The 229,317-nt window shown below is 64.3% G+C and carries 210 protein-coding genes, 2 tRNA genes and 2 pseudogenes (2 of these 214 cut by a window edge); 121 read left to right on the top strand and 93 right to left on the bottom strand.

Annotated features, from left to right (window positions below):
* On the top strand, positions 1-405 hold the final stretch of the coding sequence (locus SLT36_RS03800) for an acetyl-CoA carboxylase biotin carboxylase subunit (protein WP_432285908.1). Its footprint begins 1,599 nt before the window's first position; the window shows 405 of its 2,004 coding nt (coding positions 1,600-2,004); its start codon lies beyond the left edge, outside the window; the stop codon is at positions 403-405.
* A 165-nt stretch (positions 406-570) separates the two neighbouring features.
* The gene (gene scpA / locus SLT36_RS03795; protein WP_432285907.1) at positions 571-2,712 is read left to right on the top strand and encodes a methylmalonyl-CoA mutase; all 2,142 of its coding nucleotides are present in this window, start codon (positions 571-573) and stop codon (positions 2,710-2,712) included.
* Between the two features lie 55 nt (positions 2,713-2,767).
* Here the strand turns inward: scpA and SLT36_RS03790 are convergent, their stop codons facing one another.
* Positions 2,768-4,099, bottom strand: a complete 1,332-nt coding sequence (locus tag SLT36_RS03790) for a UDP-glucose dehydrogenase family protein (protein ID WP_432285906.1) — start codon at positions 4,097-4,099, stop codon at positions 2,768-2,770.
* Positions 4,100-4,169: 70 nt separating this feature from the next.
* The gene (hemN, locus tag SLT36_RS03785; protein WP_432285905.1) at positions 4,170-5,519 is read right to left on the bottom strand and encodes an oxygen-independent coproporphyrinogen III oxidase; all 1,350 of its coding nucleotides are present in this window, start codon (positions 5,517-5,519) and stop codon (positions 4,170-4,172) included.
* Between the two features lie 187 nt (positions 5,520-5,706).
* Between hemN and SLT36_RS03780 the strand changes: the two genes are divergently transcribed.
* Complete coding sequence (locus tag SLT36_RS03780) at positions 5,707-6,432, top strand: Crp/Fnr family transcriptional regulator (protein WP_115733569.1); 726 nt, start codon at positions 5,707-5,709, stop codon at positions 6,430-6,432.
* 8 nt (positions 6,433-6,440) lie between these two features.
* Here the strand turns inward: SLT36_RS03780 and SLT36_RS03775 are convergent, their stop codons facing one another.
* The gene (locus tag SLT36_RS03775) at positions 6,441-7,010 is read right to left on the bottom strand and encodes a hemerythrin domain-containing protein (protein WP_432285903.1); all 570 of its coding nucleotides are present in this window, start codon (positions 7,008-7,010) and stop codon (positions 6,441-6,443) included.
* A gap of 62 nt (positions 7,011-7,072) precedes the next feature.
* On the opposite strand from SLT36_RS03775, the gene ccoN reads away from it, so the two are divergent.
* The 9 genes from ccoN (at position 7,073) to holA (ending at position 16,189) form a co-directional block, all read left to right on the top strand.
* The gene (gene ccoN, locus SLT36_RS03770; protein ID WP_432285902.1) at positions 7,073-8,689 is read left to right on the top strand and encodes a cytochrome-c oxidase, cbb3-type subunit I; all 1,617 of its coding nucleotides are present in this window, start codon (positions 7,073-7,075) and stop codon (positions 8,687-8,689) included.
* A gap of 10 nt (positions 8,690-8,699) precedes the next feature.
* Positions 8,700-9,431, top strand: coding sequence for a cytochrome-c oxidase, cbb3-type subunit II (gene ccoO / locus SLT36_RS03765; protein ID WP_067955826.1), 732 nt, complete (start codon positions 8,700-8,702; stop codon positions 9,429-9,431).
* 10 nt (positions 9,432-9,441) lie between these two features.
* Entirely contained in the window at positions 9,442-9,591 is a 150-nt protein-coding gene (locus SLT36_RS03760) for a cbb3-type cytochrome oxidase subunit 3 (RefSeq protein ID WP_432285901.1), read from the top strand.
* A 3-nt stretch (positions 9,592-9,594) separates the two neighbouring features.
* A complete protein-coding gene (gene ccoP / locus SLT36_RS03755) occupies positions 9,595-10,458 on the top strand; it encodes a cytochrome-c oxidase, cbb3-type subunit III (protein WP_432285899.1) in 864 nt (287 codons plus the stop codon).
* 171 nt (positions 10,459-10,629) lie between these two features.
* Complete coding sequence (gene ccoG / locus SLT36_RS03750) at positions 10,630-12,186, top strand: cytochrome c oxidase accessory protein CcoG (RefSeq protein ID WP_432285898.1); 1,557 nt, start codon at positions 10,630-10,632, stop codon at positions 12,184-12,186.
* Positions 12,183-12,680 carry a FixH family protein gene (locus SLT36_RS03745; protein WP_432285897.1) on the top strand — a complete coding sequence of 166 codons (498 nt, stop codon included), beginning with the start codon at positions 12,183-12,185 and terminating at the stop codon, positions 12,678-12,680. The genes ccoG and SLT36_RS03745 overlap by 4 nt, the downstream gene beginning before the upstream one ends.
* Complete coding sequence (locus SLT36_RS03740; RefSeq protein WP_432285896.1) at positions 12,677-14,950, top strand: cation-translocating P-type ATPase; 2,274 nt, start codon at positions 12,677-12,679, stop codon at positions 14,948-14,950. Before SLT36_RS03745 ends, SLT36_RS03740 begins: the two co-directional genes overlap by 4 nt.
* Positions 14,947-15,087 (top strand): cbb3-type cytochrome oxidase assembly protein CcoS, encoded by a 141-nt coding sequence (gene ccoS, locus SLT36_RS03735; protein ID WP_115730033.1) that lies wholly within the window; start codon positions 14,947-14,949, stop codon positions 15,085-15,087. The genes SLT36_RS03740 and ccoS overlap by 4 nt, the downstream gene beginning before the upstream one ends.
* A gap of 52 nt (positions 15,088-15,139) precedes the next feature.
* A complete protein-coding gene (holA, locus tag SLT36_RS03730; protein WP_432285895.1) occupies positions 15,140-16,189 on the top strand; it encodes a DNA polymerase III subunit delta in 1,050 nt (349 codons plus the stop codon).
* A gap of 131 nt (positions 16,190-16,320) precedes the next feature.
* On the opposite strand, the gene SLT36_RS03725 is transcribed toward holA, so the two are convergent.
* From SLT36_RS03725 to mnmE, 5 genes are all read right to left on the bottom strand, one after another.
* Positions 16,321-17,202 (bottom strand): ParB/RepB/Spo0J family partition protein, encoded by an 882-nt coding sequence (locus SLT36_RS03725; protein ID WP_432285894.1) that lies wholly within the window; start codon positions 17,200-17,202, stop codon positions 16,321-16,323.
* Positions 17,203-17,235: 33 nt separating this feature from the next.
* Positions 17,236-18,033: a ParA family protein gene (locus tag SLT36_RS03720; protein ID WP_432285893.1), complete on the bottom strand. Its 798-nt coding sequence runs from the start codon at positions 18,031-18,033 to the stop codon at positions 17,236-17,238.
* 39 nt (positions 18,034-18,072) lie between these two features.
* On the bottom strand, positions 18,073-18,705 hold the full coding sequence (gene rsmG, locus SLT36_RS03715; RefSeq protein ID WP_432285892.1) for a 16S rRNA (guanine(527)-N(7))-methyltransferase RsmG: 633 nt from the start codon (positions 18,703-18,705) through the stop codon (positions 18,073-18,075).
* Entirely contained in the window at positions 18,702-20,576 is a 1,875-nt protein-coding gene (mnmG, locus tag SLT36_RS03710; RefSeq protein WP_432285891.1) for a tRNA uridine-5-carboxymethylaminomethyl(34) synthesis enzyme MnmG, read from the bottom strand. The genes rsmG and mnmG overlap by 4 nt, the downstream gene beginning before the upstream one ends.
* Positions 20,577-20,745: 169 nt before the next feature.
* Positions 20,746-22,065, bottom strand: a complete 1,320-nt coding sequence (mnmE, locus tag SLT36_RS03705) for a tRNA uridine-5-carboxymethylaminomethyl(34) synthesis GTPase MnmE (RefSeq protein WP_432285890.1) — start codon at positions 22,063-22,065, stop codon at positions 20,746-20,748.
* A gap of 61 nt (positions 22,066-22,126) precedes the next feature.
* Between mnmE and SLT36_RS03700 the strand changes: the two genes are divergently transcribed.
* Entirely contained in the window at positions 22,127-24,145 is a 2,019-nt protein-coding gene (locus SLT36_RS03700) for a thioredoxin domain-containing protein (RefSeq protein WP_432285889.1), read from the top strand.
* 96 nt (positions 24,146-24,241) lie between these two features.
* On the opposite strand, the gene rho is transcribed toward SLT36_RS03700, so the two are convergent.
* The 3 genes from rho to hemE all read right to left on the bottom strand — a co-directional run bounded on the left by rho (position 24,242) and on the right by hemE (position 27,238).
* On the bottom strand, positions 24,242-25,507 hold the full coding sequence (gene rho / locus SLT36_RS03695; RefSeq protein WP_018430513.1) for a transcription termination factor Rho: 1,266 nt from the start codon (positions 25,505-25,507) through the stop codon (positions 24,242-24,244).
* Between the two features lie 160 nt (positions 25,508-25,667).
* Positions 25,668-26,207: a protoporphyrinogen oxidase HemJ gene (gene hemJ / locus SLT36_RS03690; RefSeq protein WP_182576039.1), complete on the bottom strand. Its 540-nt coding sequence runs from the start codon at positions 26,205-26,207 to the stop codon at positions 25,668-25,670.
* The gene (gene hemE, locus SLT36_RS03685; protein ID WP_432285888.1) at positions 26,204-27,238 is read right to left on the bottom strand and encodes a uroporphyrinogen decarboxylase; all 1,035 of its coding nucleotides are present in this window, start codon (positions 27,236-27,238) and stop codon (positions 26,204-26,206) included. Before hemE ends, hemJ begins: the two co-directional genes overlap by 4 nt.
* Before the next feature lie 400 nt (positions 27,239-27,638).
* Between hemE and SLT36_RS03680 the strand changes: the two genes are divergently transcribed.
* The 5 genes from SLT36_RS03680 (at position 27,639) to dnaQ (ending at position 31,315) form a co-directional block, all read left to right on the top strand.
* Complete coding sequence (locus tag SLT36_RS03680) at positions 27,639-28,460, top strand: pyruvate, water dikinase regulatory protein (RefSeq protein ID WP_067955797.1); 822 nt, start codon at positions 27,639-27,641, stop codon at positions 28,458-28,460.
* Between the two features lie 52 nt (positions 28,461-28,512).
* Positions 28,513-29,112, top strand: a complete 600-nt coding sequence (locus SLT36_RS03675) for a Maf-like protein (RefSeq protein WP_067955796.1) — start codon at positions 28,513-28,515, stop codon at positions 29,110-29,112.
* On the top strand, positions 29,105-29,944 hold the full coding sequence (locus SLT36_RS03670) for a shikimate dehydrogenase (RefSeq protein WP_432285887.1): 840 nt from the start codon (positions 29,105-29,107) through the stop codon (positions 29,942-29,944). The genes SLT36_RS03675 and SLT36_RS03670 overlap by 8 nt, the downstream gene beginning before the upstream one ends.
* Positions 29,941-30,531 carry a dephospho-CoA kinase gene (gene coaE / locus SLT36_RS03665; RefSeq protein ID WP_432285886.1) on the top strand — a complete coding sequence of 197 codons (591 nt, stop codon included), beginning with the start codon at positions 29,941-29,943 and terminating at the stop codon, positions 30,529-30,531. The genes SLT36_RS03670 and coaE overlap by 4 nt, the downstream gene beginning before the upstream one ends.
* 70 nt (positions 30,532-30,601) lie before the next feature.
* Positions 30,602-31,315 carry a DNA polymerase III subunit epsilon gene (gene dnaQ / locus SLT36_RS03660; protein ID WP_432285885.1) on the top strand — a complete coding sequence of 238 codons (714 nt, stop codon included), beginning with the start codon at positions 30,602-30,604 and terminating at the stop codon, positions 31,313-31,315.
* A gap of 69 nt (positions 31,316-31,384) precedes the next feature.
* On the opposite strand, the gene secB is transcribed toward dnaQ, so the two are convergent.
* Positions 31,385-31,879 carry a protein-export chaperone SecB gene (gene secB / locus SLT36_RS03655; protein ID WP_067955790.1) on the bottom strand — a complete coding sequence of 165 codons (495 nt, stop codon included), beginning with the start codon at positions 31,877-31,879 and terminating at the stop codon, positions 31,385-31,387.
* A gap of 111 nt (positions 31,880-31,990) precedes the next feature.
* Entirely contained in the window at positions 31,991-32,464 is a 474-nt protein-coding gene (locus SLT36_RS03650; protein ID WP_432285884.1) for an FxsA family protein, read from the bottom strand.
* A gap of 216 nt (positions 32,465-32,680) precedes the next feature.
* Here SLT36_RS03650 and SLT36_RS03645 point away from each other — a divergent pair, with 216 nt between their 5' ends.
* The 4 genes from SLT36_RS03645 to SLT36_RS03630 are packed head-to-tail and all read left to right on the top strand — an operon-like array spanning position 32,681 to position 35,436.
* Positions 32,681-33,391: a Tim44/TimA family putative adaptor protein gene (locus SLT36_RS03645; RefSeq protein ID WP_432285883.1), complete on the top strand. Its 711-nt coding sequence runs from the start codon at positions 32,681-32,683 to the stop codon at positions 33,389-33,391.
* A 22-nt stretch (positions 33,392-33,413) separates the two neighbouring features.
* Positions 33,414-34,520: a murein transglycosylase A gene (mltA, locus tag SLT36_RS03640; protein WP_432285882.1), complete on the top strand. Its 1,107-nt coding sequence runs from the start codon at positions 33,414-33,416 to the stop codon at positions 34,518-34,520.
* Positions 34,517-35,065: a Smr/MutS family protein gene (locus SLT36_RS03635; protein WP_432285880.1), complete on the top strand. Its 549-nt coding sequence runs from the start codon at positions 34,517-34,519 to the stop codon at positions 35,063-35,065. The genes mltA and SLT36_RS03635 overlap by 4 nt, the downstream gene beginning before the upstream one ends.
* A complete protein-coding gene (locus tag SLT36_RS03630) occupies positions 35,062-35,436 on the top strand; it encodes a helix-turn-helix domain-containing protein (RefSeq protein ID WP_432285879.1) in 375 nt (124 codons plus the stop codon). Before SLT36_RS03635 ends, SLT36_RS03630 begins: the two co-directional genes overlap by 4 nt.
* A gap of 6 nt (positions 35,437-35,442) precedes the next feature.
* On the opposite strand, the gene SLT36_RS03625 is transcribed toward SLT36_RS03630, so the two are convergent.
* The 6 genes from SLT36_RS03625 to hslV form a co-directional block, all read right to left on the bottom strand.
* Positions 35,443-36,402 carry a DUF1402 family protein gene (locus SLT36_RS03625; RefSeq protein ID WP_432285878.1) on the bottom strand — a complete coding sequence of 320 codons (960 nt, stop codon included), beginning with the start codon at positions 36,400-36,402 and terminating at the stop codon, positions 35,443-35,445.
* Positions 36,403-36,575: 173 nt separating this feature from the next.
* Entirely contained in the window at positions 36,576-37,883 is a 1,308-nt protein-coding gene (gene hslU, locus SLT36_RS03620) for an ATP-dependent protease ATPase subunit HslU (protein WP_432285877.1), read from the bottom strand.
* Positions 37,884-37,912: 29 nt separating this feature from the next.
* Entirely contained in the window at positions 37,913-38,974 is a 1,062-nt protein-coding gene (locus SLT36_RS03615) for a hypothetical protein (RefSeq protein WP_432285876.1), read from the bottom strand.
* Positions 38,971-39,477: a GNAT family N-acetyltransferase gene (locus SLT36_RS03610; protein ID WP_432285874.1), complete on the bottom strand. Its 507-nt coding sequence runs from the start codon at positions 39,475-39,477 to the stop codon at positions 38,971-38,973. Before SLT36_RS03610 ends, SLT36_RS03615 begins: the two co-directional genes overlap by 4 nt.
* Positions 39,478-39,485: 8 nt before the next feature.
* On the bottom strand, positions 39,486-40,595 hold the full coding sequence (locus SLT36_RS03605; RefSeq protein ID WP_432285872.1) for a glycosyltransferase: 1,110 nt from the start codon (positions 40,593-40,595) through the stop codon (positions 39,486-39,488).
* On the bottom strand, positions 40,592-41,140 hold the full coding sequence (gene hslV / locus SLT36_RS03600; RefSeq protein WP_432285871.1) for an ATP-dependent protease subunit HslV: 549 nt from the start codon (positions 41,138-41,140) through the stop codon (positions 40,592-40,594). The genes SLT36_RS03605 and hslV overlap by 4 nt, the downstream gene beginning before the upstream one ends.
* Positions 41,141-41,332: 192 nt before the next feature.
* Here hslV and hisB point away from each other — a divergent pair, with 192 nt between their 5' ends.
* The 8 genes from hisB to coaA all read left to right on the top strand — a co-directional run bounded on the left by hisB (position 41,333) and on the right by coaA (position 46,348).
* Positions 41,333-41,932, top strand: coding sequence for an imidazoleglycerol-phosphate dehydratase HisB (hisB, locus tag SLT36_RS03595; protein ID WP_432285870.1), 600 nt, complete (start codon positions 41,333-41,335; stop codon positions 41,930-41,932).
* A 2-nt stretch (positions 41,933-41,934) separates the two neighbouring features.
* Positions 41,935-42,417 (top strand): DUF2628 domain-containing protein, encoded by a 483-nt coding sequence (locus SLT36_RS03590; protein WP_432285868.1) that lies wholly within the window; start codon positions 41,935-41,937, stop codon positions 42,415-42,417.
* A 1-nt stretch (position 42,418) separates the two neighbouring features.
* Positions 42,419-43,069: an imidazole glycerol phosphate synthase subunit HisH gene (gene hisH, locus SLT36_RS03585; RefSeq protein WP_432285867.1), complete on the top strand. Its 651-nt coding sequence runs from the start codon at positions 42,419-42,421 to the stop codon at positions 43,067-43,069.
* The gene (locus SLT36_RS03580; RefSeq protein WP_182576156.1) at positions 43,066-43,359 is read left to right on the top strand and encodes a DUF1330 domain-containing protein; all 294 of its coding nucleotides are present in this window, start codon (positions 43,066-43,068) and stop codon (positions 43,357-43,359) included. The genes hisH and SLT36_RS03580 overlap by 4 nt, the downstream gene beginning before the upstream one ends.
* A 2-nt stretch (positions 43,360-43,361) precedes the next feature.
* Positions 43,362-44,126, top strand: a complete 765-nt coding sequence (gene hisA, locus SLT36_RS03575) for a 1-(5-phosphoribosyl)-5-[(5-phosphoribosylamino)methylideneamino]imidazole-4-carboxamide isomerase (protein WP_432285865.1) — start codon at positions 43,362-43,364, stop codon at positions 44,124-44,126.
* Positions 44,123-44,908, top strand: a complete 786-nt coding sequence (hisF, locus tag SLT36_RS03570; protein WP_432285863.1) for an imidazole glycerol phosphate synthase subunit HisF — start codon at positions 44,123-44,125, stop codon at positions 44,906-44,908. The genes hisA and hisF overlap by 4 nt, the downstream gene beginning before the upstream one ends.
* 121 nt (positions 44,909-45,029) lie before the next feature.
* Positions 45,030-45,356, top strand: a complete 327-nt coding sequence (locus SLT36_RS03565) for a phosphoribosyl-ATP diphosphatase (RefSeq protein ID WP_067965889.1) — start codon at positions 45,030-45,032, stop codon at positions 45,354-45,356.
* A gap of 29 nt (positions 45,357-45,385) precedes the next feature.
* Positions 45,386-46,348 carry a type I pantothenate kinase gene (gene coaA, locus SLT36_RS03560; protein WP_067965886.1) on the top strand — a complete coding sequence of 321 codons (963 nt, stop codon included), beginning with the start codon at positions 45,386-45,388 and terminating at the stop codon, positions 46,346-46,348.
* A gap of 12 nt (positions 46,349-46,360) precedes the next feature.
* Here coaA and SLT36_RS03555 read toward each other — a convergent pair whose 3' ends face one another.
* The 5 genes from SLT36_RS03555 to SLT36_RS03535 all read right to left on the bottom strand — a co-directional run bounded on the left by SLT36_RS03555 (position 46,361) and on the right by SLT36_RS03535 (position 51,432).
* Positions 46,361-46,984: an alpha-ketoglutarate-dependent dioxygenase AlkB family protein gene (locus tag SLT36_RS03555; RefSeq protein ID WP_432285861.1), complete on the bottom strand. Its 624-nt coding sequence runs from the start codon at positions 46,982-46,984 to the stop codon at positions 46,361-46,363.
* A 99-nt stretch (positions 46,985-47,083) separates the two neighbouring features.
* Positions 47,084-47,599, bottom strand: a complete 516-nt coding sequence (lysM, locus tag SLT36_RS03550) for a peptidoglycan-binding protein LysM (RefSeq protein ID WP_432285860.1) — start codon at positions 47,597-47,599, stop codon at positions 47,084-47,086.
* A gap of 140 nt (positions 47,600-47,739) precedes the next feature.
* The gene (gene arfB / locus SLT36_RS03545; RefSeq protein ID WP_192312825.1) at positions 47,740-48,177 is read right to left on the bottom strand and encodes an alternative ribosome rescue aminoacyl-tRNA hydrolase ArfB; all 438 of its coding nucleotides are present in this window, start codon (positions 48,175-48,177) and stop codon (positions 47,740-47,742) included.
* A 171-nt stretch (positions 48,178-48,348) separates the two neighbouring features.
* Positions 48,349-49,719, bottom strand: a complete 1,371-nt coding sequence (locus SLT36_RS03540) for an IS1182 family transposase (protein ID WP_432283660.1) — start codon at positions 49,717-49,719, stop codon at positions 48,349-48,351.
* A 102-nt stretch (positions 49,720-49,821) separates the two neighbouring features.
* Entirely contained in the window at positions 49,822-51,432 is a 1,611-nt protein-coding gene (locus SLT36_RS03535; RefSeq protein ID WP_432285858.1) for a phosphoenolpyruvate carboxykinase, read from the bottom strand.
* A gap of 357 nt (positions 51,433-51,789) precedes the next feature.
* Between SLT36_RS03535 and SLT36_RS03530 the strand changes: the two genes are divergently transcribed.
* From SLT36_RS03530 to SLT36_RS03470, 13 genes and pseudogenes are all read left to right on the top strand, one after another.
* Positions 51,790-52,491, top strand: coding sequence for a response regulator transcription factor (locus tag SLT36_RS03530; RefSeq protein ID WP_109578295.1), 702 nt, complete (start codon positions 51,790-51,792; stop codon positions 52,489-52,491).
* Positions 52,492-52,519: 28 nt separating this feature from the next.
* A complete protein-coding gene (locus SLT36_RS03525; RefSeq protein WP_432288232.1) occupies positions 52,520-54,280 on the top strand; it encodes a stimulus-sensing domain-containing protein in 1,761 nt (586 codons plus the stop codon).
* 3 nt (positions 54,281-54,283) lie between these two features.
* Positions 54,284-54,730, top strand: coding sequence for an HPr kinase/phosphorylase (locus SLT36_RS03520; RefSeq protein WP_432285856.1), 447 nt, complete (start codon positions 54,284-54,286; stop codon positions 54,728-54,730).
* 159 nt (positions 54,731-54,889) lie between these two features.
* Positions 54,890-55,291 (top strand): PTS sugar transporter subunit IIA, encoded by a 402-nt coding sequence (locus tag SLT36_RS03515; protein WP_432285855.1) that lies wholly within the window; start codon positions 54,890-54,892, stop codon positions 55,289-55,291.
* Positions 55,288-55,590, top strand: a complete 303-nt coding sequence (locus SLT36_RS03510) for an HPr family phosphocarrier protein (protein ID WP_067955743.1) — start codon at positions 55,288-55,290, stop codon at positions 55,588-55,590. Before SLT36_RS03515 ends, SLT36_RS03510 begins: the two co-directional genes overlap by 4 nt.
* A gap of 153 nt (positions 55,591-55,743) precedes the next feature.
* On the top strand, positions 55,744-57,144 hold the full coding sequence (gene ahcY, locus SLT36_RS03505; protein ID WP_432285853.1) for an adenosylhomocysteinase: 1,401 nt from the start codon (positions 55,744-55,746) through the stop codon (positions 57,142-57,144).
* Between the two features lie 195 nt (positions 57,145-57,339).
* Positions 57,340-59,889 (top strand): ATP-binding protein, encoded by a 2,550-nt coding sequence (locus SLT36_RS03500; RefSeq protein ID WP_432285852.1) that lies wholly within the window; start codon positions 57,340-57,342, stop codon positions 59,887-59,889.
* 5 nt (positions 59,890-59,894) lie between these two features.
* Positions 59,895-61,403 carry a tRNA (adenosine(37)-N6)-threonylcarbamoyltransferase complex ATPase subunit type 1 TsaE gene (tsaE, locus tag SLT36_RS03495; RefSeq protein WP_432285850.1) on the top strand — a complete coding sequence of 503 codons (1,509 nt, stop codon included), beginning with the start codon at positions 59,895-59,897 and terminating at the stop codon, positions 61,401-61,403.
* A gap of 36 nt (positions 61,404-61,439) precedes the next feature.
* Positions 61,440-62,144 (top strand): nucleotidyltransferase family protein, encoded by a 705-nt coding sequence (locus SLT36_RS03490; RefSeq protein ID WP_192319765.1) that lies wholly within the window; start codon positions 61,440-61,442, stop codon positions 62,142-62,144.
* Positions 62,141-65,266 carry a double-strand break repair protein AddB gene (addB, locus tag SLT36_RS03485; RefSeq protein WP_432285849.1) on the top strand — a complete coding sequence of 1,042 codons (3,126 nt, stop codon included), beginning with the start codon at positions 62,141-62,143 and terminating at the stop codon, positions 65,264-65,266. Before SLT36_RS03490 ends, addB begins: the two co-directional genes overlap by 4 nt.
* Complete coding sequence (gene addA, locus SLT36_RS03480; RefSeq protein WP_432285847.1) at positions 65,263-68,793, top strand: double-strand break repair helicase AddA; 3,531 nt, start codon at positions 65,263-65,265, stop codon at positions 68,791-68,793. Before addB ends, addA begins: the two co-directional genes overlap by 4 nt.
* Positions 68,794-68,867: 74 nt before the next feature.
* Positions 68,868-69,188, top strand: a complete 321-nt coding sequence (gene trxA, locus SLT36_RS03475) for a thioredoxin (protein WP_067955731.1) — start codon at positions 68,868-68,870, stop codon at positions 69,186-69,188.
* Between the two features lie 96 nt (positions 69,189-69,284).
* Positions 69,285-70,671, top strand: a pseudogene (locus SLT36_RS03470) (IS1182 family transposase).
* 172 nt (positions 70,672-70,843) lie between these two features.
* On the opposite strand, the gene SLT36_RS03465 reads toward SLT36_RS03470, so the two are convergent.
* From SLT36_RS03465 to SLT36_RS03445, 5 genes are read right to left on the bottom strand one after another with little or no spacing between them, the layout of a single operon-like run.
* Positions 70,844-72,175, bottom strand: coding sequence for a bifunctional folylpolyglutamate synthase/dihydrofolate synthase (locus tag SLT36_RS03465; protein ID WP_432285846.1), 1,332 nt, complete (start codon positions 72,173-72,175; stop codon positions 70,844-70,846).
* A gap of 35 nt (positions 72,176-72,210) precedes the next feature.
* Entirely contained in the window at positions 72,211-73,134 is a 924-nt protein-coding gene (gene accD, locus SLT36_RS03460; protein WP_432285845.1) for an acetyl-CoA carboxylase, carboxyltransferase subunit beta, read from the bottom strand.
* 36 nt (positions 73,135-73,170) lie between these two features.
* Positions 73,171-74,013 carry a tryptophan synthase subunit alpha gene (trpA, locus tag SLT36_RS03455; RefSeq protein WP_432285843.1) on the bottom strand — a complete coding sequence of 281 codons (843 nt, stop codon included), beginning with the start codon at positions 74,011-74,013 and terminating at the stop codon, positions 73,171-73,173.
* Between the two features lie 2 nt (positions 74,014-74,015).
* Positions 74,016-75,266, bottom strand: coding sequence for a tryptophan synthase subunit beta (gene trpB, locus SLT36_RS03450; protein ID WP_067955725.1), 1,251 nt, complete (start codon positions 75,264-75,266; stop codon positions 74,016-74,018).
* A gap of 29 nt (positions 75,267-75,295) precedes the next feature.
* Positions 75,296-75,955: a phosphoribosylanthranilate isomerase gene (locus SLT36_RS03445; RefSeq protein WP_432285841.1), complete on the bottom strand. Its 660-nt coding sequence runs from the start codon at positions 75,953-75,955 to the stop codon at positions 75,296-75,298.
* Positions 75,956-76,251: 296 nt separating this feature from the next.
* On the opposite strand from SLT36_RS03445, the gene SLT36_RS03440 reads away from it, so the two are divergent.
* Positions 76,252-77,139 (top strand): LysR substrate-binding domain-containing protein, encoded by an 888-nt coding sequence (locus SLT36_RS03440; RefSeq protein WP_432285840.1) that lies wholly within the window; start codon positions 76,252-76,254, stop codon positions 77,137-77,139.
* 130 nt (positions 77,140-77,269) lie between these two features.
* Here SLT36_RS03440 and SLT36_RS03435 read toward each other — a convergent pair whose 3' ends face one another.
* The 4 genes from SLT36_RS03435 to SLT36_RS03420 form a co-directional block, all read right to left on the bottom strand.
* Positions 77,270-78,028: a M48 family metallopeptidase gene (locus tag SLT36_RS03435; RefSeq protein WP_432285839.1), complete on the bottom strand. Its 759-nt coding sequence runs from the start codon at positions 78,026-78,028 to the stop codon at positions 77,270-77,272.
* Between the two features lie 108 nt (positions 78,029-78,136).
* Positions 78,137-78,577, bottom strand: a complete 441-nt coding sequence (locus SLT36_RS03430; protein WP_432285838.1) for a DUF2852 domain-containing protein — start codon at positions 78,575-78,577, stop codon at positions 78,137-78,139.
* A 121-nt stretch (positions 78,578-78,698) separates the two neighbouring features.
* A complete protein-coding gene (locus SLT36_RS03425; RefSeq protein ID WP_432285837.1) occupies positions 78,699-79,841 on the bottom strand; it encodes a benzoate/H(+) symporter BenE family transporter in 1,143 nt (380 codons plus the stop codon).
* A 4-nt stretch (positions 79,842-79,845) separates the two neighbouring features.
* A complete protein-coding gene (locus tag SLT36_RS03420; protein ID WP_432285836.1) occupies positions 79,846-80,619 on the bottom strand; it encodes an alpha/beta hydrolase in 774 nt (257 codons plus the stop codon).
* Between the two features lie 199 nt (positions 80,620-80,818).
* Here SLT36_RS03420 and infC point away from each other — a divergent pair, with 199 nt between their 5' ends.
* From infC to SLT36_RS03360, 12 genes are all read left to right on the top strand, one after another.
* A complete protein-coding gene (infC, locus tag SLT36_RS03415) occupies positions 80,819-81,355 on the top strand; it encodes a translation initiation factor IF-3 (RefSeq protein ID WP_040457142.1) in 537 nt (178 codons plus the stop codon).
* Between the two features lie 130 nt (positions 81,356-81,485).
* On the top strand, positions 81,486-82,112 hold the full coding sequence (locus tag SLT36_RS03410) for a methyltransferase family protein (RefSeq protein ID WP_432285835.1): 627 nt from the start codon (positions 81,486-81,488) through the stop codon (positions 82,110-82,112).
* Positions 82,113-82,321: 209 nt separating this feature from the next.
* On the top strand, positions 82,322-82,525 hold the full coding sequence (gene rpmI / locus SLT36_RS03405) for a 50S ribosomal protein L35 (protein ID WP_018430570.1): 204 nt from the start codon (positions 82,322-82,324) through the stop codon (positions 82,523-82,525).
* A 34-nt stretch (positions 82,526-82,559) separates the two neighbouring features.
* Positions 82,560-82,961, top strand: a complete 402-nt coding sequence (gene rplT, locus SLT36_RS03400) for a 50S ribosomal protein L20 (protein WP_067955711.1) — start codon at positions 82,560-82,562, stop codon at positions 82,959-82,961.
* Positions 82,962-83,075: 114 nt separating this feature from the next.
* Positions 83,076-84,161: a phenylalanine--tRNA ligase subunit alpha gene (gene pheS, locus SLT36_RS03395; RefSeq protein WP_432285834.1), complete on the top strand. Its 1,086-nt coding sequence runs from the start codon at positions 83,076-83,078 to the stop codon at positions 84,159-84,161.
* Positions 84,158-84,589, top strand: a complete 432-nt coding sequence (locus tag SLT36_RS03390; RefSeq protein WP_432285833.1) for an ASCH domain-containing protein — start codon at positions 84,158-84,160, stop codon at positions 84,587-84,589. The genes pheS and SLT36_RS03390 overlap by 4 nt, the downstream gene beginning before the upstream one ends.
* The gene (gene pheT, locus SLT36_RS03385) at positions 84,586-86,991 is read left to right on the top strand and encodes a phenylalanine--tRNA ligase subunit beta (protein ID WP_432285832.1); all 2,406 of its coding nucleotides are present in this window, start codon (positions 84,586-84,588) and stop codon (positions 86,989-86,991) included. Before SLT36_RS03390 ends, pheT begins: the two co-directional genes overlap by 4 nt.
* Before the next feature lie 113 nt (positions 86,992-87,104).
* The gene (locus SLT36_RS03380) at positions 87,105-87,704 is read left to right on the top strand and encodes a nucleotidyltransferase family protein (protein ID WP_432285831.1); all 600 of its coding nucleotides are present in this window, start codon (positions 87,105-87,107) and stop codon (positions 87,702-87,704) included.
* A 57-nt stretch (positions 87,705-87,761) separates the two neighbouring features.
* Complete coding sequence (locus SLT36_RS03375) at positions 87,762-88,340, top strand: cytochrome b (protein ID WP_432285830.1); 579 nt, start codon at positions 87,762-87,764, stop codon at positions 88,338-88,340.
* Positions 88,341-88,409: 69 nt separating this feature from the next.
* On the top strand, positions 88,410-89,000 hold the full coding sequence (locus SLT36_RS03370; protein WP_432285829.1) for a YceI family protein: 591 nt from the start codon (positions 88,410-88,412) through the stop codon (positions 88,998-89,000).
* Positions 89,001-89,090: 90 nt separating this feature from the next.
* Entirely contained in the window at positions 89,091-90,077 is a 987-nt protein-coding gene (locus SLT36_RS03365) for a Gfo/Idh/MocA family protein (RefSeq protein WP_432285828.1), read from the top strand.
* A 116-nt stretch (positions 90,078-90,193) separates the two neighbouring features.
* Positions 90,194-90,928: a spermidine synthase gene (locus SLT36_RS03360; RefSeq protein WP_432285827.1), complete on the top strand. Its 735-nt coding sequence runs from the start codon at positions 90,194-90,196 to the stop codon at positions 90,926-90,928.
* Between the two features lie 130 nt (positions 90,929-91,058).
* Here SLT36_RS03360 and SLT36_RS03355 read toward each other — a convergent pair whose 3' ends face one another.
* Positions 91,059-92,171, bottom strand: coding sequence for a zinc metalloprotease HtpX (locus tag SLT36_RS03355; protein ID WP_432285826.1), 1,113 nt, complete (start codon positions 92,169-92,171; stop codon positions 91,059-91,061).
* A gap of 214 nt (positions 92,172-92,385) precedes the next feature.
* Between SLT36_RS03355 and dnaK the strand changes: the two genes are divergently transcribed.
* The 9 genes from dnaK to SLT36_RS03310 all read left to right on the top strand — a co-directional run bounded on the left by dnaK (position 92,386) and on the right by SLT36_RS03310 (position 101,879).
* Positions 92,386-94,302, top strand: coding sequence for a molecular chaperone DnaK (gene dnaK / locus SLT36_RS03350; RefSeq protein ID WP_432285825.1), 1,917 nt, complete (start codon positions 92,386-92,388; stop codon positions 94,300-94,302).
* Positions 94,303-94,420: 118 nt separating this feature from the next.
* The gene (locus SLT36_RS03345) at positions 94,421-95,560 is read left to right on the top strand and encodes an acyltransferase family protein (protein ID WP_432285824.1); all 1,140 of its coding nucleotides are present in this window, start codon (positions 94,421-94,423) and stop codon (positions 95,558-95,560) included.
* A gap of 165 nt (positions 95,561-95,725) precedes the next feature.
* On the top strand, positions 95,726-96,859 hold the full coding sequence (gene dnaJ, locus SLT36_RS03340; RefSeq protein WP_432285823.1) for a molecular chaperone DnaJ: 1,134 nt from the start codon (positions 95,726-95,728) through the stop codon (positions 96,857-96,859).
* A 99-nt stretch (positions 96,860-96,958) separates the two neighbouring features.
* Positions 96,959-97,564, top strand: a complete 606-nt coding sequence (pmtA, locus tag SLT36_RS03335) for a phospholipid N-methyltransferase PmtA (RefSeq protein WP_432285822.1) — start codon at positions 96,959-96,961, stop codon at positions 97,562-97,564.
* A 90-nt stretch (positions 97,565-97,654) separates the two neighbouring features.
* Positions 97,655-98,251, top strand: coding sequence for an NADPH-dependent FMN reductase (locus tag SLT36_RS03330; protein ID WP_067965870.1), 597 nt, complete (start codon positions 97,655-97,657; stop codon positions 98,249-98,251).
* On the top strand, positions 98,248-98,949 hold the full coding sequence (pyrF, locus tag SLT36_RS03325) for an orotidine-5'-phosphate decarboxylase (protein WP_432285821.1): 702 nt from the start codon (positions 98,248-98,250) through the stop codon (positions 98,947-98,949). Before SLT36_RS03330 ends, pyrF begins: the two co-directional genes overlap by 4 nt.
* A gap of 146 nt (positions 98,950-99,095) precedes the next feature.
* Positions 99,096-99,383 (top strand): DUF1330 domain-containing protein, encoded by a 288-nt coding sequence (locus tag SLT36_RS03320; protein WP_055982026.1) that lies wholly within the window; start codon positions 99,096-99,098, stop codon positions 99,381-99,383.
* Between the two features lie 294 nt (positions 99,384-99,677).
* Complete coding sequence (locus SLT36_RS03315; RefSeq protein ID WP_432285820.1) at positions 99,678-100,949, top strand: polyhydroxyalkanoate depolymerase; 1,272 nt, start codon at positions 99,678-99,680, stop codon at positions 100,947-100,949.
* Between the two features lie 300 nt (positions 100,950-101,249).
* The gene (locus SLT36_RS03310; RefSeq protein WP_432285819.1) at positions 101,250-101,879 is read left to right on the top strand and encodes a transglutaminase-like cysteine peptidase; all 630 of its coding nucleotides are present in this window, start codon (positions 101,250-101,252) and stop codon (positions 101,877-101,879) included.
* A 231-nt stretch (positions 101,880-102,110) separates the two neighbouring features.
* Here the strand turns inward: SLT36_RS03310 and SLT36_RS03305 are convergent, their stop codons facing one another.
* Complete coding sequence (locus tag SLT36_RS03305) at positions 102,111-103,643, bottom strand: YifB family Mg chelatase-like AAA ATPase (protein WP_432285818.1); 1,533 nt, start codon at positions 103,641-103,643, stop codon at positions 102,111-102,113.
* Between the two features lie 282 nt (positions 103,644-103,925).
* On the opposite strand from SLT36_RS03305, the gene SLT36_RS03300 reads away from it, so the two are divergent.
* The gene (locus tag SLT36_RS03300) at positions 103,926-104,966 is read left to right on the top strand and encodes a diguanylate cyclase domain-containing protein (protein WP_432285817.1); all 1,041 of its coding nucleotides are present in this window, start codon (positions 103,926-103,928) and stop codon (positions 104,964-104,966) included.
* A gap of 349 nt (positions 104,967-105,315) precedes the next feature.
* The gene (cml, locus tag SLT36_RS03295; protein WP_432285816.1) at positions 105,316-106,500 is read left to right on the top strand and encodes a CmlA/FloR family chloramphenicol efflux MFS transporter; all 1,185 of its coding nucleotides are present in this window, start codon (positions 105,316-105,318) and stop codon (positions 106,498-106,500) included.
* Between the two features lie 128 nt (positions 106,501-106,628).
* Here the strand turns inward: cml and SLT36_RS03290 are convergent, their stop codons facing one another.
* The 3 genes from SLT36_RS03290 to SLT36_RS03280 all read right to left on the bottom strand — a co-directional run bounded on the left by SLT36_RS03290 (position 106,629) and on the right by SLT36_RS03280 (position 108,841).
* Complete coding sequence (locus tag SLT36_RS03290; RefSeq protein WP_182574473.1) at positions 106,629-107,030, bottom strand: VOC family protein; 402 nt, start codon at positions 107,028-107,030, stop codon at positions 106,629-106,631.
* A 71-nt stretch (positions 107,031-107,101) separates the two neighbouring features.
* Positions 107,102-108,046, bottom strand: a complete 945-nt coding sequence (gene gshB, locus SLT36_RS03285; protein ID WP_432285815.1) for a glutathione synthase — start codon at positions 108,044-108,046, stop codon at positions 107,102-107,104.
* Between the two features lie 147 nt (positions 108,047-108,193).
* Positions 108,194-108,841 (bottom strand): TetR/AcrR family transcriptional regulator, encoded by a 648-nt coding sequence (locus tag SLT36_RS03280; RefSeq protein ID WP_432285814.1) that lies wholly within the window; start codon positions 108,839-108,841, stop codon positions 108,194-108,196.
* A 33-nt stretch (positions 108,842-108,874) separates the two neighbouring features.
* Here SLT36_RS03280 and SLT36_RS03275 point away from each other — a divergent pair, with 33 nt between their 5' ends.
* From SLT36_RS03275 to SLT36_RS03245, 7 genes are all read left to right on the top strand, one after another.
* Positions 108,875-109,516 carry a hypothetical protein gene (locus SLT36_RS03275; RefSeq protein WP_432285813.1) on the top strand — a complete coding sequence of 214 codons (642 nt, stop codon included), beginning with the start codon at positions 108,875-108,877 and terminating at the stop codon, positions 109,514-109,516.
* Positions 109,517-109,705: 189 nt separating this feature from the next.
* A complete protein-coding gene (locus SLT36_RS03270; RefSeq protein WP_432285812.1) occupies positions 109,706-111,049 on the top strand; it encodes a putative bifunctional diguanylate cyclase/phosphodiesterase in 1,344 nt (447 codons plus the stop codon).
* A 254-nt stretch (positions 111,050-111,303) separates the two neighbouring features.
* On the top strand, positions 111,304-112,071 hold the full coding sequence (locus tag SLT36_RS03265; protein WP_432285811.1) for an SDR family NAD(P)-dependent oxidoreductase: 768 nt from the start codon (positions 111,304-111,306) through the stop codon (positions 112,069-112,071).
* Entirely contained in the window at positions 112,068-113,009 is a 942-nt protein-coding gene (locus tag SLT36_RS03260) for a 2-dehydro-3-deoxygalactonokinase (protein WP_432285810.1), read from the top strand. Before SLT36_RS03265 ends, SLT36_RS03260 begins: the two co-directional genes overlap by 4 nt.
* Positions 113,006-113,641: a 2-dehydro-3-deoxy-6-phosphogalactonate aldolase gene (locus SLT36_RS03255; RefSeq protein ID WP_432285808.1), complete on the top strand. Its 636-nt coding sequence runs from the start codon at positions 113,006-113,008 to the stop codon at positions 113,639-113,641. Before SLT36_RS03260 ends, SLT36_RS03255 begins: the two co-directional genes overlap by 4 nt.
* A 1-nt stretch (position 113,642) precedes the next feature.
* Entirely contained in the window at positions 113,643-114,512 is an 870-nt protein-coding gene (locus SLT36_RS03250) for an SMP-30/gluconolactonase/LRE family protein (protein ID WP_432285806.1), read from the top strand.
* A gap of 159 nt (positions 114,513-114,671) precedes the next feature.
* Complete coding sequence (locus SLT36_RS03245; protein WP_432285805.1) at positions 114,672-115,727, top strand: D-alanine:D-lactate ligase-like protein; 1,056 nt, start codon at positions 114,672-114,674, stop codon at positions 115,725-115,727.
* A gap of 30 nt (positions 115,728-115,757) precedes the next feature.
* Here SLT36_RS03245 and SLT36_RS03240 read toward each other — a convergent pair whose 3' ends face one another.
* The gene (locus SLT36_RS03240; RefSeq protein ID WP_067955657.1) at positions 115,758-116,114 is read right to left on the bottom strand and encodes a septal ring lytic transglycosylase RlpA family protein; all 357 of its coding nucleotides are present in this window, start codon (positions 116,112-116,114) and stop codon (positions 115,758-115,760) included.
* 173 nt (positions 116,115-116,287) lie between these two features.
* Between SLT36_RS03240 and SLT36_RS03235 the strand changes: the two genes are divergently transcribed.
* Both SLT36_RS03235 and SLT36_RS03230 read left to right on the top strand, forming a co-directional pair.
* Positions 116,288-116,608 carry a hypothetical protein gene (locus SLT36_RS03235; RefSeq protein ID WP_432285803.1) on the top strand — a complete coding sequence of 107 codons (321 nt, stop codon included), beginning with the start codon at positions 116,288-116,290 and terminating at the stop codon, positions 116,606-116,608.
* Between the two features lie 118 nt (positions 116,609-116,726).
* Complete coding sequence (locus SLT36_RS03230; RefSeq protein WP_432285801.1) at positions 116,727-117,623, top strand: glycosyltransferase family 2 protein; 897 nt, start codon at positions 116,727-116,729, stop codon at positions 117,621-117,623.
* Here SLT36_RS03230 and SLT36_RS03225 read toward each other — a convergent pair.
* Complete coding sequence (locus SLT36_RS03225) at positions 117,607-119,199, bottom strand: alkaline phosphatase family protein (RefSeq protein ID WP_432285800.1); 1,593 nt, start codon at positions 119,197-119,199, stop codon at positions 117,607-117,609. The genes SLT36_RS03230 and SLT36_RS03225 overlap by 17 nt on opposite strands.
* 231 nt (positions 119,200-119,430) lie before the next feature.
* Between SLT36_RS03225 and SLT36_RS03220 the strand changes: the two genes are divergently transcribed.
* Positions 119,431-119,805 (top strand): SPW repeat domain-containing protein, encoded by a 375-nt coding sequence (locus tag SLT36_RS03220; protein WP_432285799.1) that lies wholly within the window; start codon positions 119,431-119,433, stop codon positions 119,803-119,805.
* Positions 119,806-119,913: 108 nt separating this feature from the next.
* On the opposite strand, the gene SLT36_RS03215 is transcribed toward SLT36_RS03220, so the two are convergent.
* The 13 genes from SLT36_RS03215 to SLT36_RS03155 all read right to left on the bottom strand — a co-directional run bounded on the left by SLT36_RS03215 (position 119,914) and on the right by SLT36_RS03155 (position 132,875).
* Positions 119,914-121,563 (bottom strand): FkbM family methyltransferase, encoded by a 1,650-nt coding sequence (locus SLT36_RS03215; RefSeq protein ID WP_432285798.1) that lies wholly within the window; start codon positions 121,561-121,563, stop codon positions 119,914-119,916.
* Between the two features lie 239 nt (positions 121,564-121,802).
* Positions 121,803-122,678 (bottom strand): outer membrane beta-barrel protein, encoded by an 876-nt coding sequence (locus SLT36_RS03210; RefSeq protein ID WP_432285797.1) that lies wholly within the window; start codon positions 122,676-122,678, stop codon positions 121,803-121,805.
* 257 nt (positions 122,679-122,935) lie between these two features.
* A complete protein-coding gene (locus SLT36_RS03205) occupies positions 122,936-123,427 on the bottom strand; it encodes a YbjN domain-containing protein (RefSeq protein WP_432285795.1) in 492 nt (163 codons plus the stop codon).
* A 232-nt stretch (positions 123,428-123,659) separates the two neighbouring features.
* Positions 123,660-123,744, bottom strand: a tRNA-Leu gene (locus tag SLT36_RS03200).
* Between the two features lie 224 nt (positions 123,745-123,968).
* Positions 123,969-124,586 (bottom strand): 2,3-bisphosphoglycerate-dependent phosphoglycerate mutase, encoded by a 618-nt coding sequence (locus tag SLT36_RS03195; protein ID WP_432285794.1) that lies wholly within the window; start codon positions 124,584-124,586, stop codon positions 123,969-123,971.
* 39 nt (positions 124,587-124,625) lie between these two features.
* Positions 124,626-125,435 (bottom strand): 4-hydroxy-tetrahydrodipicolinate reductase, encoded by an 810-nt coding sequence (dapB, locus tag SLT36_RS03190; RefSeq protein ID WP_067955638.1) that lies wholly within the window; start codon positions 125,433-125,435, stop codon positions 124,626-124,628.
* A gap of 1 nt (position 125,436) precedes the next feature.
* A complete protein-coding gene (locus SLT36_RS03185) occupies positions 125,437-127,284 on the bottom strand; it encodes an ABC transporter ATP-binding protein (RefSeq protein WP_432285792.1) in 1,848 nt (615 codons plus the stop codon).
* Between the two features lie 94 nt (positions 127,285-127,378).
* Entirely contained in the window at positions 127,379-128,401 is a 1,023-nt protein-coding gene (locus SLT36_RS03180; RefSeq protein ID WP_432285790.1) for a glucokinase, read from the bottom strand.
* Between the two features lie 26 nt (positions 128,402-128,427).
* A complete protein-coding gene (locus SLT36_RS03175) occupies positions 128,428-128,811 on the bottom strand; it encodes a methylglyoxal synthase (RefSeq protein WP_182574484.1) in 384 nt (127 codons plus the stop codon).
* 127 nt (positions 128,812-128,938) lie between these two features.
* The gene (mepA, locus tag SLT36_RS03170) at positions 128,939-130,033 is read right to left on the bottom strand and encodes a penicillin-insensitive murein endopeptidase (RefSeq protein ID WP_432285789.1); all 1,095 of its coding nucleotides are present in this window, start codon (positions 130,031-130,033) and stop codon (positions 128,939-128,941) included.
* Positions 130,034-130,127: 94 nt separating this feature from the next.
* Positions 130,128-131,042, bottom strand: a complete 915-nt coding sequence (locus SLT36_RS03165; protein WP_432285787.1) for an SDR family oxidoreductase — start codon at positions 131,040-131,042, stop codon at positions 130,128-130,130.
* Positions 131,039-132,202 (bottom strand): tRNA epoxyqueuosine(34) reductase QueG, encoded by a 1,164-nt coding sequence (queG, locus tag SLT36_RS03160; RefSeq protein ID WP_432285786.1) that lies wholly within the window; start codon positions 132,200-132,202, stop codon positions 131,039-131,041. The genes SLT36_RS03165 and queG overlap by 4 nt, the downstream gene beginning before the upstream one ends.
* Entirely contained in the window at positions 132,183-132,875 is a 693-nt protein-coding gene (locus SLT36_RS03155; protein ID WP_067955626.1) for a glutathione S-transferase family protein, read from the bottom strand. The genes queG and SLT36_RS03155 overlap by 20 nt, the downstream gene beginning before the upstream one ends.
* Before the next feature lie 160 nt (positions 132,876-133,035).
* Between SLT36_RS03155 and SLT36_RS03150 the strand changes: the two genes are divergently transcribed.
* The gene (locus tag SLT36_RS03150) at positions 133,036-133,842 is read left to right on the top strand and encodes an undecaprenyl-diphosphate phosphatase (RefSeq protein WP_432285784.1); all 807 of its coding nucleotides are present in this window, start codon (positions 133,036-133,038) and stop codon (positions 133,840-133,842) included.
* Between the two features lie 70 nt (positions 133,843-133,912).
* On the opposite strand, the gene SLT36_RS03145 is transcribed toward SLT36_RS03150, so the two are convergent.
* The 3 genes from SLT36_RS03145 to SLT36_RS03135 all read right to left on the bottom strand — a co-directional run bounded on the left by SLT36_RS03145 (position 133,913) and on the right by SLT36_RS03135 (position 136,315).
* Positions 133,913-134,680 (bottom strand): sulfite exporter TauE/SafE family protein, encoded by a 768-nt coding sequence (locus SLT36_RS03145; protein WP_432285783.1) that lies wholly within the window; start codon positions 134,678-134,680, stop codon positions 133,913-133,915.
* Positions 134,681-134,694: 14 nt separating this feature from the next.
* Complete coding sequence (locus SLT36_RS03140; RefSeq protein ID WP_432285781.1) at positions 134,695-135,669, bottom strand: complex I NDUFA9 subunit family protein; 975 nt, start codon at positions 135,667-135,669, stop codon at positions 134,695-134,697.
* 193 nt (positions 135,670-135,862) lie between these two features.
* Positions 135,863-136,315 (bottom strand): DoxX family protein, encoded by a 453-nt coding sequence (locus SLT36_RS03135; RefSeq protein ID WP_067965865.1) that lies wholly within the window; start codon positions 136,313-136,315, stop codon positions 135,863-135,865.
* Between the two features lie 221 nt (positions 136,316-136,536).
* Here SLT36_RS03135 and SLT36_RS03130 point away from each other — a divergent pair, with 221 nt between their 5' ends.
* On the top strand, positions 136,537-136,734 hold the full coding sequence (locus tag SLT36_RS03130) for a CsbD family protein (RefSeq protein ID WP_067955618.1): 198 nt from the start codon (positions 136,537-136,539) through the stop codon (positions 136,732-136,734).
* Between the two features lie 229 nt (positions 136,735-136,963).
* On the opposite strand, the gene SLT36_RS03125 is transcribed toward SLT36_RS03130, so the two are convergent.
* The 6 genes from SLT36_RS03125 to SLT36_RS03100 form a co-directional block, all read right to left on the bottom strand.
* A complete protein-coding gene (locus tag SLT36_RS03125; RefSeq protein WP_067955616.1) occupies positions 136,964-137,344 on the bottom strand; it encodes a hypothetical protein in 381 nt (126 codons plus the stop codon).
* Positions 137,345-137,941: 597 nt separating this feature from the next.
* Positions 137,942-138,967 carry an Ldh family oxidoreductase gene (locus tag SLT36_RS03120; protein WP_432285780.1) on the bottom strand — a complete coding sequence of 342 codons (1,026 nt, stop codon included), beginning with the start codon at positions 138,965-138,967 and terminating at the stop codon, positions 137,942-137,944.
* Positions 138,968-138,972: 5 nt separating this feature from the next.
* The gene (locus SLT36_RS03115; protein ID WP_432285779.1) at positions 138,973-139,782 is read right to left on the bottom strand and encodes an ABC transporter permease; all 810 of its coding nucleotides are present in this window, start codon (positions 139,780-139,782) and stop codon (positions 138,973-138,975) included.
* Entirely contained in the window at positions 139,779-140,507 is a 729-nt protein-coding gene (locus SLT36_RS03110; RefSeq protein ID WP_432288231.1) for an ABC transporter permease, read from the bottom strand. Before SLT36_RS03110 ends, SLT36_RS03115 begins: the two co-directional genes overlap by 4 nt.
* A gap of 258 nt (positions 140,508-140,765) precedes the next feature.
* A complete protein-coding gene (locus SLT36_RS03105; protein ID WP_067955609.1) occupies positions 140,766-141,539 on the bottom strand; it encodes a transporter substrate-binding domain-containing protein in 774 nt (257 codons plus the stop codon).
* Positions 141,540-141,631: 92 nt separating this feature from the next.
* Entirely contained in the window at positions 141,632-142,444 is an 813-nt protein-coding gene (locus SLT36_RS03100) for an ABC transporter ATP-binding protein (RefSeq protein ID WP_154385245.1), read from the bottom strand.
* Between the two features lie 234 nt (positions 142,445-142,678).
* On the opposite strand from SLT36_RS03100, the gene SLT36_RS03095 reads away from it, so the two are divergent.
* From SLT36_RS03095 to SLT36_RS03085, 3 genes are read left to right on the top strand one after another with little or no spacing between them, the layout of a single operon-like run.
* Positions 142,679-143,326, top strand: a complete 648-nt coding sequence (locus tag SLT36_RS03095; protein WP_432285778.1) for a TetR family transcriptional regulator C-terminal domain-containing protein — start codon at positions 142,679-142,681, stop codon at positions 143,324-143,326.
* Positions 143,323-144,897, top strand: coding sequence for a 5-guanidino-2-oxopentanoate decarboxylase (locus tag SLT36_RS03090; RefSeq protein WP_432285777.1), 1,575 nt, complete (start codon positions 143,323-143,325; stop codon positions 144,895-144,897). The genes SLT36_RS03095 and SLT36_RS03090 overlap by 4 nt, the downstream gene beginning before the upstream one ends.
* Before the next feature lie 31 nt (positions 144,898-144,928).
* Positions 144,929-145,636, top strand: coding sequence for an SDR family NAD(P)-dependent oxidoreductase (locus SLT36_RS03085; protein WP_432285776.1), 708 nt, complete (start codon positions 144,929-144,931; stop codon positions 145,634-145,636).
* Positions 145,637-145,686: 50 nt separating this feature from the next.
* Here SLT36_RS03085 and SLT36_RS03080 read toward each other — a convergent pair whose 3' ends face one another.
* The 5 genes from SLT36_RS03080 to aroA form a co-directional block, all read right to left on the bottom strand.
* On the bottom strand, positions 145,687-146,829 hold the full coding sequence (locus SLT36_RS03080; RefSeq protein ID WP_432285774.1) for an alpha/beta hydrolase: 1,143 nt from the start codon (positions 146,827-146,829) through the stop codon (positions 145,687-145,689).
* Between the two features lie 218 nt (positions 146,830-147,047).
* Positions 147,048-148,745 (bottom strand): 30S ribosomal protein S1, encoded by a 1,698-nt coding sequence (rpsA, locus tag SLT36_RS03075; RefSeq protein WP_432285773.1) that lies wholly within the window; start codon positions 148,743-148,745, stop codon positions 147,048-147,050.
* 170 nt (positions 148,746-148,915) lie between these two features.
* Positions 148,916-149,554 (bottom strand): (d)CMP kinase, encoded by a 639-nt coding sequence (gene cmk, locus SLT36_RS03070; protein ID WP_432285772.1) that lies wholly within the window; start codon positions 149,552-149,554, stop codon positions 148,916-148,918.
* A 19-nt stretch (positions 149,555-149,573) separates the two neighbouring features.
* A complete protein-coding gene (locus SLT36_RS03065; protein WP_432285771.1) occupies positions 149,574-150,275 on the bottom strand; it encodes an SDR family oxidoreductase in 702 nt (233 codons plus the stop codon).
* Between the two features lie 597 nt (positions 150,276-150,872).
* The gene (gene aroA, locus SLT36_RS03060; protein WP_432285769.1) at positions 150,873-152,222 is read right to left on the bottom strand and encodes a 3-phosphoshikimate 1-carboxyvinyltransferase; all 1,350 of its coding nucleotides are present in this window, start codon (positions 152,220-152,222) and stop codon (positions 150,873-150,875) included.
* A gap of 175 nt (positions 152,223-152,397) precedes the next feature.
* Here aroA and SLT36_RS03055 point away from each other — a divergent pair, with 175 nt between their 5' ends.
* Both SLT36_RS03055 and SLT36_RS03050 read left to right on the top strand, forming a co-directional pair.
* Positions 152,398-152,787: a TIGR02300 family protein gene (locus SLT36_RS03055; protein ID WP_432285768.1), complete on the top strand. Its 390-nt coding sequence runs from the start codon at positions 152,398-152,400 to the stop codon at positions 152,785-152,787.
* 147 nt (positions 152,788-152,934) lie between these two features.
* Positions 152,935-153,010, top strand: a tRNA-Ala gene (locus tag SLT36_RS03050).
* 248 nt (positions 153,011-153,258) lie between these two features.
* Here SLT36_RS03050 and SLT36_RS03045 read toward each other — a convergent pair.
* Complete coding sequence (locus SLT36_RS03045) at positions 153,259-153,516, bottom strand: hypothetical protein (RefSeq protein ID WP_432285766.1); 258 nt, start codon at positions 153,514-153,516, stop codon at positions 153,259-153,261.
* Positions 153,517-153,704: 188 nt separating this feature from the next.
* Between SLT36_RS03045 and SLT36_RS03040 the strand changes: the two genes are divergently transcribed.
* A complete protein-coding gene (locus SLT36_RS03040) occupies positions 153,705-154,769 on the top strand; it encodes an SIP domain-containing protein (RefSeq protein ID WP_432285765.1) in 1,065 nt (354 codons plus the stop codon).
* Positions 154,770-154,779: 10 nt separating this feature from the next.
* On the opposite strand, the gene SLT36_RS03035 is transcribed toward SLT36_RS03040, so the two are convergent.
* The 7 genes and pseudogenes from SLT36_RS03035 to SLT36_RS03005 all read right to left on the bottom strand — a co-directional run bounded on the left by SLT36_RS03035 (position 154,780) and on the right by SLT36_RS03005 (position 163,777).
* Positions 154,780-156,159 (bottom strand): serine hydrolase domain-containing protein, encoded by a 1,380-nt coding sequence (locus SLT36_RS03035; protein WP_432285764.1) that lies wholly within the window; start codon positions 156,157-156,159, stop codon positions 154,780-154,782.
* 101 nt (positions 156,160-156,260) lie between these two features.
* The gene (locus tag SLT36_RS03030) at positions 156,261-157,835 is read right to left on the bottom strand and encodes an ABC transporter substrate-binding protein (protein ID WP_432285762.1); all 1,575 of its coding nucleotides are present in this window, start codon (positions 157,833-157,835) and stop codon (positions 156,261-156,263) included.
* Between the two features lie 46 nt (positions 157,836-157,881).
* Complete coding sequence (locus tag SLT36_RS03025) at positions 157,882-158,748, bottom strand: MurR/RpiR family transcriptional regulator (protein WP_432285760.1); 867 nt, start codon at positions 158,746-158,748, stop codon at positions 157,882-157,884.
* Positions 158,749-158,978: 230 nt separating this feature from the next.
* Positions 158,979-159,320, bottom strand: a complete 342-nt coding sequence (locus tag SLT36_RS03020; protein ID WP_432285759.1) for a hypothetical protein — start codon at positions 159,318-159,320, stop codon at positions 158,979-158,981.
* A gap of 91 nt (positions 159,321-159,411) precedes the next feature.
* Positions 159,412-160,635, bottom strand: coding sequence for an alanine racemase (locus SLT36_RS03015; RefSeq protein ID WP_432285758.1), 1,224 nt, complete (start codon positions 160,633-160,635; stop codon positions 159,412-159,414).
* 48 nt (positions 160,636-160,683) lie between these two features.
* A pseudogene (locus SLT36_RS03010) lies at positions 160,684-162,563 on the bottom strand (ABC transporter ATP-binding protein).
* Positions 162,564-162,823: 260 nt separating this feature from the next.
* Positions 162,824-163,777, bottom strand: coding sequence for a LysR family transcriptional regulator (locus tag SLT36_RS03005; protein ID WP_067965860.1), 954 nt, complete (start codon positions 163,775-163,777; stop codon positions 162,824-162,826).
* A 125-nt stretch (positions 163,778-163,902) separates the two neighbouring features.
* On the opposite strand from SLT36_RS03005, the gene SLT36_RS03000 reads away from it, so the two are divergent.
* The 13 genes from SLT36_RS03000 to SLT36_RS02940 all read left to right on the top strand — a co-directional run bounded on the left by SLT36_RS03000 (position 163,903) and on the right by SLT36_RS02940 (position 178,743).
* Positions 163,903-165,831, top strand: coding sequence for an ABC transporter substrate-binding protein (locus tag SLT36_RS03000; RefSeq protein WP_432285757.1), 1,929 nt, complete (start codon positions 163,903-163,905; stop codon positions 165,829-165,831).
* A gap of 77 nt (positions 165,832-165,908) precedes the next feature.
* The gene (locus SLT36_RS02995) at positions 165,909-166,946 is read left to right on the top strand and encodes an ABC transporter permease (RefSeq protein ID WP_246765150.1); all 1,038 of its coding nucleotides are present in this window, start codon (positions 165,909-165,911) and stop codon (positions 166,944-166,946) included.
* Complete coding sequence (locus SLT36_RS02990; RefSeq protein ID WP_067955573.1) at positions 166,943-167,815, top strand: ABC transporter permease; 873 nt, start codon at positions 166,943-166,945, stop codon at positions 167,813-167,815. The genes SLT36_RS02995 and SLT36_RS02990 overlap by 4 nt, the downstream gene beginning before the upstream one ends.
* A 35-nt stretch (positions 167,816-167,850) precedes the next feature.
* On the top strand, positions 167,851-169,527 hold the full coding sequence (locus tag SLT36_RS02985; RefSeq protein WP_432285755.1) for a serine hydrolase domain-containing protein: 1,677 nt from the start codon (positions 167,851-167,853) through the stop codon (positions 169,525-169,527).
* 8 nt (positions 169,528-169,535) lie between these two features.
* A complete protein-coding gene (locus tag SLT36_RS02980) occupies positions 169,536-170,627 on the top strand; it encodes an aminotransferase class I/II-fold pyridoxal phosphate-dependent enzyme (protein ID WP_432285754.1) in 1,092 nt (363 codons plus the stop codon).
* A 17-nt stretch (positions 170,628-170,644) separates the two neighbouring features.
* Entirely contained in the window at positions 170,645-171,442 is a 798-nt protein-coding gene (locus tag SLT36_RS02975; RefSeq protein ID WP_432285753.1) for a M55 family metallopeptidase, read from the top strand.
* A 282-nt stretch (positions 171,443-171,724) separates the two neighbouring features.
* Positions 171,725-171,976 carry a hypothetical protein gene (locus tag SLT36_RS02970; protein ID WP_432285752.1) on the top strand — a complete coding sequence of 84 codons (252 nt, stop codon included), beginning with the start codon at positions 171,725-171,727 and terminating at the stop codon, positions 171,974-171,976.
* Between the two features lie 74 nt (positions 171,977-172,050).
* Entirely contained in the window at positions 172,051-173,091 is a 1,041-nt protein-coding gene (locus SLT36_RS02965) for an ABC transporter substrate-binding protein (protein ID WP_432285751.1), read from the top strand.
* Positions 173,092-173,285: 194 nt separating this feature from the next.
* Positions 173,286-174,110 carry an ABC transporter permease gene (locus tag SLT36_RS02960; protein WP_432288229.1) on the top strand — a complete coding sequence of 275 codons (825 nt, stop codon included), beginning with the start codon at positions 173,286-173,288 and terminating at the stop codon, positions 174,108-174,110.
* Positions 174,107-174,898, top strand: a complete 792-nt coding sequence (locus SLT36_RS02955; protein WP_067955560.1) for an ABC transporter permease — start codon at positions 174,107-174,109, stop codon at positions 174,896-174,898. Before SLT36_RS02960 ends, SLT36_RS02955 begins: the two co-directional genes overlap by 4 nt.
* A gap of 6 nt (positions 174,899-174,904) precedes the next feature.
* Positions 174,905-175,966 carry an ABC transporter ATP-binding protein gene (locus SLT36_RS02950; RefSeq protein ID WP_432285750.1) on the top strand — a complete coding sequence of 354 codons (1,062 nt, stop codon included), beginning with the start codon at positions 174,905-174,907 and terminating at the stop codon, positions 175,964-175,966.
* 14 nt (positions 175,967-175,980) lie between these two features.
* The gene (locus SLT36_RS02945) at positions 175,981-177,303 is read left to right on the top strand and encodes an amidohydrolase family protein (protein WP_432285749.1); all 1,323 of its coding nucleotides are present in this window, start codon (positions 175,981-175,983) and stop codon (positions 177,301-177,303) included.
* Between the two features lie 42 nt (positions 177,304-177,345).
* Positions 177,346-178,743 (top strand): M20/M25/M40 family metallo-hydrolase, encoded by a 1,398-nt coding sequence (locus SLT36_RS02940; RefSeq protein ID WP_432285748.1) that lies wholly within the window; start codon positions 177,346-177,348, stop codon positions 178,741-178,743.
* A 134-nt stretch (positions 178,744-178,877) separates the two neighbouring features.
* On the opposite strand, the gene SLT36_RS02935 is transcribed toward SLT36_RS02940, so the two are convergent.
* A complete protein-coding gene (locus SLT36_RS02935) occupies positions 178,878-180,752 on the bottom strand; it encodes an adenine deaminase (protein WP_432285746.1) in 1,875 nt (624 codons plus the stop codon).
* 162 nt (positions 180,753-180,914) lie between these two features.
* Between SLT36_RS02935 and SLT36_RS02930 the strand changes: the two genes are divergently transcribed.
* Positions 180,915-181,838 carry a nucleoside hydrolase gene (locus tag SLT36_RS02930; RefSeq protein WP_432285744.1) on the top strand — a complete coding sequence of 308 codons (924 nt, stop codon included), beginning with the start codon at positions 180,915-180,917 and terminating at the stop codon, positions 181,836-181,838.
* A 388-nt stretch (positions 181,839-182,226) separates the two neighbouring features.
* Here the strand turns inward: SLT36_RS02930 and SLT36_RS02925 are convergent, their stop codons facing one another.
* Complete coding sequence (locus SLT36_RS02925; protein ID WP_432285743.1) at positions 182,227-183,405, bottom strand: M20 aminoacylase family protein; 1,179 nt, start codon at positions 183,403-183,405, stop codon at positions 182,227-182,229.
* A 90-nt stretch (positions 183,406-183,495) separates the two neighbouring features.
* On the opposite strand from SLT36_RS02925, the gene SLT36_RS02920 reads away from it, so the two are divergent.
* Positions 183,496-184,197, top strand: coding sequence for a phosphoribosyltransferase (locus SLT36_RS02920; RefSeq protein WP_432285742.1), 702 nt, complete (start codon positions 183,496-183,498; stop codon positions 184,195-184,197).
* A gap of 93 nt (positions 184,198-184,290) precedes the next feature.
* Here the strand turns inward: SLT36_RS02920 and msrA are convergent, their stop codons facing one another.
* Positions 184,291-185,025, bottom strand: a complete 735-nt coding sequence (gene msrA, locus SLT36_RS02915; protein WP_432285741.1) for a peptide-methionine (S)-S-oxide reductase MsrA — start codon at positions 185,023-185,025, stop codon at positions 184,291-184,293.
* 329 nt (positions 185,026-185,354) lie between these two features.
* Here msrA and SLT36_RS02910 point away from each other — a divergent pair, with 329 nt between their 5' ends.
* Genes SLT36_RS02910 through SLT36_RS02885 form a run of 6 tightly spaced genes read left to right on the top strand, consistent with a single transcriptional unit; the run spans position 185,355 to position 190,352 of the window.
* Positions 185,355-185,771: a Rid family hydrolase gene (locus tag SLT36_RS02910; protein ID WP_432285739.1), complete on the top strand. Its 417-nt coding sequence runs from the start codon at positions 185,355-185,357 to the stop codon at positions 185,769-185,771.
* Complete coding sequence (locus SLT36_RS02905) at positions 185,768-186,988, top strand: pyridoxal phosphate-dependent aminotransferase (protein ID WP_115729899.1); 1,221 nt, start codon at positions 185,768-185,770, stop codon at positions 186,986-186,988. Before SLT36_RS02910 ends, SLT36_RS02905 begins: the two co-directional genes overlap by 4 nt.
* Positions 186,985-187,776, top strand: coding sequence for an ABC transporter ATP-binding protein (locus SLT36_RS02900; RefSeq protein WP_115729898.1), 792 nt, complete (start codon positions 186,985-186,987; stop codon positions 187,774-187,776). Before SLT36_RS02905 ends, SLT36_RS02900 begins: the two co-directional genes overlap by 4 nt.
* Positions 187,773-188,501: an ABC transporter ATP-binding protein gene (locus SLT36_RS02895; RefSeq protein ID WP_432285738.1), complete on the top strand. Its 729-nt coding sequence runs from the start codon at positions 187,773-187,775 to the stop codon at positions 188,499-188,501. The genes SLT36_RS02900 and SLT36_RS02895 overlap by 4 nt, the downstream gene beginning before the upstream one ends.
* On the top strand, positions 188,498-189,400 hold the full coding sequence (locus tag SLT36_RS02890; protein ID WP_432285737.1) for a branched-chain amino acid ABC transporter permease: 903 nt from the start codon (positions 188,498-188,500) through the stop codon (positions 189,398-189,400). The genes SLT36_RS02895 and SLT36_RS02890 overlap by 4 nt, the downstream gene beginning before the upstream one ends.
* A 7-nt stretch (positions 189,401-189,407) precedes the next feature.
* On the top strand, positions 189,408-190,352 hold the full coding sequence (locus SLT36_RS02885) for a branched-chain amino acid ABC transporter permease (protein WP_115729895.1): 945 nt from the start codon (positions 189,408-189,410) through the stop codon (positions 190,350-190,352).
* 42 nt (positions 190,353-190,394) lie between these two features.
* Here SLT36_RS02885 and SLT36_RS02880 read toward each other — a convergent pair whose 3' ends face one another.
* From SLT36_RS02880 to SLT36_RS02860, 5 genes are all read right to left on the bottom strand, one after another.
* A complete protein-coding gene (locus SLT36_RS02880; RefSeq protein ID WP_115729894.1) occupies positions 190,395-191,093 on the bottom strand; it encodes a GntR family transcriptional regulator in 699 nt (232 codons plus the stop codon).
* A gap of 106 nt (positions 191,094-191,199) precedes the next feature.
* Positions 191,200-192,165: an ornithine cyclodeaminase family protein gene (locus SLT36_RS02875; protein WP_432285736.1), complete on the bottom strand. Its 966-nt coding sequence runs from the start codon at positions 192,163-192,165 to the stop codon at positions 191,200-191,202.
* Between the two features lie 51 nt (positions 192,166-192,216).
* Positions 192,217-193,521 carry an NAD(P)/FAD-dependent oxidoreductase gene (locus SLT36_RS02870; protein ID WP_432285735.1) on the bottom strand — a complete coding sequence of 435 codons (1,305 nt, stop codon included), beginning with the start codon at positions 193,519-193,521 and terminating at the stop codon, positions 192,217-192,219.
* Complete coding sequence (locus tag SLT36_RS02865) at positions 193,518-195,815, bottom strand: molybdopterin guanine dinucleotide-containing S/N-oxide reductase (RefSeq protein ID WP_432285734.1); 2,298 nt, start codon at positions 195,813-195,815, stop codon at positions 193,518-193,520. Before SLT36_RS02865 ends, SLT36_RS02870 begins: the two co-directional genes overlap by 4 nt.
* A gap of 18 nt (positions 195,816-195,833) precedes the next feature.
* On the bottom strand, positions 195,834-197,108 hold the full coding sequence (locus SLT36_RS02860; RefSeq protein ID WP_432285733.1) for an ABC transporter substrate-binding protein: 1,275 nt from the start codon (positions 197,106-197,108) through the stop codon (positions 195,834-195,836).
* A gap of 564 nt (positions 197,109-197,672) precedes the next feature.
* On the opposite strand from SLT36_RS02860, the gene SLT36_RS02855 reads away from it, so the two are divergent.
* Entirely contained in the window at positions 197,673-198,464 is a 792-nt protein-coding gene (locus SLT36_RS02855) for a cyclase family protein (protein WP_432285731.1), read from the top strand.
* 209 nt (positions 198,465-198,673) lie between these two features.
* Positions 198,674-199,228 (top strand): MarR family winged helix-turn-helix transcriptional regulator, encoded by a 555-nt coding sequence (locus SLT36_RS02850; RefSeq protein WP_154385213.1) that lies wholly within the window; start codon positions 198,674-198,676, stop codon positions 199,226-199,228.
* 17 nt (positions 199,229-199,245) lie between these two features.
* Here the strand turns inward: SLT36_RS02850 and SLT36_RS02845 are convergent, their stop codons facing one another.
* The 4 genes from SLT36_RS02845 to SLT36_RS02830 all read right to left on the bottom strand — a co-directional run bounded on the left by SLT36_RS02845 (position 199,246) and on the right by SLT36_RS02830 (position 204,956).
* Entirely contained in the window at positions 199,246-200,778 is a 1,533-nt protein-coding gene (locus SLT36_RS02845; protein WP_432285729.1) for an indolepyruvate oxidoreductase subunit beta family protein, read from the bottom strand.
* 17 nt (positions 200,779-200,795) lie between these two features.
* On the bottom strand, positions 200,796-202,949 hold the full coding sequence (locus SLT36_RS02840; RefSeq protein ID WP_432285727.1) for a thiamine pyrophosphate-dependent enzyme: 2,154 nt from the start codon (positions 202,947-202,949) through the stop codon (positions 200,796-200,798).
* Between the two features lie 276 nt (positions 202,950-203,225).
* Positions 203,226-204,029, bottom strand: coding sequence for a dimethylarginine dimethylaminohydrolase family protein (locus tag SLT36_RS02835; RefSeq protein ID WP_432285725.1), 804 nt, complete (start codon positions 204,027-204,029; stop codon positions 203,226-203,228).
* A 96-nt stretch (positions 204,030-204,125) separates the two neighbouring features.
* Positions 204,126-204,956 carry a helix-turn-helix domain-containing protein gene (locus tag SLT36_RS02830; protein ID WP_432285724.1) on the bottom strand — a complete coding sequence of 277 codons (831 nt, stop codon included), beginning with the start codon at positions 204,954-204,956 and terminating at the stop codon, positions 204,126-204,128.
* 171 nt (positions 204,957-205,127) lie between these two features.
* Here SLT36_RS02830 and SLT36_RS02825 point away from each other — a divergent pair, with 171 nt between their 5' ends.
* The 3 genes from SLT36_RS02825 to SLT36_RS02815 are packed head-to-tail and all read left to right on the top strand — an operon-like array spanning position 205,128 to position 207,733.
* Positions 205,128-206,384 (top strand): cytochrome P450, encoded by a 1,257-nt coding sequence (locus SLT36_RS02825; RefSeq protein ID WP_432285723.1) that lies wholly within the window; start codon positions 205,128-205,130, stop codon positions 206,382-206,384.
* Between the two features lie 15 nt (positions 206,385-206,399).
* Positions 206,400-206,720 carry a 2Fe-2S iron-sulfur cluster-binding protein gene (locus SLT36_RS02820; protein ID WP_067955512.1) on the top strand — a complete coding sequence of 107 codons (321 nt, stop codon included), beginning with the start codon at positions 206,400-206,402 and terminating at the stop codon, positions 206,718-206,720.
* Positions 206,721-206,779: 59 nt separating this feature from the next.
* Positions 206,780-207,733, top strand: coding sequence for a ring-cleaving dioxygenase (locus SLT36_RS02815; RefSeq protein WP_432285721.1), 954 nt, complete (start codon positions 206,780-206,782; stop codon positions 207,731-207,733).
* A gap of 17 nt (positions 207,734-207,750) precedes the next feature.
* Here SLT36_RS02815 and SLT36_RS02810 read toward each other — a convergent pair whose 3' ends face one another.
* Together SLT36_RS02810 and SLT36_RS02805 are read right to left on the bottom strand one after the other, a co-directional pair.
* Positions 207,751-209,307: a VOC family protein gene (locus SLT36_RS02810; RefSeq protein ID WP_432285719.1), complete on the bottom strand. Its 1,557-nt coding sequence runs from the start codon at positions 209,305-209,307 to the stop codon at positions 207,751-207,753.
* A 127-nt stretch (positions 209,308-209,434) separates the two neighbouring features.
* Entirely contained in the window at positions 209,435-211,612 is a 2,178-nt protein-coding gene (locus tag SLT36_RS02805) for a malate synthase G (protein WP_432285716.1), read from the bottom strand.
* A gap of 183 nt (positions 211,613-211,795) precedes the next feature.
* On the opposite strand from SLT36_RS02805, the gene SLT36_RS02800 reads away from it, so the two are divergent.
* Positions 211,796-212,728, top strand: coding sequence for a sugar phosphate isomerase/epimerase family protein (locus tag SLT36_RS02800; RefSeq protein ID WP_432285714.1), 933 nt, complete (start codon positions 211,796-211,798; stop codon positions 212,726-212,728).
* A gap of 130 nt (positions 212,729-212,858) precedes the next feature.
* Positions 212,859-214,265 carry an allantoinase PuuE gene (puuE, locus tag SLT36_RS02795; RefSeq protein WP_432285712.1) on the top strand — a complete coding sequence of 469 codons (1,407 nt, stop codon included), beginning with the start codon at positions 212,859-212,861 and terminating at the stop codon, positions 214,263-214,265.
* 77 nt (positions 214,266-214,342) lie between these two features.
* On the opposite strand, the gene SLT36_RS02790 is transcribed toward puuE, so the two are convergent.
* Both SLT36_RS02790 and SLT36_RS02785 read right to left on the bottom strand, forming a co-directional pair.
* Positions 214,343-215,053, bottom strand: a complete 711-nt coding sequence (locus tag SLT36_RS02790; RefSeq protein ID WP_263005487.1) for a GntR family transcriptional regulator — start codon at positions 215,051-215,053, stop codon at positions 214,343-214,345.
* Positions 215,054-215,367: 314 nt separating this feature from the next.
* Entirely contained in the window at positions 215,368-216,132 is a 765-nt protein-coding gene (locus SLT36_RS02785) for an aspartate/glutamate racemase family protein (protein ID WP_432285710.1), read from the bottom strand.
* A 478-nt stretch (positions 216,133-216,610) separates the two neighbouring features.
* Here SLT36_RS02785 and SLT36_RS02780 point away from each other — a divergent pair, with 478 nt between their 5' ends.
* The 6 genes from SLT36_RS02780 to SLT36_RS02755 are packed head-to-tail and all read left to right on the top strand — an operon-like array spanning position 216,611 to position 223,082.
* Positions 216,611-218,188: an ABC transporter substrate-binding protein gene (locus tag SLT36_RS02780; protein WP_432285709.1), complete on the top strand. Its 1,578-nt coding sequence runs from the start codon at positions 216,611-216,613 to the stop codon at positions 218,186-218,188.
* Positions 218,189-218,200: 12 nt separating this feature from the next.
* Positions 218,201-219,244: an ABC transporter permease gene (locus SLT36_RS02775; protein ID WP_432285708.1), complete on the top strand. Its 1,044-nt coding sequence runs from the start codon at positions 218,201-218,203 to the stop codon at positions 219,242-219,244.
* Positions 219,241-220,104, top strand: a complete 864-nt coding sequence (locus tag SLT36_RS02770) for an ABC transporter permease (protein WP_432285707.1) — start codon at positions 219,241-219,243, stop codon at positions 220,102-220,104. The genes SLT36_RS02775 and SLT36_RS02770 overlap by 4 nt, the downstream gene beginning before the upstream one ends.
* Positions 220,105-220,123: 19 nt before the next feature.
* On the top strand, positions 220,124-221,152 hold the full coding sequence (locus SLT36_RS02765; protein WP_432285706.1) for an ABC transporter ATP-binding protein: 1,029 nt from the start codon (positions 220,124-220,126) through the stop codon (positions 221,150-221,152).
* 2 nt (positions 221,153-221,154) lie between these two features.
* Complete coding sequence (locus SLT36_RS02760; RefSeq protein ID WP_432285704.1) at positions 221,155-221,973, top strand: ATP-binding cassette domain-containing protein; 819 nt, start codon at positions 221,155-221,157, stop codon at positions 221,971-221,973.
* 20 nt (positions 221,974-221,993) lie between these two features.
* Positions 221,994-223,082, top strand: coding sequence for a sugar phosphate isomerase/epimerase family protein (locus SLT36_RS02755; protein ID WP_432285703.1), 1,089 nt, complete (start codon positions 221,994-221,996; stop codon positions 223,080-223,082).
* 338 nt (positions 223,083-223,420) lie between these two features.
* Here the strand turns inward: SLT36_RS02755 and tdh are convergent, their stop codons facing one another.
* Positions 223,421-224,443 carry an L-threonine 3-dehydrogenase gene (gene tdh / locus SLT36_RS02750; RefSeq protein WP_310325227.1) on the bottom strand — a complete coding sequence of 341 codons (1,023 nt, stop codon included), beginning with the start codon at positions 224,441-224,443 and terminating at the stop codon, positions 223,421-223,423.
* 17 nt (positions 224,444-224,460) lie between these two features.
* The gene (locus SLT36_RS02745) at positions 224,461-225,663 is read right to left on the bottom strand and encodes a glycine C-acetyltransferase (protein WP_432285702.1); all 1,203 of its coding nucleotides are present in this window, start codon (positions 225,661-225,663) and stop codon (positions 224,461-224,463) included.
* Positions 225,664-225,814: 151 nt separating this feature from the next.
* Here SLT36_RS02745 and SLT36_RS02740 point away from each other — a divergent pair, with 151 nt between their 5' ends.
* Positions 225,815-226,396: a helix-turn-helix domain-containing protein gene (locus SLT36_RS02740; RefSeq protein WP_432285701.1), complete on the top strand. Its 582-nt coding sequence runs from the start codon at positions 225,815-225,817 to the stop codon at positions 226,394-226,396.
* Positions 226,397-226,517: 121 nt separating this feature from the next.
* A protein-coding gene (locus tag SLT36_RS02735; protein ID WP_432285700.1) for a hydantoinase B/oxoprolinase family protein crosses the window boundary here: on the top strand, positions 226,518-229,317 show its 5' portion. 968 nt of this gene lie beyond the right edge of the window; only the first 2,800 of its 3,768 coding nucleotides appear in the window; its start codon is at positions 226,518-226,520; its stop codon lies beyond the right edge, outside the window.

The following is a 229,317-nucleotide window of genomic DNA, read 5'->3' as shown; positions in this document are numbered from 1 at the left end:
TCGAGCGACTGGCTGCCAGGCCACCCGCACGCCAACTTTGCCGTCGATGGCACGTCCATCGGCGTGAAGGTGTCGCGGTCGGGCACAGGCTGGCGCCTGCGCTGGCGCGGCATGGACGTGGTGACCCATGTGCGCAGCCCGCGCGTCGCCCAACTGGCGAAGCTGATGCCGGTCAAGCTGCCGCCCGATACCTCGAAGATGCTGCTTTGCCCGATGCCGGGCGTGGTGACGTCGATCCTGGTCAAGCAAGGCGACGAGGTCGAGGCCGGCCAGTCGCTGGCAACAGTCGAGGCGATGAAAATGGAAAACGTGCTGCGCGCCGAGCGCAAGGGCACGGTCAAGCGCGTGGCGGCGACAGCGGGCGAAAGCCTCGCAGTCGACGAGCTGATCATGGAGTTCGAGTGATGGCGCCTAGCGCCTCTTCAGACTGCTTAGGGTCGATCCGCAAAGTGGACACGATCGACCCCATCGTCGCACGTGCTCGACTTGGCACTCTTACCCCCACCCCGGACCTGCGGTCCGACCCTCCCCACAAGGGGGAGGGTGAGCCCCGCGCCTGAGGAGGCCCCAATGACCGACAAACCAACAACCGACAGCTGGAAAGAACTCGCCGAGCGCGAGATCAAGGCATCGCCCGACACGCTGACCTGGAACACGCCTGAGGGCATTGAGGTCAAGCCGCTCTACACGGCGGATGATCTCCAAGGCATCGGCCATCTCGGCACGCTGCCGGGCATCGCGCCGTTCCTGCGCGGTCCACGCGCCACCATGTACACCGGCCGCCCCTGGACGATCCGGCAATATGCCGGCTTCTCCACGGCGGAGGCTTCCAACAACTTCTACCGCAAGGCGCTCGCCGCCGGCCAGCAGGGCGTGTCCGTCGCCTTCGACCTCGCCACCCATCGCGGTTATGACTCGGACCATCCGCGCGTCGAAGGCGACGTCGGCAAGGCCGGCGTGGCAATCGATTCCGTCGAGGACATGAAGATCCTGTTCGACGGCATCCCGCTCGAGCAGATCTCGGTGTCGATGACCATGAACGGCGCCGTCATCCCGATCCTCGCCAATTTCATCGTTGCGGGCGAGGAACAGGGCGTGTCGCGCGACAAGCTTTCGGGGACCATCCAGAACGACATCCTCAAGGAGTTCATGGTCCGCAACACCTACATCTACCCGCCCGAACCCTCGATGCGCATCGTTGCCGACATCATCGAGTATACGGCCAGAGAGATGCCGAAGTTCAACTCGATCTCGATCTCTGGCTACCACATGCAGGAGGCCGGTTCGACGCTGGTGCAGGAACTCGCCTTCACCCTGGCCGATGGGCGCGAATATGTTCGTGCGGCGCTGAAGAAGGGGCTCAATGTCGACGACTTCGCCGGCCGGCTGTCCTTCTTCTTCGCCATCGGCATGAACTTCTTCATGGAGGCGGCAAAGCTGCGGGCGGCGCGCCTGCTCTGGTCACGCATCATGACCGAATTCGAGCCGAAGAAGCCGTCGTCGCTGATGCTGCGGACCCACTGCCAGACCTCGGGCGTATCATTGCAGGAGCAGGATCCCTACAACAACATCGTCCGCACCGCCTTCGAGGCGATGTCGGCGGCCCTCGGCGGCACGCAGTCGCTGCACACCAACTCCTTCGACGAGGCGATCGCACTTCCAACCGAGTTTTCGGCCCGTATCGCCCGCAACACCCAGTTGATCCTGCAGCATGAGACCGGCGTGACCAAGGTCGTCGACCCACTCGCCGGCTCCTATTATGTCGAGGCCCTGACCAAAGACCTCGCCGAGAAGGCCTGGGCGCTGATCGAGGAGGTCGAGGCGATGGGCGGCATGACCAAGGCTGTCGCGAGCGGATTGCCCAAGCGGATGATCGAGGAGGCGGCGACCCGGCGCCAGGCCGCCGTCGACAAAGGTGACGAGGTCATCGTTGGCGTCAACAAGTACCGTCTCGAGCAGGAAGATCATCTCGATATCCTTGAGATCGACAATTCCGCCGTCCGCCTGTCACAGATCGCCCGTATCGAGCGCACCCGCCGCCAGCGCGACCCGAAGCGCGTCGCCGAAACGATTGCCGCGCTGGAACAGGTCGCTCGCTCAGGTAAAGGCAACATCCTTGCCGCGGCCGTCGACGCGTCCCGCGCCCGTGCCACGGTCGGCGAGATTTCCGATGCGATGCGCCGCGCCTTTGGCGACCATGCGGCGGTGCCCGAAGTGGTCGAAAACGTCTATGGCAAGGCCTATGACGACGAGCCGGAATTCCAGACGTTGGTGTCGCGGCTCGAACAGTTTGCCGGCTCACTGGGTGAAAAGCCGCGTGTCATGGTGGCCAAGCTCGGTCAGGACGGCCACGATCGCGGTGCCAAGATCATCGCCTCGGCCTTTGGCGACATCGGCTTCGAGGTCATTGCCGGGCCGCTGTTCCAGACACCGGCTGAAGCCGCAGACACGGCAATCACCTCCAGGGTCCATGTCGTCGGCATGTCGTCGCTGGCGGCCGGCCACAAGACACTTGCCCCACAGCTTGTCCAGGCTCTCAAGGCCAAGGGCGCTGAGGATATCATCGTGGTGGTCGGCGGCGTCATTCCGCGGCAGGATTATCAGTACCTGCTTGACCATGGCGTGTCGGCGGTCTTCGGACCCGGCACCAATGTGCTCGACGCCGCCCGCGCGGTGCTCGACCTGATGGAAGGCAAGCGCCGCAACCAGTAAGCGCGCGAACCGAACGAAAGAGGCCGCGCAAGCGGGCCTTTTCCGTTTGGCCGTGCTAAGCGGCCTTGCGGCCGATGGAGACGTATTGGATGCCGTGGCGGGCGACGACCGCCGGGTCATAGAGGTTGCGGCCGTCGAAGATGACGGCGGTCTTGAGCTGGTCGCGGATCAGCTCGAAGGATGGCGCCCTAAAGTTCTTCCACTCGGTGGCGATCAAGAGTGCATCGGCGCCGCGCAACGCCGCCTCCTTGGTGCCGCACAAGGTGAGGTCGTCGCGCTGGCCATAGATCTGCTGCGCCTCGTTCATCGCCTCGGGATCGTAGGCCTGCACCCTGGCGCCGGCTTGCCACAGCGCCTCCATCAGCACCCTCGATGGTGCCTCGCGCATGTCGTCGGTGTTGGGCTTGAAGGCCAGACCCCAGAGCGCAAAGGTCTTGCCGGCGAGGTCGCCGTTGAAATGCGCCTTCAGCTTGTCGAACAGCACCACTTTCTGGGCATTGTTGCGTGCCTCGACCGAGTGCAGCAGCACCGGCTCGAAACCGACATCGCCGGCGGTGCGGATCAGGGCCCGCACATCCTTGGGAAAACACGAGCCGCCATAACCGAGCCCGGGATAGATGAAGTGGTAACCGATGCGCGGGTCCGAGCCGATGCCCTTGCGCACCTCCTCGATGTCGGCGCCGAGCAGTTCGGCCAGGTTCGCCATCTCGTTCATGAAGCTGATCTTGGTCGCCAGCATGCAGTTGGCGGCGTATTTGGTGAACTCGGCCGAGCGCACGTCCATCACGATCATCTTCTCGTGGTTGCGGTTGAACGGTGCATAGAGCTCGCGCATCACCTCCTCGGCCGCTTCGCTGTCGGTGCCGACGATGATGCGGTCGGGCTTCATGCAGTCGGCAACCGCCGAACCTTCCTTGAGGAACTCCGGATTGGAGACGACGTCGAAGCTTAGCTCCTCCCGGCCTCTCTGTTTCAAGGCAGCCGCAATCGTCTCGCGCACCTTGTCGGCGGTGCCCACCGGCACCGTCGACTTGGTCACCACGATCTTGGCACCCGCCATCTCGCGGCCGATGGCATCGGCCACCGACAGCACATATTTGAGGTCGGCCGAGCCGTCCTCGCCCTGCGGCGTGCCGACGGCAATCATCTGGATCTCGCCATGGCGCACGGCCATCGAAGCATCCGTCGTGAACACGATACGCCCCGCCGCATGGTTCTCGCGCACCAGGGCCTCCAGCCCCGGCTCGAAGATCGGGATGAACCCCTGGTTCAGCCGCTCGACCTTGGCCGCGTCGACGTCGACGCAGACGACGTCATGACCGACCTCGGCCAGAACAGCCGCCTGAACAAGACCGACATAGCCAATCCCAAATACTGTCAGATTCATGAAGCCAGATCCCGTTCGCGCCGTGCGCTTCGCACGCGCTTGATACAGGAATTTGACAGTGCGTAGAAGTTCAGACGGCTACGGAATGGCGCGCGGTGCCGTGGCCGAGATAGGCGTCGAAGACAGCCGCGATCGAACGAACGAACGGCTTGCCGCGTTCGGTGACGACGAAGCGGTTGCCGGCGCGCACGAAGACGCCGTCCCTGTCGTTGGCGGCAAGCAGCTCGGCCTCGGCAATGACGCCGCGGGCGCCATCGCCGAAACGGCTGAGCAGTTCGCAGCGCGAGAAGGAAAAATCGCACATCAGCCGCTCGATCACCCAGGCACGCATGCGGTCGGCATTCGACAGGGCGAAGCCGCGCACCGTGGCCAGGCCACCGGCCAGCACGCGGCGTTCATATTCGCCCGTTGCCGGCATGTTCTGGACATAGCCATGTGGCAGAAGCCCGATTGACGAAGCACCGAGGCCGATCAGCGCGTCGGCCTGGTCGGTCGTATAGCCCTGGAAATTGCGCCGCAGCGTGCCCGCATGCGCCGCCACGGCCAGGCTATCCCCAGGCAGGGAGAAATGATCCATTCCGACGGCTTCGTAGCCGGCGTCCAGGATCAGCCGCGCGGCCAATTCAGACTGCGCCAACCGCGCAGCAGCATCGGGCAGCAGCGCATCGTCGATCATCGTCTGGTGCTTCTTCAGCCACGGTACGTGGGCGTAGCCGAACAGGGCGATGCGGTCGGGTCGCAGCGACAGCAGCTTTTCCGTTGTTGCGGCGATGCTTTCGAGCGTCTGGTGCGGCAAGCCGTAGAGCATGTCGAGATTGACCGAGCGCACGCCGCGCGCGCGAACGGCGTCGACCACAGCCTTCGTCTGTTCGAAACTTTGCTCTCGGTTGATGGCCTTTTGAACCCGCTCATCGAAATCCTGCACGCCCAGGCTCGCCCGCGTCAGACCTACGGCCGCCAGCGCATCAAAACGCGCCTCGTCCATATCGTTGGGATCGATTTCGACGCTGATCTCGGCATCGCCGGCGAAGGCGAACTTTTCGCGCAACCGGCTTCCGAGCGCCATCATGTCCTTTGGCGTCAGCATTGTCGGCGATCCCCCTCCGAGATGCAAACTACGGATATTTAGCCGGCTTCCGCACAGAGTAGCCACCGTGTCGATCTCGCGCTCCAGCGCCTTGAGATATCGCTCGAGGGGGTCGTAGCGCCGCGTCTGCCTGGTGTGGCAGGCACAGAACCAGCACAGACGGTCGCAATAGGGGATGTGGATATAGAGCGATGCGTTCGACCCCTTAGGCAGCGCGCGCAACCAGCCGCCATAGGTCGTCGACGACACCGCCGCGTTGAAATGCGGCGCGGTCGGATAGCTGGTGTATCGCGGCACCGGCGCTGCGTATTTCTCGACGAGGGTACTGTCCATAATCGTCTCCATCAACAGCCGAAGCATGCTGCGGAGACCCCGGTATCGCCTTGACCTGGATCAAGCGAAGACCTGGATCGAGCAACGAGCTGGATCAAAAGCAACACAGGGCGATGGACACAATGACACGGTTCCTTTTGGCGGCCGCGATGCCTAGATTGGGCAAATCGGGGTGCTAGACGAAGAAATGGCCATTCGCCAGGACATTCACAATTCTGAAATACCGGCGTTGTGCCGCTCCTGCGAGGCGCGGCATCGTGGCGTGTGCGGTGCGCTGACGCCGGAACAGCTTGTCGAGCTCAGCCGCCACACCACCAAACGCAAGGTCGAGCCGGGCACGGTACTGGTGTCGGACTCGGACACGATCGACAGCTACGCCAACGTGCTGGCCGGCGTGGTCAAGCTGGTCAAGACATTGCCGGACGGCCGCCAGCAGATCGTCGGCCTGCAGTTCGCGCCCGATTTCATCGGGCGGCCGTTCAAGCAGGAGAGCTCGATCACAGCGGAGGCCGCCACCCCCGTTCGCGTCTGCGCCTTTCCCAAGACCTCACTCGACCGCATGATCGACCAGGCGCCGGAACTCGGCCACAGGCTGCATCTTCAAGCACTCGACGAACTCGATGAGGCGCGCGACTGGATGCTGACGCTGGGGCGCAAGACCGCTGCCGAGCGTGTCGCCTCGTTCCTTCACCTCATCGCCAGGCATGGCGACCCAGAGGCCGAGAGCGCGGGCGAAATCAGCTTCGACCTGCCGCTGACCCGCGCCGACATCGCCGATTTCCTTGGCCTGACCATCGAAACCGTCAGCCGCCAGTTGACCAAGCTGCGCAAGGACGGTCTGATCACGGTCGAAAACAACCGCCATATCACGGTCTTCGACTTGGACAGACTGGAGCGACGCGCCAATATCTGAGCAGGCCGTCAACCGGCGGGCGCCAGAAGTGCCATGACATGGTCGCGCTCGAAAGCGACGTGCCGGCGCACAGCGGCGAAATAGCCGCGCAACATGAATCCCAGGGTTTCCGGATTGTCGGCCTCGCCCTGCCGCGCGGCAAAGCGCAAGGCGTCCCGCAACTCGGCGGCGTAGCCCTCATCCTCGAGATGTTCGTTCCTCAGTCGCTCGATGGTCTTGCCCGACTCGACGCTGTGGCCCAGACGCTGGCAAAAGTACGGAAAGATCCGCTGCTCCTCGAAGCGGTGGATTTTTGCCATTGTCGGCCCAAGCGCCCGCGCCGCCAGGATGCATTTCCGCCGGTCAAGCCCGTTGGGCAGTGAATCGGCAATCTCCTCGAGCCGGTCGCACAGCGCAAGTTCGGCGGTATGGGCGCGCCGCATCACCTCGACGGCCTCGCGCTCAGCACCATCCTGCGATCCGGCTTGCCTGTCATTGAGCGCGATCATTACCCAGAGGTTCCCTTTTTGAGGCCAAGGCTGGGCCGACACGGCCGGCTTGACCTTGATCCAGATCAAGGCGCGAGCCGCCAATGTCATGGATGTGTCCGGTCTGGCGTCGGCAGAAACCGTCGGCGCGCGACCATCGTCGGGGATCGCTCATGAAATACGGAAACGAAATCGTCCTGCTGGCACTGGCGGCTTTCGCCGCCTTGCTGGGCGCCGCCTTCGCGCAGGATAGCCAGTTCGGCGCTCATATGTGGGTGCTGTTCTTCGCCCTTGCCGGTGGCGCCGCCGTCCTGCTGCGCACCGGCAACTACGCACCGGCCGCTGCCTTACCCGAGGACAGCTCGCCCTACATGGACGGGCCGATACGCTACGGCGTTATCGCCACCGTGTTCTGGGGCGTCACTGGCTTCCTGGTCGGCGTCGTCGTGGCGGCCCAGTTGGCATTCCCCGATCTCAACATCGAGCCTTGGCTGAACTTCGGCCGCCTGCGCCCGCTACACACCTCGGCAGTGGTCTTCGCCTTCGGCGGCAACGCGCTGATCGCGACCTCGTTCTACGTCGTCCAGCGCACCTCGCGGGCGCGGCTCTTCGGCGGCAACCTCGCCTGGTACGTGTTCTGGGGCTATCAGTTGTTCATCGTCATGGCGGCGACCGGCTATCTGCTCGGCATCACCCAGAGCCGCGAATATGCCGAGCCCGAATGGTATGTCGACATCTTCCTGACCATCGTTTGGGTCGCCTATCTCGCCGTCTTCCTCGGCACCATCCTGAACCGCAAGGAGCCGCATATCTATGTGGCCAACTGGTTCTACCTCGCCTTCATCATCACCATCGCCATGCTGCACGTGGTCAACAACCTGGCGGTGCCGGCATCCTTCCTCGGCGCGAAGAGCTATTCGCTGTTTTCGGGCGTGCAAGATGCGCTGACGCAATGGTGGTACGGCCACAACGCCGTCGGTTTCTTCCTCACCGCCGGCTTCCTCGGCATGATGTATTATTTCGTGCCCAAGCAGGTGGGCCGCCCGGTCTATTCCTATCGGCTGTCGATCATCCACTTCTGGTCGCTGATCTTTCTCTATATCTGGGCCGGCCCGCACCACCTGCACTACACCGCCCTGCCCGACTGGGCGCAGACGCTGGGCATGGTGTTTTCGATCATGCTCTGGATGCCGTCCTGGGGCGGCATGATCAACGGCCTGATGACGCTGTCGGGCGCCTGGGACAAGATCCGCACCGATCCGATCGTCCGCATGATGGTGTTGGCCATCGCCTTCTACGGCATGTCGACCTTCGAGGGCCCCATGATGTCGATCAAGGCGGTCAACTCGCTTAGCCACTACACCGAATGGACCATCGGCCATGTCCACTCCGGCGCGCTTGGCTGGAACGGCATGATCACTTTCGGCGCCATCTACTTCCTGGTGCCGCGCCTGTGGGGTCGTGAGCGGCTCTATTCACTACGTTTGGTGACCTGGCACTTCTGGCTAGCGACCCTCGGCATCGTCGTCTACGCCGCGGTCATGTGGGTTGCCGGCATCAGCCAGGGCTTGATGTGGCGCGAGTACGACGAGCAGGGCTTCCTGGTCTACTCCTTCGCCGAAAGCGTCGCGGCCATGGCGCCCTATTACGTCGTCCGCACCATTGGTGGCCTGATGTATCTCGCCGGCGCGCTGGTCATGGCCTGGAACGTCTACATGACGATCCGCGGCCACCAGCGCCAGGAAGAGCCGATGCCCACCTCAGCCCACGCCCTCCAGCCTGCGCAGTAAGGAGCCCGAAATGGCACTGCTCGACAAACACAAGACAATCGAGAAGAACGCGACGCTGCTTCTGGTCGGCACGCTTCTGGTCGTCAGCATCGGCGGCCTAGTCCAGATCACGCCGCTGTTCTACCTCGAGAACACCATCGAGAAGGTCGAAGGCATGCGGCCCTATTCGCCGCTGGAACTCGCTGGCCGCAACATCTACATCCGCGAGGGCTGCTACACCTGCCACAGCCAGATGATCCGGCCCTTCCGCGACGAGGTCGAGCGCTATGGCCACTACAGCCTGGCAGCGGAGTCGATGTACGACCATCCGTTCCAGTGGGGATCGAAGCGCACCGGCCCCGACCTCGCCCGCGTCGGCAATCGCTACTCCAACGAATGGCATGTCCAGCATCTGGTCGAGCCACGCTCGGTGGTGCCGGAATCGGTCATGCCGAGTTACGCCTTCCTCAAGGAAACGCCCTTGGCGGTGAAGACCATCAGCTACGACCTGATCGCCAACCGTCGTGTCGGCGTGCCCTACAGCGACGAGATGATCGCCAGCGCCGATGCCGACATCAAGGCGCAGGCCGATCCGAATGCCGACACGTCGGGCGTACTGGCGCGCTATCCCAAGGCCAAGCTCGGCGACTTCGACGGCGATCCGGCAGCGCTGACCGAGATGGATGCGCTGGTTGCCTATCTGCAGATGCTCGGCACGCTGGTCGACTTCTCGACCTACGACCCGGCCACCGGCTACCGCTAGGAGATATGCCATGGACTACACGACGTTGCGGCATTTCGCCGACAGTTGGGGGCTGCTGGCGATGACTGTCTTCTTCATCGGCGCGATTCTCTTCGCCCTTCGCCCCGGCGGCAAGCAGGCCGCCGAGCGCGCCGCGCAAATTCCGCTCAAGGAGGACTGATCTGTGGGCGACAAGCACATCGACGAACTGTCCGGCGTCGAGACGACCGGACACGAATGGGACGGCATCACCGAGCTCAACAACCCGATGCCGCGCTGGTGGCTCTGGACCTTCTATGCCACCGTCGTCTGGGCGTTGGCCTACACCGTCGCCTACCCTGCCTGGCCGATGATCAGCTCGGCGACGACGGGCGTGCTCGGCTATTCCAGCCGGGCCGAGGTGAAGACCGAACTCGCCGCAGCCGAACAGGCCAAGAGCGCTTATGTCGAGGCGGTGAAGGCGAAGAACGTCAGCGAGATCCTGGCCGACGACAAGTTGCGCCAGTTCGCCACCGCTGCCGGCTCTGCCGCCTTCAAGGTCAACTGCATCCAGTGCCACGCCTCTGGTGCGCAAGGCTCGCCCGGCTTCCCCAACCTCAATGACGACGAATGGCTGTGGGGCGGCAGCATCGACCAGATCTACAAGACCATTGCGCATGGCGTCCGGTTCGATGGCGACGAGAATACCCACACGTCCGAAATGCCGGCTTTCGCCGAGATTCTTGAGCCAAAGCAGGTCAACGAGGTCGCGGCCTATGTCGCGAGCCTGTCGGGCACGGCCGACACGCCGGAGCTGGTGCCTGCAGGCGCCAAGGTGTTCGCCGACAATTGTGCCGCCTGCCACGGCGACAACGCCAAGGGCAACAAGGAGCTTGGCGCTCCCGACCTGTCCGACGCCATCGCGCTCTATGCCTCCGGCCAGGCCGCCATTGCCCGTCAGGTGCGCCATCCCAAGCATGGCGTGATGCCCGCCTGGGGTGCCCGGCTCGGCGACGTCAACGTCAAGGAACTTGCAATCTTCGTCCATTCGCTCGGCGGCGGCGAATAACCCTCCATCGCCGGTGGGTGGTGGACGAAGGGCGGGGGAGAGGCCTGGCAGCGATGCCGGGCCTCTTTTTACGTCCGCTTGACCTGAATCAAGGCTGGCCGGTCACGGTCACGGCAAAAGCGAGATGAGACGCTGCCGAACCAATGGCCTGGCGTCCAGCAGGAGACGAGAATGCTCGACGAGAGGCAGGTGGAGAGGCTTGAGGTCACGGCGGTCAACTCTGCCAAGACCCGCCAACCGCTCTACACCGCACGCCAGAAGGTGTTTCCCAAGCGGGCCTCGGGCCGGTTCCGCCAGTTCAAGTGGCTGGTCATGCTGGTCACGCTCGGCATCTATTATCTGACGCCATGGCTGCGTTGGGACCGTGGTCCCTATGCGCCCGACCAGGCCGTGCTGCTCGACATCGCCAACCGCCGCTTCTACTTCTTCGCCGTCGAGATCTGGCCGCAGGAATTCTTCTATGTCGCCGGCCTGCTGGTCATGGCCGGCATCGGGCTGTTCCTCGTCACCTCCACCGTCGGCCGCGCCTGGTGCGGCTACACCTGCCCGCAGACCGTCTGGGTCGACCTGTTCCTCGTCGTCGAGCGCGGCATCGAGGGCGACCGCAACGCCCGCATCAAGCTTGACAGCGCACCATGGTCGTTTGCCAAGCTGTGGAAGCGCACAGCCAAGCACGTCATCTGGCTTGTCATCGCAGTTGCCACCGGCGGCGCCTGGATCTTCTATTTCGCCGATGCCCCGACCCTGCTCGGCCAGTTCCTCACCGGCCAGGCTGAAGCCGTGGCCTACATCACCGTCGCCATCCTGACCGCCACGACCTATGCCTTCGGCGGGCTGATGCGCGAGCAGGTCTGCACCTATATGTGCCCATGGCCACGCATCCAGGCGGCGATGCTGGACGAGAACTCGCTGACCGTCACCTACAATGACTGGCGCGGCGAGCCGCGCTCGCGCCACGCCAAGAAGGCAGCGGCCGAGGGGCTTTCGGTCGGCGACTGTGTCGACTGCAACGCTTGTGTCGCGGTCTGCCCGATGGGCATCGACATCAGAGACGGCCAGCAGCTCGAATGCATCACCTGCGCGCTCTGCATCGACGCCTGCGACGGGGTCATGGACAAGATCGGCAAGGAGCGCGGCCTGATTTCATACGCCACCCTCGCCGACTATCAGTCCAACATGGCGATCGCCACAAATCCTGCCACGCAGACTATCGATCCCGCTCGCGTGCGCGATGCAGACGGCAAGCTCGACAAGCGCATTTCGCATTTCCACATCCGGAGGCTCTTCCGGCCGCGCACCTTCGTCTATGCCGGTGCGTGGAGCCTTGTCGGCCTTGGCCTGTTGATAGCGCTGCTCAGCCGCGATCGGCTCGACATCAACGTGCTGCACGACCGCAACCCGCAATATGTCGTCCTGTCCGACGGCTCGATCCGCAACGGCTACACCGTCAAGCTGCTCAACATGGTGCCCGAGCCGCGCAGCTTCGACCTCAGCATCGAAGGGCTGCCCGGCGCGGTGATGAGCGTCGTCGGCATCGACCAGCAGGAAACGCGCTCGATCACCATCGACGCCGAGCCGGACAAGCTCAAGACCGTCAGGGTCTATGTCCGCCAGCCGCGCGACCAACTCAGCCAGGGACAGGGCTTCTCGTTTGTCGTCGCCGACAGGGCGGGCGCCGAACGAGATGTCTACGCCGCAAAGTTCAACGTCCCGGAGACCTTAAGATGAGCACGCGCGCCATTCAGCCGAGAGCATTCACCGGACGGCACATGCTGGCCATCATGGTTGCCTTTTTCGGTGTCATCATAACAGTCAATCTGCTCATGGCGACCTTTGCCAGGACGAGCTGGACCGGGCTCGTCGTCCAGAACACCTATGTCGCCAGCCAGCAGTTCAACGAGCGCGTGGCCGAGCAGCGTGCTCAGGCAGCGCTGGGCTGGAAGGGCAAGCTCACCATCGCCAATGGCGAGGTCCACTACAGCTTGACCGATGACGCCGGCGCCCCGGTCGCGATCGACAGCGTGACCGCTTCCTTCCGCCGTCCGGCCTATGAAGCCGAAGACTGGCAGGTGTCCTTGCAGCGCGACGCGGACGGTACGTTTTCCATCGCCACACCGCTGCGCGACGGCATCTGGATCGTCAGCACCGAAGCCTCGGTTGCGAACCGCGAGCCCTATCGCGAAGCGCGCCGGGTCGTCGTTTTCAATGGAGCGGAGAAATGAACTGCTGCGGTCCAGAAGCCGAAATTGCCCTGCGCTTCAAGCCGGTCGCCGCAAGTGGACCGCCGCGCGAAGAACTGCTGCTCGCCAGCCGCGCTCTGCCAGGCAGTGCCAGGCAGGTCGAACTTTCCGTGCCAGGCGTGCATTGCGGCGCCTGCATCGCCAATATCGAGGCCACGCTCGGCAAACTCGACGGCGTCGAGCACGCACGCGTCAACCTGTCGACGAAGCGTGTTTCCGTGCGCTGGCGCGAGGACGCAGGCGTTCCCGCCATCTCGGAAGCCCTGGCGCGACTCGGCTACGAAAGCCATCTGTTCGAGCAAGGGGCCGATGACAAGGACGAGACGCTGGCCGAACTCATCCGCGGGCTCGGCATTGCCGGCTTCGCCGCCGGCAACATCATGCTGCTGTCCGTGTCCGTCTGGTCCGGCGCGACGGATGCCACGCGCGACCTGTTCCATTGGATCTCCGCGCTGATCGCCCTGCCCGCGCTTGCCTTTTCCGGTCGCATCTTCTTCCGCTCGGCCTGGGGCGCATTGCGCAACGGCCGCACCAACATGGATGTGCCGATCTCCATCGGCATCCTGCTCGCCTTCGGCATGAGCCTCTACGACACAGCCAACAGCGGCCCGCATGCCTATTTCGACGCCTCGGCTTCGCTGCTGTTCTTTCTTTTGATCGGCCGAACGCTCGACCACGTCATGCGCGAGCGCGCCCGTGTCGCCGTCAAGGGTCTCGCCCGACTTGCCGCCCGTGGCGCGACCGTGCTGCAGGCCGGCGGCGCCAACGCCTACCTTCCGGTCCAGGAGATCGAGCCGGGCATGCGGATCCTTCTCGCCGCCGGCGAGCGCGTGCCTGTCGATAGCAAGGTGATCAATGGCCGCTCGGAGCTCGACTGCGCCATCGTCTCGGGCGAAAGCGTGCCTGTTGCCGTCGAGTCAGGTGCCGTCTTGCGTGCCGGTACACTCAACCTGACCGGAGCGCTGACAATCGAGGCGACGGCCAAGGCGCGGGATTCCTTCCTTGCCGAGATGGCGCGGTTGATGGAAGCCGCCGAAAGTGGCCGCGGCGGCTATCGCCGCATTGCCGATCGCGCCGCCGCACTCTACGCGCCCGTTCTCCACCTGACCGCCTTCCTGACCTTCGTCGCCTGGATGGTCGCCGAGGGCAACTGGCACCAGGCGATCACCATCGCCATCGCAGTGCTGATCATCACCTGCCCCTGCGCGCTGGGTCTCGCCGTGCCGATCGTGCAGGTTGCCGCCGCGCGGCGCCTGTTCGAGAACGGCATCATGGTCAAGGACGGCGCCGCCATGGAACGTCTGGCCGAGATCGATACCGTGGTCTTCGACAAGACCGGCACGCTGACGCTTGGTAGACCGAGGCTTGTGAACGCCCACGAAATATCAGCCGACGCCTTGTCCGTCGCGGCCGCGGTTGCACTCCATTCGCTCCATCCGATCTCACGCGCCCTCGTCGAGACCCAGGCCGCAATGCCTGCCAAGGATTGGCACTTCGACAGCGTCGAGGAAATTCCGGGCTTCGGCCTCGAAGCGCGGCGCGGCGCGGACACCTACCGCCTGGGCCGTGCCGCCTGGGCCCTCGACGACGCCAATGCGGCACAGGGCACCGTACTTTCAAAGAACGGCACCAAGCTGGCCACCTTCGCCTTCGAGGACAGGTTGCGGACAGGCGCCGCAACGGCAGTTGCCGACCTGCGCGCCCAGGGCCTCTCCGTCGAGATTCTCTCCGGTGACCGCTCGGAAGCCGTGGTTGCTGTGGCCAAGGCTCTCGGTGTCGAAACCTTCTCCGCTGGCGTGCTGCCAAACGGCAAGGTGGAGCGTCTCGAGGCACTCAAGGCCGATGGCCGCAAGGTGCTGATGGTCGGCGATGGGCTCAATGACGCGCCGGCGCTGGCAGCGGCCCATGTCTCGATCGCCCCTGCCGGTGCCGCCGATATTGGCCGCAGCGCCGCCGATTTCGTCTTCCTGCGCGAGGGCCTTTCCGCCGTTCCACTGGCCTTGGCCGCCTCCTGCGAGGCCAACAAGTTGATCCGCCAGAACCTGGTGCTTGCCGTCATCTACAACGCCGTCGCCGTGCCGATCGCACTGTTCGGCTATGTCACGCCGCTGGTAGCGGCGCTGGCGATGTCCGGCTCCTCGGTTGTCGTGATCGCCAATGGCCTGCGTCTTGGTACCGGTAAGGGTCGCACTGCCAAGTCTGTAGCCAGCCGCGCCAATGCGGTCCCGGCCAAGGAGGCCATGGCATCATGAGCGGTCTGCTCGTCCTTTTGCCCATTGCGCTGTTTCTCGGCGGCCTTGGCCTGGCTGCCTTCCTGTGGTCGCTGCGCAGCGGCCAGTATGAAGATATGGACGGCGCTGCCGAACGCATCCTTGTCGACGACGACTAGCCTGACGACAAAAGGGCTGCGACCGTACCGAGGCCTGTGCTAACAGGACGACATGGCGCAGAAGAAAGCTCACGAAGTCGATTCCTGGCTGGCCCGGCCCGCAGCCGAAGCCGTCATCGTGCTGATCTACGGCCCCGACCGGGGCCTCGTTTCGGAGCGCGCTGCAGCTTTTGCCGCCAAGACCGGCCTGCCACTCGACGATCCCTTCTCCGTCGTCAAGATCGACGCTGCCGACATCGAGCGCGACAGCGGCCGGCTCGTCGACGAGGCGCGCACGGTGCCTATGTTTTCGCAGCGGCGGCTGATCTGGGTGCGCAATGCCGCTGCCCAGAAGAGCCTCGCCGACGACGTCAAGGCGCTGGCCGCCGACCCGCCGCGCGACGCCGTCATCCTGATAGAGGCGCAGGATCTCAAGAAGGGTGCGCCGTTGCGCACGATCGTCGAAGGCGCCTTTGCCGGCATGGCCCTGCCCTGCTACGCCGACGAGGCGCGCGATATCGAAAGCGTCATCGATGAGGAACTGCGCACCGCCGGCCTGAACATGGCCATGGACGCCCGCAACGCACTGCGCCGCAGCCTCGGCGGCGACCGCCTTGCGACACGCGGCGAGATCCAGAAGCTGACACTCTATGCCATGGGCAAGGGCGAGATCTCGCTCGAAGACGTCAAGGACATGACTGGCGACGTCTCGGCATTGTCGCTGGACGACGCCATCGACGCAGCCCTTGGCGGCAACATCGCCGAGTTCGACGCCGCTTTCACCAAGCAGTGCCAGACCGGCAGCCAGGCGGCACAGCTTCTCGCGACCGCAACCCGCCACCTCCAGAACATTCATCTGATGCGCGGCGAGATGGAAAATGGCGGCCGCAACGCCTCGGCGGTCGTCGCCGCGGCACGCCCCCCGGTGTTCTTCTCCCGCCGCCGGGCCGTGGAAAAAACCTTGTCGAGCTGGAGCGCAGCAGCGCTGACCCGCGCATTGACACGGCTGCAATCGACAACGCTGCAGACGCGGCGTCGGCCCGACCTTGCGGTTGCGCTGGCGCGCCAAGCGATGCTCGGCATCGCCGTTGAAGGCGCCCGCCTCTCCTCCGGCCGGCGCTAAAGAACGCCGTCGCACGTCTCGTTCTAATACAGTTCCGAACGAAATCGGCTGCATGCCTTTCCCGGATTTGCTGCAAACGCAAAAACGCCGGCGCTAGGCCGGCGTTTTTAGACAAGAGTCAATAGAATCAATCAGATATGTTCGCTCTTCAGGCGACGGCACAAGTCGTCGAGCTGTTCCAGCGAGCGGTAGCTGATGCGCAGCTCGCCGCCTTTTTCCTTGTGCGCGATCGAGATCTTCATGCCGACGACGTCGGTGAGAAGCTTCTCCAGCGCGATCGTGTCCGGATCCTTCTCGACAGGACGCGACGGCTGCTTTTCCAGCAGCGCATCGGCCGGAAGTTGGGCCAGCGCCTCAGCCTGGCGCACCGACAGCCCCTCTTCGACGATCCGCTTGGCCAGGCCCGCCGGGTCGGCAGCCGTGATCAGTGCCCGGGCATGACCGGCCGACAGCTCGCCATTAACCAGCATGTCGCGCACAACGTCAGGCAGCTTCAGCAGCCGCAGCGTGTTGGCGACATGGCTTCGGCTCTTGCCGATGACCTGGCCGAGATCGGCCTGGGTATAGTTGTGATCGTCGATCAGCTGCTGGTAGCCCATTGCCTCTTCAATGGCATTAAGATCGGAGCGCTGGACGTTCTCGATAATGGCGAGCTCAAGCGCCGTGCGATCGTTGACGTCGCGAACGATGACCGGAATCTCGTTGACGCCGGCCCGCTGTGCTGCACGCCAGCGGCGCTCGCCGGCGATGATTTCGTAGCGCCCGCCCTGCGCAGCTGGCCTGACGACGACTGGCTGGACCAGACCGTGCTCGCGGATAGACTGCGCCAGGTCGGCAAGTTCGGCTTCGCCAAAATGGCGACGAGGGTTGCGCGGATTGGGGCTGACGAACTCGATCGGCACCCGGCCGTCGGCAGGCGCCGCCGGCTTTTCCGGGACCGCCGGCTTGTCCATCTCGCCGATGAGAGCGGCAAGTCCCCGGCCAAGGCGCTTTCTGGAAAGGTCTTCGTTCATGTCTAGTCCAGCTTGTTTCGAGTCCGAATCGATTTATGCGGCCCGGAGTTTACGTTCGCGCCTGATGACTTCCGAGGCGAGCTGCAGATAGGCTTGGCTGCCCGAGCATTTCAGGTCGTAGAGGATCGCCGGCTTGCCATAGGACGGCGCTTCCGAAATGCGCACGTTGCGTGGGATCACCGTGTCGTAGACCTTTTCTCCCATATGGGCGCGCACATCCTCGACCACCTGGTTGGCCAGATTGTTGCGACCATCGAACATGGTCAGCACGATGCCCTGGATCGTCAATTCAGGATTGATCGAGCGGCGTACCTGATCCACCGTCTCAAGCAACTGGCTCAAGCCTTCGAGCGCAAAGAACTCGCACTGCAGCGGCACCAGGACGGAATCAGCCGCGGCCATCGAATTCAGCGTCAAAAGGTTGAGCGAAGGTGGGCAATCGATCAGTACGTAACTGTAGCCGGCCGCCCGCTCAGCCGATGCCCGCAAGGCATTGCGCAGCTTCAAGACGCGATCGGGCGCCGTGGCGATTTCCATTTCGATTCCAAGCAGGTCGAGCGTCGACGGAATGATCGACAGCCCCGGCACTGCCGTTTCCATCGCCGCCTGTTCGATCTCCAGCTCGCCGGTCAGCACGTCATAGGACGACACGCTGCGGTCCTTGCGATCGATGCCGAGGCCCGTGCTGGCATTGCCTTGTGGATCGAGGTCGATAATGAGCACGCGCTCGCCGATGGCGGCAAGGGCGGTCGCCAGATTGATGGCGGTCGTCGTCTTGCCGACGCCGCCTTTCTGATTGGCGACTGTGATGATTCTAGGTGTGGTTTTCATGGCTCGACTGCTGTTTTCCGTCTCGTCACAGCGCGGCAGCTAGGCGCGGCGCAGGTTCCGAATCTCGAGAATGACTCCCTGGGCGTCGGTCAGGCTCTGGTGTTCTACCAGATCGAATCTCCACTGGTGAGCGCTATCTTCGATTTCCTGACGGTAATCCCGGCCTTTGTGGAAAAGCGCTGTGGTGCCCGCCTCCAACCATGGCGACGACAGCTCCAGGAGCAGCGGTAGTGGTGCCAAGGCTCGTGCACTCAATATCTCGGGCGACTTGATGAGCGCATGGACATCTTCGATGCGCTTCGAGTGCACTTTAGCGGGCAAGCTGAGCTCACCGACCACGGCCTGCAGGAAGCCGGTCTTCTTGCGGTTGCTTTCCACCAGATCGATGGTCGCGCCTGGCCGTTCGGCAATCATCGAACCGATGATCAGGCCCGGGAAACCTCCGCCCGAGCCGATGTCGAGCCATTTCATTGCGGCGCCTCCAAGCTTCACGACCTGGGCGCTGTCAAGGATATGCCGCTCCCAAACGTCATTGAGCGTCGACGGCGCCACCAGATTGATGCGCTGTGCCCACTTGCGGAGCACAGCCTCGAAGGCTTTCAGCTTCTCGAATGTTTCACGTGAAACGGGACCGGCCACTTCCTGCAACCGGGCATAGGCGTCATTGTTCAAGCGGCGCCCCTACGTGACTGAGCTTCTGAGTTGCGGACATGGGCCAAAATGATGGCCAGCGCCGCCGGCGTCATGCCATCGATACGCTGCGCCTCGGCCAAGGAACGCGGCCGACGGACGCGCATCTTCTGCCGAAGTTCGTTGGAAAGGCCAGGAACCGACTCAAAATCAAGCGCTTCCGGGATCACCCTCTCCTCTTCCTTCAGCATCAACGCCGCATCGGCCTTCTGACGGTCAAGGTAGACGGCATATTTCGCGTCGGTTTCAATCGCTTCTGCCGTCTTGGCGTCAACCGACGCCAGCTCCGGCAAGATCTTAACAAGTTGCATGAACTCGATATTGGGATAAGCGAGCAGCTCGTAAAGCGACCGTTTCACACCGTCGAGATTGACCTCGATGCCATAACGGCGAGCCTCGTTGGGTGACAGCTTCAGCGATTGCGTCAGTTCGCGCGCGGCAGCTACGCGGTCCGTCATCTCGCCAAAACGCTTTTCCCGCTCGGCCGAAGCAATGCCCAGTTCTATGGCCAGGGGCGTCAAACGCTCGTCCGAATTGTCGGCGCGCAGCGAAAGCCGGAATTCCGCACGCGACGTGAACATGCGATATGGCTCGCTGATACCACGGCTGGTCAGATCGTCGACCATGACGCCTATATACGCCTGTGTCCTGCTCAAGATCAGCTGCTCGCTGCCGCTGGCAAGCCGTGCGGCGTTAAGCCCGGCAAGCAGGCCCTGTGCGCCGGCCTCTTCATAACCCGTCGTGCCATTGATCTGGCCGGCAAGGAAAAGACCGCGAATACGCCTGGTCTCGAGCGTCGGCTCCAGCTCGCGCGGATCGATGTGGTCATACTCGATCGCATATCCCGGCTGCAGCATCACTGCCCGTTCCAGTCCGGGGATCGACTTCAGAATGTCGAGCTGCACGTCCTCCGGCAGCGAGGTCGAGATACCGTTCGGGTAGACTGTGTGATCGTCGAGCCCTTCCGGCTCTAGGAAGATCTGGTGGCCTTCCCGGTCGCCAAACTTGACGATCTTGTCCTCGATCGACGGGCAATAGCGCGGCCCGATGCCCTCAATCGATCCGGAATACATCGCCGATCGCCCAAGATTCTCGCGAATGATGCTGTGAGTGGCGTCGGTCGTCCGCGTGATGCCGCATTCGATCTGCGGATTGCTGATCCTATCGGTGAGCAGCGAAAAAGGGACCGGTTCCTCGTCGGCCGCCTGCGTCTCGAGTGAAGTCCAGTTGATGGTGCGGCCATCGAGCCGCGGCGGGGTCCCAGTCTTCAATCGGCCAAGGCGCAAGCCCGCCCGCTTCAGCGTCTCGGACAATCCCATCGAAGCCTGTTCGTTCATCCGGCCGGCCGCGAACTTGCGTTCGCCGATGTGGATCAGCCCACGCAGAAAGGTGCCTGTCGTGAGCACCACGGCGGCACAGGAAAGCGTTTGTCCATTGCCCAGCACAACGCCGGTCAAGCGGTCGTTATCTATAATAAAATCAGATACTTCTGCCTCAACGACGGTGAGGTTCGGCTGTTCCGCGATCGCCTGCTGCATGGCCAGGCGATAGAGTTTGCGATCGGCCTGGGTGCGCGGCCCGCGCACCGCTGGGCCCTTGCGGCGGTTGAGAAGGCGGAACTGAATGCCAGCGGCATCGGCGACACGACCCATGAGACCGTCCAGTGCGTCGATCTCGCGGACAAGATGGCCTTTGCCCAGACCGCCAACGGCGGGGTTGCACGACATCACGCCGATCGTATCGCGACGAAGGGTGACGAGCGCGGTTTTTGCACCGGCCCGTGCGGCTGCCGAGGCCGCTTCGCAGCCCGCATGGCCTCCGCCCACCACGACGACGTCGTAGCTCTCACTCATCACAGTCTCCAGGAAACATTTGGCGAGACAGATGTCCTCATCTCCGCCTCATGTCAAGAGAATCGCTGCAGTGGTGGTTTCACGTGAAACAACTTGGCCGCGCGGCAGCCAGTCAATGCCGATGTTTCACGTGAATCCTTTGATTCCACCGCTTAATGTTTCACGTGAATCACTTGCCGATGCAGAACTGCGAGAAGATCACGTCGAGCAGATCCTCGACATCCACGGCTCCAGACAGCTTGCCGATTCGGTCGCTCGCCAGGCGCAGATTCTCCGCCTTCAGTTCCAGCAAAGTCTCCGGCGCAGCTAGCGCGGCACGCAGATACTCACTGGCGCCGTTCAGCAGTTCCACATGGCGCAACCGCGACGGCAGCACATCGCCACGCTGGCCGATCGCCGCCGCGGCGCGCGCGCCAATCAATTCGATCAACCCGTCGATACCTTCGCCATTCACCGAGGAAATGGCGAGGGCAAAGCTCGACCCGGCATCAGTACCTTTGATGCGGTCCAGCTTGGTGCCAATCATGATTGCGGATGCATCGCCCGGCGGCGCCAGCCCGGTTGGCGACGACATATCCTGGAGGAACAACACCAAGTCGGCGGCCTTCGCTCGTTCCTTCGCGCGTTCGATGCCGATGGCTTCAACCTTGCCCGCAGGTTCGCGAAGCCCGGCCGTGTCGGTGATGCGCACCTTCAGGCCGTCGATATCGAGTGTTGCCTCAACGAGGTCGCGCGTCGTGCCGGGTTCGTCGGTGACAATTGCCGCCTCACGTCGGACCAACGCGTTGAGCAGGCTCGACTTGCCCGCATTCGGCGCACCGAGGATCACGACGTCGAAGCCGTCACGGATCATCTCAGCCTTGCTGTAGCCATCGACATGTCGCCCGATGTCGGCGATCAGCTGGTGGACGTCGCCCCACACCTGAGCGGAAACCGAGCCTGGTACGTCCGATTCGTCGGCAAAATCCATCTCGGCCTCGATCATCGCCCGAGCGTGAATAAGCCGCTTGCGCCAGGTGAGATATAGCTCGCTTTGCGCACCGCCGGAGTTCATCACGGCAAACTGGCGCTGCGCCTCGGTCTCAGAGTTGATGAGATCGGCAAGCGCTTCAGCTTCCAGAAGGTCCATCTTGCCGTTGAGGAAAGCCCGCCGGGTGAATTCTCCCGCCTCGGCCTGCCTGAAACCCGGCAGCTTTCCGAGCTCCGCGAGCAGTGCCGTGACCACAGCCCGGCCGCCGTGCAGATGGAATTCACCACAATCCTCGCCCGTGAAGCTATGCGGCCCGGGAAAAAACAAGGTCAGCGCCTGGTCAAGTTTCCGCCCGTCCACTGCATTCAGTGGTCCAAAATGCGCGCGACGTGGTTGCGGCAGGCCACCTGCAATCGTTTCGAGAGCGAATCGAACATGTGGGCCTGAAATCCTGACGATCGCGACGCCGGACGGCAGGTGTCCGCTGGACAAAGCGGCGATGGAATCGGTGAATAGCATTTGCCGGTCTCTTGGAGGCGCCCTAGGTTGAAGCCTCATATCACTGTTTTGGGCTTGCCACATGCTGCCGCACGAAAACCTGCTTCGAGACGAAGGTAGCCCGTACCTTCGCCAGCATGGCGACAACCCAGTGCATTGGCGCCCGTGGTCGCCCGCGGCGTTGGCGGAAGCGGCGCAGCTCGACCGGCCGATCCTGCTTTCGGTCGGTTATGCCGCCTGCCACTGGTGCCACGTCATGGCGCATGAAAGCTTCGAGAACACCGAAGTCGCCGAAGTCATGAACAGGCTCTTCGTCAACATCAAGGTCGACCGCGAGGAACGGCCGGACATCGACCAGATCTATATGGCGGCGCTCGCCAGCATGGGCGAACAAGGTGGCTGGCCGCTGACGATGTTCCTGACCCCCGATGCCAAGCCGTTCTGGGGCGGGACCTATTTTCCGCGCGAGGCGAGGTATGGACGGCCGGGGTTCATCCAGGTGCTCAGTGCTGTCGACGCAGCCTGGCGCGGCAAGCGCGCCAGCATCCTGCAGAGCGCGGGTGAGCTTGCCCAACATGTCGGCAAGCGCCTCGGCGGCAGCAGCCCACGCTCCGCGATCTCGACCGATACGGCCAGGACGTTGGCGTCCGGCATCTACGATATGATCGACCGCGATCTGGGCGGGCTTCGCGGCGCCCCAAAATTCCCGAATGCGCCTTTCATGCAGACCTTGTGGCTGTCCTGGCTGCGCTCCGGCAACGAGCAGCATCGTGATGCAATGACGGAAAGCATGGCGCATATGCTCGCTGGCGGCATCTACGACCATGTCGGCGGTGGGCTGGCGCGCTATTCGACCGACGCGCAATGGCTGGTGCCGCATTTCGAAAAGATGCTCTACGACAACGCCCAGCTGATACGCCAAGCGAACTGGGCTTATGCCGCCACAGGAAATGAACTGTTTCGGGTACGAATCGAAGACACGATCGACTGGCTGTTGCGCGAGATGCAACTGCCCGACGGAACCTTCGCTTCCAGCCTCGATGCCGACAGCGAGGGTGAAGAAGGGCTGTTCTACACCTGGACGGGGCAACACATAGCCGACGCGCTTGGAGATGATTCATCTATATTTTTCAAATACTTCACGATCAGTAAGCCAGACGCCTGGGAAGGCGACCCGATCATCCACCAGAACGCGGCCCAGAGTGCCCAGGCCATCGAAGATCGTGCGCTGGTTTCAGGCCTGACGAAACGCCTGCTGACCAAACGAGAACAGCGCATTCGCCCCGCCCGCGATGACAAGGCGCTCACCGACTGGAACGGCTTGGCCATCGTCGCGCTGGCAGAAGCCGGACGAAGCCTTGGAAGAAGCGACTGGGTGGCTGCCGCGGCAGGTGCTTTCGGCGCTATGCTGGCTTCAGCGACAGCCGAAGGCCGACTGCCGCATTCAAGTCTGGGCGAAAAGCGGCTCTATCCGGCCCTGTCGAGCGACTACGCAGCGATGATCAACGCAGCCATCTCCCTGTTCGAGGCAACAAGGGATGCGCGATATCTCGAGCACGGTGCTCGTTTCGTAAAAATGCTCGATAACTGGCACGCGGATGCCGACAGGACCGGGCACTATCTTACTGCATCCGACAGCGCCGACGTGCCGATGCGCATTCGCGGCGACATCGACGAAGCCATTCCTTCGGCAACCAGCCAGATCATCGAGGCTGTTGTGCGCCTGGCCAACATCACGGGCGACATTGAACTGCAGCAACGCGCCTGGACAATCGCCGAACACGCCGCCGGCCGCATCCAGAGCCAGCAATACGGCCAGGCCGGAATCGTTAACGCCTGTATCCTGGCGATTGAACCGTCAAAGCTGATTGTCGTCGAGGATCCAAAGCGGCCAGCACTTGTTTCGGTAGCGAATCGGAATCCGGACCCGCGCCGCGTCGACATCTTCCTGGCTCTCGGTGAGGACACGGCGCGGGCGAAGCTGCCTGGCGACATCCTTCCCGATACGAAAAAGGCCGGCGCATATCTCTGCACCGGCCTCATCTGTCTGCCCGTGATCAGCGATCCGGCGAAGCTTGAAGACGCGCTTCGTCGTCGCTGACCGATCGGAGCGCCGTGCGTCGCCGCACAAGAGGCTCTCCAAACCTGAGTTTCCGCATCTGTCCCGAAGATCGCTTACGATTTTCGGGCTGGCGCGTCAGGTGTTCATCGAATCGAAGAAATCGGCATTGGTCTTGGTCTGCTTGAGCTTGTCGATGAGGAACTCGATTGCATCGGTCGTTCCCATTGGCGCCAGAATGCGGCGCAGCACGAAAATCTTCTGCAGATCCTGACGCTGGACCAACAGGTCCTCCTTGCGCGTGCCCGACTTGAGGATGTCCATCGCCGGATAGATGCGCTTGTCGGCGACCTTGCGGTCGAGCACGATTTCCGAGTTGCCGGTACCCTTGAACTCTTCGAAGATGACTTCGTCCATGCGGCTGCCGGTATCGATCAGCGCGGTAGCGATGATGGTCAGCGAACCACCCTCTTCGATGTTACGGGCGGCACCGAAGAAGCGCTTCGGCCGCTGCAGCGCGTTGGCGTCGACACCACCGGTCAGAACCTTGCCGGATGACGGCACGACGGTGTTGTAGGCGCGACCGAGACGGGTGATCGAATCGAGCAGGATGACGACGTCGCGGCCATGTTCGACAAGGCGCTTGGCCTTCTCGATGACCATTTCGGCGACCTGGACGTGACGGACAGCCGGTTCGTCGAAGGTCGAGGACACGACCTCGCCCTTCACCGAGCGCTGCATGTCGGTCACTTCTTCCGGACGCTCGTCGATCAGAAGCACGATCAGATAGCATTCGGGATGATTGGTGGTGATCGAGTGCGCAATGTTCTGCAGCAGCACGGTCTTACCGGTACGCGGCTGCGCCACGATCAGGGCGCGCTGACCCTTGCCGAGTGGCGCCACCAGGTCGATGACGCGGGGCGAAATGTCCTTGGTGGTCGGGTTTTCGACTTCCATCTTGAGCCGCGAGGTCGGGTACAGCGGCGTCAGATTGTCGAAATGAATCTTGTGACGGATCTTTTCGGGATCGTCGAAATTGATGGTGTTGACCTTGAGCAGCGCGAAATAGCGCTCGCCTTCCTTGGGGCTGCGGATCGGGCCTTCGACCGTATCGCCGGTCTTCAGCGAGAAGCGGCGGATCTGCGAGGGCGAGATGTAGATATCGTCCGGACCCGGAAGGTAATTTGCGTTGGCCGACCGCAGGAAGCCGAAGCCGTCCTGGAGCACCTCGACGACGCCGTCGCCAATGATCTCGATGTCCTGCGCCGCCAGCTTCTTGAGGATCGCGAACATCAGCTCCTGCTTGCGCATGACGCTGGCATTTTCGACTTCAAGCGACTCAGCGAACGCGATCAGGTCGGTCGGCTTCTTGTTCTTGAAATCCTGTAGTTTCATTTCCTGCATGGACGGACTCTGAGCGTGGGGAGGTTGGCTATCGGCATTTTGCGATAAGCGCCGGGCGCGGCCAGGGAATGAAATGGGGCGGCGCATGGCGGGAAGGAAGAACAGCCTTTTAGCCCTCCCGAAACGAAAGAGCAAGGCGCAGTCCAGCAAATTTAGGAACTCAAAACGGCTTTACAACCACCAGTATGACAATGACGATCATCAGCAACGTCGGGATTTCATTGACGATGCGCCAATGCCGCGACGGCTTTTCGTTGCGGTCCTCGGCAAAGCGCCGGACCGACGCCGAGAGATAGCCGTGCACGCCCGAAAGCAGCAGCACCGCAACCAGTTTGGCGTGCAGCCAGCCACCGGCGAAGTCGAAACCCTTCCAGGCAAGCCACAGGCCGAAAACCCAGGTGACGATCATCGCCGGATTGATGATGGCGCGCAGCAGGCGGCGTTCCATCACCTTGAAGGTCTCGGATTGCACCGACCCCTTCTCCGCATCGACATGATAGACGAACAGCCGCGGCAGATAGAGCATGCCGGCCATCCACGAAATCACGGCAATGACATGGATCGCCTTGGCCCAGGGATAGAAGCTGTCAGGTGCGGCAAGGAAAAGCAAAGCCGTCAGCGCAACCAGCACGATGATGGCAGCAACCGCTCGCTTGGCCGCCGTCGCACCACTCGACGGTCCGACATTCTGGCCGCTCATTGGCCTGTTGCCTTTCGCACCTGCCGCACCATCGCCTCGACATGGGCCACCGGCGTCTCGGGCGTGATGCCGTGGCCGAGATTGAAGATCAGCGGACCAGTGCCCAGCGCCTCAAGGATGGCATCCACGCCCTCTTCCAGAGCCTTGCCGCCGACAACGAGCCTGAGAGGGTCGAGATTGCCCTGTACGGCTCCCTCGGCCTGCAGGCGCTGCGCCTGGCTCAGCGGTACCGTCCAGTCGAGGCCAAGACCGGTGACGCCGGTGCGCTGCCTGTAGCTGTCGAGCTGGGCGCCTGCGCCCTTCGGGAAGCCGATGATCGGTACGTCCGGATAGACGGCGCGTACCTTGCGCACGATCTCGGCCACCGGCTTGACGCAGCAGGCCTCGAAAGTCGCCTCGTCGAGCACGCCCGACCAGGAATCGAATATCTGCACGACATCGGCGCCGGCTTCGATCTGGCGAATGAGATAGGCGGCCGAATGGTCGGAGAGAACCTGCAGAAGCTGCGCCATCGCTGCCGGCTCGCGATAGGCAAACAGCCGCGCCGGCGCCTGGTCCGGCGTGCCGTGCCCGGCGATCATGTAGGTGGCGACGGTCCACGGCGCGCCACAGAAGCCGATAAGCGTCGTCTTCTCCGGCAACTCACGGCGCAGACGGCGCACGGTTTCGTAGACCGGTTCGAGATTCACGTGAAACTTTTCGCCATCGAGTGCTGCCACACCGTCCGCGGTGATCGGCGTCATCAGCGGCCCACGGCCCTCCTCGAAACGCAGGTCGCGCCCAAGCGCGTGCGGAACGACGAGAATGTCGGAGAACAGGATCGAGGCATCGAAGTCGAAGCGCCGGATCGGCTGCAGAGTTACCTCGACGGCGAAGTCGGGATTGTAGCAGAGGTCCAGGAAGCTCCCGGCCTTCTTCCGGCTCTCGCGATATTCCGGGAGATAACGGCCTGCCTGGCGCATCATCCAGAGCGGCGGAACCTCCAGGCTCTCGCCTTTCAGGACTTGGAGCAGGGCGCGTTTCACGGGCATCCGGTCTGCCTTTCCTAGAGCCTTCTATAAACAAAAATTTATTCTGAAGGATTCTTCTAATTCTTAGAGTCTGTTGGAATCGAGAATTCCGACCTGTCCATAGGCAGCCTCGGATATCCACTTGTCATAGTGACGCGCGGCCGTTTTCGCCAGCGGGGAAAACTTCGGGCAGCAAGCGGATTCGTCGATTTGAATCAGGAATCTAACCGAGCGCATCACAGGTGCTGATTCTGTGGACAGCCGGGGACTAAAAAACTATCCCCACAATACTCCCCGTCGCTGAATCGAAACAGACAGCGAGGCGAATTGTGGACAAGTCGGCATCTGATACAGTCGTGCCGACCGCTTCGGGCCGAACTGCCCGTTTATCCACATTTGACCACAGACCCAGGCGCCCGCTGTGAACAAACCCCAGAGCTTCTTCCATCTGCACCTGATTTCCGACGCCACCGGCGAGACTCTGCTGGCGGCGGGGCGCGCGGCTTCGGCGCAGTACAAGGATGCGCGCGCGATCGAGCACATCTACCCGCTGATCCGCACCGAAAAGCAGCTGATGAAGGTGTTCGACGACATCGAGGAAGAGCCAGGCATCGTGCTCTATACAGTGGTCGACCAGCACCTGGCCGGCATCATCGACAGCCGCTGCGCCTCGATGGGCCTGCCTTGTGTCTCGGTGCTCGAACCGGTGCTGTCGGTGTTCCAGTCCTATCTTGGTGCGCCGGCCGGCCGCCGGGTTGGTGCCCAGCATGTGCTCGACGCCGAATATTTCCGCCGCATCGATGCGCTCAACTTCACCATGGAGCATGATGACGGCCAGCTGCCTGCTGACATGGAACAGGCTGATGTCGTGCTGATCGGCATATCCAGGACGTCAAAGACCCCGACGAGCATCTATCTTGCCAATCGCGGCATCAAGACCGCCAACATTCCGATCGTCCTCGGCGTGCCGGTGCCCGACAGCCTGGTCAAGGCGGAGAAACCGTTGGTCGTCGGCCTGATCGCCACCGCCGAGCGCATCTCGCATGTGCGCCAGAACCGAATCCTCGGCACGACGATGGCTTTTGATGCCCAGGAATACATCGACCGCGCCTCGATCACCGAGGAACTGGCTTATGCGCGCAAGATCTGCACCAAGCACAACTGGCCGATGATCGATGTCAGCCGCCGCTCGATCGAGGAAACGGCGGCCGCGATCGTTGCCCTGCGCAACAAGAGCCGCTAGGACCAAAAGCACCCAACAACGCCGCCGCGCGGTTCGTTTTCAGGCAAAGCCAGTGACCGAAAAACTCATCCTTGCTTCCGGAAGCCCCTTCCGCAAAGCCATGCTCGAAAATGCCGGTGTTCCAGTCGACGCAATCCCGGCCGACCTCGACGAACGGGCGCTGGAAGCGCCGCTGGCCGAAAGCGGTGCAACGCCCGAGGAGGTCGCCCTCGTCTTGGCCGAAGCCAAAGCGGTTGCCGTCAGCGAGGAGCATCCCGGCCGGCTGGTGCTTGGCTGTGACCAGACGCTGTCGCTCGGCGACGAAGTGTTCCACAAACCTGACGACATGGAAGGCGCCCGCCGCCATCTGCTCAAGCTGTCCGGCAAGACCCATCAGCTCAACAGCGCCGTGGTGCTGGTGCGCGACGGCGAAACCTTGTGGCGTCATGTGGCGATTGCCTCGCTGACCATGCGCGCGCTCGATCCGGCCTTCATCGGCCGCCACCTCGCCCGTGTCGGCAAGAAGGCGCTGTCGAGCGTCGGCGCCTACCAGATCGAAGGCGAAGGTATCCAACTGTTCGACAAGGTCGAGGGCGACCACTTCACCATCGTCGGCCTGCCGCTGTTGCCGGTACTCAAGGAATTGCGTCAGCTCGGGGCCATCGATGGCTGAGTTGAAGGCGTTCGTCTGCGGCCATCCGATCGCGCATTCGCGCTCGCCGAAAATCCACGGTCATTGGCTGAAGCGTTACGACATTGACGGCAGCTACACTGCGATCGATGTTGCGCCCGGGGATTTCGGAGCCTTCATCGGCGGCCTTTCCGCGGCTGGGTTGCGTGGTGGCAACGTCACCATCCCGCACAAGGAAGCTGCTTTCGCTGCGGTCCAACGCCGCGACGAGGCCGCCGAGCAGATTGGTGCGGTCAACACCGTGTGGCTGGAGGACGGGGTTCTGTGGGGCGGCAATACAGATGCCTATGGATTTGCCGCCAATCTCGACCATCTTTCGCCGGGTTGGGCTTCGACTGGCGACGTCGCCGTGGTCCTGGGCGCCGGTGGCGCTTCGCGGGCGATCATCCACGCGCTCAATCAGCGCGGTTTCACCGACATCCGCATCGTCAACCGCACTGTTGCACGTGCGGTGGAACTTGCCGACCAGTTCGGCGATGGCATCAGTGCGCATCCGCAGGCGGCAACCGCGGAGCTGCTTGGCGATGCGTCGCTGCTGGTCAACACCACAGCGCTCGGCATGCATGGCAATGAGGGCCTGCCCGCCGATCCATCCACCCTGCCCGACCACGCCATCGTCACCGACATCGTCTATGTGCCGCTCGAAACCCCGCTGCTTGCGGCTGCCAGGGCGCGCGGACTGAAGACTGTCGACGGGCTCGGCATGCTGCTGCACCAGGCGGTACCAGGTTTCGAGCGCTGGTTCGGCCGCCGGCCGGAAGTGACAGCCGAGCTGCGCAACCTCATCGTCGCCGACCTGGACGCCAAGACATGATCGTTCTCGGCCTGACCGGGTCTATCGGCATGGGCAAGTCTACGACGGCGAAAATGTTCGCGGACGCAGGCGTTCCGGTTCACGATTCCGACGAGGCGGTTCATCGCCTCTATGCTGGCGAAGCCGCCCCTTTGATCGAAGCTGCCTTCCCGGGCACGGTGAAGGGCGGTGTCGTCGATCGCGCCGAGCTGTCCCGCCATGTACTGGGCGACGCGGTGGCGCTGAAGAAGCTTGAGAGTATCATCCATCCGCTGGTCCGCACTGATGCCAACGCGTTCCTCGAACGCAACCGGGCCGCCGGCGCGCCGATCGCCGTCCTCGACATCCCGCTTCTGTTCGAGACCAATGGCCGGGGCCGGGTCGACAAGGTGGTGGTGGTCACCGCGCCTGCCGATGTGCAGCGTAAGCGCGTGCTGGCGCGCCCTGGCATGAGCGAGCAGAAATTCGAGGCGATTTATGCCAAGCAGGTTCCCGACGCCGAAAAGCGCAAGCTTGCCGACTACATCGTCGACACCGGCAACGGGCTGGAGCCGGCGCGGGCCGCGGTTCAGGCCATCATCGCCGAATTGACGGTGGGAAAGCCCTAGACAGGCGAAGCGCCGCACTTGTTCGCCGGCTGCCCGGGAGGGCATGCTGTCGGCCAAGGAGAATCAGCTGTTGCGCGAGATCATTTTCGATACCGAAACCACCGGCCTCGACAACCGCGAGGACCGTGTGATCGAAATCGGCGCGATCGAGATGATCAATCGCTTCCCGACCGGCAACACCTTCCACAAATACATCAACCCGCAGGGGCGCCAGGTCCACCCCGACGCGCAGGACGTGCACGGTATCTCCAACGCCGATCTCGAAGGCAAGCCGACCTTCCCCGAGATCATCGACGAATTTCTCGAGTTCATCGAGGGCGCCAAGCTCGTCGCCCATAACGGCACCTTCGATCTCGGTTTCATCAATGCCGAATTCGCCCGGCTCGAGCAGCCGGCAATCCAAGCCGACCGCCTGATCGATACGCTGGCGCTGGCCCGCCGCAAGCACCCGATGGGCCCGAATTCGCTCGACGCATTGTGCCGGCGCTACGGCATCGACAACAGCCGCCGCACCAAGCACGGCGCTTTGCTCGACTCCGAACTGCTGGCCGAAGTCTACATCGAGCTGATCGGCGGCAAGCAGTCGGCGCTGGTGCTGGAGAGTTTTTCGTCAGGCAATGGCGGCGGCGACACCAAGCAGATCGAGATCGTCGTCGCCACGCGCCCCGAGCCGTTGCCGCCGCGCCTGACCGAGGCCGAGCTCGCCGCCCACGCCAAACTTGTCGGCGGCCTTGGCGAAAAGGCCCTTTGGGCCAAGCTGCTGGCGCCCGCCGAACCGAGCTGAACCCCGACCACAAAAAAGCCCGACGCTGAGGCCGGGCTTTTGATTGATGACGCTTGAAGGCGTGGGGTCTTAGCTGACTTTGACCTTGGAAGCGGCCTGTTCCTCGGCGATCTTCTGCTGGAACATCTGGGCGAAATCGATCGGGTCGAGCATCAGCGGCGGGAAGCCGCCGTTGCGGGTCGCTTCGGCGATGATCTGACGAGCGAACGGGAACAGCAGGCGCGGGCACTCGATGAAGAGCAGCGGCAGCATGTGCTCCTGCGGAAAGCCGTCGATGCGGAACACACCACCATAGACCAGCTCGACGTTGAACAGCACGTCCTTGTCGAAGGCAGCCTTCGCACTCAACGTCAGGTTGACGTCGAACTGCTTGTCCGTCATCGGGTTGGCGTTGACGTTGACGTTGATGTTGATGCCGGGAGCCTTGTCGCGGCCGCGCAGCGAATTCGGAGCGCCGGGGCTTTCGAAGGAGAGGTCCTTCACATACTGCGCCAGCACGTTGAGCGTGGGCTGCTGTGCATTACCGTTGCCGTTGGCGCCTTCAGGCGCTTCATTCGTGGCCATTAGCCCATGTCCTCTTGGCTTGGCCGCGACGCGGCCCGGATTGGAATCCGCGGTTCGCTAGCACGCTCGGCATGCCAAGACAAGGTTTTGCCGGCGCTGGAAGTCGCTCGACTACTCGTCGCGGATCGAGCGCCACGGCGAATTCGGGTTCGGCTGGCGCGTGAAGTCGTCCTCATCAAGGTCGATGGTCTTGCCTCCTGCCGGGCCGCCACGGCGAGCAAAGCCGCCGAAATCGGTGCTGAAGCGCACCCGCTTGCTGAGAAAGCGCCAGGCCAGGGCCCGCACCGGCGGCAGGAACAGCAGGATGCCGATGATGTCGCTGATGAAGCCGGGAATCAAAAGCAGGATGCCGGCCAGAACGACCATCGCGCCGTTGGCCAGTTCCTTGGACGGATCGCGGCCGGTGTCCATCTCCTTACGGATCCGGGTCATGACGCCGAAACCCTGGACGCGCAGCAGGATCGAGCCGACGATGCCGCTGAGCAGGATCAGGCCGATGGTCGCAAGCACGCCGATTTCGCTGCCGACCACCACAAAGCCGGCAATCTCGAGCAAAGGCAGGGCAAGGAGCAGGAGGGGCAGCATGAAGAGCGTCGATCCGTCCGGTTTGAGTTGACGTGACAGCCAGATGCGGTCACAGGCATAGTGCATACATCTTTAGATAGGGTGCTGCGCCTTTAATTTGAATGATCGGCGCATGCGTTCTATATGCAAGGGCTACGGGCGCGGCACAGATGCGGCGCCGGCGAATGGCACATAAGCTGGCTTCGGCCGCGAACAAGGGACGGATCGGCGGAAGATATGGAATTCTTCGATTTCGGCACGATTTTCTTTCTGATCGCAGCGGTGGTGATCTTTTTCCAGCTGCGCAACGTGCTTGGACGCCGTACGGGCAATGAACGTCCGCCCTTCGATCCCTACACCGCGGCCCGCAGCAAGCCGCAGGACGCCAATGGCAAGCCGGAGAACGTCGTGTCGCTGCCACAGCGCAAGCGCGCTCCGGGCGAGGCAGCCGACGAGGCCTATGTCGCCATCGACGCGTTTGCCAAGCCGGGCACCGAGCTGAACAAGGGCCTGCGTGCCATCAAGGACGCCGACGCCTCCTTCGAACCCAAGGGCTTCGTCGAGGGCGCCAAGATGGCTTACGAGATGATCGTCATGGCCTATGCCGATGGCGACCGCAAAACGCTCAAGAATCTTCTGTCGCGTGAAGTCTTCGACGGCTTCGTCGCCGCCATCACCGACCGTGAGGGCCGTTCGGAGAAGATCCAGTCCTCCTTCGTCGGCATCGACAAGGCCGACATCGTGTCGGCTGAAATGAAGGGTGGTGAGGCTCATGTCACGCTGCGCATCGTCTCGGAGCTGATTTCGGCGACCCGCGACAAGGCCGGCGAGGTCATCGACGGCGATCCGGAGACAGTGGCCGAGGTCAAGGACGTCTGGACCTTTGCCCGCGACACCCGCTCGCGTGACCCGAACTGGAAGCTCGTCGCGACCGAGGAAGAAGACTGATCGCGCGCGGCGGGCGAAGCCCGTGTTGCTCTCGCCCGCATTCACCGAGGTCGGCTTTGGCGACCTGCCCGCCTGGTATGATGATGACCAGCTGGCCGCCTTTGAGGCTTTCCGCCGTTCTGCCTTCCACGTCCTGACCAAAGCCTACCGCAGCGGCGCCCTCGGCGTCGCCTCCGACGCTTTTGGCCCCGCTTACGCGGAGGCCCGCGAAAGACCGGCTGTCAATCGCGCTGACGCCCGCGCTTTCTTCGAGCGCCACTTCCAGCCTGCCCTCGTCGCACCCGAAGGTCGCGACCATGGCCTCGTCACCGGCTTTTACGAACCAGACGTCGAGGCGTCTCCTGTTCGCACCGACACGTTTGCCGTGCCGCTTTTGTCGCGCCCGGCTGATCTTGTCGATGTCGAGGACACCAATCGCCCCGTCGGCATGGACCCTTACCTTGCTTTCGCCAGGCAGACCCCGGACGGGCTGATCGAGTATTTCGACCGCCCAACGATCGAACAGGGTGCGCTCGCCGGCCAGGGCCTGGAGATCGCCTGGGTCGCCGATCCGGTCGATGCGTTCTTTATCCACGTCCAGGGTGCCGCCCGGCTGAACATGACCGATGGGTCGCTGCGTCGCGTGACCTATGCCGCGAAATCCGGCCAGCGCTTCACCGGCCCGGGCGGAATTCTCGCCAGGATCGGCGAAATACCGCTTGAGAAGGTGACGATGCAGTCGATCCGTGCCTGGTTCAAGGCCAATCCTGACCGCGTCGACGAGATCCTTTGGCAGAACCGGTCCTACATCTTCTTCCGGCACGCCGAAGTCGAGAACGCCGCCCTTGGCCCGGTCGCCGCGGCGAAAGTCCCCTTGACGCCTGGCCGGTCGGTCGCCGTCGACCGTCTGCTGCACACCTTCGGCACGCCGTTTTACATCGCCGCCCCCGGCCTGACTGCCTTCGGTGGCAAGCCATTTGCCCGACTGATGATTGCCCAGGATACCGGCTCGGCCATCACCGGCCCGGCGCGCGGTGACCTGTTTGCCGGTTCCGGCTTCGACGCGGGCGAGATCGCCGGCGTGGTCCGCAACGACGCCGATTTCTTTGCGCTTCTTCCGAAATCCCTGCTCGCCGTGGGCCAGCGATGAGCACGCGTCGGGATCGTAAGCTCAGCGACGAGGAGCGTGTGCTGTGGAACGTCATCGCCCGCACCACCTCGCCGCTCAAGGGCAAAAGAGCGGTTGAAATCCCCGAGGTTGCCAAGGTCGAGGCGCCGAAGGCCGAGCCCATGCCGGTAAAAATCGCCGCCGAGCAGTCTGCGCCGGCCCCAGCAAAGGCGCCGAAACGGCAGTATGTCGCCCATTCGCTCGACGTTCCGACACGCGACAAGCTTTCCAAGGGCCGCCTGCCGATCGAGGGCCGGGTCGACCTCCACGGCATGACCCAGGACGAGGCCTATTCGCTGCTCTATGCCTTCCTGAGCCGGGCGCATGCCGGCGGCCTGCGCTATGTTCTGGTCATCACCGGCAAGGGCAATTCGAAGGGCGGCGACGGCGTGCTGAAGCGCATGGTACCGGCCTGGCTCGACACCGCGCCGTTCCGCATGCTGATTTCGAGTCAGGACCATGCCGAGCGCCACCATGGCGGCTCCGGCGCGCTCTACATCAGGATCAGGCGGAGGCTCGGTGCATGACGCCGCTCGGCGAACGCATCCGCGAACTCCGGCGCGAACGCGGCGTCAGCCAGAAGGACATGGCCGCCGGCATCGGCGTCAGCGCCGCCTATCTCTCGGCGCTCGAGCACGGCCATCGCGGTGTGCCGACCTGGGCGATGATCCAGAAGATCATCGGCTACTTCAACGTCATCTGGGATGATGCCGAGGAGTTGCAGAAGCTGGCAGAGGGCTCGCATCCACGGGTGGTAGTCGACACGGCGGGATTGTCACCGGCAGCAACCGAGCTTGCCAACCTGATAGCCGAAGCGATCGACGAACTGAATGATGTCGAACTGGCGGCACTGAATGCGCAGGTCCGCGAGGCGATCGCGCGCAAGAAACGCAGATAATTTTTCCTAGAACAGCGCCTGCAGCTCGCTGAGGCGGTCGTTGACCAGCCAGCCGTAGTAGTTTTCTTCGGGCAGCTTCGCCGGTTCGCCTGCGGCCTGGCGTCGCTCGTTTTCGGCTTTCAGCGCGTAGGCGCGGGCCTCAGGACTGCCGACATTGTAGAGCGTCGCCGTCAGCCCCGGATTCTGCGAAATGTCGAAGCCGGCGATGTTCCTGTAGGCGTCGATCGACGTCTTCAGCGTCGCGGCGACGTAAGGCAGCGTCAAGTCGGGATCCATGATCGTTTTGTAGACGGCATTCGGATCGCGCTCGTCGAGCCTGGGCAGGCCGGAGACCTTGTGGACCTCGTCGCTCATCTGCAACGCGGTCAGCGGGTTGAGCTGGCCGATGCCGAAAGTCTGGCCGGCATAGAAGGGCTGGAAGAATGTGGCGCTGAAGCGGTCATTGGGGAAGCTGGTGCCGCCGACTGTCTTTCCGCGAAAATGCTGGTTCCAGACGCGCTCGCGGCATTCCCACAAATCGTAGCTGCCGGACTTGCCGGCGCAGTCGGCGAATTCCGGCCGTTTGATGAAGTCGGAGATGTCCTCGCCTTCATAGGCGAAGCGCAGCTTGCTGGAGAGATAGGAGACCGCCTTGACGTAATAGGTCTGCAGCCGGTCATAGGCGTCGACATTGTAGGTATGCTCGCCGACGATGGCGCCGACGATATGCATCGGGTCGATGCCGTAAGCCCGCGCCACGGTCTTGATCTTGCCGCGCAAATCGGCGTCGTTCTGCAGCAGCGCATAGACCTTGCGGTATTTGGCGTCGAAGGTGGTCTTGCCGGCCTTGGTGCGCTTGGACGAGGCACCTGGCACATCGGGCTGTTCGGCATGCACGTTGCCGGCCGCGACGACGGTCGCCGCTGATGCTTGCGGAACGGCGAAGGCCGCCGCCAGGAGAAATGCCGAGAAATATACGCGTTTCATGTGCTGCTGTTTGCCCAAGCTTTGTCAGGGCAAACTAGGAAATGCCCTCTGCTTAGTCGAGGATATTGTCTCCGGTGTCAGGAGAAAGCTGGCCGGCTGGAACCATTCGGCCACATCTGCCACAGCTGCCGCAAGGAATGGCCGGCCCGTTTGGCGCGCCGGCCGAACCAGGCCTAGAGGATGAAGCGCGACAGATCAGTGTTCCTCGAGAGGTCGCCGACATGCTTCTGCACATAGGCGCCGTCGATCTTCACTGTCGTGCCGTTACGATCCGGCGCGTCGTAGGATATCTCGTCGAGCACGCGCTCCATCACCGTCTGCAGGCGCCGGGCGCCGATGTTCTCGACGCTGGCGTTGAGATCGACGGCGATGCCGGCGAGCGCATCGATGGCGTCGTCGGTGAACTCGAGGTTGACGCCTTCGGTCTGCATCAGGGCAACATATTGCTTGATCAGGCTGGCTTCCGTCTCGGTCAGGATGCGGCGGAAGTCGTCCTTCTCCAGCGCACGGAGCTCGACGCGGATCGGCAGGCGGCCCTGCAGTTCCGGCAGAAGGTCCGAAGGCTTGGAGACGTGGAAGGCACCCGAGGCGATGAACAGGATGTGGTCGGTCTTCACCTGGCCGTACTTGGTCGCAACCGTCGTGCCTTCGACCAGCGGCAGCAGATCCCGCTGCACGCCTTCACGTGACGGACCGCCATGGACGTCACCGCGGGCGATCTTGTCGATTTCGTCGAGGAACACGATGCCTTCGTTCTCGGTCACTTCGAGCGCCCGGCGAACCACCTCGTCCTGGTCGAGCAGCTTGTCGGACTCGTCGCCGATCAGAAGCGCGTAGGATTCCTTGACGGTGGTCTTGCGCGACTTGGTGCGCTGGCCACCCATCGCCTTCTGCAGCATGTCATTGATGTTGAGCACGCCGACATTGCCGCCGGGCATGCCGGGGATGTCGAAGCTCGGCATGCCGCCGGTGCCGGTGTCGGCAACCTGGACCTCGATTTCCTTGTCGTCGAGTTCGCCGTCGCGCAGCTTCTTGCGGAACGAGTCGCGGGTGGCAGGGCTCGCCGTCTTGCCGACGAGGGCCTCGAGCACGCGTTCCTCGGCGTTGACGTGGGCGCGCGCCTTGACGTCCTCACGCATTTTTTCGCGCACCAGGCCGATGGCGATTTCGACCAGGTCGCGGATGATCTGCTCGACGTCGCGGCCGACATAACCGACCTCGGTGAACTTGGTCGCCTCGACCTTGACGAAGGGCGCACCTGCCAGCTTGGCCAGACGGCGCGAGATCTCGGTCTTGCCGACGCCGGTAGGTCCGATCATCAGGATGTTCTTGGGCATGACCTCTTCGCGCATCTGGCCTTCCAGCTGCTGGCGGCGCCAGCGGTTGCGCAGGGCAATCGCCACGGCGCGCTTGGCGTCCTTCTGGCCGATGATGAAGCGGTCGAGTTCGGAAACGATCTCACGGGGGGAGAATGTGGACATGTCGATACTCTCGAATACTCAGTTGGGGCTTATGTATGGGCTGGAAGCCGGTGCGCAAGGGCGCCGGGCAGCAGTGACAGAATGGCCCGCCGCAACGCATGCCAGCCGGCGCTGAGCAGCAGCACCAGTGCGCCGAGCACCAGCATCGTCAACGGCACGACGCTGTCCGACAGCCCTGCCTTCACGACCAGCGCGCCGAAGGCAAAGCCGGCATAAGACAGGCCGGAAACAAGAATGGCGCGCCTGTCGACGACGAGCGCGACCAACGCCAGTCCGACGAAGATCGCAAGGATGCTCCAGGCCGAGACGACGTCGGAACCGCCGTCGTCAACCAGGCCGCTGATCAGCGGGTGTACGATCAGCGGTGCGGCCAGCATGTGCAGCCAGAACGCGATGTCGGTACGACGTGTCTGGCGCTGCGGGTCGCTCAGGTCGAAGCGCATGGCGAGCGTGAACACAGCGAGCCCGCAAGCCAGCAGCAACGGCTTGGTCGCTTGTTCGGCGAAATCGGGAACGATCATGAAAAGAACCCCGACGGCCGAGGCGACAAGGGAGGCTACGCCGGCTGCGATCGTCACCGGCACCCGGAAACGCCGGTAGTGCAATGCGGTTGCCACAGCGGTCACAAGCCCGGCGATGACGATCGGCAGGCCGCCATGGTTGCCGAGCCCTAGTCCGAAGCCGAGGCTCGGGTTGAAGGCTTCGGCGACTGTGAAAAACACCGCCCCGGCATAGACAAGAAGCAACACGATGCTGGGCAGCGCCATGCGCTGCCGACGGGTGAAGTGTTCGGCCATAAGCCAGCTCGCCACGGCGATGACGGCAAACATGCCGGCATTGCCAACTGCGTCGCCGGAGAAGTAGCCGAGGGCGCCGAGGAAAAGTCCGAGGCCAATGGTCACGAAGATGTCGGAGAAGCCGCTGATGAAACGGAACTTCTCGTCATCATGCGGTTCCGCCTCCCTCACCTGTGCCCTGGCCTGTTCCAGCTCGCGCAGGCCTTGCGCCTGTTCGGCTGTGACCAATCCGCTGTCGACCGCTGTTCGCAGTACACCTGGCGATATGGCGAGCATTTCCTGCGCACTGCTCATGCGTCGAAATCCTCCTCGTCGGCATCGCGCGCCATCATCAGCGCCGGACCATATTCAGAGGTCCGCGTGTCGAACGCCACAAAGCCGGCCTTCTCATAGGCCCGGATCGCCCGCTTGTTGTCGGGGTGCGGGTCGATGATCACGCGTGGCACGCCCTCCTCGAACAGTTCCTCGACGAACTGGGCGAGGATCGCCGAACCATGGCCCTTGCCGACCAGTCCCGGCACGCCGATCGTCAGGTCGACGCCGAGCGTGCCAAAGGGCTGGTCCTGGTAAGGATGGTCGTCCTCCATGTGCGGATCGTAGCTCTGGAGGTAGCCGACCGGCTTGCCGTCCAGCTCGATGATCAGCGGTTCGACCGAGATGCTGTCGATGTGCTCCTTGATCAGAGCGATCTCGGTCTCGGGATCGTCCCACCACTCAGCGACATGCGGCTCGGCGAGCCACTTGGCAAGGATATCAAGGTCGTCCAGCTCGACGGATCGGAATGTGTAGGACGTCATACAAACCTTTACTTCAATGCACTCGTCTGATGGAGAAGCATCCAGGCAAAAAAACTTGCTTGCACTGCCTGCAGGACCAAAAGCGCGATAAGCCCGCATTTCAAGCGCCGCTCGCGCCTGCGACGCTTCCTGCCGTCGGCAAAGCCCATGTCGTCCTGACGGTATTTTGCGGTGTCCGGCCCCATCCACGAGGCAATGTTGACTTCGGCCGTGGCCAGGCGTGCCCGCCAATCACGCACCAGCGCGACATGCTCGACGGGCGTCAGCCGCTCTGTCCAGAGCTCGTCGAGTGGGGCGAGCACCGGGTCGCGCGGCGAAACGGGAGCGGGTACCCAGGGCTTCGAGGGCGTGTAGTGCACGATCCTGATCGCCTGGTCCTGGGCCTGCGCGCGCACGAGCGCATGGGCTCGCAGGAAGTTGAGCCCCTGCGGCAACTGCCGCCAGTTGGGAAAGAAGGCGTTGAGGATGCCCTGGTCGCCGTCCCCCACCGAAAGCTCCGGCAGCCGTTGAAAGAGCCTGCGACTGATTTCGGCGGATGGCGTGAAGGCGAAGACACCCGCGTTGAAGGCGGGTGTCTTGTAGTTGATGAAGAGATCGGGCACCGCTGCGAAGCCCTCACCGTCGAAGAGATCGTCGATGGGCTGAAGCACGAGGCAGTCTGCGTCGATGAAGGCGACGCGCGCAGGCCGGGTCAGCGAAAAGACCCATAGCTTGCTGAGCGTCACCGCGAGATGCTGCGCATCGGCAGGGAAGGCGTGGCCGAAGCGCACCAATGGGGGCACCTCAAGGAATGCCACATCGTCGGCCTCGACATCGGGTACGAAATCACCCTGCGTAAGGACAAGAATGGGGACGTCGCTGACCGTCCGCAGCGAGCGAACAAGCGCGGACAGGCCCATCGCGAAGTCCGGCGTAGCCAGCGTCACGAACAGCCTGTCGTAGCCGCAGCTGGCGAGCCACCCGGCGACGACCGCATCGATCGCTTGCCCAACCCGCTCGCATGCCGAGAAGTTACGGTCGTCGACCGGCGCAAGATCGAACCGGTCGGGCAGTCGCAGTGCCCTGCGCTGCAGAGGCAGGGTCGCGCCCGCGGGGCAGGTTGCGGCGCCCGTGCTCATGCCGCGTCGAGCGTCTCAATCACGAAGCTGTGGTTGGTGTAGACGCAGATGTCGGCAGCGATCTGCATCGCCTTGCGGGCGATCTCCTCGGCGTCCTTGTCGGTGTCCATCAGCGCACGCGCCGCGGCGAGTGCGTAATTGCCGCCCGAGCCGATGGCCATCACGCCGAATTCCGGTTCCAGCACGTCGCCGGTGCCGGTCAGCGCCAGCGACACGTTCTTGTCGGCCACAAGCATCATCGCTTCGAGGCGGCGCAGATAGCGGTCGGTGCGCCAGTCCTTGGCCAGTTCCACGCAGGCGCGGGTCAGCTGGTCAGGATATTGCTCGAGCTTGGCTTCGAGCCTTTCGAGAAGCGTGAAGGCATCGGCGGTGGCGCCGGCAAATCCGGCGATCACATTGCCCTTGCCGAGACGGCGGACCTTGCGGGCGTTGCCCTTCATGATGGTCTGGCCGAGGCTGACCTGGCCGTCGCCGGCGATGACAACCTTGTTGCCCTTGCGCACGGTCACGATCGTCGTGGCGTGCATGCTCTGTTCATTGGACATATGTTGCTCCGATGGCGCGCGGCCCCTCTTTGGCGGCCTGCGCGTTACGAGTGGAAGTTGGCGTCTTATGTATGACGTGGCGCAAGGATTGCAAATCGTCACGCCGCATCACGAAATGCCCTTTCGCGGCGATTGGCAACCGGCCGAACATGCTGTTATTAGCATCTCGTTTTTGAGGACAAGGATCCGCCAATGGCCCCCCGTTCCGCCGAAGTCAGCCGCAAGACCAAGGAAACCGAGATTTCGGTTTCGGTCCATGTCGACGGCACCGGCCGTTCGGAGATGGCAACCGGCGTCGGCTTCTTCGACCATATGCTCGACCAACTCTCCAGGCATTCGCTGATCGACATGAAGGTCTCCGCCAAGGGCGACCTGCATATCGACGATCACCACACCGTCGAGGATTGTGGCATCGCCATCGGTCAGGCACTGTCCAAAGCGCTCGGCGACCGCCGCGGCATCATGCGCTATGCCTCGATCGACCTTGCCATGGACGAGACGCTGACGCGCGCCGCCATCGACGTGTCGGGCCGCCCGTTCCTGGTCTGGAACGTCAATTTCTCGGCACCCAAGATCGGCACCTTCGACACCGAGCTGGTGCGCGAATTCTTCCAGGCGCTGGCCCAGAACGCCGGCATCACACTGCACATCACCAACCATTACGGCGCCAACAACCATCACATCGCCGAAACCTGCTTCAAGGCCGTGGCGCGCGCGCTTCGCATGGCCCTTGAAAGCGATCCGCGCCAGCCTGACGCAGTACCCTCGACCAAGGGCAGCCTGAAGGGATAGCCATGGCCATCCATGTCGTCATGGAGCCGCCTGCCTCGGCAGGAAAAACCGCTGGGGAAGGTGCCGTGTTCGTCCGTGACGGCTTCTATTTCTTCGGCTTCATCGCGCCCCTCCTGTGGATGCTGTGGCACCGTCTCTGGGTGCTGGCGGCGCTGACCTTCGCGGTCACGCTTGCACTGGGTGCCGTCGGCGAATGGACCGAGCTGATCGCAGCCGTGCCGCTGCTGTCGCTGCTCATCTCGCTTTATGTCGGCCTCGAAGGCGGTGCGCTCAGGGTCGCCGCCCTTCGCCGCGCCGGTTGGCATCAGTGGGGCGTGATCGAGGCCGACACCATCGAGGACGCCGAGATACGCTACCTCTATGCGGCCGACGACGACGCTGATGAAACCCAGCCGACGCCCGTTACCATCGCCCCCGCCGCATCGCCGCGCCCACAGCCATCGGGTGCGGCGCTCGGCCTCCTGCACTATCCCGGAAGACACTGACATGCGCGTCGCCATCATCGACTACGGTTCGGGCAATCTCCGCTCGGCAACCAAGGCCTTCGAACGCGCCGCCCGCGAGGCCGGCATTGCGGCTGAGATCGAACTGACCGCCGATGCCGATCGCGTGCGTTCGGCCGACCGCATCGTACTTCCCGGCGTCGGCGCCTATGCCGATTGTGCCCGGGGCCTGCGCGCCGTCGACGGCATGTGGGAAACGGTCGAGGAGGTCGCCATCCGCAAGGCGCATCCCTTCCTCGGCATCTGCGTCGGCATGCAGCTGATGTCGGAGCGCGGGCTCGAAAAGACCGTCACCGAGGGCTTCGGCTGGATATCAGGCGACGTGAAGGAGATCACGCCGACTGACCCGACGCTTAAGATTCCGCAGATTGGCTGGAACACGATTCACGTGAAACACGACCATCCGGTGTTCAAGGATATCGCCACCGGACCGCAGGGACTGCACGCCTATTTCGTGCACTCCTACCATCTCGATGCCAGCAAGGAAAAAGAAGTGCTGGCCACCGCCGATTATGGCGGCCGGGTTACCGCGGCGGTTGCGCGCGACAATCTTGTCGGCACCCAGTTTCATCCCGAAAAGAGCCAGGCGCTTGGCCTCGGCCTGATTGCCAATTTCTTGAGGTGGAAGCCATGACGACCAAGAAGGCCTACTGGATGGCGATGATCGAGATCACCGACCCCGAGGCCTATCCGGCCTACATCGCGGCCAACCTTGCGGCGATCGCCCCCTATGGCGCCAAGCTTCTGGTGCGCGGCGGCCAGTACGACCAGCCCGAAGGCCCGACCGGCAACCGCCATGTCCTGGTCGAATTCGAATCCTACGAGCAGGCGATCGCCTGCTACCACTCCCCCGCTTACCAGGAGGTGGTGAAGCTTCGCCACGCCGCCTCCGTCGGCAAGTTCGTCATCGTCGAAGGCGTCTGAGCATGATTCTTTTTCCCGCCATCGACCTCAAGGACGGCCAGTGCGTGCGCCTCAAGCTCGGCGATATGGACCAGGCGACCGTCTACAACGACGATCCGGGCGCCCAGGCGAAAGCCTTCGAGGACCAGGGTTTCGAGTGGTTGCATGTGGTCGACCTCAATGGCGCCTTCGCCGGTGAGAGCGTCAACGGCGCTGCCGTCGAGGCGATCCTCAAGGCCACGAAGAACCCGGTCCAGCTCGGCGGCGGCATCCGTTCGCTCGCCCATATCGAGAGCTGGCTCTCCAAGGGCCTCGCCCGTGTCATCCTCGGCACCGTTGCCGTGCGCGACCCCGAGCTGGTCAAGGAAGCCTGCAAAAAATTCCCCGGCAATGTTGCCGTCGGCATCGACGCCAAGGGCGGCAAGGTTGCCGTCGAGGGCTGGGCCGAAGCCTCGAGCCTCGACGTCGTCGAACTGGCGAAGAAGTTCGAGGGCGCCGGCGTCGCCGCCATCATCTACACCGACATCGACCGTGACGGCGTTTTGGCCGGCATCAACTGGGATTCGACCATCGACCTCGCCGAGGCGGTCTCGATCCCGGTCATCGCCTCGGGTGGCCTCGCCTCGCTGGCCGATATCGTGCGCATGACCATGCCCGACGCGAAGAAGCTCGAAGGTGCCATATCCGGCCGCGCGCTGTATGACGGCCGCATCGACCCGGCCCAGGCGCTGGCCATTCTGCGCGGCACGCTCAAGCCCGAGCCGGGCCTTTTCGAGGAACGGAAATGACCCTCAAAGCTCGAGTTATTCCGTGTCTGGACGTGAAGGACGGCCGCGTCGTCAAGGGCGTCAACTTCGTCGATCTCATCGATGCCGGTGATCCGGTCGAGGCTGCCAAGGCCTATGACGCCGCCGGCGCCGACGAGCTTTGCTTCCTCGACATCACCGCCTCATCCGAAAACCGCGAGACCATCTTCGACGTCATCGCCCGCACCGCCGAGCAGTGCTTCATGCCGCTGACCGTCGGTGGCGGCGTGCGCCAGGTCGCCGACATCCGCAAGCTGCTGCTCGCCGGCGCCGACAAGGTGTCGATCAACACGGCTGCGGTGAAGAACCCGTCCTTCGTCGCCGAGGCCGCCGACAAGTTCGGCAACCAGTGCATCGTCGTCGCCATTGACGCCAAGAAGGTGTCCGAGGCCGACGAAGCTGACCGTTGGGAGATCTTCACCCATGGCGGCCGCGAGCGCACCGGCATCGACGCCGTCGAGTTTGCCCGTAAGGTCGTGGATCTTGGCGCCGGTGAGATCCTGCTCACGTCGATGGACCGCGATGGCACCAAGATCGGCTATGACATTGCGCTGACCCGCGCGGTGGCGGATGCGGTGCGTGCGCCGGTCATCGCCTCGGGCGGCGTCGGCAACCTTGACCACATGGTCGCGGGCATCCGCGATGGCCACGCCACGGCGGTGCTGGCCGCTTCGATCTTCCACTTCGGCACCTACACCATTGCCGAGGCCAAGGCGCACATGGCAAAAGCGGGCTTGCCGATGCGGCTGGACCCCATTGGCTGACTGGCATGATCCCGAAAAGTGGGGACTGGTTTTCGGAAAAGATCATGCGACAACAAAATGATAGAACATGTTCCATTTCGGCTCTTCGGAATGGAACATGTTCTGGACTGCCGAGGCCACAATGACCGGATTTTCCCTTTCCGACCTGGAAGAGATCGTCGCCGAGCGTGCCCGCTCGGGCGATGCCAGTTCCTGGACCGCCAAGCTCTACCAGTCGGGCATGGAGCGGGCGGCCAAGAAGCTGGGCGAAGAGGCGGTTGAAACAGTCATCGCCGCGGTCAAGGGCGACGCCGCCGGGCTCGTTTCGGAAAGTGCCGATCTCCTCTATCATTGGCTCGTCGTGCTGGCCGTCGCCGGCATTCCGATGGCTGAGGTGATGGCCGAACTGGAGCGGCGCACCTCGCAGTCCGGAATTGCCGAAAAGGCCTCGCGCAAGAACGAAGGCTGACCTTGGTCGGCCGCCGCAGGGAACAGTCGATGGATCAACTCGCACCGACGGACAAATACTCCCCCTACTGGTTCTTCTCCGCCGAGCATTGGGCGGGTTTCGGCGTCGACATGTCGATGACGCTGACCGCCGATGAGGTCAGGCGGCTGAGCTCCATGTACGAGCCGATCGACCTCGACGAGGTCAGGCGCATCTATCTGTCACTGTCGCGCCTGCTCTCGGCCCATGTCGAGACCAGCCAGCAGCTGTTCCGCCAACGCCAGCGCTTCTTCAACTCGGAGAAGAAGGGCACCAAGACGCCGTTCATCATCGGCATGGCCGGCTCGGTCGCCGTCGGCAAGTCGACGACGGCACGTATCCTGAAAGAGCTGCTCACCCGTTGGCCGTCGAGTCCGAAGGTCGACTTGGTCACGACGGACGGCTTCCTTCATCCCAACGAGGTGCTGCGCCGCGACAATCTGATGGAGCGCAAGGGTTTTCCCGACAGTTACGATGTCGGCGCTCTGTTGCGTTTCCTCTCGGCCATCAAGTCGGGGCAGCCCAATGTCCGCGCGCCGGTCTATTCGCACCTGACCTATGACGTCATGCCCGGCGAGTTCGTCACCGTCGATCGGCCCGACATCCTGATCTTCGAGGGCATCAACGTGCTGCAGCCGCGCGAACTGCCCAAGGATGGCAAGTTCGTGCCCTTCGTCTCCGATTTCTTCGATTTCTCGATCTATATCGACGCTGACGAACAGATCATCCACGAGTGGTACATCGAACGCTTCATGCGCCTGCGCGAGACCGCTTTCCGCAATCCGCAGTCCTTCTTCCATCGTTACTCGCAGCTGTCGGAAGATGCCGCACGTGCCATCGCCGAAGGGCTGTGGGCCAACATCAACCTGAAGAACCTGCGTGAAAACATCCTGCCGACGCGTCCGCGCGCTGACCTGATCCTCAAGAAGGGTGCCGGCCATCTGGTTGAGGAAGTGGCGATCCGCAAGCTCTGAGAGTTCGGCCGCTTACGCCGCAGCCGGCTTGGTCACGCGTCTTAGCGTCAGGTTGATACGGCCACCCTGCTTCAGCAGGGCCGAGGTCATCGGATAGATGCGGTCGACGCCGTGGAAGGCCAACCGCCCCTCCCCGCCCAGCACCACCACGTCACCGCTCTCCAGCCGGAACGACACCGTCCGGTCGTCGCGCCTGACACCGCCGACGCGGAACAGGCAAGCGTCACCCAAAGATACAGAGACGACAGGCGCTTCGAATTCGCGCTCGTCGCGATCCTGGTGCAGCCCCATCTTGGCCGCATCGGTGTAGAAATTGACGAGGCAGGCTTCCGGCGGATGCGGGTAGCCCGAAACCTCGCGCCACAGCGCAAGCAAGGCCTCGGGGATCGGCGGCCATGCTTCGCCCGTCACCGGGTGTTCCGGCTGGTAGCGATAGCCGCGCTCCTTGTCGGTGACCCAGCCGAGCGAACCGCAATTGGTCATGCGCACGCTCATTTCCTTGCCGGTCCTGGGCATGGCGGGCGTGTAGAGCGGTGCGGCCTTCACCACCTCACGGATGCTTTCGACCAGTCCTTCCTGCACCTCGCGGGTGAGAAAGCCTGGCATGTGGCGGACGCCTTCGGGCAATACGAGCACGTCTAAGCTGCCTTGTTCGATCTGGCCGTCCAGAATGCCAGCTGAAACGCAAAACGGCGACCCGAAAGCCGCCGTTCGCATGAACCGAGTGTCTTCGGCTCAGGCCGACGCGATATCGGGGATACGCAGCACCTGGCCGGGATAGATCTTGTCGGGGTGCGTCAGCATCGGCTTGTTGGCCTCGAAGATGACGGTGTATTTCGACGCCTTGCCCTTGCCGTACTGGGCTTCGGCGATCTTCGACAGGTTGTCGCCCTTCTTGACGGTGTAGAACACCGGCGCCTTGGCAGGCGTGGATGCCTTGACCAGCTCGGTCATGTCGACAGTGCCGTCGAGCTTGAGGCCGGAGTCGGGCGCAACGACCTTGAGCTCGTCTGCCTGCACCTTGGAAACGCCAAGCGTGTTGCCGACGGCGATGACCGCTTTTTCGAAGATCGACTGGTCCTTGACCACGCCGGTCAGCACGGCGGTGTCGCCCTTGACCACGACCTGCACGTTGTCGGTGCCGAGCTTGTGCGAATCGAGCTCTTTCTTCAGCGTGTCGGCGCTTGGCGCCTCGTCATCCCCGAAACCAAGCTTCTTGCCGACATTCTTGACGAAATCGAACATGCCCATTCGTGGTCTCCCTTGCTGTGGCAGTCGCCGAAACTTGGCATCTGCGGGAGCAAATTGGAAGCGGCAACCGAAGGCTGTGTCCCAGGGCAATCCTGAGGAGGTGGGAAACGTCCTGCCGTCGGCCGTCGGGCTAAAGAGGCCTAGTCGCCGTCGACCCGCCCGCGCAACTTCTTGACTGTCGAGCGGCCGGACTTGGTCTTCAGCCTGCGCTCGACCGAACCCTTTGTCGGCTTGGTCTTCTTGCGCGGCGGCGGTGGCGGCTCGGCCGCCTTGGCGACAAGCGCCGTCAGCCTGGCGCGCGCATCGGCGCGGTTCTGTTCCTGCGTCCGATAGCGCCCGGCTTCGATGACAATGACGCCGTCCTTGGTCGCCTTCTGCCCGGCGAGCTTGATGGTCCGTTCGCGCACGCGCTCGGGCAGCCCCGGTGCGTTGGCGGCGTCGAAGCGCAACTGCACGGCTGTCGCCACCTTGTTGACGTTCTGGCCACCCGGCCCCGAGGAGCGGATGAAGTTCTCCTCGAGGTCATCGGGATGGATGACCACGTCATTGGCTATGAAAATCTTGTCGTCGGCGCTCATGCGTGAAGTCATGCCGTGCCTTTGCGCAAAAGAAAAGGCCCGGCTTGGCCGGGCCTCAGACTGCTGACGAACCCCGTCGAATTTCGGCGGGGTTTTGTTTTGTGGGTTGATTGAGCTTTTGGATTGATGTCGGGGGGCAGATGCCAAGGCCGTTGCGAGCCCGCTTTGGCCTCATGCGAGGCTTGGTTTTGGCTTTGGCCAGAGGCTGATTGCGATCTTTTTCATGTTTTGGGCGGCGGCTGCGATCAGGCACTGGCAGGCGACGCGTGTTCGCCCTCGGAAGCGTGCATAGCGATGGCCGAAGAGCTGCTTGGCATCGGCGAAGGATCGCTCGACCGTCTCCTTGCGGCGTCGATAGATCGCCTTGCCCCATGCGGTTAAGCGGTTGGCATCGACCCGCTCGCGGACATCCTGCCAGACATGGCGCGTGATGGTGCGCTCGGCCTTGGCGTTTGATGTGCAAGACGCCAGCAGCGGACAGTTGCGGCAGATCGTCGGGTCGCTCTTGTAGTGGCGATAACCGCCGCGATCGGTGGTGGCGTAAGTGAGCAACTGGCCCTGCGGGCAACGATAGCCGTCAAGGTCCGGCTCATGGACGAAAGCGCCCTTCCTCATCTTGCCAGGCTTTGGCCGGGGCGGGTTGCGATAGCCGACGACACCCTGGATGTTCCTGTCCTCCAGGCCCTTGGCGATGCCTGGCGTGGCATAGCCGGCATCCAGCCCCGCCGCCGTGACGTCGAAGCCGAAACGCTCCACCTGGCGGTCGAGCCGGTCGAGATAGACGATCGAGTCATGCACGTTGGCCGGCGTGGCAAACGTGTCGGTGATGATGCCGAAGCCGCCATCCACCGTGCGGTGATCGAGATAAAAGAAGCCCTTCGGCTTGCCCTCGCGCACCATATAGCCTGCCTCAGGATCGGTGCGCGAGACCTTCGTCTCTTTCACCGCAGGCTGCCGCTCCTGCTCCTTCAGCGCCTTCTGGCCGTGCAGCGCCCGTTCGGCATCGATCGCCCGGTCGAGTTCGCCCCAGTAGTCGGCACGCGACTTGGCGACCATGGCAAGGTCGTACTTGCCCTTGTTGGCATTGGCCTTCAGGTGCGTGCTGTCGGTGTAGAGCACCGTGCCGTCGACCAAGCCTGCCCCGATCGCCTGCTCGACAATGCGGTCGAAGATCGCCTGCGCGATCGTCTCGTCCTGGTAGCGCCGGCGGCGGTTCTGCGACAATGTCGAGGCGTCGAACACCTTGTCCGTCAGCTTCAGCCGCAGGAACCACCGGTAGGCGACATTGACCTCGATCTCTCGCACCAATTGCCGCTCCGAGCGCACCCCGAACAGGTAGCCGATGAACAGCGCCTTGAACATCAAGGTCGGATCGAGTGGCGGGCGACCATTGTCGGCGCAGTAAAGCGGCGCTGTCAGATCGTGGATGAACGAGAAATCGATAACACCATCGATCTTGCGCAGAAGGTGATCAACTGGAACCAGTTGGTCAAGCGTGACGATCTCAAGTGCGGTTTGTTCAGGGCCAGCTCGCTTCAACATCACCCACTGAATCACAAACCCCCAACTCTCGCCAGGGGTTTGTCAGCAGTCTGAGGCCCGGCTTGGCCGGGCCTTTCGATGTTTGTTCGGGCGATGCGAGTGTTACTCGGCGGCTTCGCGCACCTGCGGTGCTGCGCCCAGAACGGAGGCGTCGACATGGCTTTCGAACTTGCCGAAATTGTCGACGAACATCGACACCAGCTTCTTGGCCTGGTGGTCATAGGCAGCGCCGTCGGCCCAGGTCGAACGCGGGTCGAGGATCTTGCTGTCGACGCCTGGCACCGAGACGGGCACGGCGAAGCCGAAATTCGCATCCGTGCGGAACTCGACCGCGTTGAGCGAGCCGTCGAGCGCTGCCGACAGAAGGGCGCGCGTTGCCTTGATCGGCATGCGCGAGCCGGTGCCATAAGCGCCGCCGGTCCAGCCGGTGTTGACCAGCCAGCAGTCGACATTGTGCTCTGCGATCAGCTGGCGCAGCAGGTTGCCGTATTCCGAGGGGTGGCGCGGCATGAAGGGAGCACCGAAGCAGGTCGAGAAGGTCGCTTCCGGCTCGGTCACGCCACGCTCGGTTCCGGCAACCTTGGCCGTGTAGCCTGACAGGAAGTGGTACATCGCCTGCGCCGGTGTCAGCTTGGCGATGGGCGGCATCACGCCGAAGGCATCGGCCGTCAGCATGATGATGTTCTTCGGGTGGCTGGCCTGGCCGGTGGCGCTGGCGTTCGGGATGAAGTCGAGCGGATAGGCGCAGCGGGTGTTTTCGGTGCGCGAGCCGTCGTCGAAATCGGGAACGCGGTTGTCGTCCAGCACCACATTCTCGAGCACGGTGCCGAAACGCTGGGTGGTGGCGAAGATTTCCGGTTCTGCTTCGGCCGACAGCCGGATCGTCTTGGCGTAGCAGCCGCCCTCGAAGTTGAAGATGCCGTCAGGGCCCCAGCCGTGCTCGTCGTCGCCGATCAGCGTGCGTTTGGGATCGGCCGACAGCGTCGTCTTGCCGGTGCCCGACAGGCCGAAGAACACGGCGGCGTCGCCGTCGGGACCTTCATTGGCGGAGCAGTGCATTGGCATCACGCCCTTGGTCGGCAGAAGGTAGTTGAGCGCGGTGAACACCGACTTCTTCATCTCGCCAGCATAGGCGGTGCCGCCGATCAGCACGATCATGCGGGTCAGGTCGACGGCGATCACGGTCTCGGTGCGGGTGCCGTGACGGGCCGGGTCGGCGCGGAACGACGGCAGGTCGATGATCGTCATCTCGGGCACGAAGCTGGCAAGCTCGGCCGGCGTCGGACGGATCAAAAGGTTGCGGATGAACATCGAGTGCCAGGCGAATTCGGTGACGACGCGCGTCGGCAGGCACAGCGAGCGGTCGGCGCCGCCGATCAGGTCCTGGACATAGAGATCCTTGTCGGCCGCCTGGGTCAGGAATTCGGCGTGCAGCGCGTCGAACTGGGCGCGACTGATCGGCTTGTTGTTGTCCCACCAGACATGGTCTTCGGTGTTTTCGTCGCGCACGACGAACTTGTCCTTGGGCGAACGGCCGGTGTGCTGGCCGGTCTCTGCGACGAGTGCGCCATGCGCGGTCAGCTTCGCCTCGCCTCGCCGGATCGCTTCTTCGGTGAGAAATGCAGCGCCAAAGTTGTAACGGACGGTGCCCGACGTTTTGAGCCCTGCCGTTTCGATCCCGCAGGCGGGATTTCGCTTACCGGTTTCGGTCATTTAGTGAAGCCTCGTAGCCATGACGCTGTGTCCGGTCTGCGGGCCGGACGCCGCTGTCCCAACGGGACTGAGGCAGGCTGAAACAGAAAAGCTCAGCGATATCAAATCATTAATCGATTTAAAAATTTTGAAATTTGTCTAAATCGTTTAAAAGGTGTGCAAGCAGTCGCCGGCCCACACAAGATCGGCAGTTTTTTGTTCGAGCTTTGGCGCCGCCGCCCCATATAAGGCAAGCACAAGGCATGGCGGTTGCGCTCCCCTCGAACGGAGGCTATGCCACATTTTGTACCTAATTTGTCCTGCACAAGCCCTGCTCTAAGCAGGAAGGGACACCCGCTCATGAGGGAGCCGCTGGAAATGGCAACGATCGCGCTTGTCGACGACGACCGCAACATTTTGACATCGGTTTCAATCGCACTCGAGTCCGAGGGCTATCGCGTCGAGACCTATACGGATGGTGCGTCGGCGCTCGAAGGGCTGGCCGCGCGTCCGCCGAACCTTGCCATCCTCGACATCAAGATGCCGCGCATGGATGGTATGGAGCTGTTGCGCCGGCTGCGCCAGAAGACCGATCTGCCGGTGATCTTCCTGACCTCCAAGGATGACGAGATCGACGAGCTCTTCGGTCTCAAGATGGGCGCCGACGATTTCATCCGCAAGCCGTTCTCGCAGCGCCTGCTGGTCGAGCGTGTCCGCGCCGTATTGCGCCGGGCAAGCGCCCGCGAGGCCGCGACCAAGGCGCCGACGCAGCAGGCTCGCTCGCTCGAGCGTGGCCAGCTGGTGATGGACCAGGAGCGCCACACCTGCACCTGGAAGGGCGAGCCGGTCGTACTCACCGTCACCGAATTCCTGATCCTGCACTCGCTGGCGCAGCGCCCGGGCGTGGTCAAGAGCCGCGACGCCCTGATGGATTCGGCCTATGATGAGCAGGTCTATGTCGACGACCGCACCATCGACAGCCACATCAAGCGCTTGCGCAAGAAGTTCAAGGCTGTCGACGACGACTTCGAGATGATCGAAACCCTCTACGGTGTCGGCTACAGATTCCGCGAAGCGTGATATCGGCGAGGGCTGAGATCACATGGCGATGGACGCAGAGATCAGGAAGCCGGCGGCCGCCTCCAAGCGGCCGCGCGGGCGTCTGCTGTTTCTCGACCGGACCCGGATTCGCCTGAGCCGCCTGCTCGGCCATTATTTCTTCTCGAGCCTGACCCGCCGCATCCTGTTCCTCAACCTCGCCGGTCTGGCGGTGCTGGTGGCGGGCATCTTCTATCTCAACGCGTTCCGCGGCGCGCTGATCGAGGCACGCGTCGAAAGCCTGATGACGCAGGGCGGTATCATTGCCGGCGCCATCGCCTCGTCGGCAACGGTCGAAACCGATGCCATCAGGATCGATCCGGAAAAGCTGCTCGAGCTGCAGGCCGGCGAAAGCCTTGGCCCCGGCACCGACCAGCTCGACAGCCTCGATTTCCCGATCAATCCGGAGCGTGTCGCGCCGCTGCTGCGCCGGGTCATCTCGCCGACCCGCACCCGCGCCCGCATCTACGACCGCGACGCCAACCTTTTGCTCGACTCGCGCCACCAGATCCTTCGCTACGACCTGCCGCCGGTGGAGGAAGAAGAGCCGACGCTGATCGAGCGGGCGCAGAAATTCATCTTCGACTTCTTCGTCGACAGCTCCCTGCCGGTCTACAAGGAACAGCCGGGCGGCAATGGCGCTGCCTTCCCGGAAGTCGTCCAGGCTCTGACCGGCGGCCCCGCGACCATCGTGCGCGTCAGCGAGCAGGGCGAGCAGATCGTCTCCGTCGCCGTTCCGATCCAGCGTTTCCGCGCCGTGCTCGGCGTGTTGATGCTGTCGACCGAAGGCGGCGACATCGACAAGATCGTGGCGGCCGAGCAAAAGGCCATTCTGCGCGTCTTCGGTGTCGCGGCACTGGTCACCGCCATCCTTTCGATGGTTCTGGCCTCGACGATCGCCACGCCCCTGCGCCGCCTCTCGGCTGCAGCCAATCGCGTCCGGCGCGGTAGCAAGAACCGCGACGAGATTCCCGATTTCTCGGATCGCCAGGACGAGATCGGCAACCTGTCGGTCGCCGTGCGCGACATGACCAACGCGCTCTACAACCGTATCGAAGCGATCGAGAGCTTTGCTGCCGACGTCAGCCACGAGCTCAAGAACCCGCTGACCTCGCTGCGCAGCGCCGTCGAGACCTTGCCGCTGGCCAAGAACGAAAACTCGCGGGCGCGCCTGATGGAGGTCATCCAGCATGACGTGCGCCGCCTTGACCGACTGATAACCGACATTTCCGACGCTTCGCGCCTCGATGCCGAACTGGCCCGCGAGGACGCCAGCAGGGTCGATCTCAAGAAGTTCATCGGCGACCTGGTCTCGGTGTCGCGCGAGAGCGGCCGCCACAAGAAGCCGGTCGAGATCGAATTCACCCCTGCCAAGCTGCCGGCCGGCGTGAAGAACTACAATGTCGCCGGCCACGATCTGCGCATCGGCCAGGTCATCACCAACCTGATCGAGAATGCCCGCTCCTTCGTTCCCGACGAACATGGCCACATCGCCATTTCGCTTGCACGCGTCGGCAAGTTCAACGTCATCACCGTCGAGGACAACGGTCCCGGCATCAGGGCCGAAAACATCGACCGCATCTTCGAGCGCTTCTACACCGACCGGCCCGCCGGCGAAGCCTTCGGCCAGAACTCCGGCCTTGGCCTCTCGATCAGCCGCCAGATCGTCGAAGCCCATGGCGGCACGCTGACGGCCGAGAACATCACCGGCACCAAGCCGGGCGAGCTCAAGGGTGCGCGTTTCATCGTCGCCTTCCCGGCCGAAAGCTGATCCGTGGCGCCGACCAACATGCATGCGACGGCGATAGTACTCGGCGATCGCGGCGTGCTGATTGCCGGACCGTCGGGCTCCGGCAAATCATCACTGGCTCTTGCGCTTGTCGAAAAATTTCGCGCCGGCAACCGTTTTGCCCGGCTGGTATCCGACGATCAGGTTTTCCTGTCGGCCCATCAGGGTCGGCTCGTCTGCCGTGCGCCGTCAACGATCGCCGGTCTCATTGAAGTCAGGGGCGGCGGCCCAATCCCCGTCGAACATGAGGCTGCGACAACGGTCGACCTGCTTGTCAGGCTGGTTCCGGCCAGCGCGGTGGAGCGGCTGCCCGAGGACGCAAGTGAGCTTCTCCTGGGTTGCAAAGTGCCAAGATTGATGCTCGCGGAGCGCGAAATCGCCGTGGCCACACCCGCGCTGCTGGCGCTGCTCGGCGCACGATTTCTAGTCTGAGGCTGCCCAACATTTTTGCTGCATTGCGTCAAAATGGCATGTCGTGCCGTAAATTGGGGCTTGTAAACGCCCTCGCCGTCGACAAGATAGCGCTCCCGCCCCCAAGGCGGCAAAAATACTGCGCGGCTGTGAAAGGGCCATGACGGGAGCCATGACAGAATGATCGGACTCGTGCTTGTGACGCACGGTCAACTGGCTGAGGAGTTCCGCCATGCCGTGGAACACGTCGTCGGACCGCAGGAAAACTTCGAGACCGTCTCAATCGGCGCCGATGATGATATGGCGCAGCGCCGCAGCGACATCATCAACGCCGTTGCCCGCGCCGACACCGGCACCGGCGTCGTCGTCCTGACCGACATGTTCGGGGGCACGCCGTCGAACCTCGCCATCTCGGTGATGGAGGCCGGCCGCGTCGAGGTCATCGCCGGCATGAACCTGCCGATGCTGATCAAGCTGACCAGCGTGCGCAAGGCCGACAACATGTCCGGCGCGCTCGACGAAGCGCAGGCGGCAGGACGCAAATACATCAACGTTGCAAGCCAGGTGCTGAGCGGCAAATGAGCGGCATGCCCTACTCGCCCGAGAAGGGCCACGTCGTCCGCGACCTCGCCATCGTCAACCAGCGTGGCCTGCATGCGCGCGCTTCGGCGAAGTTCGTGCAGATCGCCGGCGAGTTCGAAGCCTCGATCAGTGTCGAAAAGGACGGCATCTCGGTCGGCGGCACCTCGATAATGGGCTTGATGATGCTGGCCGCCAGTCCCGGCTGCACGATCCGGGTGACCGCAAGTGGACCCGAGGCCGACCAGGCGATGGAAGCGCTTGCGACACTCGTCGCCGCGCGTTTTGGCGAGGAGTGCTGATCGCCCGGGTTATCTGCCCAGTGACATGCACGAATAAAGATTTCTTTATGTCCCATTGTCGATGACGGCCTGATCTGGTAGTCAGGCCGATCTTTCGCGCGCCCTCTCAAGCCTCCCGCTTCGGCGCGCAGCAAACAGGAATCGGAGCAAGCCATGACGGGTAGCAAGGATTATCTGGTCGCCGACATTTCGCTCGCCGGCTGGGGTCGCAAGGAAATCGAGATCGCCGAAACCGAAATGCCGGGCCTGATGGCCTGCCGCGAGGAGTTCGGTGAAGCCAAGCCGCTCAAGGGCGCACGCATTTCCGGCTCGCTGCACATGACCATCCAGACGGCGGTGCTGATCGAGACGCTGAAGGCTCTCGGCGCCGACATCCGCTGGGCCTCGTGCAACATCTTTTCGACACAGGACCACGCCGCTGCGGCGATCGCCGAATCTGGTATCCCGGTCTTCGCCGTCAAGGGCGAGACGCTCGAGGAATACTGGCAGTACACCGACCAGATCTTCCAGTGGACCGATGGCGGCGCCACCAACATGATCCTCGACGATGGCGGCGACGCCACCATGTACATCCTGATCGGCGCTCGCGCTGAAGCAGGCGAAAACGTGCTGTCCAATCCGGGCAGCGAAGAGGAAGAAATCCTGTTCGCCCAGATCAAGAAGCGCATGGCCGAGACGCCGGGCTTCTTCGCCAAGCACAAGGCTGCGATCCGCGGCGTCACCGAAGAGACCACGACCGGCGTCAATCGTCTCTACCAGCTGCAGAAGAAGGGCCTGCTGCCCTTCCCGGCGATCAACGTGAACGACTCGGTCACCAAGTCGAAGTTCGACAACAAGTATGGCTGTAAGGAATCGCTGGTCGACGGCATCCGCCGCGGCACCGACGTCATGATGGCCGGCAAGGTCGCCGTCGTTTGCGGTTACGGCGACGTCGGCAAGGGTTCGGCTGCCTCGCTCCAGGGCGCCGGCGCCCGCGTTAAGGTCACCGAAGTCGATCCGATCTGCGCGCTGCAGGCGGCGATGGACGGCTTTGAAGTCGTCACCCTCGAAGATGCTGCCCCCACCGCCGACATCGTCATCACCACGACCGGCAACAAGGACGTTATCACCCTCGACCACATGCGCCTGATGAAGGACATGGTCATCGTCGGCAACATCGGCCACTTCGACAACGAGATCCAGGTTGCCGCGCTGCGCAATCTGAAGTGGACCAACGTCAAGCCGCAGGTCGACATGATCACCTTCCCGGGTGGCAAGCGCATGATCCTTTTGTCGGAAGGCCGTCTGCTCAACCTCGGAAACGCCACCGGCCATCCGAGCTTCGTCATGTCGGCGTCGTTCACCAACCAGACGCTGGCCCAGATCGAGCTCTGGACCAAGCCCGGCGAGTACAAGAACGAGGTTTACGTGCTGCCCAAGCACCTCGACGAGAAGGTTGCGCGCCTGCATCTCGACAAGCTCGGCGCCAAGCTGACCACGCTGAGCGATGAGCAGGCTACCTATATCGGCGTGACGCCAAAGGGTCCGTTCAAGCCGGAACACTACCGCTATTAACCATAGCGAAATTAGCTACTAGATATTGAAGCCGGGCGATTGACTTTCGCCCGGTTTCTTTTTTGGGGGCTCGCCTGCTTCACGTCGATTCGCCTAAGCGGTATGGTGACATGATTCGTCACGCGCCCATTCTTGGCGGGAATTTCGGGCGCTACGGGGCGGTCTTGCAGTCGGGCGGCACAGAGGAAACAAGACATGCCGGGGGAATACCCGCTTCCAGCGGGACAGGCCGTCTCCGGCGGCCACGAGGATTCGCAGAACGCGACCGCAGGCCGCTCCTGGCATGCCTTGCGGCGTGTGGGCGGTTGGGCGGCGTGCGCGGCCCTTGCCACGACTGCGATTTGCACGCCTCTCGGCTTCGCCCACGCCCAGCAGGCATCGATTGCCGGCCTGCCCGTGAGCACCGTTGAGGTCATCCAGCTTGCCATGTTCGTCGGCGTGATGGGCGCTGCCTTGATCTCGGCAATCGCGCTGATCCGCGAGAAGGGCCGCATCAGCGCCGAGAATGTCGAGCTGCGCGGCCGCGTTGCCGATCTCAATGCCTCGCTGCAGCGGTCCGAGGCCCTGCTCAATTTGCGCGACCAGCGCGTCATCGTCTGGGCCAACGAGAACAAGAAGCCCGAACTCGTCGGTTCGCTGCCGATCGAGACAGGGGCCCCGGATGATCGTGCCGCCTTCCTTGGCTTTGGCCGCTGGCTGATGCCGCGTTCGGCCGCAGCGCTCGAAAACGCCATCGCTGCCTTGCGCGACAAGGGCACGGCCTTCGAACTGATTGCCGAGACCCACGCCAATGCTGCGCTCGAGGTCCATGGCCGCAAGAGCGGCGCCCATGTCATCGTCCGCTTTGTCTCGATTTCCGAAGCGCAGCGCGGGCAGGCCCGGTTGAAGCTCGAAAACCAGCGCCTGAGCGCCGAATACGAGACGCTGATCGGCCTGATGGACGCAATCGACATGCCGTTCTGGATGCGCGATGCCGACGGCCGCCTGAAATGGGTCAACAAGGCCTTCGCCAAGGCCGTCGAGGCGGTGGATTCGTCCGCCGCCATTCGTGACGGCAAGGAATTTCTCGGCACCCAGTCGCGCGAGGCGATCGTCCAGCAGCACCTGACGCGGCCGCTGTTCCAGCAGACTCTGTCGACGGTCATCGATGGGGACCGCAAGATGTTTGCCGTCACCGATCTGGTCGGCAAGGAAGGCTCGGCTGGCATCGCCGCCGACATGAGCGCTGCCGACGCCATCCGCGAGGAATACAGCCAGGTCGTGCGCAGCCATGCCGACACGCTCGACCAGGTTGCCACCGCCGTCGCCACCTTCGACGCCGGGCAGAAGCTGCGCTTCTACAACAACGCCTTCCAGAAGCTCTGGGATCTCGACGCCGGCTACATTTCGAGCGCGCCCGACAATGCGCTGCTGCTCGACCGCCTGCGCAGCGAACGCAAGCTGCCTGAGCAGCAGGAATGGCGCCGCTGGAAGGAGAACCTGCTGTCGGCTTATCGCGCCGTCGATCCGCAGGAGCACCTCTGGCACCTGCCCGACGGCCGCACCATCCGCGTCGTCGCCAACCCGCAGCCCAAGGGCGGCGTCACCTGGGTGTTCGAGAACCTGACCGAGCGGATCGATCTCGAAAGCCGCTATACGACAGCCGTGCGTGTGCAGGGCGAAACCCTCGACAATCTGGCTGAGGGCGTCGTTGTCTTCGGCCCCGATGGCCGTATCCGCCTGTTCAATCCGGCCTTCGGCCAGCTCTGGGGCGTCTCCCCCGAGGTGCTGCGGCAGAACACGCATATCTCGGCCATCCGCGCCGAATGCGACACGCGTGCCGACAACAGCCCGTGGGGCGATTTCGTCTCCGCCGTCACCGGCTTTGACGAGCGCAGCGACCGCCATGGCCAGACCGAGCTCAAGAACGGCTCGGTGCTGCAGCATGCCGTCATCCACCTGCCCAACGGCCAGGTGATGCTGACCTTCGTCGACGTCACCGACAGCGTCAATGTCGAGCGCGCACTGAAGGACAAGAACGAGGCGCTGCAGCGCGCCGACCAGATCAAGAACGAGTTCGTCCAGCACGTCTCCTACGAGCTGCGTTCGCCGCTGACCAACATCATCGGCTTCACCGAGCTGTTGTCTTTGCCCGGCACCGGTCCGCTGTCGCCGCGCCAGCGCGAATATGTCGAGCATATCGGCTCGTCGTCGGGCGTGCTGTTGACCATCGTCAACGACATCCTCGACCTCGCCACCGTCGATGCTGGCATCATGCAGCTCGACATCTCCGAGGTGCATGTCCACCGCGCCATCGAGGCTGCCGCTGAGCTCGTCGCCGACCGGCTGGAAGAGCACGCGATCAAGCTCGCCATCGAGATCAAGGGCGCGCCCAAGAGCTTCAACGGCGACGAGACCCGTGTGCGCCAGATCCTCTACAATCTGCTCAGCAACGCGGTGAACTATGCGCCGGCTGCGAGCACCATCACGCTTGCCTGTCGCCAGCGTGCCGAGGGCATTGAATTCTCCGTCCATGATGACGGCCCGGGCATGCCGCCCGAAGTGCTCGACACCATGTTCCAGCGCTTCGAATCCCGCGTCAACGGCGGCCGCAAGCGCGGCGCGGGCCTTGGCCTGTCGATCGTCAAGAGCTTCGTTGAGCTGCATGGCGGCACCGTCCGGATCGACAGCGGCAAGGATCTTGGCACGACCGTCATCTGCCTGTTCCCAGACATGCCCGCCGGCGTCCGGGTCGCGGCGGAGTAGCAGGTTTGACGACGGCCAGATCGCTGGAACGGCACCTGCCCGACGAGGCCGCCACGACGCAGCTGGGCGAGGACCTCGCCATGGCGGTGCGGCCTGGCGACGTGTTCCTGCTCGACGGCGATCTCGGCGCCGGCAAGTCCACTTTGGCGCGCGGCCTGATCCGCGCCCTGGCCGCCGATCCCGCCCATGAGGTGCCGAGCCCGACATTCACGCTGGTCCAGAGCTACGACACGCCTGTCGCCGTCCATCATTTCGACCTCTATCGCCTGTCCTCGCCAGAGGAGCTGGAAGAGCTTGGTTTCGACGAGGCGGTGAACTCGGGCGTGGCGCTGGTCGAATGGCCTGAGCGCGCCACTGATGCCATGCCGGCAACCAGCCTGCGCATCGCGTTCCAGCATGAGGGCGATGGCCGCCGCATCACGATTACAGGCGATGGACCGGCCTTCGACCGTGTCGCCCGTTCACTCGCCATGCGCGACTTCCTCGTAGCCTCAGCGTGGAGCGATGCTCATCGCGCCCGTTTCATCGGCGACGCCTCGGCGCGGTCTTATGAGACGGTGACCAGGGAAGGCCATGCACCGCTGGTGCTGATGAACTCGCCGAGACTGACGCTCGGTCCGCCCGTGCGTGACGGCAAGCCCTACGCCGAGATCGCGCACACCGCCCAGAGCGTCGCCGCCTTCGCCGCCATCGATCGCGCGCTTGCCGCCGGTGGCGTCACCGTGCCGGGCATCGTCGCCCAGGACCTCGACCAGGGTTTCGTGCTGCTCGAACATCTCGGCTCAGGCGCTTTCCTCGATCCCGGGGGCAGGCCGGTCACCGAGCGCTACGCAGCTGCGGCAGAACTGCTGGCAATGATTCACGGGAAACATTGGGACGACCGGCTGGAGGCCGCGCCCGGTGTCGTCCACCAGGTGCCGCCCTTCGACCGTGACGCTTTGATGATCGAGGTCGAGTTGCTGGTCGAATGGTATGTGAAGGCGGTCACCGGTGCGCCCGCTTCGGCGGAGCTGTGCGACGGCTACCGCGCAGCCTGGAACGCCGTCTTCGACCGCCTCGCCGACAAGCAATATGGCCTTGTCCTGCGCGACTACCATTCGCCAAACATCATCTGGCGTGGCGATCGCCATGGCCACGACCGCCTCGGCATCGTCGACTTCCAGGACGCGCTGATTGGCCCCGTCGCTTACGACGTCGCGTCACTCGCCATGGATGCGCGGGTGACCGTGTCGCCTGACATCGAGCGCGGCACCGTCGATGCCTATGTCGCCGCGCGACATGCTGCCGGCAGTTTTGACGAGATGGCCTTCCGCGAAGCCTACGCCATCATGGCGGCGCAGCGGAATTCGAAGATTCTCGGCATTTTCGTTCGCCTCGACCGGCGCGATGGCAAGCCGCAATATCTCAGGCACCTGCCGCGTATCAGGGACTATCTGCACCGCTCGCTCTCACACCCGTCACTTGCGGAACTGCGCGATTTCTACCGCGACAACCGCCTGCTCGAGGAATTCTGACGCGTGAATGGGCCTGCCAAAAATCCCTCCGTCGCCATGGTTCTGGCCGCCGGTCTCGGCAAGCGCATGCGGCCGATCACCGATACGATTCCCAAGCCGCTGGTGCGCGTGTCTGGCAAGACCCTGCTCGACTGGGGTCTCGACAGCCTCACCGAGGCGGGCGTCGAGCGAGCCGTCGTCAATGTCCACTATCTGCCCGACCAGATCGTCGAGCATGTCGCTTCCCGCCAGGCGCCGCGCATCGAAATCTCCGACGAGCGCGACGGACTGCTCGATTCCGCCGGTGGCATCGTCAGGGCGCTGCCCCGGCTTGGCGCAGCACCGTTCTACATCGTCAACGCCGACACCTTCTGGATCGATGAAGGCGTGCCCAACCTGACCCGCCTCGCCCTTGCCTGGGATGCCGGGCGCATGGATATTCTGCTGATGCTGGCGGACCTCGAACAGGCGACCGGACACTCGGGTGGTACCGACTTCCTGGTCGCGCCGGACGGAACGTTGAGCCGCGCCAGGGGCGCGCCCGACGGGCTTATCTATGCCGGTGCTGCGATCGTCCACCCACGCCTGTTCGCCGCTGCACCCGAGACGCCGCATTCGCTCAACCGCTATTTCGACGAGGCGATTGCCAGTGGTCGGCTTCACGGCATGCGCATGTCGGGCAGCTGGATCACCGTCGGCACGCCCGATGCCATCGCACCTGCCGAGGCCGCGGTGAAGAGGGCATTGGCGGAGGCGCAATGAGCGGCCGCGCGTCGCCACGCGTCTTTTCCATACCGCCCGGCACCCCCTTCCTGCCGACGCTGGCGGCGTCCCTGCTCGACGGCAGCCTGATCCCCGACTTCCGCTTCGACGGCGATCCGCTGGCGCTGGCCGACGTCACAATCTACGTGCCGACGCGCCGCGCTGCGCGTGCGCTGCGCGGTGTCTTCGTCGATGCCGGCGGCGGCAGCTCGGCGATCCTGCCTGTTATCAAGCCGCTCGGCGAGTTCGACGAGGACGAGGCTGCCTTCGAGACCGAAGGCGCCGGTGCGCTCGACCTTGCCCCGCCGGTTTCCGCCACCGACCGCCTGCTCCTGCTCGCACCTTTGGTGCGTGCCTGGAAGCGCCGTCTTCCCGCCCATGTCGCGGCGCTGTTCGAGGAGGAGATCGTCGTGCCGGCCTCGGCTGCCGACGCCATCTGGCTGGCCCGCGATCTCGCCGGGCTGATGGACGAGATCGAGACCGAAGGCTCCGACTGGTCGCGGCTAGCCGGCCTGGTGACCGGCGAGCTGTCCGGCTGGTGGCAGGTGACGCTCGACTTCCTCTCCATCGTCACCGGCGCCTGGCCGGAAATGCTGAAGGAGCGCGGCAAGTCCAATCCTGCCGCCCATCGCAGCGCCCTGATCCGCCTCGAAGCCGAGCGGCTGAAGCGCAACCCGCCCGCCGGACCGGTCATCGCGGCGGGTTCCACCGGCTCGATCCCTGCTACTGCCGAGCTGCTCGCGGCCATTTCGCGCCTGCCGCGTGGTGCAGTCGTGCTTCCCGGACTGGACGCCACGCTCGACCAGCGCGCCCATGAGACGATCACCGAGATCGGCGCCAGGGCCTCGGTGCTTGGTCATCCCCAGTATGGCCTCGCCAAGCTGATCGGCAAGATCGGCATCCTGCGCGACGACGTCGACGAACTGGGCGCGCCGACCGGTGCCATGGCCCGCCGCGCGGCCGTCGTCGGCGAAGCGCTGCGGCCGGCCGAGACCACCGACGCCTGGGCCGAGAAGCGCAGCGACGCCGACGACCCCGAGATCGCCGATGCCTTCGCCGGCGTAACACTTCTCGAAGCCGCGCATGAGCGCGACGAGGCGGCGGCTATCGCCATCGCGCTTCGCCAGGCGGTCGCCCAATCGGGCCATCGCGCTGCCCTGGTCACCAGCGACCGCAACCTTGCCCGCCGTGTCGCTGCGGAGCTTCGCCGCTTCGGCATCCAGGCCGACGATTCCGGTGGCGTGCCGCTGGCCAACACGCCGCCGGCAGCCCTCCTGCGTACCATGCTCGCTGCCGCCTTCCGTCCGGGTGATCCGGTGGCGGTGCTGTCGCTGCTCAAGCATCCCTTGCTGCGCCTTGGCCAAGAGCGTTCAGCCGTCCGGCGTGCTGCCGAGACCATCGAACTCGTCGTGCTGCGTGGTGGCGTCGGCCGGCCTGACATTGCCGGGCTCGCCGAGGAATTCGAGGCCAGATTGACCAGCATGGGTGGCGCGTCGCGCAGGCCGTTCTGGTTCGACCGCATCAGCGTGCGCCGCATCGAGGAAGCCCGGGACATAGCAGGCAGGCTCGTCTCTCGCCTGGCGCCGTTGTTCGCCTTTCGTGGCGATGCAGAGGTCGACCTCGCGGCGATCGTCCGTGCCACCGTCGAGGCGCTGGAAAATCTCGGACGCGACGAGCATGGCGGCCTGGGCACACTCTATGACGGCGATGCCGGTGCCAAGCTCGCCGAGGCGCTGCGCTCGCTGGTCGCAGCACAGGCGTCGTTCAGTTTCGCCGCCGCCGAGTGGCCCGACGTCATGGACGCGCTGGTGGCGCCCGAGGCGGTCAAGCCGGCGCAAGGTGCCGATCGCGCCATCGCCATCTGGGGTGCGCTCGAAGCCCGCCTGCAGACGGTCGATACGCTGGTCATCGGCGCGCTGAACGAGGGCACCTGGCCGCGCAAGGCAGAGGCCGACCGCTTCATGTCGCGCGTCATGAAGACGGGCATCGACCTCGAACCGCCGGAACGCCGCATCGGCCTCGCCGCCCATGATTTCCAGATGGCGATGGGCGCGAAAAACGTCGTGCTGTCGCGTTCCGCCCGCTCGGGCGATGCGCCCGCCGTGCCGTCGCGCTGGCTGCAGCGCCTGCTCACCTATCTCGGCCCCGACCACGCGGCCGTCTTGCGCAAGCGCGGCGAAAACCTGCTTCACTGGGCGCGCCAGCTCGATGCCGGCCAAAAGACCGATTTCGCTACCCGTCCGGAGCCCAGACCGCCGGTGGAGGTCAGGCCGCGCCGCTTCAGCATCACCGAGATCGAGACACTGCGCCGCGATCCCTATGCCGTCTATGCCCGGCGTATCCTCGGCCTGTCGGCGATCGACCCGCTGGTGCGCGATCCCGGTGCCGCCGAGCGGGGCACGTTGTTCCACGATATCCTGCACCTGTTTTCGGCGACCATCGTCGATCCGCGTGATCCCGCCGCATTCGACGCACTGATCGCCGCCGGCCGCCATTGCTTCGCCGAGGCGGCCCTGCCCGCCGACGTCGAGGCCGTCTGGTGGCCACGCTTCGAGCGACTGGCGGTCAACATCCTGGAGTGGGAGCGCAGCCGCGCCGACGCCGTGGTTTCCCGCCACGCCGAGGAAGGCGCCTCGGCCGTCGAAGTCGGGCTCAGCGGCGCGACGCTGTCCGGTCGCGCCGACCGTGTCGACGTGCTTGCCGGCGGCATGGCAGACATCCTCGACTACAAGACCGGCTCGTCGCCATCCAAGGCGCAGGCGCACACGCTGATCGCGCCCCAGCTGGCGCTCGAAGGCGCGCTTCTGCGGCGCGGCGCCTTCCGCGAGCTTGGTAAGCGCGAGCCCTCGCAGCTGGCGTTCGTCCGCCTGAAGCCGAATGGCGAGGTGTTCGAAGAATCGATTCTCGAGCACAACCGTAAGCCAAAATCAGCCGTCGAACTGTCCGAAGAGGCCTGGGAGCGCCTGGAGCAGCTTTTGCTGCACTACAACGATCCGACGACGGGTTATCTCTCTCGCGCTCTGCCCTTCCGCGAAGGCGAGACCGACGGCGACTACGACCATCTCGCCCGCGTGCTCGAATGGTCGGCTGGCGGTGATGGCGGTGCGGAGGGCGAGGAATGAAGAAGACATTCTTCGTCCCGACTGAAACCGCCGAGCGGCAGGCGCGTGCCTCCGATCCGGGCAATTCGGTCTGGGTCTCGGCCAATGCCGGCTCGGGCAAGACGCACGTGCTGTCGCAGCGGGTGATGCGGCTTTTGCTGCGTGGCACCGATCCATCGAAGATCCTGTGCCTGACTTATACTCGCGCCGCCGCCGCCAACATGTCGAATCGCGTCTTCGCCAACCTGTCGGAATGGACGATGTTGGCCGACGCCGAGTTGGCCGCACGCATCACGGCACTCGACGGTGTCCGCCCTGACGCTGCCAAGCTGCGCCGCGCGCGCCGATTGTTCGCCGAGGCTCTGGAAACGCCGGGCGGGCTGAAGATCCAGACCATCCACGCCTTCTGCGAGTCGGTGCTGCACCAGTTCCCGCTCGAGGCCAACATCGCCGCCCATTTCGAGATGCTCGACAGCCAGATGGAGGCGACTTTGTTCGCCACTGCGCGGCGCGACATGGTCACCGGCGCCGGCGAGCACAATCCCGAACTCGCCGAGGCCTTCGCCAAGGTGCTGGAGCGTGGCGGCGAGGCCGGGCTCGATGCGCTGCTCGCCGAGATCGTGCGCAAGCGCGATGGGCTGCGCGCCTTCATCGCCCAGGTTCAAGACTTCAATTTCGAAGCGCTCTACGAGGAGTTCGGTTTTTCGCCCAGGGACAGTGCCGAGGCCATCGCCGCTTCGATCTGGCCGCTGCCGGGCTTCGAGCCGACCTTCTTCAACGAGTTCGCCATAGCAGCCGAAGCCACAGACGCGCGCAGCGTGCTGAACAATATCCTGCCTTACGCCCGGCTCGCCTATGCCGAGGCCGACCCCATGCGCCGGCTGTCGCTTCTGTGCAATGCCTTCCTCAAGGCCGACGGCGATCCGTACAATCCGTCCAGCGCGTTCAAGAAGGCTTTGCTCGACCGGCTGCCAGATTTGCCCGAGCGTTATGCGGCGACGGCAGCGGCCATCACCGAGGCAGCCGACCGGCTCGCCCATTTTCGCATGCTGGAGGCAACGCAGGCGGCACTGACGATCGCCGACTGGCTGATTGCCCGCTACGAGCGGCTGAAGACCGGCCGCGGCTTCCTCGATTTCAACGACCTGATCACTCGCACCGTCAACCTGCTTGCGCGCCCCGACGCCGGGCCGTGGGTGCAGTACAAGCTCGACAAGGGCATCGACCACATACTGCTCGACGAAGCCCAGGACACCAGCCCCGACCAATGGGAAGTGGTGAAGCGGCTGGCGGAAGAGTTCTTCTCCGGCTTCAGTGCCCGCGACAACGTTCACCGCACCGTCTTCGCCGTCGGCGACGAGAAGCAGTCGATCTATTCGTTCCAGGGTGCCGCGCCCGAATCCTTCGACAACTCCAAGCACGAATTCGCCGGCCGCATCCGTGATGCCGATGCCCGTTTCGAGGACGTCACGCTGACCTGGTCGTTCCGCTCGACAGACGACGTGCTGTCGGCCGTCGACCGTGTCTTTGAGGAGACCAGCGTCCGTCGCGGCGTCACCCGCGCGCCCGAGCCGCCGAGCCATAAGGCGATCCGCGCCGGGGCGGCAGGTTACGTCGAGGTCTGGCCCTCGGTCGGCGCCGATGCCGTCGACGAGCCCGACGACTGGCGCAAGCCTATCGACCATGCTCATGCGCCTGCCGTGGTGGTTGCTGAACAGGTCGCCGCCACCATCCGCAAATGGCTCGACGAGCGTGAGGTCATCGAAGGCACTGGCAAGCGCCTGCGCGCGGGCGACGTCATGGTGCTGGTGCGCAAGCGCGACCGCTTCGTCCATGCGCTGTCGCGGGCGCTGAAGCGCCGCGACATTCCGGTAGCCGGCGCCGACCGGCTGAGCCTGCCCGGCCATATCGCGGTAAAGGACCTGATCGCGCTTGGGCGCTTCCTGATCCAGCCGGAGGACGACCTGTCGCTGGCCGCCGTGCTGCGCAGCCCGATCTTCGGCCTGTCGGAAGATGCGCTGTTTGTGCTCTCGGCCAATCGGGGCAAAGGAAGGTCGCTGATCGCCTCGCTGCGCGATCATGCGACGAGAGATACTGTTTTCGCCGAGGCGGCCGCCGTCCTTGAGGCCTGGGCGACCGAGGCTGCCTTCCGGCCGATCTTCGAGTTCTATTCGGGCGTGCTGTCGGGCGGACCCAGCCGCGACGGCGTGCGCAAGAAGATGATCTCGCGCCTTGGCCAGGAGGCCGGCGACATTCTCGACGAGTTCCTGAATTTCTGCCTGGCCGAGGAGCGCACCGGCCTGCCCGGTCTCGAATCCTTCCTGTCGACGCTCGAAAGTGCCGGCCCCGAGATCAAGCGCGAGATGGATCAGACGCGTGACGAGGTCCGCATCATGACCGTACACGCCGCCAAGGGTCTGGAGGCGCCGGTGGTGTTCCTCGTCGACAGCGGCTCGGCCCCGTTCAGCGATCAGCATTTGCCGCGCCTGATGCCGTTCGTTCCGCAAGGCCGACGCTGGCAGGGCAAGGGTTATCTCTGGCGTGCCGGCGCCGATGTCGCCAACGCCTTCTCGAAGGGTGCCAGCGCGTTGGCCCGCGATCTCGCCGACGACGAATACCGGCGCCTGCTTTATGTCGGCATGACCCGCGCCGAGGACCGGCTGATCATCTGCGGTTATCACGGCAAGCGCCAGCCCGGCCTCAACACCTGGCATTCGATTGTCAGCCGTGCGTTGTCGGTGGCGCCCGAAAGCGCAGAGCGCGGCCATCCCGTCATCACGGACAGGCCTGTCCACCGCTTCCGCGTCACGCCATTGCCCGCAACGCCTTTGTCGGCGCCGGAACCGGCGGCCAGCGAGAGGGCCCGCATCGAGCCCTTGCCGGAAAGCCTTTATGGCGCGCCGCCGGCCTTCGAGGATTTGCCGCGGCCGCTGTCGCCGTCGGGCGCTTCGGCGCTGATCGAGGAGACGCAGGAGGCCGTGATCTCGGGCCGCTCGCCGGTGCTCGACGCCGAGGGCGAGCCGGGCTTTGCCATCGCCCGCGGCTCGGCCTTGCACCGGCTGCTGCAGATGCTGCCGCGGCTCGACGCCGAGATACGCCAGTCCGCCGCCGAGCGCTACCTCGTCCGTGTCGGCCAGGACTGGCCGGAGGCGGAGCGTGCCAGCGCGCTCGCATCCGTGCTTGCAGTCCTCGATGACCCCAGGTTTTCGCCGCTGTTTTCGCCCTCCTCGCGCGCCGAAGTGTCTGTTATGGGCAGCCTCGACGTCAGGGGAAAGCCGCGCTCGGTTACCGGCAAGATCGACCGCCTGGCGGTCACCGACAAAGAGGTGCTGATCGTCGACTACAAGACCAACCGCCCGCCGCCCGCCTCGTTCGAGGCTGTGCCGAACGCCTATGTCGTCCAGCTCGCGCTCTACCGGGCGCTGCTGCGGCCGCTCTATCCCGGGAAGACGGTTGCGGCGGCTCTGCTGTTCACCGAGGCGCCGCGGCTGATCGCCGTACCGGCCGAGGCGATGGATGCCGCCCTTGTTCGACTCACCCAAGCGTGACACAACAGGTGCTTGACCAAGGGTCCGCGCACTACCACATATGGCGCGACAGACAACTCCAAGAGGATCGCATCATGGCCACCGTCAAGATCGACAACAGCAATTTCAAGTCCGGCGTGCTCGAGGCCAAAGAGCCCGTCGTCGTCGATTTCTGGGCTGAATGGTGCGGCCCCTGCAAGATGATCGGCCCGTCGCTCGAAGAGATTTCCAACGAGCTCGCCGGCAAGGTCAAGATCACCAAGGTCAACATCGACGAGAACCCCGAGATCGCCGCCCAGTTCGGCGTGCGTTCGATTCCGACGCTGATGATCTTCAAGGACGGCGAAGTTGCCGACATCAAGGTCGGCGCGCTGCCGAAGACCGCGCTGTCGCACTGGATCAGCGGCAACGTTTGATCGCTCGCATCATGCAAATGAAAAGCCCGGCTTTGGCCGGGCTCAGACTGCTGACAAACCCCTGGCGAGAGTTGGGGGTTTGTGATTCAGTGTGTGATGTTGAAGCGAGCTGGCCCTGAACAAACCGCACTTGAGATCGTCACGCTTGATCAACTGGTTCCAGTTGATCACCTTCTGCGCAAGATCGATGGTGTTATCGATTTCTCGTTCATCCACGATCTGACAGCGCCGCTTTACTGCGCCGACAATGGTCGCCCGCCACTCGGGTCGCCCGCCACTCGATCCGACCTTGATGTTCAAGGCGCTGTTCATCGGCTACCTGTTCGGGGTGCGCTCGGAGCGGCAATTGGTGCGAGAGATCGAGGTCAATGTCGCCTACCGGTGGTTCCTGCGGCTGAAGCTGACGGACAAGGTGTTCGACGCCTCGACATTGTCGCAGAACCGCCGCCGGCGCTACCAGGACGAGACGATCGCGCAGGCGATCTTCGACCGCATTGTCGAGCAGGCGATCGGGGCAGGCTTGGTCGACGGCACGGTGCTCTACACCGACAGCACGCACCTGAAGGCCAATGCCAACAAGGGCAAGTACGACCTTGCCATGGTCGCCAAGTCGCGTGCCGACTACTGGGGCGAACTCGACCGGGCGATCGATGCCGAACGGGCGCTGCACGGCCAGAAGGCGCTGAAGGAGCAGGAGCGGCAGCCTGCGGTGAAAGAGACGAAGGTCTCGCGCACCGATCCTGAGGCAGGCTATATGGTGCGCGAGGGCAAGCCGAAGGGCTTCTTTTATCTCGATCACCGCACGGTGGATGGCGGCTTCGGCATCATCACCGACACGTTTGCCACGCCGGCCAACGTGCATGACTCGATCGTCTATCTCGACCGGCTCGACCGCCAGGTGGAGCGTTTCGGCTTCGACGTCACGGCGGCGGGGCTGGATGCCGGCTATGCCACGCCAGGCATCGCCAAGGGCCTGGAGGACAGGAACATCCAGGGTGTCGTCGGCTATCGCAACCCGCCCCGGCCAAAGCCTGGCAAGATGAGGAAGGGCGCTTTCGTCCATGAGCCGGACCTTGACGGCTATCGTTGCCCGCAGGGCCAGTTGCTCACTTACGCCACCACCGATCGCGGCGGTTATCGCCACTACAAGAGCGACCCGACGATCTGCCGCAACTGTCCGCTGCTGGCGTCTTGCACATCAAACGCCAAGGCCGAGCGCACCATCACGCGCCATGTCTGGCAGGATGTCCGCGAGCGGGTCGATGCCAACCGCTTAACCGCATGGGGCAAGGCGATCTATCGACGCCGCAAGGAGACGGTCGAGCGATCCTTCGCCGATGCCAAGCAGCTCTTCGGCCATCGCTATGCACGCTTCCGAGGGCGAACACGCGTCGCCTGCCAGTGCCTGATCGCAGCCGCCGCCCAAAACATGAAAAAGATCGCAATCAGCCTCTGGCCAAAGCCAAAACCAAGCCTCGCATGAGGCCAAAGCGGGCTCGCAACGGCCCTGGCATCTGCTCCCCGAAATCAATCCAAAAGCTCAATCAACCCACAAAACAAAACCCCGCCGAAATTCGACGGGGTTCGTCAGCAGTCTGAGCCCGGCTTTGGCCGGGCTTTTTTTGTATCTCGAATGGACCGCTGGACAGGCGCCCTCAGGTCGGCGGCGTGCCGTTGGCCGCCAGCACCTCGCCCACCAGATAGAGCGAGCCGCCGATCAGGATGCGCGGCGCCGGTTCGTTCTCGTCCCAGGTATCGCGCAAAAGCATCAGTGCATTGGCAACCGAGCTCACCGGCTCGGCCGACAGCCCGGCCTCGGTGGCGCGCACAGCCAGTTCCTCGTTGGGAACGCCGGCATCGCTCATCGTCACCGGCACGGTGTAGACATGGCGCGCCATGCCGTGGAACGGCTTGAAATAACCGGTCTGGTCTTTGGTGTTGATCATGCCGGAGATCAGGAACAGCGGGCGCGGGAACTTCTCCTCCTGCTCTGTCAGGGCTTCGGCAATGACGGTCCCGGCGCCGGGATTGTGGCCGCCGTCGACCCAGACCTCGGCGCCCTTCGGCGCCAGCTCGCTGAGTGCGCCCTGCGGCAGGCGCTGCATGCGACCGGGCCAGGTCACCGACGCCATCGCCTTGTCGGCGGTGCGTTCGTCGACCGGGAAGCCGGCGGCCTTCACCGCGGCGATCGCGGCGGCTGCATTGGCGAACTGGTGACGTCCAGGCAGGCGTGGCGGTGACAGGTCCAGCAGGCCCGTCTGGTCCTGGTAGATCATGCGGCCGTTTTCCTCGAAGGCGACGAAATCCTGGCCATAAACCTCAAGTGGGCAATTGAGCCGCTCGGCGGTGTCGATCAGCACCTGCTGTGCCGCCTCGGTCTCCTGCGCGCCGACGACGACAGGGCAGCCGCGCTTGATGATGCCGGCTTTCTCGGCGGCGATCAGCTCGACCTTGTCGCCAAGATAGGCCTCGTGGTCCATCGACACCGGCATGATCACCGACACCGCCGAGCGCTTGATGACATTGGTGGCGTCGAAGCGCCCGCCAAGCCCGACCTCTATGATGCAGGCGTCGGCCGGATGCTCCGAGAACAGAACGAACGTGACGGCCGTGAGGATCTCGAAGACGGTGATCTTCTCGCCGCGATTGGCTTCGCCGACGCGGCGTACGGCATCCGCTAGCACGTCGTCGGCGACAAGCTTGCCGCCGCCCGGCGCTGCCAGGCGGTAGCGTTCGTGCCAGTTCACCAGATGCGGCGAGGTGTGGACATGGACCAGCAGACCTTGGGCTTCGAGCAGCGCGCGCGAGAACGCCGCGCACGAGCCCTTGCCATTGGTGCCGGCGATATGGATCACCGGCGGCATGTGGTTCTGCGGATTGCCCAGCCTTTCGAGCAGCCGGGTGATGCGGTCGAGCGAAAGGTCGAAGCCCTTCGGATGGAGCGCCAACAGGCGCTCGATTTCGAGATCGGCTTCGAGCGTGGTCATGGCATTTCCTCGGGCGCTACGCTGCTGCTGTCGTATCAGGCCTGCGGGCGGCGTTCCGGCACCGGCACGACGGGTGGCAGAATCTCGGCTTCGACAGCCTTGGCCGCCACCGGTGCCTTGGTCAGGATCTTGAGCAGGTTGGCAACCGTCGATTTCATCTCGAGCCGCGACACCACCATGTCGACCATGCCGTGGTCCATCAGGTACTCCGAGCGCTGGAAGCCCTCAGGCAGCTTCTCGCGGATGGTCTGCTCGATGACGCGCGGACCGGCGAAGCCGATCAGCGCACCGGGCTCGGCAATGTGGACGTCGCCCAGCATCGCGTAGGAGGCGGTGACGCCGCCAGTCGTCGGATTGGTCAGCACCACGACATAGGGCAGGCCGGCTTCCTTGAGCCGGTCGACTGCGACAGTCGTGCGTGGCAGCTGCATCAGCGACAAGATGCCTTCCTGCATGCGCGCGCCGCCCGAGGCAGCGAACAGGACCAGCGGACGCTTCTTCTCCAGCGCAACCTCGAAGGCGCGGATGATGGCGTCGCCTGCGGCCATGCCGAGCGAACCGCCCATGAAGGCGAAGTCCTGCACGGTGACGACGACGGGCAGACCCTCGATCTTGCCGGTGCCCGACAGGATCGCGTCTTCGAGACCGGTCTTGGTCTTGGCGTCCTTGAGGCGGTCGACATAGCGCTTCTCATCGCGGAACTTCAGCGGGTCGGTCACGACCTTGGGGTTCTCGATGATCTCGTAGCGGCCGTCGTCGAAGAAGAAGCGCAGCCGCTCCTTCGCCGAAATCTTCATGTGATGGCCCGAAGACGGGATGACGTACTGGTTTTCCTCGAGGTCCTTGTGGAACACCATCTCGCCGCTCTCGGGATCCTTGATCCAGAGATTGTCGGGCATTTCCCGGCGGCCAAGCATCGAGTTGATCTTGGGGCGGACGTAATTGGTAATCCAGTTCATGGCAGTGGTCCTCTTCGAGCCCAGGACATGGGGTATTTATTGGGCGGGAGCAAGGCGTGCGGCGCGAACGCCTTGGGACAAGCCGGTAACCAGCGTCGCCACGGCTTCGGCCGGGTCGGCGGTCTTTTCACCCTTCGGGCCCAGGACGTTGGCCACGGCATTGACGATCGCTGTGCCGACGACCACGCCGTCGGCCGATGCGCCGATGGTGCGTGCCTGCTCGGCGGTCTTGACGCCAAAGCCGACACAGACGGGGAGATCGGTGTGCGCCTTAATGCGGTTCACCGCCTCCGCCACCTTGGTCGTGTCAGCCAGCGCCGAGCCGGTGATGCCGGTCATCGAGACGTAGTAGACAAAGCCCGACGTGTTTTCGAGCACCTTCGGCAGGCGCTTGTCGTCGGTCGTCGGCGTTGCCAGGCGGATGAAGTTGATGCCGGCCTTGAGTGCAGGGATACACAGTTCGGCGTCCATCTCCGGCGGCAGGTCGACGATGATCAGCCCGTCGATACCCGAGGCGACAGCGTCGGCCAGGAAGCGGTCGACGCCGTAGATGTAGATCGGGTTGTAATAGCCCATCATGACGATCGGCGTGTCGTTGTCGCCCTGGCGGAACTCGCGCGCCAGTTTGAGCGTCTTGGCCAGCGTCTGGCCGGCCTTCAGCGCGCGCAGGCCGGCGGCCTGGATCGCCGGGCCATCGGCCATCGGGTCGGAAAACGGCATGCCGAGCTCGATGACGTCGCTGCCCGCCTTGGGCAGTGCCTTCATGATCGACAGCGAGGTTTCGTAGTCAGGGTCGCCGCCCATGAAATAGGTCACGAGCGCCGGGCGTCCTTCGGCCTTCAGCTTTGCCATGCGGCGGTCGATGCGGGTGGTCGTCATGATCAGATCTCCATGCCCAGCATCTTGGCCACCGTATGCACGTCCTTGTCGCCACGGCCGGAGAGGTTGACGATCATCACCTTGTCCTTGCCCATCGTAGGCGCAACCTTGACCGCATGCGCGATGGCATGGGCGGATTCGAGCGCCGGGATGATGCCTTCCACCTTGGTGGTCAGCTGGAACGCCTCCAGCGCTTCGTCGTCGAGGATCGGCACATAGTCGACGCGACCGCTGTCGCGGAGCCAGCTATGTTCGGGGCCAACGCCGGGATAGTCGAGACCGGCGGAGATCGAGTGGCCGTCGAGAATCTGGCCGTCATTGTTCTGCAACAGGTAGGTGCGGTTGCCGTGCAGCACGCCGGGGCGACCAGCGCTCATCGAGGCGCAGTGCTCGATGCCGTCGAGGCCACGTCCGCCGGCTTCGATGCCGACGATCTTGACGCTGCGGTCGTCGAGGAACGGGTGGAACAGGCCAATGGCGTTCGAGCCGCCGCCGACGGCAGCAACGATCATATCGGGCAGGCGCCCCTCCTGCTCGAGGATCTGGGCCCGCGCCTCGGTGCCGATCACCGACTGGAAGTCGCGGACGAGCTCGGGATAGGGGTGCGGGCCGGCGGCAGTGCCGATCAGGTAATAGGTGTCGTGCACGTTGGTGACCCAGTCACGCAACGCTTCGTTCATGGCGTCCTTCAGCGTGCCGTGGCCGGCGCTGACCGGGCGCACTTCGGCACCCAAAAGCTTCATGCGGAAGACGTTTGGCTTCTGCCGTTCGACGTCGGTGGCGCCCATATAGACGAAGCAGGGGAAGCCGAAGCGGGCGGCGACGGTTGCGGACGCAACACCATGCTGGCCGGCTCCGGTTTCGGCGATGATGCGGGTCTTGCCCATGCGCTTGGCGAGCAGGATCTGGCCCAGGCAATTGTTGATCTTGTGCGAGCCGGTGTGGTTCAGGTCCTCGCGCTTGAAATAGATCTTGGCGCCGCCCCCGAGGCCCTTCGCCGAGGAAACGTCACGAAGATGCCGGGTCAGGCCTTCGGCGTAATAGAGCTTGGACGGCCGGCCGGCATAAAAGGTCGACAGCTCGTTGAGTTCCGCCTTGAAGGCCGGGTCGTTCTTGGCCTCGTCCCAGTGGCGCTGCAGGTCGAGGATCAGCGGCATCAGCGTCTCGGCGACGAAACGGCCGCCGAAAATGCCGAACATGCCCTGCTCGTCGGGTCCGGTTCGGAAGGAATTGGGCTCTGCCGGCTGGTTCAAGGCCGATCTCCTTGCGGCTGGAGGCTCACTCAGGCGGCGCTGTCTTCGCGCGCGGCCCGGACGGCCCTGAAGAAATTGTCGATCAGCGCCGCATCCTTGACGCCGGGTGCGCTTTCCACGCCCGAGGAAATGTCGATGGCGGGCGGGTTTGCGAGCCTGATGGCGTCGCCGATATTGGCGGCGTTCAAGCCACCGGAAAGCATGTAATCGACGGAGGCGTCAAGGCCCGCAAGCAACCGCCAGTCGAAGGAAACGCCGTTGCCGCCGGGCAATTCGGACCCCGCGGGCGGTTTGGCGTCGAATAGCAGACGATCGGCGACCCCGCCATAAGGCACGATCGCGTCGAAGTCCTGGGCTTCGCGAATGGAGAAGGCCTTCATCACAGGCAGGCCGTAACGGGCCTTTACGTCAGCCACGCGCTCGGGCGCCTCCTTGCCGTGGAGCTGCAGCATGTCGGGCTTAACGGCAGCCACGATCGCATCGAGAAAGGCGTCGTCGGCGTCGACCGTGACGGCTACCGCCTCGGCGCGGCCTGTGGCGGCCTGGCGCAGCTGCCCGGCGAGAGCGGGCGAGACGTTGCGCGGGCTTTTGGCAAAGAAGATGAACCCGACATGGCTCGCGCCATTGCCTAGCGCGGCGTCGAAGGTTTCAGCGGTGCTGAGGCCGCAGATCTTGATGTCGAGTGCCATGTGCCGGAATTGGCACGAAAAGCCGGCCGAGTCGAGAAAAGCTTGCGAAACATCGCGGTCAGGAAGCGACGCGCGGCACGGGAAAAATGGGCGATCGCCAGGCGACGCTCATGTGCGGCGATCGCCCGGAAGCGGTTATAGTCGATTGTGTCGTGCGCTGACGGAACTGATGCGGGGTGGCGCTGACGGGACGTCATGGCTGGGTCCTCGGTGAAACCATGCCCGAGACGTATCATTTCCTATTCTGTACATAATCAGCTATCCTGTTGGTACATTCATGAACTGAGATCAGCAATATGGCGTCATCCGAAGACATGAAGGCCTTTGTGCGGATCATCGATCTCGGCTCCTTCGCCAAAGCCGCCGACGACCTGCGCATCACGCCGTCGGCCCTGTCGAAACTGGTGTCGCGGCTCGAAGACCGGCTCGGTGTCCGATTGCTGACGCGCACGACACGCCGGCTGGCGCTGACCTCGGAGGGCACGCTGTTCCTCGAGCGGGCGCGCGAGGTGCTCGAACTCATCGATCTCGCTGAAGCCGACGTCGCGTCGGCGCGCGCCAGGCCCAAGGGGCTCCTGCGCGTCAATTCCAGCACCGGCTTCGCGCGCCAGACACTGCTGCACGCCATTCCGGAGTTTCTCAGGCGCTACCCCGAAGTGACTGTCGATCTCAGCCTCACTGACAAGCTTATCGATCCGGTCGCCGAGCAAGTCGATGTCGTCCTGCGCGGCAGCCCGACATCAGGGTCCGACATGGTGGCTCGCCAGCTGGCCGAAAGCCGCCGGGTGATCTGCGCAGCACCGTCCTATCTGGCGCGTGCCGGTACGCCATGTTCGGCAACCGAACTTACCGGTCACAACTGCATTCCGCTTTCGGGTCAGTCGTCGATGACGACATGGCCGCTGGCGAGTGGCGACGATCTCGTGCGTTTCCAGCCCTCCGGCAACTTCGGTTGCGACAATGTCGGCATGCTGTTCGACCTCGCCGTCCAGGGCCATGGCATCGTGCGGCTGGCGGATTTTGTCGTTGGCCAGGCGGTTCGCGAAGGCCGGTTGATCGAAATCCTCGCCGACATCAACCGCTCGGACCCGATCTCGCTCTGGGCCGTCATGCCCAAGGGTCGTTTCCGCGCGCCACGGGTTCAGGCGTTTCTGGATTTCATGGGAGAGTGGTTGGAGGCGTAGTCACCCCCTTGTGGGGAGGGTCGGACCGCAGGGGTAGCGATCAGCGAGCGCTTCGTCGGATGGTAGGCGCTTCCAACCCCCGCCCGCCGCTTCGCGTCAACCTTCCCTACAGCGGGAGGGTAAGCCCTACTCATTCAAACACGATCGCCTGCAGTGCTCCGCCATTGCGCTTGAGCCAGGCCTTGCAGCGCTCGGTGTCGGGGCAGAGTTCTTCGCACAGCTTCCAGAATTTCGGGCCGTGGTTCATCTCGCGGAGATGTGCGACCTCGTGGGCGACGAGGTAATTGATGACGGGCATCGGCGCCATCATGATGCGCCACGAGAACGACAGCACCCCATCAGAGGTGCAGGAGCCCCAGCGGCTGGTCGTGTCGCGGAAGCGGATCGCCTTGGCGCGGCGCCCGGCGGCCTCGCTGTGCCTGGCCACCATTGCTTCGATGTCGCGCTTGGCCTCGCGCTTGAGGAAGTCGGCGATGCGGCGCGGCAAATGCGTCCGGTCGCCATGGACGACGAGCGTCGGCCCGCTTTCGTCCTGTGACTGGCGCACGGTGCCACGCGTTCCGCCTTCGTGGATGATGAGATGGGGTACCCCGCGTATCGGGATCTTGATGCCGGGGCGCACCTGCGGCCGGTCGGGCACCTTGGCCAGGCGCTGTTCCAGCCAGCCCTGGTGACGGTCGAGAAAGCGGTCGACCTCGCCCTGGCGCAGGCCGGGCGGCACGGTGATGCGCAGGCCGCGGCCGCCGGCGTCGATGCGCAAAGTCAGCCGCCGCGCCCGGTCGTTCTCGACGATCCTGAGCGGCAGCGTGCGGCCGGCCACGACATGGTCCCGTTCCAGGACGGGTGTCGGCGCCGGCTTGGTCAGCTTGCGGAAGAAGCCAAAGGACATGGTGCGAGACTAGATGATTCGAGTGACAACGGCGCAATAGAAACGGGGGCGCAATAGAAACGGCGCCGCGATCACGGCGCCGTTGGCATTCAGCGGCTTGGGGTGGCCTCAGTCGTCAAGCAGGCCCGACTTGTCGCCCTTCTTGGGCGTGACGGTCGGAGCCGTCGGCTTGTTGCGGTTGGCCATGAAGCGGTCGAAGTCGTCCTGGTCCTTGGCCCGGCGCAGTTCGCGGGCATAGGCGTCGAATTCGTCGCGCATCTCGTCGAGTTTGCGACGCTCTTCGTTCAGGCGCTCGAGTTCCTTCTCACGCCAGTCGTCGAAGGCGACGTTGCCGGTCTGGGTGTTGGCGCGGTAGGAAGCCTTGCGGCAGCCGGCGAAGATGCCGTCGGTCGCACGGTTGACGTCGCGCTTGAAACCGTCAAGCCGGTCGCCCCAGATGATGTAGGCAAGCATGGCGAGGCCGAGCGGCCAGAACACCATGAAGCCGATCACCATCAACGCGATGGTTGCCGGCGTCCAAGCCGGACGGATCAGTGCAGTCGTGTTCATAGTAGATTGCCGTTCCTTTGTTCGAGGCAGCAGGGGAAAAATGCTGCTCATATCGACATGGGAAAGCAAAAATGGCGATTCAAGACGACGCCGGTCAAAACCGGACAAGGCTATGGGAAAGCTAGCCTTTTTTGAAGTTCTCGAGCACCAGCACAACAAGCCCTGCGACCAGTCCCCAGAAGGCCGAGCCGACGCCGAGCAAAGTCAGCCCCGATGCGGTGACGACGAAAGCGATCGTCGCCGCCATGCGGTGATGGTCGTCCTTGAGCGCAATGGCGAGTGCATTGGCCAGCGACGACACCAACCCAAGCCCCGCCACCAGCACAATCAGGCTCGGCGGCAGCACGGCAAACACCGCCACCAGAGACGCGCCGAAGGCGGCGAAGACAAGATAGGCGAGCGCATAGAATGGCCCGGTCTTCCAGCGCTCCTTCATGTCGGGGTGCACGTCTGGACCGGTGCAGATCGCAGCCGAGATTGCGGCGAGGTTGGTGGTCGAGGCGCCGAATGGCGCCGACAGCACCGAAAACAGCCCCGTCACCCCGATCAGCGGGCCGGGCTCGGGGTTGTAGCCGGCGGCGCGCAGCACGGCGAGGCCGGACAGGTTCTGCGATGCCATGGTGACGAGATAGAGCGGCAGCGCCAGGCCGATCGTCGCGGTCAGGGTGAATTCGGGCGCGATCAGCGTCAGCGTCGACAGTTCCGGCACGGGCAGAGTGCCGACGCGGCCGGTCAGGAAGGCTGCCAGCCCGCCGCCGACCAGAACCACCAGCACCGACAGAGCCGGATTGTAGAGCCGGACTAGGAAGAACGCGCCGATCAGCGGCAGGATCAGCCACGGGTCAGTGGGCACCGCCTTGGCCGCGTTGATGGCGAAGGTGACGACGATGCCGGCCAGCATGCCCGAGGCGACGGAGGCCGGGATGCGCGAGATCAGCTGCGTCAGCGGCTTTATCAGACCGGTCAGCACCAGAAGCACGCCTGCCACCAGGAAGGCGCCGACAGCCTCGTTGATGGTGAAGCCGCTGCTCGCGGCGATCAGCGCCGCACCCGGCGTCGACCAGGCCGAGATGACCGGCATCCTGGTCCGCCAAGACAGCCAGGCCGTCTCGAAGGCCATGGCGAGGCAGATGGCGGTGACCCAGCTCGCCGTCTGCACCTGCGTCGCGCCGACCGCATCGGCGGCGGCGACGATGATGGCGAGTGTGCTGCCGAAGCCGACGATGGCCGCGACGAAGGCCGAGATCGGGATCGAGATGCGCATCGGCTCAGCCGGCCCGCGCGATGGTTTCGCCGACTGCGCGGGTCAGCAGCTCGAGATCCTCCGGCCGTGACAGGCGATGATCGCCGTTCGGCACCAGCGACAGCGTTGCGTCGTCGGCGGGCAGAAGGCTCATCAGCTTCAGCGCATGGCTGTGAGGCACGTCGGGGTCGGCAAGGCCCTGGATGATGTGGACGGGGCAATGGGTGTGGATCGGCCCTGTCATGACGAGGTTGTTGCGGCCGTCCTCGATCAGCGCGCGGGTGTAGATATAGGGCTCCGGCGAATAGTCCGACGGTTCCTCGAAATAGCCTTTCTCGGCCAAGTCCCTGCGCTGGGCCTCGGTCAGTTCGGGCTCGATCAGCTCGGCGGTGAAGTCGGGCGCCGGCGCCAGCAGCACCAGTCCGGCGACGCGGTCACCCTCGCCCGCATTGTTGAGCTCGGCGTTCATCCTGAGCGCGATCCAGGCGCCCATCGACGAGCCGACGAGCACCTGCGGCCCTGTCGTGAACGCGCGGAACACCGCAAGGCTTTCGGCCAGCCACCTGGAGATCGTGCCATCGGCAAAGGCGCCGCCGCTCTCGCCATGGCCGGAATAGTCGTGGCGCAGGAAGGCGCGCCCCTCGCCCGCAGCCCACGCGGCCAGAGCCTCGGCCTTGGTGCCGAGCATGTCGGACTTGTAGCCGCCGAGCCAGACCACGCCCGGCGCCTGGCCCGGCTGGTACCTCAAGGCGATACGGTTGCCTTCGACCTCGATGAAGTCCGGTGCGCTTGCAGTCATGTCAAATCCCCTTGGCTGGGACTTGTGGCACAGCCGGCCTGATGCGGAAAGTGCCCCAAGAATCGTTATTTTGGGGCAGTTCGCATATGCAGAAGCAGGTGATTTGTTGCGAGTGCTGTGTTATTGACTTCGCCCGCGCGCTACCCACATTGGCGCGTCAGACATTCAACAACGTCAATGGCTCGAGGAGACCACGACCATTCGCAGACCTTTTAAAGCAGCCGCGCCTACCAAGGACGGCCCGCGTTCCAACCGTGACATCCGGGTTCCCCGGGTCCAACTGATCGACGTCGACGGTTCGAACCGTGGCGATGTTTCCATCAACGACGCACTCCTGGCCGCCGAAGAGGCAGGCCTCGATCTCGTAGAGATTTCCCCCAACGCCACGCCGCCCGTCGTCAAGATCCTTGACCTCGGCAAGCTGAAATACGCCAACCAGAAGAAGGCGGCCGAGGCGCGCAAGAACCAGAAGGTCATCGAGATCAAGGAGATCAAGATGCGCCCGAACATCGACAGCCATGACTACGAGACCAAGATGAAGGCGGTGCGACGCTTCTTCGAGGAAGGCGACAAGGTCAAGCTGACGTTGCGTTTCCGTGGCCGCGAAATGGCGCACATGGAACTCGGTATGCAGCTTCTCAACAAGGTGCGCGAGGAAGTCGCCACCATCGCCAAAGTCGAAGCCGAGCCCAAGCTCGAAGGCCGTCAGATGATGATGGTGCTGGCGCCACGCTGATGCCATCTTGCGCGCCCAAAGCGGCGCGCAATGCACCGACGCCCCGGCATCCGCCGGGGCTCTTCTTTCCCGACAAAGGTGCCGAAAGGCTGACCTGCCCGTGCAGGGGCGGCTGGAGTGTGTGGCCGCCATGAGCAACGACGACACGTCAGGGCTGGGTCGATACCAAAGCATGCGCCGGCTGGTGCTGGCCGTGCTTGTAGTCGCAATGTTTGCGGCCTTGCTGTTCGGTCAGTCGACCTTTCCGCCCGACACCACCGTCCACGAAGTCGTCGAGATGGTCGGCATCCTTTTGATCTTCCTCGGCATCGTCGGCCGCCTGTGGTGCACGCTCTATATCGGCGGGCGCAAATCGGGTGAGGTCGTCACTGGCGGGCCCTATTCGATGACCCGCAACCCGCTCTACGTCTTTTCGACGCTGGCGGCCGCCGGCGTCGGCGCGCAGATGGGTTCGATCGTCGCCACGATCGGCTTTGCCGTACTGTGCGCGCTGGCCTTCCATGTGGTCATTCTGCGTGAGGAGCGGCATCTCGAAGCGCTTTTCGGCGCCGCCTACAAGGCCTATGTCGAAAGGGTGCCGCGCTTCTTCCCGAAGCTCTCACTCTACCAGGAAGGCGACACCGGCAGTTTCCGGCCCAAGCTTTTGCTCAACACCTTGCTCGACGGCCTGGTGTTTCTCGTCGCCCTGCCCGTTTTCGAGCTGATCGACCACGCCCAGGTCACCGGCGCGCTGCCGGTGCTGTTCCGCCTCCCCTGAGGCCGCGGAAACATTGCGGTTGCGGCCGTTTCAGGGTGTTGCGCTGCGTCAAACTTCCGCGTATATAGCCGCGTCCCAGAACCGCCCGGCAGGGCATGCCGTGGCGGTTTCATTTGCTTTTCGGGCTTTGGTCGGCCTGAAAACAACAACATGAAGGGATTTCGAAGCACTTTCGGGTGCCGCGCGATCCTGAAGAACGGAGTAGCAAAATGCCCAAGATGAAGACCAAATCGGCTGCCAAGAAGCGGTTCAAGGTTACCGCGACTGGCAAGGTCCTGGCGGCTGCCGCAGGCAAGCGCCATGGCATGATCAAGCGTTCCAACAAGTTCATTCGCGATGCTCGCGGCACGATGGTTCTGGCTGAACCGGATGCCAAGAAGGTCATCAAGAATTTTCTGCCGAACGGCCTCTGAGCCCGGCCTGGACAACGTTTAAGGAGATCATGACATGGCACGCGTCAAAAGGGGCGTAACCGCCCACGCCAAGCACAAGAAGGTTCTCGAGCAGGCCAAGGGTTTCTACGGCCGCCGCAAGAACACCATCCGCATTGCCAAGCAGGCGGTGGAAAAGTCGAAGCAGTACGCTTACCGCGACCGCAAGAACCGCAAGCGCAACTTCCGCGCCCTGTGGGTCCAGCGCATCAACGCCGCGGTCCGCGAGCACGGCCTGACATATGGCCGCTTCATTGACGGCCTGAACAAGGCCAACATCGAGATCGATCGCAAGATCCTCTCCGACATGGCTATCCATGAGCCGCAGGCATTCGCCGCACTCGTGGCCAAGGCCAAGGTTGCTCTTGAGTACCTCAAGAACACCACCCCGAATGCTTTTGAAAGCGCTGTAGCTTAACCAGCGCCTTCCCAAGCATCACAGACTTGATTTGGGGAACCCGCGCTGGCACGGCTGGCGCGGGTTTTTCTTTTGCCGCAACGAAGGGCCGCTGGGCCGCAACGGAACTGGACCATGAGCGATCTTGAAACTCTCGAACAGTCGCTGCTGAGCGACATCGCTTCCGCCTCCGACGAGCAGGCGATCGAGGCGGTGCGCGTCGCCGCCCTCGGCAAGAAGGGCTCCGTCTCGGAGATGCTGAAGACCCTTGGCGCGATGAGCGCCGAAGAGCGCCAGACCAAGGGGCCGGCGATCAACGGCCTGAAGAACCGCGTCACCGACGCGCTCTCGGCCCGCAAGACCGAGCTGCGCGATGTCGCCATCACTGCCCGCCTCGTTGCCGAAAAGGTCGACGTCACCCTGCCGGTGCGGCAATCGCCGGCCGAGCGCGGCCGGATTCACCCGATCAGCCAGGTCATCGACGAGATCGCGGCGATTTTCGGCGACCTCGGCTTTGCCATCGCCGAAGGTCCCGATGTCGAGACCGACCACTACAATTTCACCGCGCTCAACTTCCCCGTCGGCCATCCGGCGCGCGAGATGCACGACACCTTCTTCTTCCCGCCCGACCAGAATGGCGAGCGCAAGCTTTTGCGCACCCACACCTCGCCGGTGCAGATCCGCACCATGGAGACGCAGAAGCCGCCGATCCGCATCGTCATTCCCGGCAAGACCTATCGCCAGGATTCGGACGCCACGCACTCTCCGATGTTCCATCAGGTCGAGGGCCTGGTGATCGACAAGACCGCCAACATCGCCAACATGAAGTGGGTGCTGGAGGAGTTCTGCAAGGCGTTCTTCGAGGTCCCCTCGGTCAAGATGCGCTTCCGTCCGTCCTTCTTCCCGTTCACCGAGCCGAGCCTCGAGGTCGACATCCAGTGCGACCGCTCGCGGCCGGGCGAAGTGCGTTTCGGCGAAGGCAATGACTGGATGGAGATCCTCGGCTGCGGCATGGTGCACCCGAACGTGCTGCGCCATGGCGGTCTCGATCCCGACGAGTATCAGGGCTTCGCCTGGGGCATGGGCATCGACCGTATCGCCATGCTGAAATACGGCATGCCCGATCTGCGCGCTTTCTTCGACGCCGATGTCCGCTGGCTCCAGCACTACGGCTTCCGCCCGCTCGACATGCCGACCCTGTTCGGTGGCCTGAGCGCATGAGTAACGCTGCCGACCGATATGCCGATGCGGTGACCTTCGCCTTCGGCGACACCCCGGAGCTCGCCGACGAGCTGCTGGCGCTGGTGCTGTCAGGGCGTAAGACCGCGACCTGCGGCGCCTTGCGCGACTATGGCGGCGCTGAGCCGGTGCCCGAGGTCGGCCGCCGGGACGTCGTGCTCGACGGCCAGGGCCGCCGCGCCGCTGTCATCGAAACCGTCGAGGCGATTCAGCGCCGCTTCGACGAGGTCGATGCGGAGTTCGCTGCGGCGGAAGGCGAGGGCGATCTGTCCTATGAATATTGGCGTCAGGCCCACGAGGCCTATTTCGCCCGCAATGGCGGCTTTTCGCCTGACATGATTTTGGTTTGTGAGCGGTTCCGGGTGGTGGAAGTGCTCGACCGCAACGACGCGAAACGAGTGAACCCATGAAATTCACCCTCTCCTGGCTCAAGGATCATCTCGACACCGACGCCTCGCTCGACCAGATCGTGGAGCGCCTGACGTCGATCGGCCTCGAAGTCGAGTCCGTCGACGACAAGGCGGCCCTCAAGCCTTTCGTCATTGCCAAGGTGCTGACGGCAAACAGGCATCCCGACGCCGACAAGCTGCAGGTTCTCACCGTCGACACCGGTGACGGCAAGCCCGTCCAGGTCGTCTGCGGCGCCCCCAATGCGCGGGCCGGCCTGATCGGCGCCTTCGCCGCTCCGGGCGCCTATGTGCCCGGCATCGACGTGACGCTGTCGGTCGGCAAGATCCGCGGCGTTGAAAGCCACGGCATGATGTGCTCCGAGCGTGAGCTGCAGTTGTCGGATGAACACAATGGCATCATCGACCTGCCGGCCGACGCACCCGTCGGCACATCCTTCGCCAGCTACGCGCATCTCGACGACCCGGTCATCGAGATCAACCTGACGCCGAACCGGCCCGACGCCACCAGCGTCCATGGCATCGCCCGCGATCTCGCGGCGTCCGGCCTGGGCACGCTCAAAGGCGGTAAGGTCGAGCCGGTCGCCGGTGATGGCGATTGCCCGGTCAAGGTGTCGATCGAAGCACCGGAGCTCTGCCCGGGTTTCGCGCTGCGCCTTGTGCGCGGCGTCAAGAACGGTCCCTCGCCCAAATGGATGCAGCAGCGTCTGCTGGCCATCGGCCTCAGGCCCATCAACGCGCTGGTCGACATCACCAATTACGTCACCTTCGACCATGGCCGTCCGCTGCACGTCTTCGACGCCAGCAAGGTCGCCGGCAATCTCGTCGTCCGCCGTGGCCGCGAAGGCGACAAGGTGCTGGCCCTCGACGGCCGCGAGTATGCTCTGACATCAGAGATGTGCGTCATCGCGGATGACAACGGCGTCGAATCCATCGCCGGCGTCATGGGCGGCGAGCATTCGGGCTGCGACGAGAACACGACGGACGTGCTGATCGAGTCGGCGCTGTGGGCTCCGCTCAACGTCGCCCGTACCGGCCGCACGCTCGGCATCATCACCGATGCGCGCTACCGCTTCGAGCGCGGCGTCGACCCCGAATTCATGGTTCCGGGCGTCGAGCTGGCGACCAGGCTGGTGCTGGAACTCTGCGGCGGCCAGCCGACCAGAACCGATGTGACAGGTTATGCCGGTCACACGGCCAAGATCGTTTCCTTGCCATTGTCCGAGGTCAAGCGCCTGACCGGTATCGAGGTGCCGAAGGCCGAGAGCCTCGACATCCTCACCCGCCTCGGCTTTGGCGTGAAGGGCAATGGCGATGTCGTCGACGTCTCCGTGCCGTCCTGGCGTCCCGACGTCGACGGCAAGGCCGACCTTGTCGAGGAGGTCATGCGCATCCACGGCGTCGACAACATCGCGCCGCAGCCGCTGGGCGCGCATGACGCCGTCAACGGCAAGATCCTGACCACGCTGCAGATCCGCACCCGCTCGGCGCGGCGCGCGCTCGCCGTGCGTGGCATGATGGAAGCCGTCACCTGGTCGTTCATCCCGGCCAGGCACGCCGAGCTGTTCGGCGGCGGCCAGGATAGCCTCAAGCTGTCGAACCCGATCGCAGCGGACATGTCCGACATGCGGCCGTCGCTGCTGCCCGGCCTGATCGCCGCTGCCCAGCGCAATGCCGACCGCGGCCTCGGCGACGTCGCCCTGTTCGAGGTCTCCGGCACCTATGAGAACGACACGGCCGAAGGCCAGCGTCGCGTCGCCTCTGGTGTCCGCCGCGGCACCGCCAAGCTCGAGGGCTCGGGCCGCAACTGGTCGGGCAATGCGGGCAATGTCGGCGTATTCGACGCCAAGGCCGATGCCATCGCCGCACTCGAAGCCTGCGGCGCACCGGTCGACCGGTTGCAGATCGAGACCGGCGCACCCGCCTGGTATCACCCGGGCCGCTCGGGCGTGATCAAGCTCGGCCCCAAGGTCGTGCTCGGCACATTCGGCGAGTTCCACCCGAGGACGCTCGAAGGCCTGGACGTGTCGGGCCCGCTCTGCGGTTTCGAGGTCTATGTCGATGCCATCCCCGAGCCCAAGGCCAAGCCGACCAAGACCAAGCCGAAGCTCGAACTGTCGGCCTTCCAGGCGGTCAAACGTGACTTCGCCTTCGTCGTCGACAAATCAGTTGAGGCCGGCACATTGACGCGTGCCGCCCTCGCCGCCGACAAGAAGCTGATCACTGGCGTCTCGGTCTTCGACGTCTTCGAAGGCGCATCGCTCGGCGAAGGCAAGAAGTCGATCGCCATCGAGGTGTCGATCCAGCCGGTCGAGAAGACGCTGACCGACCAGGATTTCGAGGCGCTCGCGGCTCGCATCGTCGAGAACGTCAAGAAGCAGACCGGCGGCGCGCTGCGGAGCTAGAGCATTTTGCAGCCAAGTGAGGTTACTTGGCGGCGCACAAATGCGGCAAAAGCAAACAGGTGGAACGGCAGCCCGGATTTTTCGGGCGTCCGCTACCATCTTCGGGGTGCAGCATGAAGCATCTTCGATACAAGGGCCTGCCGTTTGAAGATCAGCGGCAGGTCCTGCTCGACATCCTTCTTGCCGACCCGATCGTCCTTCCGGCACTCGCCGTGGCCGAGAAACTCGCTCTGCCACAGTGGATGCTGGTTTCCGGCGCGCTCTACAACAGCGTCTGGAACCATCTGACCGGCCGTCCCGCCGGCTATGGCATCAAGGATGTTGATCTGTTCTATTTCGATGGCGCGGACCTCTCCTGGGAGGCCGAGGACATGATCATCCGCCGTGGCGCCGAGGCTTTTGCGCATCTGCCGCTGCCGGTCGAGATACGCAATCAGGCCCGCGTCCATCTCTGGTTCGAGGATCATTTCGGCTCGCCGCGCGCCCCGCTGGAATCCAGCGCCCAGTCGCTCGAACACTTTGCCTCGCGCACCCACGCCGTTGGCCTCGCCCTTGTCGACGGCGCGCCGCAGGTCTGGGCGCCGTTCGGTCTCGACGACATTTTTGCCTTCCGGATCGCGCCCAACCACCGCAACGACAACCGCGCCACCCACGAGGCCAAGGGCCGGCGCGCCAGGGAGATGTGGCCGGAGGTCACCGTCTTCGACTGGTAGGCCTCCGTTCCGGGACGAATTCCGCTCCAGATTCGTTGTGCGACCGAGGTGCCGTCGATGCTGCGCAACACCACTACCCGCTACGGCTGGGCCGCGATTGTCCTGCACTGGCTGATCGCGGCTCTGTTCGTCGGCCAGTTCGGGCTTGGGCTGGTCATGGTCCGCATGACCAGCCAGCGCACCTCCTTCGAGCTGATCCAGCTGCACAAATCCTTCGGCTTCCTGCTGCTCGGGCTGGTGCTGCTCCGCATCGGCTGGCGGCTCGGTAACCTGAGCCCCGAGCTGCCCGACGAAGTCGACCCGCTGGAGCGCAAGGTAGCACCCATCGTGCATCTCCTGCTCTACGCCGCTCAGCTCGTCGTACCGCTGTCCGGCTGGATGCTGGTGTCGGTCTCGGTGCTCGAAATCCCGTCGGTGCCGTTCAACCTGTTCGTCATGCCGCATCTGCCGTTCGAGGTTTCCGAGACGGCCGAGAATTTCTGGATTTTCGGCCACAAATGGCTGGCCTATGCCGGCATCGCGCTGGTTGTGCTGCACATTCTGGCGGCGCTCCGGCACCATTTCTGGCTGCGTGATGTCGTGCTGGTTCGGATGATCTCGCCATTTTTCGCGAGGTCCCCACGAAAGCCGGAATAGCAGCTGCAATCCGTTCGTTTGTCTCGGTGCATGGCCCGGATGGGCCTTGCCATCAGGGAGTATGATGAGATGTCCGTGCATGTTTTTGGGCGTGTCTTGGGCGCTGCAGCCCTTATTGCGGTCGGTCTTCTCGGCGACACTGCCTCGGCGGTGGCGCTGTCCGATGCGGCCGGGCGTTATGCCGTTTCCAACAACGGTTCGAGCATCCGCTTTGCCATCGGCAAGATCGGCGGCGGCGGGCTCTCCGGCGCTTTCGGCCAGTTCAAGGGCACGATCCGCATCGACGGCGGCGACATTGCCCGTTCGAAGGTCGACATCACCATCTTTCCCGACAGTGTCGGCACCGGTCAGGGCCGTATCGACGCCTTCCTGAAGTCGGACGCCGTCTTCGACGTGGCCAATTCACGTGAGATCACCTTCCGCTCGACCAGTGTCCGGCGCATCGGCGACAACTCGGCTGTCATCACCGGCCAGCTGACGGCGCGCGGCCACACCAACACCGAAAAGTTCACCGCCGAACTGCAGGGACTGAAGGGCGGCCAGATCCGCTTCCGGGTCAGCGGCCAGGTGTTCCGCTCGCGTTACCAGATGGATGTCGGCACGCCGATCTATTCCAACATCGTTGCCTTCGACATGGAGTTCAGTGGCCGCCGCGGCTAAACCAGATAAGCTCTGGCATTTGGTGGCGGCTTCCGCCAATCTCCGGAGGCGGGCAAGTGGGCCAGCTTTTTCCTTGTGTCCGGAGGCCAGATGTTTCGTTGGGGCGTACTTTCGACAGCCAAGATCGGCCGTGACCAGCTGTTGCCGGCGATCGCCGATTCCGACAATGGCGTGCTGGCCGCGGTCGCCAGCCGCGACGCCGGCAAGGCGCGCGCCCTGGCCGACCGCTTCGGCGCAGCACATGCCTTCGGCTCCTATGACGCGCTGCTTGCCTCCGACACCGTCGACGGCGTCTACATTCCGCTGCCGACCTCGCAGCATCTCGAATGGGCGGCAAAGGCGGCCGAGGTCGGCAAGCACGTGCTGGTCGAAAAGCCGCTGGCGCTGAAGGCCGAGGACATCGCGCCGCTGATCGCCATCCGCGACCGCAACAAGGTGATCGTCTCTGAAGCCTTCATGGTCACCTATCATCCGCAATGGCTGAAGGTGCGCGACCTGATCGCAGCCGGGGCCATCGGCAAGCTCAAGCACGTCCAGGGCGCGTTTTCCTATTTCAACGTCGACCCCAACAACATGCGCAACCAGCTCGATCTCGGCGGCGGCGCCCTGCCCGATATAGGCGTCTACCCGACGGTCACGACGCGCTTTTCGACCGGCAAGGAGCCGGTGCGGGTGCAGGCGAGCATCGAACGCGACCCGAAATTCGGTACCGACATCTACTCCAGCGTCCGCGCCGATTTCGGCGATTTCGAACTTTCCTTTTATCTCTCGACCCAGCTCGCCAACCGCCAGCTGATGGTCTTCCACGGCGACAAGGGCTTCATCGAGATCCATTCGCCGTTCAATGCCGGGCTCTACGACCATCACCGCGTCGAGCTGCACAATGCCGGCCACAACGAGGCGACGGTGTTCCGCTTCCCCGGCGCTCAGCAGTACCGGCTGCAGGTCGAGACCTTTGTCCGCGCAGCGCAAGGGGGTGGAGACCACGTCTTCTCGCTCGAGCAGTCGGTGCTCAACCAGAAGGTCATCGATGCCATCTTCCGCGCCGGCGACCGTGACGGCTGGGAGGAGGTCTAGGCCATTGGGCCTCCGGGCTTTCGAGCCTGCCCACCATCGGCCGGGCGAAGGCTGTCGTTTGCGCCATGCTGTGCTAGGGAGCGCCGCATGAAGTCGGACAATGAAGGCGCGCGGCGATGATTCCCTGGGTAGTGCTCGACACGGCGAAGATTCCCGGCGGCGGCGAACTGCGGCTCAAGCAGCGCGGCACCGAGTTCTCGATCATGCTCGGCAGCAACGAGCTGATGAACAGCCGGCTGAGCGGCTCCGAGGAAGCGCTGGCCAAACTCGCCCATGAGCGCATCGGTGGCCGTTCCAAGCCCAACATCCTGATCGGCGGCCTCGGCATGGGGTTCACCTTGCGCGCAGCCCTTGCCCTGTTCGGCAAGGATGCCCGCATCGTCGTCGCCGAACTGGTATCAGAGGTCATCGCCTGGGCGCGCGGGCCGATGGCCGAACTCTTCGCCGGCTGCCTCGACGACCCGCGCGTCGAAATAGTGGAGGCCGATGTCGGCAAGCTCATCCGCGATGGCATGGGCGACTATGACGCCATTCTGCTCGACGTCGACAACGGTCCCGAGGGCCTGTCGCGCGACGCCAATGACAGTCTTTACAACTATACCGGGCTCTATGCGGCGAAGACCGCGCTGAAGCCGGGCGGCGTTCTGATCGTCTGGTCGCAAGGCCCCGACAAGTCGTTTTCGCGGCGCCTTCATGAAAGCGGCTTCGTCACCGACGAGGTCAAGGTCCGCGCCAGCACCAAGGGCAGCGGGGCAAGGCATGTCGTCTGGGTGGCGGCCAATCGCGGAACGACCAAGGAAAAGGACGGGACGACTGCGAAGGGCGGGCGTGCTGCAAAGGGGCGGCGCTAGGCGCCCACTTCCTTCTCGTCCCTGACAGGCGGGCTTTGGCTGGTCGTGCCCTACGTCGCAAACTTTCGGCGTAGCGATCCCTGGCGATGGGTGCTCAGAAAGCCGCGCTCCGTCCAGAACCTCTCCACGATCACCACCAGACGCCGCCGCGGGTCACCCGGATGCGCGGGCGGCCTTTGTCGGGTGGGTTGAGCGAGGCGTCGCAGGCGGGACGGCTGTCGTCGGCGAAGTCGGTGTTGGCGGCATTGATGAAGCCGCGCGCGCCTTGCGGCAAATATGTGCCGGGGCGGGCGCGGATCTTGGGGATCATCGACGGTCGCGCGACATGCGGTACAGGGGTGCTGTCGGCTGTAACGATGGGCTCCGGCGCCCCGGTGGTTTTCAGCGCCCTGAGCCGGGCGACGCGGTCGGCGGTGAGCGGGTGGGTGCGCAGCACCGAGGGGTCGGGGATGCGGCCGCTGGGCAGGAGGATGTTTTCCCACACCTTACCCTGGGCGCGTTCGAGCTTGGTCAACGCCGAGGCGAGGCCGTCCGGGTCGCCGGTGAGGATGGCGGCGCCAAGATCGGCGTCGAACTCGCGGGTGCGCGACAGCGCCATCTGCAGCAGGCCGCCGACGGTGGGTGCGGCAAGCAGCACCAGCACGGCGAGCCAAGGCACCTGGGTGCCGAAACCGCCGGCAAAGCCGAACAGATTGAGAAACAGCGACACCAGGCCCACAGTCGACATGAACGAGGTGAAGCGCGACACCATGTCGGCGAAGGCCATGACCTTCACGTCTTCATGGGCGATGTGGCTGATCTCATGGGCGAGCACGCCGGCGAACTCGCGCGGGGTCAGGTTGCGGGCAAGCGCGTCAGTCACGGCGATAGCCGCGTCGTTGCGACGACCGACAGCAAACGCGTTCATCATCTTCGAGGGGATGACATAGAGTTTTGGCACCGAAGGCAGCTCGGCGCGGCGGGCGAGCTCTTCGACGATGCGGAAGCCGGCGGGGAAGTCGGCCGGCGTGACCTGCCGCGCCTTGTACATTGACAGCACCATCTGCGGGCTGATGCGCCGCACCGCCCACATGGAAAGCGCGCCAAAGACAATGGCATAGAGGATGCCGGTGCTGCCTGCGAAGGCCCAGGCGGTGACCCCGAGCAGGAGCAGGCTGCCGGCGCCGAGCAGCCATGTTTGCGCCGTGTTCAGCGCGCGATTGCGTCGGCGTTCGAAAAGGTTGATGGATTGTAGCTCGCTCATGCCCCAAATATGAGCTTGCCACAGGCTTTTGCCGAGTCCCCTGCACGGAAAGTTGCAGAACGCTTGCGCTGTCAGGAGCCTGTTCTTATATACGCCGCAACACCGCTTCGGCCCGGAAAACCGGTATCTGGAGCGGCATTTCGAGTGAACAGGGGCTTTCGTCGGAACGCCTTCATGGGTCCAGAGAGCCTGCTTAGCGGAGAGAAGTACTAAAATGGCAAAAGTTATCGGCATCGATCTGGGAACGACCAATTCCTGCGTCGCCGTCATGGACGGCAAGGACGCGAAAGTCATCGAGAACGCGGAAGGCGCACGCACGACCCCTTCCATTGTCGCCTTTAGTGGCGACGGCGAGCGTCTCGTCGGCCAGCCGGCCAAGCGCCAGGCGGTCACCAACCCTGAAAACACCGTCTTCGCGGTCAAGCGCCTGATCGGCCGCCGCTACGACGATCCGGTCACCGAAAAGGACAAGAAGCTGGTCCCCTATCACATCGTGAAGGGTGACAATGGCGACGCCTGGGTTGAAGCGGGCGACAAGAAGCAGTCGCCCAGCCAGATCTCGGCGATGATCCTGCAGAAGATGAAGGAAACGGCGGAAGCCTATCTCGGCGAGAAGGTCGAGAAAGCCGTCATCACCGTTCCGGCCTATTTCAACGATGCCCAGCGCCAGGCCACCAAGGACGCCGGCAAGATTGCCGGCCTGGAAGTGCTGCGCATCATCAACGAGCCGACCGCAGCTGCGCTCGCCTATGGCCTCGACAAGACCGAAGGCAAGACGATCGCCGTTTATGACCTTGGCGGCGGCACCTTCGATATCTCGGTTCTCGAGATCGGCGACGGCGTGTTCGAGGTGAAGTCGACCAACGGCGACACCTTCTTGGGCGGCGAAGACTTCGACATGCGCCTGGTTGAGTACCTGGCGGCCGAGTTCAAGAAGGAACAGGGCATCGACCTGAAGAATGACAAGCTTGCCCTGCAGCGCCTCAAGGAAGCTGCGGAGAAGGCCAAGATCGAGCTGTCGTCGACGACCCAGACTGAAATCAACCTGCCCTTCATCACCGCTGACGCGACCGGCCCGAAGCACCTGACGCTGAAGCTGTCGCGCGCCAAGTTCGAACAGCTGGTCGACGACCTCGTCCAGCGCACGATCGAGCCGTGCAAGGCAGCGCTGAAGGATGCCGGCCTCAAGGCAGGCGAGATCGATGAAGTGGTCCTGGTCGGCGGCATGACCCGCATGCCCAAGATCCAGGAGATCGTGAAGCAGTTCTTCGGCAAGGAGCCGCACAAGGGCGTCAACCCCGACGAGGTGGTTGCTCTCGGTGCTGCCATCCAGGCCGGCGTGCTCCAGGGCGACGTCAAGGACGTGCTGCTGCTCGACGTGACCCCGCTGTCCCTCGGCATCGAGACGCTGGGCGGCGTGTTCACCCGCCTGATCGAGCGCAACACCACGATCCCGACCAAGAAGAGCCAGGTCTTCTCGACGGCTGAGGACAGCCAGTCGGCAGTGACCATCCGCGTCTTCCAGGGCGAGCGCGAAATGGCTGCCGACAACAAGATGCTTGGCCAGTTCGACCTCGTCGGCATTCCGCCCGCACCGCGCGGCGTGCCGCAGATCGAAGTGACCTTCGACATCGACGCCAACGGCATCGTCAACGTCTCGGCCAAGGACAAGGGCACCGGCAAGGAGCACCAGATCCGGATCCAGGCATCGGGTGGTCTGTCCGACGCCGACATCGAGAAGATGGTCAAGGACGCCGAGGTCAATGCCGAGGCCGACAAGAAGCGCAAGGCGCTGGTCGAGGCACGCAACCAGGCCGAAAGCCTGCTGAACTCCTCGGAGAAGTCGCTGAAGGAATATGGCGACAAGGTCACCGAGGCTGACCGCACTGCGATTTCGGATGCGATCGCAGCCCTGAGGACCGCGACCGAAGGCGACGACGCCGAAGCGATCAACGCCAAGTCGCAGGCGCTCGCCGAAGCTTCGATGAAGCTCGGCCAGGCGATGTACGAGGCTTCGCAGAAGGAAGCGGCGGAATCTGACGCCGCAGCCGACGCTGCCAAGGATAGCGACGTTGTCGACGCCGATTTCGAAGAGATCGACGACAACGACGACAAGAAGAAGTCGGCCTGATCGGTTCGGCATCCAGTCTAAGCGAAAGCCCGGCCATTGTGCCGGGCTTTTCTTTTGTGTCGAATACCGGCGCTTTTGGCGTTTAAGCTTAAGGAAAGAAAGTACAGGCAGGCTGTGATTGGACCTGGCCGACCCCAACCTCGGCTGCGCGGTGGCGGAGGGCGGCATGCACTTCAGGACACTCGAAGCCTGGCGGCTCGCCGCGGCCCTGACCGTCATGATGTGGCATTTCCTGCGCTATGCCCCATCAGGGCATGAGGCGGCAAGTGCTGCGCTTTACCGGTTGATGCCGCTGATGGAGATGTTCTTCATGATCTCCGGCTTCCTGATCATGCTGCGTTATGCCGACACGCTGATGGCCGAGCCCAGCTCGTTCCGCCGATTCATCGTGCGCCGCCTCGCCCGGCTCTACCCGCTCTATCTGGTGACGCTGCTGTTCTTCTGCATTGTTGCCGGAGCACTGCATTTCGGCCTGGTGCAGACCCAGCAGCCCGAGCGTTATGCCTGGACCGCACTGCCCGCCAATCTGCTGCTGGTCCAGGCCTGGGGGCTGACCGACGATCTTACCTTCAACTATGTCAGCTGGACGCTGTCAGCGGAGTGGTTCTGCTATCTCGCCTTGCCGGTCATCGTGCTTGCCTATCGCCGTCACGGCATGTGGGGGCTGGCGGTGGTGGCGGCGTCCGCCGTCACCGTGCTGGAAACGGCGGTCGTGCTGGGCTGGATCCCGTTTCCGAGCTGGCTCGAGGCCAACACCTGGGGCGCCTATCGCGCCTTCGTCGATTTCGCGCTTGGCGCGATGGTAGCGATGGCAGTGCGCAGTTCGAAGCTCAGGCTTTCGAGCCACCTGCCCGGCTGGCTGGCCTTCGTCCTGGCGGTCGCTGCCATGGCAACGCAGCAAAACGCCTATGTGATCGTACTGCTGCTGGCTGCCGCAACGTTCCTCGCCGCCCTTGCCGAGCGCAACAATCCCGACGGCGCGCTCTTTCTCAAGCCGCTGCATCCGCTCGGTCGTGTCTCGTTCGGCATCTACATGATCCACCCCGTCATCGAGACGCTGCTGCTGGCGCTGGTCTGGCGCAAGCTGGTCGAACCGCTCGATCTGGTCGGCTTCTACACCTTCTGGCTGGTGCCGGCGGCGACCGTCCTGGTGGTTGCGATGGCCTCGGACCGCTACTTTGAGGGGCCGGTGAGCCAGTATCTCAATTCCCGGTTGGGGTTGGAAAAACCCAAAGCGGCACGTCGCCGTATCGCTTGAGCGGCCCCAAGGCCACAATGGTTGCAAATTTAGCCGATTTTCTGCCGAAATCTGCCGCTTCGGCCAACCGGCCTATGGCATACCGGCGCATGGTTTACTAAATCGGGGCCTATTACCACCGATGGCGCAATCCGGTGGATCGCGCCGAGGCAGTGACGGGAAGATATGAAAGCTGATTTCTATGAAACGCTGGGTGTCCAGAAGGGCGCCGACGAGAAGGAGCTGAAGTCGGCCTTCCGCAAGCTTGCCATGCAGTTCCACCCCGACCGCAATCCGGGCGACGACGCGTGTGAGCACAAGTTCAAGGAAATCAACGAAGCCTACGAGACGTTGAAGGATCCGCAGAAGCGCGCCGCCTATGACCGCTTCGGCCACGCCGCCTTCGAGAATGGCGGCATGGGCAATGGCGGCGGCCAGGGCTTTGGCGCCGGCGGCTTCGCCGACATCTTCGAGGACATCTTCGGCGACATGATGGGCGGCGGGCGCCGTCGCTCCTCGGGTGGCCGCGAGCGCGGTGCCGACCTGCGCTACAACATGGAAATTTCGCTCGAGGAGGCCTTTGCCGGCAAGACCGCGCAAATCCGCGTGCCGACCTCGATCCTGTGCACCGAATGTGCCGGTTCGGGCGCCAAGCCCGGCACCCAGCCGGTGACCTGCTCGATGTGCCAGGGCCACGGCAAGGTGCGCGCCAGCCAGGGTTTCTTCTCCATCGAGCGCACCTGCCCGCAGTGCCAGGGCCGCGGCCAGACGATCAAGGACCCGTGCGGCAAGTGCGCCGGCCAGGGCCGCGTCACCGAGGAGCGCTCGCTGTCTGTCAACATCCCCTCGGGCATCGAGGACGGCACCCGCATCCGTCTCGCCAATGAAGGCGAGGCCGGCCTGCGCGGCGGCCCGTCAGGCGATCTCTACATCTTCCTGTCGGTCAAGCCGCACGAGTTCTTCCAGCGTGATGGTGCCGATCTCTATTGCAAGGTGCCGATCTCGATGACCACCGCCGCACTGGGCGGACAGTTCGAGGTGGCGACGCTCGACGGTACCCAGACCCGCGTAAAAGTGCCCGAAGGCACCCAGAATGGCCGCCAGTTCCGCCTCAAGGGCAAGGGCATGCCGGTGCTGCGCCAGCCGCAGGTCGGCGATCTCTACATCCAGACCGCCGTCGAGACGCCGCAGAACCTGACGCGGCGGCAGCGCGAACTGCTCGAGGAATTCGAGAAGCTGTCGTCGACCGAGAACTCGCCGCAGTCGAGCGGTTTCTTCTCGCGCATGAAGGACTTTTTCGAGTCCTTCGGCGATAAATGAGGATGTTTCTGCCGTAACGGAAATTGAGCCAGCTTTCTGCTTGCGCTGGCCCACTTTGCTGTTATTTCTCCCCCCAGCAGCGGTGAGGAGATCGAAGCGATGCCACGCGGTTCCGGATTGCGCAAAACCCTTGCGGCAAGGTTCGACGACGAACTGAAGTTCTTCAAGGGCTGGATCGACAAGCCCAAGGCCGTCGGTTCGATCGTGCCGACCAGCTCGGTCACCGCCAAGCGCATGGCCTCGGTCATCAACACCCGCTCCGGCCTGCCGGTCCTGGAAGTCGGGCCCGGCACCGGCGTCATCACCAAGGCGATCCTCGCCCATGGCGTGAAGCCCGAGGATCTCTATACGGTTGAATACTCAGCCGATTTCGTCCAGCACCTGCGCCGCCTCTACCCAGGCGTCAACGTCATCGAGGGCGATGCTTTCGACCTCGACAACACGCTCGGTGACAACAAGGACCTGATCTTCGATTCGGTCGTCTCGGGCGTGCCGCTGCTCAACTTTCCGGTCACCAGCCGCGTTGCCTATCTCGAGGGCCTGCTCAAGCGCATCCCTGCCGGACGGCCGGTGATCCAGCTGACCTACGGCCCGAAGTCGCCGATTCCTCCGGGCCTCGGCAACTACACCGTCGAGCATTTCGACTTCATCATCCGCAACATTCCGCCGACGCAGCTCTGGGTCTATCGCCGCGCCAAGCACTGAGCACAGCGGCCTTGATTTGGCCGGCTGATCGCCCCTATACCGTCGCCACGATGTTTGGTGCGTCTTGCCGGGCGTGCCACAGGATGGATGATGCCGCTCGTTCCCAGAATTCTCGTCTTTGCCGGTTCGATCAGGGCCGGCGCCTATAGCGGCCGCACGGCCGACATAGCGCAGAAGGAATTGGCGCTGCAGGGTGCCGAGGTGACGCGCATCTCGCTCGCCGACTATCCGCTGCCGATCATGGACGAAGACCTCGAGGAACGCGACGGCGTGCCCGAAAACGCCGTCAGGCTCGCCCGCCTGATCGACATGCACGACGCGGTGCTGATCGCGACGCCCGAATATAACGGCTCGATGCCGCCCTTGCTCAAGAACACCATCGACTGGGTCAGCCGCGTGCGTAGCGACGGCGGCAGGCGGCTTCAGCCTTATGCCGGCAAGCTGGTGGCGATATGCTCGTCCTCCGACGGCCATTTCGCCGGCATCCGCAGCGCAACTCACCTGCGCGCGGTGCTGTCGCACATTCAGATGGAAGTGATTTCGCCGCAGGTTTCGGTGCCGCATGGCAGCGAAGCCTTCGACGACAACGGCGAATTCCGCGAGGAGCGCCTGCGCAAGGGCATGCAGCGGCTGTGCCAAACGCTTGTCGAACGAGCCACCATGATGTCGCGAAGGGTAGAACCATGAGCAGCATAGACACTGTACGCGACCGGCTGATCGTCGGCCTTGACCTGCCCACCGTCAAGGAAGCCGAAAGAGCGGTGCGCGAACTCGAAGGCACCGCGAGCTTCTACAAGATCGGTTACCAGCTGGCTTTTGCCGGAGGGCTCGACTTCGCCCGCGAGCTGGCCAGCGGCGGCACCAAGGTGTTCCTCGACATGAAGCTGCTCGACATCGACAACACGGTGGCCAAGGGCGTCGAAAACATCGTCAAGATGGGCATGACCATGCTGACGCTGCATGCCTATCCCAAGGCGATGAAGGCGGCGGTCGAGGCAGCCAAAGGCAGCGACCTGTGCCTGCTCGCGGTAACGGTCCTCACCTCGATGGACGAAAAGGACATGATCGACGCGGGCTATGAATACGACCCGCACACGCTGGTGCTGCGCCGCGCCGAACAGGCGCTGCAGGCAAAGATGGGCGGCATCGTCTGCTCGGCCAGCGAAGCCTCGGCAGTGCGCCGCGTCGTCGGGCCAGGCATGGCGGTGGTGACGCCGGGCATCCGCCCTGCAGGCAGCGACCATGGCGACCAGAAGCGGGTCGTTACCCCGGCCGACGCCATGCGCAACGGCTCGAGCCACCTCGTCGTTGCCCGCCCGATCGTCGGCGCGGTTGACAGGAAGGCTGCGGCGCAGGCTATCCTTGAGGAAATGGCAAAAGCCTAAGATTCCTCTGTGACGAACGCCCGCTGCGGTTGTCTCCGCTTCCGGTGCTCACGGACCTGAATGTCCACTGCGCTCCGGTGCTCGACAACAACACCAGTCGGCTCGTCACAGCGCTTTTTGAAGATGGGGCAGCCCGGGAGGAAAGAATGACCAAGGCTTACTGGATCGCACGCGTCGATGTTCGCGACCCCGAGGGCTACAAGGGCTATGTCGCTGCGGCCAAGCCGGCCTTCGAACGCTTCGGTGCGAAGTTCATCGCCCGTGGCGGCGCACATGAGGCGGTCGAGGGGCCTGGCCGGGCCCGCAACGTGATCATCGAGTTCGCCTCGATGGACGACGCGCGCAACTGCTACTTCTCGCCCGAATACCAGCACGCCAAGTCGATCCGCCAGCAGTTTGCCGATGGCGAAATCATGCTGGTCGAAGGCATCTAGCAGCTTCACAACGCTCTGAATTGTCCTGCTCCGCCGTGCAGTCTTGCCCGGCGGGGCGATGGTGTTTGGCCGCCGGGGCTGATTCGGGGTCTTTCGGCGTCGCACAACGTCAAGGGCGACAGGTGCTGAGCCGGCGGCGCGATTGGAAACGGATTTTCAACAGCTTGGACCAAAGAATGAGCCTGTTTCACACCAAGTGAGATATTGCATCGCAGCAGATGTTTGTTAACTTCGCTGCATTGCATGACGGGCCTCCGGCCGGCTCGCCTCCCCGAATGGCCGTATGAGGACATCATGTTTTACCAGCTGTATGAATCGACCCATGCTGCGCTGCAGCCGGCCCGCGCCTATGCGGACGCCGTCAAGCTGTTCTACTCCAACCCGCTCAACCCGTTCTCGCACATGCCGGTCGGACGCTCGGTGGCGGCGATGGCCGAGCTGTTCGAGCGCACGACGCGGCGCTACGGCAAGCCGGCTTTCGGTCTCGACAAGACGGTTGTGGACTTCCAGCCGGTGGCGGTGACCGAGAAGGTCGCCTGGTCGCGGCCGTTCTGCAACCTGATCCGCTTCGAGCGCGACCTGCCCGCCGGCCGCCGTCCAGACCCCAAGCTTTTGATCGTGGCGCCGATGTCGGGCCATTATGCGACGCTTTTGCGCGGCACCGTCGAGGCGATGCTGCCGCATGCCGACGTCTACATCACCGACTGGGCTGATGCCCGCATGGTGCCGGTGGCCGAAGGCAAGTTCGATCTCGACGATTACATCGACTACGTCATCGACATGTTCCACGCGCTGGGGCCTGATACCCATGTGATGGCGGTATGCCAGCCTTCGGTGCCGGTGCTCGCCGCAGTCGCCGTGATGGAGGCGCGCGGTGACCGCTTCGCGCCGTCGACGATGACGCTGATGGGCGGACCGATCGACACCAGGCGCAATCCGACAGCCGTCAACGCGCTTGCCGAGAAGAAGAGCATCGATTGGTTCCGCGACAACGTCATCATGCAGGTGCCGTGGCCGGCGCCCGGCTTTGCCCGCGAGGTCTATCCGGGCTTCCTGCAGCTGTCGGGCTTCATGACCATGAACCTCGACCGCCACATCATCGCCCACAAGGACTTCTTCATGCACCTTGTGAAGAACGATGGCGACGGCGCCGAGAAGCACCGCGACTTCTATGACGAATATCTGGCGGTGATGGACCTGACCGCCGAATTCTACCTGCAGACGGTCGACGCCGTGTTCGTGCGCCACGCTTTGCCCAAGGGCGAGATGACCCATCGCGGCCAGCCCGTCGACACCTCGGCAATCCGCAACGTCGCGCTGTTCACCGTCGAGGGCGAGAACGACGACATTTCGGGCCTCGGCCAGACGCAGGCAGCGCATGATCTGTGCGTGAACGTTCCCCAGGACATGAAGGCGCATTACATGCAGCCGGCTGTCGGCCATTACGGCGTCTTCAACGGCTCACGCTTCCGCGCCGAGATCGTGCCCCGCATCGTCGACTTCATGGCAAGCTATGGCGCCTCCGCACGCAAGGCGGCCAAGCCTCGGCTGGTGCGCAAGGCCTGACGGCCGCCGCACAGTCAGGTTCATCTTTTCCACAGGCAAGGCCCGGTGCAAACGCCGGGCCTTTCTGCGTTCTGTGCGCCTTTTCGGGTACAGGGCACCCTAACTCGTTGAATTCGTGCAGCGCGGTTGGCGAAAGCCGGCTCCGGTTGTCCGGCCGCCGTGCCGTGCGTCTGTTGCACAATTATCGCTTGGCCGCCGCTGCGGTAACCATGTCTGCAATCTGCCGCGAGCTTTGATTGACTCTGCCTGCCCCTCGCTCTTAACGTTTTGTTAACGATGTAAATGGGGCGAGCGGGGCAGATGATTTCCGCAGCAGGCGTACGGTACGCGGCGGGGCGTACCGGTGTGTTTTTCGGGCTGATCACGGGCGTGGTTTTGTCCGCCGGCGCAGCCTTTGCTGCGTCCCAGCCGATGATTACGGGCGGGCTGACGTCGCAGCCGATCGGCCATTACGATTTCTGCCGCCTCAACCCGGCCGAGTGCTCGATCCGGTCGCGCGACACCGGGCCCGAGCAGATGACAGGCGCGATGTGGCGCAAGATCGTCGCCGTCAACGTCTCGGTCAACGCCGCCGTCAAGCCGATGAACGACATCGACATCTATGGCCGCGACGAGGTCTGGACCTACCCCGACAACGGTGAAGGCGACTGCGAGGACTATGTGCTGGAAAAGCGCAGGACCTTGAACCGTGAAGGTCTGAAGCTGTCCAACCTGCTGATCACGGTGGTGCGCAAGCCCGATGGCGAGGGTCATGCGGTGCTGACCGTGCGCACCTCAAAGGGCGACTTCATCCTCGACAATCTGACCGATGCCGTGCGCCAGTGGGACGAGACCGGCTACAGCTACCTCAAGCGCCAGTCGAGCGAGAACACCGGCCGCTGGGTGACGATCCGCGAAGGCCAGCCGATGCTGGTCGGCTCGGTCAAGTAACGCCTCTTCGCGATCCAGCTACGCTTGGCGCAGGATGTGGTGCCCGCCGGGCCGAAGCAAGCGATGGCGCAAAAGCGCTTGGCCGTCCAGAGCTTCGAATTTGAGTTCTGCCGGCGCCGCATAAGTTGTCAGGTTCGCCTCAGCTGCTCGCTTTCCATCGGCCTGCGTCTGCTGCCCTGCTATCCCAGGCGACAGCCTGCCTGAACTGCGCTTGGGGTGTTCCCTCCTCCTCTACGCCGCCTGCGCCATGCGCTCGGCGCTGATGCGATATGAAATCGCCTCGGCGAGGTGAATGCGGCCGACGGTTTCGCTGGCATCGAGGTCTGCCAGCGTGCGTGCCACCTTGAGCACGCGGTGATAGGCGCGGGCGGAAAAGCCGAGCTTTTCGCTGGCGTCGCGCAACAGCGAAAGCCCAGCGGTATCGGGCGCGGCGATGTCTTCGATCAGGCCTGCGGCGCACTGCGCATTGGTGGTGGCACCCGACACCCCGTGGCGTTCGAGGCGCTCGCGCTGGATGGTCCGTGCCCGCGCGACACGCAGCGCGACATCAGTGCTGGCTTCCGACTTGCCGCCACGGATCAGGTCGGAGGCCGAGACCGCAGGGACCTCGATACGCAGGTCGATGCGGTCGAGCAGCGGCCCGGAGATGCGCGCCTGATAATCGGACTGGCAGCGCGTGCCGCGCAGGCAGCGATAGCCGGGTTCGCCGGCCATGCCGCAGCGGCACGGGTTCATCGCCGCGACCAGCTGGATGCGTGCCGGATAGGTGATGCGGTGATTGGCGCGGGCGATCATGCATTCGCCCGTTTCGAGCGGTTGGCGTAAAGAATCGAGCACCTGTGGTGTGAATTCGGGGAGCTCGTCGAGGAACAGCACGCCGTGATGGGCGAGCGATACTTCGCCCGGCCGCGCCTTCAAGCCGCCGCCGACCATCGCCGCCATCGAGGCGGAATGATGCGGTGCCCGGAACGGGCGCCGGTCGGTGAGCTTGCCTTCCGCGAGTTCGCCGGCGATCGAGGCGATCATCGACACTTCGAGAAGTTCCTTGGGCGACAAAGGCGGCAGGATCGAGGGCAGCCGCGCCGCCAGCATCGACTTGCCGGAGCCAGGCGGGCCGACCATCAAGAGGTTGTGGCCGCCGGCAGCGGCGACTTCGAGGGCTCGCCTGGCGCTTTCCTGGCCCTTGATGTCGGCGAGGTCGGGCAGGTCGCGCGCCGCAGCACGAATGCCGGGCTCGGGTCGGGAAAGTACCTGGGTGCCGCGAAAATGGTTGGCGATGGCAATCAGGCTGCGCGGCGCCAGAATGTCGATGTCGGCGCCGGCCCAGGCGGCTTCCGGTCCGCTGGCGGCAGGGCAGATCAGCCCCTTGCCCTCGGCATTGGCGCCGATTGCCGCCGGCAACGCACCTGCCACCGCCGAAATGGTGCCGTCGAGCGACAGCTCGCCGAGCACGACATATGCGGCGAGAGCATCGCCCGGCAGGGCGCCGAGTGCTGCCATCAGCCCGAGCGCAATCGGCAGGTCGTAATGGCTGCCTTCCTTGGGCAGGTCGGCGGGGGCAAGGTTGATGGTGACTTTCTTGGCAGGCATCGACAGGCCGGACGCGTGCAACGCCGCCTGCACCCGCTCGCGGCTTTCGGCCACCGCCTTGTCGGGCAGGCCGACGATCTGCATGCCGACCTTGCCGGGCGCGACCATCACCTGCACGTCGACGGGAACCGCCTCGATGCCCTGGAACGCGACAGTGCGCACGCGCGAAACCATGCTGCCCTCCCTGTAGCGCCGCGCTCCTTGGGGCCGCACGGATGCGCTGTGGCGTTTCATGCACGTTGCTACCGGCAGGCGGCCCCTCGCCTGCGCAAGCCTCAGCCAAAGACAAGCATAGATTGCAAAGGTGCGCAAGAACAATTCAAGAACATGCACGTCGGCATGGGTGCGTTCGGGATACGTTAACCCTGGTGCGCAGCAATCTGCCCTTGCGGCATTAGAGAGAGGGAATATTAAGCGCCGCCGCGCGAAGCTCTGCCCGAAACAGGGGCTATCCACATGCGCAGTCCGTCATCGCGGCACATACGGCGGCGGGCCGTTCTCAGGCAGAGCGACGCCATCATCGCGGGGCTCGAGGCAAGGCTTGAGGCGCAGACGGCGCTGATCCGCGAACAAGCGGCCTCGCTGGCGCACAGCCAGAAGATTTTCGACCGCTCCTCAGCCGCTGCCCGCATCGGCGTATGGCAATGCAACCTCGCCGACCAGGCGCTGCACTGGACCGATGTGGTCTATGATCTGTTCGATCTGCCGCGCGGATCGCCGCTCGTCCGCGAAGAGATCGTCAAGTGCTATACGGCAGCTTCCGCCATCGAGCTGCAGGCCAAGCGCAGCAAGGGCATTGCGGAGCGCACCGGCTTCGGCCTCGACGCCGAGATCGTGACGGCGAAGGGCAATCGTCGTTGGATCCGAATCACTGCCAGCGTCGAATGCGAGGATGGCGTTGCCGTGCGTATCTTCGGCATGAAGCAGGACATCACCGAAGAGAAGATTCTGGCCGACCAGACCCGCTATCTCGCCGAATATGACGTCATGACCGGGCTTGCCAACCGCAGCCGGTTCCAGACCAAGTTGGCGGAGCTGACGGCCGATGCCGACGATCGGCCTCCGCTCGGAGCGCTGCTGCTCGTCGACCTCGACGGCTTCAAGCAGATCAACGACACCTTTGGCCATGTCACCGGCGACGAGTGCCTGAAGGAAGTAGCCCGGCGTCTGCAAAACGCCTGCGCCGGCGTCGAGCTCGTCTCGCGCATCGGCGGCGACGAGTTCGCCGTGCTGGTGGGGCCGGAGTTGGACCTTGCGGCGATCTCGGAACTGGCGCGCCAGATCATCGACAGGCTGGGCAGACCGGTCGACCACGGCGGCCGGGCCCTGAAGCTCGGCGCCTCGATCGGCATCGCGATTCATGAAGTCCGCAGCCCCTCGGATCTGCTGGTACGCGCCGATACCGCGCTCTATGCCGCCAAATCAGCGGGTCGCAACACCTTCCGGATCTTCAAGGCGACCGAGGCCGCCGGGGTGAGAAACCCGCGCGCCGCCTGAGGCGCGACTGCGCTTTTGCTGGCGAGCTGGTTTTTCGGCGGGGCCGCCCGAGCCGCGCCCTTCCGAGGCCCGGGGTTGTTCCGGGCCAGGCGCACTGCTAGGAAGTCGCGAGCTAATCAAGGCGCCACCGCGCTTCTCCGCGAGACAAACATGGGTGCAGCCAAGTCCGCAGACAGATAGGCCGCAACAACACCAAGACGTTGTTGCGGCGCCCTGCCCCCTCATTTCCTGATCATTGATCGGTCCGGCGCGGTTGCGGGAAATCGTTTCCTGATATCCAGCCGATGTAATCGACAAACGAAGTGGCAGATCGCCGCCAGATGAAATTCATTTGTGCGGATGAAAAGTCATGCCCAATCGAAACTCTCCCACGTGGAGCCATTCCCTGCCCGCGGCGCTGCTTTTGATGGCGCCCTTCGACATCCTGGCCTCGCTGGCCATGGACATCTACCTGCCGGTGGTGCCGGAGATGCCGGCAATCCTCGCCACCACGCCCGACGTCGTCCAGCTGACGCTGAGCCTCTACATGATCGTGCTCGGCCTCGGGCAGGTGATCTTTGGCCCGATCTCCGACAGGATCGGCCGCCGCTCGGTGCTGCTCGGCGGCGCGCTGCTGTTTGCGGCCGCCTCGTTCCTGCTTGCCGTCACCAGCTCGGCGCCGCTGTTCGTCGCCCTGCGCGTCGTCCAGGCTCTGGGCGCCTCCGCGGCACTCGTCGCCACCTTCGCCACGGTACGCGACGCCTATGCCGAGCGGCCGGAAGGCGCGGTGATCTATAGTCTGTTCAGCGCCATTCTGGCCTTCGTGCCGGCGCTCGGCCCGATCGCCGGCGCGCTGATTGCTCATGGCCTGGGCTGGCGGGCGATCTTCGCCACGCTCGGCCTGCTCGCCGTGTTGGCCATGGTCAATGCGCTTCTGCGTTGGCACGAGACCCGGCCCGAAACGACCCAGTCGCGCCCCGCCTTCCGGGCGATCCTCAAGAGCCCGGCCTTCCTCGTCTATACGCTGGGCTTCAGCGCCGCGATGGGGGCGTTCTTCGTCTTCTTTTCGACGGCGCCACGCGTGCTCATCGATCGCGCCGGCTATTCGCAGTTCGGCTTCAGTCTTGTCTTTGCCACCGTGGCGGTGGCCATGATCGTCACCACGCGCTTCGCCAAACTGTTCGTGGCGCGTTGGGGGATACCCGGCAGCCTGAAGCGCGGCATGGCGATGCTGCTCGCAGGCGCAGTGCTGCTCTGTCTTGGCCAGCTTTTCGGCCAACCCTCCTTCGCGACCTTCATCATGCCGATGTGGGGGATCGCCATCGGCATCGTCTTTGCCGGCGCGGTGACGGCGAATGGCGCGCTCGAAGCGTTCGGCGATGCCGCAGGCACCGCGGTGGCGCTCTATTTCTGCGTTCAGAGCCTGATCGTCGGCCTTATGGGCACGCTGGCGGTGGTCATGCTCGGCGGCGACACAGCCTGGCCGCTCGCCGCCTATTGCGCGGTCATGGCAATTGCGACGCTGTGCGGGCTGAGGTGGTTGCAGGTGGGGTAAGTCTGTGACTCCAGGGGGCCTTGCAGGCCGCCCTTTGCCGCGTCCCCTCGTCAGGGGCGCGGCGCTTGAAGCCGGAGTTGCCGCCATCTCCGCCGGCTGCAGGCACCGACGGGATCACGCTGTCCTTGTTATGGAGCCCAGGTGATCGTCACCGCGTCGACCGAGCGGTTGGCGGGGCCGTGAAACACGGCTTCGATGTTGTTGCCATCGGGATCGAACAGGAAGGCTGCGTAGTAGCCGGGATGATAGGCGCGCTCGCCGGGCGCGCCATTGTCTTTGCCGCCCGCAGCAAGACCTGCGGCATGGAACCGGTCGACGACACTACGGTCGGTAGCCTGAAACGCAACATGCACGCGGCTGGACTGCTCGCCGGCGTCGACCCACAGCTCGTCGGCGTAGAAATGCGCGCCGCCATCGATGATCGGAATCCCCAGGACGCCAAGCACGGCCGTATAGAACCGCTTGCTTGCCGCGAGGTCGCGGGTGCGCAAATGCAGATGGTCGATCAAACGACCGCGCTTCAGTTCCATTGTCTTGCCTCCATGGTGGTCAACTTCATCGACGTGGGTCGTGATGTCGACGCAGGCGAAAGGGCGGGTGGCTATTTCGCCCGCTTCTTCTCCACCGCATCCCAGAACAGCGCGGCGATGTCGGCGCCGCCGAACTTCTTGACTTCGCGGATGCCGGTCGGCGAGGTCACGTTGATCTCGGTCATGTAGTCGCCGATGACGTCGATGCCGACGAGGATGAAACCGCGTTCGCGCAGCGACGGGCCGATGCGGGCGCAGATTTCGCGTTCGCGCTCGGTGAGTTCGGTCTTCTCGGCGCGCCCGCCGGCATGCATGTTGGAACGTGCGTCATGCTCGGCCGGCACGCGGTTGATGGCGCCGGCGGGTTCGCCGTCGATCAGGATGATGCGCTTGTCACCCTTGCGCACGTCCTTGAGGTAGCGCTGGACGATGTAGGGTTCGCGGAACAGCTGGCCGAACATCTCGAGCAGGGACGACAGATTGCGGTCGGCCTCGTGCAGGTGGAAGATGCCGGCGCCGCCATTGCCGTAGAGCGGCTTGACGATGATGTCGCCGAACTCCTTGCGGAAGGCGGCCACTTCCTGCGGATCCTTGGTGATCAGCGTCTCCGGCATCAAGTCGGCGAATTCGGTGACGAAGATCTTTTCCGGGCTGTTGCGCACCCATGCCGGGTCGTTGACGACAAGCGTCTTGGGGTGGATGCGCTCGAGCATGTGGGTGGTGGTGATGTAGTTCATGTCGAAGGGCGGATCCTGGCGCAAAAGGATCACGTCCATCTCCGACAGGTCGGTGCGGACGGGCTCGCCGAGGGTGAAGTGGTCACCCTTGACGTCGCTGACCTCGAGCTTCTCGATCCGGGCAAAGACCTTGCCATCGCGCATCGACAGCCGGTCGGGCGTGTAGTGGTAGAGTTCGTGGCCGCGTCGCTGGGCCTCCAGCGACAGCGCGAACGACGTGTCGCCTGTTATGTTGACGGTGGAGATGTGGTCCATCTGGACGGCGATCTTGAGCGGCATGGACGTCTCCGGCGCGGCTTTCGGTAATCTTGTCGCGCGGGCCGGGCTCCGGTCGCGCTCTGCGGTGACGAGGATGTAGCAATTTGCCGGCCTTATGCAATGGCGGCGGATGCGAACAAATGCACCCGATGCATCGGCTGGCCGATGCTAGGTCCCGGAGCGGTTCGTCGCATGGCGCCCGCCGATCATGTCGATGAACAGCTCGACCGCTTCGGCCATGGCCTGCCCGGCCGGCTTTTCGACATGCCATTCGGTAAAGTGGCCGTCGATCCACATCCGGCACAGGCCATAGATGAAGGCGCGTGCCGACAGCATCAACGCGTCGGGGGCAAGGGCTGCAGATATCCGGCCAGACGTTTGTCCGCGGGCGATCAGGTTGAGCATGACCAGGCGGATCGCCTCGGTTTCGCCGGTCAGTTTCGGCGAGCCGTGGAAGTCGATCAACGTGCGCGAGGCGATGACGTCGAAATGCGTCGGATTGGCGAGCGCCCAGGCGAGATAGCCCCGCGCGATGGCGCGCAGGCCCTCGACCGGGTCGGCGTCGCCGGTCGCCGACAGCTCCTGCTGGACCGACAAGGTCAAGCGGCCCATCGCCTGCTCGGCCACCGCCGTCATCAAAGCTGTCTTGTTGGCGAAATGGCGGAAGGGGGCCGCAGGCGAAACGCCGGCGCGCTTTGCGGCTTCGCGCACCGAAACGGCGTCGACGCCCTTCTCCTCGATCATCCCGATGGTGGCGGCGATGAGCTCCTCGACGAGGTTGCCGTGATGATAGGCCGCGCGGGAAGAGTTGGTCATGATGTAAGCGGTGATTACATAGTAGGAAAAATCATGCGGGTCTGGCCCGAAAGCACTTCGAGATGGCCGCCCAGCGGCTGGCGGCTGACAGGCTGGCTTGGCTTGGTCGCGTTGGCGGCGTGCGGCGCTGCTGCCGGCCTGGCAGGCGATCCGGTCGACGGCGCGCGCATGGTGATCAGGCTGACCGCACGCACCTCACTCATGCTGTTCGTGCTCGCCTTCACCGCCTCGAGCCTGGCTTGGCTCTGGCCATCGGCCATGTCGCGCTGGATCAGGGCGAACCGCCGCCATTTCGGCCTGACCTTCACCTTTTCGCACGGCGTCCATGCCACCGCCATCACCGCATTGTCGCAGCTCGACCCAGTGCTGTTCGACGAGCTCACGGCGCCCGCCGCCTTCATCGCCGGCGGCGCCGGCTATCTCGCCATCATCCTGATGGCGGCAACGTCGTTCGACCGGACGGCTGCCGCGATCGGGCCGAAAGCCTGGCGCATCATCCACGGCGGTGGCGCCTGGTTCCTGGCTGTCTTCTTTGTCGTCAATTTCGGGCGCCGGGCGGTGCTGAACCCGGGAATGTACTGGCCTTACATGGCACTGATCCTTGCCGCGATCGCGCTCCGGTTGATGAGCCAATTGCGCGGCCGCAAGCGCGGCGTGGCCGGGCAAGGCGCTTAGCTTGCGCGTCAATTTGATGGCTGACTGGCGCCTGGATCCAGCATTCTGGCAGCGCCGGATTGCCATCGCTGAAACCGGTTTCGACGCCGTGTCGAAATCCGCACGGCAAGCTGATCGAATACAATTCCTAAACGCTTTGCTGGCACTGTGCTGCAGCAGTTGCAAATATTAGCAGAACAGAGACAAAGCATGCCTATCGGCGTCAGCCATTCGGACAGGGAAACGGCGGATCTGGCCTTCACCGATGCCTTGACCGGGCTGGGCAACCAGCGTCGTTTCTTCGACAAGGTCGAAAGGCTGATCGGCGACCGCGCCGAGGACCCCGCGCCGTTCACCGTCGGCATCCTCGATCTCGACGGCTTCAAGCCGATCAACGACCTGTTCGGACACCGCGCCGGCGACGACATCCTGATCCAGGTGGCAATGCGGTTGCGCGCCGCCTGCGATGGCTATTCGGCGGTGGCGCGTATCGGCGCCGACGAGTTCGCTTTCCTCTACCCGCTGGTGTTCTCAGAGGATGCGGCGGCCGAGAAAGCGCGCATGCTGATCGAGATCCTGTCGGCACCTTACGATGTCGGCGAGCGCACGGCGCGCCTGTCGGCGTCGGTCGGCTGCTCGCTGTTTCATTCGAGCGACGACACCACCGAGACGCTGGTGCGCAAGGCCGAGACAGCACTTTATCACGCCAAGCGCTCGGGTCGCGGCCGCGTCGTCGTCTACACCCGCGAGATGGAGGAGGCGGCCAAGCGCGTCACCCGCATCGAGCAGGCGCTGCGCCGTGCGGTTGCCGCCGGCGATGTCGCGCCGCATTTCCAGCCGATCGTCGATCTCAACAGCCGCCGCACCATCGGTTTCGAGGCGCTGGCACGCTGGACCGACCGCGACCTCGGCTTCGTTTCGCCGGCAGTCTTCATTCCGATCGCCGAGGAGCGCGGCATCATCGGCCCGCTGTCGCAGCTGGTGCTGCGCAAGGCGGCGGAAGCGGCGCGCAGCTGGCCGAAGGAAATGTTCCTGTCATTCAATCTGTCGCCGTCGCAGCTGGTCGACCAGAACACCGGCCTGCACATTCTGTCGATCCTCGAGCGCACCGGCTTCGATCCGCGCCGCCTCGAGATCGAGATCACCGAAACCGGCCTGATGACCGATCCCGCCTCGGCCGAAAAGATCGTCGAGGATCTCAGGCGCGTCGGCATCCGTGTCTCGCTCGACGATTTCGGCACCGGCCAATCGTCGCTCGGGCGCCTGCGCGAATTCCGCTTCGACAAGCTCAAGATCGATCGCGCCTTTGTTGCCTCGATCCTCGAAGACCGGCCGTCCGAACACATCATCCGCGCCATCCTGGCGATGTGCGAAGGCCTCGGCATGGATGTCGTCGCCGAAGGCATCGAGATGGAGGCGCAGGCGGAACGGCTGACGCAGTTCGGCTGTGCCGGCGGGCAGGGTTATCTGTTCGGTCGTCCGGCCGACGCCGACGCCACGCTCGGCTATCTGCGCGAAGCCCATCGCGGCGGGAGCTTCGCCCGGGCGGTCTGACCGCCATGTCCTGACATCACTTCTGGCGTCGCGCGGTGGCTGTGCTGCACCCGTCGCGAACACAAGGTCGGGGCGCCGGTCCGGGAGCATGGCGTGATAGATTGTTCCCGTTCGAGGCTCCGGCAGGATGCTCCGATTTTTCCGTGAGCGATCACGATCTTTTCCGAAAACCGGTTCCCACTTCTTGCGATCTTGCTCTATGACGGTGGGCATGTCCGGCTTTGGGGGAAGTGGGCGAGGCGAGGGGAAAGATCATGATGCCATCGGCACGTTTTCCTGATCTCGAGGGCCAGTCGGTGCTGATCACTGGCGGCGGCACCGGCATCGGTGCGTCGCTGACCGAGGCGTTTGCCCGACAGGGCGCGAAGGTCGCCTTCATCGACATCGCGCTGAAGCCGAGCCAGGAGCTGTGTGACGAGATCGAGCAGGCGACCGGCAACCGGCCGCTCTATCTGCGCGCCGACCTTCGCGACATCTCGGAGCTGCGCCGGGCCGTCGGCCGCGCCGAGGAAGAGCACGGTCCGGTGACGGTGCTGGTCAACAACGCCGCCAACGACCTGCGCCACGAGGTATCAGATGTCACGCCCGAGAGCTGGGACGAAAACCAGGCGGTGAACATCAAGCCGCATTTCTTCACGATCCAGGCGGTGGCGCCGGGCATGGTCAAGGCCGGCGGCGGTTCGATCATCAACTTCAGCTCGACCTCCTATATGCTCAACATCGGCGCCATGCCGGCCTACACGGCGGCAAAGGCTGCGATCGTTGGCCTGACCAAGGGGCTTGCCGGGCGCTACGGCCCCGACAACATCAGGGTCAATGCGGTGGCGCCGGGCTGGGTGATCACCGAGCGGCAGCGCGAATTGTGGGTCAGCGAGAAGTTGCTCAAGGCGCATATCTCGCGCCAGTGCATCAAGCGGATGATGCTGCCGGAAGACATGGTCGGGCCGGTGCTTTTCCTGGCTTCGGACGCGTCGAAAATGCTGACGGCACAGACGCTGATCGTCGATGGAGGTATCTTGTGAGTGCTACGCCCACGATAGCGGCCGTTGACTGGGGCACGACCAGGCTGCGTGTCTGGCTGCTCGACACCAAGGGCACGGTGCTGGACGAACGGCGCAGCGACGAGGGCTTGCTCACGGCACAACACAAGGGTTTTGCCACGGTTCTCGACAGGCAGCTGCAGGACATGGGCGCGGCGAAGGACCTGCCGGCGATCGTCTGCGGCATGGCAGGTGCGCGCCAGGGCTGGGTCGAGGCGCCTTATGTCGACGTGCCGTCGTCGCTGGCCGACATTCTGGGCGCCGCCGTGCCCGTGTCGGGTGCCGGCCGCGACGTCCGCATCGTGCCGGGACTGGCCCAGCGCGACCCGCGGGCGCCCGATGTCATGCGCGGCGAGGAGACCCAGCTCGCCGGCATTGCCGCCCTGATCGGAGCGGGCAGCCATCTCGTCTGCATGCCCGGCACGCATTGCAAATGGGTGACCGCCACGGGCGGCGCCATCCAGAGTTTCGGCACCTGGCCGACCGGCGAGATGTTCTCGGTGCTGGCCCAGCATTCGATCCTGCGCCACTCGATCGGCGACAAGCCGGCAAAGGTGTCGCCGGACAGCAAGGTCTTCCGCGACTGGTGCGGGGAAGCGCTGTCCGACGGCGACATCGGCGCAAGGTTGTTCGGCATCCGCGCCGCCGGCCTGCTCTCCGGACTCGGCCAGGACGATGCGGCAGCGGCACTTTCGGGGCTGCTGATCGGCGCCGAGGTTGCCTCGGCGGTCAGGCGCTTCGGTCGGCGCGAAACGCCTGTCGTGCTTGTCGTCTCCGGCGCGCTGGGCGGGCTCTACGCCGAGGCGATGCGCCTCGATGGCATTGCGGTGACGATCGCCGATGCCGATGAAGCGGTGCTGGCCGGCCTGGTGGCCGCTGCCCGCCGCAATGGGATGCTGGCTGAAGGAGTGGCTGAATGAGCGTGACTGCACCGTTCCCCGAGCTTGGCCGCGGGCTGGTTGCCATCCTGCGCGGCCTGAAACCGGAGGAGGCGCTTGGCGTTGGCCAGGCGGTGTTCGATGCTGGTATCGAGGCGATCGAGGTGCCACTCAATTCGCCCGATCCGTTCCGCTCGATCGAGATCCTGGCCAGGGCGCTGCCTGCGGCACTGGTTGGCGGCGGCACCGTGGTGTGGGCCAAGGATGTCGATCGGCTTCACGATGCCGGCGGGCGGCTGCTGGTCAGCCCCAACATCGATGCCGAGGTGATGGCCCGCGCGGGTGCGCACAAAATGGTGACGATGCCCGGCGTGATGACGCCGACCGACGCGTTCCTGGCTCTGCGGCTGGGCGCCTCGGCGCTGAAGTTCTTTCCTGCCAGCGTGCTCGGGCCAGGCGGCATTTCGGCGATCCGCGCCGTGCTGCCCAGGGAGACGCAGGTCGGTGTCGTCGGCGGCGTGTCCGAGGTCGATTTCGCCGCTTACGCCAAGGTCGGTGTGCAATTGTTCGGGCTCGGCTCCAGCCTCTACAAACCCGGCATGAGTGCTGCCGACGTCGGCGAACGCGCCCGGGCGGCCGTGGCCGGCTGGGACGCCATCGGCAAAGGCGCGTGACATGGTGGCCACCATCCTGTCCGACGAGGCCTGCGCGCTGGGCGAGGGCCCGACCTATGATCCGGCCAGCGACACGCTCTACTGGTTCGACATCCTGAACAGCCGGATGCTGGAGAAGAAGCTGTCCGGCGGACAGACGCGCATCCATCAGCTCGCCGAGATGGCGAGCGCGATTGCCACGATCGACGGCGAGCGCCAGTTGCTGCTGACCGAGACCGGGCTGCATGTCCGCGATGCGGCAACCGGCAAGCTGACGTTGCATATGTCGGTTGAGGCCGCCAATGCCGGCACGCGCTCGAACGACGCGCGCGTGCATCCGTGCGGGGCGCTGTGGTTCGGCACCATGGGCAAGAAGGCCGAGGCGGGCGCCGGTGCGATCTACTGGTTCTTCCGCGGCGAGCTCAGGCTGCTTTATCCAGCAATCAGCATTCCCAATTCGATCTGCTTCAGCCCTGACGGCAAGGCCGCCTATTACACCGACACGGCCGTCAACCTGCTCTACCGTCTCGACTGCGATGCCGACACCGGCCTGCCGCTCGGCGAACCAAAACTGTTCGTCGATCGTCGTGGCGACAGGGGCGACATCGACGGCTCGGTCGTCGACCGCGACGGGGTGCTGTGGAACGCCAGCTGGGGCGGCGGCCGCGTCGACGCCTATGCGCCCGACGGCAAGCTGGTGCGCAGCGTGCCAGTGCCGGCGGTGCAGACCTCGTGCCCGGCCTTCGTCGGGCACGCCGCCGACCGGATGGTGGTGACCTCGGCGGCCGAAGGCATGAGCGCCAAAGCGCGCCGGGCGGATCCGCATGCCGGCAAGACCTTCCTGCTCGACATCAAGGTCAATGGTCGGCATGAGCCGAACGTACTGATCTGAGGCGCGGCAAGCGCTCGCTCTGCAGTCCTTCAACTGGCGGGCCTTGTCGCCCGGACGATGGCAACAGGTCGGTTTTCCGGCAAGCCTGAGACGACGGGGATGCCATTGTCGTGCACCGGCGAAGTGCTTCCGCGCCGCCCGCATGCAGGAACAGTGCCGATGGCCGGACAAAAACCGACGCTTTTTCTCGTCCATGAGCCGGAGCGTGCGTGTTCGGAGCGATTGCTCGATGACGGCTTCTCGGCCCAGGCGGCGATGGAGATCTCGTCCTATCTGGCGCAGTCGACCGACATGGCGCCGGAGTTCAGCGCCCTAGATGAAGCATGCGCCAGGCGTGGCCTCGATTTTCGCGCCGTCGAACTGGACGATGCGGCAGCGGTGCTGGCATCAGTTGACCGTGGCGCCAGCCTGGTGTGGACGCTGACCGACGGCATCGCTTTTTTCCGGGGTGGTGCCGCACCGGCACTTGCCCGGCTGAACGGCTTGCGGACCATCGGCGCCGACGACAGCCTGTTTGCGCTGTGCCAGGACAAGTTTCGTGCCGGTTCCGTGCTATCGGCTCTCGGCCTGCCGGTGCCGGCGGCGGGCCTCGTGCGCGGCGGCGAATGGCTTGTCGAACCGCCGGCGTCTTCGTCGGGCTATTTTGTCAAACCGAACCGGCTCGGCGCCAAGATTGGCATCTGGGCGGATTCGCGTATCGCCAACGTCACGGAAGCGTTGGCGCTCGGGCGCAGGGTGTTCGACGCCTACCGCGACGACGTCATCGTCCAGCCCTATGTCGCGGGCCGCAATGTGCGGGCGAGCTTCCTGGCGGTCGATCCTGAAGTTGGGCCCGAGGCGCTCGGCATCGTTTTTGTCGATTCAGGTGGCGATTTCCAGACCATGGCCGACAGTATGGCGCTCTATGGCGACACCGGCGCGGCAGCCAGGGAAGCGGGGAAGTATGTCGAGCCGGAACTGGGGCAGGTGGCGTCGCTGCAGCCGCGCGCGGCCGAACGCATCCGGCGGATCGCCGCGAGGCTGGTGGCGGGCCTCGGCCTGCGCGACGTCTTCTCGCTCGACTTCCGCGTCGAGGCCGACGACACCGTGCACCTCATCGAATTCGAGGTCTGCCCGGGCCTGCCCTGCTTCGATTTCCGCGCCTATTGCCGGACGGAGTGGCAGCTCAGCCTCGCCGAGGCGATGGCCGAGACGGCGGCGCGGCGCATCGGTTAGAGGCGCGTCGCGTGTTTGGCAGCGCAACCGTCAGGTGCGCTGCATGCAGACGGACGTATGTCCCGACCTGACGAAGCCGATCTGCTGGGCTGCGCCCTTGGACAGGTCGAGCACGCGGCCCTTGATGAATGGGCCGCGATCGTTGATGCGGACGACGACGCTCTTGCCGTTCTTCTGGTTAGTGACGCGGATTTTGGTGCCGAAAGGAAGCGAGCGGTGCGCCGCGGTCATGGCCGATGGGTTCATGCGTTCGCCTGAAGCGGTCTTCGAGGTCAGCGCATACCAGGACGCCTTGCCGCACTGGGCGGAAGCGGTGCCGGTGAGGGCTATCATCATGCCGGCGGCGAGGGTGGCCGCCGCGATCGCGGGCTTGGCGCGGTTCTTCATCTTCTGGTTAACGCTCTGTTGATAAACACACGGAGCGGTTTCACCCGAAATGTGGCAGCGAATGCGGCAAGCATCGGGCAGTTCCGAGGCGAGCGCACACGTTTGGAGTCTCAAGGTAACAGTTTGTCAGGCCCGTTCAGGACGCAAGGAAGGAATATCTTCATAATTGCGGAGTGGGCGACGAGTTCATCGCTGAATCACTGGATTCGCCGCTGGCGAAACACTTCTTGACGATACTTTCAGAAGGAAAGAAATATCAAGAAGCAAGCGAGCGTTGTGAAGATAATCAACAGGGAGGCTGTGTCGAAATGAAGTTATTGCCAACCATCGTGGCGGGACTCGCGGTCGTCATAGGCATCGTCTGGATTCTGCAAGGCGCCGGCCTGCTCGGCGGCAGCTTCATGACAGGGCGTACAGAATGGTTCTGGATCGGGATCGTGACGGCGTTGGCCGGCTGTGTCGCGTTTTTGTGGCTCAGACGCCCCGGCAGGTGAAACGAACGGTTGCACTGCCGGACGACAACACGTCAGACAATTGCAGCTGGGCGCCGAGCCGCTAAAATAGGCTCGCCAAGGCGTGGCCGGTCCGGTCGGTATTGGGTGCGAGGGGCAATTGACCGAAATCGGCATGACGATTGCGATATGCACCCGCAACCGGGCGGCCCTGCTCACACGATGCCTTGAGGCGCTTGCCGCGGCTGAAAGGCCGAGCTCAAGCTTTGAAATCCTTGTTGTCGCCAATGATTGCGGCGATGACACGGTGCCGGTGGCGGAGCGTTTCGCCGACCGACTGCCGATGGTCGTCGTCGCGGAGCCGCGGGGCGGGCTGTCCCACGCCCGCAACCGGGCCATTGACGCGGCGCGCGGACGGCTGATCGTCTGGCTCGACGACGACGCCCTGGTGCGGCCCGGCTTCCTGCGTGCCTATGCCGCCGCCATGGCCGCATCGCCACGATGCAGCATCTTTGGCGGCGTGATCGTTCCGCGCCTGGACGGAGAGCCGCCCGCCTGGCTGCTGGCCGGGCTTGATGTGGTGGAGGGTGCTTATGCGGCCCGGCGGCGAGCCACAGCCGATGTCTTTGCCGACGTCGACGCCGATCTTCCGTTCGGCGCCAACTACGGCATGGTGACCGATGCCCAGCGCCGCTTTCGCTTCGATCCCGAGCTTGGCCGGCGGCCAGGCAGCCCGTTCGCCGGCGGCGAGGAGATCGCTGTGATGCGCGCCGCAATTGCCGCCGGTCACCACGGGTGCTGGGTTCCCGAAGCGATCGTCGACCATCTCATCGGACCGGAGCGGCAGAGCGAGGTCTGGCTGTGGGGGTATTTTCACGCCGACGCACAGCAGCGAATGTCCGCGCACCCGGCGTCGCTTCTGGGTCGGCTCAAGGCCGGTAGGGCCTTTCGCCGTTATCGGTGGGCGCGGACAAGGATGGAGCCCCGGGAATGGCTAAAGCTGTTCGTCAAGGCGGCGCAGCTGGCAGGAAAGGCCGGTGTCAGACCGGATCTCTGAGCAGCGTCTTTCCGCTGGGGGCCAGATCCGGGGATACCCCCAACAGATCCAGGATCGTCGGCACGACGTCAAAGGAACTGCTGGTTCCCGAGCGGCCGGCTTCGAGGCCCGGGCCGGCACCGAAGATGAACCCCCAGTCGCCGGTATGGCCACCCGTGCGGCGCCAGGGCAGCGGACCGACGGTGCCGAGTCGCTCATGCGTCATGCCAAGAAGGCCCTTGCGGAAAAGGACGTAGAGATCGGCCTCATGTGGCCCGATTTCGAACGGTGGCTTGCCAGCCCGGAAGGTTTCGCGCACCGCCGGTTCGCCGCTCAGCGGATCGCGGCACTGCGACAGCAGCAATTCAAGTTCGTCGAGGAGTGCATCATAGCGTTCGGGCGCCACCTTTCCCGATGCTTCCCGGCCGCGCAGGTTCAGCCGAATCTGTCCGTCGTAAAAGGCTGGAATGGCAAAGGCGTCCATATCAGGCCAGAAGCCGCGATAGCGCGTCGCGGGCATCCAGCCGATGCCGCGAGGCTCCCGCTGGCGGCGAAGCGATTCGGCGTCGCGCCGCCTGCCTATGCCTGCCTTGACCAGCGCACGGGCAACGGGGCCAGGCTTGTCCGGCCATGGAGCGAGCTTGCGCAGCGTCGGCTCCCAACCCTCATGCTCACCGAGCAGCGGCGTGCCGTCGGCAAGGCGCCCCGCAGGCTTGAGGACACGCATATAGGCTTTGCCGAAGCTGCGTCGGTAGAGCAGCTCGGGCAGCAGCGCCATCGCGGGCACGTCGCCCTCGTTCATGCCCATGCCATGCATGGAAAAGGCCAGCACCGTCGCGTCGGGGAAAGTGTCGGCGAGGTCGCCGACCAGGTGGTCGAGCGCTTCGTAGATGCCGATCATCCCTCGCCTTGCCGGGACTGCGGAGGCGTGATGATGGAGGGGGTGTTCGGCATCGATACCGTGCCAGAACGGCTCGCTTCCGGAGTGTGCCTCGGAGGGAACGACGATCGCCAGATCCCAGTCGGGAAGCCTCTCGCGCAGCAGCCACTGCGCGATCTCGCGGCGCTTTTCGACTGCAGCGATCAGGGCGGCGGCGGCCGCTTCGGTCTTCGCGGCGGAAGGCCAGCAGAAGCCGTAGATCCATTCCGGGGCGGGGTATGGGCCGAACCTGCCGGCAATTTCGGCAGCAAGACCAGGTGGATTGGAATGGGCCTCGACGCCGGGATCATGCGCACCCCAGGCGGCGAGGCCGAGGACATCGCCACCGTCGCCCAGGCGGCAATAGGGCAAGTCGAAGGCCACCACCTTGCGGCCGATGCCCGGCAGATAGGAAGCGGCAGTGACTTCTTCCTGAAGGACGTCATAGGTGGCCGGATCGTAACGGACCGCCGACCAGCGGCCGCCATCGGATGGCGCGAGCCCGGTCGCGACGTGTTCCCAGGCGAGACCCGAAAGCTTATCGCGGCCATGATCGAGCTTGAGGCCAATGCCGTTGCGCCGCAACCGATCGAGGTTGGGTAGGCGTCCTTCGCCGATCATCCGCTCGACGAGGTCGTGGTCCATCCCGTCGAGCCCGATTGCAATGACGCGCGGCATTTTCCCTCCAGCCTGAGTTCCCCACGACCAGTATTGCTGAGCCAGCCAAGGTCGACAATGATCGGATAGGACGCGGTAGCCTGCGACACCGGCGCTTCATTGAATTTCTTATCGATATCTGAGATAATATTCCCAGTGCGAGAACGCCCGCTGAGGAGTTCGACTGGCACGCACATAGTCCTCACGGGCGCTCGAGCTTAACTCGAACGTAGCCAAAGAGGATTTTTCATCATGGCAACGCTAAACGTAATGGAGCCCCTTGGGCTCACCCGGCATCGGCGCTGGGAGGACATCGTGTCGATGATCCTCGGCGCCGCGATCATCGTCTCGCCGATGTGGCTCGGCGTGACCGAGATGCCGACAATGATGGCGGTCACCGCGCTCGTCGGTGCTGCGATCGTCGTGCTGTCCGGACTGGAGCAGATCTTCCTGCGGCGCTGGGAAGAAATCCTGTCGCTGTTCTGCGGCGTCTGGATGGTGGTGCAGCCGTTCGTCTTCGAATATGGCGGCGCTCTGCGCAGCTGGCACATCGGCCTCGGCATCGCGGTGGCGGTGCTGGCGGCCCTTGAACTCTGGCAGGATCGAAACCGCAACCTCGAGGCATAGCAGAAGCGGGACACAGGAGAGGGGGCCTCTTTCGGGGGCGGTCTGCGAAGCCGGAACGGTACGGGATTCCGGACCGGGGAATTGCCAGACAGAATTGTCTGGTGCGCTTCAACTGCGCCGGCGCAACACGGCATCCTGCGTGTGGTAGCGCCCGGAACGCAGCATGTCACCGAGTTGCCGTGGCGGGGTCGTCACCAGCCCGCCGCCCGGCTGCATGTCGAGCAGCGAGATCTCGAAATGCTCGACCAGCCAGACGAGATCGGCCGGCGCAACGTGCTGGATCTCGACCAGCGCCGCGAACTCGCCGAGGCTTGGCAGTATGGCCAGCGCACCGCGCAGGATGTTTGCCTCGTCTCCTTCGACATCCAGCTTGACCAGCACGCGCATCATCGAAGGACATGCATCGAAGCTGCGAAGGACCCGTTCGAGCGTGGTCGTCCGCACCGGCAAGGCGCCGTTGTCGCCGGGCTTGGCGAGGCGAGCCGTACCTGACCAGTTTGGGTCGACGTGAAGCGCGGCCTGACCTTCCTTGTCGGACAACGCAGCGTCCAGGATGATCGCCGGCAGCCCTGCCTCGCGCAGCGTGCGTTCGAGATAGGGGCGGATCGCCGGATTGGGTTCGACCGCGATGATGCTTGCCCCGGAAGGCAGGCCGCCATTGACGAGCATCTCGCCATAGTTGGCGCCGACATCGATGACATGCGTCCAGGCATGCTGCTGCAGCAGCAGATGCCAGGCAGACAGGGCGGGCGGATTGAGATTGCCGTCGGACTGGATCAGTTTCTGGCCGCGACGGTCCAGCGGGTGGACATGAATCCACGCGCCGCCAGGCGCGCGGACACGGACCGGCAGCGCGACGGCTTCTTCTGGCGTTCGGCTCCCAGTGCGCCTGTCGGGCAGCCGAAGGAGCTTTTCGCCCAGCCTGCGCAATCGGTTGTGCGGTTTGCGCGCCTCGGCTTTCGCGTTAAGCCGTGCGATCTCGGCGCGATAGGCATGCTCCTGCGCGGTCCATGCGGCCTCTTTCAGCTCCATGCGCCGCACGCGGGCGGCTGCGGGCATCAGGCTGATCGCCGGATTGCGGGAACCCAGGTCGCGATTCCGTCCCACTATATGTGGCCAGAGATGCAGGTTGGATTCCCTGTTGTCCACGGCCCATGCGGTTGGGCTGAAGCTGGCCGACCGAAACGCCACGTTCATCGAGAGCTGATCCCGGCGCGAGTAGCGCATCACATGAAAGGCCCAGGCTTCAAGCATGGAAGTGACGCGCGCCGAACGATGGTCGCGGATCATCATGCCTGTCCACCATGGGCGCTCCTCCAGTATTTCGGGGCAGCTCAGCGTGTAGTGGTTGAGCTGCTCGAAAATGCGGGAGGCGTCGTCAAAACCTTGTCTCGCCACCTCCAGGAACTCGTCCAGCACCGTTTCCCGGCAGGAATGCGGTGCGACGAGGAAGCCGATTGCCGGATCGAACAGCTCCAGCATTCGTTCGGGGGGCTGTTTCAGGATCACGGAGTTGTCGATGTAGATGGAGCAGTCGTAGTCAGGCAAATGGACATGCGGGCGGATTTTCATGTTGCGCTGGCTGCGTATCGGATCCTGCGGAAACAGCGGTTCGACAACGCGGCAGTCCCAGCTTTCGCTGCGCAGTGCGGGATCGTCGGTCAGGCAGATGAAGGGTAGCTGGGAGCACGAAGCGACCGGCTGCTCGTTGAGGTGCTCATAGCCACCGACGAGCACTGTGTAGACGCAGCATTTCATTCCGGACGCCTCAAGGTCTCAGGGAGGCCATGCGGCCACTCCAAACCTCACGGCCCGCCATCCAATTCGACGCGCCGGATGGTTGCGTTGCAGTCTGAAGGCAGTTCGGCCAACTCGCAAGGTTGAGGTGCAGACGCGCGGTCGGTTGGTTCGAGAGGTCATCGGCACGAGAGGTCATCGGCAGGTGGAAAAAGGGCGCCGCGCGGCGCCCTCCTTGAGTTCAGAGGAAACGTGCCGGCTTACTCGACCTCGTTGGCGTTGAAGGCGACCCATTTGCCAAGGGATGGCAGGTCGAGCGATCCGGGTGCGCGGTCGGCTTCGCGCAGGGTCGTACCGGAGCGGAACTTTAGCCCGACCATGACGGTATGGAAGTTCTCGCCATAGCGGTCCTGGTCGTTATCGAACGCATGGTAGGATAGCTGGGTGAATTCATAACGGGCGAACAGTGAAACTGGCCAGGTCTCCGGGCGGATTTCGCTTTCCACGTTGAAGTCGAAAATCCGATTGGGAAGGCCCACGTCCCACTTCTTGCCGCCGGCATAAGCGCCGTCCAGCTTCAGCGACCAGTTGTCGTTGAGGAAATAGTTGATGCCAAGCCGGGCGAAAGGCGCGTCATGCGTACCTTCGGCGTACCTGTCGTAAGAATCGAGATAGCCCGCCTGCGCGAAGACCGAGCCCCAGTCGGTCAACAGCTTGCCTTCGGCGGCGGCGAACCAATAGTTCATCTCCCGGTTGGAATCGCCGCGATCGTCGTGGATGCCAAGGCCGCCCAGGGCGCCGACGAGAAAGCTGTCCGTACGATGGTAGAGGTGGACGGCGCCATGGCCATAGGCGTTGGTCCTGTCGCCATCGGCGACGTCGGGCTTGCCTAGCGCTGCCGCCTGCAGGTCGCCCTGGATGCCCCAGTTGGGCGCGAAGTCGTAGCCCAGTGTTCCATCAAACATCACGGTTGGACGTGTGTCGGCAACTCTCACGCCGCCTGATGATTCTATCCCCATCCCGCCAAGAGTGTTGTGGACACCGGCGAAGGCAAGGCCGATGCGATAGCCGATGGCCTGCTGGTCGGAAACCTGTTCGCCCGCGGCCACAGCCGATGACACGCATAGGAGAGCCATGACGCTGGCTGCGCCAAGATAATTTCTAGATTTCACAGTGCCGCCCCGGATTTTCGCTTGAAAATTTTATGGTTCAAATATTCTTTGAATGAATGAGTATTGGTGGGGCGATAGCAATGGCGCAGACGACAACTTTATCAAGATATGAGAAGTAATAATTTCGCGTGGCATATTTGCCGCAGTTTTCTTATCGTGCACGCAAGTATGCAACATGCATGCATCCAGTGCATGCTGCCTGGCAGTCCTGCGCGCGTCGTTCAGCGCCAGCCTATGTACGTCGTGAACTCGGCCATCAGCGTGTCGAAGCGCTCGAGATTCTGTGACAGGTTGGTCGACGAGACGCCGCCGCCGCAGTCGATCAGGTAGTCGAAATAAGTGTTGTCCTTGTCGTTCGAGGCGCGGCCCGCGACCTTCTTGTTGTTCCATTCGAGTGCCTTGTCCTGCATCGCCTTGTCGGTCTTGAAGCTGCTCTGGAACTGGACGCGCCGGCACTTTTGCGGCTCGCCGCCCTCGCAATTGTAGAAATAGACCCAGAAATTCATGCCGGATGCTTTGGAATCGATGACCGGCAGGTTGTCGCTGTCGACGCCGACCTTGGCCTGATAGCCGGCCTTGGTCATGATGTCCCCGAACTCTGCGACGGTTATGCCTTCCAGAACCGTTGGGGCGGCCTGTGGTTTGTCTTCGGCCCTGGCTGCCGTGCCGGCAGCAAGAGCCAGTGCAGCAGCAAGAAGGACCAGGCGCAGCATCGGCGGACTCCTCGACGGGTTGTGCTCTATAAATTAGCGCAACCTGATATTATCACCTGCGATGGGTCAGTCGGAAGCTGACCATTTGGGCGATGGAGCCGGCTTCCGCCATGCATGTAGATTGTCGGGGAGAACGGAAGAAAAGGCTGGAAAATGCGGACAACAAAAAAGCCCGGCGAACCGGGCTTTTTTGAGTGTCTTCAGACAGTTGGAGCTGTCTGAAGCAGGAAACTGGTGCCCAGAAGAGGACTCGAACCTCCACGCCTCGCGGCACACGGACCTGAACCGTGCGCGTCTACCAATTCCGCCATCTGGGCTGGTGGCGGTGATGTAAGCGGGCGAAGCGACTGTGTCAACGCGCTTTTTCAGCTTTTGCCGAGGAATGCAGCGGCAGGCTGCAAAAGTCGCATTCAGCCAAAGGGGCTGACGTAGGGGCCGACTGGCTTTCGAAGCCGGCGAAGAGTCGGAAGCCGCGTATGCACGGCTCCCGAATGATCAAAAAAGCTGCGGCGTCCGGTCGGACGCGCGGCGCTGTCGTGGCTCAGGCCAGCACGTCCTTGGACGCGACGGTCGAATCGGCGTTGAGCTTGTAGACGATCGGCACACCGGTTCCGAGTTCGAGCTTGACGATGTCGGGGCCCGAAATGCCTTCGAGCGCCATGATCAGCGCGCGCAGCGAGTTGCCGTGGGCGGCGACCAGAACGGTGCCGCCCGACAGCACGTGTTTCTGCACATCGTGGATGTAGTAGGGCCAGACACGGGCACCGGTGTCCTTCAGGCTTTCGCCGCCGGGCGGCGGTGTGTCGTAGGAACGGCGCCATATGTGGACCTGTTCCTCGCCCCATTTGGCGCGGGCGTCGTCCTTGTTGAGGCCGTTGAGGTCGCCATAGTCGCGCTCGTTGAGCGCGGCGTTGCGGATCGTCTCGAGATCGCTCTGGCCGAGCGCGTCGAGAATGTGCTGGCAGGTGGTCTGGGCACGCGACAGCGCCGAGGTGAAGGCGATGTCGAACTTCAGGCCGCGCGCCTTGAGCTTCTCGCCGGCCGACTTGGCCTCGGCGTGGCCCTGCTCGGTCAGGCCGGGATCGCGCCAGCCGGTGAACAGGTTCTTGAGGTTCCATTCGCTCTGGCCATGGCGGACGAGCACGAGAGTACCGGACATTTTTGCTCCCTTGGGTGAGGACTGTAGTGGCGGATTTGGTTAGAGGCCGAGCACGTCGCGCATCGAGTAGAGGCCGGGCTTGCGTCCGTGCGCCCAGAGCGCCGCCTTGACGGCGCCGCGGGCAAAGATGGTGCGGTCCTCGGCGAGATGCGACATGACGATGCGCTCGCCGGTACCGGCGAGGATGACCGAATGTTCGCCGACGACCGAGCCGCCGCGCAACGCGGCAAAGCCGATCGTACCGGTTTCGCGCACGCCGGTGTGGCCGTCGCGAACGCGCACGCTCTTCTCGGCAAGTGCGATCTTGCGGCCCTCTGCGGCGGCCTCGCCGAGCAGAAGTGCCGTGCCCGATGGCGCGTCGACCTTGTGGCGGTGATGCATCTCGACGATCTCGATGTCGAAATCATCGGGTCCGAGAGCCTGGGCGGCCTTCTCGACCAGCACCGACAGCAGATTGACCCCGAGGCTCATATTGCCCGACTTGACGATGGTGGCATGGCGCGCGGCGGCGGCAATCTTGGCGTCGTCGTCCGGCGAGCAGCCGGTCGTGCCAATGACATGGGCGATGCGGGCCTGCGCGGCATAGCCGGCGAATTCGATCGTCGCTGCCGGCGCGGTGAAGTCGAGCACGCCGTCGGCCTTGGCGAAGGCGGACAGCGGATCGTCAGAGATCGGCACGTTGATGATGCCGATGCCGGCGAGTTCGCCGGCATCCTTGCCGAGATGCGGCGAGCCTGCCCGTTCGATGGCACCGACGACACGCACGCCTGCCATGCTGTGCACTGTGCGCAACAGCACCTGACCCATCCGCCCGGCGGCGCCGACGACGACAAGACCCATCTCGCTCATATCAGGCTCCCTGAGGCAGCGCGTGCTGCCGCTCTACCATTGCAGTCTCGGTGGTATCGTCCACGAGTCCAAGTGCGGCTTCGTCATGCAGATTGTGGAAGCGCGCATAGACACCGTTGGGGTCGGCCATCAGCGCGGCATGGGTGCCTTGCTCGATCAGCCGGCCTGCGTCCAGCACGACGATATGATCGGCATTGATGACCGTCGAGAGACGATGGGCAATCACGATGGTGGTGCGTCCTTGCGTGGCGGTGGCGAGCGCTTGCTGGACACGCGCCTCGGACTCGTTGTCGAGCGCCGAGGTCGCCTCGTCGAGCAAAAGGATAGGCGCATTGCGCACCAGCGCACGCGCAATGGAGACACGCTGGCGCTGGCCGCCGGACAGCGTCGAGCCGCTCTCGCCGACCGGCGTGTCGTAGCCTTCGGGCTGGTCGAGGATGAAGTCGTCGGCGAAGGCCTGCCTGGCGGCGTCGCGGATATCCGCGTCGGTGGCATCGGGGCGGCCGTAGCGGATGTTGTCGGCGATGGTGCCTTCGAACAGGTAGGGATGCTGCGAGACATAGGCGATGGATTGGCGCAGCGAGCGCTTGGTGACGCCTGATATGTCCTGGCCGTCGATGACGATGCGGCCGCCGTCGAGATCGTAGAAGCGCTGCAAAAGCGCGATCAGCGTCGACTTGCCGGCGCCCGAGGCGCCGACGATCGCCGTGGTCTTGCCGCCGACGGCGGTGAAGCTCAGCTCGCGCAGGACGGGGATGTCGTCGCCATAGCCGAAGGAGACGTTGTCGAAGCGGATTTCGCCCTTGCCGACGGCGATCGCCTTGGCGTCCGGGGCGTCTTCCTGCCGCGGCTGGGTGTCAAGAATCTCGTAGAGCATGCGGGCGTTGACCAACGCACTCTCGAGGCCGACCTGGGTGCGGGCGAGCTTGCGTGCCGGATCATAGGCGAAGATGAACGCAAAAATGAACGAGATGATGTTGCCAGGCGGTTGCATGTCGACTGCCGAGCGGTAGCCGGCATAGCCGATGATGCTGGCAAAGATCGCGCCGCCGAGAATTTCGGTGATCGGCGAAAGACGCTCCGACACCCGGGCGATCTTGTTCGAGCGTGCCTCGACGTCGCCGATCAGGCCGTCCATGCGCCTGGCGAGCTGATCCTCCATGGTGAAGGCCTTGACGATGGCCATGCCCTGGACGGTTTCCTGCATCGAGCCGAACAGACGGGCCCCGACGAGGATGGCATCGCGGTTGAGGCGACGCAGCCGGCGCATCAGGTAGTTGACGGCAAAGACCAGCGGGGGCCCGATCAGCAAGGCCAGCAGCGATAGAACCGGATCCTGGTAGACCATCACGCCGATGAGCACGATGAGTGTCACCGCATCGCGGGCAATCGAGGTGATCAGGATGTTGAGCAGGTCGCGCACGCCGGCGACATTCTGGTTGACCTGGGCGATCAGCTGGGCCGAGCGCTGCGACGAGAAGAAGTCCATGCCGAGGCTCATCAGGTGGTCGAAGATGCGACGCTGATACCGGGCGATGAGGTTGTTGCCGACCTTAGCGAGGACGACCGCCTGGCCATAGGTGGACAGGCCGCGAATGACGAAGGCGGCGAAGGTCGACAGGGTGATCAACAGGATCAGGTCGGCGCGCCGCTCATAAAAGATCAGGTTGATGATGTCGCGCATGATCCAGGCAAGGAAGCCTGTCGTGGCCGAAATGGTGAGCAGGAAGATCGCCGCGAAGGTGTAGTGCCAGACGTAGTCGCGGCCGTTTTCGGCGACGATGCGCTTGATGACGCCGACGATCTCGCTGCGCTTGGAGCTCGGCGTCTGGTTGGGGTCGATGGTCAAACAGGCAGTCCTGTCGCTTCTTTGCGAAAACTGCGCCCCTCTTAAAGCATGATGCCGCGAGGGGAAACCGCCATTTGCCGCAGTGCGGCGATGGCTAGGTCCGCCAGCGCCGATCGCCTGTCTCGATGCCGAAGAGATCGGGATTGCCGGCATAGGCGGCAAGCCCGGCAAGGGCCGCCAGCGGGTGGGTGATGACATAGACCGGCATCGAGGCCATCAGCTCGCGATGTGGTGCCTTGTCCTCGAAGGCCTCGCGGAAATTGCCCCGTTTCAGCGCCGGCACGATTTTCTGGGCGATGCCGCCGGTGAGGAAGACGCCGCCCTTGCTCTTGAACACCAGAGCGAGGTCACCGGCGGTGCGGCCAAGGCAGGTCACGAACAGCTCGAGCGCCTCGGCCGCCACCGGGTCGCTGCCGTCGAGGGCGGCCGCGGTGACCTGTGCCGGCTGGGTCAGCACAGGTGCCTTGCCGTCGGCCCTGGCGACGGCGCGGTAGGTGTTGACTAGACCGCGGCCGCACAGGATCTGCTCGCCCGAGATGCGGCCGTCCAGCTTTTCGATATGTGGGAACACCTCGAAGTCACGCTTGGAGCGCGGACCAATGTCCATGTGGCCGCCTTCGCCGGGAATGGGAATCCAGCGCCCGAGCGCGTGGACAAGACCAGCGACGCCGAGGCCGGTGCCGGGTCCGAGCACGACGCGGCCGGCGCCTGGTTCAGGCTCGCCGCCGCCGATCCTTTCCATATGTTCGTCGCCGAGCGCCACGACGGCCAGTGCCTGGGCTTCGAAGTCGTTGAGCACGAGGATGTCGACGAGGCCGAGCGTCGAAAACATCTGCCGGGGGCGCACCACCCACGGGCAGTTGGTAAGGGCGATCTCCTCGCCCTCGACCGGGCCGGCAACTGCCAGCACCGCCGAGCGTGGGCGGATGGGCGAGCCGTCGAGCACGGCCAAGATGGCGTCGTCGATGGTGGCGTAGCTGGCAGTCTGGACGATGCGCGGCTCGCCGGCGTCCTTGTCGGCGCTCTCGACGATGGCGAAGCGCGCATTGGTGCCGCCGATGTCGCCGATCAGGATCGGAAAGGGGAGAGCCTGCGACTGGTCGCTCTGATGTGACATGCCCTGTTTCGTCCCCGTGCCGGCGTTCAGCCGTTCTCCTGGTTTTCCAGCATGATCTCGGCCGTCGCCCGGTTCAACGCCATGGGAATGTCGTAGACGATGGCAAGCCGCATCAATGCCTTCACATCGACGTCATGCGGCATCGGCGTCAGCGGATCAACGAAGAAAATCAAAAGGTCGATCTTGGCTTCGCTGATCAGCGCGCCGATCTGCTGGTCGCCGCCGAGCGGACCGCTTTTCAGCGGCGTCAGGTTGAGGTTCGGGCAGGCCGCCAGGATGCGCTGACCGGTGGTTCCGGTGGCGACGATATGGCAGGTCATGAGGAAGTCGACATGATCGCTGGCGAAGGCGACGAGGTCGTCCTTCTTTTCGTCATGGGCGATCAATGCGAGACGCAAAGCTGGTGTCACTCGGGGGTCATCCAGGCAAGCTAAATCGGTTGAAGTTCCATAGATCGATTTCGATCGCTTTGGAAGCGCCGGGTGCCGTGAATGCAGCCGGCGCGGCCAAGGCGCCCAACCTACTTGTCGGCGGGGCCTATTTGCCGGCAGGCCGGGGGCGCGGCAGCGGAATGTCGACCGAAGGTCGGGGCGCAAAGGCGTTTGCCGCGGCCGGCACGCCGGGTTCGGCGATGACAGGTGTCTCTGCCACTGCCGGAGCCGCAGGGGCGGGCGTTGCCGCATATGCGCTGCCGCCGGGCCCGTGATAGGTGACGGCCGCCTCGTTGACCGGCGAGGGTGCGTCGAGCACGGCGCGGCATGCCTTGGGCAGGCTCGCCATGGTCATGATGTCACGCGCCCGAGGCTTGGCCGGGCCGGTGGCCGGACGCCACGGCTCTTCGGTGAACCACCAGGCCAGCGACTTGTCGCAGCCGTCGCCGCGCGGCGTCGCATCCTGCTCCTTGCAGCCCTGCGAACCCGGCTGGCAGCCGATGCGGACGTGGAAATGATAGTCGTGGCCCCAGAACGGGCGCACCTTGCGCAGCCACGAGCGGTCGCCGGTGACGGTGTCGCAGAGCTTCTTCTTGATTCCCGGATTGACCAGGATGCGTTCGACCTCGGGGTAGCTCGCCGCGCGCTCCAGCAGGCGTGTATGCGCCGGCGTCCAGCGCTTCTCGATGACCAGATGGGTTTTTTCGTTGACCATCGACACCGCACTCATGTTCTCGCGCTCGGTCGGCGACAGCCTGTGGTCAGGCATCGGCGTCAGCCAGATGTCGGCGTCGAGGCCGATCTGGTGCGAGGCGTGGCCTGATAGCATCGGGCCACCGCGCGGCTGCGAAATGTCGCCGACGAGCAGGCCGGGCCAGCCATCCTGGGTGGCTTCCCGCGACAGCTTCTCGATCAGCGCGATCATCTTGGGATGGCCCCAACGCCGGTTGCGCGACAGCCGCATCGCCTGCCAGGTCGGGCCGTCGGTGGCGATCGCCACGCCGCCGGAGAAACAGCCCTTGGAGTAGAAGCCGTAGGACGCGGGCGCGATCGCCGCCGGCAGCTTCTTGCCGCCGAACAAATCCTTGGCGAGCTCCGCAGCGCTGGCCGCCTGGATGTCGGTACCGACAAGGCCAAGCGTTGCCGCCGCCATCAGGAGCCGCCCCGCCTTGCCAAGAAGTCCGCTGAAAATTGCCGTCATGGAACCCGATCCTCTCAGCCAGCTTGGGCTGCCACGGTTACCTAGAGGTAAATTTCGGCACCCGCACCCCGGTCATTCTTTGCGCGACTTCCGCTCAGCCCTGCCTGATCGGGCTGCGCCTGTCGCTTTCGCCTTCTCCGCGCCAGCTGCTGTCGGCCCACATGCTGTCCAGCGCCGCGCGATAATTGGGCATGCCGAATGCAAAGCCGAGCGCCCTGATCGCGGTGTTGGCGACACGCTTGTTCTCGCCATAGAAAGACCGCGCCATGGGCGAAAGTTGGGCGGTCTCGAACGGAATTTCCGGTGGTGGCGCCACGCCCATCTTTTCGGCCGCGTAGGCGACGACGTCCTGCGGCGGCGCCGGCTCATCGTCGGTGACGTTGAAGACCCCGCCATAGTCGCCCTCGGCGAGGAACCACAGCGCACTGGCAATGTCCTGCACATGGATGCGGTTGAAGACCTGGTCCTTCTTGACCAGTCGCTTGGCGGTGCCGTTTTCGAGATTGACGAAGGCATTGCGGCCGGGGCCGTAAATGCCGGACAGGCGCAGGATGGCGACTGGGCGCGCGATCTGTTCGCCAAGTGCATGCCACGCTTGTTCGGCCTCGAGGCGCAGGGCCGATCGCCCCGGTTTGGGCCGGCACGTGGCGGTTTCGTCGATCCAGGCACCGCCATGGTCGCCATAGACGCCGACGGTCGAGAGATAGCCGATCCAGCGCAGCAGCGGCATGTCGTGCGTGATCGCCTCGCGGGCGGCGTTGAGCACGGGATCGCCATCATCGCCGGGGGCGGCGGAGACGACGAGATGCGTGGTCCTGGCCAGTTGCGCCCTGATTTCGGGGGTGAGGTGGCCGTCGAAGACGAAGGGCTCGATACCAGCGGCTTCGAGCGCCGGAAACTTGTCCTGAGAACGCGTCGTTCCGGCAACGCTAAGGCCTTGCGGGCGCATCTGCGCAAATGCCTTGCCGGAATAGCCGGCGCCGAAGATGAAAAAGGTCTGCTCGGTCATGACTGCGTCCGCGACTGTTCGACTTGGGTGAGCCCGGCCTGCCATTCCGCGATCACGTCGTTATCGGTTTCGACCTTCAGCATCTGTTCTGCAAGAGCCGAAAACGTCGCGTCGGGCAGCAGCCGCGACAATGCCCAGACGGCGGCACCGCGCACCAGGGGCGAGGTGTCGGAGAGCAACGTCCGGCATGGTGCGATCAGCGTGGCGTCGGCGGAATTGCCTGATGCGATCAGCACGTTGCGGACGAAGCGGTCGCGGCCGATGCGTTTGACCGGCGAACCGGAGAAGAAGGTCCGGAACGTTGCGTCGTCGAGGGAAAGCAATTCGGCAAGGTGCGGCTCGCGCAGATCGTCGCGGGCGGCGAGTTTCTGCTCCGATGCGGCCTGGGCGAACTTGTTCCACGGGCAGGCCGCAAGGCAGTCGTCGCAGCCATAGATGCGGTTGCCGATCTTTGGGCGGAATTCGAGCGGGATCGGGCCTTTGTTCTCGATGGTCAGGTAGGAGATGCAGCGCCGCGCGTCGATGCGGTAGGGCGCCGGGAAGGCGTTTGTCGGGCAGGCGTCGAGACAGGCGCGGCAGGAGCCGCAATGGTCGACCTCTGCATCGTCGGGTTCAAGCTCGGCTGTGGTGAAGATGGTGCCAAGGAACAGCCAGGAGCCGAAGTCGCGGCTGACCAGATTGGTGTGCTTGCCTTGCCAGCCGAGGCCGGCGGCTTCGGCGAGCGGCTTTTCCATCACCGGCGCCGTGTCGACGAACACCTTCACGTCGCCGCCGGCACGGGACACGATCTTGCCGGCGATCTCCTTCAGCCGGCCCTTCATGACGTCGTGATAGTCGCGGTTGCGAGCGTAGACCGAGATCGCCGCCCGGTCGGACATGGCCTGCAGCGCGCGCGGGTCGCTGTCCGGCCCATAATTCATGGCGAGCACGACGATCGAACGCACCTCGGGCCACAGCACGGAAGGTTCGCTGCGCCGTTCCAGCGTCTCCGCCATCCAGGCCATCGAGCCGTGCAGGCCTTCGCCGACGAACTGGGCGAGGCGGGCAGGCGCGAGCGGGATGGCGTCGGGGCGTGTGACGGCGATGGCAGCGAAGCCGGCGCGGCTGGCTTCGCGCTCGATCAGCTGGCGCAGCGCGCTCTCAGAAATCGAGGTCCGCATAATGCGATGCCGGGGTCAGCCCGCGCACCCGGTCGGCGAGCAGGGGCCGGAAGGACGGGCGCGACTTGACGCGCGTGTACCATTCGCGCGCCGAGGAATATTCGCGCCAGTCGATCTCGCCGAGATAGTCGAGCACCGAAAGCGATGCGGCGGCGGCAAGGTCGGCATAGGTGATGCGCGACCCGGCGAGCCAGTGGCGCGTGCCGGCGAGCCAGTTGGTGTATTTCATATGCTGGCGAATATTGGCGCGGGCAGCACGAATGGCCGCCGAATCGGGCGAACCGCCGCCGGCCGCTTCCGGCATCAGCGGCTTCAGCACGCGCTCGCGCACCAGATGCCGGGTCACTTCGCTTTCAGTCTTGGTCAGGTACCAGTCGGTCAGGCGGCGGATTTCGGCGCGTTCCATCGGGTCTTCGGCGAACAGCCGACGCTCGCGCTTGAGCACGCCTCGGGTCTCGTCGACATATTCGGAAATGATCATCGCGCCGACGATCGGCACGTCGCCCTCGGCCAGGAGCACCGGCAGCGTTCCGGCCGGGTTGAGCGACAGGAACTCCTTGCGCCGCGTCCACGGCTTCTCCTCGATCAGCGCCAGCTCCTCGCCATACTCGCCGAACGCCAAACGGACGAAACGGCATGTGGCAAACATCGGGTGGTGGAAAAGCGTCAGCATGGTCCTGCGAAATTCGTGATCGATGGCGCTCTGGCGAATCGCCTGAGGCGTCGTTAGAGCTTCTGGGGCCCGGCTCGCCGGGCTCTCGGGCGACCCGACCTATAGGGTGAGTTCCGCCGCATGACAAGCAATCGCGCATGAACGCCTCGCGGGGATGGGAATGGATAGCCAGACGATCATCAATGCTTTGCTGCTCGGGCTGCTCGAGGGCCTGACGGAATTCATCCCCGTGTCCTCGACCGGCCATATCCTGCTTGCCGGCCATTTCCTCGGTTTCAACTCGACCGGCAAGACTTTCGAGATCCTGATTCAGCTCGGCGCTATCCTGGCGATCCTGTCGGTTTACGCGACCAAGCTGTGGCAGATGCTGGTCACCTTGCCGTCGGACCCGAAGACGCAGCGTTTCGTCGCAGGCATCCTGATCGCCTTCCTGCCGGCGGCCGTGATCGGTGCCCTGGCGCATGATTTCATCAAGACGGTGCTGTTCGAATCGCCGCGGCTGATCTGTGTCATGCTGATCCTCGGCGGCCTGGTGCTGTTGTTCCTCGACAGGCTCGACCTCAAGCCTAGATATGGCGACGTCACCAATTTCCCGCTGTCGGTCTATCTCAAGATCGGCCTGTTCCAGTGCCTGGCGATGATCCCCGGCACCTCGCGCTCTGGCGCCACCATCGTCGGCTCGTTGCTGATGGGCGTGGAGAAGCGCGCGGCGGCCGAGTTCTCGTTCTTTCTGGCGATGCCGACAATGGCCGGCGCCTTTGCCTACGACCTCTACAAGAACCGGGACATCCTGTCGGCAGCTGACCTGCCGGTGATTTCGGTCGGCTTTCTTGCCGCCTTCATCACCGCGCTGATCGTTGTGCGGCACCTGCTCGACTATGTCTCCCGCAACGGTTACGCGCTGTTTGGCTGGTGGCGCCTGCTGGTCGGCGGCGCCGGGCTGATCGCACTGATGGTCTGGGGCTGATCGCCCCGAGGCGGTCCGTTCAGGGTGAGCCGTCCGTCAGGAAATCGCGCTTGATTGGACGGGTTGGGCCTCAGGCGAGGGCCGTCAGTCCACGCCTGAGCAGGTCCAGCGCCAGCACGGTGATGGCGATCTTGAACCATTTGCGGAAGCTCTCTTCCGGCATGCGTTCGAGCAGCTTGGTGCCGTAGACGGTACCGAGATAGCCCGAGACGATCATCGCACCGATCAGCGGCAGCCAGTCCCGGAAGGCAAAGCCGGCGAGGCCGAAAACGATGATCTTGAGCCCGTGCTGGGCAACCATGCCGGCGGCATGGGTGGCGACGAGCGCCTTGCGGTCATTGGCGAAGAACTGCGCGAACAGCACCGAGACCAGCGGCCCGGTGGCGCCGACGAGCATGCCGATCAAAGCGACGATCACGCTGCCGATCGCAAGCCCGGTGCGGGTCAATCTGTCGATGCCGGGGACCTTGGTCCAGGTGATGGCGATGACGAAGGCGCCGAGCACCAGCTTGAGCCAGGCGTCGGGCAGCTGGATGACGACGAAGGCGCCGATGACGGCACCGACGATCGAGCCGGCAATGAAGGGGGCGGCGACGTCCATGCGCACATTGGCGCGTTGGTGCCAGGCGCGGCCACTGTTGGAGCCGAGCTGCACCGCGCCATGGATGGGGATAAGCGCGGCCACCGGCACGAACAGGCCCATCAGCGTCAGCAGGGCGATGCCGCCGCCGACACCGAAAGCGGCGGTCAGCGCCGAGGTGAAGGCGCTGGCGACGATGAGAACAATCCCCATGAGCGGGTCGAGTCCCTCAGGCAGGAGCAAGGCGAGGGCGTCCATGCGCCCTCAGCCGGTCAGGCTTCTGTCCGGCGCGTGAACTGGCCGGCGGTGCGGTAGCGCCAGAGGTAGCTCGGCAGGATCGATGCTGTCGACTTGGGGGCGATGCCCGTGGATGCGATGGTGCGGCCTTCGTCGATGGCTGCCTTCGTCACGACATTGTCGGAGCGCAGCAAAAGGACCTGGTCCTTGGTCAGCAGCGGATTGGGCAGCATGCCGAGGATCGAGGCCTGCAGGTTGGCGATCGACCACGGCACGGGCACCAGCGTGCGCTTGCGGTCGATGACCTCGAGCATCTCTTCCATGCACTCTTTGAAGCTTAGCACCTGCGGGCCGCCGATCTCATAGATCGAGCCGCCCTTGACCTTGCCGTCGACGGCGCGCGCGACCGCTTCGGCAACGTCGCCGACATAGATCGGCTGGAACCGGGTTTCGCCTCCACCGATAAGCGGCAGCACCGGCGAGAAACGCGCCATATTGGCGAAACGGTTGAAGAACTGGTCCTCGGGGCCGAAGATGATCGACGGGCGGTAGATCACCGCGTTTGGCAGCGTGTCCTGGACGGCCTTTTCGCCGCGCGCCTTGGTCTGGGCGTAGAGCGAGGGCGAATTGGCGTCGGCGCCAAGGGCCGAGACATGGGTCAGCGTGGCGCCGACGGCGCGCGCTGCCTCGGCGACGGCGCGGGCGCCGAATTCCTGCACCGTCGAGAAACGCTGGCGTCCGCCTTCATGCAGGATGCCGACGAGGTTGACGACGTGCGAGGCGCCCTGGACGGCGCGGTCGACCGACCAGCGCACGCGCAGATTGGCCTGCACCGGCTGGATCTGGCCGACATTGCCGAGCGGCTGCAGGTGGAAGGCGAGGTCGGGCCGACGGCAGGCGACGCGCACGAGATACCCGCGCTTGGCCAGCGCCCGCACGACATGGCGGCCGAGGAAGCCGGACCCGCCGAAAACGGTCACGAGTTGCGGGGTCTGCAGAATTTCAGTCATCGCTGGCTCCAGTCGCCAAAAGGGGCAGAAGATGTAGCGTTTCTTAGCCCGTTTCGCGAAAAAGGCAATCATCGAGCGACTGCACGGAGCGGCCCGCGCCGATCTGGCGCGGGCATGCGGCTTGCCTTGGGAGGCAGGGTTTCGAGGCAGGATCGAAATCCGGTTTTCCGGAAACGACCATGCGGGTCACAAACTAGAACTCGCGGCCGAGGCGTGCGTCGACCGAGTGGCGGTTGCCGCCGCGAATGACGAAGAACAGGAAGATCGCCGCCCAGATGATCGACTTCTCGGCGCCCTGGTAGCCCTGGCTCATCGTCACCCAGTGGAACCAGACGGTGACCAGGAGCACGAACATGGCGGCGAAGGAGGCCGGGCGCGTGAACAGGCCGATGGCGATCAGGATGCCGCCGAAGAACTCGGTGCAGGACAGGAGCAGCGACCAGAAGGCGCCGGGGTAGAAGCCGAGGCCTTCGACCATGCCGGCAGCGCCGAACGGATCGGAGATCTTGCCGAGGCCATGGGTGACCAGCGCTGCGCCGGCGACGACGCGCAGAACGGTTTCGGCTGAATCGTGGAGGTTCGAATAAAGGCCGCGGAGCGCGGGGATGAACAGTCGGCGGCCGGAATTTTCGGTCGTCAGGGTCAAGGATATGTCTCCGATTGCGGGGCAATGCACGATTAAAATATTGCAATGCACCAACGCCGCGATGGCCGGGTCACGGTCAAGTCAACAAGGTTTGATATAAAGGTGATCAAATATGTCAACTTTAAGAAATGTCGGAACCCCGCGCCGGCCGAGGCGTTGACACCTCAGTGCGGCGGACCTGTCGTGCCAATCCAGATCAATCCCCGAAAGGAGAAATCGCGATGAATTGGAACCAGATCGAAGGCAATTGGGAGCAGTTCAAGGGCAAGGTGCAGAGCCAGTGGGGCAAGCTGACAGACGATGACCTCGACGTCATCAAGGGCAAGCGCAAGGAACTCGCCGGCAAGCTGCAGGCCCGTTACGGCAAGGCCCAGGAAGAGGCCGAAAAGGACATCGACAGCTGGCTCTCCCGCCACTGAACCGTCTTTCGCAAACGCGCCGCGGGCGATTTTCCCGCGCAGAGCCCCGCCGTCGAGCGGGGCTTTTCGTTGCAGGCTTTCGTTGCAGATAGCGCCGATGCAGAAAACCCCGCGCAAGGCGGGGTTCTCCGGATGGCAGCAATCGGGCGGCCGATGTCTGGCGAGGCCGCAGCCTTCGCGAGGCATGATCCTAAAGCCGGTTCCAGACTTCTCGATCATGCCCGAGGCATCAGGAGGGTTCCCGGCAGGTCTTGCCACCCCAACCCTGCTGACCCGACATGTTGCCACCTGCGGCCTTGCAGTCCTGGATGAACTTGGTGTTACAGTCCGGGAACTTGCTGGAGCCGTTCTTGCAGTACTTGTCTTCGGTCGCGCCGCCATTGCCCGACGAAGCCTTGCCGCTCGGGCCGGACGGCTTGTCATTGTCGGGGGCGTCGGAGATGTCGCCGGGGCCCGAAGGGCCGTTGCCGCCGGGGGCGTCGGAAATGTCGCTCGGACCCGACGGACGGTCGCCGCCGCCCGGGCCGGCCGAGAAGCTGGCGGCATTGGCGCTGCCGATGGCGCCGGCAAGCAGCAGGACGGCGGTCAGGATGGTGATCTTGGTCTTCATTGTCTTATTCCCTTTTCGAGGTTGCGTTTCGGGGTCGCGGAAACGCTCTGGTTTCCACGTCGGAACGATCTTTCGGTTTGGGTTCCCCCCGGTTGATCTGGCGAGCTCACCTCGCCCGGACATGACTGGGTCGCAGCGTCAGCGGGAAAGGTTCAAAGCGAGTTCGAATTATTTTCGCGGGGGTTTCGTGGGATGGTTTTGGGCCGTCGGGTTGGGGTTCTGAATCGCCACAGTAGTGGAGGCGTCACGGCATGGAGCCCCGGGTCTCCGCACGTTGCTTCGCTCCTGCTCCGCCCGAGGATGACGAAGGCATTGAGGCTTGCGGCCAATCGCCGACGTCAGTGGTTGGCAGGCTTCGAGGTTGGTTTTTGGCGGGCGTTCTCAATGCAGGGCAACGCAGGAACAGGAGCTGGAAGCTCTCCGCGAGCCTCCGACGATGAGCGTCGAGGCCAATGTCTTCGTCATCCTCGGGTGGAGCAGGAGCGAAGCGAGTGCGTAAACCCGGGGATACATGCCGCGACGGTGAAACCGCCGCCGCGGTTCAGGCTTCGCGCTCCCAACGGTCAGGTAATGAAGTGGGGCCGAAAACGCCTGGGCTCACTCTGCCTGCCGCGCGGCAAACTCGCTGATACGGACGTGCAGGGCCGTAGGGATTGCGATCCCCCCGGCCTCTGAGCGGGCCCGCGCCGCGGCCTTGGCAGGACCGGGGATGTGGACGTGGTACTGACTGGACAGCCGGTCGAGCTGTTCGCGCATGCGCGTTTCGAAGCCGGGATCGAACAATTTCGGGTCGAGCGCCACGATGAACAGCCCGGTGCCTGGCGTCTGGTGGCCTTCCGATATGGACGGCGCGTCGATCGACCAGTTGGCGCCCGAGACGCCGGCCGCAAGCACCTCGACCATCAGTGCGACATTGGCGCCGCGAGCGCCGCCGAAGGCGAGTAGCACGCCTTTCATCGCCTTTTTTGCGTCTGTCGTCGGCTTGCCCTTGGCGTCAAGGGCCCAGCCGTCGGGGATCGCCTCGCCTGTTTCAGCCGCCTTGCGGACATTGACGAAGGCGGTGGCGCTGGACGACTGGTCGATGACGAGGGGTGGGCCGTCGGCGGCGGGTGCTGCAAGCGAGATCGGGTTGGTGCAGTAGACCGGCTTGGTCGAGCCTGAGCCGGCGACGAGCGCCGGTCCGTTGGTGGCGGCGAGCGCGACGAGGCCGGCTTCGGCGAGGCGGCCGGTGAAATAGCCGAGCGAGCCGCAGGTGTAGGCATTCTTCTGCGAGAATACGGTGACGCCGAACAGCCGGGCTGCCTTGGCGATCTCTTGGAAGTTTCGGTCGAAGCCGGTATGCGCCGCACCACCCTGGCCGTCGGACAGGTAGACCGCCAGCGCAGGCCGGCTGACCACGGGCTCGGCCTTGCCGTCGATGCGCCCGGCCTCGAGCGCCTCGAGATAGTCGACATAATGCGACAGCCCGACGCTCGCCTGGCCGTCGGCCTCTGCGGCAACGGCGGCAAGCGCGATCGAGATCGCCGTTTCCTCGGAGGCGCCGGCGCCGATGGCCGCGGCGATGCACAAGTTACGGGCTTCTTCGAGGTTGAGCGTGACGGTCTCTGTCTTGGTCTGCGGCATGGGCGTCATCCCAGTCTGGACGGGATCTTCGCCTCCAGCTTGCGGAAGCCGAAGACGAGGATGCCGGTGATGATCAGATAGATGAGGGCGAGCAGCAACAGCGGCTCGTAGACGATGAAGGTGTCCTGGCGGACGCGCGAGGCGACCGCGTAGATGTCGATGACGGTGATTGTGGCGACGAGCGGCGTTGCCTTGAGCTGCAGCACGGTTTCGCCGGCCAACGTCGGCAAGGCGCGATGGATCGCCTGCGGCAGCCAGATGCGGCGGAAGCGCTTCCACGGGCTCATGCCGAAGGCGCGCGCCGCTTCGAGCTGCCCCCTCGGCACGCCGGCGAAGGCCCCGCGCATCACCTCGCCTTCATAGGCGGCGTAAGACAGCGTCAGCGCGACGATGGCGTAGGGCCAGGCCTGCCTCAGGATCGGCCAGAGTTCGGATTGCCTGATCCACGGATATTGCGGGAACAGCGAGCCGAGGCCGTAATAGAGCAGCCAGAGCTGCAGCAGCAGCGGCGTGCCGCGGATGACTGTGCAGAACGCCTTGGCCGGCCAGGCCAGCCAGAACGGACCTGCGGCCTGGGCGAGCCCGAGCGGCACGGCAAGCATGAAGCCGAGCGTCACGGTGACAGCGAGGATCCAGATGGTGCGCCAGATGCCGAGCAGCGCCAGGTCGTAATATTTGGGCAGCCAGTCCCAGCGCATGAAGATGGCGGCCGAGAGCACCAGTGCTGCAGCGATGGCGATGAGCACGATGCGGTGCGGCTGGAGCCACTCGGAGCGGATGGCGGACACCGTCGTGGCGGGAGTGGCGGCGCTCATCGGCCGGTCTCGGCGATCGGCGGCATGCCGCGCCGCGCCCAGCGCTCGATGCGGCCGATGATGACGTTGGAGAACAGGGTCAACAGCAGGTAGAGCACGCCGGCTGCGACGAAGAAGGTGAAATAGGCCTTGGTGGTGGCGCCGGCCTGGCGTGTCTCCTGGGTCAGCTCGTTGAAGCCGACGACGGCGAGCAGGGCCGTGTCCTTGGTGGCGATCAGCCAGAGATTGGCGAGGCCGGGAATGGCGAAGGGCAACATCGCCGGCAGGGTGATGCGGCGCAGCATCTTGCCCGGCGGCATGCCATAAGCGCGCGCCGCCTCGATCTGGCCCTGCGGTATGGCCAGGATGGCGCCGCGGATGACCTCTGTGGCGTAGGCGCCCTGGACGATGCCGAGCACGCCGATGCCGGCGGCGAGACCGGAGATGTCGACGGTGGGGTAGCCGAACTGTTCGAGCGCCCGGTTGATGAGGTCGGTGCCGGCATAATAGAGCAGCAGGATCAGCACCAGCTCCGGCACGGCACGCACGACGGTGGTGTAGATCTCCATCAGGTCGCGCACGACAGGACTGCCATAGAGCTTGCCCCAGGCGCCCGCGATGCCGATGGCGAGGCCAAGCCCAAAGGCGCCAACCGCGATCTGGATCGAATTGGTGAGCCCGCGCAACAGGTTGGCGCCCCAGCCGGGCGGCGAGATCGCAAGCAGCTCGACGGCGCTCGTTTGCAGCAGCGGGTTCAGCAGATGCTCGATGTCAGTGGTCCTTCGCACACGAAGTCGTCAAAAGTCACCCTCACCGTCCGCGCCACCTTTTTTCCACTTCGTAAAGGAAAGGTGGTGCCTGTCCAGGAAGTTTGGCGCGACCTTGCAGACGCTCGGTTCCTCGCCCCCAGCCAGTGGGGGAAAGGTGCCGAGCGAAGCGAGGCGGAGAGGGGCTTGGATCGCAAACATCATGGCGGCAGACCAAGGCACCCTGCGCCGGCCCGCTCACTTGCCGTAGATGTCGAAGTCGAAATACTTCTTGGTGATCTCGGCGTATTTGCCGTTGTCGCGGATGCCCTTGATGGCGGCGTTGAACTTGTCCTTCAGCTCGGTGTCGCCCTGGCGCAGGCCGACGCCGACGCCCGGTCCGAGCACTTCGAGGTCTTCGGCGACGTCGCCCTTCATGTCGCAGCAGGCCTTGCCGGCATCGGTGGCGAGGTAGGTGTTGAGCGAGAGCGAATCCGCCTGCACTGCGTCGATGCGGCCAGCCGCAAGGTCGGCCTGGGCCTCGTCCTGGGTCTGGTAGATCTTGATCTCGGCAGCGGTGGAACCGAAGTGCTTCTTGGCGTAGGCCTCGTGCACGGTCGATACCTGGACGCCGATGATCTTGCCTTTCAGCCCTTCCGGCGTGGCGTCGAACTTGGCGTCCTTGGAGCCGATGATGCCGGTCGGGGTGTTGTAGTATTTGTCGGAGAAGTCGATCGACTTCTTGCGTTCGTCGGTGATCGACATCGAGTTGATGATCGCGTCGATCTTCTTGGAGTTGAGCGCCGGGATGAGGCCGTCCCAGGCGGTCATGGTGACCTCGCACTGGAGCTTGGCTTCGGCGCAGAGCGCCTCGATCATGTCCATTTCCCAGCCGCCCCATTTGCCGGAAGCGTCGGGCGAGGCGAAGGGCGGGTAGGGTTCGGGCGCCATGCCGACCTTGATCGACTGGGCGCTGGCGCTTCCGGCGCCGAGAACCAAGGCCAGGGCCACAGTTGCAAGCAGAGATTTCATGCTGTCACTCCCGTTATCGTTTGTTTTTGACGTTCCCTTGATTTCGTCCGCTCGTCTGGGTTTTGCGCATGGTCCGTTCCGTCGGGGATACGCTAGCCGATGCTGCGGATGAATTGCTTTAGGCGTTCCGACTTCGGCGCGCCGAAAATCTGTTCGGGCGGCCCTTCCTCCTCGACCTGCCCGTTGAAGAGATAGATCACATGCGTCGCCACCTCGCGGGCGAACTTCATCTCGTGGGTGACCAGCACCATGGTGCGGCCCTCGCGGGCGAGGTCGCCGATGACCTTGAGCACTTCGCCGACCAGCTCGGGATCGAGCGCCGAGGTCGGCTCGTCGAAAAGCATGACGCGCGGCTGCACGGCGAGCGCGCGCGCAATCGCCGCGCGTTGTTGCTGGCCGCCGGAGAGATAGGCCGGATAGACGTCGCGTTTCTCGGCGAGGCCGACGCGGGCGAGCAGCCGCTCGGCTTCTGCAATGGCGTCCATGCGCTTGATGCCGAGCACATGCACCGGCACCTCGATGACGTTTTCCAGGAGCGTCATGTGGCTCCACAAATTGAAGCTCTGGAACACCATGCCGAGGCGCGAGCGGATGCGCTCGATCTGACGGCGGTCGGCGGGGATGCTGTCGCCAAAACCATTGGGCTTGAGGCGGATCTCCTCGCCATTGACCCGGATGATGCCGCTGGTCGGGTTTTCCAGGCAGTTGATGCAGCGCAGCAGCGTCGACTTGCCCGAGCCCGAGCCGCCGATGATCGCCACCACCTCGCCATCGCGGGCCGACAGCGACACGCCCTTCAGCACATGCAACTGGCCGAACTTCTTGTGCAGGTTCTCGACATGGATGGCTTCGGCGGCGAGGCCGCTGGTCGGGGCAGGGTGCTTGGCTGCATCGACCGCAACCATCAGCGATGGCCCCGGCGTATGAACGTTGTCCCGTCAGCTGGCAATCGGCTGCTCATGGTCGCGTCGCGATGTTCCCCTGGGCGGTGAGAGTGGACCCTTCTGCCTTGCGGCGTCAACGGCGCCATTTCCCGCTTCTTATGCGGCCCATTACGGCACTTGCGACGTTGTTATGCAAGTGTATAAATATTGCGAAAAGCTGGCTTCGGCGATTTTTCTCAAGACGCGAAGGTGGACATGGCAGTCGCTGCGCGGAGAAAATTCCGCCGCGAAGGCGAGGAGCGCCGGCGGCAGGACCTGATCGAGGCGACGCTGGATTGCGTCGCCGAAAACGGCCTGCAGGGTGCCACCGTCAGGGCGATTGCTCTGCGCGCCGGCGTCACCGCAGGCCTGATCAGGCACTATTTCCCGGGCAAGGAAGAGCTGCTGCAGGCAGCCTATGCGACGATCATGGGACGCATGACCGAACTCGCCAAGACAGCGCTTGCGATCGTCGAGGAGGAACCGAGGCTGAGGCTCGCCGCCTTCGTCGGTGCCAGCCTGGTGCCGCCGGTCATCGACGCCAGGACATTCTCTTTGTGGGCGAGCTTCATCGGCCGGGCCGGCTCCGACCCGGCATTGGGCGTGGCGCACAGGGCCGGTTATCTCGGCTTCCGTGACGAGGTCGAGGCGCTGGTGGCCAAGGTGCTGGCCGATGTCGGCCGGCAGGCGAGCGAAGGCGAATTGCGCCGTCACGCCATCGCCATCAATGCGATCATCGATGGTTTGTGGGTGGAGGGTTGTCTCGCCGGCGACATGTTTGCCAGCGGCGAACTGGCGGAGATCGGCATCGGCTCGGTCGAGGCGATGCTGGGATTGAGCTTGCGACAGGGAGACGTGGCATGACGACGATCGGCGAAGCGCTCATCGGGCTTCTGGAGGCACATGGCGTCGACACGGTGTTCGGCATTCCCGGTGTGCACACGATCGAACTCTATCGCGGGCTGGCGCGCTCAAGCATTCGCCACGTCACGCCGCGCCACGAACAGGGCGCCGGTTTCATGGCCGACGGTTATGCCCGTGCTTCGGGCCGCCCGGGCGTCGCCTTCGTCATCACCGGCCCGGGCCTGACCAACACCATCACCGCCATGGCCCAGGCACGCGCCGATTCTGTGCCCATGCTGGTCATCTCTGGCGTCAACGCGCTTGGCTCGCTCGGCAAGGGGTTAGGCTTCCTGCATGAGCTGCCCGACCAGCGCGGCATGATGGAGAAGGTGGCGCTGTCGTCGCGGCGGGTGACCGAGGCGGCCGAACTGCCCGGTGCGGTTGGCAAGGCCTTCGAGATCTTCGAGACGCGGCGCCCGGGGCCGGTGCATATCGAGATTCCGCTCGATGTCATGGCCTTGCCGGCGGACGGTTTGCGGCCGTTGCCGAAGCGTGGCGCCGCGCATGTTCCGGGCGAACGCGTCATCGCCGAGGCCAGGCTGCTGATCAGTGCCGCGAAACGGCCGCTGATCCTTGCCGGCGGCGGGGCGCGGCGGGCCGGAGCCGAACTTGCGGCCCTGGCGGCAAGGCTCGATGCGCCTGTTGTGACCACGGCCAATGGACGCGGGCTGATGCACGGGCACGAGCTCAACGTGCCGGCAAGCCCGAGCCTCAAGGCTGTGCGCGCTCTGATGGCCGACGCCGATCTTGTGATCGCCGTCGGCACCGAATTCGGCCCGACCGACTACGACATGTATGGCGATGGCGGCTTCGTGATGCCGGAGAAGCTGATCCGCATCGACATAGACGAGATGCAGCTGGGACGGCGCCCGGCACCGGTTTCGATCCAGGCCGATGCGGCGGCGGCACTGGCGAGGCTGGGGGACGATGTCGGCGACGCGCGCAAGGCCGATGGTGCGGCGCGCGCCAGGGCAGCGCGGGAAAGCGCCTGGACGGAGATCGGTCCGGCGATGCAGGCGCAGGTCAAGGCCGTTGAAGTGATCCGCGACGCCTTGCCGGGCGCGATGATCGTCGGCGATTCCACCCAGCCGGTCTATGCCGCCAATCTCTATTACGACCATGACCTGCCGGGCGGTTGGTTCAACGCCGCGACGGGCTATGGCGCACTCGGCTTCGGGCCGCCGGCGGCGATCGGCGCAGCCCTTGCCGTCCCCGATGCGCCAGTCGTCTGTCTCAGCGGCGATGGCGGATTCCAGTTCACTCTGCCGGAGCTGGGTGCTGCCCTCGATGCGGCAGCACCCGTCATCTTCGTCGTCTGGAACAACCGCGGTTATCGCGAGATCGAGACCTCGATGCTCTACGCTGGGGTCGAACCCGTTGGCGTGTCGCCGGTGCCGCCGGATTTCGTGCTGATCGCGCAGGCCTATGGGCTTGAGGCGGAGCGATTGCAGAGTGTCGACCTGCTGGGTGTGGCGCTCAAGAAGGCCCGCTCGACGGGAAAACCCTGTCTGATAGAAGTCACCGTAGAATAGGCTGCGTCGCGGCCCACTACGGGAGTTGATCATGACCAAGAATTTCGAAGGCCGGCATGTGGTGGTTACCGGCGCGACCGGTGCGCTGGGGGCAGCGGTTGCCAGGCACCTGCTGGCCGAGGGCGCCATCTGCCACTTGCCGATCAGCCGGGCCAAGGCGCCTGACGGGTTCGAGTTTGCCGGTCATGATCGCGTCCATGTCGCCACCAGCGTCGACTTGACCGACGCCAAAGCCGTGGATGCTTTCTACGACGCCATTCCGGGCCTGTGGGCTTCGCTCCATTCCGCCGGTGGCTTCGACATGGCCTCCATCGACAAGGTCGATCCGGTCCAGTTCGACCAGATGATGAACATCAACGCCAAGACCGCCTTCCTGTGCTGCCGCGCGGCGGCACGCGCAATGATTGCGGGCCAGGCTGGCGGGCGCATCGTCAACGTCACGGCGCGTGCCGGCATCGAGCCGCGCAAGGGCGGCGGCATGGCCGCCTATGCGGCGAGCAAGGCTGCGGTCGCAGCGCTGACTGCGGCACTCGCCGAGGAGTTGAAGGGCGCCGACATCCTGGTCAACGCGGTGGCGCCGTCGACGCTCGACACCAAGGCCAATCGCGAGGCCATGCCCAAGGCGGATTTCGCCAAATGGGTCAGCCTCGAAGCGGCAGCTGTTGCGATCGCGCAGCTGGCATCGCCGGCCAATCAGGTCACCAGCGGCACGGTGGCGGAGATCTACGGCCGCGCGTAGGCACAATCGCCTGCGACGAAGTCAGGCCGCGAGCAGAATGCCGGCCGCGCCTACTGTGTCAGCAGGCCGCCATTGGGCACGCCGAGCAGTTTGGCCGGCAGGTAGATGACCAGCGAGGCAGCGCCCTTGATGACCTGGCCGCCGTCGGCCAGGATCGTCTCGGCCGGCGCGCCCTCGCCTCTGTCGGTGACGTCGTTCATCAGTCCGCCCGAGGTGGTCAGTGCCATCAGCGTCGGCGAGCTGGCGAAGACGCCATGGCTGCCGCCGTCGAGATTGGAGGTGTCGAGCACGGTTATGTTCTCGGACTGGAGGGCTGCGACGTCGGCGCCGCTGCCGACGCGTGGATGGCCGCCAGTCAGCCCGCCCGACAGGTTGAGCGCCTTGTCGCGCTTCGAAACCAGGATCATGAACGGGTCGGGCAGGTCGTCAATATCGCGCAGCTGGCTCTGGAAGACGTCGATGTCGATATCGGGTGCCGCAAGCACCAGGCCGTTGATGCGGTTGCTGTATTTGCCGCGGCCGCTCAGCGACAGGCTGCGCAGCGCCTCCATCACCACATAGCTGCCCATCGAGTGGCCGACGAGCACGATGCGCTTGGCCTTGGTGCGGGCGGCGATCTCGATGGTGTCGGCAAGGCCGTCGCGGCTGTATGCGGCGCTGTCGCGGTCGTAGACATAGAGCGGCAGCGACCCGGCCGACGGCCAGGCGTAATGCAACGCCACCGCCTTGACCTTGTAGTCGTGGACGATCTGGGCGTTGCGGAAGATGCTGTCGGCGAAGTTGTTGTTGTAGCCGTGCACGAAGATGAAGATCTCGCGCTCGGCCTCGGGACGTCGCATCAGGTCGGCGTCGAGGGCGGCGACGAACTGCGCCTTGTCGTCATAGGGCTGGAAGGTGCGGGCGATGAAATTGCGTTCCGGGCTCGGCGTGCGGCTCGTGCTTTCGACCTCGCCGGCGACATGGGTCCCTGGGATGCCGATCTCGAACTTTGCGAAGTTGAGCTGCTTGGCGCGTTCCGCCGAATAGGGCAACGACAGGTCGTTCGAGCGGGCGCGCATGGTCGAGACATAGATCTGGACGACGGAAGCGGATTCGCCCTGCTTGCCGTCATTGAGCCCAAGCACGGCCCGGCCGCCGCAGCCTGAGAGGACCAGCAACACGAAAAAGACGGTCAGAAAACGCAAACTGGGCATGGGCAGGCTCTGAACGCGGGCAGCAAGTCTGCGATTAATGCGCAGCAATTGCCTGTCGCGGCAACCTTGGACAAGCCGATCATGCCCGGCCGGGAAGCATTCGGATGAGCCGTGAAGCATTCCGGCATCACTTCGGGCCGGCGACGACAATCAGACAAAGAAAAACCCCGCCGGATCGCTCCGGCGGGGTCATTAGTTCACGACAATGAGCTGTTGGCTCAGTTGTTGCGGTTCTTCAGGGCTGCGCCGAGGATGTCGCCGAGCGAAGCGCCGGAGTCGGTCGAGCCGTACTGAGCGACTGCTTCCTTCTCTTCGGCGATTTCCAGCGCCTTGATCGAGACCTGCAGCTTGCGGGTCTTCTTGTCGAAAGCGATGACGCGGGCGTCAACCTTCTGGCCGACGACGAAGCGCTCGGGGCGCTGCTCGTCACGGTCGCGCGACAGGTCGGCGCGCTTGATGAAGGTCTCGATGCCGCTCTCGACGAGACGGACTTCGAGGCCACCATCCTTGATCGCGATCACTTCGCAGGTGACGACGGCGTTCTTGCGCAGTTCGCCAGAGGTCGAAGCTTCACCGACGGCGTCCTTGCCGAGCTGCTTGATGCCGAGCGAGATGCGCTCCTTCTCGATGTCGACGTCGAGAACCTGAGCCTTGACCATGTCGCCACGGTTGTACTCTTCGATGACCTGCTCGCCCGGACGGTTCCAGTCGAGGTCGGACAGGTGCACCATGCCGTCGACGTCGCCGTCGAGACCGATGAACAGGCCGAATTCGGTCTTGTTCTTGACTTCGCCTTCGACTTCGGTGCCGACCGGGTGGTTACGGGCGAAAGCTTCCCACGGATTCTCGAGCGTCTGCTTGAGGCCGAGCGAGATGCGGCGCTTGGCCGGATCCACTTCGAGCACGACCACGTCGACCTGCTGGGTGGTCGACAGGATCTTGCCGGGGTGCACGTTCTTCTTGGTCCACGACATTTCCGAAACGTGGATGAGGCCTTCGATGCCCGGCTCGAGCTCGACGAACGCACCGTAGTCGGTGATGTTCGTGACGGTGCCGGTGATCTTCTTGCCGATCGGGAACTTGGTGCCGATGTCCGACCACGGATCCGACTCGAGCTGCTTCATGCCGAGCGAGATGCGGTGGGTTTCCTGGTTGATGCGGATGATCTGCACCTTGACGGTCTGACCGATGTTGAGGATTTCGGTCGGATGGTTGACGCGGCGCCAGGCCATGTCGGTGACGTGCAGCAGGCCGTCGATGCCGCCGAGGTCAACGAACGCACCGTAGTCGGTGATGTTCTTGACCACGCCCTCGACAACCTGACCCTCTTCGAGGTTCTGGACGATCTCGGAGCGCTGCTCTGCACGGCTCTCTTCGAGAACGGTGCGGCGCGACACGACGATGTTGCCACGACGGCGATCCATCTTGAGGATCTCGAAGGGCTGCGGGTTGTGCATGAGCGGGGTGACGTCGCGGATCGGACGGATGTCGACCTGCGAACGCGGCAGGAAGGCAACGGCGCCGTCCAGATCGACGGTGAAGCCGCCCTTGACCTGGTTGAAGATGACGCCTTCGACGCGCTCACCCTTGGTGAACTTCTCTTCGAGCTTGACCCAGCTCTCTTCGCGGCGAGCCTTGTCGCGCGACAGCATGGCTTCGCCGAGCGCGTTTTCGATGCGCTCGACATAAACCTCGACGGTGTCGCCGACCTTCAGCTGGCCGTCCTTGGCCTTGGCGCCGAATTCCTTCAGCGGCACACGACCTTCGACCTTCAGGCCGACGTCGATGATGGCCATGTCTTTTTCGATGGCCGTGACGATACCCTTGACGACCTGGCCTTCGCCCGAATGACCGTCCGAGAAGGACTCTTCGAGCAGGCTCGCGAAATCGTCGCGGGAGGGATTAGCTTGTGACATTGGATCTCCTGGTGCGTCCCGGCTTGCGGGAGCGGCGCCGTGGGTTAGCGTTGCGTTGGCCTGCCAGCATCCCGGGCCAAAGGCCCTTGGCCGCCTGAAGCGGCAAATCGGCGCAAGAAGAATGCGGACAGGTCGGTTAAGTGGCGAAATCCGAGGATTTCAACCCGTTCTCAGCTGCCGAGGACCCGATCAACGATATCCCTGGCTGCGGAAAACGCGGCTTCTATATCCATTTCCGACGTATCGAGCAAGTGCGCGTCGTCGGCGGGACGCAATGGCGAGTCGGCGCGGCCGGTGTCGCGCTCGTCGCGGCGGACGATATCGGCGAGGATCCCGCTGAAATCGGCGCTGCCGCCATTGGCCTCTATCTCGGCCAGCCGGCGCTGGGCGCGAACCTCGGCGCTGGCCGTGACATAGAGCTTCACGTCGGCGTCGGGGCAGACCACAGTGCCGATGTCGCGGCCGTCGAGCACGGCACCTTGCGGTGCGCGCGCGAAGTCACGCTGCTTGTCGACCAGGATCTTGCGCACCTCGGGGATAATGGCGACCTTCGATGCCGCCTCGCCGACCGCATGCGCCGACAGCACCTTTCGGTCGAGATGGCCGAGATCGACGAGCTTCGCCGCCTCGATGGCATGCGCCACGTCGTCGAGCGGCCAGCCCTTTTCGATCAGCATGTGGGCGACGGCGCGATAGGTCAGCCCGGTGTCGAGCAGCGCCAGGTGGTAGTAGTCGGCGAGCCGGCGGGCGAGCGTGCCCTTGCCGGCGCCAGCCGGGCCGTCGATGGCGATGGTGATCGAAGCAGGCATGTCCTGGCGAGATCCTTGGTCAGACGCCGCGCATCAGGCCGCCATCGACCTTCAGGCTCTGCCCGGTGATGTAGGCAGCGCCCTCCGAGGCGAGGAAAGCGATTGTCGCGGCGATCTCCTGGGAGGTGCCGTAGCGCTGCATCGGCACGCCGTCGCGGCGCTCGTCGGTCTGCGGCAGGCTGTCGATCCAGCCCGGCAGCACGTTGTTCATGCGGACATTGTGCGGGGCATACTGGTCGGCGAAGAGCTTGGTGTAGGCTGCAAGACCGGCGCGTGCCACGGCCGACGTCGGGAACATCGCCGCCGGTTCGCCGACCCAGGCGGTCGAGATGTTGACGATGGCGCCGCCCTTCTGGGCAACCATGATCGGCGCCACCAGCCGCGTCGCGCGCACGACGTTCATGAAATAGACGTCGATGCCGGTGTGCCACTGCTCGTCGGTGATCTCCAGCAGCGGTGCGCGCGGCCCATGGCCGGCACCGTTGACCAGGGCGTCGATGCGGCCCCACTTTTCCATCGTCAGGTCGACGAAACGCTTGAGGTCGTCGTTCGACTGGTTGGACCCGGTGAAGCCGAGCCCACCGAGCTCCTTGGCCAGCGCCTCGCCCTTGCCCGACGAGGACAGGACGGCGACGGAATAGCCGTCTGCTGCCAGCTTGCGCGCTGCCGCCGCCCCCATGCCGCTGCCGCCGCCAACGATCATTGCTACCTTGCTGGTCATGGTTTTCCGTCCTTCAGCCCATATTACGTAGCGCTTCGGCGTCGCCGAAGCCAATCTCTTGCATGAAGATAAAGAAGTGGCCCGAAGATAACCAAGCCCAATATGACGGGCAGTGGATGCATCGGGCGCAATTTTCCAAGTGTAAAGCCCCCCAAGCTCATCGCGAGGGACGTTGCACAGGCCAGCACAAGCAACGCCAGATAGATCAGCGCGCCGCGCCTGTGGCGATGGCCAAGCTTGTCGAGCAAGTCCGAATGCGCCGCTGCCAAGGAGGGGAACAAAAACTCTCGCGAACTTGGGCGTGCCTGCGCAAGAACCTGCCGCCTCAGTCGGCTGCAATATGAGCCAAACGCGAGATTGATGCCGACATATGCCACCGCTGCAACCGTCGGTACGATTGGGGCCAAGGCATCGTTCAGCCAAGCAACGATTGTGACTGCGGCTGGCAGTATCGTTACTATGGCGACCGCCCATTCAGACTTCCTGAGAGATATCAGGCGCGCAAGCTGTTCCTCGGTCACAGCATAGGTCTGAGACCAACGGTTTTCTCGATACTGTAGCGAGCCGTCAGCAAGTCTTCGCCAGTGTGGGCCGCTCTCAGGCTGCGGCATCGATCTCCGCCCCGAGATCGGCCATCAGGCCCATGAATTCCGGGAAACTTGTGGCGATCATCGCCTGGTCGTCGACGGTAACAGGCTTTTCGGAGGCCAGGCCCATGATCAGGAAGCTCATGGCGATGCGATGGTCGAGATGAGTCTTCACAGTGCCGCCGCCGAGGCCCTTGCCGCCGGGCACGCCGCGGACGGATAGCGTGGTCTCGCCTTCGGTACAGTCGGCGCCATTGACTTCCAGGCCGCGGGCAACCGCCGCGAGGCGGTCGGATTCCTTGACGCGCAGCTCTTCCAGCCCCTGCATCAGCGTCTCGCCCTCGGCGAAGCAGGCCGCGACGGCGAGGACCGGGTACTCGTCGATCATCGACGGCGCGCGTTCGGCAGGCACCTTGACGCCCTTGAGCTCCGAGCCGCGCACGCGCAAATCGGCGACGTCTTCGCCGCCGGCATTGCGGCGATTGAGAATTTCAATCAAACCGCCCATTTCGATCAGCGTGGTGATCAGGCCGGTGCGGGTCGGGTTCATCAGCACGTTTTCGATGGTGACGTCGGAGCCCGGCACGATCAGCGCCGCCACCAGCGGGAAGCCGGCCGAGGACGGGTCGCCGGGAACGGCGATGACCTGGCCGGTCAGCTTGCCCTGGCCCTCGATGAAGATGTGGCGCACGCCCTGCTCGTCGGTCTGCACTTCTATGTTGGCGCCAAAGCCCTTGAGCATCTTTTCGGTGTGGTCGCGCGTCATGACGGGTTCGATGACGGTGGTGATGCCGGGCGTGTTGAGGCCGGCAAGCAGCACGGCCGACTTGACCTGCGCCGAGGCCATCGGCACGCGGTAGCTGATCGGCGCTGCCTGGCGCGGGCCGCGCAGCGTCAGTGGCATGCGGTCGCCGGGGGCGGCATTCAGCACCTGCACGCCCATCTGGCGCAGCGGATCGAGCACGCGGCCCATCGGTCGGCCCGACAGCGAGGCGTCGCCGATGAAGGTGGTTTCCATGTCATAGGTGCCGACGAGGCCCATGGTCAGGCGCGAGCCGGTGCCGGCATTGCCGAAGTCGAGCGGCGCCTCGGCCTGCAGGAGCGCGCCGTTGCCGGTGCCCTTGATGACCCATTCGTCGCCATGCTTCTCGATATGGGCGCCCATCGCCTTCATCGCGTCGCCGGTGCGCATCACGTCCTCGCCCTCGAGCAGGCCGGTGATGCGGGTTTCGCCGGAAGCCAGGCCGCCAAACATGAAGGAGCGGTGCGAAATCGACTTGTCGCCAGGAACGCGGGCGGTTCCAGACAGGGATTTCGACTTCCGGGCGACGGCCGGCTGCGGCACAGCTTGATGCGACATGGTGGTTCCTCGTGCGGGACGCCCCGCGAAACCGGGCTTTCCCTATGATTGCGGCGGTGTCGTAGCATCGATTGCCGCAACGGTCATCCCCCATCGCCCCTGCCGGGGGATTTGGCTTTGACAGCGCCCCAAACTGCGGCTAAGGGGTCCAAAAAGCGACAAGACGAGGCCTGACGTGGCAAAACCCGAACTTGGCACCAAACGTGTCGACCCGGAGACGGGACGTAAATTCTACGATCTGAACAAGGACCCGATCGTCTCGCCCTATACCGGCAAGGCCTATCCGCGTTCCTATTTCGATGACGGCAAGATCGCCGCCATCATGGAAGAGGAAGAGGAAGCCGACGCCAAGGAGCTCGACGGCGAGGATGAAGGCGCAGAGGTCGTGTCCCTGGAGGACGCCGACGACGAGGCCAAGGGCGGCGATGACCTGCCGGATCTCGAGGATGACGACGATGTCGACCTGGGCGATGACGATGACGACACCTTCCTCGCCGATGAGGAAGAGGAAGACGACGACGTCTCCGACATGATCGGCGTCGGCGACGACGACGACGACGTCTAAGCCGGCTTTTCGGGAAACCGAAAAAAAGGTATCGATCAAGGCTTGCCAATGGTCGAATGCGGCGCTAGAAGCCGCCCAACAACACCGGCGCGGATGACAAGTTCGCGCCGACCTTCGCCGGAAACGGCGCCCGGCCAAGGCCGGTGTGGGGCCATAGCTCAGCTGGGAGAGCGCCTGCATGGCATGCAGGAGGTCAGCGGTTCGATCCCGCTTGGCTCCACCAAATTTCTTCACCAAATCAGCACGTTAGAGACGGTGGCCAGCAGGCCGCCATGTTGTCCTGACCAAGCAGTTTTCCTTCGTCACATCACGAGTTAGGCCGCATCCGCTCGCATTGTCGGCGCAGCCATTTCATCCGGATTGAGCGTGCCGGCCAGTTGGGTAGCGCGTCCGCCGTGCCTGGACCGCAGTCGGCCATCCGGGCGCCGTCGAGCGCGACCAGCGCCCGATTCGCTGCCTTAGGCGCGGTGCTCAACGCCGGGACGGAAACACCTGCTCCGCCGTCGGTCGGCCAAAACCGTCACTCATCAAATGGATGAGTAGAGATCCTGGCGTTCGGCCGCCGGTGACGCTGACCATCTGTCCAGTCGAATCGATGACCGTGCCGGCATGCGCCAGCGTGGTGAGTGCAGCGAGCAGCAGGCACAGCAGGGCCGCGCGAGCAATGGCGCGCGACCGGAGCAAGGTCTGCGCGTCTGCCAGGAAGCTGAAGGGCTCTACACGGTCCATGTCGTCGGTCCTGTCCGGAGGCTGCGGCAACGATTTAACTTGACTATCATATTCAAGTTTAAATATTCAAGCCCATGACGCGAACAGTACCCGTCGAGCCAGCTCGGTGCGGCCCCGCACATTCAGCCAGCAATTTGCCAGGTGGACGACCTGGGGATGGAAGCGACACGAACCGGAAGCGAACTGACATGACCGACCTTCAATCCCGCGCCGAATTGCAGCTGCAACTTTCGCCCGATCAACTGGAGAAGATCCGCGATCGGCTGGAGAGCTTTGACGCGAGCGCAAGCGCAGAGGGCGATGCCGTCAATTTCCGCTTCCTCTTTGGCGAAGCCTCGTTGGTGATGCCCAAGGGCGCGCTGATCATGCGGGCCAGGTCATCGCATCCCGACGGCCTGGCCCGGCTCAAGGATTTGATGGCGACGTCGGTGGAGTTCTACGCCAGAGAGAGCCAGCCGCAGATCGTGTGGCAGGGCGACCTATCGGGCCAAGGCGAGCTGGAGCAGTTTCGCCTGGCGACCGTCGTCAACGTGATCGACCTGACGCCGCATATGAAGCGCATCCGGCTCAAGGCGCCCAATCTCGAACGCTTCGCCTCGTTTGGCGGTCTGCACATCCGCATGCTGTTTCCGACGGCCAGTGTGCCGAATCCGGTCTGGCCGGTGCGCGGCAACAACGGCCTTGTGTCTTGGCCCGACGAAAACAGGCGCCCACCATCGCGGGTCTACACCATCCGCCGGCTGGAAGTGGCCGGCGGGCATTTCGACGTCGATTTCCTGATCCACGAAGGCGAGAGCGTCGGTTCCAACTGGGCATCGGCAGCGCGCGAGGGTGACAAGGTCGGCATTTTGGGGCCGGTCGGACGTCCGCTCAGGCCGGCCGACTGGTTTGTCATGGGTGCCGACGAAACCGGCCTGCCGGCGGTCGGGCGGATGCTGGAGAGCCTGCCGGCAACGACGCGCGGCATCGCCTTCATCGAAGTCGCTGACGAGGGCGAACGCCAGCAGATCGACAATCTGACCGCGGTCGAGGTGAAGTGGCTGTACCGCAACGGTGTAGCAGGCGGCGAGAGCACCGCCCTCGCCGATGCGGTCATGTCGGTTGCCTGGCCGGAGCAGGTAACAGGCTTCGGTTGGTTTGCGGCGGAAGCCGCAGCGGCAAAACGGGTGCGCGACCACTGGCGCAGCGATCTGTCGCTGGGCCGAGACCAGACGATCGCCTCGGCCTACTGGACGCGAGGCGACGCCGGCTGATCCCCGGGGATCATTCCATGTGAAAGCGCATCGCGCTGACGCGGCCGTCCGCCTGCCGGTCGACGGTCCAGTGCATGTGATAGCGCCCGGTCGGCAGGCGGTAGCGCCGCCGGCCGGTGCCGTCGTCGTCGATGAGTTCGAGCGGCGCCGGGCCGAGGTCGGATTCGCTCTCGACGAGGACCTGTTCGAACCACCGATCGCTCCAGAGCTGCCAGGCTTCGGCGGTGAAGGCGTCGCGTGGTGCTGTGCGTGCGGCGATAGCCCTGATCAGACAGTCATCCGCCTTTGTGCGATCGGGCGCGCCATCGGCAAAAGGTTCGTATGACGCCACGCTAGGGTCGACAATGCCGGCGATTTGCTGGGCGATGCGCGCGACCTGGGCGTCGTCGATGTTGGCCAGCACTGCGACCGACAGCTTCTGCGCGGGAAAACGGGCCAGCTCGGCGCGGAAGCCGTACCATGTGCCGCCATGCCGGATCTTGCGCTGCCCGCGGATCTCGGAGTTCTGCCAGCCGAGCGCATAGCCATTGATCGCCGGGCGACCATCGTTCATCTGCGCCGGCTCGAACATCTCGGCAACGATGTCGGGGCGGAAGACCTGCGGCCGGTCGAGCTCGATGAACCAATGGGCGATGTCGCGCGGCGAGAAAAACAACCCGCCGTCGCCGGTGCGCAGCAATGTCGGCGCCGTCCAGCAGCGGTTGCGCAGCTCACCATTGTCGCGGCTGTAGCCTTGCGCGCGGTTCGGTACGATATCGGTCCAGCTGGCGTCGCGGGCGCTGGCCATGCCTGCAGGTCCAAACAGCTGCTCGCGAAGCAGCGCGTAATAGGGCTTGCCGCTGACGCGGGCGACGATCAGCGACGCCAGGATGTAGCTGGTGTTCGAATAGCGGTAGTTTTCGCTCGGCGCGAAGGCCAACGGCGACAGGCTGGCCAGCGCCAGCAGTTGCGCATCGCTGTGGTCCTGCCAGAGGTTGAGCGGAACCACGTCGTTTTCAATCGGCGCCGGGGCGAAGGCATCGCTGAAATTGCCGAGACCGCTCATCATCGTCAGCAGCTGGCGGATGGTCATCGTTGCCCAGCTCTCCGGCGTCTCGATCAGGTAGCGCCTGACCGGATCGTCGAGCTTGAGACGCCCCTGCTGCACCAGAAGCATCACGGCGGCAGCAGTGAACATCTTGCCGGTCGAGCCCGAATGGAAGATGCTGTCTGATGATGCGGGCACGTTGTGCTCGACATCGGCAAGGCCGTAGCCGCCGAGATGCAGGATCTCGCCGTCGCGGACGATGGCCACGCCAAGGCCGGGGATCTTGCTGTACTCCATCTCGTATTTCAGATGGCATTCCAACGTGGCTGCGAGGTCGGCAGCGGGCTTTTCCAGTGTGTCCATTGCAGGGCCTTTCATTTTTCGGGCAGGCAGCGCGGTGATGCGGCGCTGCAGCGCCGCTTCATGGTCCGATGCCGTCTTTCGGTTCAGGTTACGTCTGGCCGTCAGTCGGCGGGTTTGACGTCGACGAGCGAATAGGGCGCCCGGAACGGCTGGGGTACCGAAAGCCTCGTCTTGTTGAAAACCATCGTCTGGGCCGGTTCGTGGACCGGTACACCGACGAAATTGGCCAGCAGCTGGCCGTGGAAGTTCCGGAAGTTGACGACGCGCTCATCCCACGACTTCGAGCCATACATGGCGAGTTCGCGCAGCTTCTCCGACGTCGGGTCGTTCCACATCGACAGGTTCCAGGAATCCAGGCGCTTGGCGCTAAAAAACCAGTCGAGGATGTCGGCGTTGGTCCAGGAATAGGGCGCGAGCACCAGCTCGCGCTCGGGCTTGAGGAACTGGTTGCGGTAGGTGCCGGCGTCGAACACGGTGATCTCGGCTTTCACGCCGACGGCCTTGAGCTGTGCCTGGATGATCTCAGCCGTGCGCTTGTATTCGGTGTCGGCCCGGGCCCAGAGCTTGACCGTGAGCGGCTTGCCGTCCTTGGCGCGAACGCCATCGTCACCGCGCAGCCAGCCAGCCTCGTCGAGCAGGCTGGCCGCCTTGGCAGGGTCATGCCTGATCTGCAGTGCCGGATCGACATTTGCCTCGCCCAGTGCGGCGACCAGGAACTGGTGCGCCTCCTTGCCGACCCCGCCATAGACGCTCTTCAGGATCGAGGCCTGGTCGATGGCAAGTGCTGTCGCCTGGCGCACGCGGATGTCGGTGAAGGGGGCTGCCTGGGTGTTGATGGTGACGAGGGTCACGCCATAGCCGGGAAGCTCCCTCAGATCGATGTCTGCCTCGCCCTTCAGCTGCGGCAGGAAGTCGGTCGGCACGTCGAGCAGCATGTCGACGCCGCCGGTCTTGAGTTCGAGGAAGGCGGTCGAAGCGTCGGGGATTTCGCGCGCGGTCAGGCGCTTGATGTACGGCGCGCCCTTGTTTTCCGTCAGCGCGCTGCCCCATCTGTAGTCCTCATTGGCGACGAGCACGGTTTCCTGGCCGACGACGAAGCTCTCGAGCTTGTAGGGGCCGGTGCCGACGGCCTCGGTCACGCCGTAGTCCTGGCCGCCCGCCTCATAGGCCTTCGGGCTCGGGACGCCCATGTTCGTCATGGCGAGGTTGAAGATCAGGTTCGGCTCGGGACGCTTCAGGACGAAGCGCACTGTGTGGTCGGCGACGACCTCGACGCTCTCGATGGCATCGACCATGTATTCGTTTTCGGTGCCTTTGAACTTGGGGATCCACCAGGCGATGGTCTGGGCGTTGAACGGCTCGCCGTCGGTGAAGGTCACGTCTTTGCGCAATTCGAAGGTCCAGCTCATACCGTCGGGACTGACCTCCCAGGAGCTGGCGAGATGCGGATGATAGGACTGGTCGGCAGCCTGCTCGACGAGGCGGTCGTAGATCAGCCCGGCGGCCATGTTGAGGGTGACGGCGCGGATCGGATCATAGCTGGCGGCGCCCGACTCCTGACGCCCGATCACGATCACCGCCTCGGTTTCCGCCAATGCGTGCGCGGGCGAAAACAGCCCGACAGCGATGCCAAGCGAAATAGCGGATGCAGAAAATAGGAACCAGCGACGGTTCATGAACCCCTCCCAAGGTTGCGTTGTGGATCGTGTGGCGGTGTCGGTGCTACGTCTTGCGGCCGGCATGGCCGACGAAATCGCCATAGAGACCTGACATCCGGTCGAGCCGTTGCTCGACCTCCGGCCCGAGCTCGCCAATGATGCCATTGACCATCAGGTGGACGAGCGTCAGCATCGGCCCGTTGGTGTCCCAGAACAGGTTGATCTCCGAAGGTACTGCAAAGATTTCTGTGGTGCAGTCATGCGCCCAGTCGCAGAACAGGTCGGTGACGAGTGTCGCCGGCATGCCGGCGTCGCGGGACCTTTGCGCCAGGAGTGCAGCCTGGCGGGAATAGCGGCGCGCGTCGAACATGACGAGCGCCGAGGCTTTCGGGTCGGCGAGCAGCACCTCGGAAAAAATGCCCGAGGAATGGTCGACGAGATGCACGCCGTCCCTGACATACTGAAGCAGGTGGGCCATTGTCGCGGCGATGCCGCGCTCGCTTTGGAAACCGGCGATGAAGACGTTGTTCACTGTCGCAAGGCGCTTGACCACGGCGGACCATTGCGGCGTCCGAGCCAGCTCATAGACCCGAACGGTGGCGGCGAGTTCGAGCTCGAGGCTCCTTGCCAGGTCGCCGCCACCTTCGCGGGTGCTCGCTTGGAACTCGCGCAGCCGGTCGCCGATCAGCCACGGGCTGTCGGAGACATCGACCTTGAGGTCGGCCTTGAGGTCCTTGAAGTGCTGGTAGCCGATCGAGCGGCAGAAACGCCCGACCGTCAGTTCGCTGACGCCGACCTTTTCGGCGACGGTCATCGCGGTTTCGAACGGCAGTTCGCTGAGATTGGCCAACATGTAGGTGGCGATGGCGCGGCTCGCCCCCGCGCCGTTCTGCAGGCTGTCCGTCAATCGCTGGCGTACCGTTCCGCTCATCTGTTCTCCTCCTGCAAATGAGATTGTCAGTTTTCTGAAATCGAATCAATAGTGTTATTTTTCTGACATTGCAGGATATACGGAAGCGTCGCCGATGCGCTGCACCGCCGGCAGTAGCGCTGGGGATCGGCGAGCGCATGAGAACGGCGCCGGTGGGGCATTCGTCGGGCAACGGTGATGCCGAGCGGCTGGAAGAGGTGGTCAGTGTCGGCGTGTTGCGCGGCAATTGCCTAGCGGCATTTCCGCTTTCTGACAGAGTCGATGGCGGCCTGCTCCTGCCGCAGGCCGTCGATCCTGGCCGTCTGCCTGTCCTGGATGGCAGTGATGGCCTTGGTGCCACCCGGCGCCCATGCCGGAACGTTCCACTGGCCGACGGTGCCGCGGCTGATCGCGGTGCGCGAAATGCTTGATGCCGTGGTGCCCATGACGACATCGAGTTCAGCACAGGCCATGGCGTCGTATTTCAGCGGATCGACTGGTCCGACCGAGCCTGGCCCGGATACGCAGCCGGCCGTGGCGGCCAGGGCGAGGAACAGTGCGGTCCTCGCTGAAGCAAGAGCAATTGCCTTCATCGGACAAGCCTAACAAGTCCGCGCCGCAATGGGAACCGGGCGGCGTCCGGAGCGCGAGCAGCGTGAGATGCCTGTACCGAGCGCGCTCTGTTCAGGTCTGGCAGCTGCGGGCGTTGACCGGCAGCGTCAGCGCTTCGCCCTCATCGCGGCGGAGGACAAAACTGTCGAAATTGGCGATGGTGGCGCAGGAGTGATTGGGGAACACCCTGACGCGGCTGCCGAGCGGCAGGGTGCGACCTCCCGCGGGTACGAAGCCGTGCTCCTCCGACATGCGCTCGAGCGTCCACACGCCGGCGCCGCTGCCGGCCTCGGCGCCGATGACGATGCCGAAGCCGTTGCCGCCCATGCCATGGGCGCCACGGTCGGAGCTCATCGTCTTGGAGCCGGCATCAATGATGAAATGTGTGTCGTTGGCGGCAACGACACGAGCCACCACCGAAAGCGCCAGATCGTCGGCACTGCAGATGCCGAGGCGGAGGGCGGTGCCATCGAGGAAGACGTAGTTGCCAGGGCGGATGCAGTCGACAGCCTGCAGCGGCGCGCCGAGGCAGGTCGGCGTCGCCCCGACCGACAGGCAGGGTACATCGATGCTCAGGCCCTTCAGCACGGCGGCGAGGCCGGTTAGTGCTGCCGCCTCGTTGCGGGCAACCGCGGCGAGGTTTTCGGGATCGGTAGCGGCATAGGAATGGCCGGCATGCGACAGCAGGCCGGCGAAATGCAGGCCGGGTGCTGCGGCGATCTTTTGGCAGACGGCGATCGCCGCGGGATCGTTCGGCTTGAGGCCAACGCGACCGAGACCGACATCGACCTTGAGGAAGACGCCGATGTCGACGCCGTGGCGCACGGCAGCGGTGGAGAGCGCGTCGACGCCCATTTCGCTGGCGGCAATCGTGCGCAGTTCGGTGCCGTGCGCCTTCACCGCCGGCAGCAGGCGGTCGAGCGACCCGGCATTGACGATCGGATAGGCGACGATGATGGAGGGGATGCCGGCCTCGACGAAGACCAGTGCCTCGCTTGGCTTGGAGGCGGTGATGCCACGGGCGCCAAGCGCCAGCTGCCGCTTCGCCAGGTCGATGCTCTTGTGCGTCTTGACGTGCGGGAACATGACGAGCCCTGCAGCATCGGCGCGGGCCTGCATCGCCTGCATGTTGCGGGCCAAGCGCGTCTCGTCGACCTCGACATAGGGTGTCGGCCGTTCCGCCGCTGCCGGGCGCCTAAGGCCCTCAATCTTCAGCTGCGCCTGGGATGCGGCAATGTCGGGGCTTGTGTTGGCGGACGCAGGGGCGGCCGCCAACGACATGTTCGAAGGGGTCATGTTGGGAATGCTCTGATTTGAAATAGGGAATTCTTGATAAGGCAGTCGTCAGCCCGCGGCCACCTGTCTTACGTAGTGGGTGGGTGAGATCTGGTGCATCGGCAGCTCTACGGGCACGAAGTCGGGCGCGCGCATGGCGCTCGGGATTTCGTCCGACATTGGCACTCGTCCTTCCGGACGGCGCGTCGGATCGGCGATCGGCACCGTCGACAAAAGCTTGCGCGTGTAGGGATGCTGTGGGTTGCCGAAGATCGAGCGACGGTCGCCGATCTCGACGATCTCGCCGAGATACATCACTGCGACCCGGTGGGCGATGCGCTCGACCACGGCCATGTCGTGGCTGATGAACAAAAGCGCGATCTGCATGTCGCGCTGCAAGTCCATCAAAAGGTTGATGACCTGTGCCTGGATGGTGACGTCGAGCGAGGCGACGGCCTCGTCGGCAACGATCAGGCGCGGGTTGAGAGCAAGGGCGCGGGCTATGCAGATGCGTTGGCGCTGGCCGCCTGAAAAGGCGTGCGGGTAACGTTCCAGCAGCTCCGGCGCGAGCTCGACCTTGGCCATCAGCTCGGCGGCACGGGCGCGCATGGTCTCGAGCGAGCCGAGCTTGTGCACCCGCATCGGATCGATCAGCGACTGCTCGATGGTCATGCGCGGATTGAGCGAGGAGAACGGGTCCTGGAAGACCATCTGGGCCTGGCGCCGAAACGTCGCCACGACTTGCCTTGGCCCGCCGACAAGTTCGACGCCGTCGAAGCGGATCGAGCCGGAGCGTGGCTTGTCGAGCTGCATGATCGAGCGCGCGACGGTGGACTTGCCGCAGCCCGACTCGCCGACCAGCGCCAGTGTCTCGCCGGGGAAGATGTCGAAGGAGACGTTTTCAACGGCATGGACGCGGCCGGAGACATGGCCAAACAGGCCGGTCTTGAGGTCGAAGCGGGTGACCAGGTTGCGCACTTCGACCAGCGGCCGGCCAACCTCTTTCATTGGGGAGGATGCGTTCATTTGCCTGCCTCGGCGAGCTGGCGCTCCGGTTCGAACACCAAGAGCGGGAACTTTTCGGGCGCGTCCTTGTCGGCCATGCTGCCGAGGCGCGGCACTGCCGAGATCAGCGCGCGCGTATAGGCGTGCCTGGGCTTGGCAAAGACGTCGTAGACGGTTCCCGTCTCGACGATCTCTCCCTTCAGCATGACGCAGACCCGGTCGGCGACCTCGGCGACGACGCCCATGTCATGGGTGATGAACAATACCGACATGCCGATCTCCTGCTGCAAGGCGCGAACAAGATCGAGGATCTGCGCCTGGATGGTCACGTCGAGCGCCGTTGTCGGCTCGTCGAGGATCATCAGCGACGGCCGGCACGCGAGCGCGATGGCGATCATCACGCGCTGGCGCATGCCGCCGGAGAGCTGGTGCGGATACTGGTCGAGGCGGCGTTCGGCATCGGGTACGCGCACCAGCTTGAGCGTGTTGAGCGCGATCTGGCGCGCCTGCTCCGGTGTCTTGCCCTGATGGTGGACGACGGCCTCGGCGATCTGGTCGCCGACGGTGAAGACCGGGTTCAGGCTCGACATCGGATCCTGGAAGACGATCGAAATTTCGGCGCCCCTGAGTGCCTCGACGCGCTTTTCGGAGAGCTTGGCGAGGTCGGCGACCTTGCCGTCCTTGAGGCGCATCAGCACCCGTCCGCCGGTGATGGCGGCGCCATCATATTCGGTCAGCCGCATGATCGTCATTGCCGTCACCGACTTGCCCGAGCCGGACTCGCCGACCAGCGCCACCGTCTCGCCGCGCGAGATGGTGAAGGAGATGCCGCGCACGGCGCGGAACGGTGCGCGGGAGCGGACAGCGAAGGAGACTTCGAGATCCTCAACCGACAGGATGACATCCTCGGGCAGTTCGGGTGGGGCGGACTTGGCAGGGATCATCGGCGCATGGACCCGGTTTCAACGACGAGATGTCGTGTCGGGGCATCGAACGCAACGGCGCCGCGTCCTGTCAATAGGCGGGCAGGGGGTAGTGGCCCGCCTTGGAGCCGTCATGTCTGGCCGGTGACGCGACGCGCCGGCGCAAAAGCCAGTGAAATCAAGGCGCCGCAATTGGGTTGGCTAAAACTATGCGCATCACGCATCGTATCGCCTGTCTTCGCATAGCAAGCCTGACCAGCCATTCGGGGCATCCCGATCGGTCAGGCGGCGTCCAGCGTGGCATCGAGACTGCTTCGGTACTGGGGCAGTTCGGCGCATTCCTTGAGATGCTGCCAAAGGGCGTCGCCGTCATGGCTGCCCGCGCCGGCGCGCCGGAAAATGCGGATCTCCATTTCCAGCGCCATCTGCTGGCCGCCGATCTGGACGAGCTGGCCCTGCTTCATCGCTTCGGCGACGCAGATCTGCGGCAGCCAGGCGACGCCGCGCCCGGCGACCGCCATGTGCTTAAGGCCGTCGGCAAGCGCCGACTGGTAGACGGTGCTGAGATTGAGCGGGCGGCGCCAGCGCGACTGTACCAGCGTCGCCAGCTTGCCGATGTAGCCGTCGCTCCAGGAGTAGGCGAGGTAAGGAATCTCGGTGCTTTCGGGCACGTCGATGTCGAACAGGGCGCGGCCGTTTTCGTCGGTACCCGAGACCAGAACAAGCCTGTCCTTGCCGATCTGCAACGATTCAAAAGGTCCGCCTTCAAGAACGGGCGGGCCGTCGGGATGAACATAGGTGATGCAGAAGTCGCACTGCCCCGAGCACAGATGGTCGACGCTTTCGAGAAAATCGGCCGCGTGCATGCTGGTGCGCAGCGGCATGCGCGAAATCAGCGGCGAGCTGATCCACTTCGGAAAAAAGTACATCGCCAGCGTGTGCAGCGAGGTGAAGGTCAGCATTGCCGAGCTTTCGCCGGCGACATTGCGGCAGTCGGTGCGCAACCGGTAGGCCTCGCGCACCAGCCGCTGGCAGCCGGGCAGGAACATGTTGCCCGCTCGGGTCAGCTGCACCGGATAGGTGCTGCGGTCGATGAGGTCGGCGCCGATCCAGCTTTCCAGCGATTTGATGCGACGGCTGAAGGCCGGCTGCGAAATGTTGCGCGCAGTGGCGGCGGTCGAGAAATTGCGTGTCGCGGCTATTTCCAGGAAATCTTCAAGCCATTGCAGTTCCATGCCGGCCCTCATGCGTGTTTTGCATAGTCCATCCTATCTACACATTGGACAGACCGGCAAGCGCTCTTCTAGCCTTTCCGTAACGAGAAGAAGAAAACTTCCTCCGCCATCAGAAGGGAACGATGATGAAACTAGCCTTAGCGTTGGCTATGGGCATGGGGCTTGCCGTCACGGCTGCACCTGCCATGGCCGAGACAAAGAACCCCGGCACATTCGTCTTCATGTGGACCGACGACATCCAGTCGTTCGACCCGGCCTACATCGCCAACACGCCGAGCTCCTATGGCGCGCTGAACATCTACAGCCGCCTGCTGAACTTCAACGGTTCGAAAATCTCGGAGTTCGTGCCGTCGCTGTCGACGGAGGTGCCGTCGCTGGAAAACGGCCTGATCAAGCAGGGCGACGACGGTTCGGTGAGCTACACCTTCCCGATCCGCAAGGGCGTCGTCGCTCACAAGGTCGGCGTCAAGGGCGCCGACGGCAAGATCACCTGGGAGTATTACGACAAGTTGAGCGAAGCCCAGAAGGCCGCGATCGAGCCGGGCTACGGCCAGATAACGCCCGATGACGTGCGCTATTCGCTGCTGCGCGCCATCCTGCAGGGCCAGTCCTGGATGTCGAACGCGATTACCGAGGTGATCACGGCGGGCAAATACACCGACATCGCCAAGTGGGTGGAGACGGAAGGCAAGGTCAAGACCTTCGCCGAGGCCAGTCCCGAGACACTTCGCGCGGTCTATGACCAGCTTTCATCACAGATCGTCGTCGACGGCGACAACGTCACGCTCAAGCTGCCGAAGTCGTTCCCGGCGACGCTCGGCGTCATCGCGCTGCCCTTCGGCACCTCGATCCTCGACAAGGAATGGGTCGCCTCGGTCGGCGGCTGGGATGGCTCGGGCGATAACTGGAAGGCGCATTATCGCCCTGAGCTCGGCGCCAATCCTTTGTTTGCCGAAGAAAATGGCACCGGGCCGTTCATGCTCGAGGAGTGGGACCGCACCGACCGCCGCATCACGCTGAAGCGCTTCGACAACTACTTCCAGGGCCCGGCCAAGCTGGAGCGCGTGGTCATGCGCACCGTGCCGGAATGGACGACGCGGCGCCTGCAGCTCTTGTCGGGCGATGCTGATTTCGTCGCGGCTCCCGTCGAGTTCATCGACGAGCTCAGCAAGACCGAAGGCGTCAAGGTCATTGACGGCTTGCAGAAGGTGTTCTCGCGCGGCATCTTTTTCGCCTGGCCGCTCGACGACAACGACAACCCGGCGATCGGCAGCGGCAAGCTGGACGGTCAAGGCATCCCGCCTGACTTCTTCGCCGACATCGACGTACGCAAGGGCTTCAACTATGCCCAGAATTACGACGCGCTGATCAACCAGGTGCTGCTCGGCAAGACGGTGCAGTCGCGTGGGCCGACGGTCCGCGGCATCATGGGCTACCGCCCGGATTCACCCATCTACAGCTACGACCCTGCCAAGGCCGAGGAGCACTTCAAGAAGGCCTTTGGCGGCAAGCTGTGGGACGTCGGTTTCACCTTCACCGCCTATGTGACCGAGGGCAATCCGCAGCTGACGGCAGCCCTGTCGGCGCTGCAGATGGGGCTGTCGCGCATCAACCCGAAGTTCAAGATGCAGATCCAGGCCCTGCCCTGGGCGTCGGTCTCTGACAAGCTCAACAACCGGGAAAAGCCGGCGGCGCCGCTGACGGTGATGGGTTGGGGTCCCGACTATTCCGATCCGGGCGGCCCGCTCGGTGCGGCATCCTACTACCTCTCGCCCACCGGCCTCGTCGGCGGCATGGTCGGCCAGGGCTACCGCGACCTGATGGCGGAGAAGTTCAAGCCGCTGCTCGATGAGGCCTGGGCCTCGAACGACCCGGCCGTGCGTGAGCCGATCTACGCCAAGCTGCAGGACATGTCTTACGAATACGCCACCACGCAGTTCCTGTGGGAGGACTTCGGCTACGTCGTCACCCGTAGCAACATCGACGGCTATGTCGACAACATGATCCTCTACGGTGCCTGGGACTTCTACCCGGTGACCAAGGCCAACGACTGATTGGCGGCCAATACGCCGGGCGATCCCCTTCGCCCGGCGTATTGCTTGTTTTCCCCGAAACCGGAACCCGTGCACCCGTGCTGACCTACGCCCTCAGACGACTGATGATGCTGCCCATCGTCCTGTTCGCGCTGTCGTTGATGATCTTTGCGCTGCAGATGTCGCTATCGCCGACGCAGCGCCTGGCGGCCTATGCGCCGTCGCCCGACTACCTCAAGGGTGGCCAGGAAAGCATCCGCCGGATGATCGAGCAGTACGGGTTGAACGATCCCTTCTACATCCAGTATGGCCGCTGGATCGGTGGCGTGCTGACCGGCAATCTCGGCTGGTCGGAAACGGCCCGCCAGCCGGTGTCGACGGCGCTGATGTCGCTCTTTCCGGCAACTCTGGAACTGGTGGTGCTGGCGTTCATTCCGTGCCTACTGCTCGCGGTTTTCCTGGGTTCCCGCGCGGGCATCCACCTCAACCGCTGGCCCGACCACGTCATCCGCATCTTCACCATCCTGGGCTGGTCGTTTCCGGTCTATGTCTTCGGCCTGCTGATGCTTCTGGTGTTCTACTCGGCGCTCGACTGGTTCCCGCCCGGCCGGCTCAGCCAATGGGCGCAGACGACCGTCAGCTCCGGTGATTTCGTCCGCTACACCGGCGCCAACACCGTCGATTCGATCCTGAACGGCAACTGGGCGATCTTTGTCGATTCGCTGCGTCACTTGGCAGCCCCTGTCATCACACTGACCTATGTCAACGTCGCCTCGATGACGCGGGTGATGCGTACCTCGATGCTCGAGACGCTGCGCCAGGATTATGTCCGCACCGCCCGTGCCAAGGGCCTGCCGCGCCGCGTGGTCGAACTCAAGCACGCCCGGCGCAACGCGCTTTTGCCGGTGGCGACAATCGCCGGCATGGAGCTTGCCGTCATGATGGGCGGCGTCGTCATCACCGAGACCATCTTCGACTATGCCGGGCTCGGCCAGTTCGCCGCCAAGACCGCGGCCAATCTCGACTTCCCGGCGGTTCTCGGCTTCGGCCTCTATTTCGCGGTCGTCTTGGTGCTGATGAACCTGATCGTCGACCTGATCTATCCGCTGCTCGATCCGAGGGTGAAGACGCAATGAAGTTTCTTCGCTACCTCGCGCGCAATCCGGTGTCGCTGCTCGGCGTCGTGATCCTGCTGGCCTTCGTGCTGATTGCCATCTTTGCGCCGATGCTGGCGCCGCCGCAGAGCTTCCAGCTATCGCCCTACGACACGCCGCGCGCCGGCTTTCTGGCGACGCCGATGCCGCCGTCGCGTGATGCGTTGTTCGGCACCACGCAAGGCCAGTACGACATCTTCTACGGCGTCGTGTGGGGCACCCGCACCGCCTTCAAGATCGGCCTCGGCGTCGTTGCCATCTCGGTGCTGATCGGCACGGTGATCGGTGCTGTCGCCGCCTATTATGGCGGGCTGGTCGAAGAGGTGCTGATGCGCATCGTCGACGTGTTCATGGCTGTGCCGTTCCTGATCGCCGCAATGGTGCTGACCGCACTGCTCGGCAAGGGCATCTGGCCTATCACCATCGCGCTGACAACCTTCGGCTGGATGAGTTACGCCCGCATCGTGCGCAGCGAGATCCTGAGGATACGCGAGATGGACTACATCCATGCGGCACGCGCCTACGGCGCAAGCGACCTCCGGCTGATCGTGCTGCACATCCTGCCCAATGCCATGTTCCCGGTGCTGGTGCTGGCAACCATGGCCACCGGCTCGATGGTGCTGTCGGCGTCCGCCTTGAGCTTCCTCGGCGTCGGCACCGAAGAGGGTTATGCCGACTGGGGCCAGTTCATCGCCTATTCGCGCAACTGGATCGTCGGCCAGCCCGGCAACCCGTTTCAGTTCTGGTATACGCTGGCTTTCCCCGGTGCTGCCGTCTTCCTGTTCGTGCTGTCGTGGAACCTCGTCGGCGACGCGCTGCGCGACATGCTCGACCCACGCCATTCCCATTGAGACTTCCCATCTTTTCAGCTCAAGGAGCGTTTGCCATGCCTTCCCTGTCCGCCGCATCGATCGAGCTGTTCGAGGACCTGATCCGCTACGAGGTCGAGGACAAGGCGATCCCGTCGATCTCATATGCGCTCGTCGACCGCGACGGCGTGCTGGCCGAGGGGCACATCCAGCGTAGTGACCGTCATTTCGACATGCGCGAAGACACCTGCTTCCGCATCGGTTCGATCACCAAGACCTTCACCTCCCTGGCGATGATGCAGCTGGTGGAGAAGGGGCTCGTCGACATCGATGTCGACGTCTCGACCTACCTGCCCGGCTTCCATCCGATCAACCCGTTCGCCGGCGCCGAGGGTGGTCCGCATGGTTCGGTGATCAGCCTGCGCAAGCTGATGACGCACACCTCCGGTCTGGTGCGCGAGCCGAAGAGCGGCCACTATCTCGACGCCACCCGGCCGCCGCTCGAGGATACGGTCAATGAGCTCGCCAGCTCGACGCTGAAGCAGGATCCGAGCATCGGCATCATGCATTATTCGAATGCCGGTATCGCCGTGGTCGGGCGGGTCATCGAGGTGGTGACCGGCCAGAGCTATTCCGACTATGTCTCAGAAAACATCATGAAGCCGCTCGGCATGAACCAGTCGTCCTGCGGCATGGCGCCGGGTATCCGCGAACGCCTCGCGCCCGCCGACATGTGGACCCTGGACGGCGACACGCCGGCGCCGGTGTTCAGCCTCGGCGGCTCGCCGGCAGGCAACATCTTCTCCACGACCGGCGACATGGCGCGTTACGTCCAGTGCCTGTTGCGCGGCGGCTTCAATGCCGAGGGCACGTCGATCATCTCCCCGGCCTCGCTGCGCGAGATGTGGACGCCGTTCGGCAAGCGCCCCGACAGCCTTGACAAGTCGATGGCCGGATATGGCCTGTGCTACGGTGCCGGCGAGGTCGACGGCTGGGAGTCGGTCGGCCATGGCGGGGCGGTCTATGGCTATGCCTCGCACATGCTGATCCTGCCCGGTGCCGGCATCGGCGTGCTGATGTTCGCGACGCTCGATTTCGCCAACCAGATCGCCTCACGCCTCGGCGTCGATGGTCTGCGCATAGCCCTTGCAGAGCGCAAGATGGGCAAGCCGTTGCAGCGCCTGCAGCGACCGCCCGTCATCGCCGAGGAGCAGTTCAGGACCCTGCCCGGCTACTATAGCGACGACGCCACGCAGGAGGTCGTCGAGGTCAAGGCGAAGGACGGCAAGCTCTATCTGATGGGTGACGGCGTGCCGCTGCAGATCCGGCCAGTATCCGGCAAGGATTTTGTCATCGACGGCCGTATCTATGGCCGTGGCGCCGGCTATGCGCACATGAACCTGTCCTTTCCCGAACCGGGCAAGCTGATGTGGAAGGACGCGAGCTGGACGCGCATCGAAGCGCCCGTCGACGAGACGGTGCCGGAGGAGATCGAGCCGCATCTCGGCGAATACGGCCCGGACTTCAACATCACCTATCTCAGCTACAGCCATGGCGGGCTGAAATGCCTGATCGAGTATTTCTGCACCCACAGCTGCGAGCCGGTTGGCGAGGGGCGCTTCCGCATGCATGGCAAGCTCTATGAGGATGAGATCCTGGAGCTTGACGCCGTCGACGACAACGGCAGGCGTGGCATCCGCGTCGGGCCGATGTTCCTCGAACGGCGCCCCTTGTCCCGGGCGGAGGCGGCCTGAGCAGGAGCATGACCGCACCTTTCAAGATGGAATCGCCGATCGGCTCCCGCATGGTCATCGGCGGGCGCGAGGTCGACTATTACTGCGGCACCTCCTATTTCTGCCTGCACGGCCACCCCGAGGTGATCGAGGCGGCCTGCGCTGCCACCAGGCAGTATGGCATGGGGCCGGGCACGCTGGCTCACATGCAGGTCTATGCCGATTTACAGGAGCGGCTGCGCCAGTGGTTCGGCACCGAGGAGGTCGTCTACATGATCTCAGGCTACACCAGCCCGATGGTGCTGCTGCAGGGGCTGCGTGAGGATTTCGACCTCATCTTCATCGACGCGGCGGCCCACTACAGCACCCGCGACGCGATCCCGACGCTGGGCAAGCCGGTGCATGAGTTCCGCCATGGCGATGCCAATGACCTGGCAGCGCAGCTGGCGTTGCATGTCGGGGTCGGGCAGAGGCCGGCCGTGCTGACTGACGGGGTATTTCCGTCCTCCGGTCGGTTGGCGCCGCTCAACGACTTCAGGCAGGCGATGGCACCTTACGACGGCGCGTTGCTGTGCATCGACGATTCCCACGGTGTCGGCGTGCTCGGCGAAAGCGGGCGTGGCTCGCTGCAGCATGCCGGGCTGGAGGGTGCGGGCAACTTCCTCGCCGGCACGATGAGCAAGGCCTTTGGTGCGCTTGGCGGCGTCGTTCCCAGCGATGCGGCCTTGGCCGAGAAGATCACCCGCAACGCGATGATCATGCGCGGCGCCTCACCCGCGCCACCCGGGCTGGCTGCTGCTGCCGCCGCTTCGTTGCGGATCCTGCAGACGACGGACAGGCGTGCCAGGCTCTCCCGCAATGTCAGCCACATGCGCAGCGGCCTGCGCGGCCTCGGCTTCGAGGTCGCCGACACGCCGGTGCCGATCGTCACCATTAAGGGCGTCACCGACCTCGAACTCCTGCGCGATCGTCTTGCCGAGCGCGACATCATCGTCAGGGTCCAGCAGCCGGGCGGCTATTCCGACGCGTCAGATGTGCCGAGCATGCGGCTAGCGGTGTTTTCCGAGCATTCCCCCGACCAGATCGACCGGCTGCTGCGGTCGATGGCTGAGCTTCTCTAGAACCGAGGATTACGATCATGAAGGTGTTCATCAGCGCCGACATCGAAGGCACCGCCGGCATCACCGTGTGGGACGAGGCCCGAAAGGGACATGCCGCCTACGAAGAATTTCGCGAATACATGACCGACGAACTGGTGGCGGCCTGCGAGGGCGCCAAGGCTGCCGGCGCGAAGGAAGTGCTGGTCAAGGACGCGCATTCCACCGGGCGCAACCTGATCCTGTCGAAGCTGCCGGCCTATGTCACGATCGTCAGGGATTGGAGCGGTCACCCTGACATGATGATGTTCGGCATCGACGACAGCTTTTCGGCGGCGCTTTACACCGGCTACCACAACAAGGCTGGCACCGACACCAATCCGCTGGCGCATACGCTGACCGGCACCGTATCGCGGCTGCTGATCAATGGCGAGGTGGCATCCGAATACACGCTCAATGCGCTGTGTGCGGCGCGTTATGGGGTGCCGTCGGTGTTCCTGTCAGGCGATGCCGGCATGTGCGCGGAAGCCAAGCTTCTGGTGCCGCGCATCGGCACGGTTGCGACGAGCGAGGGCTTTGGCCCGGCCACAAGATCGCTGACCCCAAAAGCCTCGGTCGCTGCGATCCACGCCGGCGTCGAGGAAGCGCTGTCGCGCGACCTCAAATCCTGTCTGCCGAAACTCGCCGACAGCTTCGAGCTGGTGGTCGAATACACCAACCCGCACGAAGCCTATCGCGCCAGCTGGTATCCCGGCGTCGAGCATCCGGCGCCGCGCACATTGCGCTTCCGCGCCAGGGATTTCTTCGAGATCCAGCGCGCCATTCGCTTCATCGTGTAGCGGAAACGCTTGTGGCCGGCGGCGCCTGAACGGGCGCGCCAGTCGCTTCACCGCGGCCTCCGCTGTTCGGCCCGGGGCGAGAGGCAAGCATCGCGCATTAAGCGCGAGCTTGTCCGACGCTCCGTCCGGAGGATTGGCGAGCATGCGGGCAACGATGCTCTTGCGGAGCCGGCGCCGGTCTTCGGCGTCGTGAGCGCGCGAAGGGCGATGGTCCAATGAAACGGACGATGTAACAGGATCGTCCACGCACAGTCGGCGGTCAACATCACGGCGGCAGTGCTGATGTTGATCGGATGGATCGCCAGGGATGCGGGGATCGCGACGGGCGACTCTGTCGAACAGCTCCTTCCAGCCAGTAACGTCGACGACGACGATGAATTCAAGATCACGAAAATCCGGGGCGAGGATGCTGTCGCCCGCGGCAACGTTGACTTGACCACCGAACATGGTCGGCAACGCCAGAAAAGCGCCTATCCGCCTCAGGATGCAGCAGATTTTGATGTGCGTTGCACAATATTTGGAGTTGCACCTTAGCTGTCACGAAAATAGGCTGAATTGTCCCTCCGTGCGCCCCCAGGTGCCAGGGCGTCAAACAACAGAGGCTTTCCATGACACGATTTCACACCCTCCTCGCGGCTGGCGTTGCCGGCCTCGCGACGACCCTCGTCGCTGCGCCGGCGTTCGCCCAGGGCAAGACCCTCACCATCTCCTGGTGGGGCTTCAACGGCGACAAGCTTGACGAGTACATCGTCAAGCCGTTCAAGGAGAAATGCGGTTGCGAGATCGTGTTCGAGACGGGCAACAACGCCGACCGTCTCAACAAGATCAACATCCGCAATGGCGAGGGCGTCGACGTCGCCTACTTCACTGATGCCTACTCGCAGATCGGCATCAAGGAAGGCCTGTTCCAGCCGATCGACAAGTCCAAGGTGCCGAACCTTGAAGGTCTCTATGATCTTGCCAAGGCACCGCAGGGCGAATTCGGCCCAGCCTACACCATCGGCCGCGTCGGCGTGATCTACGACAGCGCCAAGGTCAAGGCGCCGATCACCTCGTGGAACGACCTCTGGAAGGAGGACTTCAAGGCCTCGCTGTCGCTGCCCGGTATCACCACCACCGCCGGCCCGATGGCCGTCATGGTGGCCGGCACCCACGCCGGCGTCGACGCCTTTGCCGATGCCGACGCCGCCTTCAAGGCTGTCGAGGCGCTGAAGCCGAACGTCGTCAAGAACTACACCACCGGCTCCGAGCTGGTGAACCTGTTCTCAACCGGTGAAATCTCGGCGGCTGTCGCGCAGGACTTCACGCTCGCCCAGATCCAGGCCGCCGTGCCCACCGCTGCATGGGCCAATCTCTCTGATGGCGCGATCGCAACGCTGAACACCATCAACATCCCGAAGGGCGCTGCCAATGTCGAGCTGGCGCATGAGTTCATCAACTTCGTGCTGTCGAAGGAAGTGCAGCAGAAGACCGCCGAGAACGGCGTCGATGCGCCCGTCGTCAAGGCCGTCGAGTTGACGCCCGAGCAGGCCAAGCTGTGGACCTACGGCGCCGACATGATCGCCTCGCTGAAGCAGGTCGACTACGAGAAGATGAACACGGCCAAGACCGAATGGGTCGACCGCTGGAATGAAGTGTTCGGCATGTAATTGCTTTCAGGGCGGGAAGGCATGGCTTTCCCGCCCGCCACTGTGTGCCGGGGGCAACGCCCCGGAGGGTTTCGTGCCGCTGTCACAGCCCTTGCGGCATTCTGCGCCTTTCGCGGCCGCCCGATGAGGGGTAGCACGCCGCAACAAGATCTCCCGGACGCCATCTGTCCGTGGAAACTGGAAGAGATTTCATGCTGAAACGCTTTGCCGGATGGTGGCTCGCAGGGCCGGCTACGCTGGCCGTATTGGTGTTCCTGATACTGCCGGTGGCCGCCACCATCGCCACGACCTTCGGCGAGGACGGCGGCATCTTTGCGCCTTACTTCGCCTTCTTCAACAGCGGCTTCCGCCGCACTGTGCTCTGGCGCACCATCGAGATTTCGCTAGCGACCACAGCCATCTCGCTCGTCGTCGGCTTCCTCACCGCCTATGTCGTGTCGAAGTCGCCGGGCAAGCTGAAAAGCCTGTTGATCATCGCAGCCGTCTTCCCGCTGCTGACCGGTGTCGTCGTACGCTCCTTCGCCTGGCTGATCATCCTCGGCAAGAATGGCATCCTGAACAATTTCCTGGTCGGCATCGGCGCGATCTCAGAGCCGCTGTCAATGCTCTACACGCAAGGGTCGGTCATCGTTGCGATGGTCTATCTTTTCGTGCCGCTGATGATCCTGACGCTTGTTGGCGTGCTGGAGAACATCCCCGACGACGTCGTCCAGGCCTCGTCGTCGCTTGGCGCCACGCCGGCGGCGACCTTCCGGCAGGTCATCCTGCCGCTCGCCGTGCCCGGTCTGATCGTCGGCGCCGTTCTCGTCTTCACCGGCTCGTTCACTGCCTACGCCACGCCCCAGCTGCTCGGCGGCGAGCGCCAGATGGTGATGGGCACGCTGATGTACCAGCGTGCCATGGTGTCGTTCGACTGGGTCGGCGCTTCCACAATCGCGGCAATCATGGTGGTGATCACTGTCGCCGTCGTTCTTGCCATGAGCCGCGTTGCGCGGCGTCTCAACCCGATGGCGACATGATGACCAGCCGTATCAATCCCCTGCTCATCCTGTTCACCGTCCTGGTCTACATCTTCCTGATGGGGCCGCTGATCATCGTGCTTGGCGCCTCGGTCAGCGACACCACCTATCTGACCTTCCCGCCGCAAGGCCTGACTTTGCGCTGGTTCGAGAACATCTTCGAGATCAGCGCCTTCAAGCGCACCATCATCACCAGCCTGGAGCTCGCTTTCCTGGCGACGGGATTGGCGCTGTTGATCGGCATTCCGGCGGCCTATGCGCTCAACCGCTACCGCATCAAGCTGCCGTCCTGGCTGTCGACCGTCTTTGTGCTGCCGATCCTGGTGCCCGAGATCGTGCTCGGCTTCTCGTTGCTGAAATCGGTGGCGGTGGGCATGCAGACGCCGATCTTCCTGACGCTGCTCGTCGGCCACATGCTCTTGGTGCTGCCCTATTGCGTGCGCGTCGTTTCGGCGAGCCTCGCCTCGTTCGATTTCTCGATCGAGGAAGCCGCCGTCAGCCTCGGCAGCCCGCCGGTGAAGACCTTCTTCACCATCGTTTTGCCCAACGTCCGCTCTGGCGTGATCGCGGCCTTCATCCTGGCTTTCATCACCTCGATCAACGACGTGTCGACGTCGCTGTTCCTCACCGGACCAGGCGTCTCGACGCTGCCGATCCAGATCCTCGCCCATGTCGAGCAGTTCTTCGATCCGACGATCGCGTCGGTGTCGGTGCTGCTGATGCTGCTGACCGTGGCAGTCATGGCCATCGTCGAGCGCACGCTCGGCCTCACCTTCCTTGCGAAGTAGACCCATATGACCCAGGCACTTACAGTCCAGAATCTCACCGCCCACTACGGCGCCACCAAGGTGCTGGAGGACCTGTCGCTCTCGGTCGGCAAAGGCGAGCTCGTCTCGCTGCTCGGCGCCTCGGGCTGCGGCAAGACGACGACGCTGCGCCTCATCGCCGGCTTCCTCGAGCCGACCTCCGGCTCGATCCGCCTTGGCGACAAGGACCTGACCCGGCTGCCGGCCTACAAGCGTGACATCGGCCTGGTGTTCCAGAACTACGCGCTGTTCCCGCATCTCTCGGTGCTCGACAATGTCGGCTTCGGATTGAAGCAGCGCGGCGTGGCTCCTGGTGATCGCGAGAAGCGCGCCAGGGCAATGCTCGAGCGCGTCGGCCTGTCGCAGCTCGCCGATCGCCTGCCGGGCGCGCTCTCCGGCGGCCAGAAGCAGCGCGTGGCGCTTGCGCGTGCACTCGTCATCGAGCCGCCACTTTTGATGTTCGACGAGCCGCTGTCCAACCTCGATGCCAAGCTGCGTGTCGACATGCGCGTCGAGATCCGCCAGCTGCAGCGCGCCAATGGCACCACCTCGGTCTATGTCACCCACGACCAGGAAGAGGCGTTCTCGATCTCCGACCGCGTCGCCATCATGAATGCCGGCCGCATCATGCAGTTCGACACGCCCGAGACGCTGTACCAGCGCCCGGCCAACGCGTTTGTCGCCCGCTTCGTCGGCTTTGAGAACCTGGTGCCGATGAAGGTTTCCGCACGCGACGGCGCTGAAGTGACGGCCGTGACCGATGACGGATCGCAGCTCAAGCTGTCGCAGGACCGTTTCGGCGCGATCCCAGACGTGTTCGTGCTGGCCGCACGCGCGGATGGCCTGGCCGTCTCGACGGACGCCAACGCCGAGGGCATTCCCGCAACGCTTGGCCTGCGCACCTATCTTGGTCGCGCCTACCAGTACCAGGCTGACACTGCTGCCGGCCAACTGATCGCCAACGGCTCGCTGTCGGCGCCGCTGGAACCGGGCGCGCGGGCCAAGCTGGTGCCGGTGCCCGACCAGTGCTGCGTGCTGAAACCGGAGTGACCCGAGGAGCGACCATGTCCATCCTCATCACCAACGCCACCGTCCTCCCCTGCACGGAGGACATGCCCGTCGTCGACAAGGGCTGGGTCCATGTCGAGGGCGAGGTCATCAAGGCTGTCGGCGTGGGCGAGGCCCCCGCAATTGTCGGCGCGGAAATTGTTGACGCCGGCGGCGATGTCGTCATGCCCGGCATGGTCAACCCGCATTGCCACATGGCGATGACGCTGTTCCGCGGCCTCGGCGAGGACGTCGACGACCGGCTCTACCGCTACATCCTGCCCTTGGAACGCAAGTTCGTGCGGCCCGAGGCAGTGCGTGCGGGAACGGCACTTGCCGCGCTCGAGCTGATCGAGGGTGGCGTCACCACAGTCGCCGACATGTATTACTTCGAGACCGAAGTCGCGCGGGTTGTGGCCAATGCCGGCATCCGCGGCGTGCTCGGCCAGACCATCGCCGACTTCGATCCGCCCGACCACAAGTCGGTCGACGAAGGTTTTGCTCTCACCGAACAACTCGTCGCCGAATTCGCCGGACATGACAGGGTCATCCCGTCGATTGCCCCGCATGCGCCCTATTCTACCGGCATGACGACGATGGAGCGCATCGCCCGCTGGGCGGACGACCATCCCGACGTACATGTGCAGATGCATCTGGCCGAGAGCGATGCCGAGATGGCGTGGGCCGAGAAAACCCACGGCATGCGACCGGTCGAGGTCGTCGAGAAGGCGGGCCTGCTGCGCCGTGGCCTGATCTGCGCGCACTGCCTGCATGTCGATGAGACCGACATCGAGCGCATGGCGCATGCAAAAGTCTGCGTCGCCCACAATGCCCGCTCCAACGGCAAGGCCGGGCGCGGCATCGCACCCGTCGAGGCGATGCGAAAGGCCGGCATTCCGGTCGGGATTTCGACCGATGGCGCGATGAGCGGCAACACGCTCGACCTGTTCTCGCAGTTCGCGCCGGTGTCGATGTTCCAGAAATTGCTCGGCCACAGCCGCAAGCCGATGGCCTCGGTCGACGTCGTGCGCATGGCGACCCGTGATGGCGCCAAGGTGCTGGGCCTGGATGCAAAGGTCGGCTCGCTCGAGCCGGGCAAGCAGGCCGATCTCATCCGCGTCAGCCTGGCCTCGCCGCGTCAGCAGCCGGTCTATGACATCTATTCCACGCTGGTCTTCGCCACCCTGCCGACCGACGTGTGCGACGTCATGGTCGGCGGCGACTGGCTGATGCGCGGCCGCGAGGTACTGAGCCTCGAACGCAAGAAGGTGCTGCGCGACGCGCTGCAGGTGGCGCAGAGCTTCAAAGCCGAGATGGCCCGCATCGACGCTGCGGGCTGAGGTCCGGACGAGTGTCCGGGACGTACAGGGAAGGACAAAGCAATGAACCGATCAGAAGCCTCGACGCATCTCGACAAGGTGCTCGCCAATATCGACGCAAGCCTTGCGCGCCTGTTCGACCTGATCCGTATTCCATCTGTCTCGACCGATCCGGCGCATGCCCCGGACTGCAAGCGCGCCGCCGAATGGCTGACGAAAGAACTCGGCGAACTCGGCTTCGACGCCTCGGTGCGTCCGACCGCGCGCCACCCGATGGTCGTCGGCCACGACCGCACGGGGCAGGGGCCGCATGTGCTGTTCTACGGACATTACGACGTCCAGCCCGTCGATCCGCGTGGTCTGTGGCACTCCGACCCGTTCGAGCCGAAGCTCGTGCCGCAGCCCGATGGCGAGACCCACATCGTTGCCCGCGGCGCCTCCGACGACAAGGGCCAGCTCTTGACCTTCGTCGAGGCGTGCCGCGCCTGGAAGGCCGTCGCTGGCAGCCTGCCGATCCAGGTGTCGGTGCTGTTCGAGGGCGAGGAAGAGATCTCCAGCCCGAGCCTGCCGCCCTTTCTCGACACGACCGGTGCCGAACTCAAGGCTGATGTCGTGCTCGTCTGCGACACCGACATGTGGGACGCCGAGACGCCTGCGGTGACCACCATGCTGCGCGGCGTGCTGAAGGAGGAGATCGTCATCTCCTGCTCCAACCGCGACCTGCATTCGGGCATCTACGGCAACGCCGCGCGCAATCCCTTGCAGGTGCTGTCCGACATCGTCGCCAGCCTGCGCACGCCAGACGGCGGCGTGGCTGTCGAAGGTTTCTACGACGGCGTCACCGAACTGCCCGACGCCATCAAGGCGCAGTGGCAGCGCCTGCCTTTCGACGACAAGGGTTTCCTGGGTGATATCGGGCTTTCGATTCCCGCCGGCGAAAACGGCCGCACCGTGCTCGAACAGGTCTGGGCACGCCCGAGCTGCGAAATCCACGGCATCATCGGCGGCTACACCGAAGAAGGCTTCAAGACCGTCATACCGGCCAAAGCGCAGTCCAAGATCTCCTTCCGCCTCGTCGCCGGCCAGGATCCGGAAAAGATCCGCGATGCCTTCCGTGCCCATGTCCGCGCCCGCATCCCGGCCGATTGTTCGGTCGAGTTCATCGACCACGGTGCGAGTGCCGCGACCGTCATGCCGATCGACGGCGCGTTTCTCTCCAAGGCGCTCGGCGCGCTGACCGAGGAGTGGGAGCGCGAGGCGGCAGTGGCCGGCAGCGGCGGCTCGATCCCGATCGTTTCCGCCTTCAAGGAAAAGCTCGGCATGGATTCGCTGCTGATCGGCTTCGCCCGCTTCGACAACCGCATCCACAGCCCGAACGAGAAATACGACCTCTCCAGCTTCCGGAAAGGCATCCGGTCCTGGGCCCGCATCCTCGCGGCGTTTGCCGAGGACAAGGGCTGAGGCTGCTGGTGGGGCGTCCTTCGAGGCTCGCCCGCTGATGTTTCACCAGTTCCGGAGCGGCGGGCGATTGGCTTTTCCTCGCCCCCGCAAAGCGGGGGAGAGGTGGCATGGCGAAGGGCGCACCAAAGTCTCGCCTACCAAACCACCTTGTGGCTCTCACCCGTCTGCACGTTCACGAACCCCTCGGGCACCGCATCCGTCGGCGCCACCAGCACCCAGCGCCAGGGTGCGCAGGTCAGCGTGGCGAATTGCAGCCGCTCGGGGAAGCCGGGGAACCAGCGTGGCGAGAAGGTCGGCTCATAGAGCCAGTCGATCTTGTTGGCCTCCGCGTAGAGCTTTTCCATTTCGGCATCGAGCGCCTCGGCGGGACGGTTGGTCATCAGGCCGCCGACCTCGTAATGCACGTCGGCGACCACCTTGCCTGATGTGACCAGTGCCCAGCCGCCCTGGTTCTGCGAGATGCGGTTGACCACCTCGGCCATGGCGGCATCGGACGAGCCGACGACCCAGATGTTGTGCTGGTCGTGCGCCACCGTGCAGCCAACAGCCGTGTCAGGCGTCTTCGGGCCACAGCCGAGCCAGAACATCTTGGCGACGCGGCCCTTGCCTGAATAGCGGTCGACGACGGCGAATTTGGTTATGTTGCGGTCGCTGTCGCGCTGTACGGCGCCATCGGCCACCGGAAGTTCCGTGGTGATGAAGTTGTCGTCCCAGTGGAACGGACGCAGCAGTGCCGCCTGCATCGTCGCGCAGCCCGGCTCGGCAGCGACGGCGAAGTCTGCGGCGGTCAGCTTGCGGCCGACATTGACCGTCTTCGTCGCCCAGTCAGGCCAGTCGATGGCGGGCAGGTGGCCGGTGAAACGCTTGCCCTCGGACACCTGTTCGCCATCGGCCCAGACCTCCGCGATCGACACGGTCGCTGCCTTGTCGAGCAGCACCATGTCGGCGAAGCGCCCGGGGGCGATGGAGCCGACGAAGGGTGTCAGCCGCATGTGCCGCGCCGGGTTGATCGACACGCATTGGTAAGCGATCTCCGGCGACAGGCCGCTTTCGATGGCGAGGCGGACATTGTGGTCGGTCGCGCCCATCTTCAGCGTGTCCGAGGCGCTGCGGTCGTCGGTGGCGAACGCCACCTGGCTCCAGTCGCGCAGGCCGCGTTCGAGCAGGCCCTTGATGATGTCGGGCATCGAATGCGGGCGGATCTCGACAAAGATGCCGCGCCTGAGCTTGTCCCACGCCTCCTCGGGCGTCCACGCCTCGTGGTCGGAGGACAGGCCGGCAGCAGCGAAGGCGTTGATCGACGGCAGGTCGCGCAGGCCGGCGCCGTGGCCCTCGACCACGCCGCGCTTTTCGAAGGTCGCCTGGATCATGCCCCAGAGCCTGCCATAGGACGGGTTCTCGGGGTTCCAGACGGCCGGCCAGTCCATGACCTCATCGAGGCCGGCGACCATCGTGCTCTCGCCGAGGAAGCCGATCTGCTCGGCATAGCCGAAATGGCCGCCGCCGCCTTCATAAGCCGTCGGCGGAACCGCCGAGCCGGGCAGCGGAAAGATCTTCATCGGCGAGCCGGCACGGCGCGCCGTCAGCCAGAATTCGAGATTGTTGGGGCCGTTGACGTTGGAAAATTCGTGGCTCGCCTCGCAGGTCCAGGTGTTGCCGCGCGGCATGACAAGGGCTGCCTCATGTTCCGGCGTCAGGTGCGAGCTTTCGATGTGCTTGTGCACCTCGCCGAAGCCCGGCACCGCCGCAAGATGCGTGCGGTCGATGGTCTCGCGCGCCGTGCCCGGGAAGCTGCCGGCGGGGCCGACATAGGCGATGCGGCGGCCGCGGATCGCCACCTCGCAATCGTCCATCCAGGTGCCGGTGTGCACGTCGAGGACGCGGCCGAACTGCACGAGACGGTCGGCCTCGCGCTTGCCGAGGGCAACGAGAACAAGGTCCTGGCGTATCCGGATTTCGTCGGCAGGATCGATGAGGAGATCGGCGGGCAGGGGAACTGTCTTGGTCATGGCGTCGCCTCTACTGCATGCCGGGCGGAATCGGAACCGGTTTCAGCTGGGCCAGCATATAGCAGTTTGATCGAACGGCGCCGGGACAAGCATTTCGGCTTGATTCCCCTGATACGATGATATGAAGCCAGTCGGACTTGATTTGGAATGAAAGGTCGCGCCATGCAGCTGAAACCCACCCGCAAGGTGATCATCGACACCGATCCCGGCATCGACGATGCGGTGGCGATCCTGCTGGCGCTGAAGTCGGCCGAGTTCGACGTCATCGGCATCACCACCGTCGCCGGCAACATCGGCATTGCAACGACGACGCGCAATGCCGGCCGCATCCTCGCGCTTGAGGGCCGGGTCGACGTGCCTGTCATCGCCGGTGCCGCCGGGCCGCTTTCGCGCAAGGGTTTCGACACCGCCGACATTCACGGCAATGACGGCCTCGGCGGTGTGGCCTTCCCCGATGCGCTTTCACAGCCCGTGGCCGGCGACGCAGTCACCTGGCTGCGCGACGCGCTCCATGCTGCGGAAACCGACACCATCGACATCCTGGCGCTCGGCCCGCTGACCAACATCGCTCGCCTCGTTACCGAGTACCCGGAGGCCGCTGGCCGCATCGGCCGCGTCATCGCCATGGGTGGTGCCGTCTACGAGCCGGGCAATATCGGCCCGCGCGCCGAGTTCAACATCGCCGCCGATCCGGAGGCCGCCGAGATCGTCTTTGGCGCCGGGCTGGACATGACGCTGATCCCGCTCGACGTCACCCGCAAGGTCCGCGCCACGCGCGACGATACCGCCATGCTGCAGGCATCCGACGTGCCGGCAGCCGTCGCTTCGGGGGCCCTGATCGACGCCTATTTCCAGTCGACCACTGGCGGCGAGAGCCGGCCGCTGCACGACCCCTGCGTAATGTTGCTGGCGCTGGACGAGACGCTGTTTGGTTGTGAGAAGCTGAAGCTCGCTGTCGACACCGGTTCGACGCGGGATGCCGGAGCGCTGACGGTTTCGGATGAGGGGGCTCGGGTTTCAGTGGCGCTGAAGGTCGAGAGCGCTGCGGTGCTCAAGCTGCTTTATGGCAGGCTGAAGGCTGAGTAGGCCGCGCGTTATCCCCGAAGCTGGAACAAACACGAGGCATCGGGGGATCAGGGGTTACGAGAGGCCCTTATTGGTGCCTCGCCTCGACGGGCGCACGCCCCCTCTCCGTCACGGCTTCGCCGTGCCACCTCTCCCCCACGCCGTGGGGGCGAGGAACCCAAGTTCCGGGAGGCTGCGCTTCAGTCCCCTTGCGTCTAATTCCTGACAGGCGTTTCAAAGACCGCTATTTTTGGCGCCATCGCCGGCGGTTGCCGGTTCCTCGCCCCGCGAAGCGGGGGAGAGGTGGCGAGGCGAAGCCGCGACGGAGAGGGGGCTCTGGCTGCCATAGTCCTCGGCGAACCGACGGGTTCCCCGAAGTTGCTAGGCTCGCTCGATGGCGTGAGGGTAGCTACGCCGCCAGTTCCTGCTCAACCAGCGTCGTCCAGAATCTGACCCCGCTCGCCAGCGCATCGTCGTTGAAGTCGTAGCGGCTGTTGTGGTGGAGGGCGCCGTCGACCGCGGGGCCGTTGCCGAGCCAGACATAGGCGCCCGGCACCTCCTGGCTGAACATGGCGAAGTCGTCGCCGGCGGTCGAAGGCGGGAACTCGGTTATGACCTTGTCGATACCCAGGGCCGCCTGGGCCGCAGCCAGCGCGCGGCGTGTCGCGTCCCTGTCGTTCACTACGGGCGGCATCTGGCGGAAGTAGCGATACTCCGCCTCGATGCCGTAGAGCTTCGCCGAGCCCTCGGCTAGAGCGCCGATCTCTCTTTCCAGCTGGTCGCGCACGGCGGCCGAATAGGCGCGCGAGGTGCCGCCGATCTTGACCAGATCGGGGATGACGTTGAGCGCCTCGAAGCTGCCGGCTTCCATGGCGCAGGCGCTGACCACCGCCGGCTGGAGGGGATCGACGCGGCGTGCGACGATGGTGTGGAGTGCTGTCAGGAACTGGCCGGCTGCCGTCATCGCGTCGCGGCCGAGATGCGGCTTGGCGCCATGGGTGCCGATGCCCTTGAAGGTGACGGTCCAGCGGTCGGACGAGGCGAGCTGCGGCCCTGAAACAACCGCCATGCTGTCGGTGGCGATGCCGGGCATGTTGTGCAGACCGTAGACGGCATCGACCGGAAACTGCTTGAAGAAACCGTCCTCGATCATCGCCTTGGCGCCGCCACGACCTTCCTCGGCCGGCTGGAAGATGAAATGCACAGTGCCGGAAAAGCTCTTGCGACGGGCGAGTTCGCGGGCGGCGCCAAGAAGCATGACGGTATGGCCGTCATGGCCGCAGGCGTGCATCTTGCCTGACACGGTCGACTTGTAGGCCCGGTCTTCGGCCATCTCGGGCATGGCGAGCGCGTCCATGTCGGCGCGCAACGCGATGCGCCGCGAGCCGTCACCGAGCTTCAGCGTGCCGACGACGCCGGTCTTGCCGAGCCCGGTCTGCACCGAGATGCCGGCCTCGGCCAGCATCTTCTGCACGATTCCTGATGTGCGTAGTTCCTCGAAGCCCAACTCGGGATGGGCGTGGATGTCGTGGCGCAGCGCCGTCAGCATCTCGATTTCGCCCTTGTCGTGCCCGGCCGTCGATGTCATCACGCAAACTCCGTTTGGCCCGGTTCGGCAATCTGAGGCGCCCAGGGCCATCGGCGCCGCATGTCCCCTTCTGCAACAGAAAGGCCCGTTGTGCCACTCGCTCCGCATCAATTCTGGCAGACAGTGTACCCGGCGGGAACGTTCGACGCCGCACCCGCCGCTGGCTACAGCGACCTCTATCCGGCATCGCTGCCCGACGGGCGTCAGATCGCGCTGCCCGTCCGCGTCCTGCCGGGCGACGGCAGCCGGGCGGTGGCCTCGATGATCGTCAACCAGGCGAGCTTCGCCGTCGAGGATGCGCTGTCGGATGCCATGGCGGCCCATGCCCGGGTCTACGCGCCCGAGGTCGTCATCGGCGTGCCGACGCTCGGCCTGCCTTTGGCCAATGGCGTTGCCCGGCGTGTCGGGCATGACAGGATGGTGGCGCTCGGGACGTCGCGAAAGTTCTGGTACAGCGAGGACCTTTCCGAGCCGATGAGCTCGATCACCAGTCCGGAGCACGCCAAGCGGCTTTATCTCGACCCGCGCATGCTGCCGCTGCTCGAGGGACGGCGAGTGCTGGTCGTCGACGATGTGATAAGCTCCGGCACCTCGATGCTGGCGGTGCTGAAGCTGTTGGCCAAGGCAAACATCCGGCCGGTCGCCGCCGTCTTCGGCATGCTGCAGGGCGATGTCTGGCGCCGGGCGATCACCGAGCTCGATGCCAGCTACATCGCCCATATCCACGGCGCCATTACCTCGCCGCGCCTCAGCCGCAGCGCCGGTGGCGGCTGGTTCCCCAAGCAGGACTAGGCTTCACCCACACGGTTGTTCCAGTCGCCTGCTTGCGACATTCCGGTCGGGCACATTGCGCCAAGATGCTGTCTGCTGGAACGCCCGTTGTCATCAGTTGGATGCCTTGGCCTCCGAGACTAGCACCGGGTCGCTGCGGTAGCGATCCGGGAACAGGCGTTTGAGGTTCTCGATCTTCGGCAGGTCGTTGTAGACGATATAGGGATAGGTCGGGTTCAGGGTCAGGAAATCCTGGTGATAGTCCTCGGCCTTGTAAAAGGCACGACCCGGTTCGATCGTCGTCGCGATGGCGGCGTCAAAGACCTTGGCCTTGTCGAGCTGGGCAACATAGGCCTTGGCGACCTTCGCCTGTTCGGCATCGGCCGGGAAGATCGTCGACCGGTATTGCGTGCCGGTGTCTGGTCCCTGGCGATTGAGCTCGGTCGGATCATGCGCGACCGAGAAATAGACCTGCAGAATTTGGCCGTAGCTGATCTTGTGCGGGTCGAAGGTGATCCTGACCGACTCTGCATGACCGGTCGAGCCGCTGCCCACGACGTTGTATTGGGCCGTCTGCTTGTCGCCGCCGGCATAGCCTGACACGGCGTTCGTGACGCCCTCGACATGCTGGAACACGCCCTGAACGCCCCAGAAGCAGCCGCCTGCCAGCACCGCCACCGCCGAATTGCCTTGCGCCGGTGCGTCGCGCACTGGCGCCGGAATCTTGATGCCCTCCTGCGCGGCACTCGGTGTCGTCAGAGCCCAGGCGCCAATCGCCGCAACCGCCGCTGACAGCCAGAATGCCGGCCTGGCCGCGATCTTTCTTGCTGTCGAAGATTCCCTAGTCATCCAACTGCTCCAGTTCGTTCCTGGCTGCGTTCTTGAGAGACGCCAGGGCTTACTCGACCTGGCCGAACGAAGCCCGCCAACACAGGATACGGAGATGGATGTGGCTTTGTTACGCGGAATCGGCGTGGGTCACGCGCAAGTGACTGCTCGCCGGTCCATGCTGGACCCAATATCCAAGCACCCGGCGTCCAGCCCCGATGTTTCGCGCCCTGTGCCTTCCGGCCCTCAAGCCAAAATGCCTACGCCGTCTCCAGGCGGTTGATCTCATCGCGAACTTGCGTTATCACGATGATGGTTTGATCAAATGAGCGTGCAAAATAGAGGCGCCGATGACAAGAAAAGCGATCTACTCCGGCTCTCCATTCGAGGAGCTCGCGGGCTATTCAAGGGCGCTTGTCGACGGCGATTGGATCTTCGTTTCGGGCACGGCCGGCCATGATCCCGCCATTGGCGGCTTTGCGCCCGAGGCCGAAGCCCAGGCGCGGCGCGCGCTCGACATCATCGCAGCGGCATTGGCGGAAGCAGGGTCCGGCTTGCGCGACATCGTTTCGGTGCGCGTCTACCTCGCCAGCCGCGACGACGTCATGGCCGTCTCGCGTGTGCTCGGCGCGAACTTCGCCGATCCGCGGCCGACCAACACGACCATCATCTGCGGTTTCCCCGTTGAAGAGATCAAGGTCGAGATCGAAGTCATCGCGCGCCGCCAGGCCGGCGCTGCGGCAAACATCAGCCAGGTGGAACAATGAAGCGGGTCGCGCGGCGTATCTCCCAGACGCCACAGAAGTCATTCGGCATGTACCAGAAGGCGGCGGCACTTGCCGGCAGTGGGCGTGACCTCATCCACCTCGAGCTTGGCCGCCCGGCTGCCGATACGCCCGAGCACATCAAGCAGGCGACGATCACGGCGATCCTGGCCGGCGACGTCCACTACAGTGACCTCAAGGGGACAGCGAGCTTCCGCGCGGCACTGGCCGAAAAGCTGCGCAACCAGAACCGCATGGATGTGACCCTGGCGGACATCCTGGTCACCAACGGGCTGACGCACGCCTCGTTCGCGGCGTTCCTGGCGTTGCTCGATCCGGGCGACGAAGCGATCCTGCTCGACCCGTTCTACCCCCAGCATATCGGCAAGATCGAGCTGGCCGGTGCCAAGCCGGTGTTCGTGACGCTGGATGCCGCCGACGACTTCGCCCTCAAGCCCGAGCTGATCGAGGCCGCCATCACCGAGCGCACCCGGATGATCGTGCTGGTCAATCCGGTCAACCCGACCGGCCGCGTCTATTCGCGCACCGAGCTCGAAGGCCTCGCCGAACTGGCGATCCGGCGCGACCTGCTCGTCATTTCCGACGAGGTCTACGAAGACATGGTCTATGACGGTCGCGAGCATGTCAGCATCGCGGCACTGCCCGGCATGGCCGAGCGCACCATCACCGCTTTTGCATTTACCAAATCCTTTGCCATGGATGGGTGGCGTCTCGGCTACATGGTCGCACCGGCCTGGGCGATGCCCGGGCTGCTCAAGATCACCGCCAACGACGCCACCCACGTCAATACATTTATCCAGGCCGGTGGTCGTGCTGCGATCACCGGCCCTTGCGAAGTGCTTGCCGAACTTGTCGATCACGACCGCCAGAAGCGCGATCTTGTCGTCCGCCGCCTCAACCAGATGCCGGGCGTGAAATGCCCGTCGCCGCAAGGCGCGATCTACGCATTCCCCGATATCTCGGCCTTCGGCATTCCGTCGCAGGCGCTTGCCGAAAGGATTCTCGACGAGGCAGATGTGGTCGTCGAGGCGGGCAGCTTCTACGGTCAATCCGGCGAAGGCCATCTTCGCGTCTGCTTCGGCTCCGAAAGCCTGGAGCGGCTGGACGAAGGCATGGACCGGCTGTCCAGGTTCTTCAACAATCTCTGGGACGGACGCGACGGCGCGCCGGCCAGCGAAGCAAAGCGGGGCAGTGCATGACACAGACCGGCGATGTCATCCTGCAGACCCGAGGCCTTTCGAGGAGCTTTGGTGCGCTCAAGGCCGTGGACGGTGTCGACATAGCGGTCAAGGCAGGCCAGATCACCGGCCTGATCGGCCCCAACGGCGCCGGCAAAAGTACGCTGTTCGGCCTCATTGCCGGTGAGGTTCAGCCGAGCGCCGGCGAGGTGATCTTCGACGGTAGGCCCATTTCGGGGCTCCGCCCCGACAAGATCTTCCGCGCTGGCCTGGCGCGGACCTTCCAGATCCCGCGGCCATTTCCCGAGATGTCAGTGCTCGAAAATGTCATGCTGTCGGCCACCGGCCAGTCGGGTGAGACCTTCTGGAACAACTGGTTCCGCGGCAGGCTGGTCGCGAGCGAGGAACGCCGGGCCCGCGAACGGGCGATGGAGGTGCTCGCCTTTACCGGTCTCGCCGACAAGGCGCGCGACCTTGCCGGCGTGCTTTCGGGCGGGCAGCAGAAGCTGCTCGAACTTGCCCGCGTCATGATGGTCGACCCGCCGCTGATCCTGCTCGACGAACCGACGGCGGGTGTCAATCCGACGCTCATCGAAACGCTGATCGACAAGATCGTGGCGCTCAACGAGCGCGGCGTCGCCTTCCTCATCGTCGAGCACAACATGGACATGGTGATGCGTATCTGCCGCCACATCGTGGTGATGGCGCAGGGCCGGGTGATCTTCGAGGGCGATCCGGCCGGCGTGATGAAGGAGCAGCGCGTCATCGATGCCTATCTTGGTGATGTAACGGTGGGGGAACTGGCATGAGCGCGCCCGTCTGCGAGGCGCGCAGCCTGCGCGCCAGCTACATCCCCGGCATGCCGATCGTCTTCGACATCTCGGTCACAATCGACGCCGGCGAACTGGTTACCCTGATCGGCCCGAACGGCGCCGGCAAGTCGACCTTCCTCAAGGCGCTGGCCGGCCTGGTGCTGGTCGAGGGCGGCGAGGTCAAGCTCGGCGGCCAGCGCATCTCGGGGCTGCCGACGCACGAGATCATCGCCGCGGGCGTGGGTTTCGTGCCGCAGACCAGCAACGTCTTTTCCTCGCTGTCGATTGAGGACAACCTGATCAGCGGCGGCCACACTTTGCCGCGTTCGCTGTTGCGCGAGCGCGTGCAACGGGCCTTCGAGCATTTTCCCGCTCTGGCCGACCGTCGCCGCGCCGCGGCTAACGTGCTCTCCGGCGGCCAGCGCCAGATGCTCGCGGTGGCGCGCGCGCTGATGACCGATCCGCGCGTCATCATGCTCGACGAGCCGACAGCGGGGCTGGCGCCCAAGATCGTCCACGAGGTGCTCGACGACCTGCGCCGCCTCGCCAAGAGTGGCGTTGCGGTGCTGATGGTGGAGCAGAACGCCAAGGCAGCCCTTCGGGTTTCCGACCGTGCCTATGTCCTGGTCGAGGGCCGCAACCACATGACGGGAACGGCGGCCGATCTGCTCGACAACGACGCCATTGCCGAAGCATTCCTGGGCTTCCGGAGGAAATCATGATTGGACAAGCCATCGCCGACGGTCTCTTGACCGGCGGCATCCTCGCGCTCGGGGCAATAGGCTACTCGCTGTGCGCGCATATGCTGAAATTCGCCAATTTTGCCCATGCCGAAATGCTGACCTGGGGCGCCTACCTGGCTTTTGCTGTGGTGGCTTTCCTGCCCGCCGGCCAGCCCATCGGCCCGTTTTCCTTTGGCTGGCCGCTGCTCGTGGCCATCGTGGTGTCCTGCGTCGGCACCGGGCTGATCGCCATCGCCGCCGACGCGCTCGTTTTTTCCAAGCTCCGCAAGCGTCGCGCCGGCAGCCTGACACTGGTCTTCGCCAGCTTCGGCATCGCGCTGATCCTGCGCAATCTGGTGCTGTTCGTCTGGGGTGCGGACGCGCACTACTATGGCCAAGAGCTGCAGATCTCGCTCGAAATCCTGCCAAATGTCCGGCTGATGCCCGACCAGGTGCTTGTCCTCGTGCTGACGGTGGCGTTGGTGGTGGCGTTGCACCTGTTCCTCAAGTTCAGCCGCATCGGCGTCGCCATGCGCTCGATGGCGGAGAACCCGGCTTTGTCGCAGGTCTGCGGCATCGACATCGCCAAGGTGGTGCGCTGGACCTGGATGCTCAGTGGCGCCCTCGCCGCCATTGCCGGCGTCTTTGCAGGATTGACCGTGCAGATCCGACCGGAGATGGGCTTCAACATGCTTCTTGCATTGTTCACAGCGGCGATCCTCGGTGGCACCGGCAGCCTGTTTGGCGCGGTCGCCGGCGGCCTGATCGTCGGTCTTGCCGAAAGCCTGTCGGCGCTGGTCATACCTACCGGCTACAAGGCGGCGGTGCCCTTCGGCCTGCTGCTCATCATCCTCTACCTCAGGCCGCAAGGTCTGTTCTCCAGGTCGGCACGCGTGTGAGGCTCAGATGATCGGATTTGTTTCGTATCTTGTATTCTTCCTCACCGTCGCGCTGATCCTCGGCATCGCGACCCTTGGGCTCAACCTGCAATGGGGCGGCACCGGCCTGTTCAACGCCGGTATCGTCGGCTTTTACGCCATCGGTGCCTACACCTTCGCGATCCTGACGGCGCCGGCGCGGCCTGAGCTGCTCGGCAATTTCGAACTGCCCTGGATCGTCGGCCTGGTCGGCGCGATGGCTGCCGCGGCACTTGCGGCCCTCATCACCGGGATGGCGACGGTCCGGCTGCGTGGCGACTATCTCGCGGTCGCGACCTTCGGCATCGCCGTCACCATCCAGCTCGTCGCCACCAACTTCGAAGCCTTGACCGGCGGCACGATGGGCATTGCCTCGATCCCCAATCCGTTCCGTGGGCTGTTTGCGACGCCGCTCGCCAACAATCTCGGCTACCTGGCAGTCGTGGTGGTGATCCTGGCCGTCGCCTATGTCGCCCTCGAGCGCATCGCGCGTTCGCCTTGGGGACGCGTGCTCAAGGCGATCCGCGAAGACGAGGTCGCCGCCGAGACGCTGGGCAAGAACACCCGCAGCTTCCGCCTGCAGGCATTCGTCATCGGCTCGACGCTGATGGGGCTTGCCGGTGCGCTTTATGCCAGCTTCATCGGCTTCGTCAGCCCGTTCGACTTCCTGCCGATCCTGACCTTCCAGATATGGACGATGTTGATCATCGGCGGCAGTGGCAACAATCGCGGCGCCATCCTCGGCGCGATCGTTGTCTGGGGCATCTGGAGCGCCATCGGCGCGGCGTCGTCGAAGATGTTGCCCGAACAGTTCCAGATCTATGGCGGTGCTGCTCAGGCGATGATCATCGGCCTGGCGCTGGTGCTCGTGCTGTTGCTGCGTCCGCGTGGCCTGATCGGCGAGCAGCCGGTCACCTCGCGGCATGCCGCCTGAGCGTCAGGCCTGAACGGGGCCGGCGCTGGCGCGCTGGCAGGGTCAGTTCGTCTCGACAGCTTCCTTGCACAGCCGGCGCAGCAGCGCTTGCGTCGTCTCGATGTCGCCCTTGATCGCCTTGGCGGCGGCACGGGCGTCGCCCGCATCCATAGCCTCGATCAGGTCGCGATGATGCGAGCTCGGCTGGTACTTGCCGGAGACCAGAACCGGTTCGATATGGCCCGACAGCATGCGCATATAGGGGCCGAAGCGCAGCCACAGGCTCTGGATGAACTGGGTGATGACGGGCGAGCCGCAGCAGTCGTAGACGGCGAAATGCAGCTCCTGGTTCCGGGCCAGCATCTCTTCGAGATTCCGGTCATTGGCGGCGGCCTCATGCTCCTCGACGAGATGCCGGAAGGTCTTGCGGTCGGCCGGCGTCGAGCGTTCGGTGGCGAGCTTGGCCGCAAGCGTTTCCAGCGCTATGCGCGTCAGGCACAGATCGTCCAGTGCCGCCAGGCTTACGGTGGGAACCTGCGCCGAGCCGGTGGTCAGCACCACCAGCGCGTTCTCCGCGATCAGGCGACGCAGCGCCTCGCGCACCGGCATGTGGCTGGTCTTGAACGTGTCGGATAGCATCGCGATGGTCAGTGTCTGGCCGGGATCGAAATGACCCGACATCAGCGCCTTTCGCAGCTGCCGGTAGATACCGTCCTGAATCGTCGAGCGCGACGAAACAGGCTCCAGGAAATCGACGCTCATCCAGCTTCCTCTTTTGATCAAACGATGAATGTGCACATAGCATAGAAATCGCGCCGCGCGGTATCAAGCCGGCACGACGCGCATGAACTGTTTGCCTGCGAAGGCTCTACCAGTCGACCGGTTGGCCGAGGCCCCTGTCGGTCGCGTTACTCACGGCGCGGATGGCCGCCGCGGCGTCTTCCACGGCGATGCCGAGCGACTTGAACACCGTCAGCTCTCCGGATGACGACCGCCCGGAATGCAGCCCGGCAAGCACCTCGCCGAGCTCGGCACGGGCATGGTCGGGACCGATCACGCCGCGTTCGAGCGGCTGCAGCAGCTCGCCGCACTCGATGGCGGCCTGGCTGCGCGAATCGACGAAGAAGGCCGAGGCGGCGACGATGTCGTCGCCAAGCTCGCGCGCATTGCGATTGCTCGAGCCGACGGCATTGATGTGGCAGCCTGGCTTCAGCCAGCCAAACTCGACGATCGGCTCCTTCGATCCGGTCAGGGTGCAGATGACGTCGGCGTCGGCCACTGCCCCCCGAGCGGTGTCGGCCACCTCGGCGCCGCTTCTGCGGGCAAGCTCCTCGAGCTTGTCGGGCGAGCGGCCCCAGAGCACGAAGACAGCGTCTGGGATGACATGGCGCAGCGCTTCGACATGCATCTCGGCCTGCGTTCCGGTGCCGAGGATGGCGACCGTCCTGGCGTCGGGCCGGGCCAGCGCCGCCGTTGCCACGGCCGAAGTGGCTGCGGTGCGGCGGGCGGTGATTTCGGTGGCGTCGAGTACGGCGCGCAGCTGGCCGGTCTCGCCGTCATTGAGCAGCACCGCCCCCTGGTGGTTGTCGAGGCCGCGCGCCGCATTGTCATGCGCGACCAGCACATCCTTCAGGCACCAGAGCTTTTCGCCGCCGGCCAGCGAGAAAGTCGGCATCAGCCCCATCAGCACCTCGCCGGGGCCGGCATTGAGCTGCTGGCGCGGGAACAGCCGGTAGCCGCCGGTGGCGAAATCAGCGAGTGCTGCGCGCATCGCGTCGATGCAATCGGCCATGGGCAAGGCGGCCGCAACAGCCCGCCGGTTGAGGATCAGCATTGAAAATGGCTCCTTTGCGAGGCCAGACAGATATGCCGTCATATCAGGCGATTACAATCCCTGGCGCCGGTCCTGCCACCTAGCCTGGGCGATGGCGACCGACGGGGCAGCGGCTGCGAAGCTGCGAAACGGCAGGGCGCGCGGCGAAGCCTGGGGGATTGGCAACGCGTCGAGCGGCGTGCCCGATGCAGCCTCGGCCAGTACCTCGCCGAGCATCGCCGTCAGGGCGATGCCACGGCCGTTGCAGCCGATGCCGCCGATGAAGCGCGGACCGAATTCATAGACATGTGGCAGGAAGTCGGTGGTCATGGCGGCGGTGCCGCGCCAGATGCTTTCCACGGCAGGCAGTCGCGGCAAGCCGAGTTCGGCCTGCAGGCGGCCGGCGATCATTGTTGCCATGCGCGGTTCGGCGCCGAGCGGAAGCATCGACATGCCGCCGCTGATCAGCCGGTTGTCGCGGTCGAGCCTGAAGGTGAAGAGGTTGGCACGCGTGTCGGCGACGGGGTTCCGCTCCGGCGAAATGCGCCGTACCGTGACCTCGTCGAGCGGGGCGGTCGCAATCTGGTAGACGCGCAGCGGCACGACGATGCGGCCGAGGCGGCGGGCAGCGCCCTGTTCCGAGGCATTGGTGCATAGCAGGACCGTATCGGCGTCGATCGTGCTTTGTCTGCTGGTCAGCCGCCAGCCATTGCCTGATCGTTCAACGGCATGGACAGCTGCGCCCTCGTGGATAACGGCACCGGCGTTCATGGCTGCGTCCGCCAGCCCGTAGGCGTAGTTGAGCGGATGCAGCGTGCCGCCACTGCCGTCGATGAGGGCACCGGCATTATGCCTGAGGCTGGCGCGGCGGCGCGCCTCTGTAGCGTCGAGCATGAGCACCGGACGACCCAGCGCCTGCCAGGCTTCCGCCCGGCGTTCGAGAATGCCGAGCATCTTTTCCGAGTGCGCGACGTGCATCCAGCCGACCTGCTCGGCATCGCAAGCGATGCCATATTCGCGGATGGTCGCGTAGACGCGATCGCCGCCGCCACCGATCATCTGCAGCAGCCTGTAGCCGCGTTCCTCGCCAAGCTTGCCAACCACCGCCGCAGGGTCTGCCTTGGCGAAATTCGGTACCACGAAACCTGCATTGAGCCCGCTCGCGCCGCTGCCGATCATCTCTGCCTCGAGCACGGCAACACGCGCGCCGCGTCGGGCGAGGTGGAGTGCAGCGGTCAGGCCGGTGAAGCCGGCGCCGATGATCGCGACGTCGACCTTGCTTGTAGCGCGCAAGGGCTGGGTGACAGGGGCCGGATTGGCGGTTTGCCACCACACCGTACGCATGTGTTGGTGCGGCGTGCTCTGTGCGGTGGTCATGATGTCGCGAATTCCGGCAGGCAGAAGGCGGTGACAGGTGGCAGCGGGCCGACAAAGGCGGCGATCTCGACAAGGCACGTCTGGGCGCTGCAGCCTTGCGACAGGCCGGACGCCGGCACGTCGAGCGTCAGCACGTTCGGGTTGCCATGCTTTTCAAGCCCGGTCTCAGGGTCTGGATCGAACCAGGCACCGGTGTTGAGTCGGGCCACGCCGGGCATGATGTCGCCGGTGATCGTCACCGCCGCCAGGCAGCGGCCACGCTCGTTGTAGAGCTCGACGATCTGGCCCTCTTCCAGCCCCCGTTGCGCGGCATCGCCAGGGTTCATGTAGACCAGCTCGCGGCCATTCGACTTGCCGCCGGCACTGTAGGGGCTGGCGTCGAGCTGGCTGTGCAGCCGGCGCGCCGGCTGGTCGGTCAGAAGGTGCAGCGGATATCTGGTGGCGAGCCCGCCGCCCAGCCACTCCGCCGGTGGCATCCAGGTCGCATGGCCGGGGCAGTCGTCCAGGCCGAAGCCGGCGATACGCTGCGAGAAGATCTCGATCTTGCCCGACGGTGTACCGAGCGGTTTGCGCTCCGGATCGGCGACGAAATCGGCAAGCATGGTCACGGGACGGTCGAGCGGGGTCAGGTCGATCAGCCCGTCGCGCCAAAAGGTTTCGAAATCGGGCAGGTCGAGCCCCCGCGCGCGATTGAGCGGCCGGCATTCCTCGTAGAGCCGCGACAGCCAGCCGGCGGCGTCGAGCCCTTCAGAGAAGGTTTCGCCGCAGCCGAGTCGCTCGGCCAATTCGGCGAAGATGGCGTAGTCGTCGCGCGCCTCTCCCGCCGGCGGCACTGCTTGCTTCATCGCAACGATGAAGGCCTCCAGCGTCGCGGAACCGATATCGTCGCGTTCGAGCGAGATTGTCGCCGGCAAGACAATGTCGGCGCGCTTGGCTGTCGGCGTCCAGTACTGCTCGTTGACGATGACGGTGTCGGGCTTCTGCCAGGCCGTGAGCAGGCGGTTGAGATCCTGGTGATGGTGGAACGGGTTGCCGCCGGCCCAGTAGATCAGGTGGATGTCGGGGTAATTCTGCGTCTTGCCGTTGTAGGTGAAGGGCGCGCCGGGATTGAGCAGCATGTCGGCGATGCGCGCGACAGGAATGAAGTCGGGAATGCCCGGCTTGAGCTGCGACAGCGTCGGCCCCTTGATGCGGGTGTGGGCGCTGCCGACAAGATTTGCTGCGCCATAACCGACACCGAAACCGCCGCCGGGAGTACCGATCTGGCCGAGCATCGCCGCCAGCGTCACCACCATCCAGTAGGGTTGTTCGCCATGGCTGGCGCGCTGCATCGACCACGAAACATTGAGCATCGTGCGTGCCGATGCCATGTCGCGGGCAAGATCGACGATGGTTCCGGCCGGCACGCCGCTGATCGCTTCGGCCCATTCGGGTGTCTTCGGCACACCGTCGGTGGCTCCGGCGAGATAGGGGACGAAGGTTTTGAAGCCGGTACAGCAGCGTTCGAGGAATGCCTTGTCGTGCAGGTTCTCGCTGAACAGCACCCAGGCCAGCGCCAGCATCAGGGCGGTGTCGGTGTTGGGCCGGCAGGCGATCCATTGCGCCGCATCGGCGACCGTGCCGAAATTGTCGCGCACCGGGCCGATGTTGACGAAGCGCGTGCCGGCCGCGCGCATGCCGGCCAGGCCCGCCGGAACGCCGTGCAGCGCGACGCCGCCGGCATTGATCTGTGAATTCTTGACCGGCACGCCGCCGAAGCTGACGAACAGCTCGCAATGGGCCGCCAGCGTGTCCCAGGAGGAATGGCCGGCCATCAGTTCGTCCATGCTCGCAACGATATGCGGCAGCACGACGTTGGCCGCACCTAGGCTGTAGGAATCGACATGCCGGACATAGCCGCCGGCGGCATTCAGGAAGCGGTGTACCTGGCTTTGCGCGTGGTGAAAGCGACCGGCACTCGACCAGCCATAGGAACCACCGAAAATCGATGCATTGCCGTAGGTGGTGCGTACCCGGTCGATCTCGGCGGCAGTGAGGTCGAGCGCATGGTCCCATTCGACTTCGACGAAGGGATCGATGCCGCGACGCTCCGGTGAAGCCCCCGGGCCATGCTCGAGCCAGCTCTTGCGTATGGCCGGTCGCCGGACCCGGAGCCTGTCGAGCGCTGGGTCGAGTTGATAGAGGCCGATCGGGCTCGGGTCCCGATCGCGCCTGAATGGCTTAAGGGCGGGCAAACCGTTTCCACGGGGTTCGACCTCATAGGTGCCCCAGTGGGATAGCGTGTAGCTGGTCATGCCCGTCCGGTGCCTGTCTTAACCGTCGATTTCCGCGAACAGCTTCTTCATGTCCTCGTTGCCGATGGTCTTGTCGATGACCAGTTCCTCGCCTTCGATGTGCCACGATAGTGCCGGGCCGCTGATGTCACCATTGACGTCAAACTCGATCGGGCCGAGCGCACCGACATATTTGATCGGCTTGCCTGCCTTGATCAGCTCAAGCGCCTTCTTGAACTCGGCAGGGCCGGTGCCGATCGCCTCACCGTCGGGTGCCTGCGTCTTGCGGATGGCGTCACGGATCGAAGCGCCCTTCAGGTCGGGCGCGATGTTCATGGCGAGGCCGAGGATGGTCACGGCGTCATATTCGTTGGAGATGCCGGGGCCGTCGGCGCTGGCGTTGTGGGCGGCCTTGAAGGCTGCCTTGAACTGCTCGAGCGAGGGGCTTTCCGCCGAGGCGTTGTCGGTGCCGAATGCCTTGTTCAGATACTTGGCGCCGACGGCCTTGACGAAGTCAGGGCTGCGCAGGGCGTTGTTGAGGATCAACTCCTGCGAGCCGCCGAGCGAAATCCACTCGCGGGCAATGGTGGCGCCGTCCTGCGGGAAGGCGACGAGGAACATCGCGTCCGGCTTCTCGGCCAGTGCCGCCGACACTTCGGCGCGATAGGACGCCTGGTTTTCGTTGAAGGCCACGGCCTTGACCACCTGGCCGCCGAACTTCTCGGTTGCCTTGGTGAAGTCCTTGACCAGGCTCGCGCCGTAGTCGGTGTTCACATAGATCATGGCGATGCGCTTGAGGCCGCGGTCGGCGGCGATCTTGGCCGGCGGATAGGCGAGGTTCTTGACGCTCGGGAAAGTGCGGAAGAAGAAGCCGCCGGTCTTGCCTTCCTGGGCAAGCGTGGTCAGCGTCGGCGCCGAGGCGCAGCAGGCGATCTGCGGGATCTGCGAGGGTGCAGCCACTGAAGTCAGGATCGGGATGGTGACGCCGCTGCCGATGCTGGCCGACAGTGCCTTCACGCCCTCGACATCGACGAGGTATTTGGCGGCGTCGACGCCGACATTGGGCTGGCCCTGGTCGTCGCGCAGCACGAACTCGACCTGGCAGCCCTTGACGCCGCCGCCCTCGTTGATGTTGGCGATGGCGAGCTGGGCGCTGTTGGCGATGTTCTTGCCGACGGCACCCATCGAGCCGGTCAGCGACAGCACGCCGCCGATCTTGACCGGGCATGCGGCATCTTCGGCCATTGCCGAGGTGGTGGAAAATGCGGTTGCTGCAAGCAGGCTGGCCAGCATCAGGCCCTTGGTTTTGTTCATCAGTCCGTTCCCCTTGTTTGGATGATGGTAGCCGCGTGCTCGTCTCAGGCCTTGGTGCCCGTTGGTCAAGCCGTCGCGGAAACGTTCCTCACTTCCATCATTTGATCATAAGCGCACAAAATTTTGCGGTTGTAAAGCGAGGCCGGAAGACATGGAATTGAGGCGACAACTGCGGGGGAAGTGTCGAAATACATGATTGTAATCAGATGTTTGATTTATTTTGCAGCGGCTTTCGTAGCCGCGTGTCGCAGCAGAAGAACGAAGCGTCCGCATTTCAGATTTTTGTAGAATCTGTGCCGGATCGGAAGATTTTCACCTGCCCTGAAGCCGAACGCAGGCACGCTGCGGCGGCCTGCCGGGGCCAGGGTCAGGCCCGCTGGCATCTCGACAGCTGCCCCGTGGTCAACCAAATCCGGCCGGAACCATGCATGCGGGGATATTCTAGCTTGAAGGATGCCGGCTGTGTTGGCATCTGACCAAAAATAATATTTGCAAATGCATATGACTTGATTAGGCTGAAGCAAACCTGGCCTTCCGGACCGGGCAAAGAGGAGGAGAGCCAAGATGACAGCCAACCAGACGCTGGCGGATTTCGCGTCGGCAATCGCCACGGGCGCGGTCCAGATCGTCGACCTGACCGCGCCGCTGGGGCCAGATACGCCGGTCCTGTACCTGCCGCCGGATTTCGCCAAGAACACGCCGAAGTTCAAGATGCACGAGATCTCGCGCTATGATGCCAACGGTCCGTGGTGGGCCTGGGGCTGGATGGAGCTCGGCGAGCACACCGGTACCCATTTCGATGCCCCGGTGCACTGGATCTCCGGCAAGGACGTCGCCCAGGGCACCACCGACACCGTGTCGCCGCAGTCCTTCGTAGCACCTTGCGTCGTTATCGACTGTTCGAAGGAGGTCGCCGCCAATTCGGACTTCCTGCTGACTGCCGATGGCGTGAAGGCCTGGGAGGCCGTGCATGGCCAGATACCGCGTGGCGCCTGGGTGCTGATGCGCTCGGATTGGTATCCGCGCAACACCTCGACCGAGGCCTTCCTGAACGCCGACGAGAATGGCCCGCATACGCCCGGGCCGAGCGTCGATTGCGTTCGTCTTCTGGTCGAGCGCGGCGTGCTCGGCTTCGGCAACGAATGCGTCGGCACGGATGCCGGCAGCGCGGTTGCGATGGATCCGCCGTTCCCCGCGCACAGCCTGCTGCTCGAAGTCGGCAGCTACGGCCTCGCCAGCCTGTGCAACCTCGACAAGCTGCCGGCCACGGGTGCCGTGCTGGTCGTGGCGCCGCTCAAGATTGTCGGCGGCACCGGCAGCCCGGTGCGCGCCTTCGCGCTCGCGCCACGCGCCTGATCAAGCCTCATTGGGGACTGCGGCGGCTCCCACCGCCGCTGTCGCCGCAAGCTGGATGGTACCAGCCGTCTTGCGGCGTAGGGCCGGGTTGCCTTTCGGCGCCCGGCCTTTTCATTTGATGCCAGGTGAGAGGCTCTGGACGGTTGCCGGATAATCGGCTTCATGGCAATCCGAACAGCGTCGAACTCCATCGAGCCGAACGGGTAGCAATGGTCACGAAATACTTCACCGGGTCGTTCAGGGAGGCTGGCGACGGCAACCGTCTGCCCAGCCTCGGCGAAATCGGGCTCAACCGCTTTGCCCCGCACCTCATCAACCGCCTGTCGGCAAGCTACAACGCCAATCTGCAGGAACGGCTGCGCCCGCTCGACCTGACCACCCCGAAGATGCGGGCGATCGCCCTTCTGACGATCTCGCCCGGGCTGACCGTCAACGAGCTGTCGTTCCTCGCGGTTGTCGAACAGTCGACGATGAGCCGTACGCTCGACGCGCTGGAGGAGCAGGGCTTTGTCCGGCGCCAGTCGCGCGCCGACGACATGCGCGTTCGCGAGGTGCACATCACCGACGCCGGCCGCGATGTCTTCCAGCAGTTCTGGCCGGTGCTGTTCGGCATCTTTTCGCAGCTGTTCGAAGGCATCGAGCCCGACGAATACGATGCCTTCATCGTCACGCTGCACAAGGTTCTGCGCAACATCGACCGGATCGGCGGCGGCGGTGACGCAACGGTCAAGAACGGCGACGGAAAGGCCGACGCCGAGACTTAAGCTACGGCGCGAGCGCGTCAGGCGAAGCTGCGGACCGTCGCCAATGCGCCGTCGAGCGACTTGCCGGCCTCGTCCTGCAACGCCGCCTGCACGAGGCGCTTGAGCCAGGTTCCGCCATCCTCACGCCCCTTGAGCAGGGGCACCGCCGACAGCACCTTGTCGAACTTGCCCTGGCCGCGGCTGTGGGTGTCGGAATAGCCCTTCACCAGCCGACGGCTGCCGACCACCGCTGACGCCAGCTCATAATTGGCGGGCAGCAGGGATGACGCCATTTCCAGCCAGCTTGCGATATGCGCCATCTCGCGCTTGTGGCGCAGCATGGTGCGGCGTATCGGCTTCAGGCTGGAGAGCGCATAGAGTGCCAAAAACCAGCCGACGGTACCGGTGCGCACGCGCCGGCCCTTGCTGAACAGGCGCTCCAGCAACTTGAGCAGTGCCGGGCGGTTCTCGATGAACTGGCCGAGGGATGCCGGCATGGTGCCGACAACCTCCTCGGCGCGCGGGTGCATGTATTCGGTGGTGTAGACGAGCTGCTCGCCGGTGGCGCCGATCTCCTTGCGGACGCGTTCGAACCGCGTCGCGCGCGTCTTCAGGTCGGCGACGCGCACGACATCGTCATAGGCCATGGCGATGGCGAGATATTTGGCGATTTCCTGGCTGAAGCCGAAGTTCCTGGTTTCGCCGCCGGCGTTTCGGTCAAGCGTGAGCAGGCGCGACGCGGTGTCGAGATACTCCTCGGCATAACGCGGGTCCTGGAAGTCGACGAGCTTCTTCGCGCCGGCATAAAGCATCGGCGCCAGCACTGGCGGGAACTCGGAATGGATGCGGTCGAGCAGCCGGTCAAGCTTTGGATGACCGACCGACAGAGGTGCGACCGGCAGCAGCTTTTCAGGCTTCCTGGCGACGTTATCAGGCGTGCCGTCGCGGGCCCGGTCGAAGGCGGCGCCAAAGGCACGCAGGCTGGCCTCGACGCCCTTGCCGCCGGCGCGCACCGCAGCCTCGAAGGCCTGGCGGGTGAACGGCAGGACATTGGCGCCGGCCAAGGCGCCGAACATCGCCGACGAGATGACGCTGCCATTCTTTTCGGCCAGCGTCTGCATGTCGAAGACAATAGTCTTCCTGGCCGCGACGCCAAAGGCGTCGACGACTGCCAGGGGATCGCCGGTACCGTCGCCCGGCACTTCCTTTTCGCCGACCGCATAGGCGCGGTGGGTCGAGGCGATCAACGTCGTCTTGTCCGGCGTGACCAGTCCACGCAGCATCGAGCGGCCGGCTTCCATGAATTCGGCTGCCAACACGACATCGACGTCGCCAGGCGTCGGCATCAGTGACAGCACCGGCATCTGACTGCCTTTGGGCTTCAGCATCTCGACGTAATAGATCGTGGCGCCGGTGCGCTGGGCGACGCCGGGCACAGAGGTCGACTGGGCGACCCAGCCCTCTGCCTCGGCGAGCGCCACCACCCAGTCGGCGAGCACCCCGCCGCCTTGCCCGCCCATGGCAAGGATGGCCAGTGAGATCGGCTTGTCGTCGGCGGATATGGTGGTCATTGGACTGCTCATGTCGTTCACCCGAAGACCACGCGCCTGGCTTCGCGGCGGCGCTGCAGGAAGCCGATGACGGCGGTGCGCAGCCTGGCTGCGAAACGGTCGCGCCGGGTGGGGTTGTAGATGATGTCGGCGCGATAGAAGGACGGGCACAGCACCGCCGCCTCCGAGACTTCGCCGCAGTTGCCGCAGCCGACGCAAGTGTTGTCGATCGCCACCACCGGATCGTCGCGCAGCGGGTCGTCGGTATGCTTGAGCGACAGCGACGGACAGCCTGACAGGCGGATGCAGGCATGATCGCCAGTGCAGGTGTCCTCGTCGACGCCGAAACGTTCGCGCACCATGCGCTGGCCGGATTTCACCGCCTTGGAGAACAAGGGTTTTTCGCGGCGCTGCCGGTTCAGCATGCACTCCGAGGAGGCGACGATGATCTTCGGCCCTTCCTCCTTCGAGGTCAGCGCCTCCTTCAGCGTGTCGCGCATCTTCGCCACATCATAGGTGCGGTCGATCTGGCGCACCCATTTGGCGCCGATGCCTTTCACCGCCTTGACGATCGAGTTGTTGGTCGAGCGCTCCGGATTGTCGGCGCGTGACGACAATATGTCCTGCCCGCCTGTCGCCGACGAATAGTAGTTGTCGACGACCATGATGACGCCGTCATGCTTGTTGTAGACGGCGTTGCCGACCGAGGTGGTGAGCCCGTTGTGCCAGAAGCCGCCATCGCCCATCACCGAGATGGCGCGCTTGCCGGCGTCGACATTGAAGGCCGAGGCGGAGGCCGGGCCGAGGCCGTAGCCCATGGTGGAGCCGCCGATGTTGAACGGCGGCAGGATGGAAAACAGGTGGCAGCCGATGTCGGCCGAGACGTGGTGTTCGCCGAGCTCCTGCTCGACGAGCTTCATGGCGGCGAAGATCGGCCGTTCCGGACAGCCGGTGCAGAAGCCGGCGGGGCGCGCGGGCACGACGGCGTTAAGCGCCTTGACCTTCGGATCGGCAAGCACCGCATCGGCGCTGGGCAACGGCGGGCGGTTGCCGAGAAGGGCTACGGCATGCTCCTCGAGAAACGCCTGGATGCCGTTCATCAGCACGGCTGCCGTATAGTCGCCGCGGATCGGCAGCACGCCCTTGCCGGCGAGCCTGGTGTTGATGTCGCGCCGGCGCAGGATCGAGTTCACCGCCTGCTCGAGATAGTCGGGGTGCCCTTCCTCTACCATCAGCACGGCGCGTTTGCCGGCGCAGAATGCCGACACCTCGTCGTCGATCAGCGGATAGGTGACGTTGAGCACATAGAGCGGGATTGCCGTGTTGCCGTAGGCGTCGGCGAGCCCCAGCAGTTGCAGCGCCCGCATCACCGAATTGTACATGCCGCCTTGCAGGATGATGCCGACATCACCCGCGTCGGGGCCGAACCATTCGTTCAACTTGCGACTCTTGATGAAATCGATGGCCGCCGGCCAGCGTTTCTCGATCTTCTCGCGGTCATGCACGGTGATCGACACCGGCGGCAGCACGATGCGGTCGAGATCGCGCACCGGATTCTCCAGCGCCTCCTTGATTGTGAATTCAGGACGCTTGTTGTCCTTGGCGACGAACTGGCCATGCACGTGGCAGGCGCGGATGCGCACCTGCATCATCACGGGCGTGTTGGACGCTTCCGACAGTTCGAAACCGTCTTCGACCGATTTGACGATCGATTCGAGATTGGGGCGCGGGTCGAGCAGCCACATCTGCGACTTCATCGCGAAGGCATGGCTGCGTTCCTGCGGGATCGACGAGCCCTCGCCATAGTCCTCGCCGAGGATGATAAGCGCGCCGCCCTTGACGCCGCTCGACGCCAGGTTGGTCAGCGCATCGCAGGCCACATTGGTGCCAGCCGTCGATTTCCAGGTCACCGCGCCACGCAGCGGGTACATCACCGAAGCGGACAGCATGGCGGCCGCAGCGGCTTCGGAAGCGGAAGACTCGAAGTGCACGCCGAGCTCGTCGAGCACCGGCTTGGCGTCGGCGAGAACGTCCATCAGATGCGAGATCGGCGAACCCTGGTAGCCGCCGACATAAGAGACGCCGGACTGCAACAGCGCCTTGGTGATGGCGAGGATGCCCTCGCCGCGAAAGAGATCGCCCTCACCGAGCTTGAGGTCTTCGACCTCCCGCGCAAAAGACCGTTCCGCCATGTCGACCCTCCCAGGCGTGGCAAGACCGCTGCCACCATGGCTCGACGCCCCTCAGGGCCGCCAGGCTTGCCGGGCGTCGAGCTGCATATCTATGAAAATGCATATTCATGAAAATGCATGGATCTGTCAATCACTGCGGGACGGATCATAGCGTCAAAAGATTAAGCAGCCGAACGGGTAGCGATCTTCCTTGGTCGACGCGTCTGATGCATGTCTGTGCATATATAAACGATCACCCAGCGTCACGGCGTGCGACTGCAGCGCCAAAAGCTCCGCTTAGCTGGCTGGCCGATGCCAGCGCAGCGACATGCAGGATAGGCCGGCGTCGATCTTGCCGATCTCGGTCGTCTTGAGCGGCACCACATTGTAGCCGAGCCGGTCGAGCATCTCGATGGTGCGTGGATAGTCGGAACCCACCATCACCACGCCGTTGACACGCAGCGCGTTGGCGGCTGGCTCCTCACCTGCCGGGATGGTGACTTGCCGGAAGCCATCGAACACACCAGAACGGCCGAGCCTTTCGGTGGTCAGCATCGTCTCTTCGTCGAGCAGCGAGCAGTCGGTTTTGAAATGCAACACGCCTTCCGGGGTCTGCACGATCTCGCCCTTGCGCCCGAGGCGGTCGAGGCTGGCGACGAGGCCTTCGGCACCGGCGCGGTTGGTGCGGGCCGACAGCCCGATCATCACGCTCCGGGGCGTGGTCAGTACGTCGCCACCGTCGGCGAAGCCTGATGACGGCAGGTCGAGCACGGTGCTGAACATCGCCTTCAGTGTCGGGGCGATTTCTGCGGTTTCCCCGACCCGGGTCTCGGCGCCGGGCCGGAGCAGGATCGCACCCTCAGGGAAAACCAGTGCGGGGTCCTCGACGAAGATCGAGTCGGGGAAGTTATCCAGCGCCGGCAGCACTGTGACCTTGACGCCCGCCGCCTGCATGGCTGTGATGTAGGCCGCGTGCTCCGCCTTGACGCCTTCATAGGTCGGGTTGCCGCGATCGTCGGCGCGCAGGCCGTTGACCACGGAGCGCGCCGGCTCGCGCACGATCGCCGCGTTGAATTCGTAGACGGCTGGCTTCGATGTCATGCGGCGGGCTCATCTTGCTGGTTTGGATTGACCGCAGCCTGCCCGAAACCATCTGGCATGTCGACGGGCAGGACATGGGCCAGGGTTGCGGATGCGTCACTGCCCGCGTGCGCGTCGAAACTCGCTCGGCGATTGGCCTGAAATGCGGTGGAAGTCGCGGCTGAAATGATAGGGATCGGCATAGCCTGAGCTCAAGGCCACCGCAGAGATCTTGGCATCGGAGGAGGTCAAAAGCCGCTTGGCGAGGTTCATGCGTTCGTGACGAATCCAGTCCATCGGCGTGGTGCCGGTCTTCTGGCGGAACTGGCGGTGCAACTGTGAGGCGCTGAGGCTGGAAATGTCCGCCATGTCCTCGATTTGCCAGTTGCGGGCGATGTTGGCCCTCAGCGCCCGCATCAGCCGCTGGATGCGCTCGCTGCTGTCTTCCTCCTGCTCGCCGCGTTCGGCGACCAGCAGCGCGATCAGCTGGCCGACAATGGCGCTCGACAGCGCGTCGGTGGTCTGGCTGCGATGGCCGAGCGTGCCGATCGCCTGCTCGAACAGCGGCTCGGCAGTGCTCGATCCCGAAAAGACCGGCGACTGGCCGACACGCAGGAAGGCGAACACCGCGTCGAGGCCGTGGCCGTCGATACTCATCCAGAAATAGTGCCAATGGTCGGCCTCGGCGTGGCAGCCATGGGCATATTGCATCGCCGTATCGAGCCAGACGACGCTTCCGGCTCCGGCGGCGAAGCGCTGACCTCCGATCTCGATCAGGCCGCGGCCTGAGATGGTCAGGATAAGCGTGTGGTGGTGGAAGCGCCGCGTCACCAGCCCGTCGTTTGCGGTAAAGTGCGTGCGCCCGGCGACCAGGATCTTGTAGGGATAGGCCTCGGCGTGCCTCCCAGGCGTGTGGAACAGGATCTCGTCGCGGTGGTCTTTGGTCATTTTTGCGCAGGCCGGTAAGCTCGTCCGTTGCCAGCGTTGTAGTGGCATGTCGCCGACGATGCGAGTTTTATCCATTAAGGCGCGACTGGGGTGCATTCATATCGGCGCCGTTGGCGCTAGCCTATGACGACAGCTGCCGCATCGTGGTGGCAATCCGGTTGGAGCGACAAGATGGCGACCGCTACCCCAAAGGCAAGCGTATCAGGCTCGGCATTCGAGCCGCTGTCGCGCGCCTTCGCCCAGAACCCCTATCCGGCCTATGCGGCGCTGCGCGACAAGGGTGAGCCGCAGTTCTTCACCGACTTCGACATGTGGCTGGTCGCCCGCTTCGACGACGTCGCCGGCATCGCTCGCGACAACTCGATGGTGCGTTCGCCCGAATTCTTCATGTCCGAAGAAGAGATCACTGAGCAGAAGCGCCGGCAGAACTGGCTCGACATGCCACACCATCAGCGCTTCGTGCAGTTCTCCATGCTCGACAGCGACGGCGCCGTGCACGACCGGCTGCGCAAGCAGGTGTTCCGCGAGTTCACGCCTGTTTTCATCGCCCGGCAGCGTGGCATGATTCAGAGTTTCGTCGACAAGTTGGTGGACGGCCTGATCGGCAAGGGCGAGATCGACTTCGTCGAGGACCTCGCCGCCCAGGTGCCGGGCCACATTATCGGCCGCGTGCTTGGCGTGCCTGATGAGGATTGCCCGCAGCTGCGCGTCTGGTCGGAACGGGTTGTCCAGTTCTTTGACATCAATCGCTCCGACGAGCGCAAGGCATTGGCCGAGCAGGCGACGACCGAATTCTACCACTACCTGCTCAAGCTGATGGCCGAGCGCCGCACCGCACCGCAGGAAGACCTGATCACCCGGCTGATGGCGGCGCAGGATGCCGGTCTCCTCAATGAAGACGAGCTGGTCTCGACCTGCATGCTGATCCTGATGGCCGGCCACGGCTCGACCATCGACGTGCTCGGCTCTGGCATGCATGCGTTGCTGCGCTTTCCCGATCAGATGGAGCGGTTGCGACAGGACCCGGGCCTGATCCACACGGCGATCCAGGAGATGTTCCGCTTCGAATCGCCGCTGCCCTTCTTCCACCGTTACTCGACCACCGACTGCATGGTCGGTGGCAAGGCGTTCCCGCGCGGCACCAAGTTCGGTCTGCTCTATGGCGCCGCCAACCGCGACCCGGCAGCCTTCGGCGAAGACGCCGGCAGCTTCGATGTCGGCCGCAACCCCAACCGTCACCTCGCTTTCGGCGGCGGCGCCCATTTCTGCCTCGGCAACCATCTGGCGCGCCTCGACATGGAGGTGATCTTCACCACGCTGATCAAGCGGCTGAAGTCGATTTCGCTCGCCGAAGCCGAGCCCCAATACAAGCCCGGCCTGTCCGTGCGTGGCCCCAAGGCGCTGCGCCTGACGCTGACCCCGGCCTGATTCAGGAGATAACTTATGTACCGCGTAACCTTCGTCGATGCCGACGGCCAGGCAACCGAACTCACGGCCAATGAAGGCCAGAGCGTTATGTCGGTGGCCGTTGCCAACGGCATCGACCAGATCCTCGCCGAATGCGGCGGTTCCTGCGCCTGCGGCACCTGCCACTGCTATGTCGACGAGAGCTGGACCGAAAAGCTGCCGGCAGCAGACGATTCCGAGCAGGGCATGATCGAATGCCTGATGAACCCGACGGAGCGGAGCCGGCTTACCTGCCAGCTCAAGATGTCAGCCGCCCTCGACGGCCTCGTCGTGCACCTGCCGCGCGAGCAATATTGAGCGTGGCCGCCACGGCCCAAAGGCGCTATCTCTAGACTTCCCGGTAACAGGAGGCTCTGATGACGCTGCAACTGACGGGCATTCACCACCTCACCGCCATTACCGCGGATGCGCCTGGTAACCTGCGCTTCTACACAGGGACGCTGGGCATGCGGCTGGTCAAGAAGACGGTCAACCAGGACGACACCAGCGCCTACCACCTGTTTTATGCCGACGGAAAGGCAAGCCCGGGCTCGGACCTGACCTTCTTCGACTGGCCGGTGGGGCGTGAGCGCCGCGGCACCCACAGCATCTGCCGCACCGGCCTGCGCGTCGCCGGCGAAACGTCGCTCGACTGGTGGCGCGAGCACCTTGCAGCCAAGGGCATCGAAACCTCTGAGACAACGGACATTGGCGGTTACAAATCGGTCGACTTCGAAGATCCCGAGGGGCAGCGCCTGCGGCTGGTCGACGACGGCGGCAAGGGACCGGCCAATGAATGGTCGGCAAGCACCGTTCCATCAGAGCACCAGATCAGGGGCCTCGGCCCTATCACCATCAGCGTTCCCGACCTCGCCAACACGGAACTGGTGCTGACGCGGGTGATGAACCTGCGCAAGCTGCTCGATTTCCCGTCGCCCGATGGCGAAGGCCACGTCCACGTTTATGAGATGGGCGAGGGCGGGCCTGCTGCCGAACTGCATGTCGCAGTGCAGCCAAGGCTCAACCCGGCGATGCAGGGTGCAGGCGGGGTCCATCACGTCGCCTTCCGCACGCCCGATATCGAGCAGATCCATGAATGGACGGCGCGGCTGCAGGAGTTTCGGCTGCCGTCGAGTGGCGAGGTCGAGCGCTACTATTTCCGTTCGCTCTATTTCCGCGAGCCCGCCGGCGTGCTGTTCGAGATCGCTACCGACGGCCCGGGTTTCGCCGTCGATGAGCCGATGGAGACGCTCGGCGAACGCTTGTCGCTGCCGCCGTTCCTCGAGGACAGGCGGGCGTCGATCGAGGCCAGGCTCAAGCCTCTGGTATGACCCGGCAAGGCGCGCCGTTAGAGATTGCGAGCGGCCAGCCAGTCTCTGACGATCTCGATATCGGCCGCCTCGAAAGCGTGGCCTGAGGATATGGTGCGGGCATCGACCTCGGCGCCGGCGTCGCGCAGCAGGCCGGCGAGTTCGGGGCCGAAGCTGCTGAACACGTCGACGTCGCCCGCGATCGACAGCACCTCGGTATCCGACAGGTCGGCCGCCGGCGGTTGTTCCAGCACCATCGCTGCGCGCAGCAGCGCCGCCCGCCTGATGGCGCCAGGATGCAACAGCATGGCGGCAGCCAGCATGTTGGCGCCGTTGGAGTGCCCAAGAAACACCAGCTTTGCCGGATCCAGCCGGTAAGCCTCGATGGCTCCCTCCACGAAGGCGACCAGCGCCTTGGCCTCCGACCTGATGTCGTCCTGGTCGAATTTGTTGGCCGAGAAGCGGCGAAACCAGCGTGGTGCGCCTTCGTCGGTGGCGCGGCCACGCAGTGCCAGCAGGGTGGCATTCGGTGCGGCCTTGGCGGCGAAGGGGAGAAGGCTGGTCTCGTTGCCGCCCGAGCCGTGCAGCAGCACGATCGTCGTGCCATCTGCATTCTCGGGCGTATAGAAGCGGTGCACGAAAGGCAGTTCGCGATAGATGACGCGCTCCTCGCCCGGCCAGGCGAATTGCGGCAGCATCGTTTTCAGCTCGTCGATCCTGTCGGCGCGGTCGGGCGGCACGAACAGATGCGTGCCGAGTTCGTCCAGGGCTTCGTCTACCGCCATTCCGGGCGCATCGGTCGCCAGCTCGATCAGCGTGCCGCCCGGTTCGCGCACATAGAGCGAGTAGAAATACTTGCGGTCATGCACGTTGGTGATCGAGGAATTGCTGGAGCCCAATTCGCCATGCACCCGTTCGACCTCGGCGACGTTTTGGGCACGGAAGGCGATGTGGTCGATGGTGCCGGTACCCGGCGCGCTCGACCAGAAACCCTTGGCGTCGCGGATATCGACAACGTCGCCGGAGTCGGAAATCAGCCGGCGGATGAACTCGGTGCTCGTCTGGGGCCGATAGCCAAAATGCCTGGCAATGAAACTTTCGGTCAGCTCGGGCACCTCGGTCATGATGGTGGCGCCGCGGATGCGGCGGATGGCGTGCTCGACCGGAACGCTCGAACCGTCCCAATCCACCGGGGCCGGGAAGCCAGCCACCCCGACCAACTTGACGATCACTCCGTCGGGGTCTTTCAGCCTGAGCGTCGGCTCGCCCATCTCTTCCATCGGGCCCGAAATCTCGATGTGATGCGACAGCGCCCGCGTCAGCCAGAACCCTATGCTGGCCGGATCGATGGCGAGCGATATCTCGCTCGCCTGGCCGTGGCCGATGCGCCCTGGCGCGCCGTCCTCCCAGACGAGGAAGGTGATCAACGTTCCCGGCTTGGCTGCGCCATCGCCATAGAACAGGTGAAGCTGGGTCGCGTCTTCATAACCGCCGGTCTGCTTGACCAGCCGGAGCCCGAGGAAACCGACATAGAAGTCGACATTGGCCTGCACCTTGCGGGTGATGAGCGTGATGTGATGGATGCCTGCGCCCATGATGCACCTCCGGCCGATTTGCTTTCGGCCGACATTCCCTCAGCCGGGCGGTCGGTGCAACCGATGTTCGATTGGCCAAAAAGAAAGGCCCCGACAAGCGGGGCCAGTCGATCTGGTCTTGCGAGCCTCAGGCCGACAGTGCCTTGGTCTCGCGACGCCTGATATGGAGCACATGCTCGGTGTAGCCGCTCGGCTGCGTGCGTCCTGTGAACACCAGGTCTTCGGCCGCCTTGAACGCCGGGCTGTCGAAGTTTGGCGCCAACGGGGCGTAGCCTTCAGTTTCGGCATTCTGTCGGTCGACGACGGCTGCCATGCGCCGCATCGTTTCGCGCACCTCCGTTTCGCCGACGATGCCGTGGCGCAGCCAGTTGGCGACGTGCTGGGAGGAGATGCGCAAGGTGGCGCGGTCTTCCATCAGCCTGACATCGTCGAGGTCGGGCACGGTCGACACGCCAACGCCCTGGCCGACCCAACGCACGACATAACCGAGCAAGCCCTGCAGGTTGTTTTCGAGCTCTGCCTTGATCTCGTCTGCGCTGTAGCTGCGGGTCGCCAACGGAATGGTCAAAAGGTCGGTCAGCGAGGCATGCTCCTTGCCGCGCAGTTCGTCCTGGACGGCTGCGACGTCGACGAGGTGATAATGCATGGCATGCAGCACGGCTGCCGTCGGTGTCGGCACCCAGGCGGTGCTGGCACCGGCCAGCGGATGGGCGATCTTCTTGTCGAGCAGGCCGGCCATCTGGTCGGGGGCCGCCCACATGCCCTTGCCGATCTGGGCGCGGCCGGGAAGGTTGCGGGCAATCCCGACATCGACATTGTTCGCCTCATAGGCCTTCAGCCAGGTGGCGCTTGCCATCTCGGCCTTGCGCATCATCGGGCCGGCTTCCATCGAGGTGTGGATCTCGTCGCCGGTGCGGTCGAGGAAGCCGGTGTTGATGAACACCGTGCGGTCGCGAACCTTGGACATGCAGGCGGCGAGGTTTACTGATGTGCGGCGCTCCTCGTCCATGACGCCGATCTTCATCGTGTATTTGGGCAGGCCGACGAGCTCCTCGATGCGCTTGAACAACAGGTCGGAGAGGCCGACCTCGTCGGGGCCGTGCATTTTCGGCTTCACGACATAGACCGAACCGGTGCGGCTGTTGCGTACGGCATTTTCGCCGCGGATGTCTTGTGCCGCACTGGCAACGGTGATCGCCGCGTCGAGGATTGCCTCGGGCACCGGCTTGCCGGCCGCGTCAAGCACGGCGTCGGTGAACATGTGGTGGCCGACATTGCGCACCAGCATTGTCGAACGGCCATGCAGCACAAGCGTGCCGCCGCCGGGTGCGGTGAAGACCCGGTCTTCGACCAGCTTGCGGGTGACGGTCTTGCCGTCCCGGACAAATTCCGAGCTCAGGCTGCCGTCCATCAGGCGCTGCCAGTTGCGGTAGACGACAATCTTGTCTTCGGCGTCGACTGATGAAACCGCATCCTCGAGATCCATGATGATCGAGATCGCCGCCTCGATGACCACGTCTGATATGCCGGCGGCGTCGAGCGCGCCGACCTGATGCTCGCGGTCGAGCACCAGCTCCATATGCAGGCCGTTATTGACCAGAAGCACGCTTCTCGGCTCATGGCGCGGGCCGGTGAAGCCGGCGAACTGGCTGGGCGAACGAAGGCCGATCTTCCTGCCATCGGCCAAGGTCACCTGCAGCTTGCCGCGCTCGACGATGTAGCCAACAGCGTCGGCGTGGCGGCCGGTAGCCAGCGGCACGACCTGGTCGAGGAATTCGCGCACGCGGGCGATGACCAGCCTGGCGCGGGCCGGGTTGAACGCCTTGCCCTTTTCGGCGCCACCGGTCGCGGGAATGGCATCGGTGCCGTAAAGCGCGTCAAAGAGCGAACCCCAGCGCGCATTGGCTGCATTCAGCGCGTAGCGGGCATTGGACAGCGGCACCACCAGCTGGGGGCCGGCGATGGTACCGATCTCGGCGTCGACGTTCTTGGTCGCCACCTGGTAGGCGTCGGCGGCAGGTGCCGGCACCAGATAGCCGATGTTGCGCAGGAATTGCTCGTAGGCTGTGGCGTCATGCTGCTTGCCCTTGTGCTCCAGATGCCAGGCATCGATCTTCGCCTGCAGTTCGTCGCGAATGGCGAGCAGCTCGTGATGCCGGGGCGCGAGGTCGCGAATGATCTCCGCAAGCCCGCTCCAGAAAGCGGCTGGTTCAAGTCGGGCGCCGGGCAGCACCTCCTGCTCGACGAAGGCGCGCAGCGCCGGATGGACTGAAAGGCCGGCGACGCTTTCATAGGTCTGGGTCATGGGATGGCTCCTTCGATACGCGCGAGGCGCGGCAACTCCGTCTGATGCTGATGACAGCGATTGTATCCATTGACAAGCATTTTTTGATACAAGATAGTATCCAAGTGCTTGGGCTGCCAGGCTGGCCGCTGTCCGACGCGCCCAGATGGCTGCTGCGCACCATTTTTCCGGCGAGGCGTCAGCATGATCGGCATCATCAAGAGTTCATTGCCGGGCGGTAGAAGCCTCACTGCTGTCGAGGCGCTGCAGGCCGCCGCGAAGCTGGGGCTGCAGGGGCTGCTGTTCAACTCACTCTTCGACGTCAGCCCGACGCTCGATCCGGCAGAATTGGCCGCCGCCCGCGCCGAGGCGAACCGCTTGGGCCTGGAAATCTCGTCGATGCTCGGCATCGTCAATCCGGCGCTGCCCGCCCGCAGCCAGCCAATCGTCGACGCCGGTGGCGGCGACATGCAGGCAGGTATCGAGAGATTGGTCGAGCTCGCCGCCGGTGTCGACATCCGCGACATGTTCTTCATCATCGGCATGATCGAGGACCGCTTCGAGGCCGATGTGAGCTGGCAGGCCCAGCTCGACGGCGTAACTGAGCTGCTTGGCCGCTGCGCCCCGGCCCTGCGCCGGAATGGCTCGAAGCTGCTGCTCAAAACGCATGAGGAAATAGCAACATCAGAGATCGTGGCGCTGGTCGAAAGGATCGGGGCCGATGTGCTCGGTGTGGCCTTCGACCCGGTCAACGTGCTCTGCCGGCTGGAAGATCCTGTCGCGGCGGCCCGGCGTGTTGCGCCATATGCCACTCAGCTTTATGTCGATGATGCCGTCATGCGTTTCCAGGAAAACGGTATCCGACGCTTCCTTGCACCGCTCGGCGAAGGTTTTGTCGACTGGAATGGTATCAGGCCGCTGCTGCCCGACGCGAAAGTCTGGATCGAGATGCATGCCGGCCAGTTCGCTATGCCGGTGTTCGACCGGCACTGGCTCAAGAACCAGCCGCCGGTTGCCGTCGAAGAATTCGCCTCGGTGCTGGCGATGGCAGCGAAGTTTGGAACGCGCCAGGTGCCGTGGGACCAGGCGGCGCCTGTCGCGCGGCTGACACAGGCATTGCGTAGAGGCCTGCCATAGTCTTCTCGCCGCATTATTGGATACGATTTTTACACTGAGTAGCATTTCGAGCGTCGGGCTTTGCCGCGACGTCGGACGTCAACACGCAGTCATTCGCGCGGGAAGCGACCGCGCACCCAAGGAGGCCTTCATGCGTTACCCTCGAGACATGCGCGGCTACGGCGAGAACCCGCCCCATGCCAACTGGCCGGGCGGCGCCAATGTCGCCGTGCAGTTCGTGCTCAACTACGAGGAAGGCGGCGAAAACAACATCCTGCATGGCGATGCCGCCAGCGAGGCCTTCCTGTCGGAAATCCCGGGTGCTGCGCAGTGGCCGGGCCAGCGCCACTGGAACATGGAGTCGGTCTACGAATATGGCGCCCGCGCCGGATTCTGGCGGCTGCATCGCCTGTTCACCGACCTCGACGTGCCGGTCACTGTCTATGGCGTCGCAACCGCGCTGATGCGCGCACCTGAACAGTTGCGCGCCATGCAGCAGGCCGATTGGGAAATCGCCAGCCATGGCTACAAATGGGTCGAGCACAAGGACATGCCGGCCGATGAGGAGCGTGCCCAGATAAAGGAAGCGATCCGCCTGCACGCGCTGGCCACCGGCGAGCGCCCCACCGGCTGGTACACCGGCCGCTGCTCGGTCAACACCGTCGACCTGGTCTCCGAGGAGGGCGGCTTCGCCTACGTCTCCGACACCTATGACGACGACCTGCCCTACTGGCGCGAGCATCAGGGCCGCGCGCAATTGATCATCCCCTATACGCTCGAAGCCAACGACATGCGCTTCGGCACACCGAACGGCTTCAATTCCGGCGACCAGTTCTTCGCCTATCTCAAGGACACCTTCGACTATCTCTATGCCGAAGGGGCGGCCGGCCGGCCGAAGATGTTTTCGATCGGCCTGCATTGCCGCCTCGTCGGTCGCGCCGGCCGTATTGCGGCGCTCAAGCGCTTCATCGAACATGTGCAAAGCCACGACAAGGTCTGGATCGCGCGCCGCATCGACATCGCCGATCATTGGGCGAAGCAGCATCCTTACGTCAAGCCGAAGCTGGTGCCGTCGCAGATGGACAAGGTTGGGTTTGTCGAGACCTTCGGCCAGTGCTTCCGCGGCGGTGAACTGCTCGCCGAACGCACCTTCGACGGCGAACTGGCTCCGGTCAACGACAGCCCCTTTGGGCTGTTCTTTGCGCTGCGCACGCAGTTTCGTGCTGCCAGCGAGGCCGAGAAGTTCGAGGTGCTGAAGGAGTACACGCCGCTCGACCCGCGTATCAAGGCGGCAAGCATCGTCGCCGACGAAAAGGACGCGAACAGCCTCGATGTCATGACCGCCTTCCAGCAGCAGCTGCTGCTGGAACTGCTCGGCGCCCATGAGGAAAAATTTGGCTTCGGCGCCATCTTTGTCGTGCGCAACTACACCACCGCATCCCTACTGGCTTCGCTGGGCGCGCGGATCGAGACGGACCGCGACACCGAACTGGCCGTCACCTATGGCCAGGTCGAGCGGCTGGCGGAGATCCAGGTCGAGGCACGGTTCTCGGCCTAGGTCAGGATCTATGGCGAACACGTCGCTCAAGACCCGCAAGCGGGTTTCGAGCGACGCGTCGAGAATGCCGATTTGCCTCAGGCGTAACGCGACAGAATTTCGCTGAGGTTGCGCTTGGTGCGCTTGGTCTGGCCGATATTGGCCTGCTCGAACACCTGCTGCAGATGCTCGATGATGGCGTCGGCGCTGGCCTTGGGATCGCGGGCCCTGAGCGCCTGCAGAATCGCCACATGTTCGTCGACACTGCAGTCGGTTTCCTGATGTGTGCTGTGCTGGGCGAGGATCAGCGACGTCCGCGAGATCAGCGATTTGAGGAAACCGGCGAGCACCTCGTTGCCGGCCATCTGTGCGGCGAGCAGATGAAACTCGCCGGAGGCGACGATCGCCGCCGTATGGTCGCCGGCGTGGCGGATGCTGTGTTCCTTTTCCAGATGCTGTTCCAGCATTGCGATCTGTTTGTCGGTGACGACGGTCGCCAGTTTGGAGAAGATTTCGCGTTCGATGGCGTTGCGCGCTTCGAACACCTGGCGCGCCTCGTCGGGCGTCGTGCTGGCGACGAAGGCGCCGCGATTCTGCCGGAACTCGACCAGTGATTCGGTGTGCAGACGGTTGAGCGCGGCGCGCACGATGGTGCGGCTGACAGAAAACAGCGCGCCGATCGATTCTTCGCTGAGCTTTGTGCCGGGTGTCAGTTCGCGCGCCAGAATGGCCCTGAACAGAGCTTGATAGATCGCATCGATCTTCGATCCGGCTTTCTCGTCGAGATCAGTATTCGCAGCTTTCGCCATTCCCTCACCAGCCAGAGTTGTACAGGCAGCGCGCAACAATGCTACGTCTCAGATGCATCGGCGCACGGCGGAAGACAAGAGGAATGCAAGCCTTGCTTCGTTATTCGTTTTATATTAGCCGGTGTCGTACGATGCAGCGGGCGTGCCATTGCCGCCGAATTCCCTCCGCTGCAAGCCAGCGCAGGCGCCTTGTTTACATTGCTGCCACTCTAGCACATGTTTTCTAATACAATAGCGAAAACTATTGCGCGCAATCGTAAGGACTTTTGAATACGATTTGAAAATGAGCTGATTTTCGACTGATCGGCAGCCGCTCAGCTCCCGCCGCTCTGGCGCTGCAGTTGGGGTGCTGGCTGGCCCAGTGCCTGCTTCAGGAAGGGCGACAGGCCGAAGGTTTCGGTCGCAGGCGCGGGTGCATCCACCGCGGCCGGCTGTGGGTCTGCCGCCAGGCGTAGCGCCTTGCCGATGGCGATGCGGTGGGGGTCGAGAACCGGCACTTCCGCAGCCACGATGACCTCGGCCAAAACAGGGATCAGCCCGGCGCCGCCCAAGACGACACGTTCAGCCCCGAGTGCCTTGGCTTCCATCGCCAGGAAGCTGGCGATGGATCGTGCATCGTCGGCCACAGACTCGATGGACCGGATACCGGCTATCCTGTTGCCGAGGCCGAGTTTCAGCACCAGTTCGCCGAGCATTTCGCACCAGACCGTGCCGTTGGTCGAAACGAGCGAGGTACCCGGCATAGCCGCTGCGGCCAGCAGGCCGGCTTCGGCAAATCCGATCACCGGCAGCCCGGTCATCTCGGCGAGCGCCTCGCGGCCGGGGTCGCCAAAGCAGGCGAGTACGATTGCGTCGGGCCTCGCACCCTCACCAATGGCCTTGGCGGCTGCGTCAAGCACGGCGTGTGCGGCGATCGAAACCGCGACACGGGTCGAGATGTAGCTGAAGCCGAAACTGGCGGTGACGGTCTGCACCTCTGCTGCGCCCGCCACCTCTTCGCGCACGAGTGCGTCGATGACCTGGCTGACGCCGGTCGAGGTGTTGGGGTTGATGACGAGCAGGCGAGGCAGGCGGCGCATCGAATTCCTTTGATATTACGGTCTTTGCTTCCGCCCCTCGCGCAACAGCACGATGGTGTGAGAGTCGGGACGCGGACGCCTTTTGCGAAGCATCTTCAGCTCGGTCTTGATACCATTGTATCAGATAAGATGTAAAGTTTGTATCCAAAAATTGGATGCAGTTCAGCCCAGAAGGCGAGCAATCTGCCCGCGAAACCGGCATCGTGTCGGATGAAAAATGACAGATCGATACCGGGTTGGATCCATCATCACGGCTGCGACGAGGAACGCATTTTTCACGAGGCGGGCGCAGAGGTCTTCCGGAAGGAATCTTAAGTAACTGTTTTTATGCAATGTTTTTCGCGAAGGCTGGAAGCCGTTGGCGTGTGCACACATCACGCAACATTTATGTATCCACTGGGAGAAAAATCGGATACAAAAGTGATGGGAGCGCCTTTGCGAAAAGGCAGAGTTAATTCAGCATATGGGAGCGACAATCATGCATGCTTTCTTCTCGGCCTTCTCCGCGCTGTCAGGCAGCCGGCGACAGTTTCTGGCGACAGTCGGGGGCGCGGCCCTTGCCGTGGCGGTCGGTTTCGGCGGCTCGGCGGCCATTGCCGCGGATCGCGAGCACACGATCATTGTCGGCCTCGGTGGCCAGATCAACACGCTCGACCCATTGCGCGCCGACTACAACCAGACCAACACGATCATCAGCGCCGTCTATGATACGCTGGTGACTTACGACGACACCAAGCTCATCGGCTCGCTGGCGACAGAATACGCCTATGCCGATGACGCCAAGTCGATCACGTTCACGCTGCGTCCCGATGTGAAGTTCCATGACGGCACGGCGCTGACTGCCAAGGACGTCGCCTACACGCTCGACCGGTTGAAGCGCCTCGGCACCGGCGTCGCCTCGCTGATCGACGGCTATGATTCGACCACCGTCACCGACGACACCCATCTGACCATCAACCTGTCCAAGCCGAACACGCTGTTCCTGCCGTCGCTTAGCAAGGTCTACATCCTGAATTCGGCACTGGTTGAAGCCAACAAGGGCGCCGATGACGGCCAGGGTTGGCTCCAGGCGCATGATGCCGGCTCCGGCGCCTACGTGCTGGGCGACCAGTCGCAGGCCGTGGTGATCGACCTGTTCCCCGGCTACTGGGCAGTCGAAGCCGGCCGCCCCGAATCCATCGTCTTCCGCCGCATCGACGAAAGCTCGACGCGTCGCGACGAACTCCGCGCCGGCAACATCGACGTCGCCTTCGGCTTTGCCGATCGCGATGCCGCCGCCATGGCCACCGACCCGGCGCTGAAGGTCGTGCCGATCAATACCAGCTACCAGACGGAAGTGTTGTTCAACACCAAGGTCGGTCCGACCGCCGATCCCAAGGTACGCAAGGCGCTGCGCATGGTCTACGATTATGCCGGAGGTCTGCGTGGCATCCGTGGGGGCAACGGCAAGATCGCCAATGGCCCGCTGCCGGCCCGCCTCGACTGCCGTCCTGAACTGCCAGAGGTGAAGCGGGATCTCGACGCCGCCAAGGCGATGCTCGCCGAAGCAGGCGCGGCCAATCTTAAGCTCAAGATGAACTTCCAGCCGGTGTTCGAGCTGCAGAAGCAGGAAGCGACGCTGTTCCAATCCAACCTGCGCGAGATCGGCGTCGAGCTCGAGCTCGAGCCGATCGCCTTCCCGAACTATCTCGCCAGCCTGAAGGATCCGAATTCGATCCCGCAGATGATGCTGCTCGAGGACTTCGCCCAGTTCCCCGAAGCCGGCATCATGCTGGTCAAGGGCTACAAGTCGGATGCGATCGGCACCAACCGTACCGGCTATGCCAATTCCGAGGTCGACAAGCTGCTCGACACGGCTCTTGCCACCGCCGACGACGCCAAGCGTTGCGACATCTACAAGCAGGTCCAGACCATTCTCGACAATGACTCCGTGATGGTCGACATGTATGGTGTCTACAAGCCAGCCGCCTACCGTGTCGGCACGCTTGCAGACCTCAAGGCCAGCATGCTCGCCACGCCCGCCGAGCCGGCGGACTTCCGGCTCGCCAAGCCGTAAGCGAGGTCTGAGATGCTCGCGTTCCGCGCCTATTCCTGGTTCCTCGGCCGACGTCTGGGCCTGACACTGTTGACCCTTTGGGGATTGGCCTCGCTGGTCTTCCTGATGATCAAGCTGATGCCCGGCGACGAGGCCCAGATGGCCGCCGGCGCGGACGCCTCCGCCGCCCAGATCGAGGCGGTGCGTGAAAGGCTGGGGCTCGATGCCCCGGTCATCATGCAATATCTGAGCTTCCTGGGTCGCCTCCTGCGCGGCGACCTGGGCACGTCGATCGTTACCCTCCAGCCTGTTCTGGCCGATCTCGAAAAGGTGCTGCCGAGCACGCTGGAGCTCGTCTTCATTGCCATGCTGCTCAATCTGGCGGTCGCCATCCCGGCCGGCATCATTGCCGCCTACCGCCAGGGCGGCGTCTTCGACACGACCAGCCGCGTCACCGCCGTCATGCTCGGCGGCATGCCCGCCTTCTGGCTCGCGCTGGTGTTGCAATATGTGCTGGGCAGCGTCTGGCGCGTGGTGCCGATCTCGGGCCAGCAGGGCTATGGCATGAACTCGCCGGTCGTCACTGGTGCGCCGACCCTCGATGCCCTGATCGCCGGGAACTTTGCCGGCTTCTTCGATACGCTGCACCACATCATGCTGCCGGCGGCCGTGCTGGCGGCGCTGTTCGCCACCCAGATTTTCCGCACGTTGCGGGCTGCCTTGCTCGGTGTGCTACGCTCGGACTTCATCATGGCCGTGCGAGCCAAGGGCGCCACCGCTCGCCATATGTTGGTGCGCCACGCCTTGCCCAACAGCCTCAATCCGGTGCTGACGCTTTCGGGCACCCAGGCCGGCGCGATGATCGGCTCGGCAGTGCTGGTCGAGACCGTCTTCGCCCGCCAGGGCATCGGCGCCTACATGTTCAATGCCGTCGCCCAGAAGGACGCCTTCGCCGTGCTGGGGTCGGTGATGTTCATCGGCACCGTCGTCTGCCTCGTCAACCTGATCGTCGACATCCTCCAGCTTCTTGTCGACCCGCGCATCCGCGCCGCACAACTGGGGAGCCAAGGCCAATGAACGCCCCAATGACCGCCATCGCCCAGCCGGCAACTGCCCGCCGCAAGGAAGGCTTCAGTGCCTTCGAGATCTTCGTCTTCACGCTTGTCATAGCGCTGCTGGCGATCGCCGTCTTCGGTCCGTTCCTGGCGCCGGACAGCATCTACAATTCCGACATCGCCAACTCACTGATGCCGCCGAGTGCGGCCAACTGGTTCGGCACCGACGACCAGGGCCGCGACGTGTTCTGGCGCCTCATCGTCGGTGCCCAGACGACCCTGCTCTCGGCCTTCCTGGTGGTAACGCTCTATTCGCTGATCGGCGTCACGCTTGCCACAGTCGCTGCCGCCGGTCCGCGCTGGCTCGACGAGGGCCTGATGCGCATCACCGACATCGGCCTGGCACTGCCCGGCATGATCGTGGCGCTCGGCTTCGCCGCCGCCATGGGCGCCAGCCTGCGCTCGGCGATCATCGCCATGGCCATAACGGGCTGGCCGATCACCGCCCGCATGCTGCGCGGCATCATGCGCCAGACCATGGAGCAGCCCTTCGTCGCCGGCGCCCAGGTGCTCGGCGTGTCGAAGTGGCGGCTGATGACCAAGCATGTGCTGCCCAATTCGCTCGACGTCTTGATCGTCAAATGGGCCGGCGACATCGGCACGACGGTGCTTGTGCTGGCGAGCCTGTCCTTCATCGGCGTCGGCGCCCAGCCGCCGAGCGCCGAATGGGGCGCCACCATCGCCGCCGCCCGCGGCTATGTCTCGACCGCCTGGTGGACCGTCGTCGCTCCCGGTGCGGCGGTTGCCATTACCTCGATCGCCTTCGGCCTGCTCGGCGACATCATCCAGGTCCGCCGCGATCCGTCCTTGAGGGGCAACTGAGATGAGGACCGTGCACCCCATGCCCGACCAGTCCACTGTTACCCCGCTTCGTCCGCCTCTCGTCACCGTCGACAAGCTGACAGTCGACATGCCGCTTGGCCGCAGCGGCGCGAGCGTCCGCATCGTCGATGGCGTCGATTTCAGCATCGGTATCGGCGAGCGTGTCGCCTTGGTCGGCGAGTCCGGCTCGGGCAAGTCGCTGACGGCACGCGCGTTGATGCGGCTCGACCGCCTGGCCAAACTGTCCGGCCGGGTCGACTTCGACGGCACCGACCTGCTCAAGCTGTCGGACCGTGACATGGGCAGGCTGCGCGGCAGCTCCATTGCCATGGTCTTTCAGGATCCGATGAGCTTCCTCGATCCGCTGATGACCATCGGCGACCAGGTCGCCGAGACGCTGCGCATCCGAGGCATCGGCAAGGCCGAGGCACGCAAGCGGGCGCTCGCCGTGCTCGACGAGCTCGGCGTCGACCGCGCCGCCCAACGCCTCGATGCCTATCCGCACGAATTCTCCGGCGGCATGCGCCAGCGCGTCGTGCTGGCGATGGCGCTGGTCGGCGAGCCGCGGCTGCTGATCGCCGACGAACCGACGACGGCGCTCGACGTGCGCGTGCAGGACCAGGTGCTCGACCTGCTCGACGACGTGTCGACGCGCCGTGGTCTGGCAGTGCTGTTCATCACCCATGACCTCGGAGTCGTCGCCGGCTTCGCCGAACGGGTGATGGTCATGTATTCGGGCCGCATCGTCGAGGATGGCGAAGTCGCGAGCGTCTTCGCCAGGCCGAGCCATCCCTACACACAAGGGCTGATCAAGGCGGTGCCGCGCATCGACCAGGATCTCAACACGCTCTACGCCATCCCAGGTGCGCCGCCGCCACCACTGGCGCGGCCGGGCGGTTGCCCGTTCCATCCGCGCTGCGATCAGCGCTTCGAACGCTGCGACAAGGACCTGCCCGTGCTGTTGCCGGTCGGTCTGTCGCGCGTCGCCTGCCACCTGCATGACGGCCGCCAGCATGACGGCCGACTGCCAGAAGGAAAGGGCGCCTGACCATGCTCATGTCCATCGACAGCATCAGCAAGTCATACAATGCCTTCCCCAACCCGCCGGCCAAGGTGCTGCACGACGTCACGCTCAACATCGACACCGGCGAGGCCATCGGCCTCGTTGGTGAATCGGGATCCGGCAAATCGACGATCGCCAAATGCATGCTGGCGCTGATCAAGCCGGAAGACGGTGCGATCACGTATGACGGCATCGACGTCATCCATGCCAAGGGCGAGGAGCTCAGGCGCTTCCGCCGCGAAGTGCAGATGGTGTTCCAGGACCCCTATGGCAGCCTCAACCCGCGCATGACGGTCGAGGAGCTGATCGGCGAGGGACTTTTGATCCACAAGCTCGAGCCGACGGCGGCTGCACGCCGCAAGCGGGTCGCCGAGATGATGGAGATGGTCGGCCTCAACCCCAACGACATGGACCGCTACACGCGCTCCTTCTCCGGTGGCCAGCGCCAACGCATCGCCATTGCGCGCGCGCTTGTCATCCGCCCGCGCATCCTCGTCTGCGACGAGCCGGTGGCGGCCCTCGACGTGTCGGTGCAGGCGCAGGTCATAAACCTGCTCCAGGACATGCAGAAGAAGCTGAACCTCGCCATCGTCTTCGTTGCGCACGACTTGGCGGTTGTCCGCCATCTCTGCGAAAAGATCGTCGTGCTGCACAAGGGCAAGGTCGTCGAGCAGGGTTCGCGCGACGAAATCTTCGGCAACCCCCGCATGCCTTACACCCAGTCGTTGCTGGCGGCGGTGCCGGTACCCGATCCCGTCGTCGGCCGCGCCCGCCGTGCAGCGCGCCGCCTCGAAACCGCAAACTGACATTACCAAGGAGACTGCCGATGCGTATCGGTGTCGATGGCCGCAAGATTCCCGAAGCCACCAAGCGCGGACCTGTGGCCAGCTTCGATCATGCCAAGGAGCTGGGCATGGAGGGCCTGTTCTTCCGCACCGTGCTTGACATGAGCCCGACGCTGGATGCCGGCTATCTCGGCGAGATCAAACAGCGCGCCGACGAACTCGGCATGTATCTCGAAACCGGCCTCGGCAAGGTCAATCCTTATGCCACGCCCGAGGCGCCAGAACTGCGCCTCATCGGCGACGGCGACATCGTGCTCGGCTTCCGCCGCATGATGGAGGCCTGTGCCGCCATCGACTGCCGCGAACTCTGGGTGGCGACCGCCAACTACAAGCCGGTCTATACCGGCCGCTTCGCCTACGACCGCTTCCGCACCGACGTGACCTGGTCCGAGCAGCTCGACGCCACCGCGCGCTTCCTCAAGAAGCTCGCGCCGATCTCTCGCGACCTCGGCATCCATCTCAACCTCGAGACGCATGAGGAGATCACCTCCTTCGAACTGGTACGGCTGGTCGAGGAGGTCGGGCCGGATACGACGGGCATCGTCTTCGATACGGCCAACGTGCTGCAGCGCGCCGAGCACCCGGTCTGGGCGGCCAGGCGCGTGGCGCCTTATGTACGCCAGTCCCACATCAAGGACGCGCTGATTGCCTATGACGGCGAGGTGCTCGATTTCCAGATGCGCCCTTGCGGCGGCGGCGTCGTCGATTTCCGCGCCATCATGCCGATCCTGGCCGCCGCCAATCCCGATCTCAACCTGTCGATCGAAAACTACGAATCTTTCTCGGACCGGCCGCGCAACCCGCCCAAGATGATCATAGAGATCGCCGATCCCAAATGGCTCGAAGGCCATCCCGACCTCAGTGTCGAGGAGTATGCCGATTATATGAAGATGGTGCAGGACTACGCTGCCCGCATCGCCAGCGGCGAGGTCCTGGACCGCGAAAGCTTCGCTGCCTGGGCTGTGAAGAACTACCACTATGCCGAGACGGTCGACTACATCAAGACAAGTGCCGCCCACGTCAGGGGCATCTGCCAGGAGCTCGGCCTGCCACTGCAGAAGGCGGCGTAGGCCGGTTTATCGACTGCGAACGGCAAAACCTGCGGAAGGCAGCTTCCGCGGGTTTTTCTTTTTGCCGCTGATTGTTTGTCATCAAACCCCTCTCCGGTCCTTCGGGCCACCTCTCCCCAGAGGGGCGAGGAACCCAAGCTGGACAGACGCTGGCACGTATCTGAAGTCTCGTTGAGCGTTCAGAACCTGGGTTCCTCGCCCCTTTGGGGAGAGGTGCCGAGCGCAGCGAGGCGGAGAGGGGTTGCTGGGCGAACACGTCAATCGCTTGCGAACGTGCCCCAACAAAAAGGCCGCGCAGTCGGCGCGGCCCTTTTTGTCTTCAGCAGGCGTGTAGTAGCCTACCACTCGAGCACGATCTTCCCCGCTTCGCCATTGGCGGCGTTATGGAAGGCGGCCTGGTAGTCGTCGGCCTTCATGCGGCTGGTGATCACCTTGCGGATATCGAGCCCGCTCTCCAGCATCGCCAGCATCTTGTGCCAGGTCTCGAACATCTCGCGGCCATAGATGCCCTTGAGGGTGATCATCTTGAACACGATCTTGGAAAGATCGATCGGGAACGGCTTTGCCGGCACGCCGAGCAGCGCGATACGGCCGCCCATCAGCGTGTGTTCGATCAACTGGTCGAACGCGGCGGGCGAGCCGCTCATCTCGAAGCCGACGTCGAAACCCTCACGCATGCGTAGCCGCGCCATGGCGTCGCGCAGGTCTTCCTCGGCGACGTTGACGGGCGTGACGTCGGCGACCTGGGTGGCGAGTTCGAGGCGCTTGGGGTTGACGTCGGTGATGACCACATGGCGCGCGCCGCAATGCCGCGCCACCGCCGCACCCATGATACCGATCGGGCCGGCGCCGGTGATCAGCACGTCCTCGCCGGCAACGTCGAAGGACAGCGCCGTATGTACGGCGTTGCCGAGCGGGTCGAGGATGGCGCCGAGCTCGTCGTCGATGGTGTCGGGCAGCGGCACCACGTTGAAGGCGGGGATGCGGACATATTCGGCGAAGGCGCCGGGCAGGTTGACGCCGATGCCTTGGGTCTCCGGATCGAGATGGTAGCGGCCGGCGCGGCTGGCGCGGCTGCGCATGCCGATGACATGGCCTTCGCCCGACACGCGCTGACCGACCTTGAAGCCGCGCACATGCGAACCCAGTTCGACGATCTCGCCGGCATATTCGTGGCCTGTTATCATCGATACCGGCACGGTCTTGGCCGCCCATTCGTCCCATTTGTAGATGTGGATGTCAGTGCCGCAGATGCCTGTCTTGTTGACCTTGATCAGCACGTCGTCGGGGCCGACCTGCGGTACGGGCCGGTCTTCCATCCAGATGCCGGGTTCAGCCTTGGCCTTGACCAGTGCGCGCATGGGAAAACTCCTGAAACTCAGATGATGCCGAGCGACTTGCCGGCGTCGGCAAAGGCGTCGATGGCGAAGGTGATGTCCTGCTCGTCGAGCGCTGCCGACATCTGGGTGCGGATGCGCGCCTTGCCCTGAGGCACCACGGGATAAAAGAAGCCGGCGACATAGACGCCGCGCTCGTCGAGCGCCTTGGCCATTCGCTGCGCCAGCACCGCATCACCCAGCATGACCGGGATGATCGGCGTCTCGCCGGGAAGCAGCGTGAAGCCGGCTTGGGTCAGGCCATCGCGGAAGCGTGTGGTGTGGCGGCCGAGTTTTGCACGCAAATCGTCGGCGCCACGTGCGATCTCGATCGCCTTCAGCGAGCCGGCGGCAACGGCTGGCGCCAGGCTGTTGGAGAAGAGGTAAGGACGGGCGCGCTGGCGCAACAGGTCGATGATCGGCTGCGACGCCGCGATGAAGCCGCCCATCGCGCCGCCAAGCGTCTTGCCCAGCGTTCCGGTGACGATGTCGACGCGGTTGCCGGCGCCCGTCAGCGCCGGCGTGCCGCGGCCTTGTTCGCCGATATGGCCGGTGGCATGACAATCGTCGACGGCGACGATGGCGCCATAGCGCTCGGCGAGATCGCAGATCTGCTTGAGCTTGGCGACGTGGCCGTCCATCGAGAACACGCCGTCGGTGACGACCAGCTTGAAGCGCGCGCCGTCAGCGGCGGCCTGCTTGAGCTGGGTCTCCAGGTCGTCCATGTCGCCCTGGGCGTAGCGGAGCCGCTTGGCCTTGGAGAGCCTGACGCCGTCGATGATCGAGGCATGGTTCAGACTGTCGGAGATGATGGCGTCCTCGGCGCCGAGCAACGGCTCGAACAGCGCTCCATTGGCGTCGAAGCAGGCAGCGAACAGGATCGCATCGTCCTTGCCGAGATAGTCTGATATGGCGTGCTCGAGCTCGCGGTGCAGCGTCTGGGTGCCGCAGATGAAGCGCACCGAGGCCATGCCGAAGCCGAACTCGTCGAGAGCAGTTGCCGCCGCCTTGCGGATATCGGCATTGTCGGCGAGGCCGAGATAGTTGTTGGCGCAGAGATTGACCATCTGGCGGTCGCCATCCGGACCCTTCACCTTGATACGGCCGGCCTGCATGCCGGAGATCTGGCGCTCTCGCTTGTAGAGACCGTCGGCCTCGATGCCCTGGAGAACGTTCGAGATGTGGGAAAGGAAATCCTGGTTCAACGGTCTCTCCATCCATTAAGGTGGAAATTCCGATATAATGGATATGATGGCAAGTCTAGTGGAATCCCGTTGGGCCAGCGAACCAGACGCAAATGCCTCGCAGGACGGCCAAGCCGGTGCTATCAGTGGGCCGCTTTTTGGGGGAGGCGACATGGAAGTGAACGACGCGCCGAAGATCGGCCCGGTAATCCAGAAGGAACGCAAGGAGCGCCACCTGACGCTCGACCGGCTTGCGGCGATTTCGGGCGTTTCGCGCTCAATGCTGTCGCAGATCGAGCGCGGCGAGGCCAACCCGACATTCGCCGTTCTGTGGTCGCTGACCCAGGCCCTCGGCATCGATTTTTCCCAGCTCATCGCGGGCGGCATCACCCACCAGCGTAAGGCAGAGGCCATCGAACTGGTGACGCTGGCGCTGACACCTGAAATCAAGAGCCCTGACGGGGCTTGGCGGCTGCGTATCCTGAGTTCGCCGGCCCTGGCCGGCCGTATCGAATGGTACGAGGTCGAGATCGCGCCTGGCTGCAAGCTGCAAAGCGCGCCGCATGCGCCCGGCACTTTCGAGCATCTGACTGCACACACTGACGGCCTATCGGTGGAAACCGAGATGGGACGGCAGGCGCTGAAGACAGGCGAGACGGCGCGCTATCGCGCCGACGTATCCCACGAAATCACCAATAGCGGCTCGGAAACCGCCCGAGCGCTGATGGTCGTTCTTTACGACCAGGACAACTAATCCCATCAGGCACGGACTGGCGCGGATTTTCTGCTCTTGACGGGGCAGCAAGCCTGCCGCTTCCTCCCAGCCAAGCGGCACCGTTCGTCGACGCGCCGCGACCGCGAAAAGGGAGAGCGTCATGTCCGGCAGGTGGGATTTCTGGGTCGACCGTGGCGGCACCTTCACCGACGTCATCGGCCGCGACCCTGATGGTCGCCTCCACCCCCGCAAGTTGCTGTCGGAAAATCCCGAGGCCTATCGCGATGCCGCCATCCAGGGCATTCGCGACCTGCTCGGCCTGGCGCCGGGAGCGGCCATTCCGCCCGGCAGCATCGGTGACATCAGGATGGGCACGACGGTTGCCACCAATGCGCTGCTCGAACGCAAGGGCGACCGCGTCCTTCTTCTCATCACCAAGGGTTTCCGCGATGCCCTGCGCATCGCCTACCAGGCCCGCCCGGACATCTTCGCCAAGGAAATCATCCTGCCCGAGCAACTCTATGAACGTGTCGTCGAGGTCGACGAGCGGGTGCGGGTCGACGGTACCGTAGAGCGCCTTCTCGATATCGCGGAGATCAAGCCGCAGCTGCTGCAGGCCAGGGCCGACGGCATCGATGCCGTCGCCATCGTCTTCATGCATGCCTGGAAGTTCCCCGAGCACGAACGCGCCGTCGCCGCCGTTTGCCGCAAATGTGGGTTCTCCCAGGTGTCGGTCAGCCACGAGGTTTCGCCACTGATCAAGTTGGTCGGGCGTGGGGATACGACTGTCGTTGATGCCTATCTGTCGCCGATCCTGTCGCGCTATGTCCGGCAGGTGGCAGGGGAATTGGACGTTTTGCCGTCCCCCTTGTGGACAGGGTCGGACGGCGAAGACGGACGAGGTGGGGGTGACAGTGCGACGAAGTCTACCTCGACCCCGGTATTGCGCCCCGACCCTGCCCACAAGGGGGACGGCAAAAACCCTCGCCTCATGTTCATGATGTCCTCCGGCGGCCTCACCGCCGCCGAGCTGTTCCAGGGCAAGGATGCGCTTTTGTCAGGCCCCGCCGGCGGCGTCGTCGGCATGGTCGAGACGGCCAAGCTTGCCGGCTTCGACAAGGTCATCGGTTTCGACATGGGCGGCACCTCGACCGACGTCGCCCATTATGACGGCGAATACGAGCGCAGCTTCGACACCGAGGTCGCCGGCGTGCGTGTCCGCGCGCCGATGATGCGCATCCACACGGTCGCCGCCGGCGGCGGCTCGGTGCTGCATTTCGAAGCCGGCCGCTTCCGCGCTGGACCCGATTCCGCCGGCGCCAATCCCGGCCCCGCCTGCTACCGCCGTGGCGGCCCGCTCGCCGTCACCGACGCCAATGTCATGCTCGGCAAGCTGCAGCCCGATTTCTTCCCGGCTATTTTCGGCCCTGCGCAAGACCAGCCGCTCGACGCTCGCGTCGTACGCAAGAAGTTTGCGGCGCTCGCCGAAGAGATCGGTGATGGCCGCAGCCCCGAAGCGGTCGCCGAGGGTTTCGTCACCATCGCCGTCGAGAACATGGCCAACGCCATCAAGAAGATCTCGGTCCAGCGCGGCTACGATGTCACGGAGTATCTGCTCAACTGCTTCGGCGGCGCCGGTGGCCAACATGCCTGCCTGGTGGCCGACGCACTCGGCATGGAGGCGGTGCTGATCCACCCCCTCTCCGGCCTGCTGTCGGCTTATGGCATCGGCCTGTCCTCGGTCTTCGCCTCGCGGCAGCAGGCGCTGCTCAAGCCGCTGGCCGAGGAATCGCGCGCCGAGATCGAGGCCTTGATCGGCAATCTGCGCGCCGAGGTGCTGACTGAGCTCGCCGGTCAGGCCATCGCCGAAGACGATGTCGCCCTGCGGCCTGTCCTGCATATCCGCTACGACGGCACCGACACCGCCCTGCCGCTCGGCTTCGAGCACGGCTCGATCGCCGAGGCCAAGGCTGCCTTCGAGGCTGCCCACAAGGCGCAGTTTGGCTTCATATATAAAGACAAGCCGACCGTGGTCGAAGCGGTGGTGCTGGAGGGTCGCGACGGCAGCGCCCGCGGGCTCTCGGAACAGGAGACCCCGCTTGAAGAAAAGCCGGCCACCACTGCCGAGACGAGAAAGATCTTCACCGAAGGCGCCTGGCATGAGGCCGGTGCCTTCCGCCGGGCTGGCATGAAGCCCGGCCACAAGGTTCCAGGTCCTGCCCTTATCATAGAGAGCCACCAGACAATCGTGGTCGAACCCGGCTGGACCGCCGAGATCAGCGCCCGCAACCACGTCGTCATGCGGCGCGTCGAGAAAAAGCAGCGTCGCGCCGCCATCGGCACCGCCGCAGATCCCGTCATGCTCGAGGTGTTCAACAACCTGTTCATGTCGATCGCCGAGCAGATGGGCGTGACGCTGCAGAACACTGCCTATTCGGTCAACATCAAGGAGCGCCTCGACTTCTCCTGTGCCGTCTTCGACCGCACGGGGGCGCTGGTCGCCAACGCACCCCACATGCCGGTGCATCTCGGCTCGATGGATCGCTCGGTCGAAACCATCATCCGTCTCAACGAGGGCGACATCCATCCCGGCGACGTCTTCGCGCTGAACGCTCCCTACAATGGCGGCACACATCTGCCTGACATTACGGTGGTCACGCCGGTGTTCGACGGGGAAGGGCTCTCCCCCGCAAGGGGGGAGAGCAGCCAGTCACGAAAGATCCTCTTTTGGGTCGCCGCGCGTGGCCATCACGCCGATGTCGGCGGCACTGCACCCGGCTCGATGACCCCGCTGGCAACGACTGTCGACGAAGAAGGCGTGCTGTTCGACAATTTCCGTCTCGTCGAGCGCGGCACGTTCCGCGAAAATGAACTCCACCGCCTGCTGACCGACCACGCCTATCCCGCCCGCAACCCGCAGCAGAACATTGCCGACCTCAAGGCCCAGATCGCCGCCAATG

This window comes from Aminobacter sp. BA135 (assembly GCF_050859125.1).
GTDB classification, from domain to species: Bacteria; Pseudomonadota; Alphaproteobacteria; order Rhizobiales; family Rhizobiaceae; genus Aminobacter; species Aminobacter ciceronei.
The sequence above is the reverse complement of the archived record's forward strand: the minus strand, read 5'-3'. Positions and strand labels throughout refer to the sequence as shown.

Coding starts and splice junctions, on each gene's coding strand:
- scpA (WP_432285907.1), top strand. CDS start 571: ATGACCGACAAACCAACAACCGACAGCTGGAAAGAACTCGCCGAGCGC.
- SLT36_RS03790 (WP_432285906.1), bottom strand. CDS start 4,099: ATGAATCTGACAGTATTTGGGATTGGCTATGTCGGTCTTGTTCAGGCG.
- hemN (WP_432285905.1), bottom strand. CDS start 5,519: ATGGACAGTACCCTCGTCGAGAAATACGCAGCGCCGGTGCCGCGATAC.
- SLT36_RS03780 (WP_115733569.1), top strand. CDS start 5,707: ATGGCCATTCGCCAGGACATTCACAATTCTGAAATACCGGCGTTGTGC.
- SLT36_RS03775 (WP_432285903.1), bottom strand. CDS start 7,010: ATGACATTGGCGGCTCGCGCCTTGATCTGGATCAAGGTCAAGCCGGCC.
- ccoN (WP_432285902.1), top strand. CDS start 7,073: ATGAAATACGGAAACGAAATCGTCCTGCTGGCACTGGCGGCTTTCGCC.
- ccoO (WP_067955826.1), top strand. CDS start 8,700: ATGGCACTGCTCGACAAACACAAGACAATCGAGAAGAACGCGACGCTG.
- SLT36_RS03760 (WP_432285901.1), top strand. CDS start 9,442: ATGGACTACACGACGTTGCGGCATTTCGCCGACAGTTGGGGGCTGCTG.
- ccoG (WP_432285898.1), top strand. CDS start 10,630: ATGCTCGACGAGAGGCAGGTGGAGAGGCTTGAGGTCACGGCGGTCAAC.
- SLT36_RS03745 (WP_432285897.1), top strand. CDS start 12,183: ATGAGCACGCGCGCCATTCAGCCGAGAGCATTCACCGGACGGCACATG.
- SLT36_RS03740 (WP_432285896.1), top strand. CDS start 12,677: ATGAACTGCTGCGGTCCAGAAGCCGAAATTGCCCTGCGCTTCAAGCCG.
- ccoS (WP_115730033.1), top strand. CDS start 14,947: ATGAGCGGTCTGCTCGTCCTTTTGCCCATTGCGCTGTTTCTCGGCGGC.
- holA (WP_432285895.1), top strand. CDS start 15,140: ATGGCGCAGAAGAAAGCTCACGAAGTCGATTCCTGGCTGGCCCGGCCC.
- SLT36_RS03725 (WP_432285894.1), bottom strand. CDS start 17,202: ATGAACGAAGACCTTTCCAGAAAGCGCCTTGGCCGGGGACTTGCCGCT.
- SLT36_RS03720 (WP_432285893.1), bottom strand. CDS start 18,033: ATGAAAACCACACCTAGAATCATCACAGTCGCCAATCAGAAAGGCGGC.
- mnmG (WP_432285891.1), bottom strand. CDS start 20,576: ATGAGTGAGAGCTACGACGTCGTCGTGGTGGGCGGAGGCCATGCGGGC.
- mnmE (WP_432285890.1), bottom strand. CDS start 22,065: ATGCTATTCACCGATTCCATCGCCGCTTTGTCCAGCGGACACCTGCCG.
- SLT36_RS03700 (WP_432285889.1), top strand. CDS start 22,127: ATGCTGCCGCACGAAAACCTGCTTCGAGACGAAGGTAGCCCGTACCTT.
- rho (WP_018430513.1), bottom strand. CDS start 25,507: ATGCAGGAAATGAAACTACAGGATTTCAAGAACAAGAAGCCGACCGAC.
- hemJ (WP_182576039.1), bottom strand. CDS start 26,207: ATGAGCGGCCAGAATGTCGGACCGTCGAGTGGTGCGACGGCGGCCAAG.
- hemE (WP_432285888.1), bottom strand. CDS start 27,238: ATGCCCGTGAAACGCGCCCTGCTCCAAGTCCTGAAAGGCGAGAGCCTG.
- SLT36_RS03670 (WP_432285887.1), top strand. CDS start 29,105: ATGGCTGAGTTGAAGGCGTTCGTCTGCGGCCATCCGATCGCGCATTCG.
- coaE (WP_432285886.1), top strand. CDS start 29,941: ATGATCGTTCTCGGCCTGACCGGGTCTATCGGCATGGGCAAGTCTACG.
- secB (WP_067955790.1), bottom strand. CDS start 31,879: ATGGCCACGAATGAAGCGCCTGAAGGCGCCAACGGCAACGGTAATGCA.
- SLT36_RS03650 (WP_432285884.1), bottom strand. CDS start 32,464: ATGCTGCCCCTCCTGCTCCTTGCCCTGCCTTTGCTCGAGATTGCCGGC.
- SLT36_RS03645 (WP_432285883.1), top strand. CDS start 32,681: ATGGAATTCTTCGATTTCGGCACGATTTTCTTTCTGATCGCAGCGGTG.
- SLT36_RS03635 (WP_432285880.1), top strand. CDS start 34,517: ATGAGCACGCGTCGGGATCGTAAGCTCAGCGACGAGGAGCGTGTGCTG.
- SLT36_RS03630 (WP_432285879.1), top strand. CDS start 35,062: ATGACGCCGCTCGGCGAACGCATCCGCGAACTCCGGCGCGAACGCGGC.
- SLT36_RS03625 (WP_432285878.1), bottom strand. CDS start 36,402: ATGAAACGCGTATATTTCTCGGCATTTCTCCTGGCGGCGGCCTTCGCC.
- hslU (WP_432285877.1), bottom strand. CDS start 37,883: ATGTCCACATTCTCCCCCCGTGAGATCGTTTCCGAACTCGACCGCTTC.
- SLT36_RS03615 (WP_432285876.1), bottom strand. CDS start 38,974: ATGAGCAGTGCGCAGGAAATGCTCGCCATATCGCCAGGTGTACTGCGA.
- SLT36_RS03610 (WP_432285874.1), bottom strand. CDS start 39,477: ATGACGTCCTACACATTCCGATCCGTCGAGCTGGACGACCTTGATATC.
- SLT36_RS03605 (WP_432285872.1), bottom strand. CDS start 40,595: ATGAGCACGGGCGCCGCAACCTGCCCCGCGGGCGCGACCCTGCCTCTG.
- hslV (WP_432285871.1), bottom strand. CDS start 41,140: ATGTCCAATGAACAGAGCATGCACGCCACGACGATCGTGACCGTGCGC.
- hisB (WP_432285870.1), top strand. CDS start 41,333: ATGGCCCCCCGTTCCGCCGAAGTCAGCCGCAAGACCAAGGAAACCGAG.
- SLT36_RS03590 (WP_432285868.1), top strand. CDS start 41,935: ATGGCCATCCATGTCGTCATGGAGCCGCCTGCCTCGGCAGGAAAAACC.
- hisH (WP_432285867.1), top strand. CDS start 42,419: ATGCGCGTCGCCATCATCGACTACGGTTCGGGCAATCTCCGCTCGGCA.
- SLT36_RS03580 (WP_182576156.1), top strand. CDS start 43,066: ATGACGACCAAGAAGGCCTACTGGATGGCGATGATCGAGATCACCGAC.
- hisA (WP_432285865.1), top strand. CDS start 43,362: ATGATTCTTTTTCCCGCCATCGACCTCAAGGACGGCCAGTGCGTGCGC.
- hisF (WP_432285863.1), top strand. CDS start 44,123: ATGACCCTCAAAGCTCGAGTTATTCCGTGTCTGGACGTGAAGGACGGC.
- SLT36_RS03565 (WP_067965889.1), top strand. CDS start 45,030: ATGACCGGATTTTCCCTTTCCGACCTGGAAGAGATCGTCGCCGAGCGT.
- coaA (WP_067965886.1), top strand. CDS start 45,386: ATGGATCAACTCGCACCGACGGACAAATACTCCCCCTACTGGTTCTTC.
- lysM (WP_432285860.1), bottom strand. CDS start 47,599: ATGGGCATGTTCGATTTCGTCAAGAATGTCGGCAAGAAGCTTGGTTTC.
- arfB (WP_192312825.1), bottom strand. CDS start 48,177: ATGAGCGCCGACGACAAGATTTTCATAGCCAATGACGTGGTCATCCAT.
- SLT36_RS03540 (WP_432283660.1), bottom strand. CDS start 49,719: ATGTTGAAGCGAGCTGGCCCTGAACAAACCGCACTTGAGATCGTCACG.
- SLT36_RS03535 (WP_432285858.1), bottom strand. CDS start 51,432: ATGACCGAAACCGGTAAGCGAAATCCCGCCTGCGGGATCGAAACGGCA.
- SLT36_RS03530 (WP_109578295.1), top strand. CDS start 51,790: ATGGCAACGATCGCGCTTGTCGACGACGACCGCAACATTTTGACATCG.
- SLT36_RS03525 (WP_432288232.1), top strand. CDS start 52,520: ATGGACGCAGAGATCAGGAAGCCGGCGGCCGCCTCCAAGCGGCCGCGC.
- SLT36_RS03515 (WP_432285855.1), top strand. CDS start 54,890: ATGATCGGACTCGTGCTTGTGACGCACGGTCAACTGGCTGAGGAGTTC.
- SLT36_RS03510 (WP_067955743.1), top strand. CDS start 55,288: ATGAGCGGCATGCCCTACTCGCCCGAGAAGGGCCACGTCGTCCGCGAC.
- ahcY (WP_432285853.1), top strand. CDS start 55,744: ATGACGGGTAGCAAGGATTATCTGGTCGCCGACATTTCGCTCGCCGGC.
- SLT36_RS03500 (WP_432285852.1), top strand. CDS start 57,340: ATGCCGGGGGAATACCCGCTTCCAGCGGGACAGGCCGTCTCCGGCGGC.
- SLT36_RS03490 (WP_192319765.1), top strand. CDS start 61,440: ATGGTTCTGGCCGCCGGTCTCGGCAAGCGCATGCGGCCGATCACCGAT.
- addB (WP_432285849.1), top strand. CDS start 62,141: ATGAGCGGCCGCGCGTCGCCACGCGTCTTTTCCATACCGCCCGGCACC.
- addA (WP_432285847.1), top strand. CDS start 65,263: ATGAAGAAGACATTCTTCGTCCCGACTGAAACCGCCGAGCGGCAGGCG.
- trxA (WP_067955731.1), top strand. CDS start 68,868: ATGGCCACCGTCAAGATCGACAACAGCAATTTCAAGTCCGGCGTGCTC.
- SLT36_RS03465 (WP_432285846.1), bottom strand. CDS start 72,175: ATGACCACGCTCGAAGCCGATCTCGAAATCGAGCGCCTGTTGGCGCTC.
- accD (WP_432285845.1), bottom strand. CDS start 73,134: ATGAACTGGATTACCAATTACGTCCGCCCCAAGATCAACTCGATGCTT.
- trpA (WP_432285843.1), bottom strand. CDS start 74,013: ATGACGACCACCCGCATCGACCGCCGCATGGCAAAGCTGAAGGCCGAA.
- SLT36_RS03445 (WP_432285841.1), bottom strand. CDS start 75,955: ATGGCACTCGACATCAAGATCTGCGGCCTCAGCACCGCTGAAACCTTC.
- SLT36_RS03440 (WP_432285840.1), top strand. CDS start 76,252: ATGGCGTCATCCGAAGACATGAAGGCCTTTGTGCGGATCATCGATCTC.
- SLT36_RS03435 (WP_432285839.1), bottom strand. CDS start 78,028: ATGTCCTTTGGCTTCTTCCGCAAGCTGACCAAGCCGGCGCCGACACCC.
- SLT36_RS03430 (WP_432285838.1), bottom strand. CDS start 78,577: ATGAACACGACTGCACTGATCCGTCCGGCTTGGACGCCGGCAACCATC.
- SLT36_RS03425 (WP_432285837.1), bottom strand. CDS start 79,841: ATGCGCATCTCGATCCCGATCTCGGCCTTCGTCGCGGCCATCGTCGGC.
- SLT36_RS03420 (WP_432285836.1), bottom strand. CDS start 80,619: ATGACTGCAAGCGCACCGGACTTCATCGAGGTCGAAGGCAACCGTATC.
- SLT36_RS03410 (WP_432285835.1), top strand. CDS start 81,486: ATGAGCAACGACGACACGTCAGGGCTGGGTCGATACCAAAGCATGCGC.
- rpmI (WP_018430570.1), top strand. CDS start 82,322: ATGCCCAAGATGAAGACCAAATCGGCTGCCAAGAAGCGGTTCAAGGTT.
- rplT (WP_067955711.1), top strand. CDS start 82,560: ATGGCACGCGTCAAAAGGGGCGTAACCGCCCACGCCAAGCACAAGAAG.
- pheS (WP_432285834.1), top strand. CDS start 83,076: ATGAGCGATCTTGAAACTCTCGAACAGTCGCTGCTGAGCGACATCGCT.
- SLT36_RS03390 (WP_432285833.1), top strand. CDS start 84,158: ATGAGTAACGCTGCCGACCGATATGCCGATGCGGTGACCTTCGCCTTC.
- pheT (WP_432285832.1), top strand. CDS start 84,586: ATGAAATTCACCCTCTCCTGGCTCAAGGATCATCTCGACACCGACGCC.
- SLT36_RS03380 (WP_432285831.1), top strand. CDS start 87,105: ATGAAGCATCTTCGATACAAGGGCCTGCCGTTTGAAGATCAGCGGCAG.
- SLT36_RS03375 (WP_432285830.1), top strand. CDS start 87,762: ATGCTGCGCAACACCACTACCCGCTACGGCTGGGCCGCGATTGTCCTG.
- SLT36_RS03370 (WP_432285829.1), top strand. CDS start 88,410: ATGTCCGTGCATGTTTTTGGGCGTGTCTTGGGCGCTGCAGCCCTTATT.
- SLT36_RS03365 (WP_432285828.1), top strand. CDS start 89,091: ATGTTTCGTTGGGGCGTACTTTCGACAGCCAAGATCGGCCGTGACCAG.
- SLT36_RS03360 (WP_432285827.1), top strand. CDS start 90,194: ATGATTCCCTGGGTAGTGCTCGACACGGCGAAGATTCCCGGCGGCGGC.
- SLT36_RS03355 (WP_432285826.1), bottom strand. CDS start 92,171: ATGAGCGAGCTACAATCCATCAACCTTTTCGAACGCCGACGCAATCGC.
- dnaK (WP_432285825.1), top strand. CDS start 92,386: ATGGCAAAAGTTATCGGCATCGATCTGGGAACGACCAATTCCTGCGTC.
- dnaJ (WP_432285823.1), top strand. CDS start 95,726: ATGAAAGCTGATTTCTATGAAACGCTGGGTGTCCAGAAGGGCGCCGAC.
- pmtA (WP_432285822.1), top strand. CDS start 96,959: ATGCCACGCGGTTCCGGATTGCGCAAAACCCTTGCGGCAAGGTTCGAC.
- SLT36_RS03330 (WP_067965870.1), top strand. CDS start 97,655: ATGCCGCTCGTTCCCAGAATTCTCGTCTTTGCCGGTTCGATCAGGGCC.
- pyrF (WP_432285821.1), top strand. CDS start 98,248: ATGAGCAGCATAGACACTGTACGCGACCGGCTGATCGTCGGCCTTGAC.
- SLT36_RS03320 (WP_055982026.1), top strand. CDS start 99,096: ATGACCAAGGCTTACTGGATCGCACGCGTCGATGTTCGCGACCCCGAG.
- SLT36_RS03315 (WP_432285820.1), top strand. CDS start 99,678: ATGTTTTACCAGCTGTATGAATCGACCCATGCTGCGCTGCAGCCGGCC.
- SLT36_RS03310 (WP_432285819.1), top strand. CDS start 101,250: ATGATTTCCGCAGCAGGCGTACGGTACGCGGCGGGGCGTACCGGTGTG.
- SLT36_RS03305 (WP_432285818.1), bottom strand. CDS start 103,643: ATGGTTTCGCGCGTGCGCACTGTCGCGTTCCAGGGCATCGAGGCGGTT.
- SLT36_RS03300 (WP_432285817.1), top strand. CDS start 103,926: ATGCGCAGTCCGTCATCGCGGCACATACGGCGGCGGGCCGTTCTCAGG.
- cml (WP_432285816.1), top strand. CDS start 105,316: ATGCCCAATCGAAACTCTCCCACGTGGAGCCATTCCCTGCCCGCGGCG.
- SLT36_RS03290 (WP_182574473.1), bottom strand. CDS start 107,030: ATGGAACTGAAGCGCGGTCGTTTGATCGACCATCTGCATTTGCGCACC.
- gshB (WP_432285815.1), bottom strand. CDS start 108,046: ATGCCGCTCAAGATCGCCGTCCAGATGGACCACATCTCCACCGTCAAC.
- SLT36_RS03280 (WP_432285814.1), bottom strand. CDS start 108,841: ATGACCAACTCTTCCCGCGCGGCCTATCATCACGGCAACCTCGTCGAG.
- SLT36_RS03275 (WP_432285813.1), top strand. CDS start 108,875: ATGCGGGTCTGGCCCGAAAGCACTTCGAGATGGCCGCCCAGCGGCTGG.
- SLT36_RS03270 (WP_432285812.1), top strand. CDS start 109,706: ATGCCTATCGGCGTCAGCCATTCGGACAGGGAAACGGCGGATCTGGCC.
- SLT36_RS03265 (WP_432285811.1), top strand. CDS start 111,304: ATGATGCCATCGGCACGTTTTCCTGATCTCGAGGGCCAGTCGGTGCTG.
- SLT36_RS03255 (WP_432285808.1), top strand. CDS start 113,006: ATGAGCGTGACTGCACCGTTCCCCGAGCTTGGCCGCGGGCTGGTTGCC.
- SLT36_RS03250 (WP_432285806.1), top strand. CDS start 113,643: ATGGTGGCCACCATCCTGTCCGACGAGGCCTGCGCGCTGGGCGAGGGC.
- SLT36_RS03245 (WP_432285805.1), top strand. CDS start 114,672: ATGGCCGGACAAAAACCGACGCTTTTTCTCGTCCATGAGCCGGAGCGT.
- SLT36_RS03240 (WP_067955657.1), bottom strand. CDS start 116,114: ATGAAGAACCGCGCCAAGCCCGCGATCGCGGCGGCCACCCTCGCCGCC.
- SLT36_RS03225 (WP_432285800.1), bottom strand. CDS start 119,199: ATGCCGCGCGTCATTGCAATCGGGCTCGACGGGATGGACCACGACCTC.
- SLT36_RS03220 (WP_432285799.1), top strand. CDS start 119,431: ATGGCAACGCTAAACGTAATGGAGCCCCTTGGGCTCACCCGGCATCGG.
- SLT36_RS03215 (WP_432285798.1), bottom strand. CDS start 121,563: ATGAAATGCTGCGTCTACACAGTGCTCGTCGGTGGCTATGAGCACCTC.
- SLT36_RS03210 (WP_432285797.1), bottom strand. CDS start 122,678: ATGGCTCTCCTATGCGTGTCATCGGCTGTGGCCGCGGGCGAACAGGTT.
- SLT36_RS03205 (WP_432285795.1), bottom strand. CDS start 123,427: ATGCTGCGCCTGGTCCTTCTTGCTGCTGCACTGGCTCTTGCTGCCGGC.
- SLT36_RS03195 (WP_432285794.1), bottom strand. CDS start 124,586: ATGTCCGGTACTCTCGTGCTCGTCCGCCATGGCCAGAGCGAATGGAAC.
- dapB (WP_067955638.1), bottom strand. CDS start 125,435: ATGAGCGAGATGGGTCTTGTCGTCGTCGGCGCCGCCGGGCGGATGGGT.
- SLT36_RS03180 (WP_432285790.1), bottom strand. CDS start 128,401: ATGTCACATCAGAGCGACCAGTCGCAGGCTCTCCCCTTTCCGATCCTG.
- mepA (WP_432285789.1), bottom strand. CDS start 130,033: ATGACGGCAATTTTCAGCGGACTTCTTGGCAAGGCGGGGCGGCTCCTG.
- SLT36_RS03165 (WP_432285787.1), bottom strand. CDS start 131,042: ATGACCGAGCAGACCTTTTTCATCTTCGGCGCCGGCTATTCCGGCAAG.
- queG (WP_432285786.1), bottom strand. CDS start 132,202: ATGCGGACCTCGATTTCTGAGAGCGCGCTGCGCCAGCTGATCGAGCGC.
- SLT36_RS03155 (WP_067955626.1), bottom strand. CDS start 132,875: ATGCTGACGCTTTTCCACCACCCGATGTTTGCCACATGCCGTTTCGTC.
- SLT36_RS03150 (WP_432285784.1), top strand. CDS start 133,036: ATGGATAGCCAGACGATCATCAATGCTTTGCTGCTCGGGCTGCTCGAG.
- SLT36_RS03145 (WP_432285783.1), bottom strand. CDS start 134,680: ATGGACGCCCTCGCCTTGCTCCTGCCTGAGGGACTCGACCCGCTCATG.
- SLT36_RS03140 (WP_432285781.1), bottom strand. CDS start 135,669: ATGACTGAAATTCTGCAGACCCCGCAACTCGTGACCGTTTTCGGCGGG.
- SLT36_RS03130 (WP_067955618.1), top strand. CDS start 136,537: ATGAATTGGAACCAGATCGAAGGCAATTGGGAGCAGTTCAAGGGCAAG.
- SLT36_RS03125 (WP_067955616.1), bottom strand. CDS start 137,344: ATGAAGACCAAGATCACCATCCTGACCGCCGTCCTGCTGCTTGCCGGC.
- SLT36_RS03120 (WP_432285780.1), bottom strand. CDS start 138,967: ATGCCGCAGACCAAGACAGAGACCGTCACGCTCAACCTCGAAGAAGCC.
- SLT36_RS03115 (WP_432285779.1), bottom strand. CDS start 139,782: ATGAGCGCCGCCACTCCCGCCACGACGGTGTCCGCCATCCGCTCCGAG.
- SLT36_RS03105 (WP_067955609.1), bottom strand. CDS start 141,539: ATGAAATCTCTGCTTGCAACTGTGGCCCTGGCCTTGGTTCTCGGCGCC.
- SLT36_RS03100 (WP_154385245.1), bottom strand. CDS start 142,444: ATGGTTGCGGTCGATGCAGCCAAGCACCCTGCCCCGACCAGCGGCCTC.
- SLT36_RS03095 (WP_432285778.1), top strand. CDS start 142,679: ATGGCAGTCGCTGCGCGGAGAAAATTCCGCCGCGAAGGCGAGGAGCGC.
- SLT36_RS03090 (WP_432285777.1), top strand. CDS start 143,323: ATGACGACGATCGGCGAAGCGCTCATCGGGCTTCTGGAGGCACATGGC.
- SLT36_RS03085 (WP_432285776.1), top strand. CDS start 144,929: ATGACCAAGAATTTCGAAGGCCGGCATGTGGTGGTTACCGGCGCGACC.
- SLT36_RS03080 (WP_432285774.1), bottom strand. CDS start 146,829: ATGCCCAGTTTGCGTTTTCTGACCGTCTTTTTCGTGTTGCTGGTCCTC.
- rpsA (WP_432285773.1), bottom strand. CDS start 148,745: ATGTCACAAGCTAATCCCTCCCGCGACGATTTCGCGAGCCTGCTCGAA.
- cmk (WP_432285772.1), bottom strand. CDS start 149,554: ATGCCTGCTTCGATCACCATCGCCATCGACGGCCCGGCTGGCGCCGGC.
- SLT36_RS03065 (WP_432285771.1), bottom strand. CDS start 150,275: ATGACCAGCAAGGTAGCAATGATCGTTGGCGGCGGCAGCGGCATGGGG.
- aroA (WP_432285769.1), bottom strand. CDS start 152,222: ATGTCGCATCAAGCTGTGCCGCAGCCGGCCGTCGCCCGGAAGTCGAAA.
- SLT36_RS03045 (WP_432285766.1), bottom strand. CDS start 153,516: ATGGACCGTGTAGAGCCCTTCAGCTTCCTGGCAGACGCGCAGACCTTG.
- SLT36_RS03040 (WP_432285765.1), top strand. CDS start 153,705: ATGACCGACCTTCAATCCCGCGCCGAATTGCAGCTGCAACTTTCGCCC.
- SLT36_RS03035 (WP_432285764.1), bottom strand. CDS start 156,159: ATGGACACACTGGAAAAGCCCGCTGCCGACCTCGCAGCCACGTTGGAA.
- SLT36_RS03030 (WP_432285762.1), bottom strand. CDS start 157,835: ATGAACCGTCGCTGGTTCCTATTTTCTGCATCCGCTATTTCGCTTGGC.
- SLT36_RS03025 (WP_432285760.1), bottom strand. CDS start 158,748: ATGAGCGGAACGGTACGCCAGCGATTGACGGACAGCCTGCAGAACGGC.
- SLT36_RS03020 (WP_432285759.1), bottom strand. CDS start 159,320: ATGAAGGCAATTGCTCTTGCTTCAGCGAGGACCGCACTGTTCCTCGCC.
- SLT36_RS03015 (WP_432285758.1), bottom strand. CDS start 160,635: ATGACCCCTTCGAACATGTCGTTGGCGGCCGCCCCTGCGTCCGCCAAC.
- SLT36_RS03005 (WP_067965860.1), bottom strand. CDS start 163,777: ATGGAACTGCAATGGCTTGAAGATTTCCTGGAAATAGCCGCGACACGC.
- SLT36_RS03000 (WP_432285757.1), top strand. CDS start 163,903: ATGAAACTAGCCTTAGCGTTGGCTATGGGCATGGGGCTTGCCGTCACG.
- SLT36_RS02990 (WP_067955573.1), top strand. CDS start 166,943: ATGAAGTTTCTTCGCTACCTCGCGCGCAATCCGGTGTCGCTGCTCGGC.
- SLT36_RS02985 (WP_432285755.1), top strand. CDS start 167,851: ATGCCTTCCCTGTCCGCCGCATCGATCGAGCTGTTCGAGGACCTGATC.
- SLT36_RS02980 (WP_432285754.1), top strand. CDS start 169,536: ATGACCGCACCTTTCAAGATGGAATCGCCGATCGGCTCCCGCATGGTC.
- SLT36_RS02975 (WP_432285753.1), top strand. CDS start 170,645: ATGAAGGTGTTCATCAGCGCCGACATCGAAGGCACCGCCGGCATCACC.
- SLT36_RS02970 (WP_432285752.1), top strand. CDS start 171,725: ATGTTGATCGGATGGATCGCCAGGGATGCGGGGATCGCGACGGGCGAC.
- SLT36_RS02965 (WP_432285751.1), top strand. CDS start 172,051: ATGACACGATTTCACACCCTCCTCGCGGCTGGCGTTGCCGGCCTCGCG.
- SLT36_RS02955 (WP_067955560.1), top strand. CDS start 174,107: ATGATGACCAGCCGTATCAATCCCCTGCTCATCCTGTTCACCGTCCTG.
- SLT36_RS02950 (WP_432285750.1), top strand. CDS start 174,905: ATGACCCAGGCACTTACAGTCCAGAATCTCACCGCCCACTACGGCGCC.
- SLT36_RS02945 (WP_432285749.1), top strand. CDS start 175,981: ATGTCCATCCTCATCACCAACGCCACCGTCCTCCCCTGCACGGAGGAC.
- SLT36_RS02940 (WP_432285748.1), top strand. CDS start 177,346: ATGAACCGATCAGAAGCCTCGACGCATCTCGACAAGGTGCTCGCCAAT.
- SLT36_RS02935 (WP_432285746.1), bottom strand. CDS start 180,752: ATGACCAAGACAGTTCCCCTGCCCGCCGATCTCCTCATCGATCCTGCC.
- SLT36_RS02930 (WP_432285744.1), top strand. CDS start 180,915: ATGCAGCTGAAACCCACCCGCAAGGTGATCATCGACACCGATCCCGGC.
- SLT36_RS02925 (WP_432285743.1), bottom strand. CDS start 183,405: ATGACATCGACGGCCGGGCACGACAAGGGCGAAATCGAGATGCTGACG.
- msrA (WP_432285741.1), bottom strand. CDS start 185,025: ATGACTAGGGAATCTTCGACAGCAAGAAAGATCGCGGCCAGGCCGGCA.
- SLT36_RS02910 (WP_432285739.1), top strand. CDS start 185,355: ATGACAAGAAAAGCGATCTACTCCGGCTCTCCATTCGAGGAGCTCGCG.
- SLT36_RS02905 (WP_115729899.1), top strand. CDS start 185,768: ATGAAGCGGGTCGCGCGGCGTATCTCCCAGACGCCACAGAAGTCATTC.
- SLT36_RS02900 (WP_115729898.1), top strand. CDS start 186,985: ATGACACAGACCGGCGATGTCATCCTGCAGACCCGAGGCCTTTCGAGG.
- SLT36_RS02895 (WP_432285738.1), top strand. CDS start 187,773: ATGAGCGCGCCCGTCTGCGAGGCGCGCAGCCTGCGCGCCAGCTACATC.
- SLT36_RS02890 (WP_432285737.1), top strand. CDS start 188,498: ATGATTGGACAAGCCATCGCCGACGGTCTCTTGACCGGCGGCATCCTC.
- SLT36_RS02885 (WP_115729895.1), top strand. CDS start 189,408: ATGATCGGATTTGTTTCGTATCTTGTATTCTTCCTCACCGTCGCGCTG.
- SLT36_RS02880 (WP_115729894.1), bottom strand. CDS start 191,093: ATGAGCGTCGATTTCCTGGAGCCTGTTTCGTCGCGCTCGACGATTCAG.
- SLT36_RS02875 (WP_432285736.1), bottom strand. CDS start 192,165: ATGCTGATCCTCAACCGGCGGGCTGTTGCGGCCGCCTTGCCCATGGCC.
- SLT36_RS02870 (WP_432285735.1), bottom strand. CDS start 193,521: ATGACCACCGCACAGAGCACGCCGCACCAACACATGCGTACGGTGTGG.
- SLT36_RS02865 (WP_432285734.1), bottom strand. CDS start 195,815: ATGACCAGCTACACGCTATCCCACTGGGGCACCTATGAGGTCGAACCC.
- SLT36_RS02860 (WP_432285733.1), bottom strand. CDS start 197,108: ATGAACAAAACCAAGGGCCTGATGCTGGCCAGCCTGCTTGCAGCAACC.
- SLT36_RS02855 (WP_432285731.1), top strand. CDS start 197,673: ATGACAGCCAACCAGACGCTGGCGGATTTCGCGTCGGCAATCGCCACG.
- SLT36_RS02850 (WP_154385213.1), top strand. CDS start 198,674: ATGGTCACGAAATACTTCACCGGGTCGTTCAGGGAGGCTGGCGACGGC.
- SLT36_RS02845 (WP_432285729.1), bottom strand. CDS start 200,778: ATGACCACCATATCCGCCGACGACAAGCCGATCTCACTGGCCATCCTT.
- SLT36_RS02840 (WP_432285727.1), bottom strand. CDS start 202,949: ATGGCGGAACGGTCTTTTGCGCGGGAGGTCGAAGACCTCAAGCTCGGT.
- SLT36_RS02835 (WP_432285725.1), bottom strand. CDS start 204,029: ATGACATCGAAGCCAGCCGTCTACGAATTCAACGCGGCGATCGTGCGC.
- SLT36_RS02830 (WP_432285724.1), bottom strand. CDS start 204,956: ATGACCAAAGACCACCGCGACGAGATCCTGTTCCACACGCCTGGGAGG.
- SLT36_RS02825 (WP_432285723.1), top strand. CDS start 205,128: ATGGCGACCGCTACCCCAAAGGCAAGCGTATCAGGCTCGGCATTCGAG.
- SLT36_RS02820 (WP_067955512.1), top strand. CDS start 206,400: ATGTACCGCGTAACCTTCGTCGATGCCGACGGCCAGGCAACCGAACTC.
- SLT36_RS02815 (WP_432285721.1), top strand. CDS start 206,780: ATGACGCTGCAACTGACGGGCATTCACCACCTCACCGCCATTACCGCG.
- SLT36_RS02810 (WP_432285719.1), bottom strand. CDS start 209,307: ATGGGCGCAGGCATCCATCACATCACGCTCATCACCCGCAAGGTGCAG.
- SLT36_RS02805 (WP_432285716.1), bottom strand. CDS start 211,612: ATGACCCAGACCTATGAAAGCGTCGCCGGCCTTTCAGTCCATCCGGCG.
- SLT36_RS02800 (WP_432285714.1), top strand. CDS start 211,796: ATGATCGGCATCATCAAGAGTTCATTGCCGGGCGGTAGAAGCCTCACT.
- puuE (WP_432285712.1), top strand. CDS start 212,859: ATGCGTTACCCTCGAGACATGCGCGGCTACGGCGAGAACCCGCCCCAT.
- SLT36_RS02790 (WP_263005487.1), bottom strand. CDS start 215,053: ATGGCGAAAGCTGCGAATACTGATCTCGACGAGAAAGCCGGATCGAAG.
- SLT36_RS02785 (WP_432285710.1), bottom strand. CDS start 216,132: ATGCGCCGCCTGCCTCGCCTGCTCGTCATCAACCCCAACACCTCGACC.
- SLT36_RS02780 (WP_432285709.1), top strand. CDS start 216,611: ATGCATGCTTTCTTCTCGGCCTTCTCCGCGCTGTCAGGCAGCCGGCGA.
- SLT36_RS02775 (WP_432285708.1), top strand. CDS start 218,201: ATGCTCGCGTTCCGCGCCTATTCCTGGTTCCTCGGCCGACGTCTGGGC.
- SLT36_RS02770 (WP_432285707.1), top strand. CDS start 219,241: ATGAACGCCCCAATGACCGCCATCGCCCAGCCGGCAACTGCCCGCCGC.
- SLT36_RS02765 (WP_432285706.1), top strand. CDS start 220,124: ATGCCCGACCAGTCCACTGTTACCCCGCTTCGTCCGCCTCTCGTCACC.
- SLT36_RS02760 (WP_432285704.1), top strand. CDS start 221,155: ATGCTCATGTCCATCGACAGCATCAGCAAGTCATACAATGCCTTCCCC.
- SLT36_RS02755 (WP_432285703.1), top strand. CDS start 221,994: ATGCGTATCGGTGTCGATGGCCGCAAGATTCCCGAAGCCACCAAGCGC.
- tdh (WP_310325227.1), bottom strand. CDS start 224,443: ATGCGCGCACTGGTCAAGGCCAAGGCTGAACCCGGCATCTGGATGGAA.
- SLT36_RS02740 (WP_432285701.1), top strand. CDS start 225,815: ATGGAAGTGAACGACGCGCCGAAGATCGGCCCGGTAATCCAGAAGGAA.